Origin of the sequence: Marinobacter panjinensis, assembly GCF_005298175.1 — a bacterium.
Taxonomy (GTDB): Bacteria; Pseudomonadota; Gammaproteobacteria; order Pseudomonadales; family Oleiphilaceae; genus Marinobacter; species Marinobacter panjinensis.
The window spans coordinates 3,048,878-3,279,563 of the sequence record NZ_SZYH01000001.1; the positions used below are offsets into that span (position 1 = coordinate 3,048,878).

The 230,686-nt window shown below is 58.3% G+C and carries 210 protein-coding genes and 3 pseudogenes (2 of these 213 cut by a window edge); 112 read left to right on the forward strand and 101 right to left on the reverse strand.

What is annotated here, in order from left to right:
* Both FDP08_RS13955 and FDP08_RS13960 read right to left on the reverse strand, forming a co-directional pair.
* Positions 1–847: the 5' portion of an acyl-CoA dehydrogenase gene (locus FDP08_RS13955; protein WP_137436736.1), read on the reverse strand. It extends 323 nt beyond the left edge of the window; the window shows 847 of its 1,170 coding nt (coding positions 1–847); its start codon is at positions 845–847; its stop codon lies beyond the left edge, outside the window.
* A gap of 19 nt (positions 848–866) precedes the next feature.
* A complete protein-coding gene (locus FDP08_RS13960; RefSeq protein ID WP_137436737.1) occupies positions 867–2,072 on the reverse strand; it encodes a 3-oxoadipyl-CoA thiolase in 1,206 nt (401 codons plus the stop codon).
* 199 nt (positions 2,073–2,271) lie between these two features.
* Between FDP08_RS13960 and FDP08_RS13965 the strand changes: the two genes are divergently transcribed.
* Positions 2,272–3,783 (forward strand): hypothetical protein, encoded by a 1,512-nt coding sequence (locus tag FDP08_RS13965; RefSeq protein WP_228263313.1) that lies wholly within the window; start codon positions 2,272–2,274, stop codon positions 3,781–3,783.
* Here the strand turns inward: FDP08_RS13965 and FDP08_RS20635 are convergent.
* Positions 3,784–4,545 (reverse strand): annotated as a pseudogene (locus tag FDP08_RS20635) (2-hydroxyacid dehydrogenase); the annotation flags it as partial.
* A 293-nt stretch (positions 4,546–4,838) separates the two neighbouring features.
* On the opposite strand from FDP08_RS20635, the gene FDP08_RS13975 reads away from it, so the two are divergent.
* From FDP08_RS13975 to FDP08_RS14000, 6 genes are all read left to right on the forward strand, one after another.
* Positions 4,839–5,663, forward strand: a complete 825-nt coding sequence (locus FDP08_RS13975; RefSeq protein ID WP_137436739.1) for an IclR family transcriptional regulator — start codon at positions 4,839–4,841, stop codon at positions 5,661–5,663.
* A gap of 186 nt (positions 5,664–5,849) precedes the next feature.
* Positions 5,850–7,943 (forward strand): 3-hydroxyacyl-CoA dehydrogenase NAD-binding domain-containing protein, encoded by a 2,094-nt coding sequence (locus FDP08_RS13980; protein WP_137436740.1) that lies wholly within the window; start codon positions 5,850–5,852, stop codon positions 7,941–7,943.
* Between the two features lie 138 nt (positions 7,944–8,081).
* Positions 8,082–9,266, forward strand: coding sequence for an acetyl-CoA C-acyltransferase (locus FDP08_RS13985; protein WP_137436741.1), 1,185 nt, complete (start codon positions 8,082–8,084; stop codon positions 9,264–9,266).
* 216 nt (positions 9,267–9,482) lie between these two features.
* A complete protein-coding gene (locus FDP08_RS13990) occupies positions 9,483–11,285 on the forward strand; it encodes an acyl-CoA dehydrogenase (RefSeq protein ID WP_137436742.1) in 1,803 nt (600 codons plus the stop codon).
* Positions 11,286–11,424: 139 nt separating this feature from the next.
* The gene (locus FDP08_RS13995) at positions 11,425–12,531 is read left to right on the forward strand and encodes a zinc-binding dehydrogenase (RefSeq protein WP_137436743.1); all 1,107 of its coding nucleotides are present in this window, start codon (positions 11,425–11,427) and stop codon (positions 12,529–12,531) included.
* 15 nt (positions 12,532–12,546) lie between these two features.
* Positions 12,547–13,962 (forward strand): aldehyde dehydrogenase family protein, encoded by a 1,416-nt coding sequence (locus tag FDP08_RS14000; RefSeq protein WP_137436744.1) that lies wholly within the window; start codon positions 12,547–12,549, stop codon positions 13,960–13,962.
* Between the two features lie 140 nt (positions 13,963–14,102).
* Here the strand turns inward: FDP08_RS14000 and FDP08_RS14005 are convergent, their stop codons facing one another.
* Entirely contained in the window at positions 14,103–14,681 is a 579-nt protein-coding gene (locus tag FDP08_RS14005; RefSeq protein ID WP_137436745.1) for a QsdR family transcriptional regulator, read from the reverse strand.
* 55 nt (positions 14,682–14,736) lie between these two features.
* Between FDP08_RS14005 and FDP08_RS14010 the strand changes: the two genes are divergently transcribed.
* The 5 genes from FDP08_RS14010 to msrB all read left to right on the forward strand — a co-directional run bounded on the left by FDP08_RS14010 (position 14,737) and on the right by msrB (position 19,859).
* Positions 14,737–15,717, forward strand: coding sequence for an NAD(P)H-dependent flavin oxidoreductase (locus FDP08_RS14010; RefSeq protein ID WP_137436746.1), 981 nt, complete (start codon positions 14,737–14,739; stop codon positions 15,715–15,717).
* Positions 15,718–15,807: 90 nt separating this feature from the next.
* The gene (locus FDP08_RS14015) at positions 15,808–16,518 is read left to right on the forward strand and encodes a response regulator transcription factor (protein WP_137436747.1); all 711 of its coding nucleotides are present in this window, start codon (positions 15,808–15,810) and stop codon (positions 16,516–16,518) included.
* A 3-nt stretch (positions 16,519–16,521) separates the two neighbouring features.
* Entirely contained in the window at positions 16,522–17,997 is a 1,476-nt protein-coding gene (locus tag FDP08_RS14020) for a sensor histidine kinase (RefSeq protein ID WP_137436748.1), read from the forward strand.
* Between the two features lie 203 nt (positions 17,998–18,200).
* A complete protein-coding gene (locus FDP08_RS14025) occupies positions 18,201–18,500 on the forward strand; it encodes a hypothetical protein (RefSeq protein WP_137436749.1) in 300 nt (99 codons plus the stop codon).
* A gap of 177 nt (positions 18,501–18,677) precedes the next feature.
* Positions 18,678–19,859 (forward strand): peptide-methionine (R)-S-oxide reductase MsrB, encoded by a 1,182-nt coding sequence (gene msrB, locus FDP08_RS14030; protein WP_137436750.1) that lies wholly within the window; start codon positions 18,678–18,680, stop codon positions 19,857–19,859.
* A 12-nt stretch (positions 19,860–19,871) separates the two neighbouring features.
* On the opposite strand, the gene FDP08_RS14035 is transcribed toward msrB, so the two are convergent.
* Complete coding sequence (locus FDP08_RS14035) at positions 19,872–20,609, reverse strand: 3'-5' exonuclease (RefSeq protein ID WP_137436751.1); 738 nt, start codon at positions 20,607–20,609, stop codon at positions 19,872–19,874.
* A complete protein-coding gene (locus tag FDP08_RS14040; protein ID WP_137436752.1) occupies positions 20,602–22,476 on the reverse strand; it encodes a putative nucleotidyltransferase substrate binding domain-containing protein in 1,875 nt (624 codons plus the stop codon). The genes FDP08_RS14035 and FDP08_RS14040 overlap by 8 nt, the downstream gene beginning before the upstream one ends.
* Before the next feature lie 120 nt (positions 22,477–22,596).
* Here FDP08_RS14040 and cobU point away from each other — a divergent pair, with 120 nt between their 5' ends.
* The gene (gene cobU / locus FDP08_RS14045) at positions 22,597–23,121 is read left to right on the forward strand and encodes a bifunctional adenosylcobinamide kinase/adenosylcobinamide-phosphate guanylyltransferase (RefSeq protein ID WP_137436753.1); all 525 of its coding nucleotides are present in this window, start codon (positions 22,597–22,599) and stop codon (positions 23,119–23,121) included.
* Here the strand turns inward: cobU and FDP08_RS14050 are convergent, their stop codons facing one another.
* Positions 23,122–23,730, reverse strand: coding sequence for a histidine phosphatase family protein (locus tag FDP08_RS14050; RefSeq protein WP_137436754.1), 609 nt, complete (start codon positions 23,728–23,730; stop codon positions 23,122–23,124).
* Entirely contained in the window at positions 23,727–24,809 is a 1,083-nt protein-coding gene (gene cobT, locus FDP08_RS14055; RefSeq protein ID WP_137436755.1) for a nicotinate-nucleotide--dimethylbenzimidazole phosphoribosyltransferase, read from the reverse strand. Before cobT ends, FDP08_RS14050 begins: the two co-directional genes overlap by 4 nt.
* A gap of 124 nt (positions 24,810–24,933) precedes the next feature.
* Between cobT and cbiB the strand changes: the two genes are divergently transcribed.
* A complete protein-coding gene (gene cbiB / locus FDP08_RS14060; RefSeq protein WP_137436756.1) occupies positions 24,934–25,896 on the forward strand; it encodes an adenosylcobinamide-phosphate synthase CbiB in 963 nt (320 codons plus the stop codon).
* Positions 25,897–25,950: 54 nt separating this feature from the next.
* Entirely contained in the window at positions 25,951–26,901 is a 951-nt protein-coding gene (locus FDP08_RS14065; protein ID WP_137436757.1) for a diguanylate cyclase domain-containing protein, read from the forward strand.
* Here FDP08_RS14065 and cobS read toward each other — a convergent pair.
* The 3 genes and pseudogenes from cobS to FDP08_RS14075 form a co-directional block, all read right to left on the reverse strand.
* A complete protein-coding gene (gene cobS / locus FDP08_RS14070; RefSeq protein ID WP_137437343.1) occupies positions 26,898–27,662 on the reverse strand; it encodes an adenosylcobinamide-GDP ribazoletransferase in 765 nt (254 codons plus the stop codon). The genes FDP08_RS14065 and cobS overlap by 4 nt on opposite strands.
* Positions 27,663–27,740: 78 nt before the next feature.
* Positions 27,741–27,905, reverse strand: a complete 165-nt coding sequence (locus FDP08_RS20710) for a tyrosine-type recombinase/integrase (protein ID WP_228263314.1) — start codon at positions 27,903–27,905, stop codon at positions 27,741–27,743.
* Positions 27,906–28,020: 115 nt separating this feature from the next.
* Positions 28,021–28,641: pseudogene (locus FDP08_RS14075) on the reverse strand (phage integrase N-terminal SAM-like domain-containing protein); the annotation flags it as partial.
* A 290-nt stretch (positions 28,642–28,931) separates the two neighbouring features.
* On the opposite strand from FDP08_RS14075, the gene FDP08_RS14080 reads away from it, so the two are divergent.
* The 10 genes from FDP08_RS14080 (at position 28,932) to FDP08_RS14125 (ending at position 33,905) form a co-directional block, all read left to right on the forward strand.
* Positions 28,932–29,174: a type II toxin-antitoxin system Phd/YefM family antitoxin gene (locus tag FDP08_RS14080; protein ID WP_069184580.1), complete on the forward strand. Its 243-nt coding sequence runs from the start codon at positions 28,932–28,934 to the stop codon at positions 29,172–29,174.
* Complete coding sequence (locus tag FDP08_RS14085; RefSeq protein ID WP_068440496.1) at positions 29,171–29,434, forward strand: Txe/YoeB family addiction module toxin; 264 nt, start codon at positions 29,171–29,173, stop codon at positions 29,432–29,434. The genes FDP08_RS14080 and FDP08_RS14085 overlap by 4 nt, the downstream gene beginning before the upstream one ends.
* A gap of 113 nt (positions 29,435–29,547) precedes the next feature.
* Positions 29,548–29,916, forward strand: coding sequence for a hypothetical protein (locus tag FDP08_RS14090; protein WP_137436758.1), 369 nt, complete (start codon positions 29,548–29,550; stop codon positions 29,914–29,916).
* Positions 29,917–30,031: 115 nt separating this feature from the next.
* Positions 30,032–30,235 (forward strand): hypothetical protein, encoded by a 204-nt coding sequence (locus FDP08_RS14095; protein WP_137436759.1) that lies wholly within the window; start codon positions 30,032–30,034, stop codon positions 30,233–30,235.
* Positions 30,236–30,348: 113 nt separating this feature from the next.
* Positions 30,349–30,621, forward strand: coding sequence for a hypothetical protein (locus tag FDP08_RS14100; RefSeq protein WP_137436760.1), 273 nt, complete (start codon positions 30,349–30,351; stop codon positions 30,619–30,621).
* A gap of 150 nt (positions 30,622–30,771) precedes the next feature.
* Positions 30,772–31,245 (forward strand): hypothetical protein, encoded by a 474-nt coding sequence (locus tag FDP08_RS14105; RefSeq protein WP_137436761.1) that lies wholly within the window; start codon positions 30,772–30,774, stop codon positions 31,243–31,245.
* 163 nt (positions 31,246–31,408) lie between these two features.
* The gene (locus FDP08_RS14110; protein WP_137436762.1) at positions 31,409–31,684 is read left to right on the forward strand and encodes a hypothetical protein; all 276 of its coding nucleotides are present in this window, start codon (positions 31,409–31,411) and stop codon (positions 31,682–31,684) included.
* 128 nt (positions 31,685–31,812) lie between these two features.
* The gene (locus FDP08_RS14115) at positions 31,813–32,253 is read left to right on the forward strand and encodes a hypothetical protein (RefSeq protein WP_137436763.1); all 441 of its coding nucleotides are present in this window, start codon (positions 31,813–31,815) and stop codon (positions 32,251–32,253) included.
* Between the two features lie 27 nt (positions 32,254–32,280).
* Entirely contained in the window at positions 32,281–33,003 is a 723-nt protein-coding gene (locus FDP08_RS14120; protein ID WP_137436764.1) for a hypothetical protein, read from the forward strand.
* Positions 33,004–33,107: 104 nt separating this feature from the next.
* Entirely contained in the window at positions 33,108–33,905 is a 798-nt protein-coding gene (locus FDP08_RS14125) for an Ntn hydrolase family protein (protein WP_137436765.1), read from the forward strand.
* Between the two features lie 99 nt (positions 33,906–34,004).
* Here FDP08_RS14125 and vapC read toward each other — a convergent pair whose 3' ends face one another.
* From vapC to FDP08_RS14180, 11 genes are all read right to left on the reverse strand, one after another.
* On the reverse strand, positions 34,005–34,406 hold the full coding sequence (gene vapC, locus FDP08_RS14130) for a type II toxin-antitoxin system VapC family toxin (protein WP_137436766.1): 402 nt from the start codon (positions 34,404–34,406) through the stop codon (positions 34,005–34,007).
* Positions 34,403–34,597 carry a type II toxin-antitoxin system VapB family antitoxin gene (locus FDP08_RS14135; RefSeq protein ID WP_137436767.1) on the reverse strand — a complete coding sequence of 65 codons (195 nt, stop codon included), beginning with the start codon at positions 34,595–34,597 and terminating at the stop codon, positions 34,403–34,405. Before FDP08_RS14135 ends, vapC begins: the two co-directional genes overlap by 4 nt.
* A gap of 84 nt (positions 34,598–34,681) precedes the next feature.
* Positions 34,682–35,860 carry a magnesium transporter gene (locus FDP08_RS14140; protein WP_170979034.1) on the reverse strand — a complete coding sequence of 393 codons (1,179 nt, stop codon included), beginning with the start codon at positions 35,858–35,860 and terminating at the stop codon, positions 34,682–34,684.
* An 81-nt stretch (positions 35,861–35,941) separates the two neighbouring features.
* The gene (locus FDP08_RS14145; RefSeq protein WP_345789451.1) at positions 35,942–37,318 is read right to left on the reverse strand and encodes an MFS transporter; all 1,377 of its coding nucleotides are present in this window, start codon (positions 37,316–37,318) and stop codon (positions 35,942–35,944) included.
* A gap of 26 nt (positions 37,319–37,344) precedes the next feature.
* Entirely contained in the window at positions 37,345–37,866 is a 522-nt protein-coding gene (locus FDP08_RS14150; RefSeq protein WP_137436770.1) for a methylated-DNA--[protein]-cysteine S-methyltransferase, read from the reverse strand.
* Positions 37,863–39,377 (reverse strand): DNA-3-methyladenine glycosylase 2 family protein, encoded by a 1,515-nt coding sequence (locus FDP08_RS14155; protein ID WP_137436771.1) that lies wholly within the window; start codon positions 39,375–39,377, stop codon positions 37,863–37,865. The genes FDP08_RS14150 and FDP08_RS14155 overlap by 4 nt, the downstream gene beginning before the upstream one ends.
* A 124-nt stretch (positions 39,378–39,501) precedes the next feature.
* A complete protein-coding gene (locus FDP08_RS14160) occupies positions 39,502–41,250 on the reverse strand; it encodes an ArnT family glycosyltransferase (protein WP_137436772.1) in 1,749 nt (582 codons plus the stop codon).
* Between the two features lie 9 nt (positions 41,251–41,259).
* Positions 41,260–41,928 (reverse strand): TVP38/TMEM64 family protein, encoded by a 669-nt coding sequence (locus FDP08_RS14165; RefSeq protein WP_137436773.1) that lies wholly within the window; start codon positions 41,926–41,928, stop codon positions 41,260–41,262.
* A 1-nt stretch (position 41,929) separates the two neighbouring features.
* Positions 41,930–42,676, reverse strand: a complete 747-nt coding sequence (locus tag FDP08_RS14170; RefSeq protein WP_137436774.1) for a glycosyltransferase family 2 protein — start codon at positions 42,674–42,676, stop codon at positions 41,930–41,932.
* A gap of 93 nt (positions 42,677–42,769) precedes the next feature.
* Positions 42,770–44,191, reverse strand: coding sequence for an ATP-binding protein (locus FDP08_RS14175; protein ID WP_137436775.1), 1,422 nt, complete (start codon positions 44,189–44,191; stop codon positions 42,770–42,772).
* Positions 44,182–44,868: a response regulator gene (locus FDP08_RS14180; RefSeq protein ID WP_137436776.1), complete on the reverse strand. Its 687-nt coding sequence runs from the start codon at positions 44,866–44,868 to the stop codon at positions 44,182–44,184. Before FDP08_RS14180 ends, FDP08_RS14175 begins: the two co-directional genes overlap by 10 nt.
* Positions 44,869–45,006: 138 nt before the next feature.
* Between FDP08_RS14180 and FDP08_RS14185 the strand changes: the two genes are divergently transcribed.
* From FDP08_RS14185 to FDP08_RS14220, 8 genes are all read left to right on the forward strand, one after another.
* Complete coding sequence (locus FDP08_RS14185; protein ID WP_170979035.1) at positions 45,007–45,717, forward strand: thermostable hemolysin; 711 nt, start codon at positions 45,007–45,009, stop codon at positions 45,715–45,717.
* Positions 45,701–47,887 carry an AMP-binding protein gene (locus FDP08_RS14190; protein WP_137436777.1) on the forward strand — a complete coding sequence of 729 codons (2,187 nt, stop codon included), beginning with the start codon at positions 45,701–45,703 and terminating at the stop codon, positions 47,885–47,887. Before FDP08_RS14185 ends, FDP08_RS14190 begins: the two co-directional genes overlap by 17 nt.
* On the forward strand, positions 47,874–48,656 hold the full coding sequence (locus tag FDP08_RS14195; RefSeq protein WP_137436778.1) for an SDR family oxidoreductase: 783 nt from the start codon (positions 47,874–47,876) through the stop codon (positions 48,654–48,656). The genes FDP08_RS14190 and FDP08_RS14195 overlap by 14 nt, the downstream gene beginning before the upstream one ends.
* On the forward strand, positions 48,653–49,273 hold the full coding sequence (locus tag FDP08_RS14200; protein WP_137436779.1) for a tetratricopeptide repeat protein: 621 nt from the start codon (positions 48,653–48,655) through the stop codon (positions 49,271–49,273). Before FDP08_RS14195 ends, FDP08_RS14200 begins: the two co-directional genes overlap by 4 nt.
* A gap of 102 nt (positions 49,274–49,375) precedes the next feature.
* Positions 49,376–50,890, forward strand: coding sequence for a sensor domain-containing diguanylate cyclase (locus tag FDP08_RS14205; RefSeq protein WP_137436780.1), 1,515 nt, complete (start codon positions 49,376–49,378; stop codon positions 50,888–50,890).
* Positions 50,891–50,967: 77 nt separating this feature from the next.
* Positions 50,968–51,834, forward strand: coding sequence for an MBL fold metallo-hydrolase (locus FDP08_RS14210; RefSeq protein ID WP_137436781.1), 867 nt, complete (start codon positions 50,968–50,970; stop codon positions 51,832–51,834).
* 7 nt (positions 51,835–51,841) lie between these two features.
* Positions 51,842–53,668 carry a SulP family inorganic anion transporter gene (locus FDP08_RS14215; protein ID WP_137436782.1) on the forward strand — a complete coding sequence of 609 codons (1,827 nt, stop codon included), beginning with the start codon at positions 51,842–51,844 and terminating at the stop codon, positions 53,666–53,668.
* Positions 53,592–54,251, forward strand: coding sequence for an energy-coupling factor ABC transporter permease (locus FDP08_RS14220; RefSeq protein ID WP_137436783.1), 660 nt, complete (start codon positions 53,592–53,594; stop codon positions 54,249–54,251). The genes FDP08_RS14215 and FDP08_RS14220 overlap by 77 nt, the downstream gene beginning before the upstream one ends.
* Before the next feature lie 14 nt (positions 54,252–54,265).
* Here FDP08_RS14220 and FDP08_RS14225 read toward each other — a convergent pair whose 3' ends face one another.
* Together FDP08_RS14225 and FDP08_RS14230 are read right to left on the reverse strand one after the other, a co-directional pair.
* A complete protein-coding gene (locus FDP08_RS14225; protein WP_137436784.1) occupies positions 54,266–54,799 on the reverse strand; it encodes a response regulator transcription factor in 534 nt (177 codons plus the stop codon).
* Positions 54,796–56,067 (reverse strand): sensor histidine kinase, encoded by a 1,272-nt coding sequence (locus FDP08_RS14230; protein WP_137436785.1) that lies wholly within the window; start codon positions 56,065–56,067, stop codon positions 54,796–54,798. The genes FDP08_RS14225 and FDP08_RS14230 overlap by 4 nt, the downstream gene beginning before the upstream one ends.
* A gap of 388 nt (positions 56,068–56,455) precedes the next feature.
* On the opposite strand from FDP08_RS14230, the gene FDP08_RS14235 reads away from it, so the two are divergent.
* The 3 genes from FDP08_RS14235 to FDP08_RS14245 all read left to right on the forward strand — a co-directional run bounded on the left by FDP08_RS14235 (position 56,456) and on the right by FDP08_RS14245 (position 62,923).
* Positions 56,456–58,471, forward strand: a complete 2,016-nt coding sequence (locus tag FDP08_RS14235; RefSeq protein ID WP_228263315.1) for a TonB-dependent receptor domain-containing protein — start codon at positions 56,456–56,458, stop codon at positions 58,469–58,471.
* 175 nt (positions 58,472–58,646) lie between these two features.
* Positions 58,647–59,696, forward strand: coding sequence for an efflux RND transporter periplasmic adaptor subunit (locus FDP08_RS14240; protein ID WP_137436786.1), 1,050 nt, complete (start codon positions 58,647–58,649; stop codon positions 59,694–59,696).
* A complete protein-coding gene (locus FDP08_RS14245) occupies positions 59,693–62,923 on the forward strand; it encodes an efflux RND transporter permease subunit (RefSeq protein ID WP_137436787.1) in 3,231 nt (1,076 codons plus the stop codon). The genes FDP08_RS14240 and FDP08_RS14245 overlap by 4 nt, the downstream gene beginning before the upstream one ends.
* On the opposite strand, the gene FDP08_RS14250 is transcribed toward FDP08_RS14245, so the two are convergent.
* Complete coding sequence (locus FDP08_RS14250) at positions 62,924–63,982, reverse strand: GGDEF domain-containing protein (protein WP_137436788.1); 1,059 nt, start codon at positions 63,980–63,982, stop codon at positions 62,924–62,926.
* Positions 63,983–64,249: 267 nt separating this feature from the next.
* On the opposite strand from FDP08_RS14250, the gene FDP08_RS14255 reads away from it, so the two are divergent.
* From FDP08_RS14255 to FDP08_RS14275, 5 genes are read left to right on the forward strand one after another with little or no spacing between them, the layout of a single operon-like run.
* Complete coding sequence (locus FDP08_RS14255; protein WP_137436789.1) at positions 64,250–65,491, forward strand: efflux RND transporter periplasmic adaptor subunit; 1,242 nt, start codon at positions 64,250–64,252, stop codon at positions 65,489–65,491.
* Complete coding sequence (locus FDP08_RS14260) at positions 65,488–68,634, forward strand: efflux RND transporter permease subunit (protein WP_137436790.1); 3,147 nt, start codon at positions 65,488–65,490, stop codon at positions 68,632–68,634. The genes FDP08_RS14255 and FDP08_RS14260 overlap by 4 nt, the downstream gene beginning before the upstream one ends.
* Entirely contained in the window at positions 68,634–69,317 is a 684-nt protein-coding gene (locus FDP08_RS14265; protein WP_137436791.1) for an ABC transporter ATP-binding protein, read from the forward strand. Before FDP08_RS14260 ends, FDP08_RS14265 begins: the two co-directional genes overlap by 1 nt.
* Positions 69,318–69,320: 3 nt before the next feature.
* Positions 69,321–71,576 (forward strand): ABC transporter permease, encoded by a 2,256-nt coding sequence (locus FDP08_RS14270; RefSeq protein WP_228263316.1) that lies wholly within the window; start codon positions 69,321–69,323, stop codon positions 71,574–71,576.
* Positions 71,573–72,673, forward strand: a complete 1,101-nt coding sequence (locus FDP08_RS14275; protein ID WP_137436792.1) for a lipocalin-like domain-containing protein — start codon at positions 71,573–71,575, stop codon at positions 72,671–72,673. The genes FDP08_RS14270 and FDP08_RS14275 overlap by 4 nt, the downstream gene beginning before the upstream one ends.
* 15 nt (positions 72,674–72,688) lie before the next feature.
* Here the strand turns inward: FDP08_RS14275 and FDP08_RS14280 are convergent, their stop codons facing one another.
* The 6 genes from FDP08_RS14280 to FDP08_RS14305 form a co-directional block, all read right to left on the reverse strand.
* A complete protein-coding gene (locus tag FDP08_RS14280) occupies positions 72,689–73,414 on the reverse strand; it encodes a proteasome-type protease (RefSeq protein ID WP_137436793.1) in 726 nt (241 codons plus the stop codon).
* Between the two features lie 92 nt (positions 73,415–73,506).
* Positions 73,507–74,292 (reverse strand): transglutaminase family protein, encoded by a 786-nt coding sequence (locus tag FDP08_RS14285; RefSeq protein WP_137436794.1) that lies wholly within the window; start codon positions 74,290–74,292, stop codon positions 73,507–73,509.
* Positions 74,289–75,227, reverse strand: a complete 939-nt coding sequence (locus tag FDP08_RS14290; RefSeq protein ID WP_137436795.1) for an alpha-E domain-containing protein — start codon at positions 75,225–75,227, stop codon at positions 74,289–74,291. Before FDP08_RS14290 ends, FDP08_RS14285 begins: the two co-directional genes overlap by 4 nt.
* Positions 75,221–76,654 carry a circularly permuted type 2 ATP-grasp protein gene (locus FDP08_RS14295; protein WP_206077295.1) on the reverse strand — a complete coding sequence of 478 codons (1,434 nt, stop codon included), beginning with the start codon at positions 76,652–76,654 and terminating at the stop codon, positions 75,221–75,223. The genes FDP08_RS14290 and FDP08_RS14295 overlap by 7 nt, the downstream gene beginning before the upstream one ends.
* Before the next feature lie 212 nt (positions 76,655–76,866).
* Complete coding sequence (locus FDP08_RS14300) at positions 76,867–78,075, reverse strand: ammonium transporter (RefSeq protein WP_137436797.1); 1,209 nt, start codon at positions 78,073–78,075, stop codon at positions 76,867–76,869.
* 162 nt (positions 78,076–78,237) lie between these two features.
* Entirely contained in the window at positions 78,238–78,663 is a 426-nt protein-coding gene (locus FDP08_RS14305; RefSeq protein WP_137436798.1) for a YkvA family protein, read from the reverse strand.
* Positions 78,664–78,770: 107 nt separating this feature from the next.
* On the opposite strand from FDP08_RS14305, the gene FDP08_RS14310 reads away from it, so the two are divergent.
* A complete protein-coding gene (locus tag FDP08_RS14310) occupies positions 78,771–79,529 on the forward strand; it encodes a fructosamine kinase family protein (protein ID WP_137436799.1) in 759 nt (252 codons plus the stop codon).
* Positions 79,530–79,581: 52 nt separating this feature from the next.
* Here the strand turns inward: FDP08_RS14310 and FDP08_RS14315 are convergent, their stop codons facing one another.
* The 11 genes from FDP08_RS14315 to FDP08_RS14365 form a co-directional block, all read right to left on the reverse strand.
* Positions 79,582–80,214, reverse strand: coding sequence for an Npun_F0296 family exosortase-dependent surface protein (locus FDP08_RS14315; protein WP_137436800.1), 633 nt, complete (start codon positions 80,212–80,214; stop codon positions 79,582–79,584).
* A 167-nt stretch (positions 80,215–80,381) separates the two neighbouring features.
* Positions 80,382–80,861 (reverse strand): DUF6231 family protein, encoded by a 480-nt coding sequence (locus FDP08_RS14320; RefSeq protein ID WP_137436801.1) that lies wholly within the window; start codon positions 80,859–80,861, stop codon positions 80,382–80,384.
* A 30-nt stretch (positions 80,862–80,891) separates the two neighbouring features.
* Positions 80,892–82,220 carry a DASH family cryptochrome gene (locus FDP08_RS14325; RefSeq protein WP_137436802.1) on the reverse strand — a complete coding sequence of 443 codons (1,329 nt, stop codon included), beginning with the start codon at positions 82,218–82,220 and terminating at the stop codon, positions 80,892–80,894.
* Between the two features lie 91 nt (positions 82,221–82,311).
* Positions 82,312–83,028 carry an ABC transporter ATP-binding protein gene (locus tag FDP08_RS14330; protein WP_137436803.1) on the reverse strand — a complete coding sequence of 239 codons (717 nt, stop codon included), beginning with the start codon at positions 83,026–83,028 and terminating at the stop codon, positions 82,312–82,314.
* Entirely contained in the window at positions 83,025–83,768 is a 744-nt protein-coding gene (locus tag FDP08_RS14335; RefSeq protein ID WP_137436804.1) for an ABC transporter ATP-binding protein, read from the reverse strand. The genes FDP08_RS14330 and FDP08_RS14335 overlap by 4 nt, the downstream gene beginning before the upstream one ends.
* A 13-nt stretch (positions 83,769–83,781) precedes the next feature.
* On the reverse strand, positions 83,782–84,759 hold the full coding sequence (locus FDP08_RS14340) for a branched-chain amino acid ABC transporter permease (protein ID WP_137436805.1): 978 nt from the start codon (positions 84,757–84,759) through the stop codon (positions 83,782–83,784).
* Positions 84,749–85,621, reverse strand: a complete 873-nt coding sequence (locus FDP08_RS14345; RefSeq protein ID WP_137436806.1) for a branched-chain amino acid ABC transporter permease — start codon at positions 85,619–85,621, stop codon at positions 84,749–84,751. Before FDP08_RS14345 ends, FDP08_RS14340 begins: the two co-directional genes overlap by 11 nt.
* A 99-nt stretch (positions 85,622–85,720) precedes the next feature.
* Positions 85,721–86,980 carry an amino acid ABC transporter substrate-binding protein gene (locus FDP08_RS14350; RefSeq protein ID WP_137436807.1) on the reverse strand — a complete coding sequence of 420 codons (1,260 nt, stop codon included), beginning with the start codon at positions 86,978–86,980 and terminating at the stop codon, positions 85,721–85,723.
* Positions 86,981–87,261: 281 nt separating this feature from the next.
* On the reverse strand, positions 87,262–88,011 hold the full coding sequence (locus tag FDP08_RS14355; RefSeq protein WP_137436808.1) for an SDR family oxidoreductase: 750 nt from the start codon (positions 88,009–88,011) through the stop codon (positions 87,262–87,264).
* A gap of 32 nt (positions 88,012–88,043) precedes the next feature.
* Positions 88,044–89,165 (reverse strand): alkene reductase, encoded by a 1,122-nt coding sequence (locus FDP08_RS14360; RefSeq protein WP_137436809.1) that lies wholly within the window; start codon positions 89,163–89,165, stop codon positions 88,044–88,046.
* A gap of 80 nt (positions 89,166–89,245) precedes the next feature.
* Positions 89,246–89,833, reverse strand: a complete 588-nt coding sequence (locus FDP08_RS14365; RefSeq protein WP_137436810.1) for a TetR/AcrR family transcriptional regulator — start codon at positions 89,831–89,833, stop codon at positions 89,246–89,248.
* An 89-nt stretch (positions 89,834–89,922) separates the two neighbouring features.
* Between FDP08_RS14365 and FDP08_RS14370 the strand changes: the two genes are divergently transcribed.
* Together FDP08_RS14370 and FDP08_RS14375 are read left to right on the forward strand one after the other, a co-directional pair.
* Positions 89,923–91,035 carry an S-(hydroxymethyl)glutathione dehydrogenase/class III alcohol dehydrogenase gene (locus tag FDP08_RS14370; RefSeq protein ID WP_137436811.1) on the forward strand — a complete coding sequence of 371 codons (1,113 nt, stop codon included), beginning with the start codon at positions 89,923–89,925 and terminating at the stop codon, positions 91,033–91,035.
* Between the two features lie 349 nt (positions 91,036–91,384).
* Positions 91,385–91,828: an acyl-CoA thioesterase gene (locus FDP08_RS14375; protein ID WP_137436812.1), complete on the forward strand. Its 444-nt coding sequence runs from the start codon at positions 91,385–91,387 to the stop codon at positions 91,826–91,828.
* Positions 91,829–91,843: 15 nt separating this feature from the next.
* Here the strand turns inward: FDP08_RS14375 and FDP08_RS14380 are convergent, their stop codons facing one another.
* Positions 91,844–92,527: a type 1 glutamine amidotransferase domain-containing protein gene (locus FDP08_RS14380; RefSeq protein ID WP_137436813.1), complete on the reverse strand. Its 684-nt coding sequence runs from the start codon at positions 92,525–92,527 to the stop codon at positions 91,844–91,846.
* Positions 92,528–92,788: 261 nt separating this feature from the next.
* On the opposite strand from FDP08_RS14380, the gene FDP08_RS14385 reads away from it, so the two are divergent.
* Positions 92,789–93,511: a substrate-binding periplasmic protein gene (locus FDP08_RS14385; protein ID WP_137436814.1), complete on the forward strand. Its 723-nt coding sequence runs from the start codon at positions 92,789–92,791 to the stop codon at positions 93,509–93,511.
* Between the two features lie 165 nt (positions 93,512–93,676).
* On the forward strand, positions 93,677–94,105 hold the full coding sequence (locus FDP08_RS14390) for a hotdog fold thioesterase (RefSeq protein ID WP_137436815.1): 429 nt from the start codon (positions 93,677–93,679) through the stop codon (positions 94,103–94,105).
* Here FDP08_RS14390 and FDP08_RS14395 read toward each other — a convergent pair.
* Positions 94,070–95,365, reverse strand: coding sequence for a cyclic di-GMP phosphodiesterase (locus tag FDP08_RS14395; protein WP_137436816.1), 1,296 nt, complete (start codon positions 95,363–95,365; stop codon positions 94,070–94,072). The genes FDP08_RS14390 and FDP08_RS14395 overlap by 36 nt on opposite strands.
* Positions 95,366–95,538: 173 nt before the next feature.
* On the opposite strand from FDP08_RS14395, the gene FDP08_RS14400 reads away from it, so the two are divergent.
* The gene (locus FDP08_RS14400; protein WP_137436817.1) at positions 95,539–96,219 is read left to right on the forward strand and encodes a hypothetical protein; all 681 of its coding nucleotides are present in this window, start codon (positions 95,539–95,541) and stop codon (positions 96,217–96,219) included.
* 18 nt (positions 96,220–96,237) lie between these two features.
* Here FDP08_RS14400 and FDP08_RS14405 read toward each other — a convergent pair whose 3' ends face one another.
* On the reverse strand, positions 96,238–96,969 hold the full coding sequence (locus tag FDP08_RS14405) for a sulfite exporter TauE/SafE family protein (protein ID WP_137436818.1): 732 nt from the start codon (positions 96,967–96,969) through the stop codon (positions 96,238–96,240).
* Between the two features lie 102 nt (positions 96,970–97,071).
* Here FDP08_RS14405 and FDP08_RS14410 point away from each other — a divergent pair, with 102 nt between their 5' ends.
* On the forward strand, positions 97,072–97,530 hold the full coding sequence (locus FDP08_RS14410) for a YchJ family protein (protein ID WP_137436819.1): 459 nt from the start codon (positions 97,072–97,074) through the stop codon (positions 97,528–97,530).
* 9 nt (positions 97,531–97,539) lie between these two features.
* On the opposite strand, the gene FDP08_RS14415 is transcribed toward FDP08_RS14410, so the two are convergent.
* Positions 97,540–97,920 carry a rhodanese-like domain-containing protein gene (locus FDP08_RS14415; protein WP_137436820.1) on the reverse strand — a complete coding sequence of 127 codons (381 nt, stop codon included), beginning with the start codon at positions 97,918–97,920 and terminating at the stop codon, positions 97,540–97,542.
* A gap of 104 nt (positions 97,921–98,024) precedes the next feature.
* Between FDP08_RS14415 and rarD the strand changes: the two genes are divergently transcribed.
* Entirely contained in the window at positions 98,025–98,915 is an 891-nt protein-coding gene (rarD, locus tag FDP08_RS14420) for an EamA family transporter RarD (protein WP_137436821.1), read from the forward strand.
* Between the two features lie 145 nt (positions 98,916–99,060).
* Positions 99,061–99,666 (forward strand): outer membrane beta-barrel protein, encoded by a 606-nt coding sequence (locus tag FDP08_RS14425; RefSeq protein ID WP_170979036.1) that lies wholly within the window; start codon positions 99,061–99,063, stop codon positions 99,664–99,666.
* Between the two features lie 4 nt (positions 99,667–99,670).
* Here the strand turns inward: FDP08_RS14425 and FDP08_RS14430 are convergent, their stop codons facing one another.
* Together FDP08_RS14430 and FDP08_RS14435 are read right to left on the reverse strand one after the other, a co-directional pair.
* Positions 99,671–100,024 carry a thiol-disulfide oxidoreductase DCC family protein gene (locus FDP08_RS14430; protein WP_137436823.1) on the reverse strand — a complete coding sequence of 118 codons (354 nt, stop codon included), beginning with the start codon at positions 100,022–100,024 and terminating at the stop codon, positions 99,671–99,673.
* Entirely contained in the window at positions 100,005–101,384 is a 1,380-nt protein-coding gene (locus tag FDP08_RS14435; protein ID WP_137436824.1) for a CHAD domain-containing protein, read from the reverse strand. The genes FDP08_RS14430 and FDP08_RS14435 overlap by 20 nt, the downstream gene beginning before the upstream one ends.
* A gap of 229 nt (positions 101,385–101,613) precedes the next feature.
* Between FDP08_RS14435 and FDP08_RS14440 the strand changes: the two genes are divergently transcribed.
* The 7 genes from FDP08_RS14440 to FDP08_RS14470 all read left to right on the forward strand — a co-directional run bounded on the left by FDP08_RS14440 (position 101,614) and on the right by FDP08_RS14470 (position 110,687).
* Entirely contained in the window at positions 101,614–103,290 is a 1,677-nt protein-coding gene (locus FDP08_RS14440; RefSeq protein ID WP_137436825.1) for a methyl-accepting chemotaxis protein, read from the forward strand.
* A gap of 102 nt (positions 103,291–103,392) precedes the next feature.
* Positions 103,393–104,463 (forward strand): TRAP transporter substrate-binding protein, encoded by a 1,071-nt coding sequence (locus FDP08_RS14445; RefSeq protein WP_137436826.1) that lies wholly within the window; start codon positions 103,393–103,395, stop codon positions 104,461–104,463.
* Positions 104,460–105,587 carry a spermidine/putrescine ABC transporter ATP-binding protein PotA gene (gene potA, locus FDP08_RS14450; protein ID WP_137436827.1) on the forward strand — a complete coding sequence of 376 codons (1,128 nt, stop codon included), beginning with the start codon at positions 104,460–104,462 and terminating at the stop codon, positions 105,585–105,587. The genes FDP08_RS14445 and potA (FDP08_RS14450) overlap by 4 nt, the downstream gene beginning before the upstream one ends.
* A complete protein-coding gene (gene potB, locus FDP08_RS14455) occupies positions 105,580–106,440 on the forward strand; it encodes a spermidine/putrescine ABC transporter permease PotB (protein WP_137436828.1) in 861 nt (286 codons plus the stop codon). The genes potA (FDP08_RS14450) and potB overlap by 8 nt, the downstream gene beginning before the upstream one ends.
* Positions 106,437–107,207 (forward strand): spermidine/putrescine ABC transporter permease PotC, encoded by a 771-nt coding sequence (gene potC / locus FDP08_RS14460; RefSeq protein WP_137436829.1) that lies wholly within the window; start codon positions 106,437–106,439, stop codon positions 107,205–107,207. Before potB ends, potC begins: the two co-directional genes overlap by 4 nt.
* Positions 107,204–108,247 (forward strand): extracellular solute-binding protein, encoded by a 1,044-nt coding sequence (locus FDP08_RS14465; protein ID WP_137436830.1) that lies wholly within the window; start codon positions 107,204–107,206, stop codon positions 108,245–108,247. Before potC ends, FDP08_RS14465 begins: the two co-directional genes overlap by 4 nt.
* A 166-nt stretch (positions 108,248–108,413) precedes the next feature.
* Positions 108,414–110,687, forward strand: a complete 2,274-nt coding sequence (locus FDP08_RS14470) for a sensor domain-containing diguanylate cyclase (RefSeq protein WP_137436831.1) — start codon at positions 108,414–108,416, stop codon at positions 110,685–110,687.
* A gap of 16 nt (positions 110,688–110,703) precedes the next feature.
* Here the strand turns inward: FDP08_RS14470 and FDP08_RS14475 are convergent, their stop codons facing one another.
* The 4 genes from FDP08_RS14475 to FDP08_RS14490 form a co-directional block, all read right to left on the reverse strand.
* Positions 110,704–111,144, reverse strand: coding sequence for a universal stress protein (locus tag FDP08_RS14475; RefSeq protein WP_137436832.1), 441 nt, complete (start codon positions 111,142–111,144; stop codon positions 110,704–110,706).
* A 32-nt stretch (positions 111,145–111,176) separates the two neighbouring features.
* Entirely contained in the window at positions 111,177–112,460 is a 1,284-nt protein-coding gene (locus tag FDP08_RS14480; RefSeq protein ID WP_137436833.1) for a TRAP transporter large permease, read from the reverse strand.
* A 34-nt stretch (positions 112,461–112,494) separates the two neighbouring features.
* Positions 112,495–113,088 (reverse strand): TRAP transporter small permease, encoded by a 594-nt coding sequence (locus FDP08_RS14485; protein ID WP_137436834.1) that lies wholly within the window; start codon positions 113,086–113,088, stop codon positions 112,495–112,497.
* Between the two features lie 107 nt (positions 113,089–113,195).
* The gene (locus FDP08_RS14490; RefSeq protein ID WP_137436835.1) at positions 113,196–114,224 is read right to left on the reverse strand and encodes a TRAP transporter substrate-binding protein; all 1,029 of its coding nucleotides are present in this window, start codon (positions 114,222–114,224) and stop codon (positions 113,196–113,198) included.
* A gap of 182 nt (positions 114,225–114,406) precedes the next feature.
* Between FDP08_RS14490 and recC the strand changes: the two genes are divergently transcribed.
* Genes recC through FDP08_RS14510 form a run of 4 tightly spaced genes read left to right on the forward strand, consistent with a single transcriptional unit; the run spans position 114,407 to position 124,355 of the window.
* Entirely contained in the window at positions 114,407–117,970 is a 3,564-nt protein-coding gene (recC, locus tag FDP08_RS14495; RefSeq protein WP_137436836.1) for an exodeoxyribonuclease V subunit gamma, read from the forward strand.
* Positions 117,967–121,674, forward strand: coding sequence for an exodeoxyribonuclease V subunit beta (recB, locus tag FDP08_RS14500; protein WP_137436837.1), 3,708 nt, complete (start codon positions 117,967–117,969; stop codon positions 121,672–121,674). Before recC ends, recB begins: the two co-directional genes overlap by 4 nt.
* Positions 121,671–123,857 (forward strand): exodeoxyribonuclease V subunit alpha, encoded by a 2,187-nt coding sequence (gene recD, locus FDP08_RS14505; RefSeq protein ID WP_137436838.1) that lies wholly within the window; start codon positions 121,671–121,673, stop codon positions 123,855–123,857. The genes recB and recD overlap by 4 nt, the downstream gene beginning before the upstream one ends.
* A gap of 39 nt (positions 123,858–123,896) precedes the next feature.
* Complete coding sequence (locus FDP08_RS14510) at positions 123,897–124,355, forward strand: META domain-containing protein (RefSeq protein ID WP_137436839.1); 459 nt, start codon at positions 123,897–123,899, stop codon at positions 124,353–124,355.
* Positions 124,356–124,370: 15 nt separating this feature from the next.
* Here the strand turns inward: FDP08_RS14510 and FDP08_RS14515 are convergent, their stop codons facing one another.
* The 4 genes from FDP08_RS14515 to FDP08_RS14530 are packed head-to-tail and all read right to left on the reverse strand — an operon-like array spanning position 124,371 to position 129,978.
* Positions 124,371–124,901: a YqiA/YcfP family alpha/beta fold hydrolase gene (locus tag FDP08_RS14515; protein WP_137436840.1), complete on the reverse strand. Its 531-nt coding sequence runs from the start codon at positions 124,899–124,901 to the stop codon at positions 124,371–124,373.
* A 21-nt stretch (positions 124,902–124,922) separates the two neighbouring features.
* Complete coding sequence (locus FDP08_RS14520; RefSeq protein WP_137436841.1) at positions 124,923–125,939, reverse strand: LLM class flavin-dependent oxidoreductase; 1,017 nt, start codon at positions 125,937–125,939, stop codon at positions 124,923–124,925.
* Positions 125,940–125,995: 56 nt separating this feature from the next.
* Positions 125,996–128,275: an ATP-dependent DNA helicase gene (locus FDP08_RS14525; protein WP_137436842.1), complete on the reverse strand. Its 2,280-nt coding sequence runs from the start codon at positions 128,273–128,275 to the stop codon at positions 125,996–125,998.
* A complete protein-coding gene (locus tag FDP08_RS14530) occupies positions 128,272–129,978 on the reverse strand; it encodes a VRR-NUC domain-containing protein (RefSeq protein WP_137436843.1) in 1,707 nt (568 codons plus the stop codon). Before FDP08_RS14530 ends, FDP08_RS14525 begins: the two co-directional genes overlap by 4 nt.
* Before the next feature lie 69 nt (positions 129,979–130,047).
* Here FDP08_RS14530 and FDP08_RS14535 point away from each other — a divergent pair, with 69 nt between their 5' ends.
* Entirely contained in the window at positions 130,048–130,587 is a 540-nt protein-coding gene (locus FDP08_RS14535) for a glutathione peroxidase (RefSeq protein WP_228263317.1), read from the forward strand.
* A gap of 10 nt (positions 130,588–130,597) precedes the next feature.
* Here FDP08_RS14535 and FDP08_RS14540 read toward each other — a convergent pair whose 3' ends face one another.
* The 3 genes from FDP08_RS14540 to FDP08_RS14550 all read right to left on the reverse strand — a co-directional run bounded on the left by FDP08_RS14540 (position 130,598) and on the right by FDP08_RS14550 (position 133,011).
* On the reverse strand, positions 130,598–131,227 hold the full coding sequence (locus FDP08_RS14540) for a metallophosphatase domain-containing protein (RefSeq protein ID WP_137436845.1): 630 nt from the start codon (positions 131,225–131,227) through the stop codon (positions 130,598–130,600).
* Positions 131,224–132,039, reverse strand: coding sequence for a crotonase/enoyl-CoA hydratase family protein (locus tag FDP08_RS14545; protein WP_137436846.1), 816 nt, complete (start codon positions 132,037–132,039; stop codon positions 131,224–131,226). Before FDP08_RS14545 ends, FDP08_RS14540 begins: the two co-directional genes overlap by 4 nt.
* 96 nt (positions 132,040–132,135) lie before the next feature.
* Positions 132,136–133,011 carry an AraC family transcriptional regulator gene (locus FDP08_RS14550; RefSeq protein WP_137436847.1) on the reverse strand — a complete coding sequence of 292 codons (876 nt, stop codon included), beginning with the start codon at positions 133,009–133,011 and terminating at the stop codon, positions 132,136–132,138.
* Positions 133,012–133,160: 149 nt separating this feature from the next.
* Between FDP08_RS14550 and FDP08_RS14555 the strand changes: the two genes are divergently transcribed.
* The 28 genes from FDP08_RS14555 (at position 133,161) to FDP08_RS14690 (ending at position 160,359) form a co-directional block, all read left to right on the forward strand.
* Positions 133,161–134,651, forward strand: a complete 1,491-nt coding sequence (locus FDP08_RS14555; RefSeq protein WP_137436848.1) for a CoA-acylating methylmalonate-semialdehyde dehydrogenase — start codon at positions 133,161–133,163, stop codon at positions 134,649–134,651.
* A gap of 9 nt (positions 134,652–134,660) precedes the next feature.
* A complete protein-coding gene (locus tag FDP08_RS14560) occupies positions 134,661–135,827 on the forward strand; it encodes an acyl-CoA dehydrogenase family protein (RefSeq protein WP_137436849.1) in 1,167 nt (388 codons plus the stop codon).
* Positions 135,828–135,840: 13 nt separating this feature from the next.
* Entirely contained in the window at positions 135,841–136,620 is a 780-nt protein-coding gene (locus FDP08_RS14565; protein WP_137436850.1) for an enoyl-CoA hydratase, read from the forward strand.
* A 40-nt stretch (positions 136,621–136,660) separates the two neighbouring features.
* A complete protein-coding gene (locus FDP08_RS14570; RefSeq protein ID WP_137436851.1) occupies positions 136,661–137,746 on the forward strand; it encodes an enoyl-CoA hydratase/isomerase family protein in 1,086 nt (361 codons plus the stop codon).
* Between the two features lie 46 nt (positions 137,747–137,792).
* Positions 137,793–138,686 (forward strand): 3-hydroxyisobutyrate dehydrogenase, encoded by an 894-nt coding sequence (mmsB, locus tag FDP08_RS14575; RefSeq protein ID WP_137436852.1) that lies wholly within the window; start codon positions 137,793–137,795, stop codon positions 138,684–138,686.
* Between the two features lie 158 nt (positions 138,687–138,844).
* Positions 138,845–140,494, forward strand: coding sequence for an AMP-binding protein (locus tag FDP08_RS14580; protein WP_137436853.1), 1,650 nt, complete (start codon positions 138,845–138,847; stop codon positions 140,492–140,494).
* Positions 140,491–140,907, forward strand: coding sequence for a PaaI family thioesterase (locus FDP08_RS14585; protein ID WP_137436854.1), 417 nt, complete (start codon positions 140,491–140,493; stop codon positions 140,905–140,907). Before FDP08_RS14580 ends, FDP08_RS14585 begins: the two co-directional genes overlap by 4 nt.
* Entirely contained in the window at positions 140,870–141,721 is an 852-nt protein-coding gene (locus FDP08_RS14590; RefSeq protein WP_228263318.1) for an alpha/beta fold hydrolase, read from the forward strand. Before FDP08_RS14585 ends, FDP08_RS14590 begins: the two co-directional genes overlap by 38 nt.
* Before the next feature lie 71 nt (positions 141,722–141,792).
* A complete protein-coding gene (locus FDP08_RS14595) occupies positions 141,793–142,569 on the forward strand; it encodes an ABC transporter ATP-binding protein (RefSeq protein WP_137436855.1) in 777 nt (258 codons plus the stop codon).
* The gene (locus tag FDP08_RS14600) at positions 142,566–143,288 is read left to right on the forward strand and encodes an ABC transporter ATP-binding protein (RefSeq protein ID WP_137436856.1); all 723 of its coding nucleotides are present in this window, start codon (positions 142,566–142,568) and stop codon (positions 143,286–143,288) included. Before FDP08_RS14595 ends, FDP08_RS14600 begins: the two co-directional genes overlap by 4 nt.
* 80 nt (positions 143,289–143,368) lie before the next feature.
* Positions 143,369–144,583, forward strand: coding sequence for an ABC transporter substrate-binding protein (locus FDP08_RS14605; protein ID WP_137436857.1), 1,215 nt, complete (start codon positions 143,369–143,371; stop codon positions 144,581–144,583).
* Positions 144,584–144,697: 114 nt separating this feature from the next.
* Entirely contained in the window at positions 144,698–145,585 is an 888-nt protein-coding gene (locus FDP08_RS14610; protein WP_137436858.1) for a branched-chain amino acid ABC transporter permease, read from the forward strand.
* Between the two features lie 2 nt (positions 145,586–145,587).
* Positions 145,588–146,583: a branched-chain amino acid ABC transporter permease gene (locus FDP08_RS14615; RefSeq protein WP_137436859.1), complete on the forward strand. Its 996-nt coding sequence runs from the start codon at positions 145,588–145,590 to the stop codon at positions 146,581–146,583.
* 239 nt (positions 146,584–146,822) lie between these two features.
* Positions 146,823–147,665, forward strand: a complete 843-nt coding sequence (locus tag FDP08_RS14620; RefSeq protein ID WP_137436860.1) for a helix-turn-helix domain-containing protein — start codon at positions 146,823–146,825, stop codon at positions 147,663–147,665.
* A 144-nt stretch (positions 147,666–147,809) separates the two neighbouring features.
* Positions 147,810–147,995 (forward strand): Flp family type IVb pilin, encoded by a 186-nt coding sequence (locus tag FDP08_RS14625; RefSeq protein ID WP_137436861.1) that lies wholly within the window; start codon positions 147,810–147,812, stop codon positions 147,993–147,995.
* Between the two features lie 75 nt (positions 147,996–148,070).
* Positions 148,071–148,577, forward strand: a complete 507-nt coding sequence (locus tag FDP08_RS14630; RefSeq protein WP_170979037.1) for an A24 family peptidase — start codon at positions 148,071–148,073, stop codon at positions 148,575–148,577.
* Positions 148,578–148,610: 33 nt separating this feature from the next.
* Positions 148,611–149,933, forward strand: coding sequence for a P-loop NTPase family protein (locus FDP08_RS14635; RefSeq protein WP_137436863.1), 1,323 nt, complete (start codon positions 148,611–148,613; stop codon positions 149,931–149,933).
* Positions 149,934–149,938: 5 nt separating this feature from the next.
* Positions 149,939–150,748, forward strand: a complete 810-nt coding sequence (cpaB, locus tag FDP08_RS14640; RefSeq protein ID WP_137436864.1) for a Flp pilus assembly protein CpaB — start codon at positions 149,939–149,941, stop codon at positions 150,746–150,748.
* Positions 150,749–150,832: 84 nt separating this feature from the next.
* Positions 150,833–152,326 (forward strand): type II and III secretion system protein family protein, encoded by a 1,494-nt coding sequence (locus tag FDP08_RS14645; RefSeq protein WP_137436865.1) that lies wholly within the window; start codon positions 150,833–150,835, stop codon positions 152,324–152,326.
* Between the two features lie 10 nt (positions 152,327–152,336).
* The gene (locus FDP08_RS14650; RefSeq protein WP_137436866.1) at positions 152,337–152,624 is read left to right on the forward strand and encodes a hypothetical protein; all 288 of its coding nucleotides are present in this window, start codon (positions 152,337–152,339) and stop codon (positions 152,622–152,624) included.
* Between the two features lie 16 nt (positions 152,625–152,640).
* Positions 152,641–153,846: a Tad domain-containing protein gene (locus FDP08_RS14655; protein ID WP_137436867.1), complete on the forward strand. Its 1,206-nt coding sequence runs from the start codon at positions 152,641–152,643 to the stop codon at positions 153,844–153,846.
* A gap of 29 nt (positions 153,847–153,875) precedes the next feature.
* Positions 153,876–154,337 (forward strand): TadE family protein, encoded by a 462-nt coding sequence (locus FDP08_RS14660; protein ID WP_137436868.1) that lies wholly within the window; start codon positions 153,876–153,878, stop codon positions 154,335–154,337.
* Positions 154,334–154,819 carry a TadE/TadG family type IV pilus assembly protein gene (locus FDP08_RS14665; RefSeq protein WP_137436869.1) on the forward strand — a complete coding sequence of 162 codons (486 nt, stop codon included), beginning with the start codon at positions 154,334–154,336 and terminating at the stop codon, positions 154,817–154,819. The genes FDP08_RS14660 and FDP08_RS14665 overlap by 4 nt, the downstream gene beginning before the upstream one ends.
* Positions 154,820–154,840: 21 nt before the next feature.
* The gene (locus FDP08_RS14670) at positions 154,841–156,019 is read left to right on the forward strand and encodes a CpaE/TadZ family protein (protein ID WP_137436870.1); all 1,179 of its coding nucleotides are present in this window, start codon (positions 154,841–154,843) and stop codon (positions 156,017–156,019) included.
* 10 nt (positions 156,020–156,029) lie between these two features.
* Positions 156,030–157,397 carry a TadA family conjugal transfer-associated ATPase gene (locus FDP08_RS14675; RefSeq protein WP_137436871.1) on the forward strand — a complete coding sequence of 456 codons (1,368 nt, stop codon included), beginning with the start codon at positions 156,030–156,032 and terminating at the stop codon, positions 157,395–157,397.
* 3 nt (positions 157,398–157,400) lie between these two features.
* Positions 157,401–158,384, forward strand: coding sequence for a type II secretion system F family protein (locus FDP08_RS14680; protein WP_137436872.1), 984 nt, complete (start codon positions 157,401–157,403; stop codon positions 158,382–158,384).
* Between the two features lie 11 nt (positions 158,385–158,395).
* Complete coding sequence (locus FDP08_RS14685; protein WP_137436873.1) at positions 158,396–159,349, forward strand: type II secretion system F family protein; 954 nt, start codon at positions 158,396–158,398, stop codon at positions 159,347–159,349.
* 35 nt (positions 159,350–159,384) lie between these two features.
* Positions 159,385–160,359: a tetratricopeptide repeat protein gene (locus FDP08_RS14690; RefSeq protein WP_170979038.1), complete on the forward strand. Its 975-nt coding sequence runs from the start codon at positions 159,385–159,387 to the stop codon at positions 160,357–160,359.
* A gap of 42 nt (positions 160,360–160,401) precedes the next feature.
* Here FDP08_RS14690 and FDP08_RS14695 read toward each other — a convergent pair whose 3' ends face one another.
* The 7 genes from FDP08_RS14695 to FDP08_RS14725 form a co-directional block, all read right to left on the reverse strand.
* Positions 160,402–162,339 (reverse strand): hypothetical protein, encoded by a 1,938-nt coding sequence (locus tag FDP08_RS14695; RefSeq protein ID WP_137437348.1) that lies wholly within the window; start codon positions 162,337–162,339, stop codon positions 160,402–160,404.
* Positions 162,340–162,552: 213 nt separating this feature from the next.
* Positions 162,553–163,374 (reverse strand): ABC transporter permease subunit, encoded by an 822-nt coding sequence (locus FDP08_RS14700; protein WP_137436875.1) that lies wholly within the window; start codon positions 163,372–163,374, stop codon positions 162,553–162,555.
* Positions 163,367–164,266 (reverse strand): ABC transporter permease subunit, encoded by a 900-nt coding sequence (locus FDP08_RS14705; protein WP_206077322.1) that lies wholly within the window; start codon positions 164,264–164,266, stop codon positions 163,367–163,369. The genes FDP08_RS14700 and FDP08_RS14705 overlap by 8 nt, the downstream gene beginning before the upstream one ends.
* Positions 164,267–164,300: 34 nt before the next feature.
* A complete protein-coding gene (gene potA, locus FDP08_RS14710; RefSeq protein ID WP_137436877.1) occupies positions 164,301–165,419 on the reverse strand; it encodes a polyamine ABC transporter ATP-binding protein in 1,119 nt (372 codons plus the stop codon).
* Positions 165,420–165,422: 3 nt separating this feature from the next.
* Entirely contained in the window at positions 165,423–166,529 is a 1,107-nt protein-coding gene (locus FDP08_RS14715; RefSeq protein WP_137436878.1) for a polyamine ABC transporter substrate-binding protein, read from the reverse strand.
* Between the two features lie 114 nt (positions 166,530–166,643).
* Positions 166,644–167,654, reverse strand: a complete 1,011-nt coding sequence (locus FDP08_RS14720) for a c-type cytochrome (protein ID WP_137436879.1) — start codon at positions 167,652–167,654, stop codon at positions 166,644–166,646.
* Entirely contained in the window at positions 167,651–168,316 is a 666-nt protein-coding gene (locus FDP08_RS14725; protein ID WP_137436880.1) for a c-type cytochrome, read from the reverse strand. Before FDP08_RS14725 ends, FDP08_RS14720 begins: the two co-directional genes overlap by 4 nt.
* 180 nt (positions 168,317–168,496) lie before the next feature.
* Between FDP08_RS14725 and FDP08_RS20510 the strand changes: the two genes are divergently transcribed.
* Both FDP08_RS20510 and FDP08_RS14735 read left to right on the forward strand, forming a co-directional pair.
* Positions 168,497–169,462, forward strand: coding sequence for a hypothetical protein (locus tag FDP08_RS20510; RefSeq protein WP_228263320.1), 966 nt, complete (start codon positions 168,497–168,499; stop codon positions 169,460–169,462).
* A 114-nt stretch (positions 169,463–169,576) separates the two neighbouring features.
* A complete protein-coding gene (locus FDP08_RS14735) occupies positions 169,577–170,941 on the forward strand; it encodes a glutamine synthetase family protein (RefSeq protein WP_137436881.1) in 1,365 nt (454 codons plus the stop codon).
* 8 nt (positions 170,942–170,949) lie between these two features.
* On the opposite strand, the gene FDP08_RS14740 is transcribed toward FDP08_RS14735, so the two are convergent.
* On the reverse strand, positions 170,950–172,413 hold the full coding sequence (locus FDP08_RS14740) for an aldehyde dehydrogenase (protein ID WP_228263367.1): 1,464 nt from the start codon (positions 172,411–172,413) through the stop codon (positions 170,950–170,952).
* Between the two features lie 280 nt (positions 172,414–172,693).
* Here FDP08_RS14740 and FDP08_RS14745 point away from each other — a divergent pair, with 280 nt between their 5' ends.
* The gene (locus tag FDP08_RS14745; protein ID WP_137436883.1) at positions 172,694–173,977 is read left to right on the forward strand and encodes an NAD(P)/FAD-dependent oxidoreductase; all 1,284 of its coding nucleotides are present in this window, start codon (positions 172,694–172,696) and stop codon (positions 173,975–173,977) included.
* Between the two features lie 4 nt (positions 173,978–173,981).
* Here FDP08_RS14745 and FDP08_RS14750 read toward each other — a convergent pair whose 3' ends face one another.
* From FDP08_RS14750 to FDP08_RS14775, 6 genes are all read right to left on the reverse strand, one after another.
* Positions 173,982–174,488 carry a gamma-glutamylcyclotransferase family protein gene (locus FDP08_RS14750; protein ID WP_137436884.1) on the reverse strand — a complete coding sequence of 169 codons (507 nt, stop codon included), beginning with the start codon at positions 174,486–174,488 and terminating at the stop codon, positions 173,982–173,984.
* Between the two features lie 100 nt (positions 174,489–174,588).
* Positions 174,589–176,214 carry a phytoene desaturase family protein gene (locus FDP08_RS14755; RefSeq protein WP_137436885.1) on the reverse strand — a complete coding sequence of 542 codons (1,626 nt, stop codon included), beginning with the start codon at positions 176,212–176,214 and terminating at the stop codon, positions 174,589–174,591.
* A complete protein-coding gene (locus FDP08_RS14760) occupies positions 176,211–176,852 on the reverse strand; it encodes a TetR/AcrR family transcriptional regulator (RefSeq protein ID WP_137436886.1) in 642 nt (213 codons plus the stop codon). The genes FDP08_RS14755 and FDP08_RS14760 overlap by 4 nt, the downstream gene beginning before the upstream one ends.
* Before the next feature lie 129 nt (positions 176,853–176,981).
* On the reverse strand, positions 176,982–177,416 hold the full coding sequence (locus FDP08_RS14765; RefSeq protein WP_137436887.1) for a DUF7282 domain-containing protein: 435 nt from the start codon (positions 177,414–177,416) through the stop codon (positions 176,982–176,984).
* Between the two features lie 127 nt (positions 177,417–177,543).
* Positions 177,544–178,443 carry a mechanosensitive ion channel domain-containing protein gene (locus FDP08_RS14770; RefSeq protein ID WP_170979039.1) on the reverse strand — a complete coding sequence of 300 codons (900 nt, stop codon included), beginning with the start codon at positions 178,441–178,443 and terminating at the stop codon, positions 177,544–177,546.
* A 90-nt stretch (positions 178,444–178,533) separates the two neighbouring features.
* Entirely contained in the window at positions 178,534–179,538 is a 1,005-nt protein-coding gene (locus tag FDP08_RS14775; protein WP_137436888.1) for an AraC family transcriptional regulator, read from the reverse strand.
* Positions 179,539–179,628: 90 nt separating this feature from the next.
* On the opposite strand from FDP08_RS14775, the gene FDP08_RS14780 reads away from it, so the two are divergent.
* Genes FDP08_RS14780 through FDP08_RS14790 form a run of 3 tightly spaced genes read left to right on the forward strand, consistent with a single transcriptional unit; the run spans position 179,629 to position 184,096 of the window.
* Positions 179,629–181,242 (forward strand): FAD-binding protein, encoded by a 1,614-nt coding sequence (locus FDP08_RS14780; protein ID WP_137436889.1) that lies wholly within the window; start codon positions 179,629–179,631, stop codon positions 181,240–181,242.
* A gap of 5 nt (positions 181,243–181,247) precedes the next feature.
* Positions 181,248–182,435 (forward strand): L-lactate dehydrogenase, encoded by a 1,188-nt coding sequence (locus FDP08_RS14785; RefSeq protein WP_137436890.1) that lies wholly within the window; start codon positions 181,248–181,250, stop codon positions 182,433–182,435.
* Between the two features lie 2 nt (positions 182,436–182,437).
* Positions 182,438–184,096, forward strand: coding sequence for an acetolactate synthase large subunit (locus FDP08_RS14790; RefSeq protein WP_137436891.1), 1,659 nt, complete (start codon positions 182,438–182,440; stop codon positions 184,094–184,096).
* Positions 184,097–184,129: 33 nt separating this feature from the next.
* Here the strand turns inward: FDP08_RS14790 and FDP08_RS14795 are convergent, their stop codons facing one another.
* Positions 184,130–185,155 carry a DUF2235 domain-containing protein gene (locus tag FDP08_RS14795; protein WP_137436892.1) on the reverse strand — a complete coding sequence of 342 codons (1,026 nt, stop codon included), beginning with the start codon at positions 185,153–185,155 and terminating at the stop codon, positions 184,130–184,132.
* 275 nt (positions 185,156–185,430) lie between these two features.
* On the opposite strand from FDP08_RS14795, the gene FDP08_RS14800 reads away from it, so the two are divergent.
* Complete coding sequence (locus tag FDP08_RS14800) at positions 185,431–187,113, forward strand: NAD-dependent malic enzyme (RefSeq protein WP_137436893.1); 1,683 nt, start codon at positions 185,431–185,433, stop codon at positions 187,111–187,113.
* Positions 187,114–187,318: 205 nt separating this feature from the next.
* On the opposite strand, the gene FDP08_RS14805 is transcribed toward FDP08_RS14800, so the two are convergent.
* A complete protein-coding gene (locus FDP08_RS14805; protein WP_137436894.1) occupies positions 187,319–188,407 on the reverse strand; it encodes a TauD/TfdA dioxygenase family protein in 1,089 nt (362 codons plus the stop codon).
* 133 nt (positions 188,408–188,540) lie between these two features.
* Between FDP08_RS14805 and FDP08_RS14810 the strand changes: the two genes are divergently transcribed.
* Complete coding sequence (locus FDP08_RS14810) at positions 188,541–188,849, forward strand: hypothetical protein (protein ID WP_137436895.1); 309 nt, start codon at positions 188,541–188,543, stop codon at positions 188,847–188,849.
* A gap of 26 nt (positions 188,850–188,875) precedes the next feature.
* Here FDP08_RS14810 and FDP08_RS14815 read toward each other — a convergent pair whose 3' ends face one another.
* The 3 genes from FDP08_RS14815 to FDP08_RS14825 all read right to left on the reverse strand — a co-directional run bounded on the left by FDP08_RS14815 (position 188,876) and on the right by FDP08_RS14825 (position 191,220).
* Positions 188,876–189,490 carry a class I SAM-dependent methyltransferase gene (locus FDP08_RS14815; RefSeq protein ID WP_137436896.1) on the reverse strand — a complete coding sequence of 205 codons (615 nt, stop codon included), beginning with the start codon at positions 189,488–189,490 and terminating at the stop codon, positions 188,876–188,878.
* 66 nt (positions 189,491–189,556) lie between these two features.
* Entirely contained in the window at positions 189,557–190,507 is a 951-nt protein-coding gene (locus FDP08_RS14820; protein ID WP_137436897.1) for a ribose-phosphate diphosphokinase, read from the reverse strand.
* A 26-nt stretch (positions 190,508–190,533) separates the two neighbouring features.
* Complete coding sequence (locus FDP08_RS14825) at positions 190,534–191,220, reverse strand: DUF2959 domain-containing protein (protein ID WP_137436898.1); 687 nt, start codon at positions 191,218–191,220, stop codon at positions 190,534–190,536.
* Between the two features lie 119 nt (positions 191,221–191,339).
* Between FDP08_RS14825 and FDP08_RS14830 the strand changes: the two genes are divergently transcribed.
* Positions 191,340–192,173, forward strand: a complete 834-nt coding sequence (locus FDP08_RS14830; RefSeq protein ID WP_137436899.1) for an ion transporter — start codon at positions 191,340–191,342, stop codon at positions 192,171–192,173.
* A gap of 8 nt (positions 192,174–192,181) precedes the next feature.
* On the opposite strand, the gene FDP08_RS14835 is transcribed toward FDP08_RS14830, so the two are convergent.
* The 4 genes and pseudogenes from FDP08_RS14835 to FDP08_RS20515 all read right to left on the reverse strand — a co-directional run.
* Positions 192,182–193,222, reverse strand: coding sequence for a fatty acid desaturase family protein (locus FDP08_RS14835; RefSeq protein ID WP_137436900.1), 1,041 nt, complete (start codon positions 193,220–193,222; stop codon positions 192,182–192,184).
* Positions 193,223–193,326: 104 nt separating this feature from the next.
* Positions 193,327–193,842, reverse strand: coding sequence for a hypothetical protein (locus tag FDP08_RS14840; protein ID WP_137436901.1), 516 nt, complete (start codon positions 193,840–193,842; stop codon positions 193,327–193,329).
* Between the two features lie 226 nt (positions 193,843–194,068).
* On the reverse strand, positions 194,069–196,189 hold the full coding sequence (locus FDP08_RS14845) for an EAL domain-containing protein (RefSeq protein WP_137436902.1): 2,121 nt from the start codon (positions 196,187–196,189) through the stop codon (positions 194,069–194,071).
* A 309-nt stretch (positions 196,190–196,498) separates the two neighbouring features.
* Positions 196,499–196,645: pseudogene (locus tag FDP08_RS20515) on the reverse strand (integrase core domain-containing protein); the annotation flags it as partial.
* Between FDP08_RS20515 and FDP08_RS20585 the strand changes: the two are divergent.
* Both FDP08_RS20585 and FDP08_RS14855 read left to right on the forward strand, forming a co-directional pair.
* On the forward strand, positions 196,607–196,738 hold the full coding sequence (locus FDP08_RS20585) for a hypothetical protein (protein ID WP_257791960.1): 132 nt from the start codon (positions 196,607–196,609) through the stop codon (positions 196,736–196,738). The pseudogene FDP08_RS20515 and the gene FDP08_RS20585 sit on opposite strands and share 39 nt — an antisense overlap.
* A gap of 44 nt (positions 196,739–196,782) precedes the next feature.
* Complete coding sequence (locus FDP08_RS14855; protein WP_137436903.1) at positions 196,783–198,024, forward strand: Glu/Leu/Phe/Val family dehydrogenase; 1,242 nt, start codon at positions 196,783–196,785, stop codon at positions 198,022–198,024.
* 157 nt (positions 198,025–198,181) lie between these two features.
* Here the strand turns inward: FDP08_RS14855 and FDP08_RS14860 are convergent, their stop codons facing one another.
* Both FDP08_RS14860 and FDP08_RS14865 read right to left on the reverse strand, forming a co-directional pair.
* The gene (locus FDP08_RS14860) at positions 198,182–199,135 is read right to left on the reverse strand and encodes a trypsin-like serine peptidase (RefSeq protein WP_137436904.1); all 954 of its coding nucleotides are present in this window, start codon (positions 199,133–199,135) and stop codon (positions 198,182–198,184) included.
* 262 nt (positions 199,136–199,397) lie between these two features.
* Positions 199,398–199,799, reverse strand: a complete 402-nt coding sequence (locus FDP08_RS14865) for a hypothetical protein (RefSeq protein ID WP_137436905.1) — start codon at positions 199,797–199,799, stop codon at positions 199,398–199,400.
* 249 nt (positions 199,800–200,048) lie between these two features.
* On the opposite strand from FDP08_RS14865, the gene FDP08_RS14870 reads away from it, so the two are divergent.
* The gene (locus FDP08_RS14870) at positions 200,049–200,948 is read left to right on the forward strand and encodes a DUF2914 domain-containing protein (protein WP_137436906.1); all 900 of its coding nucleotides are present in this window, start codon (positions 200,049–200,051) and stop codon (positions 200,946–200,948) included.
* Between the two features lie 40 nt (positions 200,949–200,988).
* Here the strand turns inward: FDP08_RS14870 and FDP08_RS14875 are convergent, their stop codons facing one another.
* Both FDP08_RS14875 and FDP08_RS14880 read right to left on the reverse strand, forming a co-directional pair.
* On the reverse strand, positions 200,989–201,354 hold the full coding sequence (locus FDP08_RS14875; RefSeq protein WP_137436907.1) for a DUF2306 domain-containing protein: 366 nt from the start codon (positions 201,352–201,354) through the stop codon (positions 200,989–200,991).
* Positions 201,345–202,214 (reverse strand): LysR family transcriptional regulator, encoded by an 870-nt coding sequence (locus FDP08_RS14880; RefSeq protein WP_137436908.1) that lies wholly within the window; start codon positions 202,212–202,214, stop codon positions 201,345–201,347. Before FDP08_RS14880 ends, FDP08_RS14875 begins: the two co-directional genes overlap by 10 nt.
* A 95-nt stretch (positions 202,215–202,309) precedes the next feature.
* On the opposite strand from FDP08_RS14880, the gene FDP08_RS14885 reads away from it, so the two are divergent.
* From FDP08_RS14885 to FDP08_RS14895, 3 genes are all read left to right on the forward strand, one after another.
* On the forward strand, positions 202,310–202,810 hold the full coding sequence (locus FDP08_RS14885; RefSeq protein ID WP_137436909.1) for a lactoylglutathione lyase family protein: 501 nt from the start codon (positions 202,310–202,312) through the stop codon (positions 202,808–202,810).
* A 172-nt stretch (positions 202,811–202,982) separates the two neighbouring features.
* Positions 202,983–204,110: a zinc-binding dehydrogenase gene (locus FDP08_RS14890; RefSeq protein WP_137436910.1), complete on the forward strand. Its 1,128-nt coding sequence runs from the start codon at positions 202,983–202,985 to the stop codon at positions 204,108–204,110.
* Between the two features lie 731 nt (positions 204,111–204,841).
* Positions 204,842–205,624, forward strand: coding sequence for a PEP-CTERM sorting domain-containing protein (locus tag FDP08_RS14895; protein ID WP_137436911.1), 783 nt, complete (start codon positions 204,842–204,844; stop codon positions 205,622–205,624).
* A gap of 81 nt (positions 205,625–205,705) precedes the next feature.
* Here the strand turns inward: FDP08_RS14895 and FDP08_RS20715 are convergent, their stop codons facing one another.
* The 13 genes from FDP08_RS20715 to FDP08_RS14960 form a co-directional block, all read right to left on the reverse strand.
* On the reverse strand, positions 205,706–206,380 hold the full coding sequence (locus FDP08_RS20715; protein ID WP_137436912.1) for a DUF998 domain-containing protein: 675 nt from the start codon (positions 206,378–206,380) through the stop codon (positions 205,706–205,708).
* Positions 206,381–206,843: 463 nt separating this feature from the next.
* Entirely contained in the window at positions 206,844–207,530 is a 687-nt protein-coding gene (locus FDP08_RS14905; protein WP_137436913.1) for a hypothetical protein, read from the reverse strand.
* A gap of 89 nt (positions 207,531–207,619) precedes the next feature.
* A complete protein-coding gene (locus tag FDP08_RS14910; RefSeq protein WP_170979041.1) occupies positions 207,620–208,279 on the reverse strand; it encodes a hypothetical protein in 660 nt (219 codons plus the stop codon).
* Positions 208,280–208,348: 69 nt separating this feature from the next.
* Positions 208,349–209,323, reverse strand: coding sequence for a hypothetical protein (locus FDP08_RS14915; protein ID WP_206077297.1), 975 nt, complete (start codon positions 209,321–209,323; stop codon positions 208,349–208,351).
* Positions 209,324–209,428: 105 nt separating this feature from the next.
* Positions 209,429–209,854 carry a hypothetical protein gene (locus FDP08_RS14920; RefSeq protein ID WP_137436914.1) on the reverse strand — a complete coding sequence of 142 codons (426 nt, stop codon included), beginning with the start codon at positions 209,852–209,854 and terminating at the stop codon, positions 209,429–209,431.
* 402 nt (positions 209,855–210,256) lie between these two features.
* Entirely contained in the window at positions 210,257–211,939 is a 1,683-nt protein-coding gene (locus FDP08_RS14925) for an AMP-binding protein (protein ID WP_228263368.1), read from the reverse strand.
* A gap of 57 nt (positions 211,940–211,996) precedes the next feature.
* On the reverse strand, positions 211,997–212,575 hold the full coding sequence (locus FDP08_RS14930) for a peroxidase-related enzyme (protein ID WP_137436916.1): 579 nt from the start codon (positions 212,573–212,575) through the stop codon (positions 211,997–211,999).
* Positions 212,572–213,480 carry a hydroxymethylglutaryl-CoA lyase gene (locus FDP08_RS14935; RefSeq protein ID WP_137436917.1) on the reverse strand — a complete coding sequence of 303 codons (909 nt, stop codon included), beginning with the start codon at positions 213,478–213,480 and terminating at the stop codon, positions 212,572–212,574. Before FDP08_RS14935 ends, FDP08_RS14930 begins: the two co-directional genes overlap by 4 nt.
* Positions 213,480–215,483, reverse strand: a complete 2,004-nt coding sequence (locus FDP08_RS14940; protein WP_137436918.1) for an acetyl/propionyl/methylcrotonyl-CoA carboxylase subunit alpha — start codon at positions 215,481–215,483, stop codon at positions 213,480–213,482. The genes FDP08_RS14935 and FDP08_RS14940 overlap by 1 nt, the downstream gene beginning before the upstream one ends.
* Complete coding sequence (locus tag FDP08_RS14945; protein ID WP_137436919.1) at positions 215,483–216,289, reverse strand: enoyl-CoA hydratase-related protein; 807 nt, start codon at positions 216,287–216,289, stop codon at positions 215,483–215,485. The genes FDP08_RS14940 and FDP08_RS14945 overlap by 1 nt, the downstream gene beginning before the upstream one ends.
* A gap of 14 nt (positions 216,290–216,303) precedes the next feature.
* Positions 216,304–217,911, reverse strand: coding sequence for a carboxyl transferase domain-containing protein (locus FDP08_RS14950; RefSeq protein WP_137436920.1), 1,608 nt, complete (start codon positions 217,909–217,911; stop codon positions 216,304–216,306).
* A gap of 179 nt (positions 217,912–218,090) precedes the next feature.
* Complete coding sequence (locus FDP08_RS14955; RefSeq protein WP_137436921.1) at positions 218,091–219,257, reverse strand: isovaleryl-CoA dehydrogenase; 1,167 nt, start codon at positions 219,255–219,257, stop codon at positions 218,091–218,093.
* Positions 219,258–219,314: 57 nt separating this feature from the next.
* On the reverse strand, positions 219,315–219,761 hold the full coding sequence (locus tag FDP08_RS14960; RefSeq protein WP_137436922.1) for a MerR family transcriptional regulator: 447 nt from the start codon (positions 219,759–219,761) through the stop codon (positions 219,315–219,317).
* Positions 219,762–220,343: 582 nt separating this feature from the next.
* Here FDP08_RS14960 and FDP08_RS14965 point away from each other — a divergent pair.
* The 5 genes from FDP08_RS14965 (at position 220,344) to FDP08_RS14985 (ending at position 226,184) form a co-directional block, all read left to right on the forward strand.
* Complete coding sequence (locus tag FDP08_RS14965; protein WP_137436923.1) at positions 220,344–221,147, forward strand: PilZ domain-containing protein; 804 nt, start codon at positions 220,344–220,346, stop codon at positions 221,145–221,147.
* A gap of 54 nt (positions 221,148–221,201) precedes the next feature.
* Complete coding sequence (locus tag FDP08_RS14970) at positions 221,202–222,830, forward strand: acyl-CoA synthetase (protein ID WP_137436924.1); 1,629 nt, start codon at positions 221,202–221,204, stop codon at positions 222,828–222,830.
* Positions 222,831–223,018: 188 nt separating this feature from the next.
* Positions 223,019–223,780 carry a 3-hydroxyacyl-CoA dehydrogenase gene (locus FDP08_RS14975; RefSeq protein WP_137436925.1) on the forward strand — a complete coding sequence of 254 codons (762 nt, stop codon included), beginning with the start codon at positions 223,019–223,021 and terminating at the stop codon, positions 223,778–223,780.
* 15 nt (positions 223,781–223,795) lie between these two features.
* Entirely contained in the window at positions 223,796–224,947 is a 1,152-nt protein-coding gene (locus tag FDP08_RS14980) for an acyl-CoA dehydrogenase family protein (protein WP_137436926.1), read from the forward strand.
* A gap of 55 nt (positions 224,948–225,002) precedes the next feature.
* Complete coding sequence (locus FDP08_RS14985; protein ID WP_137436927.1) at positions 225,003–226,184, forward strand: thiolase family protein; 1,182 nt, start codon at positions 225,003–225,005, stop codon at positions 226,182–226,184.
* 12 nt (positions 226,185–226,196) lie between these two features.
* Here FDP08_RS14985 and FDP08_RS14990 read toward each other — a convergent pair whose 3' ends face one another.
* Positions 226,197–227,201 (reverse strand): AraC family transcriptional regulator, encoded by a 1,005-nt coding sequence (locus FDP08_RS14990; RefSeq protein ID WP_137436928.1) that lies wholly within the window; start codon positions 227,199–227,201, stop codon positions 226,197–226,199.
* Positions 227,202–227,317: 116 nt separating this feature from the next.
* Between FDP08_RS14990 and FDP08_RS14995 the strand changes: the two genes are divergently transcribed.
* Positions 227,318–228,202, forward strand: coding sequence for a chemotaxis protein (locus FDP08_RS14995; protein ID WP_137436929.1), 885 nt, complete (start codon positions 227,318–227,320; stop codon positions 228,200–228,202).
* A gap of 20 nt (positions 228,203–228,222) precedes the next feature.
* On the opposite strand, the gene FDP08_RS15000 is transcribed toward FDP08_RS14995, so the two are convergent.
* A complete protein-coding gene (locus FDP08_RS15000) occupies positions 228,223–229,029 on the reverse strand; it encodes a GntR family transcriptional regulator (protein WP_137436930.1) in 807 nt (268 codons plus the stop codon).
* 144 nt (positions 229,030–229,173) lie between these two features.
* On the opposite strand from FDP08_RS15000, the gene FDP08_RS15005 reads away from it, so the two are divergent.
* On the forward strand, positions 229,174–230,686 hold the 5' portion of the coding sequence (locus FDP08_RS15005) for an FAD-binding and (Fe-S)-binding domain-containing protein (RefSeq protein WP_137436931.1). It continues 1,292 nt past the right edge of the window; the window shows 1,513 of its 2,805 coding nt (coding positions 1–1,513); its start codon is at positions 229,174–229,176; its stop codon lies beyond the right edge, outside the window.

Below are 230,686 nucleotides of genomic sequence, written 5' to 3' on the forward strand. Positions count from 1 at the left end.
TGGCGGCCAGAGGCCTGCCGAACTGTTTGCGTTCGAGGGTGTAGTTACGGGCAGCGTGCCAGCAGAACTCGGCGGCGCCCAGAGAGCCCCAGCTGATGCCGTAGCGGGCCTTGGTCAGACAACTGAGCGGACCTTTCAGGCCTTCCACGTCGAGCTTGTTCTCGTCTGGTACAAACACCTCGTCCATAAAGATGGAACCGGTTTCGGAGGCGCGCAGAGAGAACTTGCCTTCGATCTTCGGCGTGTCCAGGCCCTTGCCGTTTTCGCGCTCGATCACGAAGCCGGTCACCACGCCATCAAGCTTGCCCCATACCACACAGATATCGGCGATCGGGGAGTTGGTAATCCAGGTTTTGGAGCCACTCACCAGATAGCCACCGTCCACCTTCTTTGCGCGGGTTTCCATGCCGCCGGGATCAGAGCCGTGGTTGGGTTCAGTCAAGCCAAAGCAGCCAACGTATTCGCCGGAAGCCAGTTTGGGCAGGATGCGTTTCTTCAGTGCTTCCTGGCCGTAGCTGAAGATGGGGTACATCACCAGTGACGACTGCACGCTCAGGGCCGAGCGGTAGGCGGAATCCACCCGCTCTACTTCGCGGGCGATCAGGCCGTAGCACACGTGGTTGAGGCCCGGGCCGCCGTACTCTTCCGGCAGGGTGGCGCCGAGCATGCCCAGATCGCCCATGTCGGTAAAGATGGAACGGTCGAACTTCTCGTGCCGGTTCGCTTCGGTGATGCCGGGCATCAGGCGCTGGTCGCAGAAGGAACGGATACTGTCCCGAACCTGACGCTCGGTTTCATCCAGTTGCTTGTCAAATTGCAGCAGGTCATTCCAGGGTCCGGAAGCCATGGTGTCTCTCCTCAGAAAATTAGTCGGTTGCTCGTTCAATCACAGCAGCAATGCCCTGGCCGACGCCAATGCACATGCTGATCAATGCGTAACGACCGCCGCTGCGCTCAAGCTGGCGCGTGGCAGTCAATGCGATCCGTGCGCCGGACGCCCCCAATGGGTGGCCGACAGCAATGGCGCCGCCGTTGGGGTTCAGCCGGGAATCGGTCGGGTCTATGCCCAGTCTGGTGGTGCAGCCGAGAACCTGGGCGGCGAACGCCTCGTTAATCTCGATCACGTCCATATCGTGGATCTCCAGCCCGGCGCGAGCGAGTGCTTTTTCGCTCGCAGGCACGGGGCCATAACCCATCACGCGGGGCGGCACCCCGGCAATGGCAGCGGATACGATGCGGGCGCGGGGGCGGATGCCAGCGCGCTCGCCTGCTTCGCGGGAACCCACGATCAACGCTGCGGCGCCGTCATTGATGCCGGAGGCATTGCCGGCGGTAACCACACCACCTTCGAACAGTGGTCGCAGGCCAGCCAGCGCTTCGACAGTGGACTGCGGACGCGGATGCTCATCGCGGCTCACGCTGACCGGCGGTTTCTTGCGGCCCTGGGGCACATCAATGGCCAGTATCTCTTCATTATAGAAGCCGTTGTTCAGGGCGGCATCGTAACGGGCCTGACTCTGGGCGGCGAAGGCGTCCACCGCGTCGCGGTTCAGGTTCAGTTCCCGGGCGATGTTGTCGGCGGTTTCGGGCATGGTGTCAGTGCCGAATGCCGCTTCAACGCGGGGGTTGGGGAAACGCGCGCCGATGGTGCTGTCGAAGGCGCGGAAGTCGCGACTGAATGGACTTTCGCTCTTGGCCATTACGAACGGTGCCCGGCTCATGCTCTCGGCACCGCCGGCCACAAACAGCTCGCCTTCGCCACAGCGCACTGCCCGTGCGGCGTCGATGATGGCAGCCAGGCCGGAGCCGCAGAGGCGGTTGACGGTCAGGCCACCGGCCTCAACCGGCAGGCCGGCCATCAAACCGGCGTGGCGGGCCAGGTTGCGGGCGTCTTCGCCGGCCTGGTTGGTACAGCCGGCAATTACGTCTTCGTAGAGCTCAGGGGGGAATGCGTTGCGCTCGACCAGAGCCTGGATGACACTGGCCAACAGGTCATCCGGACGTACTTTCGCCAGTGCCCCGGCGTGTCGACCGAAGGGGGTTCTCAACCCATCGTAGATAAATGCGCTCATGGCATCTCCCGTTTCATCAGCAGACAAGTTCCTATTGTGGTCCTCTCTTCAAAAGTAAGAAAGGTTTCGGACTTGTCTTGTCATTAATGTTGATATAGTTTCGTATAGCGGAATTAAGTTTTGTATATCGACAGCTAAAGACTAATCCGGGTCTGTGTGAAATGCAACCGATACCATCATTGAGGGTCGTGAATCTTATATGAGCCGTTTTCTGGTTCCTGTTGCCGTATTGCTGGAGCTTGTGGCGCTGTGTTTGGCCAACCCATGGCTCAGCGCGTTGTCCGGCGTGTTGTTCCTGCTTTACTTCCTTTCGGTGCTTGGCAGCCTGCAGGCGTACTCTCGGGCCCTGTTCGTGTTGTCCGTGGTTATGGTTGGTGGTCTGGGGTTAGCGGGTAAGCTGGGGGCCGACGAACTCATGAGGGCGGCATCCAACGCGGCTTTCTACGCCGCCTTTCTGGGTAGCCTGGGGATGATGCAGTGCCTGGTGCGCCGGCTGGAGGTGCTGCGGCGCATCCACGATGTGCTGTTGGGGGGCCGCCCGGGATTGCTGTACCCGAAATACGCGGTGGTCAGCTGCGGCATCGCCTCGGTGCTGAGCTTCGGAGTGATGAACCTGCTCTGCGGCACCCTGGCAGATACCCTGCGGGAGCGGGGTATCACCGGCGCCTCACGTCTGCTCTGGTTGCGCAGTGTATTGATCAGTACCCTGCGGGGTTTTGCACTGGTGCCGCTGGTTGCGCCGACCAGTGTGGCGGTGGCCATTATCACCCGGGAAGTGCCGACCCTGAGCTGGTCAGGGCTGTTGCCTTACGGTATTGGCAGTGCCGTGCTGCTGATACTCGTTGGCTGGTTTCTTGAGCACAAACGCTTTCGCCTGGTCAGCAGCGAGCGTGAGGCACTGGAACACTGGCCTGACGGCAGTGGCCAACTGGCCCTGCTGGTCACAATTATTTTCGTGGCTATGGCGCTGCTGGTGCAGTTTTCCGGCCTGAAAGTGTCGGTGGCGGCAATGCTCACGGTGCCGGTGGTGACCTTCCTTTATATGTGGTGGCACGACCGCTCGCTGCCGGGCGTGGCCCGGGAGTCGGTGGACAACATGCTGGGCATGAGCAACGAGATGTCCATCTTCGCCGGGTCCGCCGGCCTGGGTGTTGCCCTGGTGTCGGTGATTCCGGCGGACGCCCTGGCGGGCCTGGCGTCCGGAGAGCTGGGTGTGTTCCTGTTGGCCGCGGGCGGTATGTTGATGATGCCCATGCTTTCGGCCATCGGCATCATTCCGATTACCGTGTTGAGTGTGCAGGCGGGGCTGATGCCACAACTGGTGGCGGAAGGGGTAGATCCGCTGCCCATTGCCGCTGCTCTGGTGATCGGGTTTTCCCTGGCGATGATGCTGTCGCCGTTCGGCCCGGCCGTGATGTTGCTTTCGCGATTCGGGCAGGTGTCGCGCTGGGTGGTGGCATTTGCCTGGAACGGCCTGTTCGTGCTGCTGTCCATTCCATTGTTGCTGATAATGCTTTGGGGCCTGTTCGTGGTTGCGCCGCGGTCAGTAGCCGCGGCTGGTGTCTACGATGCCGGTGATGGGCTGGCCATTGTGGTGGGCACGGATCTTCCCGGTGATCTGCTCCAGCGTGGCATCCCGCAGGGTGCGGGCGGAAATGTGCGGCGTGATGGTGATCTCCGGCCGCTGCCAGAACGGGTGCTCGGCGGGTAGCGGTTCCTGGCGGAACACATCCAGCGAGGCCCGTGCCACATGGCCGTCGTCTATCGCCTTGAGCAGGTCGTCTTCCACCAGATGCTCGCCACGGCCGACGTTGATCACCACGGCGCCTGGCATCAGCTGGCTGAAGAGCTGGTGATTGAGAATGTCGCGGGTTTCCTCGGTCAGCGGCAGTGTGTTTACCAGTACGCGGGTTGAGCCCAGGAAGTCGGGCAGCTTGTCCGCGCCGGCATAGGTCGTCACCTTGTCCAATGTGTGTTCACTGCGTGCCCAGCCGTGGACCCGGTAATCCAGGTCGGCGAGCGTGCGCGCCACCCGCTTTCCAATATGGCCCAGCCCCATGACTCCCACTGGCCATTCACTGCGTTTGATCGGCCGGTGAATTTTCCAGACGCCTTGCTGTTGTTGCTCGCGGTAGGTTTCCATGCCGCGGCTGGCTTCTACCAATTGGTGCAGTACGTATTCCGCCATCTGTACCGACATTCCGGCGTCTTCCAGGCGTACCATGGGCAGGTGAGGTGGCAGGTTGGGCACTGCCAGCAGGCCGTCGATCCCGGCACCAAGGTTGAACACCGCCTTCAGCCTTGTCTCCCGCTCGAACAGTTCCGCCGGCGGCTGCCAGACAATGGCGTAATCGGCATCCACGGCGGGGCCGTTAGCGTCCCACACATGCACCTCGGCCTCCGGAAGCAGTTCCTTGATGGGCACTGTCCAGCGCTCTGGCTTGGGGTCTCCGGCAACAAACAGAACCTTCATGTGCTCTCCCGGGATCGTCAGGTGGAAAAAAATTCTTTATAATGTTTCGCTTTGCAGAATAATATACCGAAATAGGTTCGTAAACCCGGGTTGGAGTGTCGCAAAAATTGGCCGAGAGTGAAACATTGAGTAACAGTGTTCCATGTTTGGCATGACTTTTGACTCTTTTCAGTACACCTTGTGGTACTTGACACTTGCAGCCATTAAAATAGCGCAACTTTTCTTCTATCTGACCAAGTTCCCAGCACTGTGGGCTTACCGGATCAGGCAATGCTGTTGGAGGATGCCCGATTATGAACAATGCAGAAGTCACCCCACCGGATCTGTTGGCGGCGTCCGGCGACGGTGAGCCGGTCAAGCCGGAAAAAGACCGCAAGTTTGTAGAGGCGCTTTCCCGCGGTCTCGACGTGCTTCGTGCCTTCAGCCAGGGCTCGGTCATTTTGGGGAACCAGGACATCTCGCGCCTGACCGGTTTGCCGAAACCTACGGTTTCGCGCATGACATACACCCTGACCAAGCTTGGTTACCTCAGCTACAACCCTCAGCTGGAGAAGTACCAGCTCAGCTCTGGCGTTCTGGCCCTGGGTTACGCGTACGTGTCCAACCTCAAGGTACGCCAACTGGCCAAGCCGTACATGGACGAGTTTGCCCGCCAGACCAACATGTCTGTCGGCCTTACCTGCCGCGATCGCCTGCACATGATCTATGTTGAGAACCGGCTACCACCGGAAGCCTCCCTGCTGCGCATGGACATCGGCCTGAAACTGCCCATGGCGACCACCTCGGCCGGGCGCGCCTATTACTGTGCCATCTCCGAGAAAGGCCGCAAGGTGATCGATGACGCCATGGAAGCCAAGTATGGCGACGCCTGGCCGGAGAAGAAGGAGGGTCTGGAGCGCTCGATGGAAGATTTCGAGAAGCACGGTTTCTGTCTCTCCCTCGGCGAGTGGGACCGCAACATCAACTCCGCCGGCGTGCCCATTCACCTGCAGGACGGCACCATCATGGCGCTGACCTGTGCGGCACCTTCCTACCTGGTGCCCGGTGAAAAGCTGCGTCAGTCCATCGCCCACCAGCTGGCGATGCTGGCCAGCGATATCGAATCGCTCGGCGTCTGATTCGACACCGGAGCAAGGAGCTGCCCGCCAGCTACCCGAACTTCTGTCTAAAGCCCTGGGATTTGTCTCAGGGCTTTTTTTGTATCCGCGATTTAAATGGAGGTTGAAACCAGTGGTAAACTTGTATTAAATCGTACTTATGTTTCGCTTGTTAAAACTACATTCCATATAAAGCGAGGAGAAATTATGTCTGAGGTCGTAACCTACAGCCGGGAAGGCACCATTGGCGTGATCACCGTGAACTATCCGCCGGTGAACGCCCTCAGCCACGCGGTTCGTTCCGGCCTGGTGGCTGCGCTGGAGCAGGGCCAGAAAGACACCGACGCCAAGGTGCTGTTGCTGGTGTGCGAAGGCCGCACCTTTATTGCCGGCGCCGACATCCGCGAATTCGGCAAGCCCATGCAGGAGCCGGGGCTGGCCGCGATGATTGAACTTTACGAAAACAGTGACAAGCCGATTGTCGCCGCCATTCACGGCACCGCGCTGGGTGGTGGACTGGAGACCGCACTGGGTTGCCATTACCGGGTGGCCCTGAGCAGTGCCAGGGTTGGCCTGCCGGAAGTGAAGCTCGGGCTCTTGCCGGGTGCCGGTGGCACCCAGCGTTTACCGCGGCTGACCGGTGCGCAGAAGGCTCTGGAAATGATCACCACCGGCGACTTCGTGGCTGCTAAAGACGCTCTCGCGTTGGGCATTGTGGACTCAGTAGAAGAAGGCAGCGATATCAGGGCTGTTGGTTTGACCTACGCGCAGAAAATTGCCGATGAAGGCAAGCCGGCTCGCCGGGTTCGTGATCTGAACGACAAGATCGAGGCCGACAAGGGCAGCGATGTGTTCGAGCAGTTTCGCGCCGGGCTGCAGAAGAAAGCCCGTGGCCTGTTCTCGCCGTTCAAGTGCGTGGACGCTGTGGAAGCGGCCTTCAACCTGCCATTTGATGAAGGCATGAAGCGTGAGCGCGAGCTGTTCATGGAATGCATGGAATCACCGCAGCGGGCCGGACTGGTTCACGCCTTCTTCGCCGAGCGTGAGGTCTCCAAGGTCAAAGGCCTGCCCAAGGACACGCCGGTTCGTGACATCCGCAAAGTGGGTGTGATCGGCGCCGGCACCATGGGCGGCGGCATCGCCATGAACTTTGCCAACGCCGGTATTCCGGTGACCATCGCCGAAGTGAAACAGGAAGCGCTGGACAAGGGTCTGGCAGTTATCCGCAAGAACTACGAGAACACTGCGAAGAAAGGTCGCATCACCCAGGCCCAGGTTGAGGAGCGTATGAGCCTGATCAGCGGCACCCTGACCTATGATGATTTCGGCGATGCGGACCTGGTGATCGAAGCGGTTTTCGAGAGCATGGACCTGAAGAAGAAGATCTTCGGTCAGCTGGACGAGGCCTGCAAACCGGGTGCGATCCTGGCGTCCAACACTTCCACGCTGAGCATCGACGACATTGCGGCGGCCACCAAGCGCCCTCAGGACGTCATCGGGCTGCATTTCTTCAGCCCCGCCAACGTGATGAAGCTGCTGGAAATTGTGCGTGGCGAAAAAACCTCCGACGAAGTTAAAGCCACTGCCATGGCGCTGGCGAAGAAGATCGGCAAGGTGGGTGTCATGGTGGGCAACTGCTACGGTTTCGTTGGCAACCGCATGTTGCACAAGCGTGGCGCCGAGGCCATGGCGCTGGTCAATGAAGGTGCGAGCCCGCAGCAGGTGGACAAGGTGCTGACGGATCTGGGTTTCCCCATGGGGCAGTTTGCCATGTCGGATCTGGCCGGTATCGATATTGGTTACAGTATCCGAAAGGAGCGCCGCAAAGCCGGTGAGGATGTGCCGGCGAGCTGGATGGACAAGCTGGCGGAGCAGGGCCGTCTCGGGCAGAAGACCCAGGCGGGCGTGTACAAGTACGAGGAAGGTAACCGCAAGCCGATTCCCGATCCGCAGGTGGATCAGATCATTGCCGAGTTCCGCCAGGAGCAGGGTATTACGCCCCGTGAGATCACTGACCAGGAGATCCTGGAGCGGTGCATGTATGTGATGATCAATGAGGGCGCGAAGATCCTGGAAGAGGGCATCGCCGACCGGTCGCTGGATATCGACATTACCTGGATCTACGGCTATGGCTTTCCGGCTTACCGGGGTGGTCCGATGTTCTGGGCCGATCAGATTGGCCTGGATACCATTCTGGCGACGGTGAAGCACTTCCATGAAGCCCTGGGAGGCGAGCAGTGGAAGCCGGCTGGGTTGCTGGAGAAGCTGGTTAGTGAAGGTCGGAAGTTTAGCGACCTTTGATCCCCGGTCCCGTCGATCCTGTAGGTCGGATTAGGCGCAGCCGTAATCCGACAACGCTGTCGAAACGCTCAACCTGGTGTCGGATTACGGCTGCGCCTAATCCGACCTACGTGTACACCGATTATGAAGGACACTGTTATGTCTGATGCCGTTATTGTCTCCACCGCACGCACGGGGCTTGGTAAATCCTACCGTGGTGCCCTCAACAACACCCATTCTGTGGATCTGGCGGGTCATGTGATCCGGCACGCCGTCGAGCGTGCGGGCATCGACCCGAGCATTGTTGAAGACGTGATCCTTGGCGCCACCTTCCACGAAGGTGCCCAGGGCAAGAACATCGCTCGCCTGGCGGCGATTCGTGCCGGTCTGCCGGTGACGACTGCTGGGCTGTCCATCAACCGGTTCTGCAGCTCCGGCCTTCAGTCCATTGCCATTGCCGCTCAGCGGGTGGTCTCCGAGAAAGTGCCGGCCATGGTGGCTGGTGGTGTCGAATCCATTTCCATGGTGCAGAACGACAAGCTCAACAGCTTCCACGCCACCAATGACTGGCTAATGAAGAACAAGCCTGAGTTGTACCTGGCGATGATTGAAACCGCTGATATTGTGGCCCAGCGCTATGGTGTCAGCCGTGAGTCCCAGGACGAGTACGCGTTGATTTCCCAGCAGCGCACCGCTGCCGCTCAGGAAGCTGGCAAGTTCGACGACGAGATTGTGCCCTTCGACGCCACCATGATGCTGAAGGACAAGGAAACCGGGGACATCAGTTATAAGGATGTCACCCTGACCCGTGACGAGTGCAACCGCCCGAACACCACACTGGAAGGCCTGCAAGGCCTGAATCCGGTGCGTGGGGACAATCACTTTGTCACCGCCGGCAATGCGTCGCAGCTCTCGGACGGTGCGTCTGTGTGCACGGTGATGAACAGCACTTACGCAGAGAAGCACAACATCGAGCCCATGGGCATCTTCCGTGGCTTTGCGGTTGCTGGCTGTGAGCCTGATGAGATGGGTATTGGCCCGGTCTTCGCCATTCCGCGCCTGTTGGAGCGTACCGGTCTGAAGATGGACGACATTGATCTGTGGGAGCTGAACGAAGCCTTCGCGTCACAGGTGGTCTACTGCCGCGATCGTCTGGGCATTCCCATGGAAAAGCTGAACGTGAACGGCGGCTCCATCTCTGTTGGCCACCCTTACGGCGTCACTGGCTCACGTTTGACTGGCCATGCCCTGATTGAAGGCAAGCGTCGAGGTGCAAAATACGTTGTCGTGACCATGTGCATCGGTGGTGGCCAGGGGGCTGCTGGGCTCTTTGAGGTGGTTTAACTTCATTGGCCTGATGGTTTGGTGGCTGGGTCCGGGGTGGGGTGACCTGACAACTTTGGCTTTGTCGGATTACGCTTCGCTAATCCGACCTACATGGTTAATCCGGCCATCGTAGCTATCGCCAATGCACTACGTAGGTCGGATTTACCCGTGAAGGGCATAAAAGGCGAAGCGTAATCCGACAACACTGCTGACAGATACCAAGAGTGCGAGGCCATGCAACAAAAAATCATCAACACCCAGGACCTGGCATTCCAGCTCTTCGAACTCCACGAAGTTGAAAAGGTTCTGGGCTACGAACGCTACGCCGAGCATAACCGAGAAACCCTTCAGGCAGCGCTGGACCTGTCGCTGAAAGTAGCGGCAGAGGAATTCGCTCCCCACGCCCGCCTGGTCGACGAAGAAGAACCCCGGTTCGAAAACGGCCGGGTGGAAATGCGCCCGGAAGTCAAAAAGGCTCTGGATGTTCTGCGGGATACCGGCCTGATGGCGGCCGGTCAGGACTTTGAGCGCGGCGGCATGCAGCTTCCGGCAGCGGTGGCACAGATGTGTGTGGGCATGCTCAAGGGCGCGAACGTGGGCACCCAGGGTTACGCGGGGCTGACGATCGCGGCGGCGAATCTGATCATGGCCCAGGGCAGTGAGTATCAGCAGCAGAAATACGCGGAGCCGATGATGGCCGGCCGGTTCTTCGGCACCATGTGCCTGACGGAGCCCCAGGCCGGATCGTCCCTGGGCGATTTGCGCACTCGCGCGGAGCCTCAGGACGATGGCAGTTATCGCCTGTTCGGTAACAAGATCTATATCTCCGCAGGTGATCATGAGCTGAGCGACAACATCATCCACATGGTGCTTGCCCGCTTGCCAGGAGCCCCCGCCGGGGTGAAAGGCATTTCCCTGTTTATCGTGCCCAAGATCCTGGTCAATGAAGATGGCAGCCTGGGTGAGCGTAACGATGTGGCGCTGGCAGGACTGATTCACAAGATGGGCTACCGCGGCACGACCTCCACCATGCTTAACTTCGGCGAGAAAGACGGCGCCGTGGGCTATCTGGTAGGCGAGCCCAACAACGGTCTGGCGGCGATGTTCCATATGATGAACGAAGCCCGCATTGGCGTCGGTCTGGGTTCTGTCATGCTCGGTTACACCGGCTATCTGCATGCGCTGGACTACGCCCGTGATCGCAAACAGGGGCGTCCCGTTGGCGAGAAAGACCCCGACACACCGCAAGTTCCGCTGATCCGCCACGCCGACATCCGCCGCATGCTGCTGACCCAGAAAGCCTGCGTGGAAGGTGGCCTGGCGCTGTGTCTGCAGGGTGCGATGCTGGTGGACGAGAAAAAACACGGGGCTACCGACGAGCAACGCAAACTGGCCGCTGGCCTGCTGGATCTGCTGACGCCGGTCATCAAATCCTGGCCGTCCCAGTTCTGCCTGGAAGCCAACAGCCTGGCGATCCAGGTGCATGGCGGCTACGGCTATACCCGCGAGTATCCGGTCGAGCAGTTTTACCGCGACAACCGCCTCAATCCCATTCATGAAGGCACCCATGGCATCCAGGGCATCGACCTGCTGGGCCGCAAGGTTTCCATGGCTGGCGGCAAGTTCTATCAGGAACTGATGGGCCGCATCGAAGCCACCATCGGCGAGGCCCTTGGTATTGAGCGTCTGGTACCCTGCGCCGACCATCTGGATCGCGCCGTGAAAGCCATGGCCGTGGCGACGGACACCATCAACGCGGAAAAAGCCAACGGCAACGTGGAAAAAGCCCTGGCCAACGCCTCGCTCTATCTCGAAGCATTCGGTCACACCGCGGTTGGCTGGCTCTGGCTGCGTCAGGCCATCAAGGCCATCGCCGGATTGGAAGGCAAGGGTGCGCAGATAGCAGAATTCTACGAGGGTAAGGTGAAATGTTGTGAGTATTTTTCCCGGTACGAATTACCGAAGGTTGTCAGCCTGGCCGGGTTGTTGGGTGCTGTGGATACCACAGCGCTGGGTATGCAGGATTCGGAGTTTTAGTGGAGGTTTTGGTTGTCGGATTAGCCAAAGGCGTAATCCGACAAAGCCAACATTGTCAGATCGGCCGTGGGGTGGGGTACCTCACCTCGCGGGCAGCCCCCAAAACAAGCAGGCTGAGTAAACTGAGGAGCTAAACAGAATGGACAGACAGGCAAAGGCAGTCATCTGTCGCGAATGGGGCCAACCCGTACAGGTAGAAACCATCACCGTGGAAGGCCCGAAACGGGACGAAATCACCCTTAAAATCGGTGCCTGCGGCGTTTGCCACAGCGACCATTCAGCCACCACCGGAAAAATCCAATACCCTGCTCCACTGGTTCTCGGCCACGAAGCCGCCGGTGTGGTCATAGAAGTGGGCGAGGGCGTCACTGCCTTCAAGGAAGGCGACCATGTCGTCAGCTCCTTTATTTCCATGTGCGGCAAATGCCGCCAGTGCGTCCGTGGCCGCCCGGTGCTCTGTGAAAACGCACGCAAGGCGATGTTTACCTTGCCGGATGGTACTGTTCGCACCAAGGGCGCGGATGGCGAGGATCTCAATGTTTTCGGTGCCTGTGGCGTGATGGCGGAATACGCCACCATGCACGTGGACAACTGCATCAAGGTGGACGACACCATACCCATGCAGAACGCCGCCCTGGTGGGCTGCGCGGTGATGACCGGGGTTGGTGCTGTGTTCAATACGGCGAAAGTCGAGCCGGGTTCCCGCACGGCTGTGTTCGGCATTGGCGGCGTGGGCCTGAACGCCATTCAGGGCTGTGTCACTGCTGGTGCTGAAATGATCGTCGCGGTGGACAACAACGAGAAGAAGCTGGAAATGGCCCGTGAGTTCGGTGCCACCCACACCGTCAATATCAGCGAGGTGGAAGACGGCGCCAAGGCCGTGAAGAAACTTACCGGCGGCGTGGACTACGCGTTCGAGTGTGTCGGTGCTGGAGCGGTGGTGGAGCAGGCCTACAAGAGCCTGGGCCGTGGCGGTACCGCTGTGGTGGTGGGCGTGTCCGACCCGAAAGACAAAACCTCGATCACCACCCTGACGTTGCCAGCTGACGAGAAAACCCTCAAGGGCAGCTGGCTGGGCTCTGCCCGGCCCCAGTATGACTTCCCCCGTATCCTGGGGCTGTACAAGACTGGCAAACTCAAGCTCGACGAACTTGTCACCCGCACCTACCACATTGATGACGCACCCCAGGCCTTCGATGATATGTTGGCCGGCAAGAACGCCCGTGGCGTGATTGTGTTCGACTGATTCAGGAGCAGAACCATGAACGATCTCAGCAAGAACTACATCAACGGCCAGTGGCAGCACTGGCAAGGCGAGACCATCGACGTCCATGAGGCCGCCACTGGCGACGTCATAGCCAGGGTCCCCGCTTCCGGACGTGAGGAAATGGAGCAGGCCATCGCCGCCGCAAGTGGCGCCTTTGAAAGCTGGTCCGAAAGCACCCTGGAGAAACGTCTCCACGTGCTTGAACAGCTCCACGCCGGCCTGAAAGAACGGGCACCGGATATCGCCGAAACCGTGGCCCGGGAAGTGGGTATGCCGATCAAGCTGGCGACCGGCATTCAGGCCGGACTGCCCGCCACCATCACCAAAAGCTACCTGAAGATGCTGCCGGATTTTCCGTTCAGCGAACAGATCGGCAATTCGGAAGTGCAATACACTCCGGTCGGTGTGGTCGGCTGTATCACCCCCTGGAACTACCCCCTGCATCAGGTGATCCTCAAGGTCGTCCCGGCCATTGCCGCCGGCTGTACCGTGGTGCTGAAACCGTCGGAAATCGCTCCTCAGAGCGCTTACATCCTGGCGGAGATTCTCGATGGAACCGACCTGCCAGAAGGCGTCTTTAACCTGGTATGCGGCGAAGGCCAGACTGTTGGCGATACCCTGATCAAACATCCGGATGTGCGCATGGTCTCCTTCACCGGTTCCACCCGCACGGGCAGCCTGATCGCCCACGCCGCGGCGGATGACTTCAAACGCTTTGCCCTGGAGATGGGCGGCAAATCCGCCTCGGTGATTCTGCCGGACGCCGACCTGGCCAAAGCGGTCAAGGGAACGGTCAACAACTGCCTGCTCAACTCGGGCCAGACCTGTACCGCGCTTACCCGCATGCTGGTGCCCGCAGACAAGCACGATGAGGCCTGCGAGCTGGCTTCCGCGGCAGTGGCGAAAATGACCCCGGGCAACCCGCTGGAAGAAACCACCCGCCTGGGCCCGCTGGCCTCGGCACAGCAACGTGACAAGGTGATTGATTACATCAAGCTCGGCATCCAGGAAGGCGCAGCCCTGGTAGCCGGTGGCCCGGAAGCCCCGGAAGGTTGTGACCAGGGCTACTTCGTCAAAGCCACGGTATTTGGCAACGTCAAACCGGACAGCCGCATCGCCCAGGAGGAAATCTTCGGCCCCGTGCTGTGTGTGATTCCTTACGAGGACGAAGCCGAGGCCATCGAAATTGCCAACGGCACCGCTTATGGTCTGTCTGGCGCCGTCTGGTCAGGCGATGATGCCCACGCCAGGAAAGTGGCTGGAAAGCTGCGCACCGGCCAGGTGTTTGTCAATGGTGGAGATTTCAACCCGCTGGCGCCGTTCGGCGGATTCGGACATTCCGGCATCGGGCGTGAGTTTGGTAAGTGGGGACTGGAGGAGTTTCTGGAGGTACGGTCGTTGCAGTTGTGATGGATCGGTAGCTGGGTGTCGGATTACGGCTTCGCCTAATCCGACCTACGGGTGTATGAGGGCTGCATCATGTAGGTCGGATTAGCGAAGCGTAATCCGACAGAGATACACGGTACCAGACTCCAAGCCAGCAGCCAGACTCAGACTTGCCCGCCAAGCAGAATCCGCACAGCAATACAGGCGTCCTCCAGCTCCTCATCGCGGGGTTCGCGGCCGTTGATGATATCGCTGTACAGGCAGGATTCGGCGAGGCGCACCATGAAATAGGACAGGCTGTTAACATTTAGGGGCGGGCTGATATGCCCGGACGCTACCTGGTCCTGAAGCGTGCGGATGTTGGCCTCTACAGCGCGGCTGTGAATCGTGGACTGGGACGAGGTCAGTATCTTTAGTGCGTATTCCGGGTCCTCGCGGATAAAGCGTCGCAGGGGTTCGGAGTGCAACAGATTGGAATTTATGTGCCGGTATACGCCAACCACGAAATCCACGCCTTGCCCTGGCGTCGTGCTGAGCGCTTCAAGCCTGAGGGGCTCGTAGAATGACCAGAGCACTTCCCCCAGCAGTAAATCTTTGTTGCCGACCCAGCGAAACAGGGTGGCCCGCCCGATATTCAGTTCTGCCGACAGCGAAGCCAGGTGAATGCGTTCGCCATTCAGCCACATACTGCGCGCTCGACGGAAGGCATCGGCAGGTGTTGCCTTTGTTGTTTTTTCTGTCACTGCGACCTCGTATCGGTATTCGAATTCATTCTAACGACAAACCAGGAAACCCGCTATGAAGACCAGAATCACCGAACTGTTTGGTATCCGTCACCCGATTATCCAGGGTGGCATGCATCATGTCGGCTATGCGGAGCTGGCGGCGGCTGTCTCCAATGCCGGTGGTCTCGGTATTATCACCGGACTGACCCAGCCTACCCCGGAAGACCTGTCCCGGGAAATTGCACGTTGTGCTGAGATGACCGACCAGCCCTTCGGCGTGAACCTGACGTTCCTGCCGTCCTTCAAGGCGCCTCCCTACCCGGACTATATCCAGGCCATTATCGACGGCGGTGTGAAAGTGGTGGAGACCGCCGGGCGCAGTCCCGAGCAATACATGCCACAGCTCAAGGCCGCCGGTATCAAGGTCATCCACAAATGCACCTCTGTGCGCCATGCCCTGAAGGCCGAGAAAATCGGCTGTGATGCGGTCAGCGTGGACGGCTTTGAGTGTGGCGGTCATCCGGGGGAGGATGACATTCCCAATTTTATCCTGCTGCCCCGTGCGGCGGAGGAACTGACCATTCCATTCGTCGCCTCCGGCGGCATGGCCGATGGCCGCAGCCTGGTGGCGGCCATGGCCCTGGGTGCCGATGGTATGAATATGGGTACCCGCTTTCTCGCCACCACCGATGCGCCCATTCATGACAACGTCAAACAGGCCATTGTCGAGGCCGATGAGCGGCAGACCCGGCTCATCATGCGCAACCTGCGAAATACCGAGCGGGTGATGAACAACGCCGCCGTGGAGGAAATCATCCGCATTGAGAAAGAGAAAGGCGAGGCCGAAACCATCGATGATATCCGCCACCTGGTGACCGGCGTGAAGGGCCGGCTGGTGCTGCAGGAAGGCAAGATGGATGAGGCGGCCTGGAGTTGTGGCATGGTGGCGGGGCTGATCCACGATGTGCCCAGTTGTGAGGAACTGATCGCGCGTATCATGGATGAGGCCGACACTATTGTCCGTCAGCGCCTGTTGGGCAGCCTGGAGGCCTGATGTCGGCGTGATACATTTGTGAACTTTTCGCTATACACTGGCACCAACAGACAGACGGTGATTTTGCGAGTTGCCCGGAGCCAGTGACCTATGACACGAAACGTACTGATTGTTGAGGACAACCCGGGAATTGGCGAGCTGGTGCGCATGCATGTGGCTGACCTGGACATGAACCCCATTCTGTGTGACCGGGGTGATGCCGGGCTTGAGCGCTTTCGTGAGGGCGATATCGACCTGGTGGTTCTCGACCTGATGTTGCCGGGGATGGACGGCCTCTCGGTGTGTCGCGAGATTCGCTCGGGACCGGGTTATGTGCCGGTGCTGATGCTGACCGCAAAAACCACCGAGCTGGACCGGGTTCTGGGCCTGGAAATGGGGGCGGACGACTACCTCACCAAACCCTTCAGCGTGGCTGAACTGTCCGCACGGGTGAAGGCCCTGTTCCGGCGCGTGGATGCCATGGCATCCGCATCAGCCGCAAACGCCGGTCACGAAAAGAGCGGAGAGTTGCGCACCGATGGATTACGCATCGATCCGGATCGCCGTCGGGTGTTCGTGCGGGAGCAGGAAGTGGAGCTGACCGCCCGGGAGTTCGACCTGCTGTGGCATTTTGCCAGCCATCCGGGCCGGGTGTTCAGCCGTGTCCAGCTATTAGACAAAGTCTGGGGTTACAACCACGAAGGCTACGAGCACACCGTCAACACCCACATCAATCGCCTGCGGGGCAAAATCGAGAAGGACCCGGCCCGCCCGGAGTTTATCGAGACCGTCTGGGGGGTGGGCTATCGCTTCCGGGACTGACCCATGGTGAAAACACTCTACACCCGGCTGGCGGTGGGCCTGTTCCTGCTGTTACTGGCCGTTGGCCTGCTGCATACCTTTATCAGCCTCTATTCGCTGCGGGAGTACACCGCCTCGGTGAATCAGGAGCTGCACCGTGACCTGGCGAAAAACCTGGTGGCGGACAGGAATCTGGTCAGCGAGGGACAGCTTGATCGAAGTGCCCTGAAAGAACTCTTCGCGTTGTACATGACCATCAACCCCAGTATTGAAATCTATCTTCTGGACCTGGATGGCACCATCCTCTCTTATTCAGCCGACCCGGCGAAAATCAAGCGCAAACAGGTTTCACTGGAACCCATTCAGCGGCTGATGGACGATATGAGTCGCTACCCCGTGCTGGGGGACGACCCCCGCAGCCATGACCGGCAGAAAGTCTTTTCGGTCACCCCGGTGCCGTCGGCCGACAAGCCGGAAGGTTATCTCTACGTGGTGTTGCGGGGAGAAGAATACGATGCCGCGGAAACCATGGCGCGGGGCGGCCAGTTGCTGGAACTGAGTGCCTGGGCCCTGCTGGTCAGTCTGGCGGTGGTGATGATTGCGGGGCTGGCGGTATTCCGGCTGCTGACCCGTCGGTTGACCTTGTTGACCCGGCTGGTGGAAGATTTCGAACATAGCGACATGAGCCACCAAGCTCTCCACAGTACCTGGCGCGACAGGCGGCCCGTGGTACGGGACGAGATCGATTACCTGGGTGCCACTTTTGACGACATGGCCAGCCGGATTGCCTCCCAGATTGAACAACTGACAGAAAAGGACGCCCAACGCCGTCAACTGGTGGCCCGGGTGTCCCACGATCTGCGCACGCCCCTGGCCTCCATGCAGGGATACATTGAAAGCCTGAAACTGCGACGGGATCGCCTCAGCCCGGAAGAGCAGGATCGCTTTCTCGATATCGCCCTCAAAGAAGGTCGGCGCCTGAGCCGCCTGGTGGACGAGCTGTTCGAGCTTGCTGCCCTGGAAGCCCGGGAAAAGCAACCCGTGCCCGAGCCATTTCCGCTGGCAGAGCTGGTGCACGATGTGGTCCAGAAACACGGCCCGGAGGCCCGCAACCGGCAGCTTGAACTTGCCGTCGACGGCGATACCGATCTACCGCTAGCCTACGCGGACCTGGCCATGACCGAGCGTGTGCTCGACAACCTGATCGGCAACGCCATTGCCTACAGCCCAGCCGGGGGGCGCATTGAGGTGGCGATCAGACACGCCGACGGCCTGCCGGAAGTCTGCGTGCGGGACAGCGGCCCGGGCATCCCCGAGCAGGACCTGCCCCATATTTTTGATCCGTTCTACCGCGGCGAATCCTCAGGCGGGGCCGGTGGCCATGCCGGTCTCGGTCTGGCGATTGCCCGCCGGATCATGACGCTGCAGGGGGGGGATATCCGTGTTGAGAATCCGGCCTCCGGGGGCGCATGCTTCTGCATACGGCTTCCGGTCAGGTAATCAACCCGAACCAGCTGCATCCACAATGATCTCTGCGGTGGACAAGACACACCAAGGCATGCCGACCCGGCACCCGTGACAGATTTGTGAGCATTTCATTACACACTCTTTAGCGCCGTGTGATTCTCTCGTGATGGCGTGCACCCAGGATGGTTAACGAACCCGCCAGTCCGGTGGGCTGAAATCCTTGGGGAGATATCGCTATGAAAAAGTTCACTACGATTGCAGCAATGTGCCTGTTCGGCCTGATTGCCAGTGCCGTTCACGCGGATGAAATGGCATCCGACGATGGCATGATGGATGACGACATGGAACAGTCCATGGAGCAAAAAGAGATGAAGAAGGATGACATGTCCGACGCCATGGACGATGGTATGAAAAACGACGACATGGCTGGGGACAGCATGAAGATGAAGGACGACGGAATGGGCATGAAAGACGACAAGGCCATGCACGATGATATGAAGGACGATGGCATGGGCACGTCGGATTCCATGAATTAACCGCGCATCTGAGAGTTGCGCCAGATCCGCTCCGGCACGGGGTATGTGCCGGTGCTGATGCGGACTGCATCCACAATGATCTCTCCGGCGTTATACAAACGTAATAAACTGGAGAAGATGCTGTGACGAATCACGAGCACACTGGTCACAGTACTCAAAGGGCAAGAGGTTAAGGTTATGAAACGGTATCTGTTACTGATGTCAATGGCAGCAGCCATTGCACTGACCGGGCTCCAGGTTGGTGCCTCCAGTGAGACGGGCTCACAATATGCTCCGGACGACCCGGATCTGGCGGTTGCTACCTTCGCTGGCGGGTGTTTCTGGTGCGTTGAGGAAGCTTACGAGCAAAAAGTGCCGGGTGTTGTTGAGGCAGTGTCCGGTTACAGTGGTGGTGACGAAAAAGACCCCACCTATCAACAGGTTTCCGGTGGGCGTACCGGCCACACCGAGGCGGTGCAGGTCTATTATGACCCGGCTGTGATCACCTATGAAGGACTGCTTCAGGCTCTGTGGCGCACCGCCAACCCCACCGATGTGAACGGCCAGTACGTAGACCGCGGCAAACAGTATCGGCCGGCCATCTTCTATCACAACGAAGAACAGAAACGCGCTGCCGAAGCCTCAGTGAAGGCGCTGGAAGAGTCCGGCCGTTATGACCATCCGGTGAAGATTGAAATCGTACCTTTCGAAGCGTTCTACGACGCGGAAGAATACCACCAGGATTATTACAAGAAAAACCCGGTGCGGTACAAGTTCTATACCTTCAACTCCGGCCGTTACCAGTTCATCGAGAAGGTCTGGGGTGAGGACGAGGAAGTGGATTACGCCCAATACCGTCCGGAAGAAAGTGGCGATTCCGGCATGAACCAAAGCCAGGTCGAGGGGTTCAATCCGGAGACCTTTGAAAAGCCGGATGACGAAACGCTGAAAGCACGGCTGACCAAGGAGCAGTATTACGTTACCCAGGAAGACGGCACCGAACCTGCCTTCAAAAACGAGTATTTCGATGAGAAACGGCCGGGTATCTACGTGGATGTTGTTTCCGGTGAGCCGCTGTTTTCATCCAGGGACAAGTACAAATCCAACACCGGCTGGCCGAGCTTCACCAGGCCCATCAGCCCGGACATGGTGGTTGAGAAAGAAGACAATTCCTTCTTCATTAAGCGAACAGAGATCCGCAGCAGATACGCGGACTCTCACCTCGGGCATGTCTTCGACGACGGCCCCGCTCCCACCGGTCTGCGCTACTGCATGAACTCGGCCGCCCTGAAGTTCATTCCGCTGGAGGAGATGGAGGCCCGGGGCTACGGCGCGTTGATCAGTGAAGTGGATGAAAACAGCCGCACTGCGTCCAACTAGTTCACGCTCCGGTCACAGCCAGAGATCCCCGATGGGGGTCTCTGGCGAAAAGTGATGCTGAACCTGGGCCATCAGTAGTTCCGCACTGGCCAGCGCGTCCACCAGGGCGTTGTGGGGAGGATAGTGCGGCAGTCCATATCTCAGCCGGCTGTCTGCCAGACGGATGGAGACAGGCTGTTTTCCCCTGAGTCTCTGCCACCAGTTGGGTTGCCGGCGGGGATGCAGATGCGCCTCGATGGCCATGGTGTCGATCACCGGAAAACGTATTTCCTGCCCGATTCGCCACTTCAGTGCGACATTCAGAAACGGCCGCTCAATATGGCGGTAGTGGACCACGGGAATGCGACCGGCCAGGCTATCGAGAACCTCGCCAAGTATTTCCATCAGATCCGGCGCTTTATCAATATCAGTGTGAGTAATGCCGTGTATTCTGATGGACGTCTGATGCAACGGCAGTTGCGGCTTCACCAACCAGTGCCGGGAGCCTCCGAGTTGCACCCGGTCTATGGTGAAGGGCACCACGCCGATGCTGACAATGGAATGCTTGTTGGGATCCAGCCCGGTGGTTTCAAAATCCAGGCCCACGAAAGGAACGTCTTTCAGGGGTGTTTCAGGCGCGACGCAACCCGCTTCGTAGAATGCCTTCAGCCGCTCATCTCCGGCCAGCTTTGCAAGCTCCCGAAAACGCTCTGGCCAGGGCAGTGTCTCCACCGGGGCTTCGGTAGTCATGGATTCATGCTCATCAGACATTCCGGGCTACCTGCGCATGATAGCGGAATTTGAGGAATTTCTGAGCCTGACTGACCACCTGGAAAGCATCTTTGAGGTGACTGCGCTCGAAGGGCGACAAATCCTCCGGCCGAACGTTGTTGTCCGGCTCGCGGCCGGCTTCGATGGCAAGGGCCTGATGGCGTATTCGCACAATGGCGATGAATTCGAAGGCGTCCCGCAGGTTATCCACCCCGTCTTCGGGAATCAGCTTGGTTTCCGCGATGGCCTTGAGGCGGTTGAAGGTATTCTGCGCCTTGGAGCCACAGGCCAGGGAGTGCACCCGGATCAGATCGGAGACAGGCGCCGTTCCCCGACGCTTCAGGTTGAAGGTTTTGGCCTGCCTGCCACTCTCCTCCATCACAAAGGTGCGGAAAAAACCTAGTGGTGGCGTGCGGTTAAGGGCGTTACGCGCCAGCATCGCCAGGAACCGCTGGCTGTTGCTGGCCCTGTCTGCGATGAAGGTTTTGAGCTCTTCGGTGAACTCGGTTCGGCCGTGGATGCCGTCCAGATCGAAGAAAATATTGCTGTTGAGCAACGCTTCGGCCTTGGGGTTGTCGGTCCAGTCGGCGAAGTACTCCTTCCACACCCGAAGGGGCTGGCGCCATTTCTGATTGGTGGCCATGATATCCCCGGTGCAGTAGGTGTAACCGCATTCCGCCAGGCCGTCACTGACGAACTTCGCCAGGGCCAGAAAGTATTCATCGTGTTGCGCCGGGTCGAAGCTGTCGTCCAGAACCATGGCGTTATCCTGGTCGGTCACCACCAGTTGTTCGTCACGGGCCATGGAACCCAGAGCCATGAAGCAGTAGGGCACCGGTGGTGGCCCCAGCTTCTCCTCACCCAGTTCCAGCAGTCGCTGGCTGAAACTGCGGCCAATGCCGGCCATGGCACTGCCGATCATATGGGAATTGGCGTCTTCATGGACCATGCGGACAAAGGTGTTGGGCACTTCCTGGCTAAGGCGTTTCAGGCCTTTTACATCCTGTTGCTGGTAGATGTTGCTGACCAGGTAGAGACTGCTCTGGGATTCATGCTTGACGATATCCGACAGTGCAATCACCCCCCGGATCTTATCACCCTCCATAACCGGCAAGTGATGCACGTTATTGTGAAGCATGGTCAGCATGGCTTCGAAAATGAACGAATTTGAGCTGGTGGTGATCAGGCGATTGGTCATGATGTCACTGATCGGTGTTTCCGACGGCAGGGCCTCGCTGAGTGCGCGGGTGCGCAGATCGCGGTCGGTTATGATGCCGGAAAGTTTGGCCCCTTGGCCGCTCTTGTCCATGAGGAGCAACGCTGAAACACCCTGTTCGGTCATGATGCGGGCAGCTTCCTGCAAGCGAACGGTGATCGGCGCAGTGACCGGTTCACGGGAAATCAGTCGGGTTACCCTGGCGGTCATGGGCTGACTGGACCTCCGCCGCCGGGTCAGTGCAGAGCGCAGGCGGGAGCGGTCTTCGACTTCCACGAAATCGGTAAAGTTGTCGTCATTTTTCCACAGATACTGGAAAATCTCGTCGGGGATCAGGTAAATCAGCGAGTCCTCAATGGCCTTGACCGGGAATCGCACCGTTTTGCTCATCAGCAGGCCATACTGGCCGAAAATCTCGCCTTCACCCAGGCGGTTGTAGAGTTCGCCGGTACGGCGGTACATTTCGACAGCGCCACTGCGGATGTAATGCAGGTAGGTGTTGCGTTCGCCAAATGTCAGGATATCGGTGCCTGCGCGGAAATAGGCAACCTCGATACCCGAGACGATTTTGTCGAGGGTCTCTTCCGGCATCTCATCGAACGGAGAGTGCTGGGCCAGGTGGTTGCGTATTTCGATGAGCTCTGCCTGCATTAGTTGCTTCCTTTTCGCACCGGTCGGGCGTGGAGAATTCAACACGCAATATAGCAGTGGCGCGGTTTTACGGCCATGATGGAAGGTAAGACGTTAGCTGTAGGTTAAAAGGGATTGGTTGTGTCTGGAAATTGTACGCTCGTTCTGGGAGGCATTCGCTCCGGTAAAACCGCACTGGCCGAACAGGTCGCCGGCGATTCGGGGGAGCCGGTAGTGTATCTGGCCACCGCGACCGCCGGCGATGAGGAAATGGCCCGGAGGGTGGCACGCCACCAACAAAGCCGGCCGCCGGAATGGGGGCTGGTGGAGGCACCGTTAAGACTGGCATCGGTGCTGGACGACCAGGGCAGCTGGCCACGGCCGCCATTGTTGCTGGTGGACTGCATGAGCCTGTGGGTCAGCAACCTGCTATTTGCCGGCGACGAGGTATTCAGCCGCGAGCGCGCTGCGTTCCTGCAGGCGCTGAACGGCTATCCCGGTCAGGTGGTGATTGTCAGTAACGAAGTGGGCCTGGGCACTATCGGCATGGAGCCGCTGACCCGCCGCTTCTGTGATGAGCTGGGCTGGTTGAACCAGGACCTTGCCGCCTGTTGTGACCGGGTGGTGATGAGCGTGGCGGGGCTGGCGCTGACGCTGAAAGGCTGACTACTTGCCGTGGCTTTGCAGGCAACTGAGGACGCCATGTTCGGATTCGTCCACCCGGATACGGCTGCGACAGGCGTAGGGGACAGCAATGGCGGCAAACGAACGGTGCAGCGGGATGCCCATCACCTCCGCCAGAATCATGCGAATCACACCCCCGTGACAAACCATCAGTACCCGTTTACCGGCGGCTTCCTTCTGCCAGTGCCGCCAGGCGTCGGCGACCCTTTTACTGAATGCAGCGATTGCCTCACCCCCGGGCGGAGGATGGTTCACCGGGTCACTCCAGAAACCGGTCAGTGCATCCGGTGTGTGAGCCATAATATCGGCAGAGGTTCTGCCTTCCCAGTCGCCAAAACCGATTTCCTGTAGTTGAGGCTCTTCGTACAGCGGCAGCTGTCGTTGTCGGGCCAGTTGCCGGGCAAAAGCGCTGCAGCGCAGAAGCGGTGAGGTGACGACAAGGTCCCAGCGGTCCTCTTCCGTTATGGCGGCATTCACCTGCTGCCAGCCGGTATCACTCAGGGGATCGTCCTGGCTGCCCCGGAACATGGGGCCACCAGCTGGCTCGCCGTGGCGTATCAGATCGAAAAACGTCGTGGTATGGCTGCTCATGGTGATCCTTCCCGGCTCTCGCTCTGATCCCTGTCGGTGACGCCGGCATCCGCAAAGCTGGCCATCCTGTTGTGGAGCTCGCAAGCCGCACGCAGCAAGGGCACGGCCACCGCAGCGCCACTGCCTTCGCCCAGGCGCATGCCAAGATCCAGTAACGGTTTGGCATCAAGCCCTTCCAGCACGGCCTGGTGCCCCGGCTCGGCGGAGCGATGGGCGAACACAAGCCACTCCCTGACATCCGGCTGTTGGCGAACTGCCACCAGGGCCGCGACGGAAACGATAAAGCCGTCCACCAGCACGGGAATGCCTCGCGCCGCGCAGCCCAGCATCGCGCCGGTCAGAGCGGCGATTTCAAAACCGCCCAGAGAGGCAAGTACCGTCAGAGGGTCGGTGTTATCGCCGTGCCGCTTGAGTGCACGGCTCACCACGGCGCTTTTGTGGGAAACCCCTGCAGTGTCCAGGCCCGTGCCGGGACCAACCAGTGCCTCGGGCGACCGGCTGAGCAGCGCGCAGGCCAGGGCAGCTGCGCTGGTGGTGTTGCCAATGCCCATGTCGCCGCCAATAAACAGCCGGCAGCCTGCGTGGGCAGCACGCCCGGCCGCCGCATCGCCACTTGCGAGGGCGGCACACGCCTGGGCTTCGGTCATCGCGTCGGTCACCGTCAGGTTGGCCGTACCCGGCGCGATCTGTTCCGCGCGCACGCCGGGGAGCACCGGCACCTCGCCGACGGTGCCCAGGTTCACTACTTCCAGCGAAGCGTTCAGATGACCCGCCAGCACGCTGATGGCCGCGCCACCACCGGCGAAGTTGGCAATCATCTGCGCCGTCACCTCCTGGGGAAACGCTGACACGCCTTCTTCACACACGCCATGGTCACCGGCGAACACGGTGATACGCACGGGGTCCACGGTTGGCTGCTCAACGCCATGGAGCCCCGCGAGCTGGATAGCGAGTTGTTCCAGTTGTCCCAGGGATCCCGGTGGCTTGGTCAGTATCTGTTGGCGTTCGGCGGCTTGCCGGGAGCTGTGTTCGTTGGGCTTCGGGAGGGGCTGGGTCCAACACGGAGGCGGAGAGTGCATGGGCGAATCCTGGCTGGTGAAAACATGGAATGGTCTACCCGGCCCGAAAAGGTGTCAAGGCTGATGGTCGCTCGGGTAAACTTCCCTGCTCCCACGTTTTTCTGATGCAAGAGATGCCGCTGATTTGGACCAATTCGTTTTCTCAGTAATCGTATGCCTGGTTGCCGTACTGTTGGACCGCTTGCTGGGGGAGCCCCGCCGGTGGCATCCGCTGGTGGGTTTCGGTCGTTTCGCCGGGTTGGTAGAGCAGCGGTTGAATCGGTTGCCTGAACACAAGGGGCGGTCGATATCGCTGGGGTTGCTGGGGGTGTTGATTGTTGTGATACCCGTACTGATGGTGGCAGCAGCCCTGAAATGGGCCACGGATGGCTGGGCGTACCTGCTGCTGGAGGCTCTGGTGTTGTATCTCGCTGTGTCAATCCGGGGGCTGACAGAACATGGCCAGGCGGTGTCGTCTGCATTGCATGGCGGCGATATTGAACGTGCCCGGGAACAGGTGGGCCGGATTGTCAGCCGCAATGTCAGCGAACTGGATGAACAGGGCGTGGCCGCGGCGGCGAGCGAGTCAATGCTGGAGAACGGGGCGGATGCGGTATTTGCCAGCCTGTTCTGGTTTCTGGTGGCGGGTATTCCCGGGGTGTTGTTGCACCGGATGGTGAATACCCTGGATGCCATGTGGGGCTATCGTAATGAACGTTACCTGAATTTCGGGCGGGTCGCCGCCAGGTTGGACGATGTCATGAACTGGCTGCCTGCCCGGCTGACTGCGCTCACCTATGCATTACTGGGCAATACACGCCTGGCCTGGCGTTGCTGGCGAACCCAGGCGCCGCAGTGGGACAGCCCGAATGCCGGGCCGGTGATGGCAGCGGGCGCAGGTGCTTTGGGAGTATCACTCGGCGGCCCGGCCCCCTATAAGACCGGTATCCGGCAACGACCGGTGCTTGGAAAGGGCCCGGTAGCCACGGCAGGTACGGTCAATGAAGCCATCGGGCTGGTGCGTCGGGGAGTGTGGCTCTGGCTCTGTCTGCTTGGATCAATTGCTGTTGTCGCTGCACTTGTGTGCGCTCGCGTACAGACCGGATGATGCTGCCGGTCTAATCTGGAGTGTTAGCAATTCCAAGGAGTTACGGAGACACGTATGTCCAGGACTACTCCCCCCACTGATGGTGCCATTCCCCTTGGTGAATTCTCGTTCGAAGATATGGCAAAGATCACGCTTGACGCCATCGGTGATGGAGTATTGGTTGTTGATCCCAGGGGGGATCTGATTTATCTCAACAGGATGGCTGAAAAGCTGACAGGCTGGTCTAGCGAAGAGGCGCTTGGGCGTCCAGTCGAGCAAATCTTTTTCATTTTCGATGGTGTCACCCGGGAGCGGGCGAAGAGCCCGGCACTGAGGGCTATTAATGAGGGCCGGATTGTTGAGTTGGCCCTGGGCAGCGTTCTGGTCCGGCGCGACGGTTCCGACATAGCGATAGAGGACTCTGCTTCTCCCATTCGCAACCGTTTTGGCGAGATAGCCGGTGCCGTCATTGTGTTCCACGACGCCCGCCAGTCCGGCGACGCGATGGAGAGGATGCACCATCTTGCCCAGCATGACTTCCTCACCGGTCTGCCCAACCGGATGCTGCTTACGGAGCGGCTTACCCAGGCCATCGGCATGGCTGTTCGACACCGCAAGCAACTTGCGCTGCTGTTCCTGGACCTGGATTACTTCAAAGAGATCAATGACACCTACGGCCATGGGGTGGGTGATCATTTATTGCAGGAAGTGGCAGTGAGCATCGAGGCTTGTGTGCGTGGTACTGACACTGTGAGCCGCCATGGCGGCGACGAGTTTGTTATCCTGTTGGCTGAAATCGAAGAGCGGCAGGATGCGATCCATGTTGCCGAAAAGTTGTTGGCGCAATTTGCCATGCCCCGGATTATCGATGGCCACGAGCTCCAGGTGAACCTGAGCATTGGTATCAGCGTCTACCCGGAAAACGGGGCGGATGCGCAAACCCTGATGCATAACGCAGACTCTGCCATGTACACCACCAAAGGCAACGGCAGAAACAGCTACCGGTTCTTCGAGACAGTGAGCTAACCGCAAGCCAGGCCCAGTAACAGCACCAGTTCGGCGAACACCACACTGGCCCCCAGAGTGTCCCCGGTGTAGCCGCCGAGTTGCTGGCGAATATAAAGACCCCATACCGTGGCGACGCCCCCTGTGGCCACCAGACTCCACAGCCAAACCCCAGGCTGGAAACCGATCAGAAACAGGAGTGCCAGGGCTGTGAAACCCGCGGCAATGGCCAGCCGGGTTCGCGAGAAATCCTCCGCCACCGGTTTGCTCCTGCTCTTGTCCGGGTCGGTCACATACGGCAGGTAGCCCATGATCAGCAGTGGAGCCAGGCGGGCCACCATGGGGGCCAGAAGGAGTCCGAGCCAGACGGGCTGTACGTCGGCCAGCAAAGCGACCTTCAGCCCCAGCGCCACCACCAGTGCCACCGTGCCATAGGTGCCGATACGGCTGTCCTTCATGATTCGCAGCCTGGCTTCGACAGAATAACCGCCGCCCAGCGCATCCACACTGTCTGCCAGCCCGTCTTCGTGAAAGGCCCCGGTAATCCAGAGGTGAAACCCCGTGATCAAGACAAGACACACCAGAGGGCTCCATAGCTGAACGAGGGCGACATACAGCGCGGCATAAATGGCCCCCAGCAACAGCCCCACGAGTGGGAAGTAGACACTGCACTGATTCATCAGGCGCGGGGAGTAGTCGATACGCACCATCATGGGAATGCGGGTGAGAAATCCGATAGCCAGCCAGAGGGCCTGCCACTCTCTGTCGATGATTGGTTTCATATTGGTCAATGACTTGCCCTGTTACTGAGGATCACGTGGGTTGCCCGGCCAGTTTAGCATTATAGGCGTTAACGCCAGTCAGAGACTGAATCCCGATGCATGGTTGTCCAGTGGACTGCTGATGCCGCGCTCATGGGTGCCAACAACATGGGTGTAAATCTGCGTGGTGCTTATGTCGTTGTGCCCCATTAACTCCTGAATGCTGCGAATATCCGTCCCCAGGATATTTTTTTGACAGCGCATTGGGTAGATAGACTTCTCCGAATCCAGCCTGCAGATCCTGCTGGTGGAGCGCCAGCGCAAACTCAATCTGGGTTTTCAGTGCTTCGCAGACCGACGAAGGAAGAATCGTTCGCCGCCACTTGTCGCCTTTGGTCTCCCGCACAAACAGGCAGGGCTCGGAGAATTCTACATCCTGCACACGTAGGCGGGCTGCCTCCATCACTCGTAAACCGGAGCCATACATAAGGCTCGCAACCAACCGGTGCGTGCCCTGCATGTGCTCCAACACCGACATCGCTTCGTCGTGGGTGAAAACAGTAGGCAGTTTGCGCCCCCTGGACGTTTGGGCGAACTGCAATTCACCTAACTCCTTCCCTAGAAACTGGTGGTACATAAACACCACCGCATTCAATGCAGTTTTCTGCGTGTTCACCGCAACATTGCGATTGTTTGCCAGATGGCTCAGCCACTGATTCACTTCTACCGGCCCCATGGATTCCGGATGGCGTTTATTATGAAAGCGAATAAATTCCCGTACCCAGAGGCAGTAAGTTTTCTCCGTACGGTATGCCAGATGCCTCGCTCGAATAAATGCACGGAAACGATCCATAAAACGGGTAGGGTTGGAGGGGAGTGGGGCTGGTACATCGTCCATGAGTACAATTCCTGTAAGCTGTATATTTGTACAGTATATTCGTCGAATCGCCCCTCGGCAACTGGCAAAATGGTTGCTGCGACCATGATCTGGGCGAGTCATAATGATTTAATTAATTTGTCCTATAAATCAATTAGTTGGAAAATCCTGAAAAAATGGGATAGGAGTCACTGCGACCGTTTTTGCTTGAGGGAAAATTCAGGAGAACAATCGGAACTTATTGACCTGAAGGGATTTTCTACCTAACTTTGGTGGATGTTCGAATTGAGATATGAGTCGCTGGGAAAGTGGTCGTGGCGACTCATATACAAATGTTATGCAATACGTTCGTCTTGACGTACGTACCTATAGGCGTACACTTGATTAAAAGTTAAACACGCAAGAGGTGCGTCATGACCGGAATCACAGCAACTGAGGCGCGCAGCAACCTTTATCGGTTGATTGACGAGACCGCCGAGTCCCACCAACCAATCGTCATCATGGGTAAGCGGAACAAAGCTGTTCTGGTATCCGAAGAAGACTGGTCTGCTATTCAGGAAACACTTTACCTGCTCTCCGTACCCGGTATGCGGGAGTCTATTCGGGAAGGGATGGATACTCCCGTGGATGCATGCGATGAGGAGCTGGACTGGTGACATGGAAGTTGGTTTACACCAAGCAGGCCCAGAAAGATGCAAAAAAGTTGGCCTCCAGCGGCCTCAAACCTAAAGCCCAGGAACTGTTAGCGCTAATAGCGGAAGATCCGTACCGCAAGCCGCCTCCGTTTGAGAAGCTAATTGGTGATCTTGCGGGGGCCTATTCGCGCCGCATTAATATTCAGCATCGCCTGGTCTACCAAGTACTGGAGGACGAGCAAGTGGTGAAAGTCCTCAGACTCTGGAGCCACTACGAATAATGCATAACCAGCCGCTGTTGCCGGACAATTTTTCCACCGCTTCGCGGTTCCAAAATAGCCGCAAAGCTCCGCGTTATGCACTCACTAAGCAAGAAAACTAGGCGAGGCCCTTAGTGTTCCAGATCGTCGGCGCTTTACTTGGTATCGCTGGTGTTGGGAGTCTTTTGCTCCTTGGGGTTCTGATGTTTATTGGTGCCCTCAAGGAATATGACGGGGTCGATTACTGGATAAGCGTTATAGGCGCAGCAGTGAGAAACACTCTTATGGCTGTGTCAGGGTATGCCGCATTCAGGCTACCCATCGCCGCTCCGGCACTTGCCTGGGCTGCCTTTGGCATATACGTAGCGACGACGGCTGGACTGCAATGGGTAAAGAGTGGGTCTATACGTGTTAGTGATTTTATCGGTACATTCTATGTAGCAGCGTCACTGATCGCTGTAAGCGCTGCACTTCTCACAGCGCTGGAGCCATCGAATGCATAACAAGGCGCATCAATACGCGGCCGATGGCCGCCGGACGCCCTTTTCATTGCGGCTGCGCCTCCATTACAAGTGCGCCGTTGTGCGCTAGCGTTAAAAGCCTTCTGGGTGCTAAAGGATGAGTGAGGACGATAAAGATAGTCTTGGACGTGAGGCCGGAGCTATTCAGGATTTGCTGCTGGATAAGGTTCTTGCTCGTGTGATGAGGCCTAGAATCCATGAGGTTGTATTGGAGTTTTCGGACGGTACTCGCTTTTTGGTAGACACCCAGTCTGGCTGCGCCCTCGAGTTTTCCGTTACCGGGGGAGAAAGTGAAGATTAAACTCCGAGCCATGTCGGCTTCTAACAATCCGCATCAGTACGCGGCCGATGGCCGCCGGACGCCACTTACGTGGCGCCGCTGTGCTCCGCGTTAAAGGCTAAAGGGAGTTTTCGGTGAACAAGGAAGACCTATCCCCAGAAGACAAAGCCTACTACAAGCGTTTTGAGTTCAAGCCGTTACGAGTATTGCTGTATCTGCTGGCAGTAGTTTACTTGGTGTTTGTTTATGCCGTCGGTGGTTCCCAATTCAGTGGAGGCTTTTTCAGCGGCGCGGTCGGAACCTTTATCCTGATTCAGGGTATCGACCTCTCTCAAAGACGACTGATCGTCATTGGCGGATTCCTGACAGTTGTGAGCGTCACCCAGACAATATTATCGGTGTTGTAGTGACTACCGAGTGCTCACTGCAAAAGCCTTTAACAAATAGTTGTAGTACGTTTCGGGCCTGGCGGCCCTACACCGGGCGCCCATTTCGCTGCGCTACATGGGCGCCGCTAAACAAGGGCGTTAGTGATCGGGGTTTTACAGGAGCTCTGGATGAGCCGCTATGTTCTGTCGAAAAAGGCAACCAAAAAGACTTCGAACTCACTGAAGCCTCTTTTTTCATTTGTTTTTATAGGGTTGATACTGCTTCTGATGTTTATCAGAGCTGGCTCAGAGGATTTTGGTGAATATTCCGACTGGCAGACGATTGTTGTAAACGGAAAGAGCAGGTCGCCGCAAGGCTCTTTTAGCATCGAAACTGCTGGTACCGAGTACCCTATCGCTCTTCCCAATTCAAATGCGAGAACGTTTTGGTACCAGGTGGATTATTTTGATGAAGTTCAGGTACGTTTAACAGAGGGCAGGAGAATAGCCGCGCTCAGGTTCAGAGAAGAAGAAATATATGGTATCGATGAGTTTGAGGAAGCTGCAGAGCGGACATATTCAACCTTGACCGACAAGATGATTCAGATCTCGGTTATTTACTCAATAATAATGATTTTTTTGATAGTTAAAGAGCGCAGTTAGGTGTTTATAGCGTTTAAGCTGCCGGAACAATCGGTGCCATGCGTAAGGCCTACTTACAGCCTACCACTAACCAGTGCAGGCACGGCGACGCCTACTACATTGCGCCTTCGGCTCCATTCCGCAGGCGCGCATGCTGCAAGCGTTATAAAACCAAGGAGAGTGCATGATTAAGGCCAACGTTAAATTCTTCGGTCATGAGCAGGATGGGTATGGTATGCCCAAGCCATATCATAGCTATCTAGTTGTCGCGTCCCCTTGGGAGCAACAAGGGTCAGGGGTGGCCTCAGTGATTCCACTTTCATCTGATACGCCTGCTCTTGATCCGCCCCATAAGATGTCCTTGCAGGGCGGTCCGGAAAAGGCTTTTGACGAAGTCTTGGTGTTGCTCCGGGGGCTACCCCAGAACAAAGGCCTCAAAGAGTTAATCCACAAGGACTGATTTTTATAACAAGTCGCAGCAGTACGCGGCCGATGGCCGCCGGACGCCCTTTCCATGGCTCCTTCCTCGCCATTCCAAGGTCGCCGCTGTGCTCAGCGTTATGCATTTTAATAGGAGGGGCTTTGAATATGAGTGAAGTTATTACCCTCATTGCAGCCCTGATAGCGGTTGTAGGATCGATTATATCTCTGTTTATCAGCACGAAGCTGGCGATACATAAGGAGCGACGACAGATTCTTTGGGCGAAAGAGTTGGAGCGGTTTTTCGGTCTTGAGGAGCAAGCGGGTGAGCTTGTCGAATTTGCCGGTGGGTATCGCTCACTTCCGGAGGATCGATCAAAACTAGGCGCTCAATTAGATAATCTGGCCGATTCTGCTGGTAGATTTGCGCGATACCCTGAGGTTCGTCAGGCCATCAGAGATTTACACAATACATTGGGTAGAGCATTGGACATGAAGCAAGGGGAGAGCCCAGACAGGGAGGTTCGCGCAGAGCTTGGGCCGGCTTATCAAAAGCTACTTTCAGCATGTGATGAGGTTCTTCAGCGTGAGCGGGCAGCCAATGCATAACCAGGCGGTCAACCGGACGCCAAAAGCGTGGCGCTTTTGGTTCCCTCCGCTGGCGCTCCGGCGCCGGTTAACTCAGCGTTATGCAATCAGAGAAGTCATATTCCGATGGAAATAGAAGACCTCAAGAGTATTAGAGATCAGCATGATATTTTCGGAAAAAAGCTTTTTGCAATCTGTGATGGCAACCTGTTTCCAGCAAACGCTCTTTATTTGTCCATCCTAAATAGATCTCTGGAGATTTTTGATGGATTTGTGCTCTTGGCGGAACACGGAAACTATAGTTGCTGCATGGCTATGTTAAGAATGCAGCTCGATAACGTCATGAGATTTTATGGGATTCTTATCACCAAAGATCCCCACGCAACGGCCAATTTAGTTTTAAACGGAACACATCTCTGTAGGCTAAGCGATGTGAAGGGTAAAAAGCTCACAGATACCTATTTGACCAAGAGGTTAGGTGCCCAGAACGACTGGGTAGGACGCGTTTATAAACTCACTTCTGGATACGTTCACCTTTCAGATCAGCATTTTTATCACTTTCTTGGTCGTAGCAAGGCGTCCGATCAGGCGGAGCGACATTATTATCTCAGTTCAAATGACTCCCATGTAGATCCAGTTCATAAAGAGCAGCTTGTTCAGGCGTTTAAGGTTACTACGGTAGGTATTTTTGAGCTGTTTTATGAGTGGGAAAAAATATCGAGGAAATACAACCCTGATACACTATTCCAAGAATATGCTAGCAATGCATAACCAGTCATTTCAGTACGTTCCGCCCCTATGGGGCCTCCACCGGACCGGCTTGTGCCGCTACGCTACACAAACCGGCCGCTGAATATTGGCGTTAGGATTCCAAAATGACATGGATCGTCGGTAGAACGTTTGTGGCGGGTTACGCAGCAATTATCTCCGATGTACAAGTAACGTGGGGGTCTCAGTCTGCCGACTGTCTGAGAAAGGTTTATGCAATAGCGCCAAACATGGCGTGCGGATTTTCTGGAAGCGTCGAGACAGGTTTTAAGCTTCTTGCAGATATGAGGAAGTTTGCAGTAGCCCATGGTGCTGACGAAAAGATAATTAGTCCGAGGAGATTCCTTCAGGAATGGCATCGGTCAGGTAGAAGAGAATTTGAGAAATCGCCTGTTACGGAACAAAAGCTAGGTTGCTCGCTTTTGTTAGCAGGCTTTTCGCCGAGAGAGTCCATAGGGAATAATGTTTTTTCGCCACGCACTGACATAATCGTCATGCGACATTCCGATGGATTTCAACCACAGGTGAAGGTTCGCAACCAAGCAACGTCAGTAGGTTCGGGCAGCACGAAAGAAAAGTATGCAATGTTTTTGGACGACCTCAATGAACCCGAGAACTCTGTAATGACTGAGAGTGATCACGGTTCGCTAGGCAAAGCCGGTGAAACGTTGGCTTTCCTTACCTCAATAATGATGCGAAAAAATATAAAAGCTGGTATCAGCCCACATGTTCACTGCACATTGGTAGGTCCCTTTGGGGTATGTTCTGAAGCGGTAGATTTCAATTACATCAAGGGTGACGAAAAAATCGAGCACAAAATGCCTCCCGTCGCCGAAACTTACAGTGATTTCAAAGATTTTGAGAGAAAATTCGTCGGATTCGGAGGTGCGTTGGCACTTGCCTGAAGTTGGGCGCTATCAATCAAATCCTAACAAGTGCAGGCACGGCGACGCCCACTACATTGCGCCTTCGGCTCCATTCCGCGGGCGCGCATGCTGCTAGCGTTATGTTCCTCGCAGGGCAGGTTCAAGCCCAAGGTGATCAACAAAAGGGAGAAAGTCGCGATCCAAAAACAGCAGGGGTAGCTCCTTCTCTATGCAGAACGTCGCGATGATCACGTCGGCAGTCTTTCTGATGGAAATGCCTTTTTTACAAAGCGCTCGATAATTGTCGGCGCATTTGGCTGCCATATCTTTGCCAAACATCTCATATTGATCCAGCGAGAGCAGACTTTGTTTGGTCTGACGGTATTGTTTGTCGTTGCGGATGCCTTGCAGGATTTCCAGAAATATGAGGTCGCCGATGGCGACGAATCCTTGGACTATTGAGGCATCCAGCAGGTCAGTTTGCGGGTTTTTGACTCCGTTGAAATAGTCGATCCAGACGCTGGTATCTACCAGTATCATCGGGCGCTCCGCATTTCATCCAGGTTGCCTTCCCACTTGATTTTGCCTCGCAGCTTTCGAATTTCCTGCTGCTTGCTCAGTTGAACCAGAAGTTTCAGACCTTGCTCAACGGCCTCTTTTTTGGTTTCGTAGCCGGAGGCTTTGAGGGCTTCGGCCATCAACTGATCGTCAATGACGATGTTCGTTCTCATGTTGTACCTATGTGTATGGTTTCCGATTTCTATACACAATCTAGCGCTTCGGGGAGAACATAACCATTGGCTGCGCAGCGGGCGCTACAGCACCAGCGAGGTAGCCAGGAACAGCATCAGGCCCATGCCGATAATGTCGGTGAACGTGGTCAGGAAGATACTGCTGGCGGTGGCCGGGTCAGCGCCGAAGCGTTTGAGCAGCAGTGGCACCGCTACGCCGAAAATGCCGCTACCCATGCAGGCGCCGACCATGGCGATAAAGATGACCAGGCCAAGCATGGCCGGGTTGGCGGAGTCGGTGGTCACGGCGTAGGCGAACATGGCGATGCCGGCAATGACGCCCACGGCGGCGCCATTGAGCGCGCCCAGCAGGATTTCCTTGCGCAGCAGCTGGCTGATCGGATAATCCTTGATTTGTCCCAGGGTGATACCCCGCAGGGTGATCGCCAGTGCCTGGCAGCCGGTGTTGCCGCTCTGCCCGGCAAGTACGGGCAGGAAGGCGGCCAGGGCGACGATCTGGGCGATGGTGCTCTCGAACATGCCTACCACGAAGGCAGCGGCGAAGGCAGTGATCAGATTTACCTGCAGCCAGGGGTGGCGCATGCGGAAGGCGGCGAGCACCGGTGTGTTGATCTGCTCCTCTTTCGCCACACCATACTGGGAGCCGGCCTGGGCGCTCAACTCTGTGGCGATGCGTTCATACAGCTTCCAGCCGCGCACCTCGCCGACCACGTGCTGTTGCTCGTCCACCACCGGGTACATCCGGTAGTGCCGGTAAAGCACCTCGCTGACTGCGTCCTCGACGCGTGTGTCCTGTTGAAAGGCGAAGGGCTCGGGCACCATGATGCTGGCCAGGGACTCGGAGGGCTTGGAGAGAATCAGGTCGCGCATGCCCACTACACCTACAAGGCGATCCTCGTTGGTGACGAATATATAGCTGATCTCGGACACGTCGGCGCTTTTCACCATGAAGGTCAGCGCTTCGGCGACGGTATAGCTGTCCGGCAGCGTCGCCGTTGGCGGGGTCATCAACTCACCGATGGTTTCTTCCATGCCGGAGAGCACCGCGCGGGTGGCGGCGGCGTCCGGGGCGGCCACCTCGCCCAGGTGGGAGGCGATCACCAGCGCCTGTTCCGCAGGCAACCGGGAAAGAATGAACTGGATATCGTCTGCCGGCAGCCGGACCAGTTCCTCGGCGGCATCCCGGGGTGCCAGTTCGCGGATATGCTCCACCCGCTCGGTCAGTCCCATACTGTGTGACATGTCTCGGTCCGCCCTCTGTGTCTGTATCCAGACTATAACAGGCGGCGCCACCGACGGCATGCCGCAGCCATCACAGTGGAATCACGCTGATGGGCTTTCGGGTTTCCTGGTTTCCGTCACAGGCACCTTCAACATCAACAGAAAGCCAATGACCAGGAACACCAGGATGGTGCTCATACCCCAGCGCTGGCTGTCGGTAACCGCGGTAACCCAGCCTACCAGCAAGGGGCCCGCAAACGCGGTGGCTTTGCCGGAAAAGGCGAACAGGCCGAACATCTGGGTTTGCAGGTGGGGTGGGGCTACGCGGGCCAGGTGGGAACGGCTGGCGGATTGCAGTGGCCCCACGAAAATGCCCAGGATCATGCCCCAAACCCAGAACGCCGTAGTGCCGTCTACCACCAGGATACCCAGCGCACTGGTGCCCAGCCCTGCCAGCGATAGCAGGATGGTGTTGCGACCGCCAAGAGCATCGTCAATCCAGGCAAAACCCAGGGCGCCCAGCCCGGCCGTTACGTTCAGGGCAATGGCGAATTGCAGCACTTCCGTGGAGCCCATGTTGAAGGTGCCGGCGGCGTATACACCGCCGAACGTAAAGATGGTGGCCAGGCCGTCGGTGTAAAGCATGCGGGCAATCAGAAAACGCACGATGTCTTTGTACCGACGAACGTGGGCGATGGACTCTTTCAGTTGTACGAATCCGGCCCGGGTGGCGGCTGCCAGGCCCAGGCCGGTGGATGGACGGTCAGGAATGAAGAAAAAGGCCGGGAGGGCGAACACCAGGTACCAGACAGCAACGAGAACGAAGGTGGCGCGCACGTGCTCGGCTTCGTCCCGGTTCAGGTTGAACAGGGTGGCATCGGTTTCGATAAAACCGTACAGCGCTACCACCAGGCTCAGAACACCCCCGACATAACCCAGCCCCCAGGCCCAGCCAGACCAGCGCCCGGTGCGTTCCGGGCTGGCCAGGTCCGGCAGCATGGAGTTGTAGAAAATGAAGGCGAATTCCGCACCAAGGGTGCCGAGGCCCACCCACAGGGCAGCGTTCCAGAACTGGTCCTGTTCCGGCGTGACGGTCCACAGCATGGCGCAGGAAACCACACACAACAGGGTAAAGGTGATAAACCAGGGTTTGCGTCGGCCCGACTGGTCGGCAATGGCGCCGAGAATGGGCGCAAGGATAGCGATAATCACGCCGGAAATGCCCACGATATAGCCCCAGGCCTCGGTACCTTTCACCTCGTTCTGCATCACTGACACACTGAAGTACTGGGCAAACACAAAGGTGAGGATGATGGTGAAAAAGGCGCTGTTGGCCCAGTCGTAAAAGGCCCAGGACCAGAGTGCGCGTTTGTCTTCCTGCTGCGCGCGCGAGGGCTGGGCTAAGGGCGTTTGCGGTGGCATGCGGGCGGGGCTCCTGTTCCTTGCAAGGGATATCCGTGCGCTGATTGTCGCCGTTATCGGTGCCGATGCCCAGCCCTGTCTGGTTAAACCGCCTTCAGGCTCTCAGCCTCATGGTCGAGCAGCCAGGCCTTGCGTTCCAGGCCGCCGGCGTAACCGGTTAGTGTACCGTCAGCACCGATTACACGGTGGCAGGGGATCAGGATGGCCACCGGGTTGAGGGCATTGGCCCGCGCTACGGCACGCACGGCCCTGGGGTTACCCAGAGTTTCGGCCAGCGCCCGGTAGGAGCAGGGCTTTCCCGTGGGAATGCCGGTGAGCCCCTGCCACACCTGTTGCTGGAAGTCGGTCCCGGTTAACCGGAGATCGTTCCATGGCAGCGGCTGCAAGACCCCGGCGAAGTAGGCCTCCAGCCACTGCGTAATGGCTTCGGGGGCGGACCGGGGCTGTTCCTGCCATTGGGCGTCACGGAAGCGCCGTGTTTGCAGGGTGTGCATGCGCTCGTCGTTGCCGTCAAAGTCCAGGTGAACGAGTTTGCCGTCTACCGTGGCCAGGCTGAGTGGGCCAATGGGGCTGGGAAAGCGGCTGACAGTGATTGTTGTGCTCATGACATTGTCTCCTCCCGGGCTGGGTGGGTGGCCAGTGATGTCCACAGGTACTGGGCTGCATAGGCCCGCCATGGACGCCAGCGCTCGGCGTAATGGGTTAGAGCCTTGGCGTTTGTCGGGCCACCAAGATGGGCAGAGGCCTTGAGTATGCCCAGGTCGCTTGCCGGGAACGCATCCGGATCGCCCAGGCCACGAAGTGCCAGGTAATTGAGTGTCCAGGGGCCGATACCACGCAGGGTGGCCAGTTGCTCCAGCAGGGTGTTGCCGTCCAGTTCGGCAAAACCGGGCTCGGCAAACCGGGCCGCGACTTGTGCCAGGGTGTCTGCGCGGTTACGGGGCAGCCCTATGTTGATTGGCGGCTGGTCTGCTATCGCTTCTGGCTGCGGGAATCGGTGGGTGATTCCTGTACCAGCCGTCAATTCATCAGGAAGTGGGGTGCCCTGGCTGGCAACCAGCCTGCCTGCAAGCGTGCGGGCGGCGGCAATGGATATCTGTTGTCCCAGGACAGCCCGAAGAGCGAATTCAAACCGGTCCCAGCAACCAGGTACCCTCAGGCCGGGATGTTGCGCAACCAGAGGTTGCAACAGTGGGTCCTGGGACAGGTGGTCGGTGATGCCGGGAAGGTCGGCATCCAGATCAAACAACCGGCGTACTTGCGCGCTTACCTCCAGGATGGCCTGGCGTGCCGGACCCCGCAGGATAACCTGCACGCCCTGCGGGGTGGTTTGCGGGCGGCAGATTACCAGCCCTGGTTGCCCCCGCACAGACACGGATCGCGCGTAATACTGTTTGCCCACCGCCTCCAGCCCGGGAATGGCGCGGGCGCGGAAATAAGTCAGCAATTGGTCGCCGTCAAAGGGCGAGCGTGCCTGGAGGAACAGTACAAGGTCGTCGCGGGCTGGCAAAAAGGGGGCGTCGGGAGTGTGCGGGGCATCGTTTGCAATGGGTTTAAGCCCACGACGGTAGGCCGTGGGCGCGTCGCCATAGGTTTCTTTCAGAGTGTGATTGAAGCGGCGCAAGCTGCCAAAGCCGGCGATATCAGCAATTTCGGTCATGCTCAGGTTGCTGTCCACGAGAAGCTGTCGGGCTCGTAACAGGCGCCGGGCCTGGGCATGTTGCTGTGGGTTCACTCCGGTGTGGCGCTTGTAGAGCTGGCGCAGGTAGCGATCGGTAATGCCAAGGCGCTCCGCCAGGTCGGATACCGTGCCTGTGTCCAGGGCGCCCTCCTCCACAAGCCGCACAGCTCGTGCCAGCGTGGTATGAACGCCGGCAGCTGCGGGGCTGCCAGGAGCCGCTTCAGGACGGCACCGCAGGCAGGGGCGGAAACCATTGGCCATGGCGGTTTCTGCTGATGGGTAAAAGCGCACATTGTCCCGCTTTGGGGTAACAGCGGGGCAGATCGGGCGGCAGAAAATTCCGGTGGTCAGCACAGCGGTGTAGAAGCGCCCGTCGAAACGGGGGTCCCGGGTTTTCAGTGCCTGATAGCAGAGGTCGTCAGTCAGTGTGTCCATGTCTGGAAGTGTACCAGTGCGGCGCGGGAAAACTCGCCGAATTCGGAACTGATGCTTTTCAAACATCCCCGCGCCAAGAGCTGTTTTCCGGGCTTTACTTCCACACTACAAACCGAGTGACAGCTTACCTCTGCCAGTCGCCGGGTGTTGGCGTGGTAAACCACTCAACCTTCTTCGGTGGCGCGCAGCTGGGCTCCATGTGTTTGTCACTGAGCAAAAGATAGCTCTCCCGGTGTGCGGTACCCAGAAAAATAGCCCCTTTATCGGTGAAGCACCGAAGATCATGATGGTCTTCGACAATAAGGTAGCTGTCCGCCGTTTTGCTCATCCACAGCCAAGCATTGCGCTCTTCCTGTTCACGGTTGCTGAAATAGCTGAAATGCGTGAAATCGAGCCGGGAGAACAGGATGAACTGTTCCTTGAAATCAATCATGCCGATCTGTGCATTGGACGGAATTTTTTGTTCAGCGGCAGCAAGAATATTGCGAGGGGTACGCAGGGGTTCGAGAATGCGATAACCCCAGGTTGTGTAGAGCAACCAGCTGACCATCAGAGCAATAAAGAAGCGCCCCAGCGCCTCAGTGCGCCAGAATACGCCGAGACTCAACAGCCATATCATGCCAACGCTGAAGACCAGTGTTCCGGCTTCATGCAGGCGCGCCGGGTCCTGGCTGTAATCAGACACTTTTTTAACCAGTCCCGGGTGATCGTTCCAGGCCATGATGCCCACGCTTATCAGGGCAATGGCGAGCAGCAAATGCAGCCCCGTCAGTATTGGTGGAAACCACCGGGCTGGCTGCCGGGTGCTCAGTGCCGGTGCAATGGCCAGGGCGAGCATGGGTAATGCCGGCAGGACATACACCCCACGTTTGCCTGGGCTGATACTGAAAAACACGATAACCAGAACGATCCAGGCCAATAGAACCATGATAACCGGGCGTTGCCGGATCGTTTCTGCCATTGGTCTTAGCAAGCCCAGCAGCAATAACGGTAGCGGGAACCAGAGTGAGGGAATGACACTGGTCAGGTAGTAATGCCAGGGCTGGATATGGCCCCACGAGTCTGCATAACGTTCGCCGGTCTGCTTGAACAGAATGTTGTCTCTGTAGGCGAGAGCTTCTTCTGTGCCCAGGCTGTTCACATAGAGCACCATGGGGATCAGCCAAGCTGCGACGACAGCGAGCATGGCCAGTGGGCCGAGGGCGCAGCGCCAGGTGAGTGTGTCGGAAAAAAGCTGGCGGTTCCGCAGCCCGAGTACCAGAATCGGGATAAGCATGAATGCGGGCAGAAACCCGACACCCTTGGTGATAATTCCGAGCCCCATGAATGCCCAGGCGGCAAAATACCAGCCCCAGGCCGGTCCAGTGAAAAAATGCCGGATCAGGCCATAGCAGGCGACGGTAATCCAGCAGGCTACCATGGCATCGATCTGGGCCTTCTGGGCCTGAATCAGAAACTGCGGTGCGAGCATCAACAGCAACACGGCGATGGTGCCGGTACGCGGGTTCCATAGCCTTGCACCCAGATCAAATACCAGCCCCAGGGTCAGCAGGCTGCAAAGTGCATTCGGCAGCAGGAAGGCGACTTTCAGGCTGCCAGTTAACCAATAGAACAGGGCAATGCTCCACATGAAGACGGGAGGCTTGTCCGGATAGAGCTCGCCCCCTCTCATGGGGATCAGCCAGTTACCGGAAGCCACCATCTCCCTGGCGACCTCGGCAAAGCGCGGTTCGTCGGCAGGCCACGGGGATCGCAGACCGATGCCGGTGAGGATCATCACTGCGGCGAATGCCAGCAGCACCAGCAGTAGCCGGTTCCGCGAAAGGTTGAAAACGTATTCGGGGAGATGGCGAACAAAGGGTGATGCGGGCATGGTCCAGTCTCAGGGATGATCAGAAACAGAGTCGGCCAGGTCTCGGGCCCTGTGATTCCGGTAGAGTGATGCCCCCATCAGTGAGGCCAGGGCAAACAGAACAATACTGAGCAGCAGCTGGTAACGGTCGGCGTTGCCGATCCCGGATCCGGCCAGGGCGAAAATCGCCATTTGGGGCAGGTATCCGAGCGTGCTCCCTATCAGAAACGGGACGAAACGGATGCCGGAGCAACCGGCCACCAGATTGGTCAGCAGATTGCTACCTACCGGCAGCAGGCGAACCATCACTATTTTCTGCAGGGTCTGCTCGCGAAACAGGTCATCAAACCGACGCATCTGGTGACTGAAGCGGAGGCTCAGCGAGTCGCGCAGCAGCCAACGAGCGGCAAAAAAACAGCCGCTGGCGCCGATGGCCGTTGCCAGTGATGAAAGTAACGCGCCGTTGATGCTTCCGAGGGCAAACCCCATTGCAAATGCGAGCACTTGCCGGGGCGCGCCGAGGCCGGTGAACACAGCACCGGCCACTGTGATAAACACAATGCCGGCCGCTCCGTGGCTGCCGAGGTAGCTGGCCAACCGGTTTTCATCGGTCAGGACGTTCAACCAGCCGGCATCAAAGGCCAGGTAGCCCACCAATGCCAATGCTGCGAAGAACAGCCCGCGGGCGAGGTTCTGCATGTCAGACTGCTTGCGAATCCAGAATCCGGGAAATGACGGGCACCCGGGTCCTGCGCAATAGCCACATGACGCCTATAAGATCGAGGATGCCGGCCCAGGTCCGGTTCCAGGCGCTGTACTTGGACACACCACCATTGCGCGGCCGATGATTGACTTCCACAACTCTGATTTCACCGCCAATCGCCTTGACCAGCGCGGGTATGAACCGATGGCCATGGTCGAACCAGGGCAGTTTGAGGAAGGTATCCCGTGGAAACAGCTTGAGCCCGCACCCCGTGTCCGGAACACCATCGTGCAGCAAGGCATTACGAACCCGGTTGGCAAGCCGCGACTGGAGACGTTTCCAGGCGGTGTCTTTGCGCTTTTTGCGATAGCCGGCGATGCAGAAGTCGGGTGCCAGGATCGTATTGGCTTTTTGCAGCAGCGCGGGTATGTCGGCCGGGTCGTTCTGGCCGTCGCCGTCCATCGTTACGATCAGGCGACCGCTGGCGTGCCTGATGCCGGTGGCGAGGGCTCCGCTCTGGCCGATACTCCGCTCGTGCCGGACTGTCACCAGCCGGCCACAGGCGGCTTGGGCCGCTTTCAATGCCGTGTCCAGCGTCTGGTCACTGCTGCCATCGTCAACCAGAACCACTTCAAAGCCCCGGTAATCCTGCATCACATCAAAGGCTTCGGTCAGCAGGCTGGCGATGTTTGTCTGTTCGTCCCTGGCGGGGATCACCATTGATAGCGTTTGTTCCTGGCTCATAAAGGCATTCCTTCGGTAGCAGGCGTGGCATCGGGGCCGGCTTTGGCCCCATCGTCAGGAACTGCAGTATCCGCCTGCAACCTTAATTCAACCTTAAGCCCTGTGGATTTGCCGGGCCGGCTGGGCCGGAAGCCAGATGCTGACACAGAGTCCACTCTGACCGTCGGTCCGGTCGCTGAGGGTCAATTGGCCACCATGGAGTTCGGCGATGCGGCGTGCGATGGCGAGGCCAAGCCCGGCACCGCCGCCCCGTCGCTGGTCAAGCCTTACGAAACGGCTGAGCGCCCGCTCGCGCTCTTTTGCAGGAATGCCCGGGCCCTGGTCGCACACGGTTATGAGGTAGCCGTCACCGGCGGGCACCAGGCGGGTGGTAATGGCAGTGTGCTCCGGGCTGTACTGAATGGCGTTGGCGAGCAGGGAGCGCATCAGTGTGTTGATCAGGGCACTGTGGCAGCAGGTCAGGGCCTTGCCGGCTTCGTCTTCGAGTATTGGGTCGATGTCCTTTTTCAGGGCCAGCGGCGCGACGTCTGCAATGCTCTGTTCCAGAATCACCGAGAGGTTATGGTAGCCCGGGCGGAAGTCGGTACCGGCATCGACCCGATTGAGCAGCAGCATTTGCTCAACCAGATGCACCATGCGGTCGACGGACTGGATCAGGTCCCGGAATTGTTCCGGATCCTTCTCACAGATCTTCTCGAGGTTCAGACGCAGCGCCGTCAATGGTGTTCGCAGTTCGTGGGCGGCATCGGCAGAGAACCGGCGTTCCCGCTCAAGAGCCTGGTTCAGACGCTTGAGCAGGCTGTTCACCGCCTGCACCAGCCCCGCCACCTCCTTGGGTGCCTGCCGGTCGTCGAGGGGATGGATGTTTTCCGCGGCCATGTGGCGGATGGGGCGCTCCAGTCTCCGCAGGGGGCGGAATCCCAGTTGGATGGCGGCACTGGCGGCAATCAGCAGCAGCGGCAGTGCCAGTAACAGAGGTAGTACATTGCCAAGAGCCAGTTCCTGACTCAGCTCCTCACGGATGTCTTCACGCTGGGCGGTACGGATCCAGAAGCCGGTGGCCGGGTCCTGGAGCGTGAAAACCCGCCAGCGGTGCCCGCTGGACTCGGCCCAGGAGTAGCCCGGAACCAGTCCCTCGGCATCATCGGCCTTGAGGGTGTCCAGCAGCGGTTCGCGATCAGGTGTCCAGACCTCAAAGGCCAGTTTTTTTTCATATTTGTGCCCGGTTCCGTCCGGCAGGATTTCATCATCGTCGGCCTCGAAATCGATGTCCATATCGTCGGAGCGCGGCAGTGCCAGTGTTTCACTGAGGGTTTGCGGTAACTGTTCCAGCGACTGGGTATCAGCCAGGTGGCGAACCAGGCCCTGGACGATCCGTGTGCTCTGGGCCAGTTCGGCATCGAACAGCTCTTCCAGCTCATGGTTGCTCTCGATGTAACTCCAGGCGGCGGCGATGAGCGCAACCAGCAGAACCGTTGAGGTCACCAGCAGTGTCAGGGTGCGGGTCAGGGACACTCCGGCACCCCGGCTGCAGCCTGGCTGTCGAGCAGGTAGCCCACGCCACGAATGGTACGGATGGAAGCCTTGCCAACCCGGCGACGCAGGTGATGGATATGCACTTCAAGGGCATTGCTTTCAGCGCCCTGATCCCAGCCGTACAGCTGTTCTTCGAGGCGCCTGCGGGTGGCAACCTGGTCGGGATGGCGCATCAGGTAGTAAAGAATCTGGAACTCACTTCGGGGCAGTGTGATGGTCTCGTCGCCCTTGATGAGCTGACCGGAGTCCGGGTTAAGTACCAGCTGTCCCACCGTCAGGCCCTGTTGAGGCAAAGAGTTGCCCCGGCGCGTGATCGCCCTGATCCGGGCCTTGAGCTCGGCCATGGCAAAGGGTTTGGTCAGATAGTCGTCTGCACCGGCATCAAGCCCGTTGAGCTTTTCATCGAGATCCGCCCGGGCGGTAAGAATGATCACCGGTGTCTGGATGCCCTGTTTCCGGGCACCCTTCAGAATATCGAGCCCGTCCACTCGTGGCAGTGTGAGATCCAGAATGGCCAGATCAAAATGTTCATTGATGAGGGCGTTCATGGCCTGCTGGCCATCGTCCAGCCAGTCAACTGTGTTCTGGTCGTCGCGCAGCATGCCCAGCATGGTGTTGGCCAGGTGGTGGTCATCTTCTACGAGCAATATCCGCATGGCGGGTCCTGTTACCGGTCTGGAAACCATTCTGGCACAGAAATCTTAAGGCCAGCTTAAGAAAAATCCCGGATTCTCTTAAGCCCTGATTAAGGCTGCCACCCTAATCTGGTCCCTGTAGCCAAAGGGAGGCCCTATATGACAGACCCGCTGATGATGTCGACCTGTTGTCCCCCGGACTCCGGGGACGTGGTTCCGGTCATCCGTTGTGCCGGTCGATGGTTTTGCCGGATCCATCCTGATACCGCAATGGCAGATACGGTTGTGGGATTCATTCGCCGGCGGTTTCTGCATGCCTACGGCGCCGAGCCTTCGTTGCGTATTCCGGCCTTGCTGGCGCTGACGACCGCACAGGGAACGTTGTTGGCGGCGGTTGGCGTGCGCAATGCAGCGCAGGAAAGACTGTTTCTCGAGGATTACCTGTCGGTACCAATCGAGTCGGTGATGCCGGTAACCGGCATTGAACGCTCCAGGATTGCAGAGATTGCTCACCTGGCCGGTGTCGAAGCCGGTGTCAGCCGTTATCTGTTTGCTTCCCTGTCAGTCTGGTTGAACGGTGCCGGCTATGACTGGGTGGTGTGCACCGGCACCGATCAGTTGCGTAACAGTTTTCACCGGCTCGGTATTGCCACGGAAGTCCTGGCAGATGCCGACCGGGCACACCTGCCTGATAGCGGCGCTGGCTGGGGGCGATATTACGACCACCATCCGGTGGTAATGGCGATTCGCGTGGCCGATGGCGTGTCCGCGTTGCGCAGCGCCGGCTTGCTGAAACTGGTCCAGCCGGTAGCGCAGAACAACGGTGAAGGAAAATCGATGTTGGGAGGTTCCTATGGCCGCACTGCCTGAACTGCTGTGGCGCCAGGCGGGTATTCTCCCCTCTCGCGTTGCTTTGCAGGGGCCGGATTCGGCCTTCAGTTATGCCCAGATGATGCAGGCGGCGAATGCCCTGGCCGATCAGTTGAAACGGTCGGGTGTTCGGCGTGCGGGGCTTTGCGGCGACAACTCTGTGGCCTGGGTTCTTGCGGATCTGGCGTGCCTGCTGGCAGGAGTGGTTTGTGTGCCGATGCCCGTGTTTTTCTCCCACTCCCAGACGTCACACCTGATTGAAAGAGCAGGTCTGGACTGTCTGCTGTCTGTGGAAGCCATTACAGGTGCAGAACACCTTGGGCATGGCATCTGGATACGACACTTGCCGGTGTCAGCAGCCGGGGCGAGGATGCCGCGAGAAACCGCAAAAATCACCTTTACGTCAGGCAGTACCGGCACGCCGAAGGGTGTCTGCCTGTCTGTCGAGCAGATGACAGCGACCACCCTGGCCCTGAAGGAGCGGTTGGGTGGTGTTGAGCTTGAACAGCACCTCTGCATCCTGCCGATGGCCACCCTGCTGGAAAACATCGCCGGTATTTATCTGCCGTTGCTTATGGGCGGTACCGTCAACATTGCTCCTCTGCAGAGTCTTGGCATGACCGGCAGCAGCGGTCTGGATCCTGGCCGCCTGGTGCAGGGGATCAACCAGAGCGAACCGCATTCACTGATTCTGGTGCCGGAACTGGCCATGGCACTGGTGACGGCGGTGGAACAGGGGCAGCTGGACAGCCGGTCGTTCCGGTTTCTGGCGGTTGGCGGAGGCCGGGTGTCGTCCGGGTTGCTGGCCCGTGGCCACGCCGCAGGTTTGCCACTCTACGAGGGTTACGGCTTGTCTGAATGTTGCTCCGTCGTCGCGCTCAATGTTCCCGGAGCCGAGCACGAGGGCACCGCAGGCGAACCCCTGTGCCACGTCGAGGTGAGGGTGGATGACCGCAGGCATATCCTGATTCGGGGCAACACCCACCTTGGCTACCTGGGCGAGGAGCCTGATGATCATGAATGGCTGGATACCGGGGATCTGGGCGCCGTGGATACGGCCGGTTTCCTGTCGGTGAATGGCCGCGCCAAGAACCTGCTGATCACCAGCTTTGGTCGGAATATCAGCCCCGAATGGCTGGAAAGCGAACTGATTCAGGCCCTGGGAGCTCATCAGGCCGTGGTGTTCGGGGACGGTGATCCCAACCCCAGTGCACTGGTGGTTATCCGGGATGGTCGTTCGCCGGAGCAGTTGCGCGGGGCTTTGGCCACACTCAATGGCGGACTGCCCGATTATGCCCGGCTGGAGGCGGTGTATATCCGTCGTCAGCTACTGACCCGGGCGCAGGGCCATTTGACCGCAAACGGTCGGCCAGTGCGCCATCAGCTTCAGGCCGACTTGCCACGATTGTTGGCGGGTGCCTTGCCGGTTTTCATGAATCTTTCTGTTGACCAGTCAACCTTTTCAACCCAGCCAGGAGACACTGATATGGCATTTTTCGACCGTCTGCAATCCGAGACTGCGCAAGCCCGAGCCCATGTAACCGGAGCCCCCGTTGTTGAAGCTATCCGTGAAGGGCGCTTTGACATCAAGGGCTATACCTGGTTTCTGACCCAGGCCTATCATCACGTAAAACACACCGTTCCGCTGATGATGGCTTGCGGTGGTCAGCTTCCGGAGCGGCTGGAATTCGTACGCAAGGCCCTTGTGGAGTACATCGAGGAAGAGTACGGCCACCACGAATGGATACTGAATGACCTGGAGGCCTGTGGCGAGGATAAGGGCGCCATCCGCCATGGTAATCCGGATTCCTCCATTGAACTGATGGTGGCCTACCTGTACGACCGTATCCAGCGCGGCAACCCTGCGGCTTTTTTCGGCATGGTGCAGGTCCTGGAAGGCACGTCCATCGAGCTGGCTACGCCGCTGGGTGAAGCCATCCAGAAACAGCTGGGGCTGCCTGACGAGGCCTTCAGTTATCTGTACTCCCATGGTGCCCTGGACCAGGAGCATTTCGAGTTCTTCCGCAAACTGATGAATGAGATCACTGATGCGGATGACCAGCGGGCGATCATCGAAGCCGCTCGTATGGTGTATCGCCTCTACGGTGACATGCTTCACAGCATCCCGCTGCCGGCCAACCGTAAGGAGCAGCGCCATGAGGCTGCATGACCGGGTATTCCTGTTGCTGGGAGGAACCGGCGGTATCGGCAAGGCATTGGTGGATCCGTTGGTAAGATCGGGAGCCCGGGTCATCGTGGCATCCCGGCATCCGGAGAATCTCGGGCACCGGGAGGGGGTGTCCGTGGTGCATCTGGATCTTGCCGCCGGCGATCTCGATCAGCAGTTGGTGCGGCTGAGCGAGGCCTATCCGGATATCGACGGGGTGATCCACTGTGCCGGCCAGAATCGGTTTGCCGGGCTCGCTGCTATGGAAGTCAGCGAACTGGATGCCCAGCTCACTGTAAATCTTCGCTCTGCCATGCTGGTAGCGAGGCACTTCGTGCCCCGGTTCAATAAGGCCGGCAGCGGTGCCCTGGTATTTGTAGGGTCTACTTTCGGCAGCATCGGTTTTCCTGGCTATACCGCCTACTGCGCCACCAAGTTCGGTTTGCGCGGGTTTACCGAGGCGCTGCGTCGGGAGCTGGCGGATACCGCCGTTCAGGTGGTTTACGTGGCACCCAGAGCCACCGCCACCGAAATGAACCCCGAAGAGGTGAATGAGCTGAATCGCGCCCTCGGAAACAGCGTCGATACACCGGAGACGGTGGCATCGCAGATTCTGGAAGCCATGAAGCATGATGACCGACGCCGGTTCCTTGGCTGGCCGGAGAAACTCTTCGTGGTCATCAACGGAGTACTCCCGCGTATCGTCGACAAAGCCATACTCAAGCAACTGCCGATCATCCGGCGTTTTCTCAATTCAGGAGTACTGTCATGAAGTGGATCGTTCTGATGATGGCCTGGGTGGTTGCCATGCCTCTCTGGGCCGCGGATCTGGAGACTGAGCTGGCGGCCATTCAGCACCGCTGGGCGGAAATTCAGTATCAGCTGCCGGAAGACCAGCAGGAGAAGGCGTTCAAAGACCTTGTGACTGACGTTGAAGGATTTGTGGCGCAATACCCTGATCGCGCTGAACCGCTGATCTGGCAGGGCATTGTGCTGAGCACCTATGCTGGCGCCAAAGGCGGGTTGGGAGCCCTGGGGCTGGTCAAGGATGCCCGTCAAGCTCTGGAAGCGGCGCTGGCGATAGATGAGAGTGCGCTCGACGGCTCGGCCTACACCTCCCTCGGCAGTCTTTATTACCAGGTGCCAGGGTGGCCATTGTCGTTCGGAGATGACGAACAGGCGGAGAAATACCTGCAGAAGGCCCTGGCTATCAACCCCGACGGCATCGACCCCAATTACTTTTTCGGTGATTTCCTGCTTGAACAGGGCAAGAAATCCAGGGCAAAGGTTTATCTGAGCAATGCGCTCAGGGCCTCACCCCGGCCGGGCCGGGAAATCGCGGATGCAGGCCGGAGGGAGGAGATAGCCGAACGGCTCGGGAAGCTTTGATCCTGACCGGTTGTTACAGCTCGCAGCTACTGTCACCTTGCTCTACACTCCATTAACAGGAGGGCAGATCAGGCCCTCCGCATCCGGAGTTACTGAGCGTCTATGCCGCAATTTGATGACGACTGGCCGGGAAACCTCCGGTCGACGGAACTGTTTCCTAAGCTGGCGTCGGGAGTGCCCGGGGTTTTGTTCATCTATGAGCGCAGTGCTGACGGGCACCACCAGCGGTATCCCTTTGTCAGCGAGCGGGTGCGGGAGCTGTTCGGGATAGATCCCGCGGATCTGCAGAAGGATGGCGAAAGGGTATTCTCTGTTATCCACCCGCAGGATGTAGCCGGCGTGGCCGCCAGTATTGCTGAATCTGCCAGCAAGCTCACGCCGTGGCAGCATCAGGCCAGGATGCGCCTGGCCAGCGGAGACTACCATTGGTTCGAATCCGATTCGATTCCCGAGCTCCAGGCGGATGGCAGCATACTCTGGTTCGGCCAGTTCAATGACATCCAGCCGTTCAAGGATCTCGAGTTCTCCCTGCGGGAGAGCGAGGCCGAGTTCGCTTTTCAGGCGGGCTTCCAGAAACTGATCGCACGATTGTCCACGGATTTTATTACCCGAGGGTTTGGCAATATTGACGAGAGCATCAATCAGGTGCTGGAGGCTATCGGCGAGTTTTTTGGCGTAGACCGGGCGTACCTGTACCGTTTCTCAGAACAGCGCTCCGAAATGACCAACACCCATGAATGGTGTCGAAATGGCGTTGAGCCGCTGATCGGCTCCCAGCAGCAGGTGCAGATAGATACCTTCGCCTGGTGGCATGGCCAGATCGACCGGATGATCTGGGAAAACGGGGTCGTGTTTATCGAGGATGTGGATGCATTACCCGTGGAAGCCGCCCCGGAAAAAGCCCTGCTGACGGAACAGGGGGTCAGCTCCATGTTTTGTGTTCCGGTGCGGACCCGGGGGGTGGTGTCCGGTTTTTTTGGCGTGGATTCTCTTAGCCAGAGGGTCTGGCGCATTGATCAGGCCGACCTGTTGATCATTGTCTCCGGGCTGCTGTCTGGCGCCCTGGAACGTCACCGGCTGGAGGAGGAACTACTGAACCAGTCGATAAGGGACCCGTTGACCGGGCTTCACAATCGTCGCTATCTCTACCCCCGCCTGGATGAAATGATTGCCCTCTGGAATCGCGAGGGGCAGCCATTCGTACTGGCGCTGTTTGATATTGACCACTTCAAAGTGGTCAATGACACCCTCGGCCACCTGGCTGGCGACTACGTGCTCAGAGAGTTCACCGGTATTCTGCTTGCGCATACCCGTGCCACGGATGTGGTTGTCCGCTTTGGTGGCGAGGAGTTTGTCGTCGTTTTTTCTGCCACCGACGGTCAAGCTGCCGGGGCACTGGTGAACCGGATTATTTCCAGGGTCCGGGTGTACGACTTTGTCTTTGAAGGACAGAACATTTCCCTGACCGTAAGCGCTGGAGTTGCAGCTGTCGGCGATAATGGTGCTGCCGACCCGACATCGGAAACGCTGATAGGCGAAGCAGATAACCGGCTCTATCTTGCCAAAGAAGCGGGGCGTGATTGCTTCGCCAATGCATCAGGGCCATCGCGGCTATAACAAAAGATCATTTCCCTCTATATTTCATTTTAGTATATGCTTAGAACTAAATATGAATGACCCGGGAGATGAGTACTATGGCTAATCCACTCGTCCAGCACTTTTTCGACGGACCTACCAATACATTCAGCTACGTTGTCAGTGACCCTGACAGCAATGCCTGCGCAATCATCGATTCTGTTCTCGATTTTGACTATGCCGCAGGCAGGATCGACGTGCGCTCTGCCAATGCAATCATTGACTATGTCCGGGGAAAGAACCTCAAGGTGGAGTGGGTCATTGAAACCCATGTTCACGCCGATCACCTGTCTGCAGCGCCCTACCTGCACACGGAGCTTGGCGGTAAAACCGGCATTGGTGCCCACATCGTTGAGGTACAGGAGATCTTTGGCAAGGCTTTCAATGCCGGTACCGACTTCGCCCGGGATGGCAGCCAGTTCGATGCCCTGTTTGAAGAAGGTGATCGCTTCCGGATTGGAGGTCTGGAGGGCCGGGTGTTGCACACACCGGGTCATACTCCTGCCTGTCTGACCTACGTGATCGGTGATGCTGCCTTTGTCGGGGATACCCTGTTTATGCCGGACTACGGCACCGCTCGCTGTGATTTTCCCGGTGGCGATGCCCGGACGCTGTATCAGTCAATCCAGAAAGTCCTGGCGTTGCCGCCGGAGACCCGCATTTTCCTTTGCCACGATTACCAGGCTCCGGGGCGTGATGAATACCATCATATGACCACGGTGGCAGAGCAGCGCCAGGCCAACATTCATGTCCATGAAGGCATTTCCGAGGAAGAGTTTGTGAAAATGCGGACCGAAAGGGACGCAACACTGGACATGCCCCGGCTGATTCTGCCTTCGGTGCAGGTCAATATGCGGGCAGGGCACATGCCACCAGCGGAAGACAACGGCCAGGTCTATCTGAAAGTACCCGTCAACCTGTTCTGAGGTACGGATGAAACTGAAACAGTACCTGCCTTTTCTGGGTTGGTTACCCGGTTACAGGCGTGAGCATGCCGTCAGTGATCTCGTGGCAGCAGTCATCGTCACCGTGATGCTGATCCCCCAGTCGCTGGCCTATGCCTTGCTGGCCGGGCTGCCTGCCCAGGTGGGACTGTACGCCAGCATCCTGCCGTTAGCGCTCTACGCCCTGTTCGGAACCAGTCGTACGCTGTCCGTGGGCCCGGTTGCCGTGATTGCCCTGATGACCGCCGCGGCACTTGCCCCGATCGCCGATGCTGGCAGCCCGGAGTATGTCGCCGGTGCAGTGTTGCTGGGTGTCATGTCAGGGCTGATGCTGTTTGTGATGGGCGTGCTGAAGCTGGGGTTTCTCGCCAATTTTCTGAGTCACCCGGTGATTTCGGGTTTTATCACGGCGTCCGGGCTGGTGATTGCTGCCAGTCAGCTGAAACATATTCTGGGGGTCGAGGCGTCAGGCCATAACCTTCTGGAGATCGGCTCGTCATTATTGGCCAATATAGGGAATACCCATCTACCCACCGTTCTGGTGGGTATCGGCGCGCTGGTATTCCTCGTGCTGTCCCGCAAAAAACTCAAGCCCCTGCTCAGGCGTCTGGGTCTGGGGCCGCGAATGGCGGATATCCTTACCAAGACGGCACCTATTCTTGCAGTATTCGTAACCACCCTGCTGGCCTGGTGGCTGGGGCTGGATGCAAGGGGAGTGAGCGTTGTTGGCGACATTCCCCGGGGACTGCCGGAATTTACCCTGCCGCCGATGGAGCTGTCGCTCTGGAAACAGCTGGCGATGGGCGCGCTGCTGATCAGTGTTGTCGGGTTTGTTGAATCGGTATCCGTCGGGCAGACATTGGCGGCCAAACGGCGCCAGCGAATTGATCCTGACCAAGAACTGATCGGCCTTGGTGCTGCGAATCTGGGGGCGGGTTTCTCGGGGGGTATGCCGGTAACGGGTGGCTTCTCCCGTTCCGTGGTGAACTTTGATGCCGGCGCTGAAACCCCGGCTGCAGGCCTGTTCACGGCCGTTGGTATTGCTCTTGCCACGTTGTTTCTGACACCCGCTATCGCCTATCTGCCGGTGGCCACTCTGGCTGCAACCATCATCGTGGCCGTGGCCACCCTCATTGATCTGCCCGCGCTAGCCCGCACCTGGCGTTATTCCCGGTCAGACTTCGGAGCCATGCTGGCCACCATCCTGCTGACACTGCTGTACAGTGTGGAGGCCGGTATTGTCGCTGGTGTGGCTCTCTCTATCGGTCTTTTCCTGTACCGCACAAGCCGTCCACACAGTGCGGTGATTGGCCGCGTGCCGGGTACCGAGCATTTTCGCAATGTGCTGCGGCACCAGGTGGAACTGTGCCCGAAAGTGACCTTCCTGCGGGTGGATGAAAGCCTGTATTTCGCCAACGCCCGCTTTCTGGAAGAAACCGTGATGGACCTGGTGACCCGGCAACCGGAACTGCAGGACCTGGTGCTGGTATGCCCGGCGGTCAATCAGGTTGACGCGTCTGCCCTGGAAAGCCTTGAAGCGATCAACGAAAGGTTGACGGATGCCGGTGTTCGCCTGCATCTTTCAGACGTAAAAGGCCCTGTTATGGACCGACTTGGTGGCACCGAGCTGTTGGCGAACCTTGGGGGGCAGGTCTTTCTGAGTGCCTACGAGGCCTGGCAGGCACTGACCAGATCCTCTGCAGAGGCAGCTCGACGTTCTGGACCGGAGCATCGAAACCATGGGAATGACCGAGAACCTGCTCTCTGCCAGCCAACTGATCATCACGGGTCTGATATTCCTGGCGATTCTGGTTAATGCCGTGCGGGGCACCGACTGGTCGGCCTTCCGCCGCGACCAGGCCCTGCAACATTCCTTCTTCGGGGCGGCAGTGGCTCTCGGATTTGTCTGGCAACTACGCGCGGGGATTTCCCCCGGGCTGTCCATCCACGTATTTGGTATCACCCTCATTACCCTGATGATGGGCTGGCGGCTGGCGGTGTTGTCCGGGTTGCTGGCGCTGGTGATTACCGTGATTACCGGGCGTGAACCGCTGATTGCTTTCGCCGCAAATGGACTGGTGACGGTGATGGTGCCGGCCCTGGTCAGCAACGGCATCATGCTCTGGGAGCGAAAACGCAATTTCAGGAATTTTTTTGCCTACATTTTTTTCTGCGGTTTTTTTGGTGCTGGCATCTCTGTTGCCGTGGCAGGCATGGTGATGTGTCTGATGCTTTGGTCTGCCGGGGTGTATACCTTTGGCGAGCTGATCTACGAGTATCTGGCGTACCTGCCGTTGTTCATGATCCCGGAAGGCTTTGTGAATGGCGCCTTCGTCACCGGGCTGATGGTGTTCCACCCGGACCGGCTGACAACCCTGGATCAGAGGCGCTATCGCTGAGAGGTAGATGTCAGCTAGTTTCGCCAGCGGGAATGTTTCTGCAATTTTCGCTGCAGGGTGCGGCGATGCATGTTCAGGGCCCGGGCAGTGGCTGACACGTTGCCTTCGTTGTCGTTGAGTATCCGCTGAATGTGTTCCCATTCCATTTCTTCCACCGAGGGCGGCTCGTTGCGGAGATTCGGCGGGGCATCCAGCGGCTCGAAACCCGCAAGCAGCTGATTGAGCGTCACCGGTTTACACAGGTAGTTCACTGCGCCCCGCCTCATGGCCTCGACCGCTGTAGCGATGCTGCCGTAACCGGTCAGAACGAGGATGTCCAGATCCGGCCTTATCTCCAGAAGGTCCGGCAATAGCTGCAGGCCGCTTTCTCCGGCGAGGTTCAGATCCAGAACGCAGCGGTGAACGTCGCCGGTTGTCAGCGCCTCTCTGGCTTCCTGATGGCTCCTTGCCAGTCGCGATTCTATGCCCTGGCGGCTCAGCGAACGCTGAAGAACCTGCAGAAAGGCATCATCGTCATCAACAAGAAGCCATGTCCGGTTGTCGCTCACGCGCCGCCCTCTTTCTGGCCGTTGTGACCGGTTGCCATCGGCAGGTCAATAATCATGGTGGTTCCCTGTGCCGTTACCCGGGCTTTCAACGTGCCCCCGAGCCGCTGGATGGTGGCGTTGGACAGGAACAGGCCAACCCCCAGGCCATTTTCCGAGCTCACAACCTGCTCGCCCAGGGCGCCCTCAAGGGCTGACTCCAGCCCGTCACCACGGTCTTCAACAATCACTTCCAGCCGTCCCCCGCCTGCCTCGCGGGCGCTAATCGCGACCCAGGACGGGCTGGCGGTCACGGCGTTGGCGAGCAGGTTCAGGACGGCCTGATCAAGCGTGGCATCCACGGCCACCAGGCAGTCGGGAAACGGCTGTTGCCATTCAATGGTTGCGCCGGGCCAGAGCAGGGTGGCGGACTCCCGCAGCCGCATCATCCAGTCATGGGCGGTCAGGATCTCCAGTTGCGCGGTTCTTGCCTGCATGGCTGCCGAGGAAAGTTGTTGCAGGTGGCCGCTGCAGAGCCCCAGTTGCTGTTCCATCAGCGCCAGGTCATCCGCAATAAGGTCGTTGTCCGGCACTGCGGCCTTCATCTCATCCACCAGCAGAGTCATGGTGTTCAGCGGTGTACCCAGGCGGTGGGCTACGGCGGCAGCGGAAAGCCCCAGAGCAATGACCTGCTCATCCCGCAGACGGGTTTCCCGTACCTGTGCCAGCAGTGACTGTTGCTGTCGCAGGCGGCGGGCAAGTGCGCCAACGACGAGAAGCAGAATGGCGGCAGTAATGGCAAAAGTTACCCACATGCCCACCAGGTGCAACTGCGCCAGATTGGCGCTGTGGTGTTCGTGGGTAAGCGGCGTATGCCAGACCACCAGGGAGGTATAGACCGCCACGCCGGCAACGGTTACCGCGATGCTATGGCTCAGTGGCACCAGGATAATGGCAACGGCAATGGGCAGCAGCAGTAGCGAAACCAGCGGGTTGGTATAGCCGCCGGTGAAGTAAAGCCAGGCGCCGATCAGCAGCAGGTCGATGGTCAGAACCAGGCTGACCGTCGCCGTGGAACGAGGCGGCCGTCGGGTAAACCAGAGCCAGCCCAGTGTAGCCACAACGGCATATACCAGGCACAGGATCAGGGCTTCGGTCTGGTGCGCCAGAGTTACCATGGCCTCTGCAACGCCGATTGCGATCAGCTGAAGCACGACAAGCGTCAGCCGCATCCCCAGCAGGTAGCGGGCGGACTGTTGAAAACCGGTCTGAGAGTGGGTGAGCCATTCCATGGACGGGATTCTAGCAGCAGAGGCCGGTAAATGGTGGGAAATTGGGTGCCTGATTGCCGGGGGTCAATCGGGGAAGTAACAGACCAGTTCCGGGCTGCTGGTGCCCCATCGGCCGGGATCAATCAGCAGGGTTGCGGTGCAGGAAGTCCTGGAAGATGGGTTCCAGCTTTTCATCAAGTTTTGCAGTCATATGGGGTAAACCCTCGGGATACGCGTATTGAGCGCCGTAAAACGGCGGCTGCTTAAAAAAGGATTTTTAGATGTACACGAAATACCCCTAAAGGGGTGCGACATTGTGTCTCAAGCCATGATCGGCCTGGCCCCTTACACTTCCGCCTATCCAGAAAATCTGTCTAGCCACTCGTGCATCAATAAGGACCCCTTCCTAATGGTAATCAGACACCTGGCTCGTTGTATCGGCCTGAGCCTGGCCGGTTGTGCCATCACCCCGTTGGTTCAGGCAGAAACCGAATCAGCGGACCAGCTGTTGATCCGGGTTACTGAGGGCCGTTCGGCGGAAATGGCCCGGTTGAACCAGGCGGCGGTGTCGCCCGAGCCTGTGCAGCGCCTCTCCGGTGGCCCTTCGGTGTCTCTCTCCCGCATGGGTGGCCGGGGCCTGGATCCGGTGGTCCGAGGCCAGGGCCAGGAGCGTGTGGATGTGCTTCTGGATGGCATACGGGTGGAAGGGGCCTGCCCCAATCGCATGGACCCGCCAACCAGTCGCCTGAGTGCAGCGCTGGCACCGTTACTGGAGGTCCGTACCAGCAATCAGACCCTGCGCTGGGGGCCCATTACTGGAGGGCAGGTGATCGCAACCACCGCCGAACCATCTTTCAATGGCGCTGCTACAACGGGCCACCTGACTGTGGGCGGCTCAGACAACGGCAATGCCAAACTGATCAACGGCAGCGCCGCTGTTGGCAACAAGAGTGCCTGGCTAAGGCTGGCGGGCGGTTACGACGAGGCTGACGATTACGAGGATGGTGACGGCAATGAGGTTCGCACTGCTTACAAAAACGCTGAAGCTAGGGTTGATGCGGCGTGGAAAGCGGACAACGGTTTCTATATCAAGGGGCTGGTGAGTCGTCAGGAGGAGCGGGACGTGAAATACGCCGGTTCCGGCATGGACGCGCCTAAAACGGATACAGACATCCTGCGCCTGGAACTGGGCGCACCGGTGGGCAACGGGGACTGGAACCTGCTCGCCTGGCAGGCGGATGTGGATCACATCATGGACAACTTCAGTCTCCGTGAAGCCACCATGAAAATGCTCACTGCTTCCGAGACTGAAACCCGAGGCCTGCGGCTGACCCTGGACCAGAGCCCCGATGCCAGAACCGACTGGGCCATTGGTGCCGATGTTGAAACCAACAACTGGCACGCGGAGCGCTTCGGCGGCGCCAGTCTTGATAGCCTTACCTCGGTTCTCTGGCCCGATGTGGACCGGGACCGCTTCGGAGTCTTTGCCGAAAGGTTTTACCGCGTAACACCGGCGCTCAAGCTCGGCGGGGGTGTCCGTTATGATCGTGTCGAAATGTCCGCTGCTGCCTCTGGCAAAGTTTTCGGCAGCGGCATGATGGCCATGTCAGCGGCGGATGCCTACCAGAGTATCTACGGCACCACCAGCACCGACGTTGCCGATGATAATGTCAGTGGTTTTATCAGCAGTGACTGGCGCCTCTCACCCATCCAGTCGATGGTGGTTACGGCGAGCCACAGTGTCCGGAGCCCGGGGGTGACCGAGCGTTATATTGCCAGTTGGAACAACATGGACCCTTCCCGGCGTTGGGTTGGCAATCCCGCTCTGGATACCGAGAAGCACCACAAACTTGAACTGGCTTTGCCGGGCCGGAGCAACGGCTGGCACTGGCGCCCTGCGGTGTGGGTGGATCAGGTCGATGATTTTGTCCTTCGCACCCGCAACCAGGATCAGGTCAGCGTTTACCGCAACATCGATGCCCGCCTGCTGGGTGTGGAAGCGCAGCTGGGCTGGAGCAATGGCACCTGGAGCACCAATAGCAGCCTGGCGTCCGTCCGCGGCGAAAACCGGGATGACAACAAGTCTCTGCCACAGATTCCGCCGGTACAGTTCCTCCAGACCCTCGGCTGGCAGCGCATGGGCCATGCCATTGAGGCGGAGTGGGTGCTGGCCCGCCGCCAGGACCGCATCGACCCCCAGTCCGGCCAGGATGCCGGCACCTCACCCGGCTACGGCGTTTTCAACCTCTCCGGCAGCCACCCGCTGGTGGACGACCTCAGCGTTAGCTGGGCCGTCGATAACCTGTTCGATAACACCTGGGCGCCCCATGTCAGCCGGGCCAATACCGATCCATTCAACCCGGAAGCCGTAAGGGTGAATGAGCCCGGGAGAACCCTTCGTGTCGCACTGACGGCCAGGTGGTAAGTCCTCAAATGGCGGTTACCCGCTTCTCATAGCGGGCGGGTGACATTGCGCCCCGGGTGGAACCAACTCCTTCACCCGGGGCTTTTTTTGTCCGGGCTCAATGTAAGACACTTACCCACCTGTTAAACTTTCATCAATCAAAGGAATAACCTTATAACCTTACTGAGAGGTTGGCATGTGTCATCTCGGTCGCCTTTTTACCACTCTGCTGCTCATGGTGCCTGCACTGGCAGCTGCGCAACCTGCCTTTGAGGCCGTCGAGCGCCTTACTTTTCATGAAACCATTCACCTGGACGGCGTTATCGAAGCTGTCCAGCAGAGCACCGTCTCTGCCCAGACCAGTGGCACAGTCCAGAGCCTGCCTTTTGATGTCGATGACTCGGTTGCCGCCGGGGATGTGATCGTCCAGCTGGAGGACAGCGAGCAGCGTTCCCGCTTGCGCCAGGCCCAGGCCGGGCTGGAAGAGGCGGAAGCGGCGCTCGCGGATGCGCGGCAACAATTCGAGCGCATTGAAGCCGTCCATGAAAGGGGACTGGTGTCCCGCCAGGAATTTGATCAGGCCCGCAACAATCTGGCCGCCGCCCGGGCCAGGGTGGAGCGTGCCAGCGCCGCGGTTTCCGAAGCACAGGAGCAGCTGTCCTATACCCGTGTGGTGGCGCCCTATGGCGGCATCCTCACCGAGCGCCATGTGGAGCTGGGCGAGTCCGTAAACCCTGGTCAACCGCTGCTCAGCGGGCTGTCCCTGGAACAGCTCCGGGTCGTGGTTGAGCTGCCACAGAAGTATACGGAACTGGCACGCACCGAGCGCCAGGCCATGGTTACCCTTACCGACGGTCGGGTGTTGGAAACCGGCGAAATGACGTTCTACCCCTACGCCAATCCGCAAACCCATACGTTTCGGCTGCGAATGCGTTTGAACGAACCCAATGGCTCCCTGTTTCCCGGCATGCTGGTGAAAGTCGGCGTGCCGGTTGCGAGCCGTGAGGCGCTATGGGTGCCGGCCAGCAGCCTGATCCATCGCAGCGAACTCAGGGCGGTGTTTGTGCTGGATGACCAGGACCGACCGCGGCTGCGTCAGGTGCGTACCGGGGTAAGGGACAACGGCCGGCTTGAGATTCTGGCAGGGCTCAGTGAGGGCGAGCGGGTGGTTACCAACCCGTCGGAGCTGGTTGGCAGTGAACGACTGAATCTTGTCACCGAGCCGGACGCGGAGGCGAACCCGTGAGCCGGGAACTGCCGCCCGTGGGGCCATCCGGTGCCATTGCCCGGGTATTCCAGAACAACCACCTCACCCCGTTGCTTGCCATTCTGGCCATTATTCTGGGCATTCTCGTCGTGGTGGTCACTCCGAAAGAGGAAGAACCCCAGATTGACGTCACCATGGCAGACATCATGGTCGCGTTTCCCGGCGCCAGCACCCGCGAAGTGGAAAGCGCCATAGCCACGCCGGCCGAACAGGTAATGAGCGAAATCCAGGGCGTGGAGCATGTCTACTCGGTGTCGCGACAGGGCCAGGCGGTCATCACCGTTCAGTTCGAAGTGGGCATTCCGCGCCAGGAAGCGTTGGTGCGGTTGTACAACCAGGTCTATTCCAACCAGGACTGGTTGCCAGCCAACCTGGGTGCGACCCAGCCGGTCATCAAACCCAAGGGGATTGATGATGTTCCGGTGATGACCCTGACGCTCTACGATCCGGTTAACGGACACACGGGTGAGGAGCTTACCCGCCTGGCTCATATGCTGGAAGTGGCGTTGAAGCGGGTTCCGGGTACGCGGGATGTTTACACGACCGGGGGTATTCCTGACCGGGTCGATATCCGTTTTGACCCGGCGTTGCTGGCCGGCTTCAACCTGACCATCGACGATTTGCGTAACGCGCTGGCCGCTGCCAACACCAGCAGTCAGGAGGCCCGGATTACCCGGGATAACCTGTCCATTCCGGTTCAGGCCGGCACGCTGCTGAAATCGGTAGAGGATGTTCGTCGTCTGGTGGTGGGCATGCACAATGGCTCGGCGGTGTACCTGGAGGATGTAGCTGACATCAGCCGCGGCGGCACCGTGGCCGACCAGAGCGTGATGACTGGCTTCGGGCCGGCACAAGAGGCCGGGAAAGCAGGCCAGCCCGGCGACGTGTATCCCGCAGTCACCCTGGCTATCGCCAAGAAACCCGGTGAAAACGCCGTCAATATCACTACCGCCATTGAAGAACGGTTGGAGCGGTTGCGCAATCGGGCTTTGCCAGTGGGTGTGGAGGTGCTGGTTACCCGTGACTACGGTGCCACAGCCTCCCAGAAAGCCCGCAAGCTGATTACCGATCTTATTTCCGCCACCCTGTGCGTGGTGCTGCTGGTATTGCTAGCCATGGGCTGGCGCCAGGCCCTCATTGTCGGGCTGGCCGTTCTGATTACCCTGTTGCTGACCCTGGTGTTTTCCTGGGCCTGGGGTTTTACCCTCAACCGGGTATCGCTGTTTGCGCTGATTTTCTCCATCGGCATATTGGTGGATGACGGCATCGTGATCACCGAGAACATCAACCGCCGGATCCAGAACTCCCGGTGGCCGGTGAAGGACATCATTCCGGTGGCGGTAGACGAGGTCGGAACGCCCACCATTATGGCGAGCCTGACCATCATGGCAGCGCTGATTCCGATGGCGTTTGTCAGTGGTCTGATGGGGCCCTACATGAGCCCGATTCCGATCAATGCCTCGGCGGGTATGGTGCTGTCCCAGATTGTGGCTTTTGTCGTCGCGCCCTGGCTGGCGTTCCGGTTGCTGAAACACAAGAAGGGGGAGCTGGCCGCAGAAGCGGATGAGGCGTCCAGTTCTGCCGATGGTGTCAGCCCGCTGTCCCTGCGCATCTTCCGCACGGTGCTGGCCCCGTTCCTCGGTGATCATCCCTGGCGCCGTCGCCTGCTTGGGCTGGGCGTGGTCGGACTGACCATTGCGGCTGCGTCATTGCCGGTGTTCCTGGCGGTTATTCTGAAAATGCTGCCATTCGACAACAAGTCGGAGCTGCAGGTGGTCGTGGACATGCCGGAGCGCACGCCGATGGAGCAGACCCAGCGGGTGCTGATGGAAATGGGCAGCTATCTGGAAACGATCGGGGAAGTGGCGAACTGGCAGACTTACGCCGGCACGGCCGCCCCTATCAATTTTAACGGCCTGGTACGCCAGTATTATCTGCGCAGCGACCCCTATCAGGGGGATATCCAGATCAATCTGAGCCACGAGGACAACCGGGACCGCCAATCCCACGACATCGCCCAGTCCCTGCGGGCGCCGCTTACGGAGATTGGTGACAGGTACGGTGCCAGCGTGAAGATTGTGGAGGTGCCGCCGGGGCCGCCGGTGTTGTCTCCGGTGGTGGCCGAGATCTACGCCGTGGATGAATCCCGTCGGGCAGAGCTGGCGCGCCTGGTGGCAGAGGGTATGACAGAGATTGACGGGCTGGTGGATATAGACACCACCCTGGAGGCGCCGACGAAGCAGTGGGAAGTCGTGGTGGACCGGGATCGCGCAGCACGGCTCGGGGTTTCGCAGGCCCAGGTGGTCGGAGCCTTGCAGACGGCCCTCGGCGGAACCAGCGTCAGCTTCCTGCACGATGACCACGCCAAGTATCCCGTGCCCATCCGGGTAATTCTGGGGGAAGGGGATAAGGCTCAGCCCTCGGTGCTGCTGTCGCTGAATGTGCGCAGCCGTGCCGGTAACCTGGTTCCGCTGGCAAGTATCGCCGAGGTTCGGGAAGCGGACTGGATGGGAGCCATCTATCACAAGGATTTGCTGCCGGTGACCTACGTCACGGCGGACATGGCGGGAGAGACCGACTCACCCTTGTACGGCATGTTTGCCATGGTGGACCGCCTGAAACAGCAGGAGGGTGCCCCGGAGCAGTACTTTATCGATCAACCACCACTGCCGGAAAAAGGCACCCTGAAATGGGACGGCGAGTGGCAGATTACCTACGAAACCTTCCGGGACATGGGCACCGCCTACAGTGTGGGCATATTCATGATTTTCGTGCTGCTGGTAGCGCAGTTCCGGTCCTACGTTCTGCCGCTGGTGATCATGGCGCCCATTCCGCTGACGCTGATCGGGATCATGCCCGGCCATGCCCTGCTGGGGCGTGAGTTTACCGCAACCAGCATGATTGGAATGATCGCCCTCGCCGGCATCATCGTGCGCAATTCCATCCTGCTGGTGGTGTTTATCCGCCAGCTGATTGACGAGGGCGTGGAGCTGGACGAGGCCGTGGTACTGGCCGGGGCGGTGCGGATAAAACCCATTGCTCTGACCGCCATTTCAGCGATGGTGGGAGCCTACTTCATCCTCAACGATCCGATATTCAATGGTCTGGCGATATCCCTGATCTTTGGTCTGGCCATGTCCACCTTGCTGACGGTCGTTGTGGTGCCATTGCTTTACTACACTCTGGCTCGTTGCCGTTGGGTCTGATCAGGTATTGGCTGTGGCGGTTGAAGGGGAAAGCGCGGGGATTATCCGGTTACGCCCGTCCTCCTTGGCCTTGTAAAGGCGGATATCTGCCTCGCGGACCAGCTCCCGCAGGGTGTCGCCATCGGTGCCAAGTTCAGCAACACCGCCGCTGAGCGTCACTCGAATCACATTGTTGGCGACGGTCAGGGGGGTGGACGCCACGGCTATGCGGATTTTTTCAGCCACTTCCATAGCCTGCCGGCTGTTGGTGTTGCTGAGCAGAATGCCGAATTCCTCGCCCCCCAGGCGCGCGGCCACATCGGTGGCGCGCAGGCATTCCCGGAAAATACGCGCAACGTGTTGCAGCGTCAGGTCACCGGTTTCGTGGCCATGGTTGTCGTTAACGTCCTTGAAGTGATCCAGGTCGAGAATCAGGACAGACACCGGAGAGCTGTATCGCCGCGCCCGTTGTTTCTCCTGCTCAAAAACATCGCTGAGCCGGGCCCGGTTGGCAAGACCGGTTAGCGGGTCGGTCTGGGCGAGTTTCATGAGCTGGCGCTCGGAGGTTTCACGGGTAACTTCGTAGACATGTGAAAACACCAGAATACACAGGGAGATAACTGCGATGTTGGTAATCGGAAGAGCCTGCATCATGTCGGGCTGATCCAGATGCCTGTACACGAAAATCACTGCGGCTATTCCCATGTAGAAAACGGAAACGGCGAGCCCGAGACGACGCCCCATCAGCAGGTGCGAGATAATTGGTATCAGCAGCACCCAGGCGTGGACAGCAGAAGTGGCCCGCGGGGTCGCCATTGCGAACACCATTGCGGTGAAGAATGGAATCAGATAGGCAATGATCCAGCGTTCCAGGTGCCGGGTGTTGCGGATCGCCCGGTAAACGATGATGGAATAGATGCCCATTGCGATTTCCACAAAGGCCAGCGGATAACTGCCTCTCATGAGATTCATGGCCGAGAACAGTGTGGCGCCAATGACGCACAGCACCAGCAATGCCTTCAGTACCGCCTTGCGGTAAGGCCGCGCCAGTTCTTTCAGGGGGTCTTTGTAGCTGTCCATGCGCGAGATCTGTAGCGGCCGGGAAGGGGCTGATTCCGAACCCTGGAATGTGTAGATAAAGTGAGCATACCTCAGAAGTGTGAATTAGATCAGATTTCCGACAAAAAGTGATGATGCCCGAGACTAAAGTCTAAGTGTTCCTGACAAAGATCCCACATGCGCTATATTGACGCACCATGCCGGATCCGGATCCAAAACCGGGTTGGGGCTGTATAGTAAGTAGCCTGATTTCTTCGAGGCTTACACACCGTGATTGGCCAGAGAACCATGAAAAAACGTTTTATTCCCCTGCTTATACTTGCCATCGGTATTGCCGGCTTCGTTCTGCTCAAAGCTACCCGGCCAGAGCCGGAAACGGCCAGCGCCCGGGAGCGTAGCTGGCTGGTTGAAGTGATGACCGTGGAGCCCGGTACCCACACACCCGTGCTGCCCCTCTATGGTCAGCTTATGGCGCCGGAACAGGTAACCATTGTCGCGCCCCTGGCAGGGCGAATTGGAAGCCGGCCGGTGCGGGAGGGGCAGCGCGTGGCGGAGGGAGAGCTATTGGTCGCTCTGGATGAAGCGGATGTCAGGCCGCTGGTTGCCCAGGCAGAGGCAGATGTAAAAGATCTCCAGGCCCAGCTGGCCTCGGAACAGGTGCGTCATGCCAATGACCGCGAGGCGCTGGAGGGGGAGAAAGCCATTCTGAGCAACGCCAAACGCCAGTTTGAGCGAACACAGTCCCTGGTTAGCCGCAACCTGTCCTCTCAGGAAGACCTGGAAGCCGCCTCGGATGCCCTGGCACGGGCCCGCCTCACGGTTACCGCCCGGCAGCGGGCGGTGGACGAGCACCCCTCGCGGCTGCAAAGCCTGGATGCCAGGCTTGCCCGGGCCCAGGCCGCATTGGCTGCCGCGCGCCGGGACGCCGGGAGAGCGACAGTGACTGCTCCTTTCGACGGTATTGTGACGGATATTCAGGTGGCCGAGGGTGACCGCATTTCGCAAAACGCCAGGCTGCTTTCCTTCTACCCGGACCAGGGGCTGGAACTGAGGGCCAGGGTGCCGGATGTATTCCGGCAGGAGTTGCTGGATGCCCTGGACGCCGGTGAGGAACTGCAAGCGGAAACCGAAAATGGCCAGCATCGTTTTGTCCTGTCCCGTTTCGCCGGTACCAGTGATCCTGCGGGCACCGAGGCGATACTGGTATTGAGCGGCGAGGCCGGTGGCCTGCGCCCGGGTGGGTTGCTCCCGGTCACGCTGGAACGGCCGCCGAGGCAGGACGCCATTGCCATCCCCTACAGTGCCCTCTATGGCAGTGACAGTGTGTACCGGATGACCAATGGCTCCCGTATGCAGCGCGTCACGGTGAAACGCCTGGGGGAGGCCAGAGGTTCGAACGGTGAGCGTCATGTGCTGGTGTCGGCTGAGGGGCTGGACGCCGGCAACTCCCTGATTACCACCCATCTCCCCAATGCCATGACGGGCCTGAAAGTGGAGCTTGCGGGCGGCGCGCAGGAGGCGGGCGAATGAGGCGCCGCCGCGGTGTGATCGGTTTCTTTGTTCACCACCGGGTCGCGGCCAACCTGGTCATGCTGGTTATGCTGCTTGGGGGCACCCTGGCGCTGAGCCGGATGAACATCCAGTTCTTTCCCAATTTTGCCCTTGATATTGTGAGCGTCCGGGTGGTGTGGAGTGGTGCCTCCGCCGAGGACGTCGAGCAGGGCATCACCAATCCCCTGGAACAGCGCTTACGCAGTGTTCAGGGCCTGAAGAAAATGACCTCAACCTCCGCCCAGGGGGTGTCATCCATCACTCTGGAATTTACCGAGAACACCAACCCCATCCAGGCCCTGGATGACGTTCGCCAGCAAGTGGATGAGTTCACTAACCTGCCTGCTGAAGCGGAAGAACCCCAGGTAACCCGCTTTGAACGATACGAACCTGTTGGCCGGTTGCTGGTGTACGGTGATATGGATCGGACTGAGCTGCGTCAGCTGGCCTACCGATATGAAGATGAGCTGCTGTCACGGGGTATCGACCGGGTATCCATTCGCGGTCTGCCGGAGCAACAGATCAGCATCGATGTGCCGGTGGAGCGCCTGGAAGCCCTGGGCTTGTCCCTGGACCAGATTGCCGAGCGTGTAGGGTCCATCTCCCGGGATCTGCCTGCCGGCATGATGGGGCAGCAGGACGCCACCCGGGAGCTGCGGTCGGTAGAGCAGCGCCGAAGTCCCCAGGCCTTTGAAACCATTCCGGTGCTCAGTGGTGAGCGTATTCAGCTGCGTCTCGGTGATATTGCCATCATTCGCCAGGAGGCACGGGAGAGTCAGGTGAACCTGACCCGGGATGGGCACCCGGCGGTGGAACTCCAGCTTCAGCGTGCCGAGGATGGTAACTCCCTGGAAGCGGCCGGCATACTGGAGGAGTGGCTGGCAGATACCCGGCCGGTGCTGCCGCCCTCTGTTGAACTGGAGGTCTATGACGAGACCTGGCAGTTGCTGGATGACCGCATTTCCCTGTTGATCAAGAACGGCATGGGCGGCCTGGTGCTGGTCATTATCCTGCTCTACCTGTTCCTGCCGGGCCGGGTAGCCCTGTGGGTGGCCATTGGTATTCCCACCGCCTTTCTGGCGGCATTGGCCGTACTCTGGGGTATTGGCGGCTCCATCAACATGATTTCCCTGTTCGCGCTGATCATGGCCCTGGGGGTGATCGTGGACGATGCCATTGTGGTGGGGGAGGACGCCGACGCCCACGCCCGCATGGGGGAAGAATCCATCTATGCCTCCGAGGGGGCCGCCAGACGCATGGTGTGGCCGGTTCTGGCGTCGTCGCTGACCACCGTGGCTGCCTTCATGCCGTTGCTGGTGGTGGGAGGTGTGATCGGCAATATCCTGGGGGATATTCCCCTGGTGATGATCTGCGTGCTGATTGCCTCGTTGCTGGAATGCTTTATCGTGCTGCCGGCTCATCTGCGCCATGCCTTCATCCCCGGCAAACCCAAGCAGTCGCAAGCCGGTCCGGTGGAGCGTGTGCGGAACCGGTTTGAGTCAGGCTTTGATCGTTTCCGTGAGGGGCCTTTCCGCCAGGTGTCCCGCTACACCCTGCAGCATCGTGGCCTTACCCTGGCTTCTGCCCTGGCGGTGGCCCTGCTGACAGTGGGGCTGCTGGTTGGCGGCCGGCTCGGGTTCAATTTCTTCCCGACACCGGAGCCGTCGGTGCTCTACGCCAATGCCAGTTTTGTGGCCGGCACCAACCGCGAAACGGTGGACGATTTTGTCGCCAGGATGCAACAGGCCCTGAACGAAACCGAACAGGCACTGGGGGGCGACCTGATCCTGCACGCTGTCGCCAATCACGGCACCAGCCAGGGTGCTGAGGGCACCACACGGACCGGGGACGAGCTGGGCTCCATCATGGTGGAACTGGTGCCATCGGACCGCCGCACGATTCGCAACCCGGAATTCATTACTGCCTGGCGGGACCGGCTGAACCGGCCCGCCGGCCTGGATAATCTCACCATCTCCGAGCGCCAGTCTGGCCCGCCAGGCAAGGATGTGAACGTGCGGCTGACGGGAGAGAACGCCATCGACCTCAAGACGGCGGCTGAAACCCTCAATGAGTCCCTGCGTACCCTGCCCGGTGTGCTGGATACCGAAGACGACATGCCCTGGGGCCGGGAGCAGCTTATCTATCAGGTCAGTGCCCACGGTGAGGCGCTGGGACTGACCACCAATGATCTGGGGCGCCAGCTGCGGGCGGCATTCGACGGCCGGATTGCCCAGATCTACCAGGATGGGCGGGACGAAGTGGAAGTGCGGGTACAGTTACCTCGCGAGCAGCGGGAAAGCATGGCAACCCTGTCACAGCTGACCGTGCGGATACCGGACGGGCGCTTTGTGCCACTGGCACAGGTCATGAATCTGGACCATCGCCAGGGCTTCCAGGCCCTGCGGCACGCGGAGGGGGAATTATCGGTAGAGGTCACCGCCTCCCTGAATACCCGCATCAGTACCTCAGACCAGATCATCGCCAGTCTGGAGGAAAATGTACTGCCGTCCCTCGCCAGCCAGTACAACCTGCGATACAGCTTCGAGGGCCGGGCTGCCGACCAGCGTGAAACCATGGACGACATGAAAACCGGGCTTATTATCGGCCTGGGGCTGATGTATGTGGTTCTGGCCTGGGTGTTCGCGTCCTGGAGCATGCCATTGATCGTAATGGCCATTATTCCGTTTGCCCTGGTCGGGGCGCTGATCGGCCACTGGTTAATGGGGCTGCAGCTCACCATTCTTTCCCTGTTCGGGCTGTTTGGCCTGTCCGGCATTGTGGTGAATAACGCCATTATTCTCGTGGCCTTCTACAACCAGCAACGGACGAAAGGGCTGGGCATTACCGATGCCCTTAACGAAGCGGCGGTGCAACGGGTGCGCGCGGTATTGCTGACCTCACTCACCACCATTGGTGGCCTGCTGCCCCTACTGTTCGAAACCTCCCTGCAGGCCCAGTTCCTGATTCCCATGGCCACCTCCATTGCCTTTGGCCTGGGGCTGTCTACGCTGCTGGTCCTGGCGGTGATTCCGGCGTTACTGTCCTACCTTGAGCAGTTTCGTGAGTGGCGGGCCTACCGCCGGGGTGAGGAGCCCGAACCCACTATTCAGCGGAGCGTGTGATGTCGAAGCCGGTACTGGCCGTTGAAGGGTTGAGCAAAGGGTTTACCAGCGGTGAGCAACGGGTGGCCGTGCTGAGTGACCTGTCGCTGAGTGTCGGCCCGGGTGAGTCCCTGGCGGTTATCGGGCGCTCCGGGTCTGGCAAGAGCACCCTGTTGAACCTGTTGTGCGGCCTGGAAATACCGGATGAGGGAACCATCACGGTTGCAGGAGAATCCTTTGACGGGGCTGGCAGCAGCGATGCCGATGCACGCTGGGCGGAACTGCGGCGACGCTCCATTGGCGTGGTTTTCCAGGACGCCAACCTGATGCCGGCGCTGTCGCTGTTGGAGAATGTTCGACTGCGGGGGCATCTGGCCGGCCAGGCCGTCGGTGGCGAGCGCGGTTGGTTGGAACGTCTGGGCGTGGGGGCAGAAGTCGATCGCTATCCCGATAAGGTCTCCGGTGGTCAGGCCCAGCGTGCGGCACTGGCCATGGTGTTTGCCATGACGCCGGCTCTGATACTGGCGGATGAGCCCACTGGCAGTCTCGACCGCCATACCGCCGATGACGTCGCCGACTGTCTGTTTGACATGCAGCGGACGACGGGCTGCGCTTTGGTACTCGCCACCCATGACAGAGAACTGGCTGCCCGCTGTGATCATCTGCTCGACCTGAGCGCTCTCGACCCGATGGGACGTGAGTAGTCCATGATGCTGGTCCGCGCCTTCGTCAGCCATTATCGCCGCCACCCCTTCCAGCTTGCGGCGCTGGCAGTGATGATTGTGCTGGCCACCATGCTTTGGACGGGCGTCACCGTGCTGACCGATCAGGCTCGCAACAGCCTGTTCGAAAGCGAGGAAGCCGTGGCACCCCGTGTTCATGTGGTGCGCATGGATGGCCAGCGCATCGGTGTTGATGAATTTGCCGAGCTGCGTCTGGCCGGCGTCTGTGTCGCGCCCTGGCTGGAGATAGAGCGCCCGCCTCCGGAGGGTCGGGTGATCGGTATCGACCCCCTGGCCATGAGCTGTTTTCGCGAGGGCGCTCCAGGCGGTGATGCCGGCGAACTGGACGGTGCTCCTTTTCTGGATATCAGCGAAGCGGTGAGGCTGTCCCGTGAGGGTCACGACCGCCGGCTTTACCTGCTGGCCGCCAATGAAAACGTCGAGCTACCCGAAGGCTACACCCTGCGGGACTTTTCACTTGGCCCGCCCACGGGCGAGTTGGGGGACAGCTTTCTGCTCAACCTGGACGCCCTGAGCCTGTTGGTGCTGCTGATCACCGGCTTGCTGGTGCGCAGCGTGCATCGTCTGGGTATCGCCCAGCGCCAACAAAGCTTTGACCTGCTGTACCGATTCGGAGTGCCCCGCCAGAAGGTGAAGCAGTTGCTGGCGGCGGAGTTGGTGGTGCTGACCGGTGTTTGCGTGTTGCCCGGGCTCTGGTTGGGTACGCAGCTTGCAGGAACACTGGGTGGTGGGTTCGGGCAGGCTCTTGACAGCCTGTTTGATGTAACCCTCTACGCGGGTTCCGCGCAATCTCTGCCCTGGCAGGCTGCCGGCGTTATGGTGCTGCTTGTGTTGACGGTTTGCCTGCTGGACTGGGTGGTGCCCCAGGGCTGGCAGGGTGCTGCTGTGTCAGGCCGGGGACGATTGATCGCGGTCACGGTTCTGCTTGTGGGGCTGGCGAGCGTTGCCCTTGCTCCGGGCCTGGCCTGGGTCTTCGTGGGGACGGCTCTGGTGTTCGCGGGTAGCGGTTGGCTGGTGCCCGGATTACTGGCGTTATGGGCTGAGAGGCGGTCTGATCAGACCGATTCGGATGGAAACAATCCTCTTACACGCTGGCGACGCCGGGAACTGGCGGTGATGTTCCGACATCTTGCACTTCCTGTGGTGGCACTGCAGTTTGCCATGGCAACGGTGCTGGCGGTGCAGGCGCTGGTGACAACGTTCGAACGTACGTTCGACGAATGGCTGTCCCAACGCCTGGAGGCTGAGTTCTATGTCGGGGTGCCTCGTGGAGCGGATGCCGGTCTGGCGGCAACAACGTTACGAGGGCTTGAAGGTATCGGGGCCTGGCATCGGGTGATCCGTGGCGAGGCACGGATCATTACAGACGGATTGGCCAGTGAAGGTAGCACGGTTGCCGTTGATCTTTTGGCGCTGGCTCCCATCAGCGATCTGGTGCTGGACTGGACGTTGCTGGCCAGTATTGACCGGCCCTGGCAGAAGCTTGAACAGGGCGGCGTGATGGTCAACGAGCAACTGGCCCGGCGTGATCAGCTAGAGGTCGGTGACACCCTGAGCGTTGTCATCGCAGGCACCGAAATCAGTGCTCATGTGATCGCCATCTACGCGGACTATGGACGCCCGGCAGGGGAACTGTTGATGTCCGGCGCCGCCTTGCCGGACGGTTTCAGCCCCCATTTCGAAAGTTTTTCGGTGAATCCGGGCGAGCTGGCCATGACGGATATCCGGGAACGGTTGGCCGCTGTCTGGAATACGCCTGACGTTACTGTCCGGGATAACGCCAGCATTCGCGCCCTGGCCTCCCAGGTGTTCGGCCAGACCTTCCTGCTCACCCACGCCATCAGCCTGCTGACACTGGCACTTGCCGCGGTTGCTCTGCTGATTATGGGCTGGGTGTTTTTCACAACGCGGGTCTGGTACTTCCAGTTGCTGGGTATCTGGGGCCTGCCGGCCCGGAAGGTCTTTGGCCAGCTCCGGCACCTGTCGGTCACGCTGACTCTGGCGGTCACCATCGCCGCCCTGCCGCTTGGCATCTGGTTGACCTGGGTGCTGGTCAGTCGAATCAACCCTTTGGCTTTTGGCTGGTCACTGCCTATGGATCTGTATCCCCGGTTCTGGCTTGAGCTGGGCCTGGTGGCAGCGGTCACTGGCCTGGTGGTTGCGCACCTGATGCGCAGGCAGCTGGTTCACCGGGCAAAGGACAAACAGGTGAAGACATGAGAGCGCGTTTCGCCTTCGTCGCATGGTTACTGACGGCTGCTGTCGCAGGTTGTTCGGATGCATCCAAAGAGACGGGTTTCGCCGGCCTGGCTCAGCAGGTCGGGGAGGTGGATGACTCCGGATTTCTGCAGCCCCGGCCCGGCGATCCCCTCGTATTCCCCGATGATTGGGGCCCTCACCCGCAACACCGCATTGAATGGTGGTACCTGACTGCCAACCTGGAAACCCGGGACGGCAAACCACTGGGGCTGCAATGGACCCAGTTCCGTCAGTCCCTGCAGCCCCGGCCGGCTGAGAGTAAGGCTCCCGATCCGGAGGCCTGGCCCCTTGAGGCGGCCTGGATGGCCCATGGTGCGGTGTCGTTTGAGGGGGAGCATGGGTTTGCCGAGAAGCTTGCCCGGGGTGATGTGGGCCATGCTGGCGCCACGGCAGATCCGTTCCGCGTTTGGCTGGATGACTGGCGGCTGGAAGCGGTGCCAGGGTCGGATAAGTGGCGCCTGCAGGTGACAGCGGATGGCTGGAGCTATGACCTGCAGTTGACGGGTACCAGGGACGTGGTAGCCCATGGTGTCGAAGGCTTCAGCGCCAAGTCCGCCAGTGGTGAGGGCTCCATGTATTTCAGCCTGGTGGATTTACAGATCGGGGGGACGGTGACGCTGGGGGATCGAACCCTGGAGGTTTCCGGCAAGGGCTGGTTTGACCGTGAATGGAGCAGTCAGTTTCTCAAGGCAGGCCAGCAGGGCTGGGACTGGTTCGCGCTGCATCTGGAGGATGGCCACAAGCTGATGGCCTTTCGCCTGCGGGAAGACGGCGGTGCCTATTCGTCTGGCAGCTGGATCGGGGCCGATGGCCAGCTTGAAGCGCTGGATCGCGATGATCTGACCCTGTCACCGATCCGTTGGCATGAATCTCAACGTGGCCGAGTGCCCGTAGCGTGGCGACTGACGATTCCTCAGCATAAGGTGGACCTGACTGTCGCAGCGCCGCCCGGCGACTACTGGAACACCGGGCTCTATCCCTATTGGGAAAGCCCGGTGTCTGTTGCCGGCTCCCACAAGGGCGTGGGTTATATGGAACTGACCGGCTACAGGGAATAAAGGGCGGGGACGGTATCAGCGGATGACTGGTGGTTGGAGGCCGGTTACCAGCTCCTGGATGCCCTGATGCCATTGCTGGCGGAGTTGCTGGAAGTAGTCGTTGTGTTCGTCCACCCGGTCGGTGAAACAGGGCTTCAGTTCATTATTACGATAGATGGCCACGTCCAGCGGCATGCCTACCGACAGATTGCTTTTCATGGTGGAGTCGAAGGAGATCAGGGCGCACTGGTACGCCCGGTCCAGGGAGGACTGGTAGTTCACCACCCGGTCAAGAATCGGCTTGCCGTACTTTGACTCGCCAATCTGGAAATAGGGGGTCTCTCGGGTGGCTTCGATGAAGTTGCCTTCCGGGTAGATGTTGAACAGCCGCGCTTCTTCGCCGCGAATCTGGCCGCCCAGGATCAGCGAGCAACTGAAATCCACGTGGTTGATCTTGCCCTCCGGGTTGTCCCGATGGATAACTTCGCGAATGGTCTTGCCGACAATCTCCGCGGTCTCGAACATGGAGACCGTGGAAAAAACGTTGGGCACCTCGGAGCCGGCGCGCTTTTCCAGCAGGCTGACCACACTCTGGCTGGTGGCGAGATTGCCGGCGGACAGAATTACCAGCTCCCGCTCGCCCGGCTGCTCAAAGACATGCATTTTGCGGAAGGTCGAGATCTGGTCAAAACCCGCATTGGTGCGGGAGTCAGACGCGAACACCAGGCCATCGGCCAGCCGCATCGCCACACAATAAGTCATCGGGCTACCCTCGGGTGATTCGGAATCCGGCCAGTTTACCCCTTTCACCGCAGAATACATGGGGTGATGTGTCGATTTTGCAAAGCTTTTTGTTACTGGCTGTCCCCGGCTTTGGTCACCCAGGCGCGGGTCTGCAGACTCTCCATGCCGCCGCCACTGCGAATGCCTCGTACCGGCGCGGCATCCCGGTAATCCAGGCCCGTTGCCAGCTTGATATGGCTTTCCGCTACATTGAGCAGGTTCACCACATCAAAGGTATGCCAGTTGCGGCCCAGCCACGCCTCTGCCCAGGCGTGGGTGGCCAGGTGGTCGTCGCTGAAGGTGTGTATGTAGCCACTGACGTAACGCACCGGAACCCCGATGTGGCGGCAGCAGGATATGAAGATATGGGTGTGGTCCTGGCACACCCCGGCTTTCTGTTTGAAGGCCTCGGCGGCGGTGTGGGTCACGGTGGTGGCGCCGGGCAGGAACTGAATGTGCTCCAGGATGCGGTTCATCATCCTTACCAGGCTGCGCTTGTTGGGGGAAAACTGGCTGGCGAATGCCTTGATGGCCTTGTCGGCTTCCGTCAGTGGGGTGTGGCGCAGGAACACTTCCGGCGGGAAGGGTGAATCGTCCCGGGTCAGTGGTTTGCCGGTCAGGTCAACCACGCCTTCGGCGGTCAGGGTGATCTTCGAGACCGTCTTGTCCATGGTCATGACAGTAACCTGGTTGCCGAAGCCGTCGATCATCTGGCTGGTTTCCCCCGGGGCGCTCACGTGCCACTCCAGGATTCGCTGTTGTGGCGTGTTGCGGGGTGTCAGGCGCAGGTACTGGATGCTGTTGTGCATTGGCGCATCGTAGGTATAGGTTGTGTCGTGGCGGATGTTCAGTTTCATTGTTTCCACCCCATGTAGTCCTTCTGGATCTGGCCGGAAATGCGCTGGATGCGTTCCAGGAAGTCGGTCAGATATTCGTGCAGGCCTCGCTCTTCAATGTATTCCCGGTCGCCATAGTGGATGTTGGCATACAGGCTGGAGGCAAGGCGCCTGGCCCGGCGGGCATCACCACTCTGGATCTGCTCCAGCAGGCTCGCAATTTCCTGCAGGCACGCCCGCAGCGAGCGCGGTACATCCGGTTTGAGAATCAGCAGTTCTGCCACGTTCATGGGCTCGATGTTGTGGCCGTAGGTATGCTGGTAGGCCTCGAAGGCGGCCAGTGAGTGCAGCAGGGCGGTCCACTCGAAGAACGATTGCGTGGGGTGGCCTTCAAGGGATTTGGTGGCCATGTGATGGCGGATATCCAGAACCCTTGCGGTGGTGTCGGCCCGTTCGATAAAGGTACCCAGACGCAGAAAGTGGAAGGCATCGTTACGCAACAGGGTGCCGTAGGCAGCACCCCGGAACACGTGGGAGCGTTCCCGGGTCCAGTCGAACACCCGGCTAGCGTTGGACTCGGAGACGCCCTTGTGGCGCAGCTCCTTCAGTTCCATCCAGGCCAGATTGATGCTCTCCCACACGTCCGCTGAGAGATTACCCCGAATGTGCAAGGCGTTGTCCCGGGCGCTGCGTATAACGCTGAACACGCTGGCAGGATGGCGGTCGTCCAGAACCAGGAAATCGATCAGGTTCTGGGGCGTGATGTCGTTGTACAGTTCGTCGAACACCTCCCGGGTGCCAGTAACCAGCAGAGGCACGGATAGCTGCTCCTCACGGTCTTCCGGCACGTCAATCAGTGCCATGGTCAGGCTGACGTCCAGTAAACGGGCCTGGGTTTCGGCCCGCTCCAGATAGCGGGCCATCCAGAACAGACTTGATGCGGCGCGGCTCAGCATTCGTCGCCCTCCAGTACCCAGGTGTCTTTGGTGCCGCCGCCCTGGGACGAGTTCACCACCAGTGATCCAGCTTTCAGTGCCACCCGCGTCAGGCCACCGGGCACCATCTGTACCTTTTTGCCTGAGAGCACAAAGGGCCGCAGGTCCAGGTGTCGGGGTGCCACGCCTTCATCCACAAAAGTGGGACAAGTGGACAGGCTCAGGGTGGGCTGGGCGATGTAGTTTTCAGGCCGGGCTTTCAGCAGGCTGCGGAAGTGGCTGAGTTCCTTCTTGCTGGCCCTGGGGCCAATCAGCATGCCGTAGCCGCCCGCGCCCTGGGTTTCCTTGACCACCAGATCGGGAAGGTTGTCCAGCACGTACTGCAGGTCCTTGGGTTTGCGGCACTGCCAGGTGGGTACGTTCTTCAGGATGGGTTCTTCCCCCAGGTAGAAGCGGATCATGTCCGGCACGTAGGGGTAGATGGACTTGTCGTCTGCCACGCCGGTGCCCATGGCATTGGCCAAAACCACGTTACCGCTGCGGTAGGCCGCATACAGGCCTGGCACGCCGAGCATGGAGTCGGGATTACCGGCCAGGGGGTCGAGGAAATCATCGTCAATCCGTCGGTAAATCACGTCCACCTGCTGGGGGCCGATGGTGGTCTTCATGTAGACCTTGTTTTGGCGAATGAACAGATCGGCGCCTTCTACCAGTTCGATGCCCATCTGGCGTGCCAGGAAGGCGTGCTCGAAGTAGGCGCTGTTAAAACGCCCGGGGGTGAGCACCACTACCGTGGGGTTAGGCTTGAGGGAGGCGGCGCGAAGCGTTTCCCCGAGCAGTGCCGGGTAGTGCTCCACCGGCGCAACCGGCGCCTGGGCAAACAACTCCGGAAACAGTCGCATCATCATGCGGCGGTTTTCCAGCATGTAGGACACACCACTGGGGCAGCGCAGGTTGTCTTCCAGCACATAGAAATCACCGTCGTTATGGCGGATCAGGTCTATGCCGGCGATGTGGGAATAGAGGTTCCTGGGCAGTTTCAGGTTCTGCATGCCGGGCTGGTACTGGGGGTTGGCAAACACCTGTTCAGCGTTGATGACCCCGGCGCGGATAATGTCGAAATCGTGGTAGATGTCGAACAGGAAGCGGTTCAGGGCCTGAACCCGCTGTCTTAGCCCGGCCTGCATCCGCTGCCAGTCGGTGGCAGAAATCACGCGGGGAATCAGGTCAAAGGGGATCAGGCGGTCGGCGCCCTGGTCTTCGCCATACACGTTAAAGGTGATGCCCAGGCGCTGGAAAAGCACGTCCGCCTCGCGGCGTTTCTCGGCGAGCAGGTCCTCGTCGGACTTGATCAGCCAGTCTTCCAGCATCCGGCAACTGGGCCGTACCCGGTTATCTTCGTCGAACAGCTCGTCGTAAATACCCTCGGGTGGGGTTTGTATCAGCATAACCATGACCCTCTCCTGAACACGCCCTCCACCGGATGTGAAGAGTCGGTATCCAGCCGTTCCCATTCAAAAAAGGAATAGCAAAAGCCAGGCCACTCTGGCGCCGGAAGTGCGGTTTTGGCCAGGGCGGGCTATTTAAGAAAAGGCCAGGAGGGAGAATGTGTCAATAAAAGATACTGTCAGCCGCCCCTATGGCGGCTGACAGCCAGGGCTTATTCCAGCGATGTCGCACCAATGCGGTGAATGCTGACGTCTGCACCGTTGAATTCTTCTTCATCGGTCAGGCGCAGCCCGGAGATGGCGCTGACGATGCCGTAGACGATCAGGCCGCCGACAAAGGCCACGACAACGCCGGCAACCGCGCCAATGATCTGGGACATCAGGCTGACGCCACCCAGGCCACCAAAGGCTTCCTGGCCGAAGATGCCGGCTGCAACAGCACCCCAGACACCACAAACACCGTGCAGGGGCCAGACACCCAGTACGTCGTCCAGGCGTTCGATTTTGTCCTGGGCCCATTCAAACATGTAGACGAAGATCGCACCGGCAATACCCCCGGTGATCAGTGCACCAACCGGGTGCATCAGGTCCGAGCCGGCGCATACGGCCACCAGGCCGGCGAGCGGCCCGTTGTGGATAAAACCCGGGTCCTTACGGCCCACCAGCATGGCTATCAGCACGCCACCGACCATGGCCATCAGGCTGTTTACCGCCACCAGGCCGCTGATGCCATCCAGGGTCTGGGCCGACATCACGTTAAAGCCGAACCAGCCCACGGTAAGAATCCAGGCGCCGAGGGCGAGGAAGGGAATATTGGAGGGCGCAAAGGCCACCACCCGGCCGTTGCGATAGCGTCCGTTGCGCGCTCCTAACAGCAATACCGCAGCCAGGGCAATCCAGCCACCGACAGCGTGCACGACAACGGAGCCGGCAAAGTCGTGGAATGCTGCACCAAACTGGTTCTCCAGCCAGGCCTGGAAGCCGTAATTGCCGTTCCAGATCATGCCTTCAAAGAAGGGATACACGAACGCCACAATCAGCCCGGAGGCGATCAGCATCGGGTAAAATTTTGCGCGCTCGGCAATGCCGCCGGAAACAATGGCGGGTATGGCAGCGGCGAAGGTCATCAGGAAGAAGAACTTGACCAGGTCGTAGCCGTTGGCGGCTGTCAGCTCTGTGGCGCTGGCCATGAAGTGGCTGCCATAGGCGATGTAGTAACCGATAAAGAAATAGGCAACGGCGGAGATGCCGAAATCCGTCATGATCTTCACCAGGGCATTTACCTGGTTCTTGTGGCGCACGGTACCCACTTCCAGGAAGGCGAAGCCGGCGTGCATGGCCAGTACCATAATGGCACCGATAAGAATGAAGAGGGTGTTGGCGCTTTCGGTCAGAGTATGTACTGCACTCGTGATATCCACGGGTTGGTTGCTCCTGGTTGTGCATTGATAGCGTGCACAACAAGCAAGGAGTGTTCCGTTTTGATGCAATGCCAGGAAGGGTAACAGATTAGGGGAAATTTCCGCCCGATATAAGTGCGCCCGGCGGAAGAATCGTGGTCGCCGGCGCCCTGATATTGTGCGTTATTGGTGGTCTTGCACTATTGTGGTGGGCCCCTGCTCGGATTGCTCCGACCAGGCAGCGTAACGAAGCAGGTCCGATTCCACGAAGGCCAGGCAAGCGGCCACGACACCGGCGTCGTCCAGGAAGCCAATCCCCAGAAGCAGGTCCGGAATCAGGTCCAGGGGGTTAAGTACATAGATAAGAGCCCCGGCGATGGCTGCAATGCTTTTCCACGGTACGTTCCGGTAATTCCCCTGCCAATAGTCACCGACCATGGAAAACATCAGGCGGACATCGGTGCCGAAACGGCGCAGCTTGCCGCTTTTTCTCACCTTCTCCTCGATAGCCTTCTGACGGCGAAGCAGATCGGCAAGGTCATCGCGGCGAACCTTGGCGGCCTCGGTATCCATCTGTTCGTTAGCCTTGTATTCGCTGAATGTTGCCATTGGTTGTTACCTAAATTGAAGTACATTTCCCGACCCATAGTCCATCAAAGCTGTGATAAAGCCAAGGGGTTTGCGGGGTGTTTCCTTATCGTGGTTATACTGACTGTATGATCGATTTCATCAAACACAATTCCACGTCCTTTCCCGATGCGCTGTTCTACGAGGCCAAGGGCCTTGAGGTATTGGCAGACACCCTTAAAACCGCCGGTGTTACCGAGTTACGTGTGCCGGAGGTGACATCCGTCTCGGAACAGGAGCTGGTTATTCCGCGGATAAACCCCGGTCCGGCAACCGAGGCAACCATGGCAATGCTGGGCGAGGGGCTTGCCCGCATGCATGCGGTTCGCCAGCCACACTACGGGTTTGAAGATGACAACATGATCGGGTTGTCGCCACAGAAGAATCGCCTGACGGACGACTGGGGCGACTTTTTCCTCGAAGATCGCCTCGGTGTACAGGTGGGGATGATTCGTAACCGGCAGGTGAAGGAGGAGTTCGAAGCTGTGCTCAGGACAAAAGGCGATGCTCTGGCGCAGTTCCTGAATGCGCACTGTGAACACCCCAGCCTGCTTCATGGTGACCTCTGGTCCGGCAATGTGCTGTTCGACACCACCGGCCCCTGGCTGATTGATCCTGCGGTCTATTACGGTGACCGGGAAGCAGACATCGCCATTACGGAGCTCTTTGGTGGTTTTTCAACGGCTTTTTACCGCGCCTATGATCGCATTTATCCAAGAACGGGGGTTTACGTTACCAAGCGGGCTATCTATAACCTTTATCACACCCTCAACCACTACAACCTGTTCGGCGCATCCTATCTCGATGCCTGCAGGCGCAATCTGGGAGTGATCGCATCGCAGGTATAACGAAAGCTGGGGCACTTGATCAGTGCCCCCAGCTTGTTACGCTAGTGCAGAATCAGGCGGATTTACGGCGACGGGTATACACAAGGCCGGCCAGGCCAAGGCTGAATAATGCCAGGGTGCCGGGCTCTGGTACTCTGGCATAGGCATGGTTGTCGCTCTCGAAGGCGTAGTTGGTGCTGCTCAGCTGGACTTCGTTGAACAATTCACTTCCGAAGAAGAAGTTGATGTAACGGTTCGTGCTGTCAGAACTCTGGTTACCGTCTGCACTTCCGGGGATTACGGCAGCAATCTGGGTGCCGGTAAAGCTATCTACCAACAAACCGTTCAGCAGGAAGGATATGCTGTTATAGGTATCAATAGAGCCCCAGTAAAGGCCATAGTAATTCGACGTCATTCCGAGGCTCACGCTGGCAGTACCATTGCTATCGGGGTTGGGGACGGTCAGGTAGTTGTCCACAACTCCCGGAGGTGCAGCATTCTGTCCGGTGGAGCCACTCACGATACTGAACTGGCCAGAGCAGCTTGCCGGTCCACAGGTGCCATCATTAAAGTCTATAACGGTCGCATCAGCGACATTGGTGGTCATGACGCCTGCGGCAGAGGCTTCAATCACTACAGCATTGGCTGCTCCGGAGAAAGCAAGTGCAACTGCACCAGCAAGAAGAGAACTGGAATACTTGTTCATTGGATTACCTCAATCTGACATTTCATGGGTATGCACATGGCATGTATAAAAAGTAAGCAGATTGGGTGCCATTTCAGAAAAAGCTTTCGATTTCAGTTGACTATCGGTTTTTATCTGTGTGTGATTTTCGGATATGTAAAGTAATCCGACGTATTACTGTAGTGGTTTTACCACCAGGCCTTGCCCCACATTTCCGGGTTGGCCCAATTGTCGGGGTTGTTCCAGGCGCGTTTGTGGTTGTAGCTGTCGATGTTGTAGGTGTAAAGGGTTAACGGGTTGGTTTCATCTCCCAGCTCTGCCTGGCGGCGAAAGCCCAGCCCGATGAAGTCGGTAAATGCCCACTGGGGGCTGCCTGCCACTACCACTGCGATCTGGTGAGTGCCGTAGTTGCGAAGCTGGCCCAGCAGGATTTCCCCCTGTTCATGGCTCAGGTGTTCCAGGGTGTCGGTCACCAGCGCCAGGTCCTGGGTTTCGGATAGCGGGAAGGCATCGTTGGGGGCGTCTGTGTCCAGGGTTGTCATCGCGGACTCGCTGTGATGATGGCACCAGTGATCGCCCACCTGGCCGGCTACCTTGCCGCAGACAACCAGAGTACCGGGTTGGCAGGTGTCGATAATGCGGGCCAGGGCCTGATGGGGAGTTGTCATGGTCGGTCGTGTCCTGTCGGGATTGAACCGTCAGTATCCCACTGGCCAGTCGGCGGCATCAACCAGGTGAAGGCCAACCGGTTGCGCCGCGTTCCCATTCCAGCGCTTCACAAACATACCATCAGGGTCGAACTGTTGCGCCTGTTTCTCAAGGTTGAAGTGCCTTGGTCCCCTGGGGTCGGCGCCAACTCCGGCCTGGTACTGCCAGTTGCCATAATTGCTGGCAACGTCGTAATCCACCAGTTGCTCTTCAAACCAGGCGGCGCCGTAGCGCCAGTCCAGTTCCAGTTCGTTCACCAGGCAACTGGCGACGATCTGTCGACTGCGGTTGCTGATGTACCCGGTTTCCCGCAGCTGGTTCATGGCTGCATTTACCAACGGGTATTCGGTGCTGCCCGCGCACCAGGCCTTGAAACGATGAGGGTAGAAAGAGGCGGAGCGCTTTCTCTGCTTAATTCCATCCCGGCGAAACAGGTAAGAGCCATGTTTCAGGGCATACCAGTGAAAATACTCCCGCCATAACAATTCGAACCACAGCCAGTAAGTGGAGTCGTTTTTGACGTGCTTCTCTTCATACTCGCTGATGGTGTCCGCGACTTCGCGGATGGAGAGTGAGCCGTTCGCCAGCCAGGGCGACAAGCGGGAAGATGCCTCGGTGTCGTCCAGCGCGTTACGGGTTTCCTTGTAGGAATCAATGTGGTGGTTGACGAACAGGTAGTCGTGGAGCCGTTCCAGGCCGGCGGACTCACCACCAGTAAACTGAGCCGGGTGCCGGGATTCGGGAATGGCAGGGCAGGCACCCCGATTGTCTTCCGGATAGCCGGGCGCGGGCGGCAAGGCCGTTAGCGTGCGTATGCGCAGCTTCCCCGAATTACGCTCGCCGGTCTTTTCTACCTGCTTGCGGAACCCTGAAAAAGTCTCCGGCAGGCTCTCCAGCGCCATGGGCAGGGAACCTTCAGTGAACAGACTCAGGGTTTCGAACTGCTGGAACACCGTTTCCGGCAGCTGTTCCTTGATGGCCCGCCACTGACCGGCTTCCCGGGTGCCGGGGAGGCGGGAGCGTACCACACGCCCGATCCGATGGTTATGCACCAGTTCCGGGATTACCTCTTCAGGATCGCCAAAGGCAATGTGCAACCGTTGCCCCAGCGATCTGAGGCTGCGTTCCAGCGCCGTCAGGCTTTGCCATAGAAAGCGCCAACGATGATTACCCATGGTTTTGCACTGGAATGGGCCCGGCGCAAACCAGCGTGGATTGACCACGTACACGCACAGCAGCATGTCCGCCTTTGAGGCGGCCAGCAGGGCTGCGTTATCGTGCATTCGCAAGTCCCGTGTAAACCAGTAGAGGGTGGACAAGATCAGAGAACCTCACCGACAGATATGGATGGGGAATGGTACGTTGTGTCGATGGGAATAGATTGTCTCGGCGAGATTGCAGTGATTCCCTTCAGGTGCCCCCCATATAGATTGACATCAAATGATTGTCGTCCCTGATGTCCTCTTGTGTACCTGCAAATTTACGTTTGCCACCCGCAAAGATATAAACACTGTCGGCGACGGGTAAAGCTTCACGAATATTCTGCTCCACCATGATGACGCCGACCCCTCGCTCCTTGAGGCCGACGACTCTCTCCATGGTTTCGTGAACCAGCGCGGGCGAGAGCCCGGCCGAGGGCTCGTCGAGCATCACGAAAGCAGGGTCTGTTACGAGGGCGCGGGCGATGGCCACCATCATCTGTTCCCCGCCTGACAGTGAGCCCGCCGGGGTATTTCTGCGACGCTGCAGGTTCGGGTAATCAGCAATCAACGATTCAATGCGTTCTTCGATGAGCTGCTTGTTGTTTAGCGCATACCCACCCATCCTGAGATTTTCCATGACGGTAAATCGTGGAAACACACCCCCGCCCTGAGGCATCATCACAATGCCTTTGCTCACCATGTTGTGAACCGGTAATCCGGTGAGCTCGGTATCGCCAAGTGTTATCCGCCCGGACCAGGCTGGCAGGAGACCGGCAATAGCCTTTATGACTGTGGACTTTCCGCTGCCATTGGGTCCGAAAATACAGGTTATCTGTCCTGGCGGTGCAGAGATGGAGATGTCATGCACGATCTCCTGTTTGCCGTAACCGGTGACCAGATTGTCGACTCTCAGCTCGTTGCTCATGTACGCCCCAGGTAGGCTTGTTGGACATTGCTGTCGCTGGCGATGGTTTCGAAATCGCCTTCCGCCACCACTTTGCCCTGATCCATCACCACAAGCCGCTCGCAGATTTCTTTTACCATTTCCATGTCATGTTCGATGATCAGGAAAGTGATGCCGGTTTTTCGTAAACGCTGTATGGCGTCCAGAATTATCTGACGAATGTTGGGATGCACGCCAGCAGTGACTTCATCGAGCAAAATGACTTTCGGGTCCCGCACGCAGACCCGCCCGAATTCCACCAGTTTCTGCTGACCGCCGGAAAGCTCCGAGGCCAGGTTGTCGACCACGTGGCTGATCTCCAGCATCTCCAGAGTACGTTCCATCCTCTCGCGGGCACGCTTCCAGTCCCCTTCGACGGCTGCCGCCAACAGGTTGTCCCTGACCGTCATGTTGAGAAACAGGGAAGGAATCTGAAAGGTTCTGCTTATGCCGGTACGGGCGATTTTCCAGGTAGGCCAGCCAGTAACGTCGATGCCCTGCAAACGTATCTTTCCGGCGTCAGGCTTCTGGCCACCTGCGGCGAGGCTGAACAGCGTCGACTTGCCGCTGCCATTGGGGCCGATAACCCCGACGACTTCACCCACATCGGCGGAGAGTGACACGTCGTCGACTGCGGTAATGCCTCCAAAGTGCTTGCTAACTGACTCGATGGCCAGCGGCGGATACTCTGGTGACTCGGCTTTGCGGGACGCAGATGACATCAGAAGCCCTCTCCTAAAGTTTGCCGAGAATTCTGGAAATAAGTTCCTTGCCGCGTTGGCGACCCACGATAAGGCTGATCAATCCGTTGGGAAGGAATAGAACCACCAGCGCTATAATAATGCCGAGTACTGGGAGATATATGACGGTGTCCCCGAACGTCGACCAGATGTAACGATTGGTGATCCAGAGCAATACCGCGCCAAGGGCCGGGCCCCAGACGGTTCCAAGCCCGCCGAGAAGAACCATGACAACCATCTGGTCGGTAATCTCAGGCCCCATGACGGAATGTGGATCTATATAAGTTGTCCAGTAGGCGTAGATGCTTCCGAAAAGCGCGGTGATGGCTGCCGAAAGGGCAAAGGACTGGACCTTGACCAGGTTTGTCCTGATGCCCAGCGACTCGGCGGCCGGCTCGTCGTCCCGCAATGCCTTGATTCTGAATCCGAAGCGTGAGCGTTCGATTAATAACCAGACTCCGATGAAGCTGGCCGCTGATGCGATCAGCATGATGTAGTAGAAGAAAAACTCGTTGAGGTAGGCAGGCAGCGAGAGCCCGGCTGTGCCACCTGTAAAGTCGAGCACCGTGACCAGTTGCATCAGCATTTCGGCGAACGCCCAGGTTGCGATGGCAAAATAGGCGCCCCTGAGTCGCATGGTCGGCCCGCCAATGACCACAGCGACTGCGATGGACAGGAGGATCGCAGGCAGCAGGGTAACAAAAAACGAGGCGCCAATATTGGATTGCATCAGTATGGCCGTGGTGTAGGCGCCGATTCCGAAGAATGCCGAGTGCCCGAAGCTGATATACCCGGCGTACCCCCCCACAATGTTCCAGGCACAGGCCAGACCCGCCCACATAAGAGCCCCGGTGGCAATTCTCAGAGTGTAAGAGTCAATTAAGGCGGGCAATACCGCAAGGGCGATCACAATGGCGCCAAACAGGAGTGTCCGGACGATGAGTTTCGGGGTCAGAACAGGTTTAGATGCCACGGCCCAGAACTCCTTTGGGTGCGACCAGAAGGACAAGGTACAGGGTTCCGAAAACAATCAGCAGGGAGTACCGGGCCCCAATATAGGTGGCGACATAGGCTTCAAGCAGGCCGAGAGCCAGGCCGGCGACAAGAACGCCACCAACCGAACCGAGACCGGCGAGCACGGCGACAAAGAATGCAAAGAGTGTGTAGCGGATGCCGACGCTGGGGTTGACGGAATAGATGGTTGCAATCAGTACCCCGGCGGATGCTGTCAAAGCGGTATAAATACCATATACCCAGGCGGAAACCCGTTTTACGTCAACCCCCATCAAGCCGGCATGGTCGTGGTTTTGCGCAAGCGCCCTGACGGCCATGCCAAAGCGACTCCGGTAGAGCAGAATAAACAGCCCCAGGCTGAACATCATCGCCAGGATAAAGGCAGACAATCGCATCAGGGGAATGGTCACCGGGCCCAGGCTAAGGAACTGACCCGACAAAACAGAATCGACGCTCCGGCTGTTGTAGGACCAGAGCCAGAGGGCGCCTCCACGCATGAACAGGAATATGCCGAAAGTAAAAGCCAGTGCCATCAGGTCAGGTCGCGCATACCGACTGGTTCTGACATGGTAAATCAGCGGGCCAAGCCCACGACCGATCAGCAGAAATAGCGCGAAAACCAGGAAAATGCTGATGAAGGGATCAATGCCGGCCAGCGTTACCAGCCAATAGGCGGTGTAGCCGCCGAGCATGGTCCAGCCCCCGACAGCAAAGTCGATCACATGGAGCACGCCGAAGGTCAGTTGGAATCCGATGGTCAGGCAAATCAGGATGCCGCCGATCAGGATGCCGTTTACAAGTGTCTGAAGGAAAAGGTCCAATCCGGTGCTCCTCAGCCAAGCTTGTCATCCACGCTTGTTACCGTCGCCGACAGCCTTCTCATCGGGAGAACTGTCGGCGACTTTACATCCGGCGGTGTGTCATGAAGTGCCGGGGATTGGGTAAACAAGCTCTCCCTTGGACGCATTTTCCGGAGCCACTGGCACAATATCGCCGCTCTTGATCTGAACGACAGCCGGCACTGGCTTGGTATTGTTGTGGTAGTGGCTGCCTTCCTTGGCAAACCCCACTGGGCCGTAGAAGGTTTCAATGTCGGTATCTTCAATGGCCTTGGCGAGTTCCGCACGGGTTCCCTGATCCCAAGGTGGCGCCTTTCCGAGCCGGCGTGCAGCGTCCTGCAGCACCAGGCCGCTGGCTGAACAGGCCGCTTCGGTGTAATCCGGCCGTGTTCCCCACCGGGAAAAGGACAGTTCTGAATAGTCGCTGGCGGTTCCGAACAGTTCGTCCTTGTAAGGTAAACCTTCAGTCCACACGGAGACGCCGAGAATGCCGTTTGATTCGGTCCCGGTTTCCTTAATAAAGGCTGCTGATGTCACACCGTAGTGCATGATCAGGGCCTTGGGCTTGTAATTCAGCGCCTTCGCCGTACTTACAAAATTGATAAAGATATCTTCATGCCCTCCTACAGCCACAATATCCGGGTTGCTCGACTTCAGCTTGGATATAATGGCGGAGAGATCAGAGCCGGCGGGAAACAGCTCGTAACTCAGGAGCTCCAGCCCCGACTCCTCAACACCTTTGCGGAAGCCTTCTGCCGTTTCCTTGGAGAAGGGTTCATCAACCCCGATAACCGAAGCGGTTGTTGCCCGGTCGCCAAGGTTTTCCGCCAGTACTACCATGGATTTATCAGTGGTGAGATCTACAGCGGGAATCATGCCGAAATTGAAAGCCGGCTTTGCCAGCCAGACATTCGGAGACTCTGCGGAACCGGAGATCATTGGCACCCTGTATTTCTGGCTGATGGGTTGTACTGCGAGGGTGACACCGGAGGTATAGGGCCCGAACAGGACATCGACTTCGTCCTGGATGATCAGCCTTTCGGCGGCATCCGCACCGGAAGCGGGTCGTGATTGGGCATCACCATAGAACATTTCCACGGGATATCGCTTTCCCTCAATCTCGATGCCTCCAAGCTTGTTGATTTCTTCGGCCCATAGATCGTAGCCCCGGCGTGTCAGGTTACCGCCGAAACGATTTGCGCCTGATAACGAAGTAACGACACCAACCCGAATGTTGTGCTCTTGCGCGTTAACGTTCAACGCTGGAAAACCAAGGGTCATTGCGCCGGTGCCGAGTAAAGAGTTCCTTAGAAACTTCCTGCGGGAAAATTTATGATTCATGAGCCTGCTCTCCCCCAATGGGTGCATTCAGTGGCTTGTTGTAAATCTGAATACTTCGTTCTGCCACTCAAAAATCAGTAGATGCAGTTATTCCAGATACATATTAATGGTTAGTCCAGATTTCCGGCGATTTCAAACCGGACAACCAGATTTGCCTGAATGATATTGAGTTTTGAGGTGCAACGATTGGTGCGGGAGGGAGGGGAAGTCTTTGAAACTGATGCAGCAACGCCGCCAATTGGAAGGCGGCGTTGCGACAGTTATACACAAGCGTACAGGTCTTACAATTCCTGGGCGGTTGGCCTCAGGATGATTTCGTTGATATCGACGTCGGCGGGCTGTTCGATAGCGTAAACAATGGCCCGGGCTACGGCGTCCGAATCAATCGCCACCTCGTAGAGCTCTTCCGCTGCCTTCTTGGCGTCGGGATCGGTGATGGTGCTAGTGAGCTCGGTAGCGACTGCACCCGGCGAGATGTTAGTACTACGGATCTCGTCACCGGCTTCCATGCGCAGGCCTTCCGACAGAGCTTTTACCGCGTATTTGGTCGCGCAATAGACGGCGGCGCCCGGAAACACTTTGTGGCCGGCGACGGACGACAGGTTGATGACGTGCCCACTGTGTTGCTCGCGCATGGTTGGCAGTACAGCGGCGATTCCATACATCACGCCTTTGATGTTGACGTCCACCATCTGTTCCCACTCATCGACCTTCAGGGCATCCAGCGGTGCCAAAGGCATCAGGCCAGCGTTGTTGATCAGCACATCGATTCTGCCGAAGGTCTTTTTTGCGAGGGCGGCCAGAGCTTCCACCTGTTTGCGGTCAGTGACGTCGGTTGTTTGCCATATGACCTCGGCTCCTTCGGCTTTCAGGTCCTCAGTCAGAGCTTTCAGGCGGTCGTCACGACGGGCGGCGAGCACCAGTTTTGCGCCTCTGCCCGCCAAGCGGCGTGCAGTGGCCTCACCGAGACCACTGCTGGCACCGGTAATAATCACAACCTTCTGGTTAATCGGATCGTTGGTGTTACTCATAGAGTTACTCCTGGTTGAGTTCATTTTTCAATTCAAGCGCTGGTTTCGAGCTCTTTCAGCGTCGGATAATCGGTATAGCCGCGCTCATCGCCGCCATAGAAGGTACTGTCATCCCATCTGTTCAGTTCGGCATGCTGGCGGAAGCGGTCCGGCAGGTCCGGATTGGCGATAAACAGACGACCAAAGGTCACCAGGTCGCAACGGCCACTGCCGATACGCTTACGGGCTTCTTCAGCGGTGTAGGCACCGTTGGCAATATAGGTGCCCTTGAATCCGGCCTGGATGGCATCGATCACCTCTTCCGGGCGGCCGTTGGCGTGGTTGCCCTGGAAGGAATCCTCAACCACCTCGATATAGGCAATGCCCAGATCGTTCAGGCGTTTGGCGAATGCGCCAAAGGTTTCCACGGGATTTTCGTCAACCATGGCGTTAAAGCTGCCCGTCGGGCTGACACGAACGCCAACTTTGTCCTTGCCCCAGACATTGACCACGGCTTCAATCACCATCAACGGCAGGCGCATCCGGTTTTCCACGGAACCGCCAAACTCGTCGTTACGCTGGTTGCTGCCGCTCTTGAGGAACTGGTCCAGCAGGTAGCCATTGGCAGCATGGACTTCAACCCCGTCAAACCCGGCCTCTTTGGCGTTGAGGGCACCCTGGCGAAACTGCTCAACGATATCCGCCATTTCGCTTGCTTCCAGCGCCCGTGGCTCTGGTACATCCACCATGCCCGAGTCGGCACTGATGAAGGTCTTTGCGCCTTCGGGTTTGATCGCGGACGGTGCCACCGGCTTGTTGCCGTCTGGCTGCAGGGCGGTGTGGGAGATACGGCCGACGTGCCATAGCTGGGCATGAATTCGCCCTCCCGCCATGTGCACGGCTCCGGTGACCTTGCGCCAGCCCTCAACCTGTTCCGGGGAATGGATGCCGGGGGTGAACGCATAGCCTTTACCCTGGGGCGATACCTGGGTGGCCTCGCTGATGATCAGGCCGGCGCCGGCGCGCTGCTGGTAATAGCGGGCGTTCATGTCATTCGGCACATCCCCCGGCTGACTGGCCCGGGCACGGGTAAGGGGTGACATCAGCACACGGTTGGGGAGTGTCAGTGTGCCGAGTTCGCAGGGTTGAAAAAGCGCATCGTTTACGTTGTTCATGAATGATTTTCCTTCAGAATTCATTGGATTTAATTAGACCAGTCTACTAGTCGTAAGCGAAAAAAATAGCGGCAGTTTATTCAGGCAACACCAAGGCATTGGCGGAAGAAAACCCGCACAAACCGCTCCATGGGTTCCGTGGACTTCAGCACCTTGGCCCTGAGAATGGCGCCTTCCCAGCCGGAAAGCAGGAAGCTGGCAACATCGGTGGGGTTGATGGTTGCATCCACATCCCCTGCCTGCCGGGCTTCCTCAATACAGCGCTCAAAGCGCTTTTCCCAGCCCTGGAACACTGTATCCAGGTGTTTGCGGAAGGTTTCGTTCTGCCCAGCCAATTCCTGGCCAAGATTGCCGATCAGGCAGCCGCGGGTGAATTCGCCGCTGGTCATGGTTTCCAGGCCGCTATCGAAGTAGGCACGCAGGCGATCCACGCAGGAGCGGCTGCCGTCGTTGAGGATCCGATCCAGTTTGGTGTCGTATTCCTGCGCAAAGGTGTCGATGACAGCCAACCCGAAATCGTTCTTACTGCTAAAATAATGGTAGAACGACCCCTTGGGTACACCGGCAGTGGTCAGCACGGCGTTGATGCCCGTGGCACCAAAGCCTTTCTGGCCAATCAGGTCGGCACCGGTGTGGATGATGTGATTGCGCGTGTCGTTCGATGTCATGGTTGTTATAATAGACCGGTCGTCTACAATACGTCAAACCCGTAAAACCCGAGATATTTCATTCCGAATTGCGTTCAAGGAGTCTGCCAGTGATTAAATCCCGTGCTGCGGTGGCGTTTGCCCCCAATAAACCGCTGGAAATTGTAGAAGTGGATGTTGCCCCACCCCAGAAAGGGGAAGTGCTGGTGCGTATTGTTGCCACGGGCGTGTGTCATACCGATGCCTACACCCTTTCCGGTGCCGATTCCGAAGGCAACTTTCCGGCCATCCTGGGGCATGAAGGCGGTGGCATTGTTGAAGCTGTCGGCGAAGGTGTGACGTCCCTGGAAGTGGGAGACCATGTCATTCCCCTGTACACAGCAGAGTGCGGAAAGTGCAAGTTCTGCACCTCCGGCAAGACCAACCTGTGCGGTGCCGTTCGTGAAACCCAGGGCAAGGGCGTGATGCCGGATGGTACCTCTCGCTTTTCCTACAAGGGTGAACCCATTTACCACTACATGGGCTGCTCCACCTTTTCCGAATACACCGTTCTGCCGGAAGTCTCCCTGGCGAAAATTCCCAAGGAAGCACCGCTGGAGAAAGTCTGCCTGCTGGGCTGTGGTGTTACCACCGGCATTGGCGCGGTACTGAACACCGCCAAAGTGGAAGAGGGCGCAACCGTGGCCATCTTCGGCCTCGGTGGAATCGGTCTGGCCGCCATCATCGGCGCCACGATGGCCAAGGCCAGCCGCATCATCGCTATCGACATCAACCCCGGCAAATTCGACATCGCGAAACAGCTGGGCGCCACCGATGTGGTCAATCCCAAGGATTACGACAAGCCGATCCAGGAAGTGATTATTGAAATGACCGATGGCGGCGTGGACTATTCCTTCGAGTGCATCGGCAATGTGGATGTGATGCGTTCGGCGCTGGAATGCTGCCACAAGGGTTGGGGTGAATCCATCATCATCGGAGTGGCCGGCGCCGGCGAGGAAATCCGTACCCGCCCGTTCCAGCTGGTGACCGGCCGGGTCTGGAAAGGCTCGGCTTTCGGCGGTGTCAAAGGCCGTACCGAACTGCCGGGCTATGTGGAAAAAGCCGAGAAGGGGGATATTCCGCTGGATGTGTTTATTACCCACAACATGCCTCTTGAAGACATCAACGAAGCCTTCGAGTTGATGCATGAGGGCAAGAGCATCCGGTCGGTTATTCACTTCTGAGAACTGGCGCCCGCCAGTCGGCTAGCGAATTGTCGCTAGCCGACTACCTTCAGTTATCCATTGTATCCTTGGTTCTGGAGCCTGCCTCCATCTCCTGTCGGCGCTGACAGTGAAATGGAGGCCGTTGTACGAATCGTGGCCTCCCCCAACCAATGCCCTGAAACCTAAGTGAAAAAAAGCAGCTAACATTCTGGGGGCAGCATGAAGACGCTCTACAGCCGGTTGCGGCAATATGAGCGCCGGAAGGATGTCTGATTCATTAAGACATCGACGAATTATTTGATCTGGTCAGTTTTTTCGAGGCACCCTATACGTCTACCGTTACTGCCTTGCTGACCAGAGTAATCTCATGACCAACCAGCCATTCCGCTTCCGTTTCCGCGTCCGCTACGGCGAATGCGATGCCCAGAGCGTCGTCTTCAACGCCCGCTACGCGGACTACGTGGACATATCCGTCAACGAATACATCCGCACCCTGTTCGGCGACTATCAGAACCTTCTGGATCAGGATCTCGACATCCAGGTGGTGAGCCTAACGGTGAACTACCGGGCACCGGCGCGTTTTGATGATGTTCTGGAGGCGAGAATAAAGGCAGGGCGCATAGGCAACACCTCGTTCACGCTGCATCTGGAGTTCTACCGTTACGCAGAGGAACGTCTGGTGGCGGAGGCGGATATCACTTATGTGCTGATTCAGCCCTCCAGAATGACGAAGACCGCGGTACCGTCATCCATAAGGGAACTACTTGAGGTGGGAGCCCCCGGCGTGCTTGTCAGTCACGCCGGGGAATAGCCGTCAGGAGGGTTTTCAGCCTGCCTGAAGCGCCTGTACCACGGCCTTGGCCGCGCCTTCGGAGGAGGCGGGGTTCTGGCCGGTGATCAGTTTGCCGTCCACCACAATGTGTGGCGCCCAGTCGTCACCTTTGGAGTAGGTGGCGGTGTTTTCCTTCAGCATGTCTTCCAGCAGGAAGGGTACAACACCGCTCAAGCCCACGGCTTCCTCTTCGCTGTTGCTGAAACCGGTCACTTCACGGCCGCCTACGATGTTCTGTCCAGGCTTGATTTCAACCTTCTTGAACACGGATGGCGCGTGGCATACGGCGCCGATAACCTTGTCCTGTTCGTACGCCGTCTTAATCAGTGCAATGGATTTATCGTCATTCACCAGATCCCACATCGGGCCGTGGCCGCCGGGATAAAACAGGGCGTCAAACTCGTTCATATCCACATCCGCCAGTTTCTTCGTGCTGGCCAGGGCTTCTTTGGCGTGGGCATCCTGCTCAAAGCGGCGCGTGGTTTCGGTCAGCGCCTCGTCTGTTTCGCTGTTGGGGTCAACCGGCGGCTGGCCGCCTTTGGGCGAGGCAATGGTGATGTCTGCGCCGGCATCCCTGAAGACATAATAGGGTGCGGTGAACTCTTCCAGCCAGAAGCCGGTCTTGTGTCCGGTGTCGCCCATTTGATCGTGCGAAGTAAGAACCATCAGTACTTTCATCCGGTCTGTCCTTTTGATTCGGGGAATGAATTCGGTATTACTGCCTTATACAACCTTTGTTGCGACGATAGCTCGGTAAATCAACTGTGAGCCTTTATTTACGGCGGCAGATATCAAACAGATGCTGCGGATGTCCCTTACTGTATATCGACTATACTTTCAGTGATCATGGATAAAATACTGAATCAGAATTCAGAATTACGGTCTTCATAATAATCTCATGGAAGGATCTGCACATTGCGTCTTCTTGTTTCTTGCTTCATGGCAGCTCTGTTTCTGGTGGCTCCACCGACATCTGCCGAGGATGAGGGGCATTCGATAACCGTGGGCATTAACCATGCTCCTCCGTACCGGATTGTGGGCGACGAGGGCGTCACCGGCCTTTATGTCGACATATTCAATGAAATCGCCGACAGGACTGGCTGGGAAGTGCATTACGTTGAAGCCCCGTTTCGCCGGGTGCTGCTGATGATGGAAGAGGGCAAGGTGGACGTCATGCTCGGCCCCCTGAAAACCGAGGAGCGGGAAAAGATGATGGCCTTTGTGGCGCCGGCTTTTCCGCCGGAACGGAAACTGTTTTTCTATTACCATGACAAAAACCGGATCACGGAGTACGACGACCTTTACGGCAAAAGAATTGGCGTACTCGCCGGTGCCAGCTATTTTGAAAAGTTCGACACCGATGAAGAGCTTACCAGAGAGCCGATTGCACGCTATGAAAACCTGATGCAAATGCTGGCAATGGGCCGTGTTGACGTGGTGGTTGCCCCCGAGCTGGTGGGTCGCCATACCGTCAGTCAACTGGGTATTGATGTCTCTGAATCGCCCTATCAGGTGCCCGGTGAGCATTCGTATATTGCCATTGCAAAAAATTCGCCCGTGCTCTCGCTGCAGGATCAGGTCACTCAGACGTTTGAGCAGATCAGGCAGGATGGCACTTACGACAAGTTGGTGATGGGCTATCGGGACCACGCCAGTAAATGACACCGGATCGGAATGATTTGTGGTTCCTGCCTCCAGACATCACTGCCGACAATTTCAGCGCCCGCCACACAGCGTGAACAAATTTGCAATAGTCGTTCGCAGCCTAACTGTATAAACTCGGTTTTAACGCTCGCTTATTTACCGACATCCGGAGGCAGTACCCCCATGGCAATATGGACCCGCAGCATTCCCATTCTTGAGCATATGACTGAGGGCAGCAAGAACACGGCTGTCGCAACCATGGGCATTGAATTCGTGGAAATTGGTGACGACTACCTGATTGGCCGTATTCCCGTGGACGAGCGCACGGTGCAGCCATTTGGCATCCTGCATGGTGGGTCATCGGTCGTGCTGGCGGAGACGCTGGGCAGCATGGCTGCCAACTATTGCCTGCGTAAGGAAAACCAGATTGCGGTGGGGCTGGATATCAACGCCAACCATATTCGTTCCGTCACCAACGGCTGGGTCTACGGTACGGCACGGCCCGTTCACATTGGCGGCACTACGCAGGTCTGGGAAATACGGCTGGAAAACGAGGAAGGTAAGCTGACCTGTATCTCAAGGCTTACCATGGCCGTCATCGACCGGGGCTGAGATTTCGGGAGCCTTGCGGTTGAGAATGCCCTGTTCAATAAAATCCTTCATCACAATGCCGTAGCTTTCGTCCGGCACTTCCCGGGCAATCTTATAGGGTTGCCCGGCACTGTCGGGAACGCCTTTCAGGAGGTCCACTTCGCGGAAGGTGGCCAGTGGCTGCTTGAGCGCGTCACGCACCAGCAGAACCCGGGGTTTGAGTTTGCTGGTAGTGTGAGTGGTGACCACAATGCCTACTTCCTCGTTGGTCATTTCCACGATTGAGCCTGGCGGGTAAACGCCGATCATGCGGATGAATTCTACCGCCAGGCCTGCATCAAACTGGGTGCTTTTATTGCGGTGAATGATCTGCAGCGCTTCCATTGAAGCGCGGCCCCTGTCGTAAACCCGCGAGCTGGTGATGGCATCGTAGGTGTCTACCAGCCCCACAATTTTTGCAAACAACGGAATCTGGTGCCCGGCCAGTCCTCGCGGATAGCCTTTGCCGTCCATCCGTTCGTGATGTGAATAGGCGACGTCAACCGCCGAATGGGCGAGCCGGGGCAGGGCTGCCAGCACGTCCCGTCCGAAGGTAGTGTGATTTTTCATCACTGCGAATTCTTCGGGTGTGAGGGCGCCGGGTTTGTTCAGGATGTCATCGTCAATGCGCATCTTGCCCACATCGTGCAGCAGTCCACACAGGGCGACAGTTCGAATCTCTCCTTCCAGTAGCCCCAAGTGCTTGGCGAATGCCGCTGAAAGGATAGACACGTTGATGCAGTGTTCGGCAGTGTATTCGTCCTTGTTTTTGATCTTGGTAAGCAGCAGCAGGGCGTTGTCATTTCGCAGCACACTGTCCACACAGCTATCCACCACCTGGTGAATCTGGTTCATCTCAAGTGTGCGACCAAGCCGCAGGCTGGACATGATGTTCTTTGCGGTGGCCTTGGCGTCTGTGTAGCTTGTTCTTGCCGCGGCCATTTCACGGCTGGCGTCGACCTTGTTGATGTAGGTGACTTTGCGTTTGGGAACCGACGATGACGATTTTGAGGTGTCAGGTGAGGTGGGCTTTTCCGGTGCAACATCCACCCGCCCTTCCACAACGACCGTTTCGCACTGTTGCTGAACAGCAAGCACGTCCTCTTCGTTCTGGAGGATAAAACCCTGAAGCAGGAAGTCTGTTTCTTCCCATGGCCGATCCAGACGAACGACATGCATCCCGATCTTCAGCTGGGATACAGGGATTTCAGTCTCTATGATGTCCTGACGGGCCGTGTGCATAATGCAGCGTCTCAAAACCGGAAATGGCATGCTGACCAAACGGCACCCTGGTCACACTTCTAGCACTATGACTAAAGTATGGGTGAATACTGCTTCAGTGTATCGCGCGATTTTTTAAAACATTGTCAAATGCTGTAACGGGACGCAATGCCTGATGGAGCGGGGAGAGCGCCATGAACAACGGCAAAAACGGAATTCCGCTCTGGTGGCTGGCCATGGCCGCTGCCTTGACGCCTTTGGTGACCATTCACGTGACCTTCGCCGTATCGGTTCTGGAAGGTCATATTTCCTGGTGCATCCCATATTGGGACAGCTGTACCAGCATCAGCCGTACCGGCCGTTACGGGAGCAGCTATTTTATTTTCAAGGGCACCATGCTGCCGGCGGCGATTCTCGGCATCTTGTTCTGGTTTCTGAACGGCCGCTGGCTTCTGCAGCTGGGCGCGACCAGCCGCGGTCGCCCCTGGATTCCCTGGCTGGGCTTTGTCGCCTGTGTATCGCTGGCGGCCTATACTCTGGCGCTCGGCCATGCAGGAGACGCGTTCAACCTGACCCGTCGGATCGGCGTGGTGCTGTATTTCTCGCTCACTTTCATTGCACAGTTGCTGATCAGTTCGGCATTGATGGGGCATCCGCGATGGCACCACAGCGGTAAGCACCTGTTGTGGCTGTGCGAACTGGCGCTGGCGGTTGGCATACTGTCGGTTATCCTCACCGCCGTAGTGCCGGAGATCTATGGCCAGATAGACGATGCCTTCGAGTGGGTGCTGGCATTCCTGATCAACCTGCATGCGATCTGGATTGCCGTTCTGTGGAAACAGAGCCGCTTCCGGGCACGCTTGTGGGCGGAGTAGAGTCAGTAGAGTTACCTGTTATAACGACATCAGGCCGCGAACCAGCGCTGCTATGCCAGCCACAGCCGCAATGCCCAGGATAACGGGCCTCAGCCCGTCAAAGGGCATGCGATTGACCAGCTTTCCGGAAAGCCAGAATCCTGTCAATACTCCCGGGAAGGTGACTGCAAACAATTGCAGTTCCCGCTGTCCCAGGTAGCCGGATGCCAGCAGGGCGGCAATGCTGAAAAAGCTCGCCACCAGAAAGAACGCCGACATATTGGCTCGCACCAACGGGCCTTTCTGGTTCTGGTAGATCAACGCAATCGGTGGCCCCCCAACGGCAGTGATGGTTCCCATGTAGGTTGAGGCGGCCCCGGCCAGAACGCTGTTACGGGCATTCAGAGCCGGCCGTAAACCGGCCACGCTGAGCAGTACGCCCATAAGGATGAGTATGCCGAACACCAGCTCGAATCCCTTGGGTGAGATCAGCATCAACGTGACCCCGGCCAGGAACATCCCGGCAACCCCGCCACCGATGGCAAAGCGCACTTCCCGTATCTGCAGCGCACCCCGGTTTCGCAACACCATGAAAATTGTCAGCACTACCGCATTAAGCACCAGTGGCGCCGGCACCAGTACGGGGCTGATCAGAAAAAGCAGCGGTGCAGCCAGGGTTCCAATGCCATAACCTGCCACTCCCTGCAGACAGGAACCGGCCAGCAGGGCAAGGTTGGCTAGGAAAATCTGCAGCAGGGAAAGATCAGTCACATTCAGGTTACTCGAACAGATGGATGAGTGTTGATATCACAGCGCCGGGACAACCAAAACTGTTAAAATGAACCTTTTACCCCGGCTCGGAGGCGTTGGCAGATGGTTGCACAAGGAACTCAGGAGCGTTGTCCCTGTGGCAGTGGTGAATCTTACAGTGCCTGCTGTCAGGGCTACCATCAGGGCAAACCGGCACCAACGCCGGAAGCACTTATGCGGTCCCGCTACAGCGCCTTTGTACTGAAGCTGGCCGATTACCTGCAGTCCACATGGCACTCCAGCACCCGCCCACAAAACCTGGGCCTGGAGCAAACGCCCCGGTGGGCCTCACTGAAGATCCTGTCGTCAGATGATTCGGGTAACGATGGCACCGTGCATTTTCGTGCCATCTATCGTACTGACAACGGCTGGGGATACCTGGAAGAGAAATCCGACTTCCTCCGAGAGGGTGGCCGCTGGTATTACGTCAGCGGTGACACCAGCGAAGGCGTGCTCAAGCCTGGCAGGAATGAGCCCTGCCCCTGTGGTAGCGGCAGAAAATACAAAACCTGCTGCTTCTGATCCGCACAGCTACTCGAAAGAGGGCATTTCAGGCTGCACCACGTCTTTGCCGGCCTCTTGCCAGGCATCAAACCCTCCGGCAATCGAGGTGACATGCAGGTACCCCATTTCCTGCAATGCTTTCGCGCTGAGCGCGGCCCTGCCAGAGGTTTTGCAGTAGCACACAATGTTCAGGTCACGGCTTTCCAGCGCCGGATCGTTGCTGAACTTGAACTCCAGCATACCTCGCGAAATATTCACTGCCCCGGGGATATGGCTGGTGCGGTATTCGTCCGGGTCTCTCACATCTATCAGCATATCGGCTTTCCGGATCGCATCATCCGCCTGGTCCAGCGGGACTTCGTGAATATCCTGTTTGGCTTGCGCAACCAGATCGTGGGCCGTTTTCATGGGGGTTCTCCAAAGCGCTGAAGTAATACACCGAGAGTAAGGCATTTGCCGGGCAGGCGTCACCAGCAGTGTGCTAAATTGACGCACCGGATCATGAGGAAGCTATGAAAACTGACACTCCCGAAGCCACCAAAGGCGTCTTGTACGGCCTTTCCGCCTATACCATATGGGGCTGCTTTCCGCTGTACTTTGCCCTGTTCGCAGGGGTGCCCTCGTATGAAGTGCTGATCCACCGGGTTATCTGGTCCTGCGTTTTTCTGGCTGTCGTGGTGACCATTCTCAAGCGCTGGAAGCCGATAACAGCGGCATTGGCACGTCCCAAAAAACTCGGCTTCGTACTCGGGTGTGCGGTATTCATTGCGGTGAACTGGGGTGTCTACATCTATGCTGTGGAAACCCGCCACGTACTCCAGGCCAGCCTCGGTTACTTCCTCACGCCGCTGGTGAATGTGGCCCTGGGCATGCTGGTGTTGAAAGAGACCATCTCCCGCTTGCAGGTTGTGGCCGTAGCGCTGGCCACCGTCGCCATTCTGTACCAGTTGTTCCTGCTGGGCCTGGTGCCCTGGATAACCCTGGTGCTGGCCTTCAGTTTCGGTACCTACGGCTTGCTGCGCAAACAGGTAGAGCTGGATGGCCTGTCGGGCCTGTTCGTAGAAACCTTGCTGCTGCTGCCTGTCAGCCTGCTGGCACTTGCATGGTTGGGCTCTGCCGGCCAGTCCCATTTCAGTGACAGTTCAACCATCACGTTGCTGCTGATCTCCAGCGGTATGGTCACGGCTATCCCGCTGCTGTTGTTTGCCGGCGCCGCCCGCCGGTTGCGACTGGCCACCGTGGGCTTTCTGATGTACATCAACCCCACGCTACAGTTCTTTATCGCGTTGTTCGTGTTTGACGAGCCCATGAGCGGGGAAAAACTGTTGAGCTTCGTGATGATCTGGGTGGCACTGGGGCTCTATTCCTGGTCGGCCTGGGCTGGGCGTCAACGCACTGTGTAGTTTGCCTGCTGTGTGCTTGCCGCCCTTCAGCCAGGTTTTTTGCAAAACCCTGTAAAACCTCCTGATGTTGGCGCCATTGTTCCATCCTCGACGTGTACCATCTCCGACCCTGAGAGAATCATTCCCCGTACACAAGGAAATCAGTATGTTGAAGGCAAACAGGGTTTTGTCGTGCGTGTTTGTTGCTGGCGTGTTTTCAGGTGTTTCCGGCAATGCCGCCGCCGAGTATGTCTATGCAGGTTTCTCTTTGGGCCAGGCAGAAGTGAAAGATTTTTGCGAAGGCCTCGGGTCTGGTTGTGATGATACATCGACAACGGGCCGTCTGTATGGGGGCGGCTTTCTGGATGAGCAGTTGGCGTTCGAAGGTGGCTACCGCTACATCGATGATGTGTCTGCCAGCGCTTCCATTCCGGGTATGAGTGCCTCGATCGATGCCAGCTACCACATGTTTGATGGTTCGTTGCTGGTTTTCACTCCCAGATTCGGAATGTTCCAGCTGTTTGCCAAGGCGGGCGTGCAGTTCTGGCAACAGGATGTGAGCGCCTCTCTCACGGGTTTTGGCAGCGCCAGTGACTCTGAGCGCGGTATCTCATTTCGCACCGGGGTGGGTTTCAAGGCAGACATCACCAGATCTTTGGGTTTGCGTCTGGAATGGGATTATCTGCGGAATATTGGCGATAACATCGGGGATGTCGAGAACTTCGAATCCGACATTCATGTATTCTCGGCCGGCCCTGAGTACCGGTTCTAGATAGTTAAACCTCACAGGTTCCGCAGGCGTATTTCCGATCGTAGCGTTTGTCTGCCCAGCTTTCGTAGATGCGCTCTGCAACGGGGTAAATGACCGGCCAGAGTAACGGCTTGAAAAAAAATCCCAGGCGGGTGTGAGACCAGGCACGCACGTTGGCGGGCAGGCCAATCACCCAATTGCCGTCGCCGGTCAGCAGGTGGAGCCGGCGTAGCAGCGCCTCCCGATCTGGCAGCATACCCTTGCGGTTCTGCTGGGCGTGGATGTCCGCGAACACAAGATCCCCCCGCTGCAGTTTCCTCAGAGTACCGATTTCCTTTGCGCACAAAGGGCACTGGCCGTCATAGAACAGGGTGTCCATCAATACCTCCTAGGGTGAGTATGTCATCTCGCACGCTGGTTTTTTCAGCCGTCAGGCCTGCTATCAGGTCATTCAGTCCTGCTACGGGCTCAAGCATGTCGGGTTCGGTGGCGATACCGTTGCGAAAGGACGTCAGCATATCGATCTGCACGCGCAGATCCTGAAAATCACCGAATCGGTGTTGGCGTTGTTTCAGTTGTCTGAGCATTTTCCGGAACGCAGGTTTGTTCAGCTCGGCCAGGTAGCGTATGCGTTTCAGCAGTTTCCGCAGGCTATGGTAGTCGTCGTCTGGTGCCTGCTGGCTCAGTTGCTGCGTTAACGTGTTGTATTGCTTTATACGCCTGTTCAGCGCTTTCCGGATGTCTGCCGTTGTCAGTTTCCGGGTCTTTTTTTCAAAGTAGTGGGATGTGATGAGCTGGTGCCAGCTGTCCATGTCCTTGCGGTATTTCTTGCCGGCCATTCGCTTGGCGAGCGCGCGGTGCTCAAGGTCTGCCAGGTTGGCGAAATGACTTCTGGCGCCTGAGCTGACCAGCGCCGATTGTGTCTCTGCTTTAAGTTGCCACCGCTCCAGGTCCGCAAGGAATACGTGCAGGTCTCTGAGCTGGCTGGTGGCCCGGGCATGCCTTTTCAGTGCCTTGGTTGCCTTGCGCAGGTCGGAGTCGCCGCCTGTCTCGCTGACGGATTCGGCGATGGCGCGGCTACGCCGGATGGCAATGCGGTACTGGTGCAGGAATTCGTCATCAAAGCCCCGGATAACCCCGGTTTCGAGATCCCGTATGCGCTGGTACTGGTGTTGCAGTGTCTCGGGGATGTGTCGGGTCAGAGGTGTGTCTTCGTTGCCCGGGAGCTTCAGGCGCTTGCGGTTGAATTGCTCATAACTGACATCTTTGGGCGTAAGGAACTGTTTCAGTCGGCCTTTGTTCCGCGCCAGCTTGTGCCAGTTTTTTACCGGCAGTGCTATCTGCATGAAGCCGCATGTCGGAAAACTTTCCGGCGCCTGTTTCAGCAGGTAGCCCGCCAGCTCTTCCAGGGCGGGATTGTGGCCAATCAGGGTGATGCTCTCTTCTTCCTGCCGCTCCCGTAGCCAGTCAATCAGCAACTTGTGGTTAAAGGTGTAGAGCGCAGGTTCTACGTAAGTGTTCCGACGCAAGTCTCCCGGAATAAGTCCATCCAGGGTCTGCTGTGCGCGGGTCGCATTACTACAGAAGATCGGGCCATCCAGAACGCCTGCCGCACGCACCGCTTTACTCATGGGGCCAAGCTGTTTTCGCCCCCTGCTGTTCAGGGGGCGCTGGTGATCACCGAGGCTGTCATCGGCCCAGCTCGATTTGGCATGTCGAATCAGATACAGGTATTTCATCCGCGCCTCTGAACAGGAGCCAGGCCTTTCGTCTAAATCCGGTTCAAGCCCTTCAGCTATTGGCCGATAACCCTTTAAACACGAAATGCCGGGACGCTAACGAATTGCGGCATGGAAGTACGAGGATGCAGCCTGCCTGTTTACGTACGTTTTACAAACTGGAACACACCCGGGCGCACCATTGTGGATAATTGCGCACAGTATCCAACATTTTTCGGAGTAATAACCAATGAACTTACTGAGCCGGCTACGCATTCGTTCCCGTCTGTTGCTGGGCGTTCTTGTTCCGGTAATGATTACGGCGGCGACCCTTGCCTGGATTACCGTTGCCCAGATAAAGAGTGGCGGCGAGGCCGAGCTTGAGCGACTGGAGGCCAGCCTGCTGGACTCGCGCAAGGAAGGATTGAAAAGCCTGGTAGATGCAGCCCGCTCGGTGGTTCTGGAAGCCAAGAATGATCCGGACCTGTCAGACAGGGAAGCCCGTGAAGCGGCCAGGAACCGCCTGCGTTCCATAAGGTTTGAAGGCGGCAACTATGTGTTTGCCTACGCCCGTGACCTGGAAAACCTGGCTTATGCGCCGGATCCTTCCCGGGAAGGGCCTACCACCAATCCGGATGTGCGGAAACTGATACGGTCACTGTTCGATGCGGCAGAGGGCGATGGCTATTTTGGTTATGACTGGCCCAATCCGGCGTCCGGCGAGGTTGAGCCCAAGGTGTCCTTTGCCACCATCATTCCGGATTGGGGCTGGATGATTGGCACCGGCGTTTATGTCACCGATATTGAAGAAGAAATCGCCACAGCCCGGGCCGATATCGAACAGGAAATCGCCGAGACTCTGGGCTTTATTGTACTGGTAACCGTGATTGTGGTGATCATTGCCCTGTTGATCGGTGTCTTCGTTGGCCGCACTGTCACCAACCCGCTGAATCGGGTTATCGCCCTGATGAAGGACATTGCCGAGGGTGAGGGTGATCTCCGCCACCGCCTCCCAGACGAAGGTAGCGATGAACTGGCGGAGCTGGGCCGCCGATTCAATGCCTTTATCGTGAAAATCCAGGACACCATACGGGAAGTGGGTGCGACGACCGATCAGGTTGCGTCTGCCGCTGAAGAGCTCAGCCGCGTTGCCACGGAAACCCGGGCATCGGTTCAGGAACAGGGCTCGGAGACCGACCAGATTGCCTCGGCCATCAACGAAATGGCCGCGACCATTCAGCAGATCTCCGGCAATGCCAACGAAGTGGAAAGTGCCGCTTCCGATGCCGACAAGCTGGCCCGGGATGGCGGTGAGACCATTGCCAACGCCCAGTCTTCGGTCAACCAGCTTTCGGACGAAATTGAAGCAAGCTCTACCCGCATCAGTAACCTGGCCGAAAAGACCGACGAGATCACCCAGGTGCTGGATGTGATCCACGCGGTTACCGACCAGACCAACCTGTTGGCACTCAATGCCGCCATTGAAGCTGCGCGTGCCGGCGAGCATGGCCGTGGTTTCTCGGTAGTTGCCGATGAGGTACGGCAGTTGGCCAAGCGCAGCGCGGAATCCGCAGACCAGATTCGTGGCATGATCGATGGCTTCGTGACCGAGTCCCGCGCAGCCGTTGAGCGGATGGACGCCTCCCGCAGCCGTTCCACTGAAACGGTCGAGCGGATCAACCACGCCACGGATGCCTTGCGGACCATCGAAAAATCCGTGGGGCATATCCACGATCAGGTCACCCAGATTGCCACGGCGGCTGAGCAGCAAAGCCAGGTGGCCGAGGAAATCAATCAGAACGTAGTGCGTATTGTGGATGCGGCTCAGCGCAGCGATACCGGTGTTACCCAGACCAACGAAGCCAGCCACGAGCTTGCGCGGCTGGGTGAGAACCTGCGGGATCTGGTGGGGCAGTTCAAAGTATAAAACCTTTGCTATCGGCCGGTTGACGATTGGCGTCAGCCGGCCAGCAAGCTATGATGTGAGCCGTATGTTCCAACTCCAATAATAACGGAAAAGGGCTCGCTTATGTTTTCTTTCAAACCCCTCCTGACTGCCCTGGCTCTGATGCTGTCTTTGACAAGCACATCACTGCTGGCGCAAGAAACCTACACTATCCGCCTTGCTGAAACCTGGGGGCCTAACTCCCCGATCCTGGGCGAAACACCGCGCAACATGGCGGCCATGGCCGAAAAGATGTCCGGTGGCCGCCTGCAGTTCCGCATCGATTCCTCGAATAAGCACAAAGCACCGTTTGGCATCTTCGACATGGTGAAAGCGGGCCAGTACGACATGGGGCACACCGCCTCCTACTACTACAAGGGCTCGATTCCTAACGCCATGTACTTCACTACTGTGCCTTTCGGAATGATCGCGCCTGAGCAGTACGCCTGGTTCTACCACGGTGGCGGCATGGAGCTGATGCAAAAGGTCTACCAACCCCATGGATTGCTGTCATTCCCCGGTGGTAACACCGGCAACCAGATGGGCGGCTGGTTCCGCGAGGAAATCGAGACTGTGGAAGATCTCCAGGGCCTTAAAATGCGAACGCCCGGGTTTGCTGGCGAGGTCATGTCCGAGGTCGGTGTGGCTGTGACCAATATCCCCCCGGGTGAGCTATACAGCGCGCTGGAAAGAGGCACCATCGATGCTCTGGAGTGGGTAGGCCCGGCACTCGATTTCCAGATGGGTTTCCACCAGATTGCCAAATACTACTACTCGGGCTGGCAGGAGCCGGGCGCGGAAGTGCAGTTCCTGATCAACGAGAAAACCTGGAACAAGCTCCCGCCTGAACTGCAGGAAATCCTGCGGGTTTCCATGCGCACCGCCGCCTATGACATGTATATCCAAAGCACCCATGAAAGTGGTATCGCCTGGGATCGCATGAAGGAAGACTATCCGGACGTAACTCACAAGACGTTCCCACCGGAAGTCATCGAGGCGCTGCGAGAGGCGACCGACAAACTGCTGGCGGAAGCGGCACAGAAGGATGAACTGGCAAAGGAGATCATCACCTCCCAACACGACTACCTGCAACAGGTTCGCCAGTGGACGAATATTTCCGATAAGGCCTACCTGAACAGCGTTTCGAGTGAATGAAGGAAGCGCTCCTCTCGCTGAAGAACGTCTCCAAGGCGTTCGACGGCAAAACCGTGCTGGACTCGCTGGACCTGGACATTCTGGACGGCGAGTTCATCACGTTGCTGGGGCCATCGGGTTGCGGTAAAACCACACTTCTGCGACTGATGGCTGGCTTCGAGCAGCCGGATGCCGGATCGGTGATCCTGTCCGGCCACGACATCACCCATGCCGCCCCCGAGCATCGCCCCCTCAATACCGTATTCCAGAATTACGCGTTGTTTCCCCACATGTCGGTGTACGACAACGTTGCCTACGGCCTGAAAATGGAGAAGCGGCCAAAAGATGAAATCCGTCAGCGCGTGGATGACGTGCTGGCGATGGTGCAGTTGCAGGACTTCGCGCGCCGCAAGCCACATCAGTTGTCCGGCGGCCAGCAGCAACGGGTGGCTATTGCCCGTGCGGTGGTCAAGCGTCCGCAACTGCTGTTGCTGGATGAGCCGCTGTCTGCCCTGGACTACAAGCTGCGCCGTACCATGCAGGTTGAACTGAAGCGCCTGCAGCGGGAATTGGGGATCACCTTCGTGTTCGTCACCCATGACCAGGAAGAGGCCCTGTCGATGTCGGACCGGGTGGTGGTGCTGAAAGACGGTGAGATTCAGCAACTGGGCACGCCCCGTGAAATCTACGAGCGGCCTGCTAACCTCTTTACAGCGCGGTTCGTGGGCGAAACCAACCTGTTTCCCGGTTATCTTGCGTCTGTGGCTGCGGATGCCATTACGGTCGATATCCTGGGGCTGCGCCGTACCCTGCAGAAACCGGCATTCGATGTGCGTAATGGTGAGCAGGTCAACGTGCTGCTGCGCCCCGAAGATATTCGCGTGCTTGCTCCCGAGGACGAACATGGCCTGGCCGGAAAGATCGTGGAGCGCAACTACAAGGGCAGCACACTGGACTCGGTGATTCACCTGGAAGATGGCACTGAAGTGCTGGCCAGCGAATTCTTTGATGAGGACGACCCCACCTTCGACTATAAACTGGGTGAGCCGGTAAGGGTCAGCTGGGTGGATGGCTGGGAGTGGTTGCTGCCGGTAGAACCGGAACCGGTGAACGAAGAGGCGGAAGGGCTGGCCACGGATGCATAGAGTGCTTCAGCAGCCCTTCAAGACTGCTGTGCTGGTTCTGGTCTGGGGCTGGCTTCTGCTCCTGGTGCTCACCCCCAATCTGCTGGTGGTGGGTGCCAGTATGATGACCCGGGATCCGGGCACCTTCCTCTCGCTGCCACTGAATCTCGACAGTTACCGGCAACTGTTCGATCCCCTGTACCTGGATGTCTTCCTCAGCTCCCTCTACATGGCGGGAGTAACCACCTTTTTCTGCCTGCTGATCGGCTATCCCTTTGCCTGGGCTCTGTCTGGCCTGGGCAAGCAGCGCCAGACCCTGCTGATTTTCCTGCTGATCGTTCCCTTCTGGACCAATTCCCTGGTGCGCACCTACGCCCTGAAACTGCTGCTGGCCACCAACGGTCTGATCAACAATGTGCTGATGGGAGCGGGGATTATCGACGAGCCATTGAAAATGCTCTACACCGAAGGCGCGGTGATTATCGGGCTGGTTTACCTGTTGCTGCCATTCATGATCCTGCCGCTGTATTCCGTGTTCGATGATCTCAGGCAGGAGCTGTTGATGGCCTCACACGATCTGGGGGCAGGCAAGTTGTCCACCTTCCTGCACGTAACCATTCCGTTGACCCTGCCCGGTGTATTGGCAGGCGTGATGCTTGTGCTGCTGCCGGCCATGGGCCTGTTTTTTGTGGCGGACATACTGGGGGGCTCCCGCAACCTGCTGGTGGGAAACGTTATCAAGAACCAGTTCCTGGATGCCCGTGACTGGCCCTTCGGTGCCGCTGCCAGCATTCTGCTCACGGTGGCCATGGCGGTATTGCTGTTTGCCCACAAGCTCAGCCAGCGGCGGCTGGGTGAGGAGGCGCCGACGTGACCCGCTGGCTGCCGAAAACCTACCTCACCCTGGTGTACGTGTTGCTTTACCTGCCAATCCTGGTGCTGGTGGTGTTTTCCTTCAACAGTTCCCGTACCGGCTACCGCTGGGGCGGGCTCAGCCTCGAGTGGTACCAGTCGCTATTCAACAACCACGCCATGGTGCAGGCCATGTGGAACTCCCTGTGGCTGGCACTGGTGGCCGCTACGGTATCGACCGTCATCGGTGCGTTGACGGCGCTGGCGCTTCACCGCTATCGCTTTCGCGGCAAGCGCATGCTGCGGGGCATGCTGTTTGTCGTCATGATGTCGCCGGAGATTGTGCTGGCCATCTCGCTACTGGCGCTGTTCCTGCTGGTGGGGCTGCAGCTGGGGTTTGTGTCCCTGCTATTGGCCCACGTAACCTTTTGCCTGCCATTCGTGGTGATTACCGTGATGGCCAGGCTCAGCGGATTTGATGAAAGCCTACCGGAAGCGGCCCGGGACCTGGGAGCCAATGATTTCACCATGACCCGCACGGTACTGATTCCGGTGATCATGCCGGCGTTGCTGGCCGGCTGGCTGCTGGGTTTCACCTTATCCCTGGATGATGTGGTGGTCAGTACGTTCGTGAGTGGCCCCAGCTATGAAATTCTGCCATTGCGGATCTACTCTATGGTGCGTGTGGGTCTGAAACCCGAAGTGAATGCTTTAGGCACCCTGTTACTGGTATTTTCCCTGACGATGTTGATGCTGTCTCAATGGATACTGACAAGGAGCAAACGATGAAAAAACTGGCGCTGGCAGGCCTGGTGGTTGCGACTCTGACCGGATGCAGTTCCCAGGAGGAACCGCAGATAATGAACCTGTACAACTGGTCTGAATACATGCCGCAGGAAGTACTGGACCGCTTTGAAGAGGAAACCGGTATCCAGGTGATTTACACCACTTACGACAGCAATGAGGCCATGTACGCGCGGCTCAAACTGCTGGACGAAAGCGGGGATTACGATCTGGCATTGCCATCCACCTATTACGTGAACAAAATGCGCAAAGAGGGCCTGCTGGAGAAAATTGATCGCGAGAAGATTGAAGGCTTTGAAAAGCTGGATCCCGAGCTGATCAACCTGGAGATCGACCCCGACAATGAATACAGCGTTCCCTACCTGTGGGGCACCACGGGCCTGGCCTATGATGCCAACGACGTCGACGGCGGCGAAGTAACGGCGTGGGAAGACCTCTGGAACGAGAAATACGAAGGCCGTGTGATGCTCACCAACGACATGCGCGAGGTTTTCCACATCGGTCTGCGGGTTCTCGGTTACTCCGGCAACAGCACCGACCCGGATGAAATCAGGGAAGCCTACGAAAAGCTCACCGAGCTGATGCCTTCGGTGCGCACTTTCAACTCTGATGCGCCCCGCATGCCGTACCTGGAAGGTGAAACCGATATCGGCATGATCTGGAACGGCGAAGCTGTTATGGGCAAGGAAGACATGCCTTCACTGGAATACGTCTATCCGGAAGAGGGAACCATTGTGTGGCTGGACAGCTTCGTGATTCCCAAAAATGCCGGGAATCCGGACGCCGCTCACAAGTTCATCAGCTTCGTGATGCAGCCGGAAATTTCCGCACTGATCAGTGAAGATATTGGCTATGCCACGCCCAATCTTGCTGCCCGTGAACTGTTGAGCGACGAAGTCGCCAATGACCGCACCAGCTATCCAACAGCAGAGGATCTCACTAACGCCGAATTTCAGAAAGACGTGGGTGACGACGCCATGCAGGTGTACACCAGGTACTGGGAAATGCTGAAGTCCGGGCAATAACTGTGTTTCCCGGGAAGGTACCCCGGAGTTGATGCTCCGGGGCGTGAAAACGTTTTGCTGGCCGGCGCAGTCAAGGCTTGAGTTTATCGTGCCCTTGAGAGAGTTTACTGGCACGGGTGTTCTATAATATAAGCACTGTATCCTCAAGCGACAGGCGCCGTACTGTATGCAGAAGCTGTTCCCCCCACAGGTAGGAAGCCTGATCCTCCTCGTTATCCTGAGCTTTTTCGGCGCGCAGGCGGCTAATGCCGCCGTTGACTTGGAAGAGGGCTGGGAATATCGCTGGGGTGATTCGCCGTTCACTGAAGACGGCGTTCCGGAATGGACACAGGCAGACGAGCCGGATCAATGGCAGGCCATCGGTTTTCCGTCCAATCCTCCAGGGCGAAATGGCCGTGAACACGTCTGGTACCGCGTCACCTTGCCGGAGGGTGAATGGCAGGAACCCGTGCTCTACATCTTCAGCGTGGATCTGATCGTGCAGGTCTGGCTGGATGGCGAGAACATCTACCAGTACGGTACCTTTGATGATCAGGGCCGGGGGCGTTTCGAGGGGTGGCCCTGGCATGCCATCCCATTGCCGGAGGGGTTCGAGGGCAAGCAGGCGTACTTTCGGATCTTCTCGGATTACACCGATATAGGTCTGTGGGGCGAAGTCTCCATCATGAACCGCCCAGACCTTGTGCTGTTTATCCTCAAAAACTCCCTTGATGCATTGGTTATTGCCGGGTTTTCCGCCCTGATTGCGTTGTTGTCCCTGATTTTTGCCCTGCTTCAGACCGAGAAAAAGAGCTTTGGCAGCATTGCCCTGTTTTCATTGTCATCGGCCCTGTTGCTGCTTTCCGAAAGCCAGGCAAGCCAGCTGCTCTGGAATGCTCCACTGGCCTGGGATTACCTGGCAGCCGGCTCCTACTATATGTTGCCGGTGGCCATGGCTTTGTTGCTGGAACAGTGGTTTTCGGAACACCGTCCTTGGCTGATCAACCTGGTGTGGAAAATACACCTGGTGTATGTGGTTGCCGCCATCGGGTTGGCGTTAACAGGGGCTGTGGACCTGTCATCCACATTCCCGCCATTCGATGCCCTGCTACTGGCCTCACTTGTCATGATCGCCGTTGTCGTGGTCAGGCGCTTTCGTGACCTTCGGATTGAACAGCAGGTCATACTCGCCGCCTACGGCATATTCTGCAGCCTTCTGGTGGTGGATATGGCGGTCGCTCATGGCGTTCTCCCCTGGTGGCGGGTGCCGGTCAGTTGGGGCACGCTGATATTCTCATTGGCGGTGGTGCTGATTTCACTGTGGCACTACGCCCGCACCCAGCAGGCGTTGCACCAGTTAAACCTGTCGCTTGAGCAGCAGGTTGCCGAGCGAACGGAAAAGGCAGAGGCCCTCGCCCGTCTTGAGCAAGCCAGGGTTCGGTTGCTGACTTTCGAGAATGAGAAAACCCGCGTTCTCAATGACATCATTGCGGAGTTACAGGATTGCATTACCCTGAACCAGACGTTCCCTGTTATGGCACGACGGCTTCCGGACCTCTGCAGCCCCCTCAGAGGAAGACTTTACCAGAGGGTCGATGACGGCAGGGCCTACATGTTGCTGACACGCTGGGGCTACGCGGGAGAACCAGAATCGCCTGCCCGGATCGAAACTCCCGATGGTCCACCGCCGCAGAATCATATTCCAGCCCGTTACAGTGCCGAATCCGGTGAGTCCTGGTCTGAGTGGCAAGAAGATGTGAATGGCTCCCTGTGCCTCTGGATTAATATCCAGTCGGCAACAGAAGGGCAGATAACCATGGCTTTGTTGTTTGTCGAGGTGCCGAAGGAATTCGCTGGAGAAAGTACGGATTACGGTGCTGCCAGGCTATTTCAGGCGCTGAGCCAGGGGCTCCAGAAAATCGGCATTGCGCTTTCAAGCATTGGCTTGCGGGAGGAATTGCACAAATACTCTTATGAAGATGCGCTGACCGGACTGAAGAACCGCCGCTACTTCGATCAGTTGTTCGAGCACGAGTCCGCGGTTGCCCTGAGAAGTGAGCAGCCACTGTCCTTGCTGATTGTGGATATCGATCTCTTCAAACAGTTCAACGATACCCATGGCCACGAGGCCGGTGACTCGGCCCTGAAAGCGGTAGCGGGCAGGTTGGCCAGGCACTTCCGCGACAGTGATGTGGTGTGCCGCTTTGGTGGTGAGGAGTTTGTCATCATCATGGCAGGCTCCAACGCCAAAGCCGCCTGTGACAAGGCAACGGAGCTTGCCCGGGCGATTCGATCAATGCCGATAGAACACAGTGGTACCGACCTGGGCCATGTCACTATCTCGGTAGGTGTTGCAAGCTGGCCCGAATGCAGCGAATCCCCCGATAGCCTGCTGGGGCTCGCCGATCGGGCACTTTACCGAGCCAAGGAGGCCGGGCGGGACAGGGTAGAGGTGGCCTGAGGTGCCGAAAAGCGCTCTATACCACCAAAACCGGACACTTCGCCTTGGAAGCGACGCGGTGCGACACGCTGCCAAGCAGCATGCCGTCCTTGTCGCTGTGAGTGCCCCGGCTGCCGAGCACAATCAGGTCCACGTCTTTTTCCTGGGCAAACTTGACGATAACGCTGGAGGGGCGCCCGGCCTTGACGAACCCCCGGACTTTCACCGCACCCTTCTCTTTTGCCTTTTCCTTGGCATGGTTGACGATATCCTTGGCGTATTCCGATAACGCCTTGTCAGGGATATCCATGCGTTCGGGGCGCTCAATCGACATGGATGCCTCAAACAGGCTGTGGTGTTTGTAAACACAGATCAGATAGATCTCGGCATCCATAAGCTTCTGCAGTTCAATGGCCTTGTCCATGGCCTTGAAGGACGACTTGGAACCGTCAACGGCCACCAGGATCTTTTTGAACATGATCTTCTCCCTGAAATTGGTCTTTGCGGCCCTTAGCGGAACGCCATGTCACGCAGGAACAGCGCAATTTGCGGGAAGGCGATGAGCAGCCCCGCAGCAGCCACCAGCATAAAGATAAACGGTGGAGTGCCGCGAATGACCTCCCAGTACGGGCGCTTGAATATGGCTATGGCAGTGAATATGTCACACCCGAAGGGTGGTGTTGCCGAGCCGATGGCCACCTGAAGTGTAATCAGGACACCTACAAGTACCGGGTCCAGGCCGGTGGATTCAATCGCCGGGGCAAAAATCGGTGTCAGTACCAGAATCACCACAATCGGATCGACAAACATACAGGCGACGAAGAAGGCAATACAGATGGTAACCATGACGCCAACCGGCCCCATATCAGCGATACCGACCGATTCAAGAATCGCCTGGGGAATCTGGGCAAAGGAAATAATCCAGGAGAAGCCCGTACCCACTGCTACGAGGATGAACACCACAGCGGTAATCAGGCCTGTGGATTTTGCGATCCGGTAAATGTCCGGCAATTTCAGCGAGCGGAAGACCACGAATTCCAGGAGGAAGGCGTAGAGCACGCAGACCGCAGCTGCCTCTGTCGGGCTGAAAATGCCGCCATAGATGCCGCCGACAATAATAACCGGGAAAAACAATGGCCATAGAGCCTCGCGCATGGCTACGCCTCGTTGGCCCCATGTGGATTTTTCCTCGGTGGGCAGATTGTTGACGCGAGCATAGATCAGGCAATAGATCGAAAACATGAACAATATCATCAGGCCCGGCCCGATGCCGGCAATGAACAGTTCGGCAATCGAGGTCTCGGAGATAACCCCGTAAATAATAAAGCCGATACTGGGAGGGATCAGAAAAGCAATGTCACTGGAGTTGATGATCAGTGCCAGGGAGAAGGAGTCGGAATAGCCCGCTTTGAGCAGTTTTGGCCGCAGGGGAGAACCCACAGCCACAACCGTTGCCTGGGTTGATCCGGACACGGCACCGAACAGGGTGCAGGAGGTGGCGGTACTGATGGCCAGTCCGCCTTTTACATGGCCTATGAACGCCATGACCATGTTAATCAGCCTGTCCGCGGACTGACCACGGGTCATAATATCCGCTGCCAGAATAAACATCGGTACCGCGATCAGCGATGCCGGACGAATACCCGCCATCATCTGCTGTACGAAGGTTCCCATCTGTCCGAAGCCATCGAACATCATCACGAAACCAACAACAGCACCGGCGATCAAAGGCACCATCATCGGGAAGCCCAGCAGAAGCAGCCCGATCATGATCACCATCATTATAGTTGCCATGATTTCTTTCCTTTTTTAGTGCAGCTTCAGAGGGTCAGACCTCGGACTCGGAGTCCGAGTAACCATCGATCACACCGGTAGACAGATAAACATCCTTGCTGGTGAAGTTCTTGATAGCCGTAAGGAAATACTGAATGCCGGTGATGGCGAAACCGACCGGTGCCCAGATGTATATCCACCAGATTTCGATCCCAAGCGCAGGGAGAATCAGCCCACGGCTGGCAAGAGTTTCGATGTAAAAATAGGAGTGGTAACAGAGGAAAAACATTAGCACCGAGGTGACCAGAGCAATGAAGATCATGAGTACTTTCCGCCCTTTGGGGGGAATAGCGTCGTAGATCGCAGACATCCTGATATGCCGGCCATGGCGGGCCGCATAGCCGATGCCGGCGAAGGTAATGAGGATAATCAGTATCCGGTTAACCTCACCTGAAAAGAACATGCCCTCGCCCAACACATACCGCGCAATAACATTGGCGCAAGTGTTCAGTGCCATCAGGATCACGCCCATGGCGAGCATGACAGCCTCTACTTTACTGATAAAGACATCAATGGTTCCCAGAAATCCGGGCAAGCCAGACTCAAAGGAGCCGGTGTCATCGTTTAAATCCGGGGAATTATCAGACATGGGAACGCTCCAAAGCATCCCGCTCCCGACCGATGGAGAGGGCCCCGGTGGGGCGGGATATATGCAAAAGCTCCGCCGGCGGACCGGCGGAGATCATTCCTTACATATTAATTATTCTCAACTTCTTTGAGATCTTCATGGAACTGGTTGAGCAGTTCTTTGCCGCTCTCGCCAGTCATTTCGATGAACTTGTCTTCTACCTGCGGTGCGCGGGCCTTGAAGGCTTCGATCTGCTCATCATTCAGACGGGTAACGGTCACTTCGTCGCTGGCCGCCTTGATTTTCTCAAGGGCTTCAGCGGCGAGGCCATCAATGTGAACAATGATCTTCTCGAATGCGTAGTCAGCTCCGTCCTCGATAAGCTTCTGATCCTCGTCAGACAGCCCTTCGTAAAAATCCAGGTTGGCCATCATTGCAGTTGTGAACCAGCCGTGACTGGTAAAGGTCAGGTGCGGAGACACTTCGTACAGACCGCCGGACTCGATCCAGAAGATCGGGTTTTCCTGCCCCTGGATCATGTTGGTCTGCAGTGCGCCGTATACCTCGCCCCAGGGCAAAGGTGTCGCCGTCGCACCAAAGGCGTTGTAGGTTTCGGCCAGCAGCGGGTTGGTCATAACCCGGATCTTCTTGTTTTTGAAGTCCTCGGGCTTGGTAATCGGCTCGTTAGCGGTTACGACCATCTCGCCTTCCGGGTACATCTGCAAAAGCTTAAGGCCGTTCTCAGCATAAAGCTCTGGGAACCTCTTGTTAATGGCCTCACTTTCACGGAAGAACTCAATCACCGTGTCCATGTCGGTCGGCATGAGGTAAGGAATGAAGAAAATCTGGGCTTCCGGAATCAGGGAACCGGTGAAGCCGGGGGACTGGTTTACAAAGTTGAGGATGCCCGACTGGGTCTGCGCCATGATGTCGTCGGATTCGCCAAGCTCACCAAACCGGTAGACCTGAATGGTGTGGTCGGAGTTGTCTTCAATGTATTCCTTGAAATCGTAAGCGAATACGTCCTGAACATCACCTTCGTATTCTTCGTGCGCATAGCGCCAGGTTGCGGCGTTTACCGAATTGGCCGCTGTCATTGCGGCAAAGGCAAACGCAGAAAATCCTGCCAGTTTCTTGAACTTGCTTATGGTACTCATCGCGTTGTCTCCGCTTATTTTTTTGCTGAAATGAACTGTTACATTTTATTAGACTGGCAAAACAATCCCGATTTCGCAAGAAATTGGCAAATTTACCTGGCGCCGGAGGCTACCCGTCCCGGCAGCCCGTTCAAGTTGTGATAGGCTCTCAGTTCTTAACCGAAAATACACACAGGGCAGGTATGCCAGCGACGCCATCCATTGAGCCCGGCTTTCACGCCATCCATGCCAATCATCTGGAAGACCTGCGCCGGGCAGTGGTCTGGATCTGTCGGAACAGCCCTTTGCCGCCCCTGGAAAGTGAAACCTTTCTGGTGCAGAGCAACGGCATTGCCCAGTGGCTCAAGCTCGCCCTGGCGGAGGATCCCTCCAGTCCCGGGGCGGGCAGCAACAATGGCGGCATGGGTGTCGCTGCAGGCATGGATTTCCTGTTCCCCGCCCGCTTTATCTGGCAGGCCTATCGTGCAGTGTTGACCCACGCCGGGGTGCCGGAACAGTCGCCTTTCGACAAGTCCCGCCTGGTCTGGCGTCTGTTCCGGTTGCTACCGGATCTGATAGCCCAGGACGGCGTGTTTGCCCCGCTGCAGAGATTCATGGCCGGCGCGGATACCGAAACACGCCGCTACCAGTTGGCCGGCAAGATTGCCGATCTGTTCGACCAGTATCAGGTGTTCCGCGCCGACTGGCTTGCTGACTGGGAAGCCGGGCATGACCGCCTGCAGATGGCCAGGGGCGAATACCGGGAGCTGGGCGAGGAGTTGCGTTGGCAGGCGGTACTGTGGCGCAAACTGGTAGCGGATGTTGGTGAACTGGCCGGCACCAGCCGCTCGCGCATCCATACCCGTTTCATGGAGGAAGGGCAGACGCTGACCGCGGCAGACCGACCGGCAGACCTGCCCAGGCGCATTGTGGTGTTTGGCGTTTCCTCACTGCCGAAGCAGGCACTGGAAGCGCTATCGATCCTCAGTCGGGTCAGCCAGGTGGTGCTCTGCGTCCACAACCCCAGCGAGTTCTACTGGGCGGACATTATCAGCGATCGTGACCTGCTGAATGCCGACCGCAAGCGGGGGCTGGCCCACCCGAAACTGGCACAACTGACCGACCCTGATGATCTGCACCAGCACGCCAACCCGCTTTTGGCAGCATGGGGCAAGCAGGGGCGGGACTATATCCGCCTGCTGGACGAATTTGATAATCCGGAGGCGTATAAAAGCCGCATCGCCACGCCGGACGGCCGCATTGATATCTTCACGCCTCACGGCGAACCGGAACAGCCGTTGCTGCTGCACCAGATCCAGAACGATATACGCACGCTCACATCGCAACAGGAGATGCTGGACCAGAAGCGCAGCCTGGACCCGTTCCGGGACGATTCCGTGGTGTTTCACAATGCCCACAGCCCACAGCGTGAAGTGGAAATTCTCCATGACCAGTTGCTGGCGGCGTTCAACAGCAACCCGGTGCTTCGGCCCCGGGATGTGATTGTCATGGTGCCGGATGTGGATACCTACGCACCCCACATCCAGGCAGTCTTTGGCCGCTATCCGTCGTCGTCCCGCCGCTATATTCCGTTTACCATTTCAGACCAGGGCCAGCGTCACCGTCAGCCGGTATTGATTGCGCTGGATACCCTGATGGCCCTGCCGGAAAGCCGCTTTGGTGTCAGCGAGATCATCAGCCTGCTGGAAGTGCCAGCGGTACGGAGCCGGTTTGGCATTGCCGAAGGCGACCTGCCCCTGGTGCGTCAGTGGGTTGAGGGCGCCAATATCCGCTGGGGCCTGCACAGTGACCACCGTAGTAGCCTCGACCTGCCCGATGGTCTGGAGCGCAACACCTGGCAGGCCGGCCTGCGGCGGATGTTGCTGGGCTATGGCACCGGCCGCGACGACCCCTGGCAGGGTATTGAGCCCTTCGAGGAAATTGGCGGCCTGCAGGCCAGTGTGGCCGGCAATCTGTGCCGCTTCATCGACCGGCTGGAAGATCTCTGGCACGAACTCCGGGCTACCGCAACACCGGCAGGCTGGCTGGATCTGCTGCAATCGATACTCGAACGTTTCTTCGATGACCTGTCAGACGACGAGCTGCTGCTGGTGAACCGTTTGCGCCGGCAGGCGGAGCAGTGGCTTCAGGACTGCGACAGCGCCGGCATGGGAGAGGTAGAGCTGCCCCTGAATATCGTTCGCGAAATCCTGCTGGAAGGGTTGGAGGAGGGCGGCCTCAACCAGCGCTTCCTCGCCGGCAAGGTCAATTTTGCCACCCTGATGCCGATGCGAGCCATCCCGTTCCGGCACGTGTGCCTGCTGGGCATGAACGATGGCGATTACCCCCGCTCCCGCCCGCCGGTGGATTTTGACCTGATGGCCCTGGATTACCGGCCCGGCGACCGTTCCCGCCGGGAAGACGACCGTTACCTGTTTCTGGAAGCCCTGCTGTCCGCAAGGGAGCAGCTTTATATCAGCTGGGTAGGGCGCAGTATTCGCGACGACTCAGAACGTCCACCGTCGGTACTGGTCAGCCAGCTCCGGGATCACCTCGATGCGGTCTGGCAGGTGGCGGCATCCGACGAGTCAGCCTCCGTTGCCCTGACCATTGAACACCCGCTGCAGCCCTTCAGCCGCGAGTACTTTCCTGATGTGAACGACGTTCCGTCCGCGCGTCGGCTGTTCACCTACGACAGCGAATGGCTCAGTGCCCACCAGTCCCGGGCAACTGAGGCGGAGCAACCGGTGCTGAGCTATCTGCTACCGGCAGGCCCGATCACCCTGGGTGAGATCGGTGCCTTTCTTAAACGACCGGTAGAGATCTTTTATCAGCGTCGACTACAGGTACGTTTTACGGATGTGGAGAGCCTGGATACCGACAACGAAGCGTTCGCCATGGATGGCTTGCAACACTGGCGCCTGGAGGATGAGCTGATTCGTCAGGCAGTGATGAAAGCCGGTAACGAAGCTGAACTGCAGCAACGTCTGGACAGCTCCCTTGCCAGCATGGCCCGCCGGGGCGAGCTGGGCATGGGGCTGACGGAGTACGCTCTGACCCGGCAGCTGGAAAGCCGCATGCCGGACCTGCACAGGCGCTACCAGGAAGCCCTGACCCTCTGGCCCGAGGCCATTGAAGACGTGACGGGCTTCGACTACCACCATCAGCGTGGTGAAGATTCCGTGGCTGTCAGCGACCTTCTTGGCAATCTGCGCACCCGGCCGGATGGCGCCGTGTGCAGGGTAGTGATTGCCAGCAGCAACCTTCTGGAAGGGTCTGGTGGTTCTCGCCAGCTGCGATTCCCGGCCCTGCTTGACCACTGGGTGACCCACCTGGCGGGCAACCTGCGCTTTGAGGCTTTCCATACCCTGGTCATCGCCAAAGAGGAACAGCGCATTGTCAACCTGTTGCCCATGGACAGTGCGGCCGCCGGCGAATGTCTCGCGAAGGTGCTGGATGCCTGGATGCAGGGTCAGACACAGCCGCTGCCGGTGGACTCCGGGGCAGCCTTCGCCTATCTGCGGGGTTTTTATCCCGCCAGGGGTGAGGGCAATGAAGACAAAGCGCTACAAAAAGCCGAGGAGGCCTACAATAAGTCCCTTGCCCGGGACAGCGGCTACCTGCACAGGGCTTTCCCGGAGTTCGGGCAGTTGCTTGCCAGTGAGCAATTTGTGCAACTGGTGTCGGCGTTGTACGAACCGCTCTGGCATGCGGAGCAGGCGGGCCGGGCAAAGAGCAATGGCGCTAACAGGGAGAAAGCGTCATGACCGGAAGCGTTCGCAAACTCGACCCCCTGACACTGCCACTACGCGGCAGCCAACTGATCGAAGCCAGTGCCGGCACCGGAAAAACCTTTACCCTGGCACTGCTCTATGTGCGACTGGTGCTCGGGCATCGCACTGCCGAAGAGTCCCTTGGAGAGGGCATCATGCCCCCCCACCTGCTGGTGGTGACCTTTACCGAAGCCGCCACCAAGGAACTCCGGGACCGTATCCGCGCGCGCCTGACCGAAGCCGCGGCCCTGTTTGCAGTGCAACCGGATACTGTGGATACCGCCGCAACGGCGAAAGACCCGCTGGTCAACCTTCGCAATGCGTGTCCATCGGCGGACTGGCCGGCCTGTCGTCGCAAACTGCTGCTGGCCGCGGAATGGATGGACGAGGCGGCCGTTTCCACCATCCATGGCTGGTGCAACCGCATGCTCAGCGAGCACGCCTTTGACAGCGGCAGCCTGTTCCGTCAAACCCTGGAAACCAGCCAGACCGATCTGCTGGACACCGTGGTGCGGGATTACTGGCGCACTTTCGTGTATCCGCTGCCGCCTGAATTGATGAGCGAGGTGCTGGATAACTGGAAAACCCCGGAAAGCCTGCGTCAGTCCGTTCGTAACCTGTTGCCTCATGTCGATGCCCTGCCTGTGCCGGAGCGTGATCCGGTGGCAGCCGCAGATCACGCGAAAACCCGACGTGAGCAGAGACTCAGGGAGCTGAAAGCCCCCTGGCCGGCCTGGTGTGATGAACTGGATGAATTGCTGTCGGAGACCGGCAAGCGCAAACCCAAACCCCTGCACGGCACTACGAAAAACTCCATCCAGAAGGCTGTGGCTTACCTGCGGGAATGGGCCACCACGGACGCCGCCGAACCCCATGAATTCCTTTCCAGCAAACGCACCAAGGGCTTCGATACCCTGGAAGCCGACGCTTTTGCGGAAAAATGGACCGGCGATGACGAGCCGCCCCATCATCCGGCCATGGACGCCATCGCCGAGCTCAAACCGGCTCTCAAAGCCATGCCGGTGGCAAAACCGGACATTCTCAACCACGCCGCCTGCTGGATTGCCAAACGTCTGGACAGTGAAAAGCAGCGCCTCGCCAGCATGGGCTTTGACGACCTGCTTACCCGCCTGGATGAAGCCCTGGGCGGCCCTCAGGGCGGGCGACTGGCCGAGACCATTCGCCGCCAGTTCCCGGTGGCGATGATTGACGAATTCCAGGACACCGACCCGGTCCAGTACCGGATCTTTGATCGCATCTACCGGGTGGCCAGTAACGACCAGGACACCAGCCTGCTGATGATCGGCGACCCCAAACAGGCCATTTACGGTTTCCGGGGTGCGGATATCCATACCTATCTGGACGCCCGCCGTGCCGTCAGCAGCCGCACCTATACCCTGGGCACCAACTTCCGCTCCGCTGTTGCCATGGTGGATGGCGTCAACCGTGTGTTTGCCCGGGCGGACCAGTCGCTGCCGGAAGGGGCATTCCTGTTCCGTACCGCCGAAGACAACCCGCTGCCATTCAGCCCGGTAAATGCCAAGGGTACCGACCAGCAGTGGTGCGTGCAGGGCCAGCCACAGCCGCCACTGACGTTCTGGACCCTGGCGGATGACCGACCTATTGCCAAGGAAGCCGGCAGGGAGGCGATGTCGGAGGTCTGCTCGGCGGAGATTGCCCGCCTGCTGAACCTGGGGCAGGCCAGTGAGGCCGGGTTCGGGGCTGAAGGCAAGCCGCTGGAGCAGTTGCGACCAGAACACATTGCCATCCTGGTGAACAAGCGTGACGAGGCGGATGCCGTCAGGCGGGCGTTGAGTGCGCGGGGTATTCGTAGTGTGTACCTGTCAGACCGCAATTCGGTGCTGCAATCGGCGCAGGCGATGGAGTTGTTGCAATGGCTGCAAGCCTGCGCCGAGCCCGGCCAGTTGTCACTGATTCGCGCGGCGTTGGCCACACCCACCATGGGCCTGGCCTACCAGGACCTGGACCGGCTGCTCAGCGACGAGAACGCGCTGGACAGGGAGATCAACCGCTTCCAGGGCTATCGGGAACTCTGGCAACAGCAGGGCGTTCTGCCCATGCTGCGACGTCTGCTCATGGACTACGAAGTGCCGGCCAAATTGCTGGCCGGGCCGGACGGTGAACGCGGGTTGACTGACATCCTGCATATTGCCGAACTGCTGCAGCAGGACAGCCAGCAACTGGACGGTGAACATGCCCTGATCCATCACTACACCGAGATGCTGCGTGAGTCCGACGACGAGGACGAACACCGCACTATGCGCCTGGAGAGTGACGCCGGGCTGGTCAAGGTGGTCACTGTGCACAAGTCCAAAGGCCTGGAATACCCGCTGGTTTTCCTGCCGTTCGCCACCGAATTCCGTGAGGAAAAACCGAACCAGGCCTTCATCAAGTACCACGACGATGAGGGCAAACTCCGGATTTCCCTGGAACCGGATGACGACACTCTCGCCCGGGCTGACCGTGAACGACTGGGCGAGGATATCCGCAAATTCTATGTCGCCCTGACCCGCTCCCGCCACGCCACCTGGGTAGGCGCCGCCGGTATCAAGGGCTGGCGCCAGAGCGGCCTGGGGCACCTGGTGGGCCGTGAGGCCAGTGAGGACGACACTGATCTGATGCCCTTCCTGCAGGCTATGGCCGCCGGCGAGCCCGCGATCGAGGTAGCGCCGGTGCCTGAGCCCGGGGACGATGTTTATGCCGGTGAAACGGAACCCGAGCTTGGTAAGGCTCTGGAGCCCGTGCGTGAAGCGAAGGAAAACTGGTGGATTGCCAGCTACTCCGCTATCACCTATGGCGCCCGTAGTCGTTTTGATGGCGAGTTTGCCCCCGCCAGTGAGGACCCGGAACAGGAGAACCTGCGAGAGGAAGATGAAAGCACAGGCACCGATATCGCAGCCTCAACCGATGCAGTGGCCAAAGGCCCGCTTCCCTTCAACCAGCACAGCTTCCCCAGGGGGGCCGGCCCGGGCACCTTCCTTCACGATATTCTGGAGTGGTGCGCCACCCAGGGATTCCGAAAGGTAGCCCACACACCGGATGATCTCCATGAATTGCTGGAACGTCGTTGCAAACTGCGCAATTGGAGCGACTGGGTGGAGACTCTGAAAACCTGGATCCACACGCTGGTCACTGCGGATATTCCCCTGCCGGATAGCGGGGGGAGCTGCTCCCTAGCAGGTCTGGAAACCTTCCGACCGGAGCTGGAATTCTGGTTTGAAAGCCACCAGGTAAATACCCGCACCATGGACAAACTGGTTCGCCAGCACACCCTGAATGGCGAGAACCGGCCGGAAGCCCACGAAACCACTTTCAACGGTATGCTCAAGGGCTTTATTGACCTGGTGTTCGAATACGGGGGCCGCTACTACGTGCTCGACTACAAGTCCAACGTCCTGGGGGAGGATGACCAGGCTTATACCAACGACGTGATGATAGAGAAAATCCTCGAAAATCGATATGACCTGCAGTACGTCATTTACCTGTTGGCTCTGCATCGCCTGCTGAAGTCGCGGCTGCCGGACTATGACTATGACACCCATGTTGGCGGTGCGGTCTACCTGTTCCTGCGAGGATGTGACACACCTGGCGCCGGCGCCTTCACTGAGCGGCCGCCCCGTGAACTGATCGAGCAACTGGACCGGCTGTTCAGTGGTCAACAGGAGAGGGCAGCATGACGGGGGACAGCGGATACATCCAGGACCTGTTCGACGAAGTGCCGGCGCACACGGCATCCTTGCCTGGCAGTGCTCCTGAAGCGCTGACTCTGCTGGACGACTGGGTCGAGCGCGACTGGATCCGTGCCCTGGACCATGCTTTCGCGGCTTTTGTCTGCAACATTGTCAGTGAACAGGGCGAGCAACCGTCGGCCATGCTGGCATTGCTGGCCGCCATGGTTTCTCACCAGGTGGGGCGTGGACATGTCTGCCTGGATATAAACCACCTTTGCCGCGACACCGAACCCACGCTGGTGCTGCCGCCGGAAGGCGTGGGCGCACTTCCGGCTGATAGCCTGCGGCCCTCCGACCTGTTTGCCGACGTCAGCCCGGGCGAACTTGTTGCGCTTCTCGGGCAAAGCAGTGCGGTGGGTGACGGCGAGCAGGCGACTCCACTGATACTGGATGGCTCCCGGTTATACCTGCGCCGTTTCTGGCGCTACGAGCAGGCCATTGCCGGCGGTATACGGATGCGTCTGGCAGACCGCGCGGAGCTGGTGGATTCAAGCCTGCTGGCCCGTGCGCTGGATACCCTGTTCGGGACTGGTCAGGAGCCGGATTATCAGAAAATAGCCTGTGCTCTTGCAGCCCGGAACCGATTCAGCGTGATCACCGGTGGCCCCGGCACTGGCAAGACCACCACGGTGGTGAATCTGCTGGCGGCCCTGCAGTCGGTGGCCCGTGAATCGGCCGGTGCTGATGGTGTCAGCCCTTACCTGCGTATTCGTCTGTCGGCACCTACGGGCAAGGCCGCTGCAAGGCTGAGTGAGTCCATCGGTGGTGCGGTTGATCGCCTGCCCCTGGAACAGCTGCCGGGCCGGCCCGACAGGTCGGCTATTCCCACCCAGGTCACCACATTGCACCGGTTACTGGGTAGCCGGCCAGGTTCGCGGAAGTTTCGCCATAACGAGGATCACCCTCTGCCGCTGGATATTCTGGTCATTGATGAAGCCTCGATGGTGGATGTGGACCTGATGGCCTCGGTGTTCGCGGCGTTGCCCGATAAGGCCCGGCTGATCATGTTGGGCGACAAGGACCAGCTGGCCTCGGTGGATGCCGGCGCGGTGCTGGGGGAGCTCTGTCAGCGTGCCGAGGCTGCCCACTACCTGCCGGAAACGGCGCAATGGCTCGAATCGGTCACCGGATGCCAGTTGCCATCGCCGTTGACGGATACTGACGGCCTGCCCCTGGACCAGGCGGTTGCCATGCTCCGCAAGAGCTATCGCTTTGACGAACACAGCGGTATCGGCGTGCTGGCCATAGCCACCAACGCAGGCAAACTGGACAGGCAGCTGATCAGCCAGTGCCGGGAACAGGCCTTTGAAGACGTGGCCTGGCTCACGGCGGATAGTGGTTCTGCCCGCGCTGGCGCCAACGCACCGGGCACGGAGCTGTTGGCTGGCCACGCCCTCACAGGCAGCCGGGAACGTTTCCGGAACAATGGTGAGGGGCGTCTGGTCAATAACGAGCCGGTCGACCCGCCTGTGGGTTATGGCCATTACCTGCGTATCATCCGCGACCAGAAACCCGGCGCCGCCGGTGAAACCGAAGGGCGCGAACACTGGGACCACTGGGCGACCGACGTGCTTGAAGGGTTTAACCACTTCAAGGTTCTGTGTGCGCTGCGCCAGGGCCCATTCGGGGTGGAAGGGCTTAACCGGGAGATCGCCGGGCGCCTGTGCGGTGCCGGCCTTGTCGATCGCACCGAGGGCTGGTACGAGGGCCGTCCGGTACTGATTACCGGAAACGACTATAATCTGGGCCTGATGAATGGCGATATTGGCGTCACCCTGAGTGTGCCCTGGGATCGCAACGACGCCGGTGAGTCGGTCGATACCCTGCGGGTGGCCTTTCCGTCCAGTGACGGCAGTGGAACCATCCGGTGGATATCCCCAAGCCGGTTGCAGTCCGTGGAGACCGTCTACGCCATGACGGTGCACAAGTCCCAGGGCTCCGAGTTTACCCACGCCTGCCTGGTGATTCCGGACCGCCTGACCCCGGTATTGACCCGGGAGCTGGTCTACACCGGCATCACCCGTGCCCGTCACTGGCTGAGCCTGGTGGTGAGCCAGCAAGGCGTTCTCAAAGAGGCGGTGGGACGCGGGGTGATCAGGGCATCAGGACTGGCAAGATTGTTGTCGTGACTTGCCGGCCATTACTAACCCGCAGCACGGAGGAATGGAATGAAAGGAACCATGCGTATACCGGGGTATCTGGTAACACTGTTCGCTGTGCTATGGCTGGCCGGTTGCACAAGCTCGCCGGCCAGGCATGGCTCGGGCGGCGATGTGGTCGCGATGCCGCTGACCAATACCTACTGGCAGCTGGTGAGCGTTGCCGGTGAGCCTGTGCCGGAAACCGACAGTGAGCAGAAAGCCCATATTCTGTTCCTGGACGATGGCCGGGTAAGTGGGTTCAGTGGCTGCAACCAGTACATGGGTAAATATCGCGTCGAGGGCGAAAACCTGCTGTTTGATTCCATGAGCAGCACCCGTATGGCCTGCCCTGACAACCAGACGGAAGGCCAGCTGTTTGCCGCACTGGCTAAGACCGTGGGGGTCAATCTGGGCGGCATCGAGCTACGGTTGCTGGGTGAGGCCGGAGAAGAGCTGGCGGTATTCGAGGCCTCGCGGATGAGATAGAGACCAGCCTGCCTGTCAGTTTGTCGCCAGACAGCCGGTCATGAATATCCTGAATTCGCTCACCAGTCGCTCCAGGCTGTTTTCCAGCCGATGCCCGTCCGGCAGCACCAGCAATGGCAGCTTCTGTTCCCGGGCCAGTTCCATCACCGGCATGGGTAGCACCACATCATCGTCCCAGCCGTGAATGATCTGGGTATGCCGGGCCTGAATCCGCGGGCTGGACTGGGGATAGGCGGACATTGCCAGCGCGGGTGCCAGCAGGAAACACCCCAGTACCGGGGTTTCGGCACTGGTACGGGCGCACACCCAACCCCCCATGCTGGAACCGACCAGGACGGTGCGCTCCGGACTGACTCCCGCCTCTGCCATGGCCTCTTTCATTTGCTGCAGGCGCTCCATGGGGACTTTCGTGTTGCGATGGTCCAGCGCGATCGCGGTGACCCCGGGGAAGGTTTCCGCTTCCGCTTTCAGGGCCTGCACCTTGGTACCTCCGGGGCCGCTCTCCAGTCCGTGGGACAGGAATACGTGAATGTCAGATGTCGCCATGATGACCTCCGGTGAGCGGGTTCAGTGTCGGGTTGCCGCGAGAATGTCCAGCGCGTGCCGGCGTTTCTCCGGGTCGTAGAGGTCCACGGTGAACATCAATTCGTCTACCTCCACGGTCTGCAGTAAACGCTCCAGCTGCTCGCGAATGCTGTTCTCGCTGCCCAGCAATTGCAGCGACAGGAAATCCTTCACGCCGGCTTTCTCGCCACTGTTCCACAGTCCGTCCATGGATTTCACCGGCGGCCGCATCCATAGGGGCTGGCCACGGAACAGAGACAGAATACGCTGGTAACTGGTGGTGGCGAGGAACTGTGCCTCTTCGTCGGTATCCGCCGGCACCGCCGGAACAGCCAGTATCACGTAGGGCTTGTCCAGCTGCTCCGAGGGCTGGAAGTTATCCCTGTAGGTCTGGATCGCCTCGCGGTAGAGCCGTGGCGCAAAGTGGCCGGCGAAGGCGTAGGGCAGGCCCCGCATGGCGGCGAGCTGGGCGCTGTAAAGGCTGGAGCCGAGCAGCCAGATGGGCACGTTGGTGCCGGCACCGGGTATGGCCTTTACCTGTTGGCCAGGCTGAAGCGGGCCAAGCAGGGTCTGCAGTCGTGCAACATCCTCGGGGAACTGCTCCGCCCCCAGGCCTTCCCGTCGCAGGGCACGGCTGGTAATCGGGTCGGTTCCAGGTGCCCGGCCAAGGCCCAGGTCGATGCGTCCGGGATAAAGGCTTTCCAGGGTGCCGAACTGCTCGGCGATCACCAGGGGAGGGTGATTGGGCAGCATGACGCCGCCCGAACCCACGCGAAGTGTTTTGGTGGCGCCGGCGATGTGTCCCACCAGAACGGCCGTTGCGGAACTGCTGATGCCTTCCATGTTGTGGTGCTCGGCCAGCCAGAAGCGCTGAAAACCGAGGCTCTCCGCATGCTGCGCATAGGCCACGCTGTTGGCCAGGGTCTGGCCAACAGAATCACCTTCGCGTACCGATGCCAGCTCGAGAAGCGAGTAAGCCGGGGATTGTGCGGAAAATTGGGCGTTGGAAGACTGCGACATTGAATGCTCCGGTTTTGAACTATCCCGCAGCATAACAAAAAGCGGCGGGTATGCCGCTATAGGGGGTGGCCGGTATTGCTGTCCGACATCCACCAGCCCGGCAACAGCTGACGGATGTCGGGCTGAAGAAAGCGGTCGTCGATGAGCCAGATCACGCCCTGGTCCTCTGGCGTGCGGATTACCCGGCCTGCGGCCTGGGCGACTTTCTGCAGACCGGGGATCAGGTAGGTGTAGGCCTGGCCGGCGCCGAAGCGCTGTTCCAGTCGCTGGCGCAGGATCTCGTGCCAGGCATCAAACGGTGGCAGGCCCAGGGTGGCGACAAAGGCGCCGATCAGGCGGTCGCCGGGCAGGTCGATGCCTTCGCTGAATACGCCGCCGAGTACGGCAAAGGCAACGCTGGAATTATCCTCTCGGAAACCGTCCAGGAATGCCGTACGTTCCTCGCCGGACATGCCCGGTTGCTGGGCGCGCAGGGGGATGTCAGGCGCCAGGTCAGCCAGGGCATCGCGTACGCGGTTGAGGTAGGCAAAACTGCTGAAAAAGGCCAGGTAGTTGCCGGGCCTCTCGTGGTATTGCCGGGCAATGAGTTCGGCAATGGGTACCAGTGAGCGTTCGCGATGGGCCTGGCGGGTGCTGATGCGTGGGGTGAAATGCACGCTGAGCTGGTCGGCAGAAAACGGACCGGGCAGCGACTGAAAGCAGGTGTCTTCCGGCATGCCCAGTAAGTCACGGTAATAGATGCCGGGTGACAGGGTGGCGGAGAACAGCAGGGTGCTGTCAGCGGCCTCGAAGCGAGGCTTGAGGAAGTCCGCCGGGATGAGGTTACGGATAGCCAGCTGCGCCTTGCCACGACCGGGCCTGACCAGTTCGCACAGGGAGTGGTCGCCGAAGACCTCCGCCAGTTTGGTAAAGGCCAGGCTTTCGAACATCAGCTCCTGAAGCGCCAGATCCGGCGGATGGTCGGCCAGGTAGTCGGTAATGGCGGAAACCAGGCGGTTCAGCGCGCCGGTCAATGAGCCGGGCAGGTTATCCAGAATCACCGGTTCACGGCTGATATCCGGGGCATGATCGCGGATCACCGATTGCCAGGCCCGGGACACGCCGTCCAGGCTGGGCTTCAGTGCCTTGGGTGCCTGCCGCCGAATCCGCAGCAAGCGGGTCTGGCTCAGTTCCACCGAGTACATGCCCCTGGCCCGGTCCACCAGGTTGTGAGCCTCGTCGATCAGCAGGCTAGCTTTCCAGTCATTCTGTCGGACCAGCGCGTGGAGCAGGGCGGACTGGTCGAACATCCGGTTAACATCGGCAACGACGACATCACACCAGCGGGCCATTTCCTGGGCCAGGAAGTAGGGGCAGATGCCGTGCTGGCTGGCGATGTCAGCCAGTACCGGCTGGGTCAGGGCGCCGGTGTGATTGGCGGCGTCTGCCCGAGCCTCTGGAAGCCGGTCGAAGAAGCCCTTGGCCAGCGGGCAGGCGTCGCCGTGGCAGGCCTTGTCCGGGTGTTCGCAGGCGTGGTCCTTGGCGACCAGTTCCAGGGTTCGCAAGGGCAGCGCGCCCGGTTGCTTCTCCCGTAAAAGATGAACGGCATCCACCGCCAGGTGGCGAGCGGTGTTGCGGCTGGTGAGGTAGAACAGCCTGTCCTGTTTGGCCGCAGGCATTGCCATAAGGGCCGGGAACAGAGTGCCCAGAGTCTTGCCGAGACCGGTGGGGGCTTCCAGCAGCAACGTTCGGTGGCGAAGGGTGCTCTTGTAAACGGTTTCCGCCAGGGCGCGTTGCTGGGGGCGGAAGTCAGGGAAGGGAAATGTCAGCCGTGCCAGCGCGCCGTCCCTTTCCTGCCGGTGACTGGCCTCCTGTTCCGCCCAGCCGCTGTAGATGGCACAGAGTTGTTCCAGTTCCTGCCAGAGTTCGTCGGCGCTGGCGGTTTCGGTGATGGGCGTCTCTTTGTCCTTGCCCACATCGTAGTAGATCAGCGCCAGATCGATCGTTTTCAGCGTTTCCTGACGGCACAGCAGCGCCCCGTAAACCCTCAGCTGCGCCCGGTGCAGGTTGCGCTGGGCCTCCCGCACCCGGGACAGGTCGCCACGGTGGGTCTTGATTTCTTCCAGCCGGCCGGCGATCGGGTCGTACCCATCGGCCCGCCCACTGACCATCAGCTTGCCGCACTGGCCGGCCAGTGCAACCTCGCTTTGATACCTTGGCCCGCGACGTGCCTGCACGGCGCCATGGCCGGCAATGCCTTCTTCCGACGTGGGTGCCGGCGTGTAGCGCAAGTCCAGGTCACCCTTGCGGGCGGCGAACTCGCAGAGAGTGCGCACCGCCACCTTGAGTTCGCTCATTCGGCAATCCTGGCCCAGCGGACGTAGCAGACGGACACCGGAATATCCTGGCCAACACAGAACTCCAGCCAGCGGGTCTGGTGATCCTGCAGACGATCACCGGGGCCTTTTACTTCGATCATCTCATAGCGCCGGTTCGGATCGGAATGACCGGGTTGAAAGCGGATCAGGTCGGGAAAACCGCTGCGGTGTTCCCGCAGGTTGTCCAGCAGGCGCCGGAACATCAGCTCCAGGTGGTGGGTGGGGATGCATTCCAGCGCCAGGTTTAACAGGTCCTCAGAGAGCGCCGGCCAGATCACGAAGGGCGAAGCAGCGCCCTGCTTCTGCCGCCAGGTGTTACGGATCCGGGATTTATAATCGTCGGTGGCCAGGGCGTCCAGGCAGTCGTCAAACAGTGCTTGCCGGCGCTCCACAAAATCATCCCGATACAGATCCACCGGACCGGTGTGGAAGGGATGGAAGAAGGCGCCGGGAACAGGGGCGAACAGGGCCGGCCAGCACAGCAGGCCAAACAGGCCGTTGATCAAGGTGTTTTCCACGTAGGCAACCGGCGCTTCCGGCTGGGACAGGTGTTCCATAGCCACCCATTCCACCGAGTGGCCCTCCGGATTGTCCAGCTCCAGGGTAAAGGCCGTCAGCGCCGGGCGTGCGGATGGCGGAGGCGGGGTTTTACCCAGTTTTTTGGCCAGGCGTGACTGGATGCGTTCAAGCCCTCGTTCTTCCGCGCCAAACCTTGGCTCCTCACCGGCGGCTATGATTAGCTGCCAGGCTTCGCGGTATCGCTTCAGCCGTTCCAGCAGGCGTAATTGCCGCAGGCGGGCCTCACGGTGGCCGCTTTGCTCATAGGCGGCCAGTGCCAGCTCTGTGTTCCGGCCACGTTCTGCCAGCTTGCCCAGTTCAAACAATAAGCGGCCACGCCGACTTTCCAGCCAGGCATTGTCGGAGGCGGCCGGCACCTCCTGCCATACGGTTTCCGGTGATTCGCCGTTGTCCAGGCGTTCGCGGCAGTGATGCATGACCAGGTAGCGATCCACATCGTCGCGTTCGTCAAAGGCGCGGGATTCAGCAGAGAGGGGGACCTGTTCGTATTGTTGATGACCCAGTTCCACCAGCACGAAATCGGACCAGCTCTGGCGCAGATTGCCGAAGAACATCAGCCTCAGGCGATCAAACAGGGCCATGTGGTTCAGTCGGATTACCCGAGTGGGCAGGTTTGGCAGCCAGTGTTCCACGGGAGCGGGATCTGGATGCAGAGGGATCAGTGTGTCTTTCAGCAGTCCCTTGGCGGCAGCGGCCGGCAAGCCAGTCGCTGAGATCCGGTCCGCCAGGGCAGGGCGAAGTTCAGCAAGGGTGAACAGGCGAAAGACCTCAGTCAGGGGGATGTCCGGGGCGTCATCAATCCAGCCGCTGCGCGACAATCCGCTGGCAGCGTCAGCCACCGGAACGCCAAACTCGGGGTAGTTAAGCTTTTCCACCCGGAACAGTTCACCAGTGCGCATCACCAGCCGCGCCACCAGTGCCCGCTCCGGCTGGTTCAGCGTCAGCAGGCTGTCTATGTGCCCGGTTTCCTCTGCGGTCAGCAAATCACTGTGGTGCCGGCGCACCCAGCGTACGACCGTCTCGAAGTTTTCGAGATAGTACAGCGGATTGTCCAGGTCGGCGGTGCCGGGAATGGAGGAATGTGGGGTTGATACGGGCGTCATAGAAACTGTTTTGCTGGCCAGAGCGTAAGCATAGAATGATCACTGATGATGCCCTATGGAGAAGCCGATATGCGAGCCCTGATTGCCGTGATTTTCATCTTGTCTTCAGCGTCGGTGATGGCCGCTGAGTGTCCGGCCTTCCTCAATCATGACCTGAGAAAGCTGCACTCGTCGGATTCCGTCAACCTGTGCGACATCGCCGCCGGTAAACCCATGCTGGTGGTCAATACCGCCAGCCGCTGCGGCTACACCGGGCAGTTTGAGGGGCTCGAAGCACTGCATAAGGAGTACAGCGACAAGGGCCTGGTGGTCGTTGGCTTTGCCAGTGATGATTTCCGCCAGGAGGCGGCGACCGAGGAAGAGGCTGCCAAGGTCTGCTTTGTTAATTTTGGCGTCAGTTTCACCATGATTGCGCCCTCGGTGGTGACCGGAAGCGAAGCCAATCCGGTATTCCGGGCCATCAACAGCCAGAGCAGTCAGCCCCGCTGGAACTTTCACAAGTATGTGCTGAATGCCCGGGGCGAGGTTGTGGAGGCGTTTCCCAGTCGCGTTAAACCGGACGCCCCTGAACTTCGCAGTGCGGTTGAGCGGGTAGTTGCGGACCGCTGAACCGGAACCCTCACAGGTCCACGACGATTGGCGGATTCAGCGGTTTGAAACTGCCGTCGCAGGTGCTGGCATTAACGAACCGGCAGTCATTCAGGTTGAGTTGACCATGGCTTTCGTGAATGTGTCCGAACACGTGCATTTTCAACCGTAGCCGCTCCAGTTCCTGTGTCAGGTCGTCGCAGCCCACGGACTGGGAGTGGGTGGCTGTGATCACCTGGTCGAGAATGCCCGCCGGTGGGCCGTGGGTGATCAGGATATCGGTATCGGCGGGAATCTGTTCCCATCGCTCCGCGATGACCGGGCCGCGCGAAAGGTTGAAGGCCCAGTCGAAGAACACCGGCGTCCACGGACTGCCCCAGAACTTCAGGCCCTCAATTTCAGTACCAGTATCCCGCAGGTAAATCGCGTTACTGATCAGTGCTTCGGCCTCTGCCGGCTCATCCTGCAGGCACCAGTCGTGGTTGCCGGCAATCAGGATCTTGTGGCGGTGGGGCTGTTCGGCAAACCAGTTGTCCAGGTCTTCCAGTTCCTCAAGGGTGCCCACCCCCAGGCAGTCACCGGCGTGGATCAGGATGTCGCCGTCCGGCACCTGAACCTGACGGTGCATGCTGTGGGTATCCGATATGCAGACCAGTCTCATGAAGGCTCGCTGGGTTTGTTGTGGTTGTTGGGTTTATTGAAAGCTCCGTGGCGTCCGGCACCGCCGGCAAAGCGGCCGGCACCTTCGATAGCTTCTTCGAATACCACAGGATAGCCCCCGGCGCCTTCTGCAGCCAGGGCGTCGGACAGTTTCATATCCCATTGGTGAATAGCCGACTGCCGATCGGCGCGCAAACACTTCTGGGGAAAGCCGGCAATGTCTGCCGCCAGGGCTTCTGCGGCGGGTCGGGCCTGGCCATCGGCTACTATCCGGTTCGCCAACCCCATGGTCTTGGCTTCATCGGCGTTGACCGGCCGCCCCGTCAGGATCATGTCCATCGCATTACCGTGGCCGATGATCCTGGGCAGGCGCACCGTCCCGCCATCAATCAGTGGTACACCCCAGCGGCGGCAGAATACCCCGAACGTTGCGGTTTTCTCCGCCACTCTCAGGTCGCACATAAGCGCCAGTTCCAGGCCGCCGGCAACCGCATATCCGGCCACCGCTGCAATGACGGGCTTCGACAGTTCCATGCGGGACGGGCCCATGGGGCCGGATGCTGTCCCTGTGGCCTCAATGTCGTTGCGCCGTTCTGGGTCGCCGACGGCTTCCAGGTCGGCGCCGGCGCAGAAGTTGCCGCCTTCGCCCCAAAGAACCGCCACTTTCAGCTCATCGTTCTTTTCGAAATCGGTGAAAGCCTGGCGCAGGGCATTGGCGGTTTCGCGGTCAACGGCGTTACGTTTTTCGGGACGGTCTATGACAATGGTAATAACTGCACCATTGGTTTCGGTGTACACGGGTGGGCGGGTCACAGGGATCTCCTGAGTTTATTGTTATGGGGCCTGGTAACGGTGGCTTCCAGTATGCACCGAGCCCGATAACGGCAACAAGCTCGTCGGAAAAGCAGCTCAATGGCGGTGGGTGTGGCGGTAGTCTGTCGGAGACTGGCCCATGACTTTCTTGAACAGGCGGGAGAAATAATAGTTGTCGTCGTACCCCAGCATATTGCTGATCTGGGTGAAGGAATGGTCCGTGGTGTCCAGCATCTGGCAGGCCTGCTCTACTTTCAGGTGCAGGAAATGCTGGATGGGGGACACTCCGGTCAGGGCCCGGTAGCGGGTGGCGAAATGGGCGGGCGAGAGGCCGGAAAGGTCCGCTAGCTGGCCGAGGGTAATGCGTTCGTCCAGGTGTTCCCGCATGAAGTTGTGGATGATGTCCAGGTCCGGCTGCTGGGTGTGACTGGCCTCGCCAACGCTCAGGGGAACCGCTGCCAGTAATTGCCGCAAGCGGTTGGCCACGTGGACGAGGCCGGGGGTACGGAAGCCGGTTTGCCTCACTGATAACAAACCATTGAAATCCACCAGCAACCTCGGCTGCCGCCCGATATGCTGGATGCGGATGTCATCGGTAAACCCCATATGCTGACGGAAATTTTCCGCCAGCGGGCCGGCGTAGTGCACCCAATGGATTGTCCATGGGTTCTCCGGCGCGGCGGTATATCGGTGGGCAGCTCCTGCAGGAATCAGTACCAGGTCGCCGGCCCGGACCACGCAGGGTTCGTCTTCGACATTGAGGTAGGCCTCGCCCTCCGTGCAGTGGATCAAAAGATCGTCGTTATGGTGTTCCCGGTGCATGTGATGGCCTGCGGCGCGGCGGTAGTGGCCAAAAGCCAGCGGGTACAGGTCACGGGTCAGGGGGTGCCGCGACAGGCTACGTATAACCGGGTCCGGGATGACATAACGGATACTGTCTGGCGGCACGGGCCATTGGGAGGTTCTGGTCATATTCGTTGGCTGCATTCCTGATGTATCTAAAGATAATCCATCATGGTCGAAACTTAGTCAATCATGAAGCGACAGCGGGCTGTGCTAGGATCGATGACAACCAGAGGGTAAAGACCCCAATACCTACAACAATGACAGGGAACATCGCTATGAAAAACGTACCCCTTTATATCGCCGGTGAGCTCGTAGAGAGCCAGACCGACCAGTGGATTGACGTCACCGATCCAGCCACCAACGAAGTGATTGCGCGCGCGCCCTGCACCACAGCTGACGAAATGCGACGCGCCATCGACAACGCCGGTGAAGTGTTCAAGGCCTGGAAAGAAACCCCGGTTTCCGAACGCGCCCGGGTAATGATGCGCTACCAGGCACTGCTGAAAGAACACCACGACGAAATTGCCGAGATTCTCTCCAGTGAAACCGGCAAAACCTTCGAGGACGCCAAGGGCGACGTATGGCGTGGTATCGAGGTTGTGGAGCATGCGGCCAACGTGCCATCGCTGATGATGGGCGAAACCGTCGAGAACGTGGCCCGCGAAGTTGACACCTACTCCTACACCCAGCCCCTGGGTGTCTGTGCCGGTATCACCCCGTTCAACTTCCCGGCGATGATTCCGCTGTGGATGTTCCCCATGGCCATCGCCTGCGGGAACACCTTTATCCTCAAGCCGTCGGAGCAGGACCCGCTGACCCCGATGAAGCTGGCGGAGCTGTTTGAACAGGCCGGCGCACCCAAGGGTGTATTGCAGGTGGTTCACGGCGGCAAGGAACAGGTGGATGTACTGCTGACCGACCCGGCCATCAAGGCAGTCTCCTTCGTCGGTTCCGTGCCGGTTGGTCGTTACATCTACGAAACCGGTACCCGCAACATGAAGCGTGTGCAGAGCTTCGCCGGCGCCAAGAACCACATGGTTGTGCTGCCGGATGCGGACAAGGATCAGGTGGTCAGGGCCCTGGTAGGCGCATCGGTTGGTGCTGCCGGCCAGCGTTGCATGGCCATTTCCGTGGCAGTGTTTGTGGGCGAGGCCCAGGAATGGATCCCGGAAGTGAAGGAAGCCCTGGCCGCAGCCAAGCCGGGCGCCTGGAACGACAAGTCTGCCAGCTACGGGCCGATCATCAGCCAGAAAGCAAAAGAGCGGGTGGAGTCACTGATTACCCGCGGTGAGCAGGAAGGCGCCAATCTGCTGCTGGACGGCCGTAACTGCACCGTCGACGGCTTGCCGGATGGCAACTGGGTTGGCCCCACGCTGTTCTCGGGCGTCAAGACAGACATGGATATCTACAAGGAAGAAATCTTCGGCCCGGTGCTGTGCTGCATGGAAGTGGATACCCTGGCGGATGCCATCGCCCTCGTGAATGACAGCCCCTACGGTAACGGCACCTCCATCTTTACCAACTCCGGTGGTGCGGCACGCCGCTACCAGCATGAAATCGAAGTGGGTCAGGTAGGCATCAACGTACCCATTCCGGTGCCCCTGCCGTTCTTCTCCTTCACCGGCTGGAAGGGTTCCTTCTACGGTGACCAGCATGCTTACGGCAAGCAGGCGGTGAAGTTCTACACCGAGACCAAGACCATTACTGCCCGTTGGTTCAACAGCGACGCAGTTGCGGAAACCAATTTCTCCATCCGCATGCGGTAAGGAGAACCCATGAACTTTGATCTGACGGAAGATCAGCTGGCCTTCCGCGAGGCCGCCAGGGCCTTCGCGGAAAAGGCCATGGCGCCCCACGCGGCGAAATGGGATGCGGACCATGTGTTTCCGGTAGAGGTGATCCGCGAAGCGGGTGAAATGGGCTTCTGTGGTATCTACACCCCGGAAGCCCAGGGCGGCATGGGGCTGTCACGGCTGGATACCAGCGTCATCGTGGAAGAGCTGGCGGCTGCCTGCCCTTCCACCGCCGCCTACATCACCATTCACAATATGGCCACCTGGATGGTGGCTCAGTTCGGTAACGCCGACATCCAGAAACAGATCGCGCCGAGAATGGCCAGCGGTGAATGGCTGGGCTCCTACTGCCTGACCGAACCGGGTGCCGGCTCCGATGCCGGTAACCTGCGCACCAAAGCCACCCGGGACGGCGACAGCTATCTGCTCAACGGCAGCAAGGTGTTCATCTCCGGCGCCGGCGCCACCCAGATGCTGGTAGTCATGGCCCGCACCGGCGCGCCGGACAGTGGCCCCAAGGGCATCAGTGCCTTCGTGGTGCCTGCCGACAGTGACGGTATCCACTACGGCAAGGCTGAGGAAAAGATGGGCTGGAACAGCCAGCCCACCCGCCAGATTACGTTCGAGAACGTCCGTGTGCCGGCCAACAACCGGCTCGGCGAGGAAGGCCAGGGCTTCATGATCGCCATGAAAGGGCTGGACGGCGGCCGCCTGAACATTGCCACCTGCTCTATCGGTGGCGCCCATGCAGCCTTGCTGCGCGCCCGTAATTACATGCACGAGCGTGAGCAGTTCGGCCAGGCCCTGGCGGGCTTCCAGGCGCTGCAGTTCAAGCTGGCGGACATGGCCACCAACCTGGTCGCAGCCCGGCAGATGGTCCGTCTGGCTGCCTACCGGCTGGATCAGGGCGACAATGAAGCCACCCTCCATTGCGCCATGGCCAAACGCTTTGCCACCGATGCCTGCTTTGATGTCTGCAACGAGGCGCTTCAGCTTCATGGTGGGTACGGCTATATCCGGGAATACCCGCTGGAGCGTTATGTGCGTGACCTGCGGGTGCACCAGATCCTGGAAGGCACCAACGAAATCATGCGGCTGATCGTGGCCCGCCGGCTACTTGAGCCCGGCGTGGCCGAGGCCATCCAATAACAAGGAATCTCTCATGAGCGAACTGATTCAGCTGGAAAAACGCGACCACACCGCGATTATCACTATCAACAATCCACCGGCCAATACCTGGACGCTGGACTCCCTGAAGGCGCTGGAAGAGACCATCGAAGCGCTGAACGAAGACCTCAATATCTTTGCATTGGTGGTCACCGGCCAGGGCGAGAAGTTTTTCTCGGCCGGCGCGGATCTCAAGAGCTTTGCCGACGGTGATATTGCCAATGCCGACTTGATGGGCAAGGCCTTCGGCCGGGCCTTCAGTGCCCTGAGCCGTTTCCGTGGTGTGTCCATCGCGGCAGTCAACGGTTATGCCATGGGCGGTGGCCTGGAGTGTGCCATGGCCTGCGATATCCGCATCGCCGAAGAACACGCCCAGATGGCCCTGCCGGAAGCCACCGTGGGGCTGCTGCCCTGTGCCGGTGGCACCCAGAACCTGCCCTGGCTGGTGGGTGAAGGCTGGGCTAAGAGAATGATTCTCTGCGGCGAACGCATCAAAGCCGACAAGGCGCTGAGCATTGGCCTGGTGGAAGAAGTGGTGCCAGCTGGCGCCGCTCTGGACAAGGCTCTGGAACTGGCACACATGGCCAGCAAACAGAGCCCCTCGTCTGTCGCCCGCTGCAAAACCCTGGTGATGAGCGCCCGCGATGGCCGCAGCCACGACGACGGCTGGCGCATGGAGCGGGAATTGTTTGTGGATCTGTTCCGCACCGAAGACCAGCGTGAAGGAGTGAATGCGTTCCTTGAAAAGCGCAAGCCTGAATGGAAAAACCGATAAGAAGCACTGATAAACCGGGCCGGACTACTGAGTTAATGGTATGAGCAATCAAGCAGTCATTTTTGAAGAACTGGAAGCTGCCGGCGGCAAACGCATCGGTGTTGCGCGGCTGAACACACCTCGTTCCATGAACGCACTGTCGCTGGAAATGATCCATCTGCTGAAGCCCAGGCTGGACCAATGGGCCGCGGACGACGCCATCGGCGCTGTCTGGCTGGAAGGCGAGGGCGACAAGGCCCTGTGTGCCGGTGGCGACATTGTGGCGCTGTACCGGGATATGACCGAACCCCGGTCCGACAGTCGTTCCGCCAGTGAAGGGGATACGTTCTTTACCGACGAGTACGAACTGGACTACCAGATACACACCTACCCCAAGCCGTTTATCGTCTGGGGTAACGGCCTTGTCATTGGCGGTGGCCTGGGCCTGATGTCAGGCGGCTCTCACCGGGTGGTAACAGAACATACCCGCGTGGCAATGCCGGAAGTGAGCATTGGCCTGTATCCGGATGTGGGCGCAGGCTGGTTCCTGAATAAAATGCCGGGGCGCACCGGGTTGTTCCTGGGGCTGACCGGCGCACGTATGAACGGGGCAGATGCCATCTTCACCGGGCTTGCAGACCGTTTTATTCGCCATGACATGCGCGACGAGGTCAAGCAGGCTCTGCAACAGTCCGACTTTGGCGACGAAGCCCATGGTGCTGTCAGTAAGGTATTGCGCCGGTTCGAGGCAGGCTCCCGCGAGGCAATGCCGCAGTCCGTGGTGCGCGAGCACTTTGATGTGATCCAGGCGCTTACCGATGGCGATTCATTAATGGAAGTGGTGGATAACCTGGGCCAGTACGCCGGCGAAGACCCGTGGCTGATCAAGGCGGTCAAGACCGTTGCGGCGGCGTCACCGGCTTCCATGACACTGACCTGGCAGCACTATCACAACACCTTGCATGACAGCCTGTCCCAGGTTTTCGACAAGGAGCTTCGGATATCAAAACGCAGCCTGAAAATGGGGGAATTTGCAGAAGGCGTACGGGCACTGCTGATCGACAAGGATCTCAAGCCACGCTGGCATTTCCCCACACTGGAAAGCGTGGACCCTGAGTGGATCGATCGGTTCTTTATGGAGTCCTGACTAACACCGAACAGACCAAACCTGATCAAAAACGGAGAACAATAATATGGCGACTATCACGTTTATCGGTCTTGGCAACATGGGCGGGCCCATGGCCTCCAATCTCGTCAAGGCAGGCCACAACCTGACGGTGTTTGATCTGTCCTCAGAGGCGGTCAAGGCACTCACCAGCGAAGGCGCGAAATCCGCGGCGACCATCCAGGAAGCGGTGGAAGGCGCGGAGGTGGTGATTTCCATGCTGCCAGCCGGCCAGCATGTGGAATCGGTTTACCTGGGTGACAATGGCCTGCTGAAAATCCTGCCGTCCAGCACGCTGGTGATCGACTCGTCGACCATTGCGCCGGAAACCGCAAAGGGCGTGGCCGAAGCGGCCGTTGCCGCTGGCATTACCTTTATGGACGCACCGGTGTCCGGTGGTGTCGGTGGTGCCAAAGCCGGCACTTTGACGTTTATCTGCGGTGGCGAGGCAGATGCCTTCGAGCGTGCCAGGCCCATTCTTGATGGCATGGCCAAGAACATCTTTCATGCCGGCCCTCACGGCGCCGGCCAGATTGCCAAGATCTGCAACAACATGCTGCTGGCCATCCTGATGAGCGGCACCAGCGAGGCCCTGGCCCTGGGCGTAAAGAACGGGCTGGACCCCGCCGTGCTCTCGGAAATCATGAAGCAGAGCTCTGGCGGCAACTGGGCGTTGAACGTCTACAATCCCTGGCCGGGTGTGATGGAAGGCGTACCGGCTTCACGCAATTACGAAGGTGGTTTCCTGGTTGACCTGATGAACAAGGATCTGGGCCTGGCCTTCGACAACGCCGTCAAGAATCACGCGCCCATTCCCATGGGTTCGCTGGCCCGCAACCTGTTTGAGCTGCATGCCGGTGAGGGTAACGGTGGGCTGGACTTCTCCAGTATCCAGAAATTCTATTACCGCGGGCAAAGCTGAGTAGGCAGCGCCTTCGGAATCTGAGGAACGGGGTTTTCGCCCATGCTGTCAGGTTCTGAAGGCGTTTATTTTCAGCTTAATGTTTACCTTTACGTAAACTATAGCCTGTGCTAAACATTGAGAACAGAAATCGTCCACAACAATAAAAGGACTGGACTATGAGCCTCCCGGAATACCAATCAGTCTATGACAATTTCGATCCCGCCAGCCTTGAAGCCGAGGTACTGGAGGGTAGCCTTGATGCGGGCCTGAACGTCTGCACGGAGATCTGTGACAAGTGGGCGGACGACCCCCAGCGGGTTGCCCTGTATTACGAAAAAGCGGACGGCGGCTCCGGCAAGCTCACCTTTGCCGAGCTGAAAGAACAATCCGCCCGGTTTGCGAATTACCTGACGTCCCGGGGCATTGGCAAAGGCGACCGGGTTGCTGCCCTGTTGCCCCGCAGCCCGGAGCTGCTCATCGTCATCGCTGGCACCCTGAGAGCCGGCGCTGTCTACCAGCCTTTGTTCACCGCCTTCGGCCCCGGTGCTATTGAATACCGCTTCGAGCGGGCCAGCACAAAGCTGGTGGTCACTGATCCCGTCAACTACCCCAAACTGATTGAAGTGAAGGACTGTGCGCCGGTGGTATGTGTCAACGCCGCCGAAGTGAGTGGTGACATCCCGGACTTTGACAAGACTCTGGCAGACCAGTCAGCGGAGTTTGAGCCAGTACTGATCAAGGGCAGTGATCCGTTCCTGCAGATGTTCACCTCGGGCACCGTGGGCAAGTCCAAGGGTGTGGCGGTGCCGGCCAAGGCGCTTTTGGCGTTCTATGTGTACATGAAGTACGCCATCGATTTGCGGGACGATGACGTGTTCTGGAACGTGGCTGATCCGGGCTGGGCTTACGGCCTTTATTACGCGGTGATTGGTCCGCTGCTGATGGGGCACGCGACCCACTTCAATCCGGGTGCTTTTACCCCGGAAACCACCTACGACATGATCCGCAAGTACAAAATTACCAACCTGGCGGCGGCACCCACCGCCTACCGGCTGCTGAAGGCCAATGACCATGTGCTGCCGGAGGGTGAAAACCTCGGTCTGAGGGTGGCCAGCAGTGCCGGCGAACCGCTGAACCCGGAAGTGGTGAACTGGATCGAGCGGCGCCACTTCTGCCCGGTCAAAGACCACTACGGCCAGACTGAAACCGGCATGACCTGTTGCAACTTCCATGGCCTTGAGCACCCGGTGCGCCCGGGTTCCATGGGCTACTCCTCGCCCGGCCACAAAGTCGTTGCGCTGAACGAGAAAAACCAGGAAGTGGGCGAGGGCGAAATCGGCCAGTTGGCGGTCGATGTGAAAGCCTCCCCGCTGTTCCACTTCGATGGCTACACCTGGGGCGAGAAAGACCCGTTTGTGAACGGCTATTACCTCACCGGCGATATGGTGGTGAATCACGGTGGCGGCTGCTTCTCCTTCAGCGGCCGCGACGATGACATCATCACCACCGCGGGTTACCGCGTCGGCCCGGCAGATGTGGAAAGCACCCTGCTGGAGCACAAGGCCGTTGCCGAATCCGGTGTGGTGGCCAAGCCCGATGAAAAGCGCGGCTCAATCATCAAGGCCTATGTGGTCATCAAAGGCGATCAGGAGCCGGAGAACGAAGACGCCCTGAAGGATGAGCTGCAGGAGCTGGTGCGCCACCGCCTGTCTGCTCACGCCTACCCGCGGGAAATCGAATTCGTGGATGAGCTGCCGAAAACCCCCAGTGGCAAGATCCAGCGCTTCGTTCTGCGTAACCAGGCGAAAGAAGAGAAGCACGGATGATTGTTACCTTCGAGGAACTGCAGGCCTTCCTCGCCGACCAGTTTCCCCAGGGTGCCCGTTACGGCAGCCTGGAGAAGCTGGGTGACGGCTGGGCCGAAATGAAGCTGGATGTGGATGACGAGCACCTGCGCCCCGGTGGCACCGTTGCCGGCCCTGCGATGATGGGGCTGGCAGACGTCGCCCTTTACGCCGCGCTGCTGGGGAAGATCGGCCTGGTGCCGTTGGCAGTGACCAGCAACCTGAATATCAATTTCCTGCGCAAGCCGGTGTCCCACAGCCCGATTAGGGCGCAGGCCAGGATGCTGAGAATTGGCAAGGCCAGCGGCGTCGGCGAGGTTTATATCTACTCGGATGGCCTGGAAGACCCGGTGGCCCATGCCACCATCACCTATGCCATTCCGGCCAAGCGGTGATGGCATGAATGTCAGTGACATCTCTGTCCCGCTGGGGGATGGGGCCAGGGTTCAGGTGCAGCGGCTGAGCCACGGAAAAGGCTCCGGACCGGTACTGGTTTTCCTGCACGAATCCCTGGGCAATATCGCCCTGTGGAAACAGTTCCCCCGCCGGCTCGCGGAGGCCACAGGCCTGGACGCGCTGGTCTATGAGCGCCAGGGCTATGGCGCCTCCAGTGACGAGCCATTGCCACGCCCCTACGACTACCTGGAGCAGGAAGGCACCGTGTGGCTGCCCCGGCTGCTGGATGCGCTGGAAATCGACAAGGTCATTCTGGTGGGTCACAGCGACGGTGGTTCCATAGCCCTGATTGCGGCGGCAGAGCTGGGCACAAGAGTAAAAGGGTTGATCACCATGGCCGCCCATACCTGGGCGGATCACCTGACCCTGGCGGGCATTCGCGACATGGGGCGGCGTTATAGGGAAGAGGGCATTCGCGAAAAACTGATGCGCCACCATGGCGAACGCACGGATTCGCTCTTCAACGCCTGGCAGGAGGTGTGGCTGGATGAGGGCTTTCAACAATCACTGAAGTTTGGGCCCTGGCTGGACGCCATCCAATGCCCGGCTATGATCATTCAGGGGGAGGACGACGAATATGGGGTTCCCGAGCAGGTGACCCGCATCGTGGAGGGCATTGGAAGCGGGGCAACACCGGTTTTCATGCCCGAAACCGGTCACTCACCGCATTTGCAGCAGCCCGACCGGGTGCTGTCGCTGATATGCGACTTTTTGCGCATAGAGATTGGCCAAAAAAGTGCGATTTACGGTTGACGTTTACGTAGACGTCAATCTACTCTGTAGTTAGTATAAATGCACAACAATAACAAAAGGTAGAATGGCTCATGAGTGACCCGTTCGTTCTGGAGACCCAAAACCTCGTCAAAGAGTTCAAGGGCTTTGTCGCGGTCAATGACGTCAACCTGAAGGTGCAGCGTGGCCACATCCATGCGCTTATCGGACCCAACGGTGCGGGCAAGACCACCGTATTCAATCTCCTCACCAAGTTCCTTATTCCTACCCGCGGCAAGATCCTGTTCAAGGGGATGGATATCACGTCCATGAAGTCCGCTGCCATTGCCCGCGAGGGTGTGGTGCGTTCCTTCCAGATTTCCGCCGTGTTCCCCCACATGACCGCACTGGAAAACATTCGTGTGGCTCTGCAGAGCTTCGAAGGCAACTCCTTCCGGTTCTGGAAATCCGGCGAGTCCCTGAACAAACTCAATGACCGCTGCATGGAACTGCTGGACAGCGTGGGCCTGACCGAATTTGCCAACACCACCACTGTAGAGCTGGCCTATGGCCGCAAGCGTGCGCTTGAGCTGGCGACGACGCTGGCTATGGAGCCGGAGCTGATGCTGCTGGACGAGCCCACCCAGGGCATGGGTAGCGAAGACGTGGAGCAGGTGGTGGAACTGGTGCGCAAGGCCGCCCAGGGCCGCACGGTGCTGATGGTAGAGCACAACCTGGGGGTGGTCAGCAAACTCTGTGACCGGGTCACCGTGCTGGCCCAGGGCTCGGTGCTGACCGAAGGCGATTACCAGGACGTGTCCGACGATCCCCGGGTCCGTGAGGTGTACATGGGTGGTACCGCGACCAAGAAGCAGGAGACAGCGGAATGAGCCCGACCCCCCACAAAGAATACGAACAGCTACGCATCTCCGGGCTTCACGCGTTTTATGGCGAGTCTCACATCCTCCATGGCATTGATCTGGAGGTTAAGCGTGGCGAGCTGGTGACCCTGCTGGGCCGTAACGGTGCCGGCCGCAGTACAACCCTGAAAGCCATCATGAATATGGTGGGCCGGCGCACCGGCTCCATCATGATCAACGGTGAGGAGACCATGTCCTGTGCGCCTCACCACATAGCAAGGTTGGGAGTCGGGTATTGCCCCGAACACCGGGGCATTTTTTCCGGGCTTAATGTCATGGAGAACCTGACACTCCCTCCGGTAGTAAGAAGCGGCGGTATGGGGCTGGAAGAAATCTTCTCCATGTTCCCGAACCTTTACGAGCGCCGCACCAGCCAGGGTTCCAAGCTCTCTGGTGGAGAACAGCAGATGCTGGCGATGGCCCGGATACTGAGAACCGGCGCCAACATGCTGCTGCTTGATGAGATTACCGAGGGCCTGGCCCCGGTCATCGTCGAGAAGTTGGGCGAGGTGCTGATTCATCTCAAGGAGAAGGGTCTGACGATTGTCCTGGTAGAACAGAATTTTCATTTCGCCGCACCCCTGGCGGACCGTCATTACGTGATGGAACACGGCCAGATTGTGGAGGAGATCAGCGCCGACGAGCTTGAAAGCAAGCAGTCGATGCTGGATAGATACCTGGGCGTTTAATGTCCGGGTTCGAGAGTGCAACAAAAGCAACAAGAAAGAATCCCGAAAACCAACGCAAAGACAGTAGCGGAGAAACAACAATGACAATTACCAAAAAGCTTCTGACCTCAGCGGTTGCCTCAGCCCTTCTTGTGGGCGGTGCCCAGGCTGAGATATCCGATAACACTGTAAAGATCGGCTACCTGGCCGATATGTCCGGTACCTACCGTGACCTGGCCGGCCCCAATGGCCTGAAAGCACTTGAAATGGCCATTGCCGATTTTGGTGGCAGTGTGAACGGCGCAAAAATTGAGGTTGTCAGTGCCGATGACCGCAACAGCCCGGACTCGTCTTCAAGCACGGTTCGCCGCTGGGTTGAGAACGAAGACGTGGACCTGGTGGCAGGCCTGGTTGCATCCTCGGTCACCATCGCCGTGAGCAACATCCTGGAAGAAAACAACAAGCTGGGTATCGTTTCCGGCTCTGCTGCTTCCAGCATCACCAACGAGCACTGTACGCCCAACCACATCCATTATGTGTATGACACCTATCCGCTGGCCAACGGTACGGCGAGCGCTGTGGTGAAAGAAGGTGGCAAAACCTGGTTTATCCTGACCGCTGATTACGCCTTCGGCCATGCCCTGGAAGGTGACGTAACCCGCGTGGTGGAAGAAAACGGCGGCGAAGTCATCCAGACTGTTCGTCATCCGTTCCCGACATCCGACTTCTCGTCTTTTATCCTGCAGGCGCAGTCATCCGGTGCTGATGTGGTTGCCCTGGCTAACGCCGGTGCAGACACCACCAATGCCATCACCACCGCCGGTGAATTCGGCCTGACCCAATCCGGCCAGACCCTTGCAGCCCTGTTGCTGTTCCTGACTGACGTGCATGCACTGGGCGCCCAGAGTGCTCAGGGTATCCAGCTGACTACCGGCTGGTACTGGGATATGAATGACGAAACCCGTGAATGGTCTGACCGCTTCATGGACGAAACCGGCGTTCGCCCGACCATGGTCCATGCAGGTATCTACTCCAGCACCATCCAGTATCTGAACGCTGTCAAGGCCACCGGATCCGACGATTCCCAGACCGTACGCAAGCAGATGATGGATACACCCATCAACGACATGTTTGCCAAGAACGGCATCATCCGTGAGGACGGCCGCATGGTGCACGACATGTACCTGGCGGAAGTGAAGACACCTGAGGAATCCAAGAACGAATGGGACCTGTACGAGATCGTGCGGACCATTCCGGGGGATGAGGCTTATCGTCCGCTGTCCGAGAGTAAGTGCAAGCTCGTAACTCAAAACTGATGTTCTGACCGACTGGGCCGTCCCGCACGCAGTTCCTGTGGGGCGGCCACTGACCTGCAGAAACGCACTTCGCCTCTGTAAGTTGTAAGTTGCGCTGCTTTTGGAGTTTGTAACATGACCGAGATTCTGGGAGTCCCCGTGGCTGTGCTGTCTGGCCAGTTAATGCTCGGGATTATCAATGGTTCCTTTTACGCCCTGTTGAGTCTGGGGCTGGCGGTCATATTCGGCCTGCTGAAAATCATCAATTTTGCCCATGGCGCCATGTACATGCTCGGCGCCATGTGCACAGTACTCCTGTTTGATGCCTTCGGGGTCAACTACTGGGTTGCCCTGTTTCTGGCGCCGGTGATAGTTGGTTGCTTTGGTATTGTGCTGGAGTATTTCCTGTTGCGGCGCATTGCCGGCCAGGACCATATTTACAGCCTGCTTCTGACTTTCGGTATTGCCCTTATTCTCCAGGGTGTGCTGACCAATATTTACGGCGTTTCCGGCCTGCGTTACTCCATGCCGGAAGTGTTCAGGGGTGGCATGAACCTCGGGTTCATGTTCCTTCCCTACTATCGTGCCTGGGTTATCGTGGCGGCCCTGCTGGTGTGTTTCGGTACCTGGTTCATGATTGAAAAAACCCGGCTTGGCTCCTACCTGCGGGCCGGCACGGAAGATTCCCAACTGATGCAGGGATTCGGCATCAACGTGCCACTGCTGATCAGCCTGACCTATGGCTTCGGCGTTATGCTGGCCGCCTTTGCCGGTGCCCTCGCGGCGCCTATCTACTCGGTATCTCCGGTGATGGGTTCCAACATACTCATTGTGGTGTTCGCCGTAGTGGTGATCGGCGGCATGGGCTCCATTGCCGGTGCCGTGATTACCGGCCTGATGATGGGGGTTGTAGAAGGGTTTACCAAAGTGTTCTACCCGGAAGGGTCGGCAGCCGTGATTTTCCTGGTGATGGTGGTAGTTCTTTTGATTCGGCCATCGGGCCTGTTCGGTAAGGAGGCGTAATCATGGCGACCACAACTACCCAGACTGATATTCAGGAAAGTATTGTCAAACAACAGAAATCAGAACAACGCAAGAAGCAGATCCTCAACCTGGTGTTGCTGGTACTGCTGCTGCTGGCACCGGCGGTCCTGTACCCGGTGTTCCTGATGAAAATCCTGTGCTTCGCCCTGTTTGCGGTCGCATTGAACCTTCTGCTTGGATATACCGGCCTGTTGTCTTTCGGGCACGCAGCGTTCCTGGCGGCCGGCTCCTACACGACCGGCTACCTGCTATCGAGCTTCCCCGCGCTGACCACGGAAATGGGCATTGTCGTGGGCACAGCGGCGTCATTGTTGCTTGGCCTGGTGTTTGGTCTTGTGGCCATACGTCGGCAGGGCATCTACTTCGCGATGATTACCCTGGCCCTGGCGCAGCTGGTCTATTTCTTCTTCGTGCAGGCCCCCTTCACCGGGGGCGAGGATGGTATGCACGGCGTTCCCCGCGGTTACTTGTTTGGCCTGGTAGACCTGAATGACAACAACGCCATGTACTACTTTGTGCTGGCCGTGTTTCTGGCCGGTTACCTGCTGGTACAGCGCATCGTCGGATCACCGTTCGGCCAGGTGCTCAAGGCGATCAAGCAGAACGAACCAAGGGCGGTATCCCTGGGCTACAATGTGGATCGCTACAAACTGCTGGCGTTCGTGCTTTCCGCAGGTCTTGCCGGCCTGGCTGGCTCGGTGAAAACCGTAGTGTTCCAGCTGGCCTCCCTGAACGATGCCCACTGGCACATGTCCGGCGAGGTCATCCTCATGACCCTGCTGGGCGGCACTGGCACCCTTCTGGGGCCGGTGGTAGGCGCTGGCTTCGTGGTGACCCTGGAGTACCAGCTTTCACAAGGGCCGCTGGGCGACTGGGTCGATCCCATTCTTGGCGCCATCTTCGTGCTGACGGTCATGGCCTTCCGCTCCGGTATTGTGGGGGAGATCCAGAACTTTATGCGCAAGAATATGAGTTAGAACGCTAGGTAACCCGCCAAGCCAGAATAGAAAAGGGCTGCTCTCCGGAGCGGCCCTTTTCTATGCTCGAAGCCTTTTAAATTCGGTTTCTACATGTTTTGAGATTTGACATGTATGGATTCATTGCCTACTAATGAACACGGGTTCAAATATTAAAAAAATGACATGTTGCTCTCCCCCTCGGCATATCCAGAAGGAGCTGACGACCCTAAAGTCAGATGTAAGAAGGGGCTGTTGAGATGGAAAAAACGACCGTTGTGCTGGTAGATGCCACCCAGTATGGATCGGATCCAGCGATTGTTAGGGTGATTGAAAAGCATTATCCGCTTGTTTACGTGACCAGACAGGATGATCTGGGCAGGGTCTATGCCAATCAGGCGCCCATCGGCCGGGTGATTACCTGCTTTGATTTCGATTTTCCGGATATCGCCAGCCTTTCCATGCTGAGCGAAGCCAAGCAGCAGTTTACCTCGGTGCCGATGCTGATGTTCACGGAACAGCATTCCGAAGCCCTGGCGGTCTGGGCTTTGCGAACCAGAATATGGGATTATTTTGTCAAACCGGTTATTGATAGCTCCGTTACTGCGTCCCTTGACCGGCTCAACCAGCTTCTGGCTGAGTCCTCCAACCGAGACCCACGCACGACGATCCAACAGACACACCCCCTGCCTGATGATGCCCGGTTCCAGAAGCACCGGGGTGAAGACAAGTCGGTAGATGCGGCCTCAGCCTACATTGACCAGCACCTCGCGGATAAATTAATGCAGGCCAATATTGCTGAACTGTGCGGAACCAACAGCTACCAGTTGAGCCGCGCGTTCAAGCGGGTGTATGGCATTACCTTCCAGGAATACATCCTGCGACGCCGCATCGAAAAGGCGATTGAGCTGCTGCGGAACAACAGTGCTTCGGTCATCGATGTGTGCTGGGCCGTGGGATTTCACGATGCCTCCTACTTCACCAAGATGTTTCAGCGCCATACCGGCATGACTCCCTCTCAATATCGCCATAAGTGGCTGACTTCCAGAAAAGATGCCTCCCTGCCGTTTCAGCTTTCCACCCGGAATCCTGTCAAGCTCTGACACTCATCTGCAAAATCCTCCCAGTTTTTCACCAGAATTCTCCTAACGGTTAATTCTCCGCTCCTCCTAAGGTGGTTGATACAGCGCACGGATCAGTGGCTGTACAACCATGGAAGTTCGTTTAACGACTGCAGGAGTGACGAAATGAAAAACTTAAAGGAAAAAGTGGTTCAGTTTCTTCGTGATGAAGAGGGGTTGGAGCTGTCTGAATATGCTGTCGCAGGAGCTTTGATCGTTCTGGGTGCGGTTACTGCGTTTACGTTACTCGGAGATAACATCGCGCTTGTTATCGACGGCATCGCAGACACGATTGTGGCGCCAACGCCTTAATCAACCGATTAGTAAGTGAGTATGCAGGGATCGTCTTGCCGCTCTGCATACTCCGCCAAGTCTCGGTGCACTGGTATGAATAATCCATTTATCATCGCACTTATTATTGGGTTGGGTCTCGCTGTCTTGATAGACGTAACCAGACACAGAATTCCAAATTGGCTGACTTTTGGCATCGCTTTTACAGGTTTGGTATTTCAAACATGGGTTGCGGGTGGAAGCGGTTTGGGAATAGGACTTTTAGGTCTGTTTATTGGGTTGCTTTGCTTCCTGCCTTTTCACATCTTCGGTGCTATGGGCGCTGGGGACGTAAAACTCTTGGCGGGTGTAGGTGCTTTTATTGGTCCCGTGAATGTCTTCGTGGCGGCGCTAATGGCCTTAATTGTGGGCGGCGTTATTGCAACGGTTTATATCGCTGCCAGAGGTGGTTTACGACCTATGATTCGTCGCTACAGAACAATGCTGATTTTATTGGTTGCCCGTAAACCTCAGTATATCCCTCCGGAAGTAGGGGAAGCCGCAGGCTTACGTTTTCCTTATGCATTGGCAATTGCTTGCGGAACCGCCCTGGCGGTTATCTAGCCAAGCCATTTTCAAGAATCTGGAGAATACGCAATGGAAGCTGAACTCCTGACCACAGAAACAAGGGATGTCTCTCCGGCGATGGCCGAGGCCCTTTCCCGGCCACACACCCTGGACGATACCGGCCTGGATCATTTCTTCGTGGCGGATCTGCTGCTCAAGCACCTCAATCTGGTCAGCAACCAGACCCTGCAACACCTGTCCCGTCAGATGGCGTTACCGGGGGCGGTGCTGGAGCCGGTGCTGAACCTGTTGCGCCGGGAGGCCAGGGTTGAGAGCCGCAGTGCGGATCTCTCCGATGGCGGTCTGCGTTATGCCCTGACGGATAGGGGACGAGCGGAGGCGCTGAATTCCCTGTCCCGGGACGGCTATTGCGGCCCGGCTCCGGTTCTTCTCAGGGATTACGAATCACTCGTCCGGCGCCAGTCAGTGTCCGGGTGTGTTGTTACCGAAGAGGATATGCACCAGTTGTTCCGCAATACCGTGGTCGAGGAGAGTCTGCTGGCGCAACTCGGCCCGGCAGTGCATTCCGGACGTGCCATGTTCATTTATGGTCCGGCAGGCAGTGGTAAAAGCTATATATCCCGCCAACTGGTGAAGTTACTCGCGGGGCCAGTGTACATACCCTATTCCCTGCTGGTGGGCGATACGGTGATCAGCCTGTTTGATCCTGAATTCCACCATCCGGTTACCGGGGAGCAGCAGGATCCCGTGCACCTTACCAACGGTCACGACCCCCGCTATGTTCTCTGCCACCGCCCGGAGGTAACCACCGGCGGTGAGTTGACCCTGGATATGCTGGATCTGAAATTTGACGAACAGCGCAAGCAGTACCAGGCCCCCATACAGCTCAAGGCCAGCAATGGCATGTTGCTGGTGGATGACCTGGGCCGCCAGCGGGTATCCCACGTGGACCTGCTGAACCGCTGGATCGTGCCCATGGAGGAAAAACGGGATTTCCTGAATCTCAGGGCCGGGCAGCACTTCGCCGTTCCTTTCGACATGTTGCTGATCTTCTCCACCAACCTGAATCCGCTGGATCTGGCCGACGAAGCCTTCCTGCGCCGGATCGGCCACAAGATCGGTTTCAGAACCCTGGCGCCGGAATCGTTTCTGCGGTTATGGCAACAGGTCTGCCGGGAAATGGCGATCGAAAACGACCCTGACGTTACTCGGTTCATGATGACAGAGCTCTATCCGACCCAGGACAACGTCCTGCTGCCCTGTCATCCCCGGGACCTGCTGGGGCTGGTCAGTGACTACTGCCGGTATCGCGGGTTGCCGGCGAGGCTCAGCCGGGAGTCCATTCACTGGGCCTGGCAAAACTACTTCGTGCACATGGATAACGTGGGGTGACCGTTATGTTCAAGTCAAGAACTGTTCTCATACTTGGTTTTGCCCTGATGATGGGGCTTGGCGCCGCCTACCTGGCCAGAGGCTGGGCGGTGGACCGCTTTGCGTCGCCCGCGACAGACGATGGTATTCCCGTGGTGGTGGCAGCACTGCAGGTCCCGTTCGGCAAGAAACTGGAAGCCAGTGATCTAAGGGTCGCCAATATGCCCAGTTCCATGGTGCCGTCCGGGGCTTATAAAGACATTGCCGAAGTAGAAAGCACGGTTGCCATGACCACGATGTATCCGGGCGAGGTGATCCTCAGGGAAAAAGTGGTGGCCTTCGGCGGAGGCAGCGCGCTGTCGGCCGTGATCGCGCCGAACATGCGGGCGGTGACTGTGCGGGTCAACGATGTCATTGGTGTCGCCGGCTTCCTGATGCCGGGTAACCGGGTGGATGTTGTTTCAGCTATCCCTAACGGGAACCGTCGCTATCATTCCCGCACTTTGCTGGAAAACGTCAAGGTACTGGCGGTGGACCAGACTGCGTCACCGGAAAAAGACAAACCGGTGATTGTGCGTGCCGTCACCCTGGAACTCAGTTCAACGGACGCCGAGGAACTTGTCAAGGCAACCCAGGAAGGGGTTGTGCAACTGGCGCTGAGAAATCCGCTGGACGACAGCATTCGCCCGCTACCCGAACCGAAACCGGAAAAAGAGAAGGTGGTGGCGGAAGTGAAGCCAGCGCCAAAGCCGGCGCCGCGAAGGGTGGTATCCACTACCTCAAGGGTCACGGTCATTCGTGGCACTGAAGTCACCACATCAAGGGTTTCCATGTAAGGGGACTTCCGGGGAAGCCTGTGGAATGGGACCGGCCGGTTGGTTTCGATAACCGGACAGGAAGTACAGATAGGGAGAGTGGCCATGACAGTAACGGCACGGAAATTAACGATTGAAGGTTATCTAATCAGCCTGGCTCTGCTTTGGGTGCTGGTGTTTCCGGCAGGGGCCAGTGCTCAGGCCATGCTCGCCAGCGGTATGAACAGACAGGTCGTGGAAGTTGCCCTCAACCAGTCCCAGATTCTCTACCTGGAACAGCCAGTGGCGAAAATTTCCGTTGGTAATCCGGACATCGCCGATATTCTCATTCTGCGTTCACGGCAACTGTACGTGGTGGGGAAAAAGCTGGGGACCACGAATGTCACCCTGTGGGACAGTGATAATCAGGTGGTCAGTGCCGTCGCGATTGAGGTTAACCATGATCTGGAAAGCCTGAAGTCCAAACTCCACCAGATCCTGCCGGGGGAAGAGGTTCAGGTTCGCTCTTCCCAGGATGCCATCGTTCTCAGTGGCGAGGTGAGCAGTGCCACCCGCATGACGGCGGCCCTCGACCTGGCCCGCAGCTACCAGGGCGGTGAGGAGGGCCGGGTGCTCAACATGATGCAGGTGGGCGGCGCGCAGCAGGTCATGCTGGAGGTTCAGGTGGCTGAAGTGTCGCGGGACTTCCTCAAACGTATTGGCGCCAAGTTCGCTGCCATCAATGCCAACTCGCTGCTGACCATCGGTGCAGCCAACAATGGCACGGCCCTGGCCCCGTCCGGCGCCTTTGTGCCCGGTGGCGGTTTTGACACGCTAACGGGAGGAGTGCCGGCTACCCAAGTTGTGCGTGAACCAATGACCTTTGAAAGCACCGGCCTGTTCGCCAGCTTCCTCGACGGCGACACCCTGTTTGATCTGGTGATCGACGCGGCCCAGGAAAACAACCTGGCCAAGGTGCTGGCCGAACCCACGCTGACAACGCTCACGGGCCAGGAAGCCACTTTTCATGCCGGCGGTGAATTTCCGATCCCTGTAGGCAGTGGTCAGGATGACGGCATCACAATCGAGTTCAAGGAGTTCGGTGTCAGCCTCGGCTTTCTGCCTACGGTCCTGGACTCGGACATGATCAGCCTCAAGCTCAATATCAAGGTCAGTGAGCTGAGCAACCAGAACTCCATTGCCCTGGAAGTGCCTGATACCTCTGCCACCTTCTTCATCAATGCACTGACCAGCCGCAGTGCATCATCCACGGTGGAGCTGGCGAATGGCCAGACCATCGGGGTGGCGGGATTGATCAACGAGAACCTCAGGGAGCGGGTAGACAAGTTCCCGGGGCTCGGGGACCTGCCGATACTTGGCAACCTGTTCCGCAGCCAGGAATACATTAAGGGCAAGACCGAGCTGGTGATTCTGGTCACCCCCCATTTCGCGAAACCTGTGGACCGCGAGCAGTTTACCCTGCCTACGGATTACTTCGTCGAGCCGTCCGATCTCGAGTTCTATCTGTTGGGCTATACGGAAGGCAGGCGCAAGCCTAGCACGGGGCCAAAGCCGGTCCAGCGCGGCAGTGTAAAGGGACAATTCGGCCATGAACTCTGAGGGAAATACCATGGATGCCTACAAAAGCAACGTGAAGACAGCAGTGGCCGGGCTGGCTATGGCAATGCTGATAGTGGGATGCGCCTCACCCAGCTCCGAGGATCAGTTCGGTAACTCAGTCCGTCAGATGATCGCTGCCCAGAAGTACGTCTCACCAGATCAGGAAGTGCGTGAGCTTCCTCTGCTGGATGGCCAGAAAGCGGAAGCCGGATACAACAGCTATCGCAAGGATACCGGCAACCCGGCGCGGATGTCTCCGGATATGAGTGGCAGCGCCGGGCTTGGGCTTCAGCGCTGAACAGGGAGGGCGGGCCATGGTCTCGCTTGGGAAAACTCACAGGTACCATCACGGGGCGATCCTGCCGCTGGCGGCCATTTCTCTGGTGGCCATTCTGGGGATGGCGGCACTGGCGCTGGATATCAGCAACGCCCATCTGGAAAAGACACGGCTGCAGAATGCTCTGGATGCTGCTGCACTCAGTGCTGCCAAGGTTCTGGACCAGACCGGCAGTACCGCCCTTGCCGATAGCGCAGGCCAGACCACCTTTGCCAGCAATCTGGCGGCGCCTGGCAATGCCGGACTTGGGGCCGCGGCCAGTGGCGGTAACCTGAGCCTGGCACTCGAATATTCCTCGACGCTGGATCCGTTTGTGTCAGGTACTGTGCCTGCCCAATACGTGAGGGCCGCAGTTGCAAATTATGACGTCGCGGAATGGTTTGCCCCGGTGCTCGGGTTTGATGACCTGACGATAGCCGGCACTGCGGTGGCCGGCCCCAGCCCGACGCTTCAGAAGGTCTGCAATGTTGCACCGGTCATGGCCTGCGGCACGCCACCGGCTGAGAGCCCACCAGGCACCACATTCGGCTATTCACGAGGCCAGGTAGAGCAGCTGAAAATCGGTTCGGGCACCAGTTCGGAAGTGGGTAATGGCAACTTCTACCTGATTCGACTCGATGGCAGCCAGGGTGGTGCCGATGTACGGGAAGCGGCAGCCGGGAAGTTTGATGCCTGCCTTTCCATCGGCGGCGAGGGCGACATCGAGACGGAACCCGGTAACACCGTGGGCCCCTTTGCCCAGGGGATCAATACCCGGCTGGGAATCTATAATGGGCCGGTCAACGCCACCGATTACCCGCCCGACTGGTTCACCAACCACACAACCTACACAGAACAGGACTACCTGGATCAGCAAATACCACCCTACGACCTGGATTGGTACGAATCGCAATACCAGACCGTCAATCCGGATCAACCACCGGAGGGCGCGCCCGGTCGACGTATCCTGACCATGCCGGTCGGCAACTGTGATGGATTGGCTAGCGGACAGGATAGCGTGGAGCTGCTTGGGTTCTCCTGCTTTTACATGGTGGACCGAATGAATCAGCAGGGGCAGGCGGTGTTTTACGGCCAGTTCAAGGACGATTGTGGCGGCAGCGGAGTACCCGGCCCGGATCCAGGCGCAGGCCCGGGGCCCCGCATCATCCAATTATACAAGGATCCGGATTCTATCGACAGCTGAACGCTGCGGGATAGGTGGGAGAAGGGGCAATGGGTGCATTTCACAGTACGGGGAAGCGACAACAGGGCATCGCCGCGCTGGAATTCCTGCTGACAGCCCCGCTGTTGCTGCTGGTGGTGTTTGCGGTCAGTGAACTGGGATGGGCATTTCACCAGTACCACACCATGACCCGGGCAACCCAGGACGGCGCCCGACACGCGGCCTCCAATGCCTTGCTTGGCAGTGTGGGGGTGATCTTCCTGGATAGCACCCTGGTGCAGGAGTCCAGCAATCTGGTGGTTTACGGCAACACACTGGGAGCGGGGGAGCCCCTATTGCCGGGCTGGTCACCGGGAGATGTCAGTGTGACCAGCCCGGACGCCAGCCACATCATGGTCAGCGCCCGATACAACTATGTGCCGATCGTGGGTCGCATCCCCGCGTTCTACGGCGGCGACCCGATCAGCCTGGCCTTTGAAATGAACGGTACGGTACAGATGAGGGCGTTATGAACATCAGGCCCCAGTCCGGTTTGCATACGGTGGAGTTCGCTCTGGTCGGTGCGCTGTTTTTTGTCCTGCTGTTTGCGGCCATTGAGTTTGGCCGCCTGATGTTCGTCTGGAATACGCTGGATGAGACCAGTCGGCGGGCCGCCAGGGTAGCCGTCGTCTGTCCTGTTGAGCATAGCGCGATCCGGCGGGTGGCCATGTTTGCCGAACCGAATTCGTCCGGAAACAGTCCGGTGCTCAGAGACCTGAATGAAGGCCTGATCAGCCTCCAGTACCTCACCGCTACTGGCGCTGTGGTGGCCGACACGACCGCCAATTTCCTGGATATTGCCTTCGTAAGAAGCGAGGTCAGCGGTTTTCAGCACCAGCTGATCATTCCTTTCTTTTTCCAGCAGTTTGAGTTGCCGCCGTTTATTACCGTGCTGCCCAGGGAGAGCCTGGGTGTTTCGCCGGAAGGTACCGGCTGTTTTGGTTCAGTCAGCTGAGTGAACAGGTAGGGAAAAGCCATGAAAACACCGATGACGGTTCTGATTGCAGGGCGCAACGCTCATGAACTGGAAGAGCTTGAACGGATGCTGGCCGATGAGCCGGGGATGTCCTTCCACAAACGCCTTATCAGCAATGGGCACTCCGATCCGCTCCATAATATAACGGAGCTGCCCGATGCACTGGTGTTTTGCACGACCGTGGCCTGGGAAGAAGAACTGAATTCGCTTGACCAGCGACCTGCCCAGGAGCGGGTGCCGACGATGATAACCGGCCCGGAAAATACCACGATCATGCGTGCCGCGATGCAGGTGGGGGCCCGGGATTATTTTACCTTCCCGGTGCATAAACAGGAGCTCATGGCGGCCCTGCGGCGTGTGGCCCGGCAGCTCCAGCCAGCGGGCAAGCAGGCCGGAGACCTGTTTGCGGTCATTAACGCCAAGGGCGGCTCTGGCGCCAGTACCCTGGCAGGCGCACTGGCCCACAGCCTGGTGGAAAAGATCGAGGACCGGGTGGCCTTGCTGGACATGGATCTGCAGTTTGGTCACCTGGCTTCGGCTTTCGACCTGAAAGAGAGCGGCGGCTTGATCGACGCCATCCTGCGTGCGGACAACATGGACCTGCTGGCGCTGGAGGGGCACATGGTGAAGCACAAGAGCGGGTTGCACCTGCTTGGTCATGGCACCGACCAGTTGGTTGTTCACGGTGATATCGATGAAAGACAGCTGCAGAAACTGATGACGCTACTGCGCTCCGGCTATGACCATACGGTGGTTGACCTGCCCAGGCAGATCGATGGCGTCACTGGTGGCGTGCTGGAGTCTGCTGACAGGGTGCTGCTGGTGATGCAGCAGACTATTGCCCATGTCCAGGATGCCCGCCGGCTGCTTCATTATCTCAACCACTATATGGGGATTCCTGCCGATCGGATCTGCGTGGTTGTTAACCGCTGGAACAAACGCCTTGCCCTGAGTACCGCTGATATCCAAAAAGCGCTGGGAGTCGCGGATCTTACCTGTATTCCCAATGACTATGCCAAGGTCGCAGAGAGCGCCAACATGGGAGTGCCACTGCTCGAAGCAGCGCCTTCGTCACTGGTAAGCCGCAGCCTGGTGCAAATGGCAGAGACATTGAGTGGCAAAAAGGTGGTGCAGCCGTCCGGTTTTGGTCGGATGTGGCAGAAACTGGCAGGAGCCTGAGGAGAGCGTTATGGAACCCAGCAGCATGAATGGCGGTCGCAGAGGCGAACTTGAGTCGCAACTGGTTACAAGTGGCATGGGGAAGGACCCGTCGCGCCGGGCCGAAGAAGAGCAGGAAAGGGTCTGGAAACAGAAAATTCACCAGAAGCTGATGAAGGTGCTGGACCTGTCCCTGTTGGGGACTCTGGGGCGGGGAGAGGCTGAGCGCCAGTTGGAGGAGATTGGCCAGCGGCTAATGTCAGAAGAATCCATGCCGCTTTCTCTGACCGCCCGTCAACGAATTCTTCAACAGATTCAGGATGATATCCTGGGCTTTGGTCCCCTGGAACCTTTGCTGGCGGACAAGTCCATCTCCGATATTCTGGTCAACGGCTATAACTGCATCTATGTAGAGCGCTACGGCAAGCTGGAGCGGGAAAGCGCCACCTTTCAGAACGACACCCATCTGCTGAATACGATTGATCGCATTGTCTCCAGTGTCGGGCGCCGGATCGACGAGTCTTCGCCGATGGTGGACGCACGGCTGAAGGATGGCTCGCGCGTAAACGCCATTATCCCGCCGCTGGCTGTCGACGGGCCGTTACTGTCCATTCGCCGTTTCTCCATTGAAGGCCTGTCAATGGAGACCCTGATCGAAAAAGGCACACTGACGGCGCCTGTTGCCGAGCTACTCAAGGGCATTGTGCAGGGCCGGCTGAACATTCTGATCTCCGGCGGTACCGGCTCCGGTAAAACCACTCTGCTCAACGTCATGTCCGGATTTGTGCCGGACGACGAGCGGATTGTGACTATTGAAGACTCTGCCGAGCTGCAACTTCAGCAGCCTCATGTCGCGCGCCTGGAAACCCGCCCGCCAAATATTGAAAACAAGGGCGAAGTCACGCAGCGGGATCTGGTGCGTAACAGCCTGCGGATGCGGCCCGATCGCATTATTGTCGGCGAGGTCAGGGGCCCCGAGGCTCTGGACATGTTGCAGGCGATGAACACCGGTCACGATGGTTCCATGACCACCCTGCACGCCAACGCGCCCCGGGATGCCCTGACCCGGATCGAGAATATGGTGTCGATGACGGGCACCACCATGCCGACGAAAGCCATCCGTTCCCAGGTGGCTTCCGCCATTGATGTGGTCCTGCAGGTCGAGCGTCAGGAAGACGGGACGCGTCGCCTGGTGAGTGTGCAGGAGATCAACGGCATGGAGGGTGATGTAATTACCATGTCCGAGATTTTCACCTTCCGCCGCCTCGGCCGGGACGAACAGGGCCGTGTACAAGGCAATTTCTGGGCAACCGGTATTGTTCCCCGTTTCCAGGAACATCTTCATCAGCGGGGGATTGTATTGCCGTTATCAATCTATGATCCGGACTTCGGGAGCTGAGCCATGGACGTACTGGGAGATAAGCTGTGGGTATTCCTTGTCCTCGTCTTTGTGGCGGTTTTTCTGTTGTCCCAGGGGCTGGTTGTTCCGGTATTCGGAGAGAATCGCGGCGCCCGTAAGCGCCTTAGCCAAAGGATGAAAAACCTGACTGCCGGGGACGGAGAAGTTGAGCGGGTATCTCTCATGAGAGAGCATTACCTGCGGGACCTCTCCCCCCTGGAAAAACGACTGGAAACCCTGTCGTTGCTGGAGCCATTGATCACACTGATTGCCCAGAGCGGCTACCGCACCCGCGCCTATCGGGTCGTTCTGCTGGCGCTGCTGTTGGCGGTGACGGCGGGTTTCGTCGGTTATTATTTCAAGAGCACCTGGTGGATACCCGTGCTTTTCGCCCCGTTTGGCGCCTCCCTCCCGTTTCTTTATCTGCGCCGAAAACGCAGCCAGCGGATTGCCAAGATCGAGGAGCAGCTACCGGATGTGGTGGATGTGATTATCCGTGCCCTGCGGGCAGGGCATCCTTTTATCGAAGCTATACGCCTGGTGTCCACCGAAATGCCTGGCCCGGTGAAGGAAGAGTTCCAGACCACCTTTAACGAAATCAATTACGGGGGAGATGTCCGCTCCGCACTGCTGGGGCTGCTGCAGCGGGTTCCCAGTGTGCTGATCATGGCGTTGATCACCGCCGTTCTGGTGCAGCGGGAATCCGGAGGCAATCTCGCCGAGGTGCTGGAGAAAATCGCCTCCGTCATCCGGGGCCGTTTCCGCTTCCAGCGACGGGTGCGGACCCTGTCCGCAGAGGGGAGGATCTCAGCCTGGGTGCTTACCATGACCCCATTTGTTCTGTTTGTACTGATTTCGCTGGTCAATCCGGACTATATGCCAATGCTCACTGAAAGCCCACGTGGCGGTGATATTGTTCTGGTGGCCCTGGTGTTGATCGTGATCGGCGTTTTCTGGATCAAAAAGATACTCAATCTCAAGGTTTAGGGAGAAAAGCCATGGATTACCTGATTGGAATGCTCGATAGCATTATCCAGGATCGTCAGACGGCGCAAATGGCCTTTGTGGTACTCATCGCGGTTGCTGTCTTTTGTGTCGCCCTGGCGGGGGTGTTCCTGATGTCGACGTTTTTTCATCCGGTGCGCAGCCGTCTGCACAATGTGGTGGCGCCGGAGGCCAGTGAGGCACCTGGTGAAGGCTCGTTCGCGCCATTGGTCAAGTCGATCTCTCCCTATGTACTGCCCAAGAAAGAAAAAGAACTCAACCGGACGGGCCAGCGACTGGTCCACGCCGGCTTCCGCAGTGAAAACGCTTTGTCTAATCTCTACGCCATAAAAACCCTGTTGATCGTGGGCCTTCCTCTGGCCGTGTTCCTCGGGCTGAAATGGGTGCCCGGTCTGAGCAGTATGGCAATCATACAGGCGGCGGCAGGGGCCATGTTAGTGGGAGCGCTTGGCCCCAACTACGTATTGGGCAAGTTGATTGAACGCCGTAAACGCAAGCTTTACAACGGCTTTCCGGATGCCCTGGATCTACTGGTGGTATGTACCGAGGCTGGATATGGCCTGAAACCGGCAATACAGAGGGTGGCCGATGAACTGGTGGTTGGGCACCCGGAACTGTCGGAGGAGCTCGCCCTGGTGAACAGTGAAATGCGGGCCGGTGTGGACCGGATCGATGCCCTCAAGAACCTTGCCGAGCGGACTGGCCTGGAGGAAATCGGTGGTCTCGTAGCGCTGCTCAGCCAAAGCCTCCGGTTTGGTACCAGTACGGCTGAGTCCCTGCGGATCTATTCCGAGGAGTTCCGCGATAAGCGGATGCAGCGGGCGGAAGAGGCAGCCGGAACTATCTCCACGAAGATGGTGTTCCCTCTGGTGTTATGTATGTTTCCCGCGTTCTTTGTCGTGGCGATAGGTCCGGCCGTTGTCGGACTTCTGGATCATTTCAAGTGACAACCCTGTCCACAGCAATAATCCGAGGATTTACCATGATGACCTATCAGAATACAAAGCAACTGGATCGGGATAGCCTGGCTGCGTTCTGGCACGGCGTTCGGAAACTGCGCGGACTGTGTGCCCTCATTACGGCGCTCACTCTTTACGGTTGCGCCAGCAGCCAGACGGTAGAATCCGGCAACAGTTATACAGAGCTGTATGAAGGCACGTCAGAGCTGACGTTTTCCACGCTGATGCCAGTGGAATCGGCGGAGGAAGCGATCGCAAGGGGCGATGCAGCCTACCGGCGAGGCAACGTGGATGAAGCGGTGTTCGAGTACATACGCTCATTGGAGCTGGATCCGGACAATGCCGATACCCTGTACAAAGTCGGTACTATCAATCTTCACAAGGAAGCCGATAACAAGGCCGCTTCTGCCTTTCGCCTTGCGCTTGAACAGGATGCAGACCATCCGGGCGCCCTGGAAGGCCTGGGGTTGATGATGATGAAGCAGCGGGAATACGAGCAGGCACGGGCCATGCTGGAGCGGGCGGTTGAAGCTGACAGCAACCGGTGGCAGGCGTGGAATGCCCTGGGGATAATGGCCGACCTGCGCGGTGATTTTAACAGTGCGCTGGATTTTTACGACCGGGCACTGGCACTGTCTTCCCGCAACGCAAAGCTCCACAACAATCTGGGCTACTCGTACTATCTCATCGGAAAATGGGACCGGGCGGAGCACCAGTACCAGACTGCTCTGGGAATTGACCCACGGCACGAGCGTGCGTGGCGAAATCTTGGCCAGCTCTATACCCGCCTGGAGCGTTATGACGAAGCCCAGGAGGCATTCACTAGAATCATGAACGAGGCCGATGCCCTGAACACTATGGGTTATATTCGCATGGCCGAGGGTGACTACCCGCAAGCTGAGGTTTTCTTTGCCAGGGCCGCCAAGGTATCACCCAGCTATCATGTGACGTCCAATGAAAATCTGGCACAGGTCCGGCGCCTGATTATGCGTGAATAGCTCCGGATTCTTCTGCGCTTGAGGGCATGGGGATCAACCTTCTCAGTCTTCGCCTTCCGCAGCCGCCCAACTGCCATATCCCAGCTCCATAACCCTGGCCACTTCCTCCTCCGGTATGGCAGTGAGATCACCCAGCTCCAGGGTGTCGTAATGGAAGGCATACAGCCGTGAGGTGAATTCCGCGATGGGCAGGGAGGCCTCGCCGCGAATTTCGCCGTTTCCCCGTGTTGCGCAGGTAATGCCCTGGCCCCAGTCCTGGCCGCTGTCGTTGTTGGGGTTAAAAAAATACACCCGCATCTCGTTGGTTGGGCTTAAGGCTACCCGTTGGATGGTAATGGCGTGGCGCCCGACAAAGCGGGCGGCGCTGTCGGTAACGGCAATTCCAGCTGGCTGGGGGTGAATAACTGGCAGGTTACCGTTGTAGTAGGGGTGGTAGCCGGCATAAAAGTGCCGAACGAAATCGTCATAGTCCTTCACTTCACCGGTATGGATGTCTGCCACTACCTTGAAACCATGGCTGACCCACCAGCCATAGAATTCCGGGTTGATCCAGCGGTGGGCGTCATCGTCCCGATCCTCACAACGGCGCCACATCTCGCCGTAGAGACGGTCCAGATGGGGAATCAGGATCAGGGAAACCGGGTCCACATCCACCGGTGCTTCCTTGACCAGCCCCGGCTCCAGGTCCCTGGACGACACTTCCCAGCCCTCGAATCGACCCAGTACTTCATTGTCTCGTGCCGCCCAGGCCAGAACCTGGAGCAGATAATCTGCCTCGTTGGCCGCCCACATGGACAACCCGATGGCGGACTGGCAACTGGGATTGTTGCCCTGGCCCACGCCCAGTGGCTGCCCAAGCAGGTTCAGCACACCGGCCAGCAGGAACACCCGGGGAGGCACGGGATCGCCGAACACTTCTATCAGAGCCTTTTCGGTTTCCGGCGAAAGCTTGAGCTTGATCTGACGCCAGAGCGCCTGCGCCACCACAGGGGTAAACAGCGAACCACGCTCCAGCATCATGGTGAGACCATAAACCGCCTGGCAGGTTTCCGGGTAGATGCCCTCGTCGATCAGTGAATGAACCAGCTGGCTGTAACAATAGAGGTCATCCAGACCAGTCATGGTCAGCCCCAGGGCTTTGGGGATCAGTTCGTCTTCATTACTGGTGCGAAGAAACCGCAGAAAAACGGCATGATAGGGCGATGCCAGCCCGGTGTCGTGCATATTGCGGGCGAATTCCTTGGCCTCCACCGAAAGCGCTCCGTAGTCCATCTTGGCAAGGCGTAGTTGGTAAACATCCAGGCCGGGGTCTTCCTTGCTGCCGGGGGTGGGGGCGAACAGGGCTCGTACCAGGCGGGTGGCATCCGCAGCGCCGGTGGTCTCAAGGTCCGGGTCGTACAGGCATTTGGCGATCTGGCCGATCATGTCGCAGATGCTGTCCACCTGTACCGGCCCCTGCTCCAGGAGCCGCCATACTTCAGCTACAAGACTGTCCAGCAAGCTTTCGTAGCCAAGGTGGGAAATCAGGTACTGGTAAAGGCCCTGTACGACGGTGCCGAGCTCCTTCGGCCGCTCACGGTCAGCTTCAGTGAGCGTGCCGGAAAGCAGATCCAGGTTCAGGGCCATGACCTGGGTGAGGAAGTGCCGGGCCTGCTCCGAGGAAATGCCGCGGTGAAAGTAGTCGCCACGAACCACCGCCAGCAGGCGGATTTCGCTGATCGCCTCCACAACCGTGGTGACAGCGCCTGCTTCGCGCAATGAATGCTTTGCCAGGGCGGGCTGGAGGATGGCCGGTGTGGACCAGTCGCTGGTGCCGAAAATACCTGCTGATTCCAACGCACCAACCCGACGGTACAGCACATCAAAGCCGCCCGGCGTTGTCATCAGCATTCGCGCCCGCTCCAGCAGGTTGAGGCTGGACGCCTGGGAAGAAACGCGCCGGGCGCGGGCAAAATCCGCGAGGGCCGCATCAAATTGCATGGAGGCCTTGGCGATGTTCAATAGTCAGCTCCTGTTGTGTTATTTCGCACTCGTTGGGGCAGGTAAGACCAACTTTATTGGCAGTGTAGTTGCGTCGGAGCCAGAAACGAAGCCGCTGGCTACCGAATCCGTACAAACCGCTGCAAAAATCCGGGACCAAGACTGCCGGTTCATAACCCGGAGCCGGGCTCCCGTACCTTTATAGCAGAGGTGTCAGATTTCCCGTCGCCGTTTATGGTCCGCCCGCAGCATCAGATACCATGCAATAAAGGCGATCAACGACACCGCCAGGATGATCAGTGCGGCCAATGCGTTGATCTTGGGTGACACACCCATCCGCACCGATGAGAATACCACCATGGGCAGGGTGGTGGCCCCAGGCCCTGACACAAAACTGGCAATTACGAGGTCATCCAGCGACAGCGTGAACGCCAGCAGCCAGCCCGACACCAGCGCCGGGGCAATCACCGGCAGGGTGATCACAAAGAATGTCTTCAGGGGCGTGCAGCCCAGATCCATGGCCGCTTCCTCGATGGAACGGTCCACTTCACGCAGGCGGGCGCTGACCACGACCGCCACATAGGCACTGCAGAAGGTGGTGTGGGCAATCCATATCGTTGCCATGCCCCGGTCTGTGGGCCAGCCGATGGTTTGCGCCATCTGCACGAACAGCAGCAACAGCGACAGCCCAGTGATAACCTCTGGCATTACCAGCGGTGCACTGATCATGCTGGACAACAGGGTGCGCCCGCGAATGCGCTTGAAGCGGGTCATCACGAACGCACACAGGGTGCCCAGGCACACCGCCATGCTGGCGGAGTAGAAAGCAATCTTCAGGCTCATCCACACCGCCGAAAGAATCTGCTGGTCGCGGAACAGTTCGCCATACCAGTGCGTGGAAAAGCCCGCCCACACCGATACCAGTCTGGAGGCATTGAACGAGTAAACAATCAGCACGACCATCGGCAGGTACAGGAACAGCAGCCCTAATATCAGCATGACTTTGGAAAAACTCGCGGAGCGGGAGTTAACCATGCTTTTCCATCTCCCTGGCCTGGAAGCGATGGAAGAGGATGATGGGTATCAACAGCAGCGCCAGCATCACAATGGCGAGCGACGACGCCACCGGCCAGTCACGGTTATTGAAGAATTCCTCCCACAGCACTTTGCCGATCATCAATGTATCCGGCCCGCCCAGCAGCTCCGGGATCACGAACTCACCCACCGCCGGAATGAACACCAACATGGAGCCCGCGATAATGCCGGCTTTTGATAGTGGCAGGGTGATGGCCCAGAAGGTGGTCAGGCTGCGGCAGCCGAGGTCCGACGCGGCCTCAAGCAATCGCACATCGAGCTTCACCAGATTGGTGTATATCGGCAGCACCATGAACGGCAGATAGGCGTAGGCAATGCCCAGGACCACCGCAAAGTTGGTATTCAGCATTTTCAGGGGGCTGTCGATGACCCCCAGCCCTATCAGCAGGTTGTTCAGCAGGCCCTGGTTGCCGAGTATACCCATCCACGCGTATACCCGGATCAGGAACGAGGTCCACGACGGCAACATCACCATTAACAGCAAGACCAGCTGCATTCGGGCCGAGGCGCGGGCCATCGCATAGGCCATCGGATAGCCAATCAACAGGCAAACCAGTGTGGATATGAAGGCGATCTTGACCGAGCCCCAGTAGGCGGCGATGTACAGGCTGTCGGACAACAGGAACAGGTAGTTGCTGAAATTCACCACCACCGAGAAGGTGTTGTCCACGAAGGTGAACACCGGCTCGTAAGGCGGGATGGCCATCACCGCCGAGGAAAAGCTGATCTTCAGCACCAGCGCGAATGGCAGCAGGAAGAACAGCAGCAACCACACAAAGGGAATGCCAAACACTACCCTGCGATGAAACAGAACGGCACGTACCCGCTCCATCAACGGGCTGGGCATCAGTTTGTTGGCCATGGCATCAGTTCCACAACAGCATTGGGCTGGAAGCTTCCCAGGACACAAACACCGTATCGCCCCATGCCGGTCGCTCACCCCGGCGTTCCACGTTAGCCATGGTGGCTTGAACGCGCCTGCCGCTGTCCAGTTTCACGTAATAGGAAGTCATGTCTCCCAGGTACGCGATGTTGTCCACGGTGCCGCGGCTCCAGTTGTTATCGCCGTCCGGTTTGTCGGTCGTGAGGTAGATTTTTTCCGGACGAAGGGCAATCAGCGTGTCGGTGGATTCCGCAGGCGTGGTCACACCTCGGTCGATGAATACCGGGACATCCAGCGCCTCACTGATGAGCGTGATGCTATGGGCTTCGTCGTCGCGGATGCAGGCCTCAAAGATATTTACGGAGCCGATGAACTCGGCCGTCATCCGGCTGTTCGGGCTTTCGTAGATATCGATGGGCGAACCCACCTGGGCAATGCGTCCCTGGGCCATGATGGCGATGCGGCTGGCCATGGTCATGGCCTCTTCCTGATCGTGGGTAACCATCAGGCAGGTGGCGCCTACCTGTTCAAGGATTTCCACCAGCTCCAGCTGCATTTCCGTGCGCAGCTTTTTGTCCAGCGCGCCCATGGGTTCGTCCAGTAACAGCAGTTTCGGGCGCTTGGCCAGTGAACGGGCCAGGGCCACGCGCTGCTGCTGGCCGCCAGATAACTGCTGGGGTTTGCGCTTGGCAAAGGCCTCCATCTTGACCAGTTTCAACATGGCCTCTACCCGGTCGCGAATCTCGCTCCTTGGCAGTTTGTCCTGTTTCAGCCCCATGGCGATGTTCTGCTCTACCGTCATGTGGGGGAACAGCGCGTAAGATTGGAACATCATGTTGGTTGGGCGCAGGTACGGCGGAAGGTCGGTAATGTCCTGGCCATCCAGCACCACGCGACCGGTGTTGGGCGCCTCAAAACCTGCCAGCATGCGCAGCAACGTGGACTTGCCGGAGCCGGAACCACCCAGCAGCGCGAAAATCTCTCCCTTGTGGATGTCCAGGCTTACGTTGTCCACGGCCAGGGTGCCATCAAAGCTTTTGGAAATGCCCTCAATTTCGAGTAACACCTCCGCTTGCGCGGAGATGTTGTTATCGTTTTCCACCCCTTAACGACCAGACTTCACGTTGGTCCAGGTGCGGGTCATCAGGCGTTGGATGTCCTGAGGCCGACCTTCCATGATGTACAGCTTCTTCATCACCTCATCGGTGGGGTAGATGCTGGTGTCATTGAGGATCTCCGGATCAACAAACTCATTCGCCGGCTTGTTCGGGTTGGCGTACCACACGTAGTTGGTCACGTCCGCGATGATTTCCGGGCGCATCAGGAAGTTCATCAGCTTGTGGGCGTTTTCCACGTTGGGAGCGCCCGCCGGAATGGTCATCATGTCAAACCACAGCACCGCACCTTCCTTGGGGATGGTGTAGCGGATCACATTACCATTGCCGGCTTCTTCAGCACGAGCAGCGGCCTGCAGTATGTCACCGGAATAGCCGGCGGCGACGCACAGATCACCGTTTGCCAGGTCGGCGATGTAACGGGACGAGTGGAAGTAGGTCACGTTCGGGCGGATGGCCCTGATCACCTCGCCGCCTTTTTTGATGTCCTCGGCGTTGATGCTGTTCGGGTCCAGGCCAATGTAGGCCATGGCTGCACGTACCATTTCCTCACCGGAATCCAGCATGGCAATGCCACAGCCGCCAGCGGCCAGTTTGCCGGTCACCTCGGGATCAAACACCAGGGCCCAGGAGTCCGTGGGCGCGTCGTCACCCAGGATTTCCTGAATGCGGCCTTCGTTGTAGCCATAGCCATTGGTGCCCCACAGGTAAGGCAGGGAGAATTGGCTGCCCGGGTCGACTTTTTCCAGGTCGTCCATCAGGTCCGGGTTCAAATTGGCCATGTTCGGCAACTTGTCCTGGTCCAGCGGCACAAACGCCTGGGCAGAAATCTGCTTGGCCACATAATGGTTGGAGGGTACCACCAGATCATAGCCGGAACGCCCGGAAAGCAGTGCCGCCTCCAGGATCTCGTTGCTGTCGTAAACGTCGTAGATCACCTTGATGCCGGTTTCCGCGGTGAACTTCTCCAGCGTGTCTTCGGCAATGTAATCGGACCAGTTGTACACACGCACTTCTTCTGCCGCGAAGGCAGACGGCGCACCCAATGACACAGCAATAGCGGCGGCAAGGGCCGCTGGCTTATACAACTTCAACATCGGTAGTGTCCCTCGTAGAAAAGGGATGGATACAAAGCGTGCAGGACGCACGCAGTATTTTGCAGGTCTTTCGCGCGATATTTATCACGAGAACGCAGGGTACGCTACATAATTTTATTCAAACGTTCGTGGATGAACCGATTCCGGCTGCAGGAAGTCCTTCTCGCCTGTGTTGGAATGGTCTCCCAGCACCTTGCCGTCGGATTTCCGGGTCTGGCCGTACAGTGAATGCTTGTGGAAGGTCGGGCCGTATTTCTCGAGGGTTTCCTCTATATCGCCGGTGTAGCGGGGGTCCTGAGGGCGTTCCTGGCTATTCATATAGTAGGCGATATTCCAGGCTTCCTGGTCCGTCAGGGATAACGGTTGACCCAATGGCATGTTGTTCTTGATAAAACCGGCTGCGGTAACCAATCGCACGATGCCGGCACCCCAGTTATTGGAGCCGTCACCCCAGGGTGCAGGAAACACCGTCTGCCCATCAACGCGAAGGCCCTGGCCGTCTTCACCATGACATACGGCGCAGTTGTCATTGAACAGCTGCTTACCGTTCGCGTAACTCAGTTGCTCCGGACGCTCTGGTGCCGGGAAACCGCGACCATAGACCGGTTTTTCCGGGTACATTTTCACGCCTTTGGCGAGCCACTGATGATACGCCGATATGGCGACCATATTGTCGCTGCCATACGCGGGCGGTTTGCCGTTCATGGAGTAGGTAAAGCAGCCGGCAATACGCTCTTCCAGGTTATTGACGTGGTCATTCTTGCCTCGATAGCCGGGCAAAGTGACCGCTGCCGGCCAGACCGGGGCGCTGAAGGGCATGCGGCCTTCACCAAGGTGGCAGTTGGAACAGTTCATATTATTGAAAACGTTCTCACCGCGAAGCTGCTGTGTATTGGTGAACAGGTCGTGGCCCCGGCGAATCACTCGCTTGAGCTCCGGGTGCATGTCGGATTGCTCAAGATCTTCCAGGGTCGGCGGGATATGGACCAGTTCATTGTCTTCCGGTGCTGGAAAACCCAGTTCGGTCAGGGTATTGATGTAGTCCTCTGTGTGGTCGCTCGCAACAATCCCCGTTGAACAAAGAAGAGAACCTGCCAGCACGGCATAAGCAAACGGTGATTTCATGGCTGCGACTCCTCTGTATTGAGCACGGGCGATTGGGCTGCAAGCCAGGCGGCGACAGCCTGGATGTCCTCGTCGTTCAGACGTCTGGCAATGGAGCCCATCAGGTCCCGCGGGTCGTTCTTGCGGTTCTCTGACTGCCAGGCCTTCAGTTGCGCCTCGATATACCGGGCGTGCTGCCCGGCAATGCCGGGAAATACTGCGCCGGCGCCCTGGTTCTCAGGGCCGTGGCAACTCTTGCAGGAGACAATATACTTCGACCAGTCACCTCTTTCGGCCAGCTTTTGACCCCGCTGAAGCACCGCCTCGCTGGCATCTGTGATCTCCTGGCCGTGCGTGGGGGTCATCTCACTGTAGTACCCGGCAATATCCAGAATCTGCTGGTCCGACAGCATGTTGGCAAAGGATTTCATGGTGGCGTTCTCGCGCTCACCGGATTTGTAGTCCCGCAACTGCTTGGCAATGTACTCGGCGTTCAGGCCGGCCAGCCGAGGCCAGGATTCGCCCTGTTCGTTATTCTTGCCGGAGCCATCAGGCTGATGGCAAGAGGCACACATGGCAGCAGCTTCGGCACCACGGGAGGCATCCCCCGGGGTGGCCGCCTGAGCCCGGGAGGTAAGAGCCAAAAGGCCCAAAGCAAGAATAGTGGTTGGCATATAGTTCATGGTCGGTGTCCCTCCCTGACCGCCGGCGGTTGGTAATGCATTGAGCATAGTATTCGCCGGGAAATGACACCAGTCGCCTGAACCCTTGTCGGCCTTTACCTGGTTTTTACACCCCCTTGACGGACAGTTCTTCAGTGCTTCGGGAAGATAGACAGTAACAGTGGATCGCGGAGAGAGCTCATGAGAATGTGGCCAAGCAGGTGGGTTAAAGGAGGGGTAGGACTGGCGGTTGTTCTGCTGTCTGGTTGCAAAGCCAGTAGTACGTCAGATGATCATCATTATGGATACGATGAAAGCCATTACACCCATGGCTATTTTGTGGACGCCAGGGACACCGGGCACTATTTTCCCGATACCGGCTGGAGCCTGAACCGTGAGTCTGAGGCCTGTATCGGCGATACGCTGTATTTCGAAACCGCCAACGAGCGGGTTCGGGTTTATGGCTCACCGGCCTATAGTGAAACCACCTTCCGTGCGGCTGCCACCGAACTGGATAACCGGATCGATGATGTGCTGAGCCAGTTCCGCATGGGGTGGCATGACTTTATTGATGAGCGCAGTGCCGCGGCGCCGTACCCGAAACAACTGATTGCCTGCCTGAGTCCGCACGTTGCGGATGCAGAGCTTTCCTCCGCATCGCTCTCTGCTGTCGCCATCGCGCCCTACCATGGAAGCTGGCCCTACGACACCGGCCAGATTCTCACCCATGATCTGGCCCACTACGTTCAGGAAAACCTGAGCCGCTACAATGCTCATCATACCCTGCTGCCGCTGTGGTTCGCCGAAGGCCAGGCTACCGTGGTGGCTGGAGAGCCGATTGCATCCGCCTATCAGCATTACGATTATGAGCCCTTGCGGGACGTCACCAGAGAGGATGCCGGTAACGCCAGTCTCCGCTACGAGCATTACGCCCTGGCCTATCGCTACCTGGAAAAGGCCAACGGTGCGCTTGCCATGACGCTGTTACTGGATCTGGTTCAGTTCATGGACTGGAAGGGCGACTACCCCGGAGTAATCAGTAGTGGCGAATCCCGGGCATTTGTCGAGGCTTTTGATGCTGTGGAGTTGGTGGATCATCGGGGCCGGTATTTGAGTTTTGCGCGGTTTCGGGCGGAGTATCATGAACTGCTGGGTGCAAGTTACTGAGCGTGGTTTATCCCTATATTGCAAATTGCCCCGGAAAGCAGGATAAAGGAGCCTTGAAACCCCCTGTGTCGGCCCGTCGCCACAGGCCTGTTCGAGTTCTGAAAGGTTTACCTTATGGGTTCTGGTTTTGCGAGCGCTAACGCATTTCTTCAGGCGCATCCCGAGCTGCAGTTTGTTGACCTGCTGATTCCGGATATGAATGGCATTGTTCGCGGCAAGCGGGTGGATCCGTCGTCGCTTGCGAAGGTATTTGAGCGGGGCGTGGCCATGCCGGCCTCCATCTTTGCCCTCAACATCCAGGGCACTACCGTGGAAGAAACCGGCCTGGGCCTGGATATTGGCGAGGCAGACCGGGTGTGCCTGCCCATAGATGCCACCCTGACCATGGAGCCCTGGCAGAAGCGTCCTACTGCGCAATTGCTGTTGACCATGTTCGAACTGGACCGGGAGACACCGTTTTTCGCGGACCCCCGCGTGGTGCTGCAGAATATCGTCAAGCGCTTCGAAGCCCTGGGCCTCACCCCGGTTGCCGCCTATGAGCTGGAGTTCTACCTGATTGACCAGGAGAACCTGGCCGGTCGGCCGCAACCGCCTAAGTCACCGATTTCCGGTAAGCGTCCGGCAGGCACCCAGGCCTATTCCATTGATGATCTGGATGAATACGCGGAATTCCTTGCGGATATACTGGATGCGGCCCGTGAACAGGAGTTGCCGGCCGACGCTCTGGTGGCAGAATCTGCTCCTGGCCAGTTCGAGGTGAACCTGCATTACGTGGATGATGCCGTGCGAGCCTGCGATCACGCCACCCTGCTCAAACGCCTGATCAAGAACATGGCCTACGACCATGAGATGGACACCACCTTCATGGCCAAGCCTTACCACAGCCAGGCAGGCAGCGGCATGCACCTGCATGTGAGCCTGGTGGATGGGGAAGGGCGCAATGTGTTCGCCGGCGATGCGGAGCAACCAAACGACATTCTGCGATGGGCGATCGGTGGGCTGGTGGCCACCATGAACGATGCCATGGCGCTGTTCTGCCCCAACATCAACTCGTATCGCCGGTTCAGCCCCGAGTATTACGTGCCCAGCGCGGCGACCTGGGGTGTCGACAACCGCACCGCGTCACTGCGTCTGCCTGGTGGAGATCCCGAAGCACTGCGCATTGAACACCGCGTCGCCGGTGCGGACGCCAACCCATACCTGTTGATGGCAGCGGTGCTGGCGGGCATTCACTATGGCATTACCAACAGGATCGAGCCGCCGCCGGTGACCGTGGGCAACGCCCATGAGCAGCACGAAGCCAGCCTGGTGAACAACCTGCGGGATGCGTTGCGGGAACTTGGCCAGTCAGCGGTGATGGCGGAGTACCTGGGCAGCCAGTTCCTGGATGTGTTCGTGGCCTGCAAGGAGCACGAACTGAACGAGTTCGAGATGACCATCTCGGATCTGGAATACCTTTGGTACCTGCACACGGTGTAAGGCCCCAATTATTCAATCACCAGCCAGGTGGCCTTGATTTCGGTGTACTTGTCGAAGGCGTGCAGGGACTTGTCGCGGCCGTTGCCGGACTGCTTGAAGCCACCGAAGGGCGCGGTCATGTCACCACCGTCGTAATGGTTGATCCACACGCTGCCGGCCCTGAGCGCCCTGGCCACTTTGTGGGCGGTGTTGATGTTGGAGGTCCACACCGCCGCCGCCAGGCCGTAGATCGAATCGTTGGCAATGGTAATGGCTTCCTCAGCCGTCTTGAACCCGATCACTGACAATACCGGCCCGAAGATTTCCTCCGAGGCGATGCGCATCTTATTATTCACCCCATCAAACACCGTGGGCTGAACAAAAAGGCCGCCCGTCTCTTCCATCACCCGCTTGCCGCCCTCCACCAGTGTTGCGCCTTCGGACTGGCCGATGCCAATGTAGTCAATGATGCGGTCGAGCTGAGCCTGATCGACAATGGCGCCACAGGTCGTTGCCGGGTCCAGGGGATGGCCGGGGTGCCAGGTTTTCAGGGCTTCGCGAATCAGGCCGATGAACTCGGCGCGAATACTTTCTTCCACCAACAGCCGGCTGCCGGCAGTGCACACTTCGCCCTGGTTAAAGGCAATGGCGGTGGCCGCTTCTGCCGCGGCTTTTTTCAGGTCCGGCGCATCTGCGAAGACGATGTTGGGGCTTTTGCCACCGGCTTCCAGCCACACCCGTTTCATGTTGGACTGGCCGGCGTAGATCATCAGTTGCTTGGCAACGTTGGTGGAGCCGGTGAACACCAGGCAGTCCACATCCATATGTAGAGCCAGGGCCTTGCCGACGGTGTGGCCATAGCCGGGGAGCACGTTGAACACTCCTGCAGGTACGCCGGCTTCCTCCGCCAGAGCCGCCAGGCGAATCGCCGTGAGCGGGGATTTCTCCGAGGGCTTGAGGATGACCGAGTTTCCTGTGGCGAGGGCCGGGGCAATCTTCCAGGAGGCCATGATCATCGGGAAGTTCCAGGGCACGATGGCGGCCACCACACCCATGGGCTCCCGGGAAATCATACCGATCTGGTCGTGGGGTGTAGCAGCCAGTTCGCCATACACCTTGTCGATGGCTTCAGCAGTCCAGCGAATAGCGCGGGCGGTTGCAGGTACATCCACGGCACGGGCGTGGCTGACCGGTTTGCCCATGTCGAGGGTTTCCAGCAGGGCCAGTTCGTCGCCATGGGCCTCGATCAGTTCAGCGAAGCGAATGAGAACGGCCTTGCGTTTGGCGGGCGCCAATTGGCTCCAGGCGCCGCTTTCGAAAGCGTTCCTGGCGGCGGTCACCGCAAGGTCGGCATCGGCCTGGTCGCAACTGGCAACACGGGTCAGCTCACGCCCGTCCACCGGGCTGATGCAGGAGAAGGTCTCACCGTTAACAGCCCATTGAAAGGCACCATTCACATAGGCTCGGCTTTCAAAGCTGAGGTGATCTGCCATGGCCTGCCAGCCGGCCTGATCGGAGGGTGTCAGGGAAGGCGCGGTTGAACGTTCGGGATGACTCATGGCTGGCTCTCAGGCAAGGGAATTGGTCAATCATAGCAGCACTTTCGCGACCAATCGCGGCCCCTGGTATAGGTAGAAGAACCTGTCTTCCCGAATGTCGGGTCCTGGCATAAACTTGTGTCGGCGGCCGCTTTTCCCGGCCGCCTCCGGATTGCACTCTGTTCTACCCCCTGATCAACCCCTGATCAGCTCGTCACCCTGTACGGCGCCCATTATGACCCAGTATCCCCCGGTTCCTTCTTATTACGCCGCCTCGGCTAACAAGGCGCCCCGACGCCCGGCATTGCAGGGTCAATGCGAGGCGGACGTGTGCGTGGTGGGTGCAGGTTATACCGGCTTATCCACCGCGCTGTTTCTGGCAGAGGCCGGTTTCCGGGTGGTGGTGCTGGAAGCGGCAACGGTGGGCTGGGGTGCTTCAGGCCGCAACGGCGGCCAGATCGTAAACAGTTTCAGTCGGGATCTGGACAGTATCGAACGCCAGACCAGGCCAGACCATCTGCGACTGCTGGCGGACATGGCTTTTGAAGGCAGCCAGATCATCCGGCAGCGGGTGAGGGATTACCGTATCCGGTGCGACTTGAAAGAGGGTGGCATTTTCGCGGCCCTGAACCCGCGCCAGCTCAAACATCTGGAAGCCCAGCAGGCGCTGTGGCGACGGTTCGGCTATGACAAACTGGAACTGCTGGATCAGGAAGCTATCCGCGCCCGTGTCGGCACCGACCGTTACGTCGGTGGCGCCATTGACCACACGGGCGGGCATATCCATCCGCTGAACCTGGCGCTGGGCGAGGCAGCAGCACTGGAATCCCGGGGCGGAGTCATCCACGAACATTCCGAAGTCATACAGATTCTTCCCGGCCAGCCGGCAATGGTGAAAACCAGGGAAGGAGAGGTGAAGGCACAGTTCGTTGTTCTGGCCGGTAATGCGTACCTGGGCGGACTGGTGCCGGAGCTGGGCGCCAAGTCCATGCCCTGCGGCTCGCAGATCATCGCCACCGAGCCATTGGATGAGGCCACCGCAAAACGACTTTTGCCCGAAGACAACTGCGTGGAGGACTGCAATTACCTGCTGGATTACTTCCGCCTCTCCGGCGACAAGCGCCTGATCTACGGTGGTGGCGTCGTCTACGGTGCCCGCGACCCGGCCAACATCGAGCGGCTGATCCGCCCCAACATGCTGAAAACCTTCCCGGAACTGGCGCAAGTAAAGATCGACTACGCCTGGACCGGCAACTTCCTGCTCACCCTGTCCCGCCTGCCACAGATGGGCCGGCTACAGGACAACGTATTCTATTCCCAGGGCTGCTCCGGCCACGGCGTTACCTTCACTCACGTGGCGGGCAAAGCCCTGGCGCTGGCGATCGAAGGCCAGGCCGATCGCTTCGACGCCTTCGCCAGTCTGCCGCACTACCCATTCCCGGGCGGGCGGGCATTCAGGGTTCCGTTAACGGCGTTGGGAGCCTGGTATTACGGGTTACGGGATCGGTTGGGGGTGTGATAGCTCAGTTGCCGCTCTTTTGCTGGCCATAAATCGACAACTCCCGCTCATGTCGACCGGGCCTGGGATCGTCGATGGAGATCACGGCTTCAATCTGCGCAATGTAGTCGGCTGGAAGGCCGTTTTCCCGGGCGCCGATGAGAACGTGGTCCTTGTACCAGTGGAAGGGTTTCAGCGAGTCATTGAAGCGGGTGGCGTAGTACATCCAGGCTCCAAGAGCACCTTCCCCGGTTATCAGCTTGACCTGCTTTTCATCATATCCTCGCCCCAGCGCCTCATGTCGGTCCAGGTCCGGCTTTTCATTCTCGGCGATCTCGTACACCACGCCCATGACCCGATCTACCGGATCGCCGGTCTCTTCTGCGTCGCATTTGGCGGAGCCGTCCATCGCGGCCTTGTGGAAACGCAGCCGATGAGTGGGGAGCTCTGCCACGGCTACGAATCGGGCCGACGGAACCCGGGCCTGAAGTCTTCGTTGTGACATATTCGAGCCGTAGCAGAAGCAGAGCATTGCGCCTCCTTGTCTGAATTAATCTATCTGATCAGGGTATCACGCCGTTTCAGGTTTCATCTTTTCAGCCAGTGCAGTGCCTGTTGTGACTGAATACCCGTCAACCCACAAACATCTTCTTCGCCAACGGCAACCCCTTCAGGCCACTAACCGCAACCGTCGCGAGTAGCCCTCCAATCATCGCCCCCGCCACGCCGCAGGTCATCACATCCTGGCCGGTGAGGTAGAGGCCGGGGATGCGGGTTTTGGGCTTCAGCCAGTCCTGTTCGAAGCGACTCGGAGTGTGGTTCAGGCCGTAGATCTCGCCTTTGCTGTAGCGGCAGAAGTAGTCGGTGGACAGGGGCGTGGACAGCTCGTAGTAGTCCACCTTGCCTTCCAGGTGCGGGAACTTCTCGTACAGCTTGGCCAGCAGGCGCTGAGCATAGGCTTCTTTCTTCGCTTCGTACTCTTCGCCGCGCTTGCCCCAGGTTTTGTCGGCCCAGTCTGCATACCAGTCGTAGGGCCCGGGAGCGACAATCTCGATGGTGGCGCGGCCGGGGTAGCGTTCGGCAAAGCTCGGGTCCTTGGCGGAAGGGAAAGAGATGTACGTCAGCGGAATATCGGTGTCGTCGGGCGCAGCCATGAAATCGCTCACCTGCTTTTCATAATCGGCACCGGGGTAGATCCAGTAGTTGGTTTTCGGCAGCTTCAGGTTCTCGGCGGTGTCCTGCAGGCCAATGTACAGGCAGTTGCTGGCCATGGAGCGTTCCACGGTTTTCAGCTTCTGCTGGTAATAGTCCCGGTGGGGTGCGGATTCGGGCAGTAGCTTGTCGAAGGTGTTGAACACGCCGGCGTTACTGATCACCAGTGGGGCGCGGACCTCTTCACCATCGGCCATGCGCACACCAACCGCCTTGCCCTTTTCGATCAGGATTTCCTTCACATCGGCGTAGGTGAACACCTCACCGCCGCTCTGCTGTATGACCGGGATGATCGTCCTGGCCATTTCCGACGCGCCGCCGATGGGGTAGTAACCACCGTAGAGATAATGGCGTGCAATCAGCGCATGGATGATGAAGCTGGATTCCGCGGGTGGCAGACCGTTGTCGCCCCATTGACCGGTGAGTACGGCAATCAGCTCCTGGTTGCTGGTCAGACCTTCCAGTACTTCACGGGTGGGCCGGTTCAGGAACGAAGGTGCCGTGCGGTCGACCAGCTTGCGCAGGGGGCCGGCGGCCAGGTCGGGCAGCACTTTGCCAATCACCAGCCCCGGCATGGCTTTGGCCACCTGCTTCAGGTAACCCAGGTAAGTGTCGATGGCTTTTTCTTCACCGGGGAAGGCCTTCTTCAGTTCGGCCTTGAAGTTGTCGGGCCCGGCTACCAGATCCACATGGCGGTTGCCGATGAAGATGCGGTCGAAGTGGCTGTCCATGGGCGCCCACTTCAGTTGACCATCAGTAATATGGTCGAACAGTCGCTTGGTCAGCGTGTGGTCCGCACCCACATCGCCGATGTAGTGCACGCCCACATCCCACTCGTAGCCGTTGCGGTCGTAACTGTGGGTGAATCCGCCGGCGGTGTAATGCTGCTCGAACACCACCACTTTCTTGCCCAGTTTGCTCATACAGGCGGCGGTGGTCAGCCCACCGATGCCGGAGCCTATAACAATGGCGTCGTAGGGGCCGTTCAGGCGATTGGCGCGGTAACGATGGCCGACACGAATGGTGCTGGGTTTGGGGCTGCTCATGAGGAGGTGTCCTTGTGAGGTTGATCATTATTGTTCGCGCGCGAGCCGTCCAGGAGCAGGGTGACAACGCCTTCCGCCAGGTGGGGTTCCACTTTGGCACTGGGTAGATGGCCATCGATGGTCAGTTGCGAAAGCCCATGCACCAGCGACCAGGCGGCAGCGGTCATCAGTGAAAGGGGAATGGGCTTCACATACCCCGCCTGCTGGGCCCGGGCAATGGTGTCTTCCAGCACCTGGAACGCGCTCTTGCCTGCCGTGTCCAGGCGCGGGTGAACACCCTTGGGCAATACCCGCCCACCAAACATCAGCCGGTAAAGATTGGGCTCGTCCTGTGCAAAAGATACGTACACCAGGCCAATATCTACCAACGCCAGCCTCGGACTCGATTGATCCACTGCCAGCAGGCGCTTCCGCAGGGCTTCAAAGCCGGTAACGGCCAGTTCTGCCAGCAGGCTTTCCCGGTCGATAAAGTGCCGGTATAACGCCGGGGCACTGACCCCGATCTGTTTGGCCAGGGCGCGCAGGCTGATGGCGGAGTCGCCATGTTCGCGCAGGGTTTCCAGAGCTAACTGATGCGCCTGCTGTGGCAGGTCACCATGGTGGTAGCTGGCTTTCAGTGCGGTTGGAGTGTCAGGCATAAGTTATCATCAGTAACATTGTTACAGGTGATAACATCACGACGGCAAGGCAGGTGTCAAGCCGTCCCTGACCACAAGTGGCCAGGGACGCATGCACCTTACAGGTGCTGCACAGTCTGACCTTAGTGGTTATTTGGCCGTAATGGTAGCCATCACCAGCTTGCCGTCTTTACGGATAGGTCCGTCTTCCTTGGCGCCGAGGGTGTATTCAAAGGTGCCGGTTTTCATACCACCGTCTTCACTATGGAGCATCAGCATCAACATATCACCGGAGGCGACTTCTTCGGTGAGTATAGCCGCCACATCCATATTCTTGCCCTTCTTCAGCGGCGCGTGGCCAACTACCGGGCCAGGCTTCATGGCGTCGTCAGTGCGGTGCACCACCAACCAGCCGTTCTTTTCGGCCATGACTTTCTTTGCCGTCACGGTACCCTCAGAGGCGGATTGATCGTCGCCCCATACGCCAACTTTGGAATGGTCGCCTGCCAGCGCAACGCCGGAAGTCAAAGCGGTGGAAACCAGGGTGGCGGTCAGAAATGCTGCGATCTTTGTGTGCTTGTTCATTGCCTTCTCCTTGCAGTCTGTAGTTCCCATCCGTTCGATTGAATTCAGATGGGCTACAAGCAACTACGGGCAGAGCGATCACAAAGTTGCAGGCACGGGCAACTATTTCCGAAAAGCCCGCCGTTTCCTAGTCGTCCTGTTCGTTCTTCTCCTCTTTTTCGTCATCAGAGGGGCGTGGCTTCTTGCTGGAGAAATCGGTGTCGGCAAACACTTCTGACAGGATGGATTGCTCTATGTAACTGCGCTGTCCGGATTTGGCGGGCAGCCGCACGGTGAGGTGGATTTCGCTGGCCACCGGCGCCTGGATGGTCACCCTCGGGTCTACCGAGGGGACTTCCAGTCCTCGCAAAACGCCAACCTTGTTCATGTGCTTGCGAACCGCCTCAAGATAGGGCTCGCAATGGCGATTGGCGGCATCCAGCAGGGCCTTCTGGGCAGCATGCCAGTCGTCCTCCCGTTTAAAGGGCACCGTGAAAACATGGAAGTCCCAATGGTCAGTAAAACTCTCATTGATGACCGGTTCAGACACGAACAGGGCGTTGGGAACCACGATCATCCGCCCGGTGCGCTGGTGACCAGTCTTGCCGGGACCAACCTCAAGGATGGTGGTCGCCAGGAGGGTCTGGTCGATGACATCACCGCGGAAATCCTTAACCTGTATGCGGTCTCCCAGATTGAAAGAGCCGGCGCCGCTTTTCAGGATTGCGCCGGATACACACAGGATCAGTTCCTTGGTGGCGACCACAAAGGCAACGGCAATGGCAACGATAGACAGTGCCAGGGAGCGGATCTGGTCACCCCATATCAACGCCAGGCCCAGTATCCCCAATAGCAGGAAGCCGTTGCGGAAGTTCACCAGCAACCGGCCCCGCAACTCCGAAGACGTCACGTTTCGCCGTATAAAGCGCGCAGTCAGAGTCCGCAGGATGATGATGGCCAGAATCAGTAGCCCGGTACTGATCAGCAGCCTCAACATGGAGTCCGGCAGCGTAAAACTTTCAGGTACCATGGCCAGGCTCTCTAGCATGTTTCAGTTCCGTGACAGGTAAGTGTGACAGTGCATTGTCGAGGGAAAACCGGGATGTAACAAGCCGCAAAGGCTGTTCTTGCGAAAGAGTCAGCTTTGCTGCTTGCGCCAGCGCACCGGCGGCAAGCCCGTCCAGCGCCTGAAGGCACGGTAAAACGTGCTCACCTCCGCGAACCCCAGTGACTCCGCAATCTCGGGCAGGGTAGCTCCGGTATCAGTCACTGCCTGAAGTGCCTTTTCCCGGCGCACGTCATCCAGCAGGCCATCGAACGTCTGACCCTGTTCCCGGAGCCTTCGCGACAGCGTGCGCTCACTGAGCCCCAGTGCCTCCGCAGCTTCGCCCCGTCGCGGCAGAACCGGACCAAGCCGGGAAGCGAGCCATCGGCGTATTTCCGGAACGGATGCACTGCTCATGGAAAGGGCGGCCAGCCGGGCCTTTGTGTAGCGCTTGTGCACTTGCGCCAGCTGAGGATCTGCCTGGGGCAGGGGCTGATCCAGAACGGCGTTATCCACCAGCACACCGCTGAAGGCCTGCTCGAATTCCACCGGGCAATGGAATGCCGCCTGATACCCCTGCAGCGGCCCAAGCCGGGGCTGGCTGAACTGTACCCGCATCGGCTCCATTCGGGTTCCCGTTACCCAGCTGGCGAAGCCCACTACCGCCGCCAGAACCGCTTCAATCTGGTGAGGGCTGAATGCCAGCTTCCCCTGCCGGGGATGATAAACCAGCCAAGTGGCTGAATCGCCGGCAAGGATCTGGAACCGCCCGCCATCAGAGATCAGCCGCTGGAACCGCTGAACCATCACCACCGCCTCACGAAGGGTTGCCGCGGACTGCAGGGCAAACCCCACACCACTGATACTCATCGGGGTGAATTCCGCGCCCACCTTCAGGCCAAAGCCGGGGTCACCGGTGCAACGCTCCGCCGCATGCCAGAGCCGTGTGATGTCATCAATGGGCCAGCGCTCATGCTCCTGGGCAGCAACAGGAATACCGGCCGTGGCCAGCAGGGCGTCTGCGTCCACGGAGAGTCGTTGAGCCGCAGCAATGACGGTATTCACCCAGCCCAGGGAAACGGTGGCCTCTAAAGTCAATTTTTGTGGCCTCTGAAGTCAATTTTTAAACCATGGTACCGGTATATCTTGGAAACTGACAACAGAGCTCAATCAGGTCGGATGTGCACTATGGTCAAGGTGATTGATTCAGATGTTCTGGTGGTTGGCGGAGGGCTGGCAGGTATTGTTACGGCACTCGAAGCCCTGCGTGCCGGAAAGACGGTCACCCTGTCGGACAGGGATACCGCTGAGCGTATGGGCGGCCTGGCACTCTGGGCCTTTGGCGGCATGATGCTGGTGGACACCCCCCTTCAGAAGCGCATGAAGATCACCGATTCACCGGAGATTGCGCTTGCTGACTGGATTAGCTTCGGTGAGCTGGCTTCGGGTGATGAGTGGCCGCTGCGATGGGCCCGCTACTACGTCGAGCATTCCCGCTCGGAGGTTTATGACTGGCTGAGCGACGAAGGCATCAAATTTCTGCCGGCGGTCAACTGGGTGGAGCGTGGCCGCTTCGGCGATGGCAATCGTGTGCCCCGTTACCATGTCATCTGGGGCACCGCCCGGGAGCTGGTGCGTTGCCTGCTGGAAGCACTGCATCGTGAAAACGGCACCGGCAAGCTCACTGTTCTGCATCAGCACCGAATAGTTGCACTGGACCACGAAGGCGGCAAAGTCTGCGGCGCCCTGGCAATCAACGAGGCCAACAGCGTGGAGGTCCGGCTGACGGCATCGGCGGTGGTGCTGGCCACTGGCGGCATCAATGGCAGCCATGAAGAATGCCGTGCTAACTGGCCCCGCAACCGCGCCCTGCCAGCCAGCATGCTCAACGGCGCACATCCCTACGCGGATGGCCGCATGCACCACTGGGTTGCAGACAGCCTCGGTGGCCGGATCACCCACGCCGGGGAGATGTGGAACTACGCGGCCGGCTTCCCGCATCCTTACCCGCACTTTCCCGGCCACGGTCTGTCTACCATTCCCTGCAAATCTGCCTTGTGGCTGAATCACCGTGGCGAACGCATCGGCCCGGAGCCCCTGGTGACGGGGTTCGACACTCACTGGTTGTGCCAGCGCGTCGCCGAACAGGAAAAACCCTGGACCTGGCACCTGCTTAACTGGCGCATCGCCGCCAAAGAATTTGCCATCTCCGGCGCCGAACACAATGCCCGCATACGGGACAAACAGTTCCCCCTGTTTGTAAAAGAGCTGCTGCTGGGCAACCACCCGCTGGTTCGCCAGATGCAGCGGGAAAGCCGCGACTTCCTGGTGGCAGACAGCCTGAATGACCTGGCCGGTAAAATGAACGCGCTGACCTGTTCCCATGACGTTGATCCCGCCACACTCCAGGCCACCGCGGATGCCTACGATGCCAACTTCGCCGCCGGCACCCAGCTCCACAACGACCCCCAGATCCGCCTGATCCAACACGCACGGGAATGGAAGCCAGACCGCCTGCGCACCTGCAAACCGGCGCCCCTGCAGAAGCCTGGCGCCGGGCCCTACATTGCCATCCGCATGCAACTGATCACCCGCAAAAGCCTGGGCGGCCTGCAAACCGACCTGCAAAGCCGCGTGCTCAATGCCGGTGGCGTTCCCGTGGAGGGCCTGTACTGCGTCGGCGAAGCCGCCGGCTTTGGTGGCGGTGGCGCCAACGGCAAACGTTCCCTTGAAGGCACTTTCCTGCCCGGCTGCATCATGACCGCCCGGGCAGCGGTGCGATCCATTGTTGCAGGAGGCTGACGCCCATGACCCCGAAGTTCGGCTACCCGGCCACCGCCGACGACTACCGTGAAAAGGCCCGCGCCCGCCTGCCCGGGTTCCTCTTCGATTACCTGGACGGCGGCGCGACCAACGAGCAGACCCTCCGCGCCAACGAAGCCGACTGGGCCAACATACACCTGCGCCAGCGGGTTCTGGTCAATGTTGATCAAGTGGATACGACGGTCACCCTGGCAGGGCAGCCCTGCTCCATGCCGGTGGTGCTGGCACCCCTGGGGCTGGCAGGCATGATGGCACAGCGTGGCGAAGTTCAGGCGGTACGCGCCGCCAACGCCGCCGGCATCCCCTTCACCCTGTCCACGGTGGGTATTTGTCCGGTGGAAGAAGTCCAGGCTGCCACCACGGAGGCCGCCTGGTTCCAGCTGTACATGATTCGTGACCGGGCCCGCGTAAAAGCATTGCTGGAGAAAGCCTGGTCAGCCGGCTGCCGCACGCTCGTGTTTACCGTCGACCTGCCACTGCCCGGCATGCGCCATCGCGACTTCCGCAATGGTCTGGCCGGCACCGGCCCGCGCTCCAAGCTACTGAAAATCCAGCAACTGCTGTCACGTCCGGGCTGGTTATGGAACGTCGCCGTGCGCGGTGGCCCTCTCAGCTTTGGCAACCTCAGTGATGCCCTGCCGGATGCACGCAACCTCGATGCGGTCAAAGACTGGATCGATACCCAGTTTGATCCCACCGTCACCTGGGCAGACATTGAATGGATACGACAGCACTGGCAGGGCAAGTTACTGCTCAAAGGCATTCTTGATGTGGAAGACGCCCACCTGGCAGTGCAGGTGGGGGCGGATGGAATAGTCGTGTCCAACCACGGCGGCCGTCAGCTGGACGGTGTTGCCTCGGGCGCTGGCAAGCTGCCGGATATCGTCGCTGCCGTCGGTTCACAGACCGAAATCCTCGTGGATGGCGGCGTTCGCAGTGGTACCGATGTGTTTCGTGCCCTGGCACTGGGCGCCCACGGCGTGATGATCGGCCGCCCCTGGGCGTACGCACTGGCCGGTGGCGGCGAGGCCGGGCTGACCAGACTACTGAGACGCTGGCAGCAGGAGTTGCGGCTGGCAATGACCCTGACTGGCGTAACCCGCATTGCCGATATTGGCACTGACCAACTGGACAGGCCCCATAAACATGAACTCCCGAAGGCTGGAGAATGACAATGACTAACGGCGCACAAGCTCTGATGAAAACACTGGTGGATGCCGGTGTCGAAGTCTGCTTCAGCAACCCCGGCACCAGTGAAATGCATTTCGTGGCAGCCCTGGACGACGAACCCCGTATGCGAGCAGTGCTGGCTCTGTTCGAAGGCGTGGCTACCGGCGCAGCGGATGGTTATGCCCGCATGGCAGACAAGCCTGCGGCCACCTTGCTGCACCTGGGTTGTGGGCTGGGCAACGGGCTGGCCAACCTGCACAACGCCCGTAAGGGCAAGGTGCCGGTAGTGAATATTGTCGGCGACCACGCCACCTACCACGTGAAATACGACGCCCAGTTGCAGTCTGATATCGAAACCGTCGCCCGCAACGTCTCCCCGGGTTTTGTGCGCACCGCCAAGAGCACAGAAACGCTTTGCCAGGACGCCGCCGAGGCCATTGCGGCCGCACGCAGCGCACCCGGCCAGGTCGCGACACTGATTCTGCCGGCGGACGTGTCCTGGGGTGAGGGAGGAGTGCCCAGCGCGCCTGTAGTGCCGCCCACGCCAACACCAGCGGACGATGCCACCGTTGACGCCATGGCCTCAGCCATCCGCTCCGGCAAGAAAACCGCCCTGCTGATGGGTGGGCATTCATTGCGGGAACCCAGCCTGCTGGCTGCAGCGAAGCTTGCCGCCCACAGCGGGGTCATACTGATGGCAGAAACCTTCCCGACCCGCATGGAAAGGGGCGCGGGCCTGCCGCCGGTAGAGCGCCTGGCGTACCTGGCAGAACTGGCCACGGTGCAACTGACGGACATTGAACACCTCATCCTGGTAGACGCCAAGGCCCCCGTTTCCTTCTTCGCTTACCCCGGCAAACAAAGCTATCTGGTACCCGATACCTGCGAGGTTCACACCCTTGCGGCGCCGGATCAGGACATAATCGGGAGCCTGCACAAACTCAATGAAGCCCTGGGCGCCAGCCAGGCTGAACCCAGGCTGCAACCGGCAAAAAGACCCGACCGGCCAAGAGGGAAACTCACCGCAGAAAAGGTCTGCAAAGCGGTGGGCCACCTGATGCCCGACAACGCCATCATTGTGGACGAAGGCATTACCTCCAGCCTTATGCTATCGGTGATGACCGAAGGAGCACCGCGGCACGATCTCATCACCCTCACCGGTGGTGCCATCGGACAGGGCCTGCCCAATGCCGTCGGTGCCGCCGTTGCCTGCCCCGACCGGCCCGTATTGGCGCTGATCGGCGACGGTACCGCGATGTACACCATCCAGGCCCTGTGGACCATGGCCCGTGAGCATCTCAACGTCACCACCGTCATCTTCAACAACGCGTCCTACTCGGTGCTGAGCATCGAGCTGGATCGGGTCGGGGCCGAACAGGCGGGCGCCAAGGCCAAGTCACAACTGGATTTGCGCGGCCCGGTGCTCAACTTCGCCGAAATGGCCCAGGGCATGGGTGTGCACGGAGTGAGAGTCGATACTGCCGAAGATATGGCAAAAGCCATGGAGTATGCCCTGAGCATGCCGGGGCCACACCTGATCGAAGTGATGATTCCGGAGTCACTGAGCGGCGTGAAGCGCCGGATACTGCCGTGGATGCTGCGGGCGCTGCCGAGCCTGCCATTGTCGGTTACCAGGGCGTTGAAGCGAAAGCTGGCGCCGTAACAGCGGGGACCAGGCTGCTCGCCTGGCCTGAAATCACTCAGGCCAGATGGGCGGCCACTCCCCGTTGCGTTCCGCAAACCGCTCGATCGGCTCACTCTGGTACCCGCTGTTGTACCGCGCTCTTACGCTGGCATGCACCCAGGTTCGGATCTCGTTCAGTGGGGGGATCTCCCGCACCCGCTTTCCCAGTAACCGGTATTTGCCCTTGTACTCGTTGTGCTGCTCGGCATTGGTGTGAGTAGTGGTTGGCAGGGTATCGTTGAACACCAGCTTTTGCTTTTTCGCTTCATTTGCCATCCACAGCAAGGGAATGTCGGCCAGAATGTGGCCCTGTTTGTCCGGGCCATAGCCGCCGCCGACATCAGAATGGACACCGGCGAACCAGACCTGCTCGATGTCCGTTCCGGCGCGGGGCTCCCAGAGAGTCGGCTCGAAATCCTCCCGGTGTTCGTCCAGGGACAGGGCGTGCCGTGCCGTTCTGATGTTGCTGCCGATCTCCCGGTCGTAAAACAGGTCCTGGTCTTTGATCAGGCCGAAGAAGGTAAAGGGCAGGCCCAGAGCGCCGACGGTGTCCCACACACCCACGAACTCGATCGGGGTGCGTTCTTCAACGGAGAACTGCTGCTTCCACTTCATGGCGTGGTCGCTGTTGGCCTTGTGCTTCTTGATTTTGTAGAGCCTGAACGCGTTCTGGATCAGGTAGGCGTTTTCTTTTCGCAGAATACTGCAGTTGTTGATCATGCCGCACAGGCTGCGGGCGGTGTAGGCGCCGCGGCTGAAGCCGAACAGGAAGATGTTGTCGCCGGGTTCGTAGTTGTGGACCAGAAAGCGGTAGCCGTCCATCACGTTCTTTTCGAGACCGTGGCCGGTGGCGCCGGCGAGGAGCTCATCGTGATAGGAGCCAATGCCCCAGTCATAGAAAACCACCTGTTCAACGCCGTTGCCATCCGTAGGCCGAATGGCGCGGGCGAACTGCAGGACGTTGGTGGGAAATTCTTCGCCAATGTTTACTTCTGGCCGGTTCCAGGTGCCATCAAAGCAGATCGCGATGCGTTTCATGGCGTTGACCTCCCTTCAGTAATATTCCCTTACTACTACTATAGACAATCCCACGGTTTGCGAATGAAACACGACCCCGGCCCGAAAATCACCTCATCCCCCTCTTGTTGATGCTCCCCCACCCGCTAGTCGTTCGGGACGCCTGATAATCGACAGTGCGCTCTGGATCAGGCTGAAGTCGACATTAGCGACTATTCTTATACAACGACGTTTTCCATGAACGACACAATCCTGACCCCGCTTCTTTTATACGCCGCCCGAGTTACGAGGTGAATATGAGCACTATGGAAAAACGCCCCCTGTACATACCTTACGCCGGCCCAAGCTTGCTGGAGATGCCACTGTTGAACAAGGGCAGTGCCTTCACGCAGAGGGAGCGCGTGGATTTCAACCTGATCGGACTTCTCCCGCAGAAGGTGGAGACCATCGAAGAACAGGCGGAACGCGCCTTCAGGCAGTATCAGTTATGCCAGAACGATCTCGACCGGCACATCACATTGCGAGCGATTCAGGACGACAACGAGACCTTGTTCTACCGCCTGCTGGAAGATCATCTGGAAGAAATGCTTCCGATCATCTACACCCCGACGGTGGGCGAGGCGTGTGAGGAATTCTCCAACATCTACCGCAACCATCGGGGCCTGTTCGTGTCCTGGCCCGACCGGGAGCATATGGACTACCTCCTTCGAAGCGCCACCAAGGAGAAAGTGAAAGTTATCGTCGTCACCGACGGTGAGCGTATTCTGGGCCTGGGGGACCAGGGCATTGGCGGCATGGGCATTCCCATCGGAAAGTTGTCGCTGTACACCGCCTGTGGTGGCATCAGCCCGGCCAATACGCTGCCCATCATGCTTGATGTTGGCACCAATAATCAGGCTCTGCTGGATAACCCGATGTACATGGGATGGCGCCACAAACGCATTGGTCAGAAAGAATACGACGCCTTCGTGGCCCAGTTCCTGGAGGCTGTGAAGCGACGCTGGCCCAATGTTCTGGTGCAGTTCGAGGACTTTGCCCAGAACAACGCGATGCGCCTGCTGAATCAATATCGGGATACTGCCTGCTGCTTCAATGACGATATTCAGGGCACCGCTTCGGTTTGCCTGGCCACGCTGTTGGCCGCCTGTAAAACAAAGGACGAAAAGGTCAGTGAGCAGACCGTCGCCTTCCTCGGCGCAGGGTCTGCCGGCTGTGGCATCGCCGAACAGATCATCGTGGCGATGACCAATGAAGGTTTGTCCGAGCGGGAAGCACGCGAACGTATATACATGGTCGACCGGGACGGGCTGCTGACCAGCGACAGCAAGGGTCTGCAGGATTTCCAGTCGGCGCTTGCCCAGGATTCGGCCCGCATAAAAGACTGGTCGGGCCGGGAATTGCTCGATGTGGTGAAACAGGTGAAGCCCACGGTGCTGATCGGCGTCTCCGGCCAACGTGGCCTGTTTACAGAGGAAGTGATCAGATCAATGCATGCCGGCTGTTCGCAGCCGCTGGTGATGCCGCTTTCGAACCCCACGTCCCGGGTGGAGGCCACACCCGCCGACATTCTGGCCTGGACCAATGGTGAAGCTCTGGTGGCCGCCGGCAGTCCGTTCAAACCGGTGGAGCTGAACGGCAAGACCTATCCCATCGCCCAGTGCAACAACGCCTATATCTTTCCGGGCATTGGCCTCGGGGTTATCGCCGCTGGTGCCTCCCGGGTGACCGACACCATGTTGATGGCTGCCTCGGATGCGCTGGCGAGACAGGCCCCCATCGTCCAGCAGACCGGCGAGCGGTTGTTGCCGGACCTGGCCCGTATTCAGGAAATCAGCCGCAACATTGCCTTCGATGTGGCCAGGCAGGCACAGGAAGATGGCGTTGTTGCCCTGCGTTCTGATGAAGACACCATTCGCCGGACCATAGAACGCAATTTCTGGCGCCCGCAGTACCGGCGTTACCTCAGGCGTTCAATCTAACTCTCACGGGGCAGATTTCCGTGAGCGCGGTGTTTTTCAAGCGCAGCGCCGGGCTCGAAGTCCTCAAGGGTGAAATACCGGCGCATCTCCAGGGTGACATTGCCGCCGGCATCTTCCCGCGGCCATTGTTTTGCCCACTCTATGACGTCTTCCAGCGGAAGTGGAAATCGACAGTGCGAGGAAATATCCAGGTTTTCATAACAGATCAGTTCTGCATACGGATGTCATCTTTCCACCGAAATCCCACACCACCGGCTAGCCAGACGCCATCCTTATTGAAGGGATGAGGGCCGTTGATATTAATATACTGGGGCAATCCAAAGTGAGGGGCCAGATCCTGTTTCGACTTGATAGTGACCCGATCCATGATCCTCAATCCCTGTTTTTCAGCCGGCAGATGAGCTTCAGGCGCTGCCCTGTGAGCGACTGCCCAGTTATCGATGTAGAGTAAGTCGCCAGTGTCATAGTGGTAACGTATCCCGTATCCCTTCTCGAAGGAGGCATTCATGAGATCGTTATAGTCATTGAAGAGCTGCTTCATTTCATCTTCCGTCAGCAAACGGAATTTATCTGCGGTTGCTGGTTCTTTCTTCAGTGTATCGATCGATAAATCATCTTCCGGCAACCTCTCGATAACGGCACCGGTCATCCCCAGGTGAAGCCATACACTTTTTCGTCCGGAAACAGGGTGCGTGTGTACGACCGGATGAGTCACGCTGGAAGCGGAGTTGACGGAGACAAGGCGTTCCCAAAACTCCTGTTTTTCCTCCGGCAGTACGTCAAAAGCCGCTCCCTGATGAGCGAAATGCGTACCACCCCCGTGTTCAGGCGCTCGCGCCATGTAGTACGCTGAATGGGAAAACGTAGCTGCTTCAAAACTGCCATCGTTGTGCCACTGAGGGCCAACACCAAGGATTCCCTGACGGCTGTCATTGGAGCAACGGAAGATATGCCTGTTCCTTCCGGGCGTTGCAGGGTGGACACCATGGGTAGAATGAATCTGGTGAGCGCCCCACCATTTGCTCGCCTCAACCAGTTCATCAGCTGAAAGACCGGTTTGGTGTTTAAAGACGATGAATCCCCGATTCGCCATTTCCACTTCCAAAGCCTCGATGACAGGCTCGGGGAGCCTGGAACGAACATCAGCACCGTATATCTCAACGCCAAGAGGTTCCAGTTGTTTGACCGTCAACCCCTCCTTCTCAATCAGCGAAACACGGCCAGGGTCCAGTGGAGGTATTGTCGGCAGGGTGCTGCCGAATTTTCTGGACTGTTTTTGAGGTGCTTCGGTCATAAAAAAATCCTCGTGAGCCAAAGCTCACAGTAGCAGGAATCGTTTTATTTTCCTCGCTTCGGAGCGGGATGTGTTACAACATGCCCGCCTCACATCTGTAACAAACGCCATTGAATCCTGGGAGATCCAATCTGTGAAACTGAAAAGTCTTATGCTCTTTCTGGCAGTGGCTGCATTGACCGGCTGTCAGACCTCATCCCACGTCTCATCAGCTGCCACTAGCGGCGAAGGCGTTACTTGCAGCAATATCTATCAGGCTTTTTCCGCCTATAAACAGGACCGTCAATCTGCCGAGACCTGGACTCAACTGGCCCAGCTGATCAGCCCCACCGCTGGCAGCTACGCTGATATGGGCGTACAGACTGCCGCCAGGTATTACGATCAGATCAAGGCGACCACTGATCTTGCGCTTGCGGTGCGCGGTTGCCAGCCGGTTCAGTGAGGCAACCGGGGTGACCGTTGCCGGTGTCACTTCCGGGCAACGAGAAACACCGATGTCTTATTTGGCTGCCACTCGTATTCGATGCTGAAACCAGCGTTGGTCAGCATCGATACCAGCGTGTCCCGGTTAAAGCGATTCACAAACGGAGCCAGCCCCACCATCTGCATGGCCGGAATCAGCAGCCGCCAGAGAACCAGAAGGTCGGCCACCAGCGCGGTACTGGAAACAAAAATGCCGCCCGGCCTCAGCACCTCGTAAACGCGGGAAACTGCCACTTCTGCATTTTCCAGCAGATGCAGGATGTTCAGCCCCAATACGGCATCAAAGCTTTCCGGCTCCAACTCCAGACTCTCCAGCGTTCCCTGCTGAAAGCGTACATTCTCAACGCCGGCATCGCGGGCCTTCTGCGCGGCTATATCCAGCATCTTGCCGGATATGTCGGTAGCGAGAATTTCTTTCACGTAGGGCGCATGAGTAAGGGCGGTGCTGCCGGTGCCACAGCCGAATTCCAGTACTGACCAGTCTGGCCGGAAGTACCCTTGCGTAATGGCCAGTTTCTTCTGATAGGTGTCGACATCCCGCACCGGGCTTTTCGCATAGCGGCGTGCAGTCTTGTCCCAGAACGTTTTCGAGTCCTTCACCTGTTGGGCGCTCCTCGTGGATGAGAACGTTTTTGTGTGGGCATGCTGGCTACCTGTTTAGCGTACTCAGTCCGTATGCAGCTCCCGAACCGCCTGTGCAAACAGTCCAGCCACAGCAATGGTGGTGACCTGGCCCTGTTCCTCCGGTTCCTGCTGCGGTGTCACGCTGTCTGTAATGAAAAGCTGATCCATGGCCCCCGCGCGGTAAAGTTGGTCCGAACCCGGCCCGAACAGGGCATGGGTGATGACCCCGAACACTTTGGTGGCGCCCTTGTTCTTGCAGGCCTCGGCGGCGCGCAGCAGGGTGGTGCCGCTGGCCACCATATCGTCGACGATGATGGCAACCTTGCCTGTCATATCCCCTACTACGGCATCGCCGGTGATTTTGCCTTCGCTTCGCCGCTTTTCCAGGAAGGCGGTGGGTGGCTGTTCGCCAGTGGTATCGGCCCAGGCATCCCGGAACCGGTCCACGCGTTTGGTGCCACCGGCGTCCGGGGAAACAATAACGACATCCTCGTTACCGATACGGTCCATGATTGCGTTGACGAACAGGCTGCGGGCTTCCAGGTGCACCGTCCGGCAGCGGAAGGCGTTGTCGAATGCGCCCTGGTTGTGAACTTCCAGTGCCACCACGCAGTCCACGCCCATGGCTTCGAACAGTTGCGCCACGTAGCGTGTAGTGACCGGGTCCTGACTCTTGGAACGACGGTCCTTACGGGCATAGGCCAGATACGGCACCAACGCAGTGACGCGCTTCGCGCCGGCATCTTTGATGGTGGCAATGAAAAACAGCAGGCGCAGCAACTTGTCGTTGACGCTCAAACTGTTCTCGCCAAACAGGGTGTGAAGAACGTAAACGTCCCGGCCCCGCAAACTCTGCTGTGGCCGGGACTTGTGTTCGCCATCTTCAAAGGCGCGATCCTCAATGTCGGCCAGATTCACCCCGAGCTGTGAGGCAACGGCATGGCCAAACGCCTGACTACCTTCCAGGGCAAAGAGTACCGGGTCGCTGTTCATATCGTTTCCTTGCTGGTATTTGTTCGTTACCCGCCTTCGCGGAAGCGCCGGATAAAGGCCTCGGATTCCGCGACCGACTGTTCCATATTGCGAATCAGCTCATCTACGTCCTGGCGGATATCCACCAGTTCGTTCTCCAGGGCACCGATCGCCTGGGCGTTCAGGTTATGTTTGAGATACAGCACCTGATCCTGAAATGCCTGCAGCACCGGGTCCATGCGCTCTTCGGCCGCGTGCATGCGGCGGATCAGCTGGCCGTACTGAGCGCGGGTCTCATCAAGCTGCTGCTCGCTGCTGCGCCGCAGAGAGGCACTCTCATATTTATCGAGTTCATCCTCCCATTCATCGAACAGATCTTCCGCAACATCCTCCACCTTCTCGATGCGGTCGCGGACTTCATCGGCGCTCGACTGGCTGTCTTCGTAGGCATCGCTGATCTCGGCATACCGTTCCGTGAGCTCGGTATCCGGCGTATCCACCACGCTCTGGAAGCGCTCCAGCGATGAGCGAAAGGTTTCCTGGGCGTCATTCTGGCTGTCCCGCGCGTCTTCCACCCGGTCTACCAGGATGTCGCGCTTTTCATACCCGAATTTTTCCATGGTGTCGTAGTACAGAGAGGAACACCCGCCCAGAAGCGCAACGCTGAGCAGCAACGGCCCCAGCCGCCGGGCACCGGATGGTAATATTGAACTGACAGTGACAGGGCTGGACATAAGTAGTCTCCTGTTGAGGCACGGGTGCGAGTCTGGAAAGTGAAGCATGGCGACGGGACGCTGACAAGCGCTGATTCAGGCGCCGGCTTCCCGGGACGGTTCAAACGGGAGGACATCCGATGAGCAAGGAAAGCAAGCAAGAAACCCCTGATACAAACCCCGAGGACGAAGAGGAGCTGAAACGGGAGCGATACGAACTGCTTCAGCGCCTGGAGGACTGGCTGGAAACGCCCATGCTGGTTCTGGCCTTCGTATGGCTGGTGCTATTGATTGTGGAGCTGGTTCGGGGTGAAAGCCCGCTGTTTTATTATCTCGGCACCACTATCTGGGTCGTTTTCATTATCGATTTTATTGTGAAGCTGGTCCTGGCCCCGGACAAGACCGACTACATGAAGGGTAACTGGCTGACCGCCATTGCCCTGCTGCTCCCCGCCCTGCGGATCTTCCGCATCTTTCGCGTATTCCGGTTGCTCCGCGTGGCCAGGGCAGGGCGCGGGTTGCGGCTGGTGCGGGTGGTGAGTTCGCTGAACCGTGGGATGAAGGCGCTGGGCGCCAGCTTGAGCCGACGGGGTTTCGGGTATGTGATCGCCCTGACGGTGCTGGTCACCTTCGCTGGCGCAGCCGGCATGTACGCGTTCGAGAGCGAGATACCCGGCGGCCTCGACAGCTACGGCGAGTCGCTATGGTGGACGGCCATGATCATGGCGACAATGGGCTCGGAGTACTGGCCGCAAACCGCCGAGGGGCGTGTGCTTTGCGGGTTCCTGGCGCTGTATGCCTTCGGCGTCTTCGGCTACGTGACAGCGACGCTGGCCACCTTCTTCGTGGGTCGCGACGCCGAGAGTAACGACGCCGAACTGGCCGGGGCCAAACAAATGATCGCACTCCGGGATGAGGTGAGCGCTTTACGCAGTGAGATACGCGCCCTGTCGCGGCAACCGCCGCAATCGTGACATTGTCGTCAGGCCGGGCTGGCCTCCCGGTAGGACACCATGCGCTGTTTGTCCTCGTCCCAAAGGGCAAACCGGAAGCAGTCAACAATGTCGCCGGGTGCCAGGGTCGTTACCAGCGGTGATTGCAGTTCCGGTATCGCGTCCATCACTTCGGGAAGGCGGTAGAAGGGAATACGAACGTTGAGATGGTGAATGTGGTGGTAGCCAATATTCCCGGTAAACCACTGCATGACCTTGTTCATCCGCATATAACTGGAAGACTCCATGGCCCCCCGGTAATAGGTCCAGGCTTCAGGTGAAGCAATCAGCATGCGCCGGAAACTGTGCTGGGCAAAAAACAGATAGCATCCCATCGCAGAGGCAAGGGTGATGGGCAGCAGGACGACAAAGAACACCAGGCTGAACCCGCCCAGCAACCACAGCACGGCGATCAAACCGAAATGACTGACCAGTGCTGTCAGGGAATCCATATGATTGCGGGGGTTCTTCAGCAACGGCAGGAGCGTAATGTTCAAACCGAACACAACGGGGTAGCTCAACAGCACCACCAGGGGATTGCGCTGTGCGCGATAGGTAAACCGCTGCCACGGCGTTGACTCCCGCCACATCTGGGCCGTTATCAGCGGAAAGGCACCCACACTGGCATCCGAAATCTGGCCCACATGGCCGTGGTGATAGTTGTGGCTGGCAAGCCAGGAGCGTGTTGGTGTCAGCATCAGGGCGCCAAAGCCATGGAAGAGCCAGTAGGCAATGCGGGAGTCCTGGAGAATCGCCCGGTGCAGGTAATCGTGAAAGGTGATGAAGGCGCGCACCATCAGCAGGGCGCCTAACACCGAAAACACCACCCTGAGGGGCCACCACTGGATCAGCCCGGCGGCCGTCAGTGCGGCAATCATTAACACAAAAGTAGAGCCAACGAGCCACCAGCTTCTGGCAGTAGACTCTTCAACATAAGGCTTCGTGGCCGCGAGCAACTCCCGGCCTACCCGGATGCCTTCGCTGTGTTCCGGCAAGCTGTCGTCCGGTTCCCGGTCAGTTTCCTGACGCATGGCATGTCACCTCCCTGCCTACAAAATTAGATCTTTTGGGAGGTAATTTCCAATGGCATTGTACCCCTCGCGGGCCGGTCCCACAGCATCGTCAGCCGTAGCTGTTAAAGCTTGCGTCCGGAGCTGCCAATGTAGAGATAAACCGATTGGCTTGAGCGATCTTCCACCCTGTGCACCGAAACCACGGGTGGGTTCTTACCCTCATGCTGAAAGAGGGTGACTGTGCCGGCGGCCTCGCCGTCCCGTTCGCGCTCCTTTTCTTCAGATTGCCATTCCGGTCCGAGACACCCCTTCACTTTTTCCACGGCCTGGTGGTAGCGCGCGTTTGCAACATCAAGGTCCGGGGCGCCGACGGTGCAGACATAGGCGGAATCCCCGTTGCCCCAGGCCCAGACTTCACAATGGCCCCGGATCAGTTCTTCTTTCGCCCGGTAGATGGTCAAGGATCTGAAATTCGTGCCGCCTTTCCGAAAGGCCTCAAACTCTGTCGGGTAGTCCGCCACAATGTTCTGCAGAGTGGCGCACGGGTCATCGGTGCCGCTTTGAATGTTGTCCTGGAAGGCACATCCGGTTACCGCGAGTGACACCAGGGCAAGGGATAAAGGCAGTCGGGTCATCATTATTTTGTCCACTAAGCGTCTGTGATGGGAGGTCTGCTTCCCCTGATTTAGCCTAAGAAAGTCCGATATGCAATTAATTTGACCCTGACCCCGTTTTATTACCGCTGATTGGCAGAAAAATCCGGCTCCTGGGCGTCAACGTCGATAGATGAGCCTAAATGCTCGCTGCGGTTTACAAATTCCCAGGCTGCTCGCGCAGCAGCCTTGTGAAGCTTCCAGTGTTGGTTTAATGCGTTTTCTGGCGGTCCCGTTTTAGTAATTCCTCGAAATCATCCTGGCGCAGGGGCTTAGAGAACAGGAAACCCTGGGCATAGTCACAGCCGGCACGGGAGAGGAATTGCAACTGCTCGTCCGTTTCAACGCCCACTGCAATCACATGGACGTCTATCGCGTGAGCCATAGCGATTATGCCTTTCAGTATGCGATCGGGTTTTTCACCCTGGCCAGCGTCCTTGATCAGTTCTCTGTCTATCTTGACGCTGTCCATCTCGAACTCCTGAAGAGCCAATAGCGAGAACGGTTCGATACCAAAATCGTTGATTGCCAATTTTAATCGCACATCTGGCAAACCCAGGCTCTTGCCTGGATTGAACCCAGAGGCATGAATGACGTTAAAGGCGGCAGGGGTCAGTTCCATAGTGATCCAGCTCTCGTTAAGGCCAATTTTTGTCAGCCGCGCTCGCCATTGGTCCACAAGGTTTTGGGTAACAAAGGTCGTTGGTGATTCGTTAATGTGGATCGGAAGGGCCTCTCCACGCAGGTCACGCCACCGGATCTGGCATTTCACTGCTTGCTCCAGTACGTACCCGTTGATCTCGTCCGGCATGCGGTGCTGTTCAGTGGTGCTGAGAAAGGTAGTCGGAGTCAAAAGTCCCTTGTGAGGATGATTCCATCGGAGTAAAGCTTCTGCTCCGTATATGGCTCCAGTACGGATATCGATAATCGGCTGATAATAAACCTCCAGTTGGTTTTCGCTGAGGGCATCATCCAGTTCTCTGCTCAACCGTAGATCCTCGGCTTTGCTTTGCGCCATCGAGGAATCGTAGGTCTGAACCTGCTGGCCTCCCTGCTCTTTGGCAGCGTACATGGCATGATCGGCATTATGCATCAGTTGGTCCACATCCGTGCCGCCGCCAGGGAAGACCGCCAGGCCGATGCTGCTAGAGATGTGTACCCGGTGAGAATCCACCTCAAAAGTCCGTTCGAGGCTGGTCAGAAGTGCATTGGCGGCTTCTTCCGCACCCTCCCTGTCGGTTTCCTTCAAGATCAGGGTAAATTCGTCTCCACCAAGACGGGCCACCGTATCCATGGCCCGGACTCTGGTGACAAGCCGTTCGGCCACCATCGCCAGCAGCTGGTCACCTGCCTTGTGGCCTAGCTGGTCGTTGGCTTGTTTGAAACCATCCAGGTCGACGAATAGCAAGGCAAAGGAGCTGCCCACCCGTTGGGCTTCCAGCAGGGTCTGCTCGAGACGATCAATGAACAGCCGTCGATTGGGGAGGCCGGTGAGCAAATCAAAATTGGCGCTTCGCCAGATCTGATGTTCTGCCTGTTTGCGTTCGGTGATGTTCCGAGAAGTCTTCACGACCGCCTCAATCTCGTTTTGGTCGTCAAAAACCGGGACAAATTGGCACTCTAAATACGCTTCTTCGCCTGATGGAAAACAGTGACGATGCTCCCAACGCTCAGTCTGGCCAGTAGTAACTGATTTGGTGATTGCATCGTGTATTCCGGAGGCCAACTCCAGATTCAGCTGTTTCGGGGTTTTACCAACAACGTCCCGATGCGTTGCATCGACCAGACCGGCCATAGCATCGTTGAGAAACAGATACTTACCATCCGGTTCGAATACGGCGGCGGGGTCAGGGGATGCTTTCAACATGGTTTCGAACAGGCGCGTTACCTGATTTTTAAGAGCTGAGAAGCTCGACATTGAGGTGGCAACCAACTGGTCGATGGCTTCGTTGAATCGCACCAATTCATCGATGTCCTTTGTGGTGAGGCCTCCCTGCTCATCGCCCCAGGCCTTGGTGACCCGAGCCCGCAGGGCCCGGAGTTCCTGCACCAACTGGTGCATGGACATTTCCTGCCGGAGACGATCCTTACCATGCTTTTCTCCGATCCGCGAAACAAGGTGTTTGCCTTTGCCAACGGCCTTGCGTGCCACCTCTTCCTTGCTTTGAAAGGTTAAGAGGTCTTCTGTGATGAAATCCAGCATCTCACGGGCATGATCCCTCAGTGCGCGGCTATCTTCATCCTTCAGCTCCGGGGCGATTTCCAACACAGCTTCTTCCCAGTCTTCGAGCAATCGCTCCATGTTCGTCTGGATAAATTGGGCCAGCTTCATAGCGAGGGATCTCTTCCGTTATGCATTGGCGGGTGCCTACATGGTTCTTTAGCCATAAATAGCTTAGTGGTCGGAAACCCAATAAATATGGGGCCAGTAAAGCATGTCAGGATATGCAATCCTAAGTATTCCGTCGATATCACTGCCAGCACTGATGTACTGGAGAGTGCTTCCTCAAAGATCCCCACGATATCCGAGGTTGTTCTCAACTGACCGCTAATCCTTCTCTATCATCAGCGACCGGCGTCCATCTGTGCGACAACGAACATTTGATGGTGTTGTTCTTATTAGTTGGCAGCCGCGCCAGCCCGTAGTTCGATAGTCAGCGGCAAACTCCAGTGGTGTCTGGTAGCTCAAAGCTGAATGGGGCCGGCTTTCATTATCGTCTCGTCGCCAATTACCGATGATTTCCCGGGCATGAGCCAAATCCCTGAACCAGTGTTCATTCACGCCTTCAATCGAGCCATTCTCGCCGGCGAAGCCTCCCGCATCCTGAACGCCGGCGTGCAAATCGATTCCACAATAATGCCGGTAACTGCTACGTTTTAAGTTAAGTAGTCTCCCTGTCCTGCACAGCATGTATGGTGAATGCGATGGATTACAACTTTCTGGACGAAAGCGGGCAGATTCTTCGTGAGGCCGGCCGTCTCGGTAGGATTGACCCCAATGTGGTTGAGTTTCTCGCTGCACCCGCGCGCGTGATGACGTTTCGTATTCCGATGAAAATGGACGATGGCAGTTTTCGTGTGTTTGATGCTCACCGTGTTCGTTACAACGATGCGCTTGGACCTAGCCGCGACGGGACGCGTATTTCTGCTGATCTCGACCTCGATGAGGTGAAATCCCTCGCATTGATCATGTCGATCAAACACGCGGCTGGGCGAATCCCCGCCGGTGGTGGCAAAGGGGGCATCGTGGCCGACCCCCGTGAATTAAGCGACCGGGAGTTCGAGTCACTTTGCCGTGCCTATATCCGCTACCTGCGCCCGAGAGGGCAGGCGTACGATGTACCCGGTGCCGATATCGGCACTGACCTGCAAACCATGAGCTGGATGCTGGACGAATTTGAGTCGATCACTGGCTACCATGAACCGGCCGCGGTCAATGACAAGCCGCCCATTCTCGGCGGGTCGCAGGGTGGCTACGAAGCGACCGGCAGTGGTGTTTTCGACGTGTTCAGAGAGGCTGCGGAGCAGACCGGCCTTGAAATCGAAAATACCCGTGTCGCTATTCAGGGATTCGGCCAGGTCGGGACGGTGGCGGCGGGCATGTTCTACGAAGCCGGCTGTAATGTTGTGGCAGTGAGCGATAGCCGAGGCGGCGTCTATGCGAATGATGGGCTTGATGTTCCCGGCCTGTTGGCGCACAAACGGGCCACGGGGAAAGTTGCAGATTTTGCCGGCAGCGAGCCAATATCCAGCGAAGGGATGCTGGAATGTGACTGCGACGTGCTGGTGCCTGCGTCGGTTCAGGGCGTGATTACCGCAGACAATGCTGACCGGATTCAGGCCCGGATGGTAGTCGAAGCTGCCAATGCGCCGACGACCGTAAAAGCCGAAGCAATGCTGCTGGAACGGGACATAACCATCGTCCCGGATGTGCTTGCTAATGCCGGCAGTGTGCACTTGTGTCAGATGGAACGCAGTCAGGGCCTCTCCGATGATTACTGGGATATCGATACGATTAACCGCTTGCGACAGGAGCGGTTGGCAAGAGGCTATCGGGAAGCCGTGAACGCCGCAGCTGAACATCATTTGAAATCGATCAGGCTGGGTGCGTGGATTAATGCTCTCAAACGGATTGAGGAGGCGATGCACCTGCGCGGCTGGTGTTAGGTGCGCCGTTGGGCTTGAGGCTCTCTCAGGTTTTCCAATATATGGGGGGATGGTTACACCAATAGTGCTACCATCCTTGCATGGCAGTGACAGCTACGAAGGGCCAAACCTGGCCCTCCGTTAACACCGCTTCCGGATAATGGCCTTCAGTTACTGGTTACGCATCCTGATCCCTAGCATGGCGCACCAGATTGGTTAACCAGGAACCACCAGCGCACCAGTTTTCGTCTGTATCTTCAGCCGATACCACCGCCACAACATAGGGGCCGTCGCTCCAGAAAGCGAACATCGGGCCTCCGGAATTTCCCGGTGTAAGGTCCGCATGCGTCTCCATGGACCGAGCGGGGCCGAGATCATACCAGGGCTCATTCAGCTTCTTGTCGCGCTGAAAGGTCGGGCGCAAGGCGCTGCCAATACTGCCGGGATAGCCGATATTGAACCAGTAAGGTTCGTCATCCCACGAACTGTTGTACGTCCGCGTGCCCATCCATCCAAACAGATCGCCGATACGATCAGCCGTGACCAGAACCGCATAGTCCTCGTCGAGTTCGAACCAGCTAACGCTGCCGGTCACCTTGGTATAAAACCAGACTCTGGTGATGGCGGTGACGGCACGGACTGAACCGCCGGATCGATGAACCTCAACGGTGCCTGCGCCATTTGAACTCCAGTCAACGACATGACTTGCCGTCAGTACATGCCTGGGGCCAACAATGACGCCCGATCCGGTGCCGGACGAGGTCAGGACCTTGCAAATGGTTCCCCATGGATAGCTGATGTCGTTGTAAATTCTGCGGTCCTCCGGATTAAACACAGTCAGAGGCCGTAGATCTTTTCCATTCAGAAGAACACGAGGCGGTTTTAGCGGTTTCTCCCTGCAGGGTAGGGCGCTTACCCCAAACCACCTGGGAATCATTGGCGCGGTAGGTGTTGCGTCAGCCTGCGCATCCCGTTCGGCATCAAGCCCTTTATGCTTGTAGGGCTTTAGTTCCGGCAGCAGCATGGACTGCAGATCTTTTGGTATTTTGCCCTTCGGATTTTTGTCGAAACGTTCGGCAACCTCGGAGGCAGAGAGAGGGGATTCTTCGTTCGCTTTATCTTTGCTGGCCATTTTAAAGTTCCTTTTTGAGCGCTAAACCATGGCTTACAGCGCCAGACGAGGCCGGCGCTGAACCTGCCCCGGTTTTGTGTGCATCCAGCAAAATTGTCTTGTACACCACACCGGGGACAAGACTCTCCAGCGAACATCAGAGTCATTAGTTAGTCTAGTTCTTACTGCGGAGTGGTCAAAGTTTGACCAGTTCGACGTAGCCGTTGTCGCCGTCTGTGCGGTGGCTACTGAAGATTACTGCGTAGTACGGGGGCTTGGTGCATTACACCCACCCTCTCAGCTTGGCAGCGATGTAGGGTGCAAGGGCCGTTGCTGCAAGAACCACAGGCCAGATGTTGCCACCCTTGAATGTGTAGGCCTCAAGCAACTCCGACCACGACTTGCCTTGCCACAGCCCGAATGAAAACTCGAAAACGAGTGTAAGAACGAGCCACCCCAGGCCGACAATCCAGAGCGCGAGGGGGCGACGAATATGCAGCCATGGAAGGGCAAAGTACGCCACGCCAATGATTAAGGCGGAGAGCAGCAAACCGCTAAGCACGAGTGCTGTCGGAGTTCCGAACCCTGGTACAAGCACCGATTCACGCAGCACTCCGTTGGCAATAGCCAGAAACAGGACGCCAACCCAAATTACCAAAGCCTTGAAAGCGACTGCCGTCAGCATTGCTTACTCACAGTTTCTCCCTGAAAATACTTAACGCCCGGTGAAATCCCATGGCGAAACAAATCGTCGCCGATAATTATGGCACCGTCATCTCTTGCTTGCATGAGTTTGCTATAGTGTGTTTTCAAGGATGTTGTCTCCCGTACTGGTAAGTTCCCCCTTTTTTCACCTGGCACCTTCGCAATCGGTAATGTGAAGCTGTTGGGCATATTCAAACCCTCTATTGCCTGCTTCAAGGAAGAACCACCGGTGAAAACAGCAAGACCGCAAAATCAACGTTTGTCAGGTAAGTCCTCCCGCCTACCTGAGCCCAAAGAGCCCGAAGAGGTTGTTGTGTATCTTTGGGGGCGCATCTTTGCCGCTCTTTTCGTATTCATTCTGGTGGTGGGGGGCATAATCTGGGGTGCTTTAGAGATCTTTGGCACCGGCGAGCAAAAGGACGCGCTGGCAGAGAATCAGGAAGTGGAGTCGCCTCCTCTCCCGCCGGTATTTGTCGACGAGTCCTCGTCCGCCGAGCCTGCATCCATCCAGTTACCGAAGACCGCATCACGAGAACAATCGGAAGCTGACGCAAACGCTGGCATGCCGGACGAGACAAACTCAGTTCAAACTGAAGTGGCCGAGACGCCTGCCGCCGTGTCCGAAATTGCAGCGGAAGCAGCATCGAGTGATTCCAGTGCAGAACCCGCCCCCCCTCCGTTGGCCAGTCAGGTGAGCGAACCGGAGTCATCGATAGATCTCGGCTCCCTTCCAGCGCCGGCGGCAGGAGAATCGGAACCGCCCCGGGAAGATACTGCCTCCATCGAGCTGCTTTCTGATCACATAATCCGGGCGCAACTGAGTACCGGCCTGGAGGACAAAGAGCCAATTGACGAAATCCCGAACGTTTTGACGATGAACAGTGACGGACTGATTCGGATTTACCTGTTTACCGAAATCCAGGGCATGGAAGGCCAGTTGCACTTCCACGACTGGTACCTGGAGGATGAACGGGTTGCACGGGTGGAAATCAGGCCGTCGGTTGATCCCATGCGCGCATCCTCAGCCAAGTATATCGACCGAAACATGGTGGGAGACTGGCGAGTTGAGGTGGTCACAGAGGAAGGCGAGCTTTTGGCCAAAGGGGAGTTTTCGGTTCTGCCTCTATAACCGAAGTTGGAAGCAGTGCACCGCGTACTACAGCGACTTGTTAACCAAATAGCCACTGATGGATAACCCTGCCAGGTGCCAATGTACCGATGCCGGCACCAACAACCCCATAAAAAGCCCCCATAGCGAACGCCCTATGCCGTTTAATATTACTGGTTCGGGCTGAGTAGAGCGAAACGGCGACACAAACCAATATCCAGATAGAGAGCAAATGTATTGGACTATACCCCCAGAAAAGGTCCATGAATCCTGTGAGCCAAAAGGACGAGACGGCCACAATGACCATGGCTGTCATCCATGACCAACCAACCAACTTGTGTAGCTTTGTTCCTTTCTGCGCTAATAATTGGCTGATTCCAGCCAGCAAAGCCCAGAGTGCTGCAGTGAGATGAATAGTTAGAGCCATCGCTTGGCTTCAGCAATTACCGTTTCTATTCTCCTCTGAAGCGCCTTATTCCGCAGAGCGCAAAGATATAGCGTCTCGCTGACCGGGCGAGCAAGTCGATGTGCTTTAATCTGCTCCGGCCTTTGGAAGGCTTCAACCGCATGTGCCGGTAGGACGGTAAAACCCAACCCCATGCTGACCGGCTCCAAAATCAAGCTGATCTGATTTGAGAATCCCTTCCTGGGAAACAGGTTACTGTGCTGGAATTGAGGGTAATTGGCACCGAGAAGCAGGTTGGCATGATGACTTCCGTCGGGGTGGTCGATAAAGCCCAGGGTCATCAAAGTGTCCCACCCCGGCTCTTCGACTGAAGCAGGTGTTACCAATAGCAGCGACTCTTGCGCGACCGGCATGCAACTTACGTCGGCCAGGGCGGATTTCGACGTCATGAATCCAATATCAACGGTAGACTCAGCGATTGCTTTTTCCACATCGGTATTCGGCGCAAACCGGTAATCGATAATGAGCTTGGGGTGCTTGCTCTGCAACGCCAGCAAATGCGGATAAAGTTTAAGCCCAACACTTCCCGGGGACATCATCCGCACAGTCCCTTCATAGGGTGGGTCCTCTCCGACGCTCTGTTCCAGATTCGACAACGCCAAGAGAATGTCCTGCGCGCCGGCATAAAGCCTTTCGCCGGCATCCGAGAGCGAGAATTTTTTGCCCTCCCGTACAAGCAACTCGGTGCCGAGCTGCTGCTCCAGCTTACGCACATGCTGACTCATCCCCGACTGCGTCATGTGGAGGCGCTCAGCCGTACGCGTGAAATGGCCAACTTCAACCAGTGTGCAAAAGCTGCGTAACCAGGTGGTATTTATCATTACGATCCGTGATTTATTGAATTACAAACCATAATTTTACGTAATCGTCAGCGCTATGTAACCTGTTTTCAGTTCAATTAAAAGGAGGAGAAACAATGAGCAACGTTTACCCAAGAAATTTTTCACACATTGGTATATCCGTACCGGACCTCGAGCGAGCCGTTAAGTTTTACACAGAAGTAATGGGTTGGTATCTGATTATGGAACCCACCGAGATCGAAGAGGACGACAGCGCCATCGGGGAGATGTGCACGGATGTATTCGGCGCGGGCTGGGGAAGCTTCCGTATCGCTCACCTATCGACCGGAGATCGAATTGGCGTGGAGCTTTTTCAGTTCAAAAACCAGACTAACCCGGAGGACAATTTCGAGTATTGGAAAACCGGCGTTTTTCACTTCTGCGTGCAAGACCCGAACGTCGAGGAACTGGCAGAACGCATTGTGGCTGCTGGTGGTAAAAAGCGCATGGAGAAGCCACGCTACTACTATCCGGGCGAGAAGCCTTACCGCATGATTTATATGGAAGATCCGTTTGGGAACATCTTAGAAATTTATAGCCACAGCTACGAGTTGATATACAGCGAGGGTGCGTACTGAATTTACCAGTCTGCTACTCTGACCTAACCCCGTCTGATCACTACGGTCAGACGGTCCAGCGACGAGGACCACGCAGGCGCTAAGGGTTTGCCCCACATTTTATGCGGTACACCTCATCTGGTGACACCGGTTAGCAAAGTGCCAGACCACTGAATGTTTGCAGGAGAAAAAAGTGTCAGATACCAACATCGAGCTTACTTCCACCATTAGCGAAGACAACAAACTGGAACTGGCCCTGCGCGAGATCGAGATCCCGCAGCCGGGCGACAACCAGGTGGTCATCCGCATCGAAGCCGCCCCGATCAACCCGTCTGACCTGGGCGTGATGTTCAGTGCGGCCGATATGACGACTGCCAGCCAATCCGGTAGCGCCGATCGCCCGGTCATCAGTGCCGATGTCCCGGCCAAGTTCATGAGCGCCGTTAAAAAGCGGGTTGGCAAGCCTATACCCGTAGGCAACGAAGGCGCCGGTACGGTCGTCGCTGCTGGCTCATCAGCCGCTGCGCAAAGCCTGATGGGCAAAACCGTTGCGGTCATTGGCGGTGGTAGCTACCGCAAATATCTCTGTGCCAATGTTCAAAGCTGTCTGGAACTGGAGCCGGGTACGACTGCAGTCGAAGGCGCCTCAAGCTTTGTTAATCCGCTTACGTCATTGGCCATGGTAGAAACCATGCGAGCTGAAGGTCACAAAGCTATCGTTCACGCTGCCGCCGCCTCTAACCTCGGACAAATGCTCAACCGCATCTGCATCGCCGACGGCATCGACCTGGTCAATATCGTCCGCAAGCCGGAACAGGAAGCATTGCTGCGCGATATGGGTGCCAAATACGTGGTCAACTCCAGTAGCGACAGCTTTATGGCAGACCTGACCGAAGCCCTTATCGAAACCGGCGCTACCATCGCCTTCGACCCTATCGGTGGCGGTAGATTGGCTAGTGATATTCTCACCTGCATGGAAGTCGCGGTCTCTCGCAACATGACTGAATACAGCGTGTATGGATCTGACATCTACAAGCAGGTGTATATCTATGGCGGCCTTGATCGCGGCCCGATCACGCTGAACCGCACTTTTGGTTTTGCCTGGGGTGTGAACGGCTTTTTATTGTTTAATGCGTTAGGAAAACTGAGCAAGGAAACCACCATCGCCATGCGGAAACGCATAGCGGCCGAGATCAAAACCACGTTCGCCAGCCACTACACTCACGAAGTATCCCTGGCCGGTGCTTTACAACTGGACGCGATCGCGGTTTACGGCAAACAGGCTACCGGAGAGAAGTTCCTGATCAAACCACAGAGCTAACGTTTGATCTCTGGCCGCAAGGCCATCCTGGGCTGCTTAAGATACGAACTGAGGTCAGATTGAACTGACCTCAGTTTTCCTCTAATACCCGACGGGTATCAAAAGCATTTCGCGTTCGACAAAACCTAAACGATAGGTCGTAGTGTTGACTTCAGTAACCTGAACACAGGTTTCCGCCATATTCGATTACCTCAAATGCCCCTGTCTCGTCGTCAGTCACCCGGATAATATCGCCAGCGGCCACGAAAGGCGGGCTGGGTCAAGGGACGGGTGCAGCGCATTGTTAGGCGGCATTTGGCACCGGCCTGGAAGTCTGCTTTTTCCCAGAAGCGGACGTCCCTCCTTAAGAATTGAACGTCTGTTCTCAGCAGACCGGGTGCATCGTCATCTTGGGAAGCTGATGTTCTACCATTGAACTACACCCGCGAATCAGGGATCTCCAATTGTTTACTTCGATGGCCCAACAATCCCAATAGTCTCGTTTGTCCATCCCTTAGGTAGTGGAAAGGTAGCCCTACCCGCATACTTTCGAATGGCAGTATTTACCGGGCCGGCATGACAGTCACGTTAATGTCCCGGGACGACTGTCGAGGGACTTTACACAGACATCGATCCCAGGGTCGCAGCGTGCCGTTGCGCGGCCGGAAATAGTTGAATTTTGTGAAGGTTCGTTTCCGCGGTATAAAAAATGCCTCATTTGAGTGCTTACCGCACTTTGTGCAGAGGTTACCATGCAGCCAAAGCATCTAGGCATGTACTTCGGGCTTTCGATCCTTCTCTTGATTCTATTTGCGGGATCCGCTAACGCCGGGCCGATCGAGATCCAGTTCGTTCGCGAGACGAGTGGTAGTACGGCGACCCTGGAGACGGTCGGTTTCGACGGGACCTCGTTCACGAGTGGCGCAACAGCTCTGGAGACGATCGCCCCGACCTGGACGGCGATGTCCTACGACCCGTTCGCAGACCTTATGTATTTCATTCGCGAGACGAGTGGTAGTACGGCGACCCTGGAGACGGTCGGTTTCGACGGGACCTCGTTCACGAGCGGTGCAACAGCTCTGGAGACGATCGCCCCGACCTGGACGGCGATGTCCTACGACCCGTTCGCAGACCTTATGTATTTCATTCGCGAGACGAGTGCTAGTACGGCGGTCCTGGAGACGGTCGGTTTCGACGGGATCTCGTTCACGAGCGGCGCAACAGCTCTGGAGACGATCGCCCCGACCTGGACGGCGATGTCCTACGACCCGTTCGCAGACCTTATGTATTTCGTTCGCGAGACGAGTGGTAGTACGGCGACCCTGGAGACGGTCGGTTTCGACGGGATCTCGTTCACGAGCGGCGCAACAGCTCTGGAGACGATCGCCCCGACCTGGACGGCGATGAGCGTCGTAGGGGACCAAACAGGACCGGGTCCGACGCCGGTCCCGGAGCCGGGCACGATGTCGTTGCTATTGGCCGGTTTGGCGCTACTTGGTTTCTCTCGCAGAAGGCGTGTCAGAAACGGCCACTGATCGCGGCGTCCAACTACGACAGGAAAATCGTCGCCCGGGTGCTCGAGCATTTTGGGTCAATAGCGGCCTCTGGCCCTTAGTCTAGCTCAATGTCCGGTTTTGGGCGGAACGCGTCCGCTCCATTGCTTTATTAGATGGCAGCTCCCGGTCACCGTTCGAGGCAGTACGCAACGCGACGACAATGCACCAACTGAACAGAAGCCCCAATAGAATGCGTTGCCACAATCCAGTCATGTCTCGAGCTTCGAGTGATGAGACAAGTAACGCCAACAGAAGAAGACTTGCGATCCCCGTTCCAACGGAGTAGCTAGCTAGGACCCCACCCTTGTGTTCTTGCCACCAATAGATACCGAGCATGAGTGTTGCTGCGATAAGACACAAAAATGCTATCGGTGCGATTGCGTTGTGAAGTAGGTTCTCTGTGGTTCCGGAGCCTTGCGGGCAGCCGATATCGCAAGAGATTAGTCCGGACGCAGCTACACCAAGACCGAAGAGACTTACGAAGACTGAGGCGATGAGCGTAGTTCGTTTCTTCGGTAGCGCTTTAAGTAGGGCGACGCCGAAGGACGCAATAAGCAATCCTCCGAGGAGAAAACCCGCGTAGTTCATCAATGCCGCGTTCTCCGATCCGGTTGCACCCAACTCGCTTATGAATTGCCGTATGTGACTGTATCCGGGCCGGTTCGACGCGGCAGCTATCATGACTGTAGAGAATATTACGGGGCCGAGAACGCCACCGAGCGTAGACTTAAGCATTGCGTTGTACCCTCGCGACTCTGCCAGCTAACGCCTAGCGCACCGGCGTGATCTTGTAATGGAGGCGAAGCCGCAATGGAAAGGGCGTCCGGCGGCCATCGGCCGCGTACTACAGCGACTTGTTAAAAAGGCAAACTCACAGGACAAGGTCTCCGTACCCCCAGATTATGGTGCCCACCACTACGAGTATTGCCGATACAATCCGGTATGGTAGCTCATGATTAATATAATAATTCCCCTCGATGTACTTGAAGCTACGGCTCGCATCGATGTAGGCAACATAAGCCCCCAACACTGTAGTTACCGAACCTGCCCTCTGGAACCAGTGAGTTCCGGGAGAATTGAGGTCGGCAATAATAGACGCTACTAACACCAAAACCGCTGCCACGGCAGGGAGCGCGCCGTGAACAATTAAAGATTTTTTCGACTCGTCAGCGGGGTGACTCATAGCGGATTTTGCCTTTTAACGCGGAGCGAAGCGGCGGCTGAAAGCCGTCCGTCTTGCGCGATTGGTTATAGACGCCTCATGGCAGTACAGCAGCATGAAGTATCTCAGTTCCTTTAGTTTCTCTAGTTTCGACGGGAAAGCTGAAGCGACTACAACTATCAACAACATGAAAGAAATGATTGCAGCAGCGACGAGAGCGAGCTCCGCATACTCCATCCTGCTCCAGACCGATCCAACCAAACCGGCGAGCAAACCCAAAGAGAAGGTAACAATCTTTTTCGTGGCCGAAGACTCTGTAGCAACAATATCTATCTGCGAGTCCAAGAGCTCGAAACATCCCCTTATGGTTGGCTCACCAATAAAGGACTTTTTTAGTTTTTTCTTGAACATCAGGTATCGAGTATCTTGATAGTTCTGCGATTTTAGGGGCTGTTTCGCTTCCTGATCGCCGAATTCCTCATACACCATTTTCTCATTAAGGGATGTGAACTTCACAATCAAAGCAACTTCCGCAAGCAAAACAGGGACAAGCAGCCAACCTTGTAGGATGAAAAATAAGACGAGCGAAAGAAGAAAAACTACCACTAAGGCTATGGTGTAGAACCTTTCCCATAGTGACGTTGAATCCCATACTCCCAAAAAAATTTTGAGGCGCGTAGCTTCAGCATGGTAGGCGTCCCATACAACTTTCCAATAACTCATCGGTTCAAATGTCCTTCCTATTACGCGGAGCACAGCGGCGGCCCGTCAGGGACGTCCGGCGGCCATCGGCCGCGGACAGCTGCGATTTGTTAGATTGCAATTGCACTTTGCCCCTCGACCTCCAAGAACCAGAAGCCTCCGTACTGTTGCCAGACGAGTTGGTAGCGTCCTTCCAGCCGGAAACTGACCGGTTTCCCACCAATTGGGGTGTCAAACGTTTGAGGGCCAAATTGCGCCCCTTGCGATGTATCGTAAGCCCAACACTTGGCGCTCTTGGTTCTTGGTTTTACAAGGCGCTCCATGTCATTCATGACAAGAGAAACTCCTTGCGTAGCAAGGCCTGCGGCAACATATCTTTCTAAGAGGAAAATATCGAAATACACATCTTTCATGAAGATGTCGGTCGCCCCACGGTACCCGCCGGACGCCGCTTTTGTACGGTAGCACTTCATCTCGATAGCGATCTTGTGAGCGCCACTTGGCCCTTGTCCTGTGAACAGAAGATCAATCTCTCGATTCGCACCGTCGACGTTGACCCCTGCCTCAAGCTCTACCCGAGTCGTTTCATCTTCGTGAAATATGATCAGAGGAGCTAGCTGCTGCAAGATATACGCATACTGCAATTGCATTGAGGCCTCCTTGTTAACAGGGATCAACCCGCCCCCAACCTTTCGGGAAAAGATTAGCCAAGCTTCGCTGACGGCAGCTCGCATTCTCTCAGGAAGATTTTCTGCCTCAAGGTTTTGCACGATGCTTCCTCGCAATTTAACGCGAAGCGAAGCGGCGGCCCGTCAGGGCCGTCCGCCTTACGCGGTTTGTTAGCGAAATCTCGGTTTGTGCTCGATTTCCAGGAGAGTAACGTAAGCCAAAGCCAAAAAGGTGGCAATTTTTGCGTTAGTAATGTCAATCGGCTTGCCGGAGTCATGCGAAAATTCATTGGCCATGCCCGCAAATCGTCCAAGAAGATCTCTAACGTGCTCTTCTTTTTCATGTTTTACGGCAGCAATGAGGTCACCAAGCAAAACCTGGGAGTAAGTCTTCTTTAACGTCAAGCTTCTCGAACAGCACTCTACTTTCAGCGCGAACTCCATGATCCTTCGCACGGTATTGACCTTCTCGGCAATTTCATCAGCATCACCATCGGTAAGCTTGTCCAATGCTTTGACAACAGAGTCAATTCGGCCAATCGCAGTCCTGAAATTGTGATAGTAAAGAATATCTTTCGAGTGATGCGAACCAATACCGGACTGTTTAGGTATGACTGCCAGGGAGTACATTGGCGTACAGTGAAAGTCCATCACTTCAATTTCTTCACCAAATCTTCTGAGGACTCGTTTCTCGAAAAAGCTGTTATCAATAACCTTTATCTCGTCAGCTTGGCCTTGGAATAACTTCTTTATCTCCTTTTCAGTTTTTGCATACCCGTTAATCAAAAATATGGCGATATTTGGTCCGACTATTGGGACGATGGAGTTCACTTGTAAAGCGCATGAGTACAGTGATGCCGGAAACACCATGCTGCGAATTTCCCGCTCCTCCTCGGACTCATCTTTTCCACGATAATCATGCCAAAGGAGTTTTAATATACCGGTCTCACGATCCAGCTCGAAATTCTCGATCTTGTCCCAATTCGACATATCGAGAAAGTCCAGTATCACCAGGCCACCTAATTGATGATCTAGGTCAGCAAGCAAAGACATGATCTCATCATGATCAGTAATTGGTTCTTCGCCATACTTCTGAGCAATCTCAAAGAAAATCTCTGAACTCTTCTCGATGGGATAATCTGTCATCAATCACTCTCGCTAACGCTGAGCACAGCGGCGACCTTGAAGTGGCGACGAAGGAGCCACGTAAAGGGCGTCCGGCGGCCATTGGCCGCGTACTGCTGCGACTTGTTAAAGGTTTTTGAGGGCTGTTCTTGCCCTGTATGCTTGCACGAACTGAAAGAGGCCTAACCCACTGAATAACGCGACCATTGCGTTTGAGCTGTCCGTATCTACCTGAAATAAACCAGCAGTCGCCACACAAAAAAGCCCGCCAAAAATGTACTCGCTAGGCTCATAGCGGTATTTAAACTTCAGGGACTGCCCATAAAGGTCTGATTCAAAATCGACAGGGACCTTCAGTTTTTCCGATTGTTTAATTGCGAAGCGGTTTACTTTTCCACGCCAGAAAGACCAGTAAACAATTTCCTCACCCGGTAATGCAATCACTTGAAAAGCTCTGCCTGTTCCAGTTGCGACTGGCTTTATGCGCAGACCAGCGATTCTCGAAATATCACCAACCCTTATTGTTCCATCTAGGAATTGCTTCCGTGCCATGATTCGCTACTTACCTTTAACAGCTTATTATACGAACACGTTCGTATATCACCCATTCGTATAATTCCAATTGCAGTCGCTCAGGCGACCTCAAAAAATCTATTTAAAACAACACCGTACCAAGATCCGCCATGGCAACCGCCGGAGTTATACGCCCTGGTTGGTCTACTCTTCTCACCCCAGGAAGGGCGTATAAATCCAGATCGTTAAAATGCAGTTTTAACAGTATCAGATGCTTATAAAGGTTTCCCGCTCCTTACTTGGAGTTTTGCAAACCGGTTCGTATAACTCCTGCCCACTGCAGCCCTTGCATGGTCCCAGCTTCTCTGATGGCGTACACAAAGCACAAACCCCAGCACATGGCTGGGGTCTGAAGTAGGAACGAAATGGAGGAGGGGCGCTTTACTTCTTCAACCCCATCTCCTCAATAGAAATCTCCCGCATCTTGAACTTCTGGATCTTCCCGGTGACCGTCATCGGGAATTCATCCACGAACTTGTAGTTCCTGGGGATCTTGAAGTGGGCGATCTTGCCCTTGCAGAATTCCCGCAGCTCGTCGCCGGTGACCGGGTCTGCGTCCGGGGCCAGTTTTACCCAGGCGATGAGTTCTTCGCCGTACTTGTCGTCGGGAATGCCGGTTACCTGCACTTCCTCAATGGCGGGGTGGGTGTAGAGGAATTCCTCGATTTCTTTCGGGTAGATGTTCTCGCCGCCGCGGATGACCATGTCTTTGATGCGGCCGACGATCTGGATGTAGCCTTCGTCGTCCATGGTGGCCAGGTCGCCGGTGTGCATCCAGCCGGCTTCGTCGATGGCTTCGGCCGTTTTTTCCTCGTTGTTCCAGTATCTCAGCATCACGCTGTAGCCGCGTGTGCAGAGTTCGCCGGTTTCGCCCCGGGGCAGGATGTTGCCGGTGCCGGGGTCGACGATCTTGGTTTCCAGGTGCGGCTGGGTGCGGCCCACGGTGGTTACCTGCTTCTCGAAGGGGTCGAGTGAGCTGGTCTGGGTGGACACCGGGCTGGTTTCGGTCATGCCATAGGCGATCTGAACTTCCTTCATGTTCATCTTGCCGTTGACCTTTTTCATCACTTCCGCCGGGCAGATGGAGCCGGCCATGATGCCGGTGCGCAGGCTGGACAGGTCATAACTTTCAAACTCCGGCTCGGCCAGTTCGGCGATGAACATGGTGGGCACACCGTAGAGGGCAGTGGCCTTTTCCTGGTGGACGGCCTGCAGCACGGATTTGGGCTCGAAGCCTTCACCCGGGTAGATCATGGTGGAGCCGTGGGTGATGCAGCCCAGGTTGCCCATGACCATGCCGAAGCAGTGGTACAGGGGCACGGGAATGACCAGGCGGTCTTTCTCGGTCAGGCGCTGGCTCTCGCCCACAAAGTATCCGTTGTTAAGGATGTTGTGGTGGGTGAGGGTGGCGCCTTTGGGATTGCCGGTAGTGCCGGAAGTGAACTGGATGTTGATGGGGTCATCAAACTGCAGCACGCTCTGGCGCTTGTCCAGTTCCTGCTGGGTCACTTCGCTGGCCCGGCCGACGAATTCGTTCCAGGTCCACATGCCGTCGTGGCTGCGCTGGTCGAGGTTAATCACGCCTTCGAGCTTTTCCAGGCGCCGGGATTTGAGCTTGCCGGGTTCGCTGGTATTCAGTTCCGGGGCGAGCTCGTAGATCATCTTGCGGTAGTCGGAGGTCTTGAAGCTGTCTGCGGTGACCAGGAAGCGCATGCCGGACAGGTTGAGTGCGTATTCCAGTTCATGCACGCCGTAGGCCGGGTTGATGTTCACCAGGATGGCGCCCACTTTGGCGGTGGCGAATTGGGTGACGGTCCACTCGTAGCGGTTGGGGGACCAGATACCCACCCGGTCGCCACGTTCAACACCGATGGCCATGAAGGCGCGGGCCGCTTCGTTGACCTTTTCCAGGAATTCCCTGTAGGTCCAGCGGATGTTCTGGTGCAGGGAGACCAGCGCTTCGGTGTCCGGGTATTTTTCGGCGGTGCGGTCGAGCATTTCGCCGATGGTCATGCCCAGCAGCGGGCTCTCTGAGGTGCCACTGGTATAGCTTGGAAGAGTCATGCTCATTATCTCTGCCTCCATTGTTGTTGTAGTCGAGGGCGAGCAGTGTCGAACCTGCTAGCGACTCTGGCTGTGATATTCAGGGTTAGGTTGCATGTCGCTGGCAATAGCCACGCGATTGGACATGTTGTAGAAACCAATCAGGTTGCTCAGGTCCCAGATGCCGCGGTCACTGAGGCCGGCATCCCGCAGGGCCTGGATGTGTTCTTCGGTGACGGTGGCCGGGGAGCGGGTCAGGTGTGATGCAAAGTCCAGCATCGCCCGCTGGCGCTTGTCGAGTCTGGCGGTGCGGTAGTTCATCACCATGTGCTCGCCCAGCGTCGGGTCGCCGCTCAGTACCCGTACGGCGGCACCGTGGGCCACCAGGCAGTAGAAGCATTTGTTCTCGGAAGACACCACCACGGCGACCATTTCCCGCTCGAGTTTGCTAAGTTCGCCTTCGCCCATCATCAGTTCGTTGTACAGGCGGGTGAAGCCTTCGAGCTGTTTGAGGTTCTGGCTGTAGGCGGTCAGTACGTTCGGGACCATGCCGAGTTTTTCCTGGCAGATCTGGAAGTACTTCTGGGTGTCCTCTGGCATATCGTTGATCTCCGGGATGGGGAGATCCAGGGCGACGACGTTTTTGTTCTGGCTCATGTGCAATTTCCTCCGAGGGCCTGACCTACTTTTGAGCCATTGTGGCGATTCAATTGGCCGCTTATCCATTCGCCGGTTGCTACCAGCTTGTCCAGATCGACCCCTGTTTTTATGCCCAGACCGTTAAGCAGGTATAGCACGTCTTCGGTGGCGACGTTGCCGGATGCGCCCTTGGCGTAGGGGCAGCCGCCGAGGCCGGCTACGGATGAGTCGATGACGGCTATGCCTTCTTCAAGTACCGCGTACAGGTTTGCCAATGCCTGTCCGTAGGTGTCGTGGAAGTGGGCGGCCAGTTTTTCGATCGGCACTTCGGCGGCGACGGCTTCGAGCATGCGTTTGGCTTTCAGCGGAGTGCCTACGCCGATGGTGTCGCCCAGGGAGATTTCGTAGCAGCCCATTTCGGCGAGGGCTTTAGCGACTTTGGCGACCTGTTCGGGGGCGATGTCGCCTTCGTAGGGGCAGCCGAGGACGGTGGAGACGTAGCCGCGTACCGGTATCTGGTGCTGTTTGGCGGCTTCCATCACCGGCAGGAAGCGTTCGAGGCTTTCGGCGATGGAGCAGTTGATGTTCGTCTGGCTGAAGGACTCGGACGCAGCACCGAAGACGGCGACTTCGTCGGCCCCCGCCGCCAGGGCATTTTCGAAGCCCTTGAGGTTGGGGGTAAGTACGGAGTAGCGCACGCCCGGTTTGCGTTTGATGCCGGCCATCACGTCGGCGGCGTCGCCCATTTGGGGCACCCATTTCGGCGACACAAAGCTGGCGGATTCGATGTGGTTGAGGCCACAGTCGGCCAGCCGGTCGATCAGGCCGGTTTTGATGTCGGTTGCAATGACCGCGCCGGGCTCGTTTTGCAGGCCGTCGCGGGGGCTCATTTCAACCAGTCTTACCTGTTTGGGGAAGGCCATTAGCCTGCCTCCTCTTCCGCGTCTGCAGTGACTTCAATGGCAATCAGTTCGGCACCTTCGGAGACCTGGTCGCCTTCGGCGAAGAAGATGTCGGTGACCACGCCGTCGGCGGGGGCCTTGATGGCGTGTTCCATTTTCATGGCTTCCATGATCACCAGGCTCTGGCCGGCGGTGACCTTGTCGCCTACTTTCGCCTGCACAGCAACGATGGCGCCGTTCATCGGGGCGGCCAGGCTGCCTTCGCCGGCCATTTCCTCGAAGCCGTAGGTTTCCCGGTACAGAATGCACTGGAAGGTGTCGCCCTCGTAGAAGAGCACCAGCTGGTCGTTGTGCAGGTTGCCATGGATGCTGATGCGGTGGCCGTTGATGACCGCCTGCAGGTAGTCGTCGTCCAGGCGGGCGGTGAGGTTGTACACGCTGCCGCCAACGAATACCTGATAGCGGTCATCCCGTTCCAGCACCTTGAGTTCGTGAATGTCGTCACCCACCTGCAGTTGCAGGGGCTGGGCGTACTCGGAGTTCATGCGCCAGCTGTTCTGGCGGCCAAACGGCGACCAGGGGTCGGTGCTGATCACTTCCCGGGACTTGCGCTGTTCCAGTACGAAGCCGGCGGCCAGTACCAGGGCCTTGTGGGTATCGAGCCTGGATTTCGGGAACAGCAGTTCCCGGTGGTCGTCGATGAAGCCGGTGGTCAGTTCCGCTTCCCGGAACGGTTGGGCATCGGCCAGCGCGTGGAGAAAGCGGATGTTGGTTTTCACGCCGGCGATGCGGTAATGCTCCAGGGCCTGGACCATGCGGTTGATGGCCTGGTCCCGGGTTTCGTCCCAGACGATGAGCTTGGCGATCATCGGGTCGTAGTGGATGCTGATGTCGTCGCCTTCGGTGACGCCGGTATCCACCCGCACATGCGCGCTTTCATCGGGCGTGCTCAGGTAGCGCAGGTTGCCGGTGGCGGGCAGGAAGTCCTGGTCCGGGTCTTCAGCGTAGATGCGGGCTTCCAGGGCATGGCCCCGGGTTTTTACCTGGGACTGCTCCAGTGGCAGCGGGTCGCCCCAGGCCACTTTCAACTGCCATTCCACCAGGTCCTGGCCGGTGACCATTTCGGTGACCGGGTGCTCTACCTGCAGGCGGGTGTTCATCTCCATAAAGAAGAAGGAGCCGTCCACGTCGTAGAGGAATTCCACGGTGCCGGCGCCCACGTAATTGATGGCTTGGGCGGCTTTGACGGCGGCTTCGCCCATGGCTTTGCGGGTTTCGTCGCTCAGGCCAGGGGCGGGGGCTTCTTCCAGTACTTTCTGGTGGCGGCGCTGCACGGAACAGTCCCGCTCGGCCAGGTACACGCCCTTGCCGCTTTTGTCGCAGAACACCTGGATTTCCACGTGGCGTGGCTGGGTCAGGTAGCGTTCGATGAGCATGTCCGGGTTGCCGAAGGCGTTCTTCGATTCCCGTTTGGCAGCGGCCAGGGCGTCGTCAAACTCTTCCATGCGTTCTACAACCCGCATGCCTTTGCCGCCACCGCCGGCGACCGCTTTCAGCAGCAGCGGGAAGCCGCATTTTTCGGCTTCCTTGCGCAGAGTGTCCGGGGCCTGGTCGTCACCGTGGTAACCCGGTACCAGGGGCACGCCGGCTTTTTCCATGATGGATTTGGCGGCGGATTTGGAGCCCATGGCCGCGATGGCGGAGGAAGGCGGGCCGATGAAGACAATGTTGTTGGCTTCGCAGGCTTCGGCGAACTGGGTGTTCTCGGAGAGAAAACCGTAGCCCGGGTGAACGGCCTGGGCGCCGCTTTCTTTCGCGACCTCGATGATCTTGTCGGCTTTCAGGTAGCTCTCGGAGCTGGGGGCCGGGCCGATGTTGAAGGCTTCGTCGGCCATGGCTACGTGCCGTGCGTCGGCGTCGGCGTCGGAATAGACGGCGACCACGCGAATGCCCATGCGATGGGCGGTCTGTATGATCCGGCAGGCGATTTCGCCGCGGTTGGCGATCAGGATTTTGCTGAACATTATTCTTCCTCCGGAACCCAGTTGGCTTTGCGCTTGTTCAGGAAGGCACTGAGCCCTTCCTGCCCTTCGGCACCCACCCGGATGTCCGCGATGCGTTGTGCGGTGTCGTCGATAACGTCTTTGCCGATGACTTTGTGGCTAACGGCAAACACCAGGTCTTTGGCGGCCTGCATGGCCTCGGGACCGTTCAGGGCAAGCTGCAGCATCAGTTCGTCGCAGCGACGGTCCATGGCGGCCACGTCTTCACACACCTCGTGCACCAGGCCGAAGTGTTCGGCTTGCTGCGCAGTGAAGATTTCGGCAGTGATGAAATAGCGCCGGGCCTGGCGTTCGCCAATGGCGCGTACCACGTAGGGGCTGATCACCGCCGGAATCAGGCCGAGCTTGACTTCGCTCAGGCAGAAGCTGGCTTTCTCCGTGGCGAGCACGATGTCGCAGCAGGCGGCCAGGCCGACGGCACCGCCGAAGGCCGCACCCTGTACCAGGCCAATCACCGGCTTGCCGAGGTGGTTGAGGGTGTCCATCAGCCGCGCCAGTTCCCGCGAGTCGTCCAGGTTTTCCTGGCGGCTGTTGTCGGCCATGCGGCGCATCCAGCCCAGGTCGGCGCCAGCGGAGAAGTGTTTGCCTTCAGAGCGCAGGATCACGATGTTGGTGTTCTTGTCGGCATTCACCGTTTCCAGCGCGTTGATCAGTTGCTGGATAATGACGTCGTCAAAGGCGTTGCGTTTGTCCGGGCGGTTGAGCACCACTTCGGTGACACCGTCGGCGCGTTGTTTGAGCAGTACCGCTGATTCCTGATCGGTCATGGCGTTGTCCTCCGTTACATGCGGAACACGCCGAAGCGTGTTGGCTTGGCCGGGCGATTAAGGGTGGCGGACAGGCTCAGGGCGACCACTTCGCGGGTCTGGGCCGGGTCGATCACGCCGTCGTCCCACAGGCGGGCGCTGGCGTAGTAGGGGTGGCCCTGGTGTTCGTAGGAGTCGACGATGGGCTTCTTGAACTTGGCCTCTTCCTCGCTGCTCCAGTCCTGGCCCTTGCGCTCCATGCCTTCGCGCTTGACGGTCGCCAGTACGCCGGCGGCCTGTTCGCCACCCATTACGGAGATACGGGCGTTGGGCCACATCCACAGGAAGTCGGGGCTGTAGGCGCGGCCACACATGCCGTAGTTGCCCGCGCCGAAAGACCCGCCGATCAGTACGGTGATCTTCGGCACTTCAGCACAGGCTACCGCCATCACCATCTTGGCGCCGTGCTTGGCGATGCCTTCGGCTTCGTGCTTCTGGCCCACCATGAAGCCGGTGATGTTCTGCAGGAACAGCAGCGGGATGTTGCGCTGGCAGCACAGCTCAATAAAGTGCGCGCCTTTCTGGGCGGACTCGCTGAACAGGATACCGTTGTTGGCGATGATGCCCACCGGGTAGCCGTGGATGTGGGCGAAACCGGTAACCAGGGTCTGGCCGTAGTAGCGTTTGAACTCGTCAAACTCGGAGCCGTCGACGATGCGGGCGATCACGTCGCGCACGTCGAACTGTTTGCGCAAATCCGTGCCGACGATGCCGTAGATTTCTTCGGCGTTGAACAGGGGTGCCTTGGGCTTGCGGATCTCCACGTCTGCCGGTTTACGGCGGTTGAGGTTGGAGATGCAGCGCCGGGCGATTTCCAGGGCGTGGGCGTCGTTTTCGGCGTAATGGTCGGCCACGCCGGAGATTTTGCAGTGTACGTCGGCGCCGCCCAGGTCTTCGGCGCTGACCACTTCACCGGTGGCGGCTTTTACCAGCGGCGGACCGGCCAGGAAGATGGTGCCCTGATTGCGCACGATGATGGACTCGTCAGCCATGGCCGGAACGTAGGCGCCACCGGCGGTGCACAGTCCCATGACGACGGCGATCTGCGGGATGTCGTCGGCGGACATACGGGCCTGGTTGAAGAAGATACGGCCGAAGTGGTCGCGGTCCGGGAAGACCTCGTCCTGCCGTGGCAGGTTGGCGCCGCCGGAGTCCACCAGGTAGATGCAGGGCAGGCGGTTTTGCAGGGCGATTTCCTGGGCGCGCAGGTGTTTTTTCACCGTCAGCGGGTAGTAACTGCCGCCTTTTACGGTGGCGTCGTTGGCGATGATCATGCATTCGGTGCCGGACACACGGCCAACCCCTGCGACCAGGCCAGCGGCGGGGACTTCTTCGTCGTAGACGTTGTAGGCGGCGAACTGGCCCACTTCCAGGAAGGGGGAGCCGTCGTCCAGGAGGCGGTTGATGCGCTCGCGGGGCAGCAGTTTGCCTCTTGCCAGGTGCCGTTCCTGGTAGGTGGGGCCGCCGCCCTGTTGAATAGTGGCGACTTTGTCCCGCAGGTCGGCCACGGCTTTTGCCATGGATTCCTGGTTGGCCTGGAATTCTTCGGACCTTGGGTTTATTTTGCTTTGGAGTATCGTCATGGCTTGTTAGTCCGTTTTTTTTAGTCCGTGCGTCGGGTCTGGTGCCGGGGCTGTCCGGGAAACGCTACGAGCACATCCATGTGCGCTTGACCCCGGCCATCCTTGGCCGGAGACATTCCCGGACAGCCCCGGCACCAGACCCTCGTCGTTCTTGGGTGCTGGCCTCCCGATACTGGCCCTTACTTGTTCAGGTACAGCTCGCGGCCGATCAGCATCCGGCGGATTTCGGACGTGCCGGCACCGATTTCGTACAGTTTGGCGTCACGCAACAGACGGCCTGTCGGGTATTCGTTGATGTAGCCGTTACCGCCCAGCAACTGGATGGCGTCCAGGGCCAGTTTGGTGGCCATTTCCGCGGAATAGAGAATCGCGCCGGCAGCGTCTTTACGGGTGGTGTTGCCGCGGTCGGCGGACATGGCGACCATGTAGACGTAAGACTTGGCGGTGTTCATCCAGGTGTACATGTCGGCCACTTTGCCCTGGACCAGTTCGAATTCGCCGATGGCCTGGCCGAACTGTTTGCGTTCGCGGATGTAGGGAACCACCACGTCCATGGCCGCCTGCATGATGCCCAGCGGGCCGCCGGAGAGGACCAGGCGTTCGTAGTCGAGGCCGCTCATTAGGACTTTAGCGCCGTTGCCGAGACCGCCCATGACGTTTTCCTTGGGCACTTGTGCGTCTTCGAAGACCAGTTCACAGGTGTTGGAGCCGCGCATGCCGAGTTTGTCCAGCTTCTGGGCCTGGCTGAATCCCGGGGTGTCGCGTTCGACGATGAAGGCGGTGATGCCCCTTGGGCCGGCGGCCGGGTCGGTTTTGGCGTAGATGACGTAAACGTTGGCATCCGGGCCGTTGGTGATCCACATTTTGCTGCCGTTGAGCACGTAGTGGTCGCCGGCGTCTTTGGCGCTGAGTTTCATGGAGACGACGTCGGAACCGGCGTTGGGTTCGGACATGGCCAGAGCGCCGATGTGTTCACCGCTGATGAGCTTGGGCAGGTACTTTTCTTTCTGCTCGTCGGTGCCGTTGCGGTTGATCTGGTTAACGCACAGATTGGAATGAGCACCGTAGGACAGGCCAACGGAGGCCGATGCACGGCTGATTTCTTCCATGGCGACCACGTGTGCCAGGTAGCCCATTTCGGAGCCGCCGTAGGCTTCGTCGGCGGTAATACCCAGCAGGCCCATGTCACCGAACTTTTTCCACAAGTCGTTGGGAAAGAGGTTTTCACGGTCGATGTCTTCGGCGCGGGGTGCGATGTCTTTGGCGGCGAAGCCGTTGATCTGCTCGCGGAGCATGTCGATGGTCTCACCGAGGCCGAAGTTGAACTCTGAGTATTGTGATTTCATTGTTGGCTACCTTTTACTCTCAAATATGGAGTTGGTCGCGGGCTTCGATGTCCGCCACTATTTCTGTTCGATAAATTCTGGCTCTTCTTTCTGGGCCTTCGTCTGTTGACGCTTTTTCTTCTGAAGCTCGGCGAGAGCTTCCCGGCACCGGGCTTCTGCCGTATCCATTTCCATTTCCGCCTGGGCAATGTCGTTTTTTTGCTGTTCCAGCTGTGCCCGTTTGTTGGCCAGGGTGTCCAGCATCAGCAGGAGCTGTTTTTCGTTGCCGCTGAGGGTTTCGTCCCACAGGTCGAACAACTCCTTGGTTTCCGACAGGGAAAACCCCATGCGTTTGCCCCGCAGGATCAGCTTCAGGCGAACCCGGTCTTTTGAGCTGAAAATGCGGGTCTGCCCACGTCTGGTGGGGTGCAGTAGGCCCTGGTCTTCGTAAAAACGTACGCTTCGGGTAGTGACGTCGAACTCCTTGGCGAGCTCGCTGATGCTGTAAGTTTTCTTGATGTCCATGGCGGAGTCCTTTTTTAAGACTTAGGTTAGATAAAGTTTACGTAAACGTAAAGTATTTTTCGGGCCCTATTTAAACCAGGAGAGTTAAACAGAAGGGGAGTGTCGGATGGCGCTCAACGATTGTGACGGCCATTGTAACAGGGGAGCTTGGGGTTGGGGTGAAGCTGTGTGGCGCTGAATGCACCATTTGAGGGCGGCTATTTTCTCCGCACAGTTTCGTATAACGACGGCGTCCGCCGTCGGGTTCCATGCGAAAAATAGCGCCTGATTCGATTTTATAATAACGATCATTCTTTTTTTGCGATTACGAAATAGATAACCGTCGTTTTTCCTTCCGCAAGCCTCTTTGAAATGCATTATCGGAGAGGCGAATCCCGCGTTACGTCTTATTAATCAGCCTACAAAAATCCATCCGTAGCCTCCGGTTTCACGCCTTTAAAACAGACATGTAACTGATTCATGTACTCTTGATTATGGTTTCGTAACCGGCATTTAACGTGGAGTTGCGATAATTTCCTTGTGGCCGGAGCGCAGTGGAGTTCTCCGAGAACACCAATTGACGATAACGCAAGGGCCATAGTAATGAAGACGGCAGCAGTTGCACCACACTTTGTCCGCGAAGCCGAAGCGCAACATCAGTATGCCCGGATAAAAATTCCGGCCTGGCTGCACGTGAACCTGGACGGCAGAAAACAGGCATTTCCGGTGGCTGATTTGTCGGCTGCCGATTTCAGTGTGAACGCGGCGCTGGAAGCCTTGCGCCTGCGCCAGGTTTACAACGGTCACCTGGTGTTCGAGGTCGACGGCTTTGATGTCGCCATCGACGTGAGCTTTGTCCCGCGCAGTTTCGATTCGATGAATGATCGCTGCGGGTGTGAATTCCAGAACCTGGGGCACCGCGAGTTTTCAGCCCTGCGACACTTCATTACTGCCTCCCTCAGTGATGAAGTGGTTTCCGTCGAAGACGTGCTCAACACCCTGTCCCGTAAAGACTTGACCAAGGCCAACAAAGGTAAGCGCAGCGATGGTCACGAGTTCTTGGGCATGCCTCGGGCCATGGTCCGCAGCCTGATCGTGATGCTTGTTGTTCTGTCTGCCATCAGCTTTGGCTCCTCTGCGCTTTGGAACCTCTATTTCGTGACCAAGGCGGAGTCTGCGATGGAGACCTCGGGCGGCGCGCCGACGTTGTCGTACGGGGAAGATCGGATTGAAGAGGGCGACTACACGGTCGGTCAGATCGAGAGACTACCGGACCAGCCCACCGAGATCGGGGAGTGGCCAGCCGCAACCTGCTGCGGGACGGGAATGGCCGATACCGAAGATACCTATTGGGTGGATCCGTTGAAAGATTCCGACGAGGGCGAAACTGCTTCGAAGGCTCGCTGAAACGTCTGCTGTGCCCTATAGTCAGGTGTTAAATAACAACATCAGGAGACCGGTATGAACTCCATCTTTGACACGGGCCTGCAACCCAACGACGCCAACCGGGCCACCCTGAGCCCACTGGACTTTCTGGCACGCACAGCCAGCGTTTATCCGGAATATCCGGCTGTGATTCATGGCCAGACACGCCGCAACTGGCAGGAAACCTATGAGCGCTGCCGTCGCCTCGCTTCCGCCCTTGCGGCGAAAGGGGTGGGTAAGGGGGGTACCGTGGCGGCGATGCTGCCCAATATTCCCGAGATGCTGGAATGCCATTTCGGCGTTCCCATGCTGGGCGCAGTGCTGAATGCGCTGAACACGCGCCTGGACGCCAAGACCATTGCCTTTATGCTGGAACATGGCGAGGCCAGGGTGCTGATTGCAGACCGCGAGTTTGGCGAAGTAATCAATGAAGCGGTCGGCCTGCTGGATAACCCGCCGCAGGTGATTGACGTTAACGATCCCGAATTTGGCGGTGGTGGCACCCGGGTGAGCGACCTGGATTACGAGGATTTCCTGGCCAGTGGTGACCCGGAATTCGAATGGCAGATGCCGGCGGATGAGTGGGATGCGATTTCCCTGTGCTATACCTCCGGCACCACCGGCAATCCGAAGGGGGTGGTGTACCACCATCGCGGCGCCTACGAGAATGCCATGGGTAACCAGGCGGTATGGTCCATGGGCATGCATCCGGTGTACCTGTGGACGCTGCCGATGTTCCATTGCAATGGCTGGTGCTTCCCCTGGACCATCACGGCCTTTGCCGGCACCCACGTGTGCCTGCGCAAGGTGGACCCGGAGAAGATTCTTAAGCTGATCAGTGAGCACAAGGTCAGCCATATGTGTGGCGCGCCCATCGTGCTGAACACCCTGCTGGGTGCATCGGACGCCCTGAAATCCAGCTTCAGCCATACCGTGCAGGCAATGACTGCTGGCGCCGCGCCTCCGGCCAAGGTTATCGAGGCCATTGAAGAAATGGGCATTCAGGTGACCCACGTATACGGCCTCACCGAGGTGTATGGCCCAGTTACTGTGTGTGCCTGGAAATCCGAATGGGACGACCTGCCGGTGGAAGACCGCGCCCGCATCAAGGCGCGGCAGGGGGTTCGTTACCATACCCTCGCTGGTATGATGGTGGGGGATCCGGACAGCATGGAAGCCGTGCCGAAAGACGGTAAAACCATCGGTGAGATCTTCCTGCGTGGTAACACGGTGATGAAGGGCTACCTGAAAAACCCCAAGGCCACCGAGGAAGCCCTGCGGGGCGGCTGGTTCCACACCGGCGACCTGGCGGTGTGGCATCCGGATGGTTACGCGGAGATAAAGGACCGCCTGAAGGACATCATCATCTCGGGGGGCGAGAACATCTCCACCATTGAAGTGGAAGACGTGCTCTACCGCCATCCGGATATCCTCGAAGCCGCCGTGGTGGCCCGGCCCGACGAAAAATGGGGTGAGACACCCTGCGCCTTCGTGACCCTCAAGCCCGAGGCCGGTGATGTGAGTGAAGACGACATCATTGCCTTCTGTCGCGAGCGGATGGCCAAGTTCAAGGTGCCCAAGACCATTGTGTTCAGTGAGCTGCCGAAAACCTCCACCGGCAAGATCCAGAAGTTCGTGTTGCGGGACGACGCCAAAAAGCTTTGACCGCGAGCTGTAAACGCCGGGTCCGACAGGGTTGTGGCCCCGGCGTGTCAATTTTTATCAAATTTCCTGCCCGGTTATGTCATGGCGCCCAGGAGGTGACTGAGACAGACTGATCCCATACCCGAATTCAAATTGTTCGCCGGCGAGGCCATGGGTGTCGCCGGTGACGCTGATATCAGGAGATAACCATGGAATTTAAAGGTGTACCAGCAATAGTAACCGGTGGCGCTTCAGGCCTTGGCGAAGGCGCGGCCCGTGCACTGGCCGCTGCCGGCTGCAAAGTTGCCATTTTTGACCTGCAGAAAGAGCAGGGCGAAGCCGTCGCAAAAGATATAGGCGGTATATTTGTCGAGTGCGACGTGTCTTCCGCCGAAAGCGCCGAAGCTGCGGTAAAAGCCGCCCGTGACGCCCATGGCCTGTGCGGCATTGCCGTCAACTGCGCCGGCATCGCCCCGGCCGCCAAGATCCTCGGCAAAGATGGCCCCATGCCTCTGGAGAACTTTAACAAGGTTATCCAGGTCAACCTGATTGGCACCTTCAACATCATGCGCCTGGCCGCCGCCGACATGGCCCAGCGCGAGCCCAACGCCGATGGCGAACGGGGCGTGGTGATCTCCACCGCATCCGTGGCCGCCTTTGAAGGTCAGATCGGACAGGCCGCCTACAGCGCCTCCAAGGGCGGCGTTGTCGCCATGACATTGCAGTCGGCGCGGGAACTGGCGCGGGAAGGCATCCGCGTAAACACCATCGCCCCGGGCATTTTCATGACCCCGATGATGGCCGGCATGCCCCAGGAAGTGCAGGACAGCCTGGCTGCCACCCTGCCGTTCCCCAAGCGCCTGGGCAAGCCGGAAGAATTCGGCATGCTGGTAGACCAGATGGTGCGCAACCCGGTCCTCAACGGCGAAGTCATCCGCCTGGACAGCGCACTGCGCATGGCGCCCAAATAATTGCAGGAGACAACCATGACCAGCGTTGTTGATAAAGAAGAACTCGAGATGTTCCGGGAGTCCGTCATCAAGGCCCTGGAAACCGAGGTAACACCCCACTACGAAGCCTGGGAAAAATCCGGCATCGTACCCCGGGAACTCTGGAACACCCTGGGCAACGCCGGCATGCTGTGCGTAGACGTGCCTGAAGATTGGGGCGGCTGCGGCGCGCCCTTCCTGTACTCCGTTGTCGTCGGTGAAGAAATGGCCCGGATGGGCTTCGGTGCGCTGTCCACCAACGTCATGGTGCACTCCGACATCGTCGCCCCCTATCTCAGCCACATCGGCAACGAAGAACAGCGGCAACACTGGCTGCCGAAAATGGTCTCCGGCGAAGCCGTCGGCGCCATCGCCATGACCGAACCGGGTGCCGGCAGCGATCTGCAGGCCATCCGCACCAGTGCGGTTAAAGACGGCGACGACTACATCCTCAACGGTTCGAAGACCTTCATCACCAACGGCCAGCACGCCAACATGGTCATCGTCGCCGCCAAAACCGACCCCAAGGCCGGTGCCCGTGGCATCAGCCTGTTCCTGGTAGACACCTCGTTGCCCGGCTACAGCAAAGGCCGCAACCTCGACAAAATCGGCCAGCACTCCGGCGACACCTCGGAACTCTTCTTCTCCGACATGCGCATCCCTGCGTCGGCATTGCTGGGTGAAGAAGGCCAGGGCTTCATGTACCTGATGCGCGAACTCCCTCGCGAACGCCTGGTCATCGGCGCCCTCGGCGTCGCCGCCGCACGCGGCGCCCTGGACCTGACTATTGCTTATTCCCAGGAACGGGAACTGTTCGGCCAGAAACTGGCCCAACTGCAAAACACCCGTTTCGAAATCGCCCGCATGGAAACCGACTGCCGCGTCAACCGCGCCTTCGTCGACGAATGCATCGCGTTGTACGAAAAAGGCGAACTCGACGCTCCGACAGCTTCCATGGCGAAATACAGCGCCACGGAAATGCAGTGCCGGGTAGCGGATGGTTGTTTGCAGTTGTTCGGCGGTTACGGCTACACCAGTGAGTACCCGATTTCGCGGGCGTTTATCGACGCCAGGGTACAAAGGATTTACGGCGGTACATCTGAAGTAATGAAAGAAATCATCGCCAGGTCGGTTTTAGGAAAGGCTTAACCATGACGGCCATCCATCTCACACGGTCCTTCACCAAATTTAGAGGATTGAAGAAATGAGCAGCAACGACGTAGTAATAGCAGGCTCTGCCAGAACCCCCATGGGCGGCATGATGGGCGACCTGAGCTCCGTGCGTTCCCCGGACCTGGGCGCCACCTCTATCAAGGCAGCCATCGAAAGAAGCGGCCTGCAGCCCGCCGACATCCAGGAAGTCATCATGGGCTGCGTACTGCCCGCCGGCCTCGGCCAGGCACCGGCACGCCAGGCCTCCCGCGCCTCCGGCATCCCGGATTCCAGCGGCTGCACCACCATCAACAAAATGTGCGGCTCCGGCATGCAAGCCGTCATCATGGCCCACGACCAGATCAAAGCCGGCACCAACAGCATCATGATTGCCGGCGGCATGGAAAACATGAGCCAGGCACCATACCTGCTGCCCAAAGCCCGCGGCGGCTACCGCATGGGCCACGGCCAGGTCATGGACTCCATGTTCCTCGACGGCCTCGAAGATGCCTACGAAGGCGGCCTCATGGGCGTATTCGCCCAACGCACCGCCGACAAGTACGATATCAGCCGCGAAGCCATGGACAACTTCGCCATTGCCTCCCTCGAGCGCTCCCTGGCGGCCATCAAGAATGGCGGCTTCGCCGACGAAATCACCCCCGTGACCGTCTCCGGCCGTGGCGGCGACACCGTCGTCGATACCGACGAACAACCCGGCAAAGCCAAGCCGGAAAAGATTCCCCAGCTCAAACCGGCCTTCGCCAAAGACGGCTCCGTGACCGCCGCCAACTCCAGCTCCATCAGTGACGGCGCCTCCGCCATGGTACTGGCCAGCCGCGAGGAAGCCGAAAAACGCGGCCTCACACCCCAGGCCCGCATTGTGGCCCACGCCACCCACGCCCGCCTGCCGGCCGAGTTCACCCTCGCGCCCATCGGTGCCATCGAAAAGGTACTGAAAAAAGCTGGCTGGAGCCGCGACGACGTCGACCTGTTCGAGATTAACGAAGCCTTTGCCGTAGTCACCCTGGCGGCCATCAACGAGCTTGGACTCGACCCCGACAAGGTCAACGTCCATGGCGGCGCCTGTGCCCTTGGTCACCCCATCGGCTCTTCAGGGTCGCGGATCATGGTCACCCTGATCAACGCCCTGAAACAGCGTGGCCTCAAGCGCGGTGTGGCATCCCTGTGCATCGGTGGCGGGGAAGGTACTGCGGTAGCGATCGAACTGCTGTAATCGCAGAGTGAACTACTGGTCCTGCTTGCGGTAGGCCAGTGGGCTGAGCCCGGTCCAGTGCTTGAAGGCACGTGAAAAGGCACCGGGCTCGGTAAACCCAAGCTGGGATGAAATCTCCGATATCGTCAGGTTCTGCCGGGTGAGCATGATTACCGCCTGGTCCCGCCGCAGGTTGTCCTTGATCTTCTGGTAGGAACTGCCTTCCGCCTTCAGTTTCCGCGACAGGGTATAGGCTGTCATGTGCAGCTGTTCGGCCATCTGCTCCTGAGTGGGTAGCCGTTCGTCTTCCACACTCTCCAGAATCTGCCGCACCCGGGTGGTGAGGCTGTCGTCCTCGTCGGTCCAGATCAGCAGGTTGCGTGGCGACTGCGCCATGAACTCGTCCAGCTCTGCCGGCGTTCGTGTGACCGGCATGTCCAGGTAGTTGTGGCTGAAGAACAGGCTGTTGCGGCCGCGATTGAAGAAACACTGGCAGGGAAACACAAAGCGGTATTCATCGAAGTGGTTCGGCAGCCCGTGCTGAAAGGTGGCGTGGCTGAGCACGATCTTGCGGCCAATCAGCCAGCCCACCAGGCGGTGCCAAACCAGTAACAGCCACTCCACCAGGAAGTTGTCCGGGTCCAGCTCCGGGTGGCGGTGGGTGATGCTCAGCTCCACTTCCTCGCCGCTGGTGTCCAGCTCGATCACGATATCGTCGGAAAACAGCCGGTAACAGCGGATACTCTGGCGGATCACCTCCTCCAGATTATCGCTGTGAACAGCCAGCGACCCCATCAGGTGAAAATGCCCGACACGGCAGGGCTGGGTGGTGCGGCCCATGAATTCGTCATCCAGCTTGCCCCAGACCAGCCGGAACAGACGTATAAACTGCTCAGTGGGCACCCGCGCCCGAGGTGAGCTAATGAATTCCGGGTCGATGCCGTTATTACACAGTAGTTCATCGGAATAGCCGCCCGCCTTCTCAAGACCGTACAACACGGCCCTGGCGTAGTGGGAGGAGAAGGTCAGGTGCTTCATCGGGCGTTCATCTCGGGTGAGGCTACCGGCTGCAAAATCTTACAATTTCGGACGTTCCGACATGCTATTGTCGGCGTCATATACTTTTCGCAAAGTTCGATACAGGTTACAAGGTTATGGCCGAGGGCACCAAGCACCCCCAGAAACTGTTGCTGTTCTATCTGACCAGTCACCGGCCTTTTGGCCTGGGCACCCTGAAGATCCGCGAGATCATGCCGTTTGTTCCGTTGACCAAGCTGCCCCACAGCCATTCGGCGGTGGTGGGCACGATGAGTTTTCGTGGCTCAGCGGTGCCGGTGATCGATATGGCGGCAGCAGTGGGTTCGCCAGCGCTAACCGCGGAAGAGCGCAAGACAGCCTCCATCATCGTGACCGACATCCAGCGTAAGGAAATCGGCTTTCTGGTGCGAAGTGTGCGAAAAATCGTCGAGGCGGACTGGAAGGACGTCATGTCACCGCCCCAGAGCCTGGGCGACCGGGCTTTCATTACCGGATTGGTGACCATCGAGGACGAGATCGTCCAGCTGCTGGATGTGGAACTGCTGCTGGCGCGGGTGTATCCGGAATCCGTCAATCCACGGGAAGTGGTGCTGACCGATGTACAACAGGAAACCCTGAAAGGCCTGAACATCCTGCTGGTGGACGATTCCCAGGTGGCGCGCAAGCAGTTGTCCGACGCGCTGGACAGCAAGGATGTGACCTATTTTGTGACCACCAACGGCCAGGACGCGCTGGACCTGATGATCAACGCCAATAACGATGGCAAACCCATCGATATCCTGGTGAGTGACATTGAAATGCCGGGGCTGGATGGCTACGAGCTGACCTTCAATGTGCGGGACAGCAATTCCCTCAGGCAGCCCTACATCATTCTGCACACCTCGCTGAACAGCGAAATGAGTGTGAGCTACGCCAAGCAGGTCGGGGCGGATGAAGCGCTGACCAAGTTTGATGCGGAAGAGCTGCTGCACGCCATTCTGCGCGGCGCCGAGCGCGACTGAAAGCCGGGCGGAGCTGAAACTTAATGCTCCCTGGCGGATTTGTCGGTTTCAGCTGCCATGCCCGGGCCGCTCCGTCGCAGGGATCGCTCCATCCTCCTGTCACTTTCGTACTGTTCGGATAACACATTCTGGGCGTACTCAATGTGCTGCCCGGCGAAATGCCGTGCATCGTCGGCACGGCCTTCGATAATGGCCTCAAACAGCAGGCGATGCTGTTCCATCAGTTCACTTCGGGTCTGCTTTTCCCGAGCGTACAGGCTGCCAATGGTGTTGACCACGTTGGTTTTCAGCAGGCTGAACAGTCCCCGTATGGTATGTAGCAGAATGACGTTGTGACTGGCTTCGGCGATGGCCAGGTGGAATCGCGCGTCGGCTGCCCCTTCCTCGCTCAGGTTACTGCTGCCCTCGGAGGCATAGCAGGCCTGCAGGGTTTCGTAGGCGGTTTTCAGGTGCGCCTTGTCCACCGCCGTTGCCCGCAGTGCGGCGTAATAGGCGCAATCCGCTTCCAGGGTGCAGCGGTATTCCAGCAAATCTCGCTGGGCCTCCGGGCGCCCTTCCAGCAGGGTGATCAACGGGTCGGTAAAGCTCGACCCCAGTGATTCCGCCACATAATGGCCGCCCCCCTGGCGACTGGCCAGCAGGCCTTTGGCGGCCAGCCTTTGAACAGCTTCCCGCAATGACGGCCGCGACACCCCGAACCGTTCGGCCAGGGTACGCTCTGCCGGAAGACGCTCCCCGGGCTGCAGGGTGCCTTCCAGAATCATGTTCTCCAACTCCTCGACGATGCTGTCTGCGAGGCGTTTTGGTGCAATCTTTCCAATGCTCATTGTGATCCCGGTGTGGTCTACCATTGTCTAGGCGTTTTTCTTTGAAGTTGTCACAGAATTTACCTATCTTATTACCCCAGGCAGTATAAATTGGTATTACCAATTATCCAAAAATCTTTGATGGACAAAGTCCAGGGGTAACTGATGTCACCTGACGTCATCGCGGCAATAAAAGCGCTGATCCCGGCCAAACGAGTCTATGACGACCCGCTATCGACGCTGGCCTACGGTACGGACGCCAGCTTCTACCGGCTGATTCCGGGCGTTGTGGTGAAAGTGGAAAGCGAGGAGGAAGTGGTCTGGGTGCTGAAGATCGCCCGGCGCTTCGCGGCACCGGTCACCTTCCGGGCCGCAGGGACAAGCCTGTCTGGCCAGGCCATCAGCGACTCCATTTTGCTGGTGCTGGGGGATCAGTGGAAGGACTATGAAATTAGGGCCGAGGGCCGCCAGATCCGTCTGCAGCCGGGCATTATCGGTGCCCAGGCCAATGCCTGGCTGGCACCCTATGGCTACAAGATCGGCCCTGATCCCGCGTCCATCAATGCCTGCAAGATCGGTGGCATTGTTGCCAACAATGCCAGTGGCATGTGTTGCGGTACCGCCCAGAATACCTACCACACCCTTGCCAGTATGCGCCTCGTGCTGGCCGACGGGGCGGTGGTGGATACCGAGGACTTCGCCAGCGTCAAGGTCTTCCAGTCCAGCCATGCCGGCCTGTTGTCGGAACTGGAACAGCTGGCGGCCGAGACCCGAGCCAATACCGAACTGGCAGACCGCATCCGCCACAAGTATCGCCTTAAAAACACCACCGGCCTGTCGCTCAATGCCCTGGTGGATTACAACGACCCGATGGATATCCTCACCCACTTGATGGTGGGCTCCGAAGGCACACTGGGGTTCGTCAGTTCGGTTACCTACAACACCGTGCCGGATTACCCCAACAAGGCCACTGCACTGCTGGTGTTTACCAATGCCGACAGCTGCTGTCGCGCGGCTGCGTTGCTTCGTGCACAGCCGGTTGCAGCCGTTGAGCTGCTTGACCGGCGAAGCCTGCGCTCGGTCCAGGACAAGCCCGGCCTTCCGGAGTGGATACACGGCCTGTCGGAGGAAGCCTGTGCGCTGCTGATTGAAACCCGAGCGCCTGACCAGGCTGTGCTGCAGGAGCAACTGGTTCAGATCAAGGCGGCCCTGGCTGATTTCCCGGTGGAAGAGAAAGTGGATTTCACCACCGACCCCAGAGTGTCCGACCAGCTGTGGGCCATCCGTAAGGGTACCTTCCCCGCAGTCGGCGCGGTGCGGCCCACCGGCACCACGGTGATCATCGAGGATGTCACCTTTCCCCTCGATCAGTTGGCCGAAGGTGTAAAGAGGCTGCAGGCACTGTTTGTTAAACACGCCTATGACAACGCCATCATCTTTGGTCACGCCCTGGAGGGGAACCTTCACTTCGTGTTTCCCCAGGGGTTTGATGACCCCGATGAGATAGCACGCTACGACGCCTTCATGAAAGACGTCTCGCAGCTGGTGGCGGTGGAGTTCGGTGGTTCCCTCAAGGCTGAGCACGGCACCGGTCGCAATATGGCGCCCTTTGTGGAGCTGGAGTGGGGGCAAGAAGCCTGGGAACTGATGTGGAAGATCAAGGGCCTGCTGGACCCGG

Coding starts and splice junctions, on each gene's coding strand:
- FDP08_RS14210 (WP_137436781.1), top strand. CDS start 50,968: ATGGCTAATCCACTCGTCCAGCACTTTTTCGACGGACCTACCAATACA.
- FDP08_RS14625 (WP_137436861.1), top strand. CDS start 147,810: ATGAAAAACTTAAAGGAAAAAGTGGTTCAGTTTCTTCGTGATGAAGAG.
- FDP08_RS14540 (WP_137436845.1), bottom strand. CDS start 131,227: ATGAGACTGGTCTGCATATCGGATACCCACAGCATGCACCGTCAGGTT.
- rarD (WP_137436821.1), top strand. CDS start 98,025: ATGAAAACTGACACTCCCGAAGCCACCAAAGGCGTCTTGTACGGCCTT.
- FDP08_RS14560 (WP_137436849.1), top strand. CDS start 134,661: ATGAACTTTGATCTGACGGAAGATCAGCTGGCCTTCCGCGAGGCCGCC.
- FDP08_RS13990 (WP_137436742.1), top strand. CDS start 9,483: ATGCAACAAAAAATCATCAACACCCAGGACCTGGCATTCCAGCTCTTC.
- FDP08_RS15000 (WP_137436930.1), bottom strand. CDS start 229,029: ATGAGCATTGGAAAGATTGCACCAAAACGCCTCGCAGACAGCATCGTC.
- FDP08_RS14115 (WP_137436763.1), top strand. CDS start 31,813: ATGAGTGAAGTTATTACCCTCATTGCAGCCCTGATAGCGGTTGTAGGA.
- FDP08_RS14025 (WP_137436749.1), top strand. CDS start 18,201: ATGAAAAAGTTCACTACGATTGCAGCAATGTGCCTGTTCGGCCTGATT.
- FDP08_RS14535 (WP_228263317.1), top strand. CDS start 130,048: ATGCGAGCCCTGATTGCCGTGATTTTCATCTTGTCTTCAGCGTCGGTG.
- FDP08_RS14485 (WP_137436834.1), bottom strand. CDS start 113,088: ATGTCTGATAATTCCCCGGATTTAAACGATGACACCGGCTCCTTTGAG.
- FDP08_RS14395 (WP_137436816.1), bottom strand. CDS start 95,365: ATGCACACGGCCCGTCAGGACATCATAGAGACTGAAATCCCTGTATCC.
- recD (WP_137436838.1), top strand. CDS start 121,671: ATGACGGGGGACAGCGGATACATCCAGGACCTGTTCGACGAAGTGCCG.
- FDP08_RS14780 (WP_137436889.1), top strand. CDS start 179,629: ATGGTCAAGGTGATTGATTCAGATGTTCTGGTGGTTGGCGGAGGGCTG.
- FDP08_RS14865 (WP_137436905.1), bottom strand. CDS start 199,799: ATGCTGACGGCAGTCGCTTTCAAGGCTTTGGTAATTTGGGTTGGCGTC.
- FDP08_RS14335 (WP_137436804.1), bottom strand. CDS start 83,768: ATGTCATCTGCGTCCCGCAAAGCCGAGTCACCAGAGTATCCGCCGCTG.
- FDP08_RS14980 (WP_137436926.1), top strand. CDS start 223,796: ATGACCAGCGTTGTTGATAAAGAAGAACTCGAGATGTTCCGGGAGTCC.
- FDP08_RS14610 (WP_137436858.1), top strand. CDS start 144,698: ATGACCGAGATTCTGGGAGTCCCCGTGGCTGTGCTGTCTGGCCAGTTA.
- FDP08_RS14290 (WP_137436795.1), bottom strand. CDS start 75,227: ATGCTGAGCCGCGCCGCATCAAGTCTGTTCTGGATGGCCCGCTATCTG.
- FDP08_RS14000 (WP_137436744.1), top strand. CDS start 12,547: ATGAACGATCTCAGCAAGAACTACATCAACGGCCAGTGGCAGCACTGG.
- cobT (WP_137436755.1), bottom strand. CDS start 24,809: ATGCACTCTCCGCCTCCGTGTTGGACCCAGCCCCTCCCGAAGCCCAAC.
- FDP08_RS14790 (WP_137436891.1), top strand. CDS start 182,438: ATGACTAACGGCGCACAAGCTCTGATGAAAACACTGGTGGATGCCGGT.
- FDP08_RS14475 (WP_137436832.1), bottom strand. CDS start 111,144: ATGTTCAAAAAGATCCTGGTGGCCGTTGACGGTTCCAAGTCGTCCTTC.
- FDP08_RS14240 (WP_137436786.1), top strand. CDS start 58,647: ATGTGTCATCTCGGTCGCCTTTTTACCACTCTGCTGCTCATGGTGCCT.
- FDP08_RS14955 (WP_137436921.1), bottom strand. CDS start 219,257: ATGAAATCACAATACTCAGAGTTCAACTTCGGCCTCGGTGAGACCATC.
- FDP08_RS14470 (WP_137436831.1), top strand. CDS start 108,414: ATGCAGAAGCTGTTCCCCCCACAGGTAGGAAGCCTGATCCTCCTCGTT.
- FDP08_RS13980 (WP_137436740.1), top strand. CDS start 5,850: ATGTCTGAGGTCGTAACCTACAGCCGGGAAGGCACCATTGGCGTGATC.
- FDP08_RS14155 (WP_137436771.1), bottom strand. CDS start 39,377: ATGGACACACTGACTGACGACCTCTGCTATCAGGCACTGAAAACCCGG.
- FDP08_RS14925 (WP_228263368.1), bottom strand. CDS start 211,939: ATGACTCTTCCAAGCTATACCAGTGGCACCTCAGAGAGCCCGCTGCTG.
- FDP08_RS14390 (WP_137436815.1), top strand. CDS start 93,677: ATGGCAATATGGACCCGCAGCATTCCCATTCTTGAGCATATGACTGAG.
- FDP08_RS14715 (WP_137436878.1), bottom strand. CDS start 166,529: ATGTTGAAGTTGTATAAGCCAGCGGCCCTTGCCGCCGCTATTGCTGTG.
- FDP08_RS14820 (WP_137436897.1), bottom strand. CDS start 190,507: ATGAACAGCGACCCGGTACTCTTTGCCCTGGAAGGTAGTCAGGCGTTT.
- FDP08_RS20585 (WP_257791960.1), top strand. CDS start 196,607: ATGAGCCAAATCCCTGAACCAGTGTTCATTCACGCCTTCAATCGAGCC.
- FDP08_RS14745 (WP_137436883.1), top strand. CDS start 172,694: ATGACCCAGTATCCCCCGGTTCCTTCTTATTACGCCGCCTCGGCTAAC.
- FDP08_RS14570 (WP_137436851.1), top strand. CDS start 136,661: ATGAGCAATCAAGCAGTCATTTTTGAAGAACTGGAAGCTGCCGGCGGC.
- FDP08_RS13985 (WP_137436741.1), top strand. CDS start 8,082: ATGTCTGATGCCGTTATTGTCTCCACCGCACGCACGGGGCTTGGTAAA.
- FDP08_RS14550 (WP_137436847.1), bottom strand. CDS start 133,011: ATGACCAGAACCTCCCAATGGCCCGTGCCGCCAGACAGTATCCGTTAT.
- FDP08_RS14180 (WP_137436776.1), bottom strand. CDS start 44,868: ATGCGGATATTGCTCGTAGAAGATGACCACCACCTGGCCAACACCATG.
- FDP08_RS14445 (WP_137436826.1), top strand. CDS start 103,393: ATGTTTTCTTTCAAACCCCTCCTGACTGCCCTGGCTCTGATGCTGTCT.
- FDP08_RS14590 (WP_228263318.1), top strand. CDS start 140,870: ATGCCACCATCACCTATGCCATTCCGGCCAAGCGGTGATGGCATGAAT.
- FDP08_RS14125 (WP_137436765.1), top strand. CDS start 33,108: ATGACATGGATCGTCGGTAGAACGTTTGTGGCGGGTTACGCAGCAATT.
- FDP08_RS14630 (WP_170979037.1), top strand. CDS start 148,071: ATGAATAATCCATTTATCATCGCACTTATTATTGGGTTGGGTCTCGCT.
- FDP08_RS14040 (WP_137436752.1), bottom strand. CDS start 22,476: ATGCAGGCAGAGCTCATCGAAATACGCAACCACCTGGCCCAGCACTCT.
- FDP08_RS14160 (WP_137436772.1), bottom strand. CDS start 41,250: ATGCCCGCATCACCCTTTGTTCGCCATCTCCCCGAATACGTTTTCAAC.
- FDP08_RS14830 (WP_137436899.1), top strand. CDS start 191,340: ATGAGCAAGGAAAGCAAGCAAGAAACCCCTGATACAAACCCCGAGGAC.
- FDP08_RS14215 (WP_137436782.1), top strand. CDS start 51,842: ATGAAACTGAAACAGTACCTGCCTTTTCTGGGTTGGTTACCCGGTTAC.
- FDP08_RS14920 (WP_137436914.1), bottom strand. CDS start 209,854: ATGGCACGGAAGCAATTCCTAGATGGAACAATAAGGGTTGGTGATATT.
- FDP08_RS14360 (WP_137436809.1), bottom strand. CDS start 89,165: ATGAACAACGTAAACGATGCGCTTTTTCAACCCTGCGAACTCGGCACA.
- FDP08_RS14480 (WP_137436833.1), bottom strand. CDS start 112,460: ATGGCAACTATAATGATGGTGATCATGATCGGGCTGCTTCTGCTGGGC.
- FDP08_RS14305 (WP_137436798.1), bottom strand. CDS start 78,663: ATGGCAACATTCAGCGAATACAAGGCTAACGAACAGATGGATACCGAG.
- FDP08_RS14520 (WP_137436841.1), bottom strand. CDS start 125,939: ATGTCGCAGTCTTCCAACGCCCAATTTTCCGCACAATCCCCGGCTTAC.
- FDP08_RS14510 (WP_137436839.1), top strand. CDS start 123,897: ATGAAAGGAACCATGCGTATACCGGGGTATCTGGTAACACTGTTCGCT.
- FDP08_RS14635 (WP_137436863.1), top strand. CDS start 148,611: ATGGAAGCTGAACTCCTGACCACAGAAACAAGGGATGTCTCTCCGGCG.
- FDP08_RS14430 (WP_137436823.1), bottom strand. CDS start 100,024: ATGGACACCCTGTTCTATGACGGCCAGTGCCCTTTGTGCGCAAAGGAA.
- FDP08_RS20715 (WP_137436912.1), bottom strand. CDS start 206,380: ATGCTTAAGTCTACGCTCGGTGGCGTTCTCGGCCCCGTAATATTCTCT.
- FDP08_RS14260 (WP_137436790.1), top strand. CDS start 65,488: ATGAGGCGCCGCCGCGGTGTGATCGGTTTCTTTGTTCACCACCGGGTC.
- FDP08_RS14295 (WP_206077295.1), bottom strand. CDS start 76,654: ATGCTGATACAAACCCCACCCGAGGGTATTTACGACGAGCTGTTCGAC.
- FDP08_RS14165 (WP_137436773.1), bottom strand. CDS start 41,928: ATGCAGAACCTCGCCCGCGGGCTGTTCTTCGCAGCATTGGCATTGGTG.
- FDP08_RS14110 (WP_137436762.1), top strand. CDS start 31,409: ATGATTAAGGCCAACGTTAAATTCTTCGGTCATGAGCAGGATGGGTAT.
- FDP08_RS14680 (WP_137436872.1), top strand. CDS start 157,401: ATGGACGTACTGGGAGATAAGCTGTGGGTATTCCTTGTCCTCGTCTTT.
- FDP08_RS14960 (WP_137436922.1), bottom strand. CDS start 219,761: ATGGACATCAAGAAAACTTACAGCATCAGCGAGCTCGCCAAGGAGTTC.
- FDP08_RS14995 (WP_137436929.1), top strand. CDS start 227,318: ATGGCCGAGGGCACCAAGCACCCCCAGAAACTGTTGCTGTTCTATCTG.
- FDP08_RS14515 (WP_137436840.1), bottom strand. CDS start 124,901: ATGGCGACATCTGACATTCACGTATTCCTGTCCCACGGACTGGAGAGC.
- FDP08_RS14800 (WP_137436893.1), top strand. CDS start 185,431: ATGAGCACTATGGAAAAACGCCCCCTGTACATACCTTACGCCGGCCCA.
- FDP08_RS14945 (WP_137436919.1), bottom strand. CDS start 216,289: ATGACCGATCAGGAATCAGCGGTACTGCTCAAACAACGCGCCGACGGT.
- FDP08_RS20510 (WP_228263320.1), top strand. CDS start 168,497: ATGAGAATGTGGCCAAGCAGGTGGGTTAAAGGAGGGGTAGGACTGGCG.
- FDP08_RS14970 (WP_137436924.1), top strand. CDS start 221,202: ATGAACTCCATCTTTGACACGGGCCTGCAACCCAACGACGCCAACCGG.
- FDP08_RS14760 (WP_137436886.1), bottom strand. CDS start 176,852: ATGCCTGACACTCCAACCGCACTGAAAGCCAGCTACCACCATGGTGAC.
- FDP08_RS14530 (WP_137436843.1), bottom strand. CDS start 129,978: ATGACGCCCGTATCAACCCCACATTCCTCCATTCCCGGCACCGCCGAC.
- FDP08_RS14670 (WP_137436870.1), top strand. CDS start 154,841: ATGAAAACACCGATGACGGTTCTGATTGCAGGGCGCAACGCTCATGAA.
- FDP08_RS14645 (WP_137436865.1), top strand. CDS start 150,833: ATGACAGTAACGGCACGGAAATTAACGATTGAAGGTTATCTAATCAGC.
- FDP08_RS14095 (WP_137436759.1), top strand. CDS start 30,032: ATGAGTGAGGACGATAAAGATAGTCTTGGACGTGAGGCCGGAGCTATT.
- FDP08_RS14895 (WP_137436911.1), top strand. CDS start 204,842: ATGCAGCCAAAGCATCTAGGCATGTACTTCGGGCTTTCGATCCTTCTC.
- FDP08_RS20710 (WP_228263314.1), bottom strand. CDS start 27,905: ATGCGCTGTCAAAAAAATATCCTGGGGACGGATATTCGCAGCATTCAG.
- potB (WP_137436828.1), top strand. CDS start 105,580: ATGCATAGAGTGCTTCAGCAGCCCTTCAAGACTGCTGTGCTGGTTCTG.
- msrB (WP_137436750.1), top strand. CDS start 18,678: ATGAAACGGTATCTGTTACTGATGTCAATGGCAGCAGCCATTGCACTG.
- FDP08_RS14835 (WP_137436900.1), bottom strand. CDS start 193,222: ATGCGTCAGGAAACTGACCGGGAACCGGACGACAGCTTGCCGGAACAC.
- FDP08_RS14010 (WP_137436746.1), top strand. CDS start 14,737: ATGAAGACCAGAATCACCGAACTGTTTGGTATCCGTCACCCGATTATC.
- FDP08_RS14465 (WP_137436830.1), top strand. CDS start 107,204: ATGAAAAAACTGGCGCTGGCAGGCCTGGTGGTTGCGACTCTGACCGGA.
- FDP08_RS14205 (WP_137436780.1), top strand. CDS start 49,376: ATGCCGCAATTTGATGACGACTGGCCGGGAAACCTCCGGTCGACGGAA.
- FDP08_RS14740 (WP_228263367.1), bottom strand. CDS start 172,413: ATGGCAGATCACCTCAGCTTTGAAAGCCGAGCCTATGTGAATGGTGCC.
- FDP08_RS14320 (WP_137436801.1), bottom strand. CDS start 80,861: ATGACAACTCCCCATCAGGCCCTGGCCCGCATTATCGACACCTGCCAA.
- FDP08_RS14660 (WP_137436868.1), top strand. CDS start 153,876: ATGGGTGCATTTCACAGTACGGGGAAGCGACAACAGGGCATCGCCGCG.
- FDP08_RS14080 (WP_069184580.1), top strand. CDS start 28,932: ATGACCGGAATCACAGCAACTGAGGCGCGCAGCAACCTTTATCGGTTG.
- FDP08_RS14580 (WP_137436853.1), top strand. CDS start 138,845: ATGAGCCTCCCGGAATACCAATCAGTCTATGACAATTTCGATCCCGCC.
- FDP08_RS14725 (WP_137436880.1), bottom strand. CDS start 168,316: ATGAACTATATGCCAACCACTATTCTTGCTTTGGGCCTTTTGGCTCTT.
- FDP08_RS14795 (WP_137436892.1), bottom strand. CDS start 185,155: ATGAAACGCATCGCGATCTGCTTTGATGGCACCTGGAACCGGCCAGAA.
- FDP08_RS14825 (WP_137436898.1), bottom strand. CDS start 191,220: ATGTCCAGCCCTGTCACTGTCAGTTCAATATTACCATCCGGTGCCCGG.
- FDP08_RS14650 (WP_137436866.1), top strand. CDS start 152,337: ATGGATGCCTACAAAAGCAACGTGAAGACAGCAGTGGCCGGGCTGGCT.
- FDP08_RS14765 (WP_137436887.1), bottom strand. CDS start 177,416: ATGAACAAGCACACAAAGATCGCAGCATTTCTGACCGCCACCCTGGTT.
- FDP08_RS14380 (WP_137436813.1), bottom strand. CDS start 92,527: ATGAAAGTACTGATGGTTCTTACTTCGCACGATCAAATGGGCGACACC.
- FDP08_RS14440 (WP_137436825.1), top strand. CDS start 101,614: ATGAACTTACTGAGCCGGCTACGCATTCGTTCCCGTCTGTTGCTGGGC.
- FDP08_RS14965 (WP_137436923.1), top strand. CDS start 220,344: ATGAAGACGGCAGCAGTTGCACCACACTTTGTCCGCGAAGCCGAAGCG.
- FDP08_RS14665 (WP_137436869.1), top strand. CDS start 154,334: ATGAACATCAGGCCCCAGTCCGGTTTGCATACGGTGGAGTTCGCTCTG.
- FDP08_RS14845 (WP_137436902.1), bottom strand. CDS start 196,189: ATGAAGCTGGCCCAATTTATCCAGACGAACATGGAGCGATTGCTCGAA.
- FDP08_RS14385 (WP_137436814.1), top strand. CDS start 92,789: ATGGCAGCTCTGTTTCTGGTGGCTCCACCGACATCTGCCGAGGATGAG.
- FDP08_RS14425 (WP_170979036.1), top strand. CDS start 99,061: ATGTTGAAGGCAAACAGGGTTTTGTCGTGCGTGTTTGTTGCTGGCGTG.
- FDP08_RS14720 (WP_137436879.1), bottom strand. CDS start 167,654: ATGAAATCACCGTTTGCTTATGCCGTGCTGGCAGGTTCTCTTCTTTGT.
- FDP08_RS14190 (WP_137436777.1), top strand. CDS start 45,701: ATGGCCGCACTGCCTGAACTGCTGTGGCGCCAGGCGGGTATTCTCCCC.
- FDP08_RS14365 (WP_137436810.1), bottom strand. CDS start 89,833: ATGACATCGAACGACACGCGCAATCACATCATCCACACCGGTGCCGAC.
- FDP08_RS14035 (WP_137436751.1), bottom strand. CDS start 20,609: ATGTCTGATGAGCATGAATCCATGACTACCGAAGCCCCGGTGGAGACA.
- FDP08_RS14375 (WP_137436812.1), top strand. CDS start 91,385: ATGACCAACCAGCCATTCCGCTTCCGTTTCCGCGTCCGCTACGGCGAA.
- FDP08_RS14735 (WP_137436881.1), top strand. CDS start 169,577: ATGGGTTCTGGTTTTGCGAGCGCTAACGCATTTCTTCAGGCGCATCCC.
- FDP08_RS14750 (WP_137436884.1), bottom strand. CDS start 174,488: ATGCTCTGCTTCTGCTACGGCTCGAATATGTCACAACGAAGACTTCAG.
- FDP08_RS14135 (WP_137436767.1), bottom strand. CDS start 34,597: ATGAGAACGAACATCGTCATTGACGATCAGTTGATGGCCGAAGCCCTC.
- FDP08_RS14490 (WP_137436835.1), bottom strand. CDS start 114,224: ATGAGTACCATAAGCAAGTTCAAGAAACTGGCAGGATTTTCTGCGTTT.
- FDP08_RS14705 (WP_206077322.1), bottom strand. CDS start 164,266: ATGGAGCGGGTACGTGCCGTTCTGTTTCATCGCAGGGTAGTGTTTGGC.
- FDP08_RS14805 (WP_137436894.1), bottom strand. CDS start 188,407: ATGACCGAAGCACCTCAAAAACAGTCCAGAAAATTCGGCAGCACCCTG.
- FDP08_RS14880 (WP_137436908.1), bottom strand. CDS start 202,214: ATGATAAATACCACCTGGTTACGCAGCTTTTGCACACTGGTTGAAGTT.
- cpaB (WP_137436864.1), top strand. CDS start 149,939: ATGTTCAAGTCAAGAACTGTTCTCATACTTGGTTTTGCCCTGATGATG.
- FDP08_RS14315 (WP_137436800.1), bottom strand. CDS start 80,214: ATGAACAAGTATTCCAGTTCTCTTCTTGCTGGTGCAGTTGCACTTGCT.
- FDP08_RS14250 (WP_137436788.1), bottom strand. CDS start 63,982: ATGGACAGCTACAAAGACCCCCTGAAAGAACTGGCGCGGCCTTACCGC.
- FDP08_RS14310 (WP_137436799.1), top strand. CDS start 78,771: ATGATCGATTTCATCAAACACAATTCCACGTCCTTTCCCGATGCGCTG.
- FDP08_RS14280 (WP_137436793.1), bottom strand. CDS start 73,414: ATGACTTATTGTGTGGCGATGCGGCTGGCCGATGGCCTGGTGTTCGCG.
- FDP08_RS14200 (WP_137436779.1), top strand. CDS start 48,653: ATGAAGTGGATCGTTCTGATGATGGCCTGGGTGGTTGCCATGCCTCTC.
- FDP08_RS14695 (WP_137437348.1), bottom strand. CDS start 162,339: ATGCAATTTGATGCGGCCCTCGCGGATTTTGCCCGCGCCCGGCGCGTT.
- FDP08_RS13960 (WP_137436737.1), bottom strand. CDS start 2,072: ATGAGCGCATTTATCTACGATGGGTTGAGAACCCCCTTCGGTCGACAC.
- FDP08_RS14555 (WP_137436848.1), top strand. CDS start 133,161: ATGAAAAACGTACCCCTTTATATCGCCGGTGAGCTCGTAGAGAGCCAG.
- FDP08_RS14685 (WP_137436873.1), top strand. CDS start 158,396: ATGGATTACCTGATTGGAATGCTCGATAGCATTATCCAGGATCGTCAG.
- FDP08_RS14020 (WP_137436748.1), top strand. CDS start 16,522: ATGGTGAAAACACTCTACACCCGGCTGGCGGTGGGCCTGTTCCTGCTG.
- FDP08_RS14975 (WP_137436925.1), top strand. CDS start 223,019: ATGGAATTTAAAGGTGTACCAGCAATAGTAACCGGTGGCGCTTCAGGC.
- FDP08_RS14435 (WP_137436824.1), bottom strand. CDS start 101,384: ATGAAATACCTGTATCTGATTCGACATGCCAAATCGAGCTGGGCCGAT.
- FDP08_RS14410 (WP_137436819.1), top strand. CDS start 97,072: ATGGTTGCACAAGGAACTCAGGAGCGTTGTCCCTGTGGCAGTGGTGAA.
- FDP08_RS14875 (WP_137436907.1), bottom strand. CDS start 201,354: ATGGCTCTAACTATTCATCTCACTGCAGCACTCTGGGCTTTGCTGGCT.
- FDP08_RS14170 (WP_137436774.1), bottom strand. CDS start 42,676: ATGAGCCAGGAACAAACGCTATCAATGGTGATCCCCGCCAGGGACGAA.
- FDP08_RS14855 (WP_137436903.1), top strand. CDS start 196,783: ATGGATTACAACTTTCTGGACGAAAGCGGGCAGATTCTTCGTGAGGCC.
- FDP08_RS14220 (WP_137436783.1), top strand. CDS start 53,592: ATGGGAATGACCGAGAACCTGCTCTCTGCCAGCCAACTGATCATCACG.
- FDP08_RS14905 (WP_137436913.1), bottom strand. CDS start 207,530: ATGAGTTATTGGAAAGTTGTATGGGACGCCTACCATGCTGAAGCTACG.
- FDP08_RS14350 (WP_137436807.1), bottom strand. CDS start 86,980: ATGAATCATAAATTTTCCCGCAGGAAGTTTCTAAGGAACTCTTTACTC.
- FDP08_RS14565 (WP_137436850.1), top strand. CDS start 135,841: ATGAGCGAACTGATTCAGCTGGAAAAACGCGACCACACCGCGATTATC.
- recB (WP_137436837.1), top strand. CDS start 117,967: ATGACCGGAAGCGTTCGCAAACTCGACCCCCTGACACTGCCACTACGC.
- FDP08_RS14330 (WP_137436803.1), bottom strand. CDS start 83,028: ATGAGCAACGAGCTGAGAGTCGACAATCTGGTCACCGGTTACGGCAAA.
- FDP08_RS14985 (WP_137436927.1), top strand. CDS start 225,003: ATGAGCAGCAACGACGTAGTAATAGCAGGCTCTGCCAGAACCCCCATG.
- FDP08_RS14620 (WP_137436860.1), top strand. CDS start 146,823: ATGGAAAAAACGACCGTTGTGCTGGTAGATGCCACCCAGTATGGATCG.
- FDP08_RS14105 (WP_137436761.1), top strand. CDS start 30,772: ATGAGCCGCTATGTTCTGTCGAAAAAGGCAACCAAAAAGACTTCGAAC.
- FDP08_RS14285 (WP_137436794.1), bottom strand. CDS start 74,292: ATGAAACTGAACATCCGCCACGACACAACCTATACCTACGATGCGCCA.
- cobS (WP_137437343.1), bottom strand. CDS start 27,662: ATGAAACCAATCATCGACAGAGAGTGGCAGGCCCTCTGGCTGGCTATC.
- FDP08_RS14950 (WP_137436920.1), bottom strand. CDS start 217,911: ATGACGATACTCCAAAGCAAAATAAACCCAAGGTCCGAAGAATTCCAG.
- FDP08_RS14355 (WP_137436808.1), bottom strand. CDS start 88,011: ATGAGTAACACCAACGATCCGATTAACCAGAAGGTTGTGATTATTACC.
- FDP08_RS14400 (WP_137436817.1), top strand. CDS start 95,539: ATGAACAACGGCAAAAACGGAATTCCGCTCTGGTGGCTGGCCATGGCC.
- vapC (WP_137436766.1), bottom strand. CDS start 34,406: ATGATACTGGTAGATACCAGCGTCTGGATCGACTATTTCAACGGAGTC.
- FDP08_RS14840 (WP_137436901.1), bottom strand. CDS start 193,842: ATGATGACCCGACTGCCTTTATCCCTTGCCCTGGTGTCACTCGCGGTA.
- FDP08_RS13965 (WP_228263313.1), top strand. CDS start 2,272: ATGAGCCGTTTTCTGGTTCCTGTTGCCGTATTGCTGGAGCTTGTGGCG.
- FDP08_RS14940 (WP_137436918.1), bottom strand. CDS start 215,483: ATGTTCAGCAAAATCCTGATCGCCAACCGCGGCGAAATCGCCTGCCGG.
- FDP08_RS14185 (WP_170979035.1), top strand. CDS start 45,007: ATGACAGACCCGCTGATGATGTCGACCTGTTGTCCCCCGGACTCCGGG.
- FDP08_RS14615 (WP_137436859.1), top strand. CDS start 145,588: ATGGCGACCACAACTACCCAGACTGATATTCAGGAAAGTATTGTCAAA.
- FDP08_RS14700 (WP_137436875.1), bottom strand. CDS start 163,374: ATGGTTAACTCCCGCTCCGCGAGTTTTTCCAAAGTCATGCTGATATTA.
- potA (WP_137436827.1), top strand. CDS start 104,460: ATGAAGGAAGCGCTCCTCTCGCTGAAGAACGTCTCCAAGGCGTTCGAC.
- FDP08_RS14255 (WP_137436789.1), top strand. CDS start 64,250: ATGAAAAAACGTTTTATTCCCCTGCTTATACTTGCCATCGGTATTGCC.
- FDP08_RS14275 (WP_137436792.1), top strand. CDS start 71,573: ATGAGAGCGCGTTTCGCCTTCGTCGCATGGTTACTGACGGCTGCTGTC.
- FDP08_RS14270 (WP_228263316.1), top strand. CDS start 69,321: ATGATGCTGGTCCGCGCCTTCGTCAGCCATTATCGCCGCCACCCCTTC.
- FDP08_RS14885 (WP_137436909.1), top strand. CDS start 202,310: ATGAGCAACGTTTACCCAAGAAATTTTTCACACATTGGTATATCCGTA.
- FDP08_RS14930 (WP_137436916.1), bottom strand. CDS start 212,575: ATGAGCCAGAACAAAAACGTCGTCGCCCTGGATCTCCCCATCCCGGAG.
- FDP08_RS13975 (WP_137436739.1), top strand. CDS start 4,839: ATGAACAATGCAGAAGTCACCCCACCGGATCTGTTGGCGGCGTCCGGC.
- FDP08_RS13995 (WP_137436743.1), top strand. CDS start 11,425: ATGGACAGACAGGCAAAGGCAGTCATCTGTCGCGAATGGGGCCAACCC.
- FDP08_RS14655 (WP_137436867.1), top strand. CDS start 152,641: ATGGTCTCGCTTGGGAAAACTCACAGGTACCATCACGGGGCGATCCTG.
- FDP08_RS14755 (WP_137436885.1), bottom strand. CDS start 176,214: ATGAGCAGCCCCAAACCCAGCACCATTCGTGTCGGCCATCGTTACCGC.
- FDP08_RS14785 (WP_137436890.1), top strand. CDS start 181,248: ATGACCCCGAAGTTCGGCTACCCGGCCACCGCCGACGACTACCGTGAA.
- FDP08_RS14015 (WP_137436747.1), top strand. CDS start 15,808: ATGACACGAAACGTACTGATTGTTGAGGACAACCCGGGAATTGGCGAG.
- FDP08_RS14065 (WP_137436757.1), top strand. CDS start 25,951: ATGTCCAGGACTACTCCCCCCACTGATGGTGCCATTCCCCTTGGTGAA.
- FDP08_RS14415 (WP_137436820.1), bottom strand. CDS start 97,920: ATGAAAACGGCCCACGATCTGGTTGCGCAAGCCAAACAGGATATTCAC.
- mmsB (WP_137436852.1), top strand. CDS start 137,793: ATGGCGACTATCACGTTTATCGGTCTTGGCAACATGGGCGGGCCCATG.
- FDP08_RS14050 (WP_137436754.1), bottom strand. CDS start 23,730: ATGAGCAGCCATACCACGACGTTTTTCGATCTGATACGCCACGGCGAG.
- FDP08_RS14150 (WP_137436770.1), bottom strand. CDS start 37,866: ATGAGCACAACAATCACTGTCAGCCGCTTTCCCAGCCCCATTGGCCCA.
- FDP08_RS14585 (WP_137436854.1), top strand. CDS start 140,491: ATGATTGTTACCTTCGAGGAACTGCAGGCCTTCCTCGCCGACCAGTTT.
- FDP08_RS14935 (WP_137436917.1), bottom strand. CDS start 213,480: ATGGCCTTCCCCAAACAGGTAAGACTGGTTGAAATGAGCCCCCGCGAC.
- FDP08_RS14990 (WP_137436928.1), bottom strand. CDS start 227,201: ATGAAGCACCTGACCTTCTCCTCCCACTACGCCAGGGCCGTGTTGTAC.
- FDP08_RS14675 (WP_137436871.1), top strand. CDS start 156,030: ATGGAACCCAGCAGCATGAATGGCGGTCGCAGAGGCGAACTTGAGTCG.
- FDP08_RS14230 (WP_137436785.1), bottom strand. CDS start 56,067: ATGGAATGGCTCACCCACTCTCAGACCGGTTTTCAACAGTCCGCCCGC.
- FDP08_RS14140 (WP_170979034.1), bottom strand. CDS start 35,860: ATGTCACACAGTATGGGACTGACCGAGCGGGTGGAGCATATCCGCGAA.
- FDP08_RS14600 (WP_137436856.1), top strand. CDS start 142,566: ATGAGCCCGACCCCCCACAAAGAATACGAACAGCTACGCATCTCCGGG.
- FDP08_RS14265 (WP_137436791.1), top strand. CDS start 68,634: ATGTCGAAGCCGGTACTGGCCGTTGAAGGGTTGAGCAAAGGGTTTACC.
- recC (WP_137436836.1), top strand. CDS start 114,407: ATGCCAGCGACGCCATCCATTGAGCCCGGCTTTCACGCCATCCATGCC.
- FDP08_RS14595 (WP_137436855.1), top strand. CDS start 141,793: ATGAGTGACCCGTTCGTTCTGGAGACCCAAAACCTCGTCAAAGAGTTC.
- FDP08_RS14690 (WP_170979038.1), top strand. CDS start 159,385: ATGATGACCTATCAGAATACAAAGCAACTGGATCGGGATAGCCTGGCT.
- FDP08_RS14525 (WP_137436842.1), bottom strand. CDS start 128,275: ATGAGCGAACTCAAGGTGGCGGTGCGCACTCTCTGCGAGTTCGCCGCC.
- FDP08_RS14235 (WP_228263315.1), top strand. CDS start 56,456: ATGGTAATCAGACACCTGGCTCGTTGTATCGGCCTGAGCCTGGCCGGT.
- FDP08_RS14860 (WP_137436904.1), bottom strand. CDS start 199,135: ATGGCCAGCAAAGATAAAGCGAACGAAGAATCCCCTCTCTCTGCCTCC.
- FDP08_RS14770 (WP_170979039.1), bottom strand. CDS start 178,443: ATGCTAGAGAGCCTGGCCATGGTACCTGAAAGTTTTACGCTGCCGGAC.
- FDP08_RS14195 (WP_137436778.1), top strand. CDS start 47,874: ATGAGGCTGCATGACCGGGTATTCCTGTTGCTGGGAGGAACCGGCGGT.
- FDP08_RS14605 (WP_137436857.1), top strand. CDS start 143,369: ATGACAATTACCAAAAAGCTTCTGACCTCAGCGGTTGCCTCAGCCCTT.
- FDP08_RS14915 (WP_206077297.1), bottom strand. CDS start 209,323: ATGACAGATTATCCCATCGAGAAGAGTTCAGAGATTTTCTTTGAGATT.